We start from the raw sequence: 230686 nt of genomic DNA on the forward strand, positions 1-230686 counted from the left end.
AAATTCATTTTCCACCCCGATGGACCCCTGGGTTTCAATCTTTATATCGATGCCCATCGCATCGGCCGCCTTCTGCAGGTTTTCTGCCGCCATGTACGTATGGGCGATGCCGTTGGGACATGATGTAATCGCTAGAATCTTCATAAGCTTCCTCCTCTTGTTATCGCTTACTTATACTGTAGCAAACAATAAGGGAGGAATAATTTTTATATCTTCCACAGGCTGTGGTACTTATGGATTATTGTAAAGCGCATTCATAAATGTTGCGGCATCTTGCTGTTCAGCCAGCTGTTTTACGAATGAAGGGTTTGACGTTAACGTGTGGATTTCCCTGAACAACTGCCGGGCTTCCTGTGTGTTTTCATAGTTCATCGCAAGAAGCAGGACGACATGCACCAGCTCACCATCCCACTCCACAGGTTCAGGAAAGGCGGCCACTGCTATGGCGGAGCTGTGCACATCTTCCGCCCGGCCATGAGGGATGGCGATTCCGCCGCCAATGGCTGTAGAAGACAAATATTCCCGGTGCAGACAGGATTGAGGATAACCTTCTTTCACATACCCTTTTTTCATAAGCAGGCGGGAGAGTTCCTCGATCACTTCATATTTAGACACCCCGGACTGCCCCGTTTGAATGAGAAAAGGCGACATGTTCTGAAGGAGAACGGATTCTTTTCCCCTTTTTCTATCAGAGGTTCTCCCCTGCTCCAGCTGCTTGATGAGACTTTTTACATGCGACTGATCGTCCGCTTCAAATAACGGCGAAACGACGACAGCAGGAATGTCCAATTCTTCAATCGGTACTGTAGAGATAATCCCGTCTACACGATGCTCTTTTGTGAACGAGCGCAGCCGGTGCGCCGCAATACTGCCGTGAATATGGATATCTGGAAACAGCTTTTCCATCCGTGCTGCCAGCAGCTGAGAAAGTCCCATCCCCATATGACAGACGATCACCACTTCCACTTTTTCCTTTTTCACGGTTGCCTTCCTTTCCAGAGCCGCCTGGAAATGCAGCACTAAATAGGCGGCCTCCTCTTCCGGAATCGGGTAGAGAAGCTCTTCCTTGTGCTGGTCTAAAATCCAGACAAGCGTATCAAAAAGGTATGGATACTTTTTCTTGATGGTCATCAGTAAGGGATTGGAGATGGACAACCCGTAGGAAAGGCGGGCCAGCGTCGTTTTCAGATGTACAAATAAATGATCACGCAGGACTTCGTCTTCTTCAAAACGGTACCCGGTCTGGGCCGATGCTTCTGTCACCAGCCAGTCGATAATGTTGGAAATTTCTTCGGGAAGCTCCGGTGTAAGACCTTCCCTGGATGCCGCATGAGTTTTCGCACTTCTCAGATGCATGGTCAAATAGAGGACTTCCTCCCTTGGGAACGTCATCGCAAAAACACGCTCCAGACGATTACACATTTCTTCCGCCCACGGATATTCTTCGTGGGTCCGGATCGACTGGACATCTTCTTCCGGCAGCGAAATGATCTGACCAAGCTGAACCCTCTTAATCATAAAAGCGGTATGGAGAAGCAGGGATTCGAGGGCTGCATCAGTGAATTCGACCTGATGTTTTTCCTGAAGGGCTGCCAATTCGTGCTGAATCGTCCGTATGAAGAAGGAATCAAAAAGAACCTTTGTTACATCTTCAGCGGGGCCTTCCAGTGAAGAAAGTCCTGTCACGGCCTGACGGATCTGTTTTTCCTCTCCGGAAATATATACGCCGATTTTCTGCTTGCGGACCATTTCCAGATGATAAGGGTGCAGCCATGTTTCGATTTCATCCAGAATATTTCGGACACCGGTATGGGAAAGGTAGTAGTCTTTCCGCAGCTTCTGGATGGTGACCGGGCGTGGGGCGGACAACAGGGCAAAGGCGATTTTCGTCCGGAGGGAACGATCCTGCGCTTCATTTTGAGGAAAGGAATGATGGAGATGGTCGATCAACAGGGCGTTGTCAGCTTCTTTAATCGCAAGCCGCACCCCGCGGCCGGCTTTTTTCTCAATGACACCCGTCCGTCCCTGCTCGTCCAAATAATCCTGAACGGCCGGCAGATGATTCCGAATGGCTTTATCTGAGTATCCGAGAGACTCCGCAATCTTACCTGTCGGGATGAACGTGTTCGGCATCCCGGTAAAATAGTGGAGGATCTGCTGTTGGATTTCCTTCATAGGTATGTTCTCCTTTGCCTCTTTTTCCAAATGGGATGAAAGGGATCGTCTACCTTTCATTCTACCTCGTTCGTGACATTTTGACTACTTCCGACACCAATGCCCTCTCCGAAAAGAAGAGGGGGGTCTCAGCATTTGCTTATCATTCAGCGCACTTACCTGTTTATCGTGTGAGTGGAGGGTCACGTGCCGCTTATCGGTGGATGCTTGCCGCGGGCACGGCCTCAGCTAACTTGGGCAGGAAAACCACCTCCCCAAGTGGATCTTCGGCTCGTGCCGTTCCCGCAGGCGTCACCACCGAACGCTCTCGTGACTTCACCTAATAAGGAGAAAAAAGAGATGCCATCCTGTTTAAAAAAGGTTGTCCGCTGTATATAAATCAAACATAAAAGGCCGATGATCTTTAATCCTGCGTTACGAAGGGAGATTACCCTTTAACAGCCGACATTCAAGAACAATGCTGCTTTTACGCAATGACGAACACCCCCCCCTTGATATAAGCCCCAGCAAAAAAAGGCTGTCGATCATGTGTCCTCGACAGCCTTTCTTCTACATCAGGAGAAAATGTTACGACTCATTCAAAAAGCTATCTTCCTCGACCCACATTTTTTGTTTCCACGCCATCTCCCAGAACATATACTCCAGCTTGCTCGTATGAATAAAGATCTCTTCGAGGTGAGCTTTTTCACTTTCCGGAAGTCCGTCAGCCAGCTCGTTGATTAATTTTTTCAGTGTGGAAGCAAGCTCAGAAAATTCTTCGGACGCATACATCTCAATCCAATCGCCGTAAAACTCGTGCTTTTCTCCTTGATTTTGTTCGGCAAGGTGAAGGCCGATCACGTTGTAGCTCCATGTGCAGGCCAGCACACAGGCCGCCACCTCAGCCTCTGATCCTTGATTTGCCTTGTTCAGCATATAGCTCGTATAGGCGAGGAGGGTGGCAGAAGGTTTCGTCTCCTCCAGCTCCTCCCGGCTGATGCCGATCCGTTCCGCATAGTTCCGGTGCAGTTCCATTTCCTCACTTAAAGTGGAATGAAGCAGTTCAGAGAACATCGTCATCGTATCCAGGCTTTTCGCCTTAACGGAACCAAGAGCAAACACGCGGCAGTAATCAATCAAGTACAAATAATCCTGGCGCATGAAAAATTGGAATTTCTCAAGCTCGAGCGTGCCGTCCCCAATCCCTTTGACGAATGGATGATCGAGGTAGGCCTCCCAAATCGGACGGGCACTTTCGTATAAACGGTCTGTAAACATTACGCTTCCTCCTTGTCATCTGCTTGTTGAAACCAATCGTATAAAAAAGCCATCATTGTTTTCGTATAATCCAACAGCTGTCCCCGGTCCAGCGACTCATTCACCGCATGCGCCTGATCCAGCGTGCCGGGACCGTAGAGAATGGTCGGGATCCCTGCTTCTGAGAGCCACCCTCCATCCGTCACAGTCGGAGACATGGACATTTCCGCCGGCGTATTGTGGATGATTTTATGGGCTTGTTGAAGCTGCTGTACCCCTGGATGGGCAGGATCGACAGAAAAGGCGGGGAAGATTTCTCCGCGCTCCTCGATCATGGACGTTCCTCCCCATTTGAATTGAGGGGCATGGTTTTTCAGCCATGGATCGGCCTGGGCGGCAGCACGGACATGTGCTTCAATTTCTTCGATCACATCTTCATAATGCTCTTCTGGATAATAGTGCACGGTAATCCATAAAGCACAGCGGTCGGCGATAAAAGCGGCATGCCTTCCACCTTCAATGACAGCCGGATTGATTGTCGTCGATCCAGGTGGAAAGCCTGGACTCGATTTCGTCACCGCCCAGTGCTGCTCCAATTCCTGCAGCGACTGGATGATTTTCATCATTTTTTCAATCGCCCCCGCTCCGTATCTTCCTCCACCGGCGTGAATGATCGAACGGCGTTCCGCATCGTGGAAGGTTTCCGGGCTTTCAACCATTATCCATCCGGTAATAACGCCCCCCTGCCCTTGAATGGCGCAGTTACTTGTATCGGATACGATGGCTAAATCGGCATAATACCCTCTTTCTCCACAGGATTTTGTTCCTGCTTCTCCGACCTCTTCACCGACGACGGACTGCACATGAAGATCGCCGGTCGGCTCGATTCCCGCTTCATGGAGCAGTTTGAGTGCAAACAGAACAGCCGCCATTCCACCTTTCATATCCGCCGTGCCGCGACCGTACAAGCGGTCGTCCTTCGAGGTCAGTGTAAAAGGATCATGCTCCCACGATTCCCCTTCATCCAGCGCAGCCACATCAATATGACCGTTTAAGATGAGACTTCTGCTGTGTTCCCGGTCGGTTCCTTTTTTCGTTCCGACGACAATCGGATCGCCGGGGTACAGTTCCCACGTGTCTATTTCAAAATCCATCCGGCTTAAATACTCTTCTATGTACTGTTGTGCTTCCGCCGCATTTCGGGCTGGAGGGCTTAACGTCGGAAAGGCGACCAAGTCCCCTAGAAGCTGGTGCATTTGCTCTTCCTTTTCCTCCACTCTCTGCAGCAAATCCTCTAACTGAATCATCGTACTCTCTCCTTCCATATAAAAAGCCCGCCCTTCGAGAGAAGGAGCGGGCTTGATCATCATGTAAGAAAAGATCAATCATCGACCGCTTCACTTCCCTCCGCTGGTATGAGCCAGATCAGGTTGTAAGGGTCAAAGCTTCTGCTTTTCTCAGCCCCGTCATCAGGGCTCCCCTAGTGAAACATGCTATAAAACTGTTATTTTCATTACAACACAGGGGGCCGGAAAGGACAAGTCCCGTTTAAACGCGAATTGTAGATGGAGGACGTATAAAACAGGAGGCCATGGATGGACATCAAAAACGATGATTTAACAAGCGATGAAGTACAAGCATTCATAAAGGAACACCTTTTCAATATGACCCTGCACTCCCCGCCCGAAAGCATCCACGCATTGGATATAGAAAAATTAAAGCAGCCCGGCGTGACCTTTTGGACATCCTGGGAAAAGGGAGAGCTGGTGGGAATGGGAGCGTTGAAAGAACTCCATCCGGCGCACGGAGAGATCAAGTCGATGAGAACGGCCTCTTCCCATTTAAGACGAGGCGTCGCCCACAGATTGCTCCAACACATCATAAATGAATCCAGCGCCCGAGGGTATACACAGCTCTTTTTAGAAACCGGGTCTCAAGAGGCGTTCCATCCGGCTGTCCAGCTGTATAAGAACTTTGGGTTTGTTTTCTGTGGTCCTTTCGCCGGCTACAAGGAAGACCCGAACAGCTTATTTATGACCCTGAAACTAACGGATACTGTAATACATAACCGTGATCACCGTAACGGATAAGAGGACAGCCGCTGTCAGACTCTTCTTTAGGAAAGCAGCAGGGATTTTTTTAACGAGCGTGTAGGTGATTGGAAAAATGAAGCTGATCGGTATGAGATACAAGCTTAAGAACATCGTAAAGACAGCCAATAACACAGCTAGAAATGGTCCAATTAAAAGGTACAGGCCCCACTCAATAAAAAAGCGTCCCAACGACAGCTGCCTGCTTAATCGATCGGCTATGAAAGACAGGGGGAGGGCAAACACAGCATGCCCCAAATAGATGTTGACTAAATTAAAATATAAGTTTCCGACCAGATTGCTGTAATCCGATGTGAGATAAATGGATACTAATAAAGCTGTTACAAAACTGCTGAATAAAGCAGCAAGAATTTTCCGCATCGTACAGGCTCACTTTCATGTTATTTTATTTATGTAGGTAAAAGAAGCGCAGGTTCCGGTTATGGGTGGGTCTGTTCTGTTCCCGCAGGCTTCAACTTCCTCAAGACCTCACCACATGACCAGGTTGCAGTATAGGCATTGGCGACGCCTATGGATCAGGGTAAGGCGAATGAGAGGAGGAGAGTCCTTTTTCTATAGGGATAGAGAAAATTATCCACCCAGAGATATGGTCTCAAAGGCGGCTTCTTTTCCGTTTTCATAAATCCTCAGGATCTCATAACTTTGATAACCGTCGACTCTGTAGAAGCGTTCGGATTTAACCGAACCACCAGCGCCGGCCTCTGTCTTGTATAACAGGTTCAGCGTATCTTTTTCTGACCGGACCTCGAAGTGTATAATATTCCGCCCCTTCGCCTTGTTTTGTTCCGTTCAAATAGATATACACCGTATTCTGATCTCCGTCTTGGAACATATGATTTCCATGTCTATTTTTTACCGTTTGAAAATAGGACAACGCGTCCCCTGGAAGATCCTTTTTCCCAATTTCAGAGAAGGACCATTCCCTTTCACTTTGACACGCTGTCAGGAATAAAACAGATAAAAGCACCAATAAGATTCCCTTCAAAAGCAAGCCTCCTTTTACACTTTCTCTGCTATTCTAGCATTCCTGGATGGCCCTTGAAAAATCCATTTCACATGGAAGGAAAGCGTTGATCAAATGGATCAGCTTATATAACATAGTTGACTTATCGGAATTATTGTATTTTAATAGCACTAATAGATTTTTATCGAACGACCAGTGAATGAAGATGGAGGGAAACATGATGAAGGAAGCCTATCCGGTTATTGATGGTGCGGAATCGTTGTTTTTTGAAGGAAATGATACAGGGGTACTGCTCTGTCATGGCTTTTTAGGAACGCCCCAGAGTCTGAGAGAGGTGGCAGAAGGGCTGGCGGATCAAGGTTATACCGTATCGGTGCCACGACTTCCAGGTCACGGAACGCACTATAAAGATCTGGCTTCCTGCTCGTTCTCCGATTGGTATATGGAAATCGAAGCCGCTTATCTGCAGTTGTACTCCCGGTGCAGGGAAGTGTTCGTCATCGGACAGTCGATGGGAGGCACGCTGACCCTGGACCTCGCTGCTCAATATCCCGGCATTTCCGGCATAGCGTTAATCAACCCAGCTATGTATATCCCGGCGTTCTCCCATCTGGAACAAGCGTCCGAGCCCTTTTATATAGAGGAAGGAAAGCCTGACATCAAAGACCCCGGTGCGGTGGAGATCACCTATACCCAGACACCGTTGACCGCTTACCAGGAACTGTTGAAGTATATGAAGGTCGTCAGAAGAAAATTATCCGGCATTCGATGTCCACTCACCTGTTTGGTGTCCAGCGTTGACAACGTCGTTCCACCGGAGAATACCGATTACATCCTTAGAAAAGTCTCTTCCCACAATGTATCGAAATACGTCTTGGAGAATTCCTACCACGTCGCCTCGATGGACTACGATAAGGATCAAATCATCGAAGCGCTGCTTTCCTATCTGGAGACGCGCTCCTCCATCAATCATCGAAAAAAGGTCAGCCCGTAAATGGCTGGCCTTTTCTTATTTACTCCAGAGTGTTTTCAATATCGTACTCCTCCATTTTTTCCTGCATCCAAAGGTCGTACTCTTCACTGACTTTGGATTGGTATAACGTCTCACCAATTTCCTCTTCGACTTCATCATAAACTGCATCCTGCGCTTCGGTATGGTCGGTCACTTCAATGATGTGATAGCCGTACTCCGTCTCAACGATATCACTGATGTCCCCAACTTCCATGGAAAAAGCGGCCTCCTCAAAGGCTTCGACCATTTCACCTTCACTGAACGCCCCTAGATCGCCTCCGGAGGCCACTGTCGTATCATCGATGGAATATTCGGCCACCAGATCCTCAAACGCCTCGCCCTCGTCCAGTTTTGATAATACTTCCTCCGCTTCTTCCTCGGTCTCAGTCAGGATGTGTCTAGCACTTACCTGCTCAGGTTGATTGTAGCTTTCCTTGTTCTCTTCAAAATACGTTTCCTTCTCTTCATCAGTGATGGAAATTCTCTCAGCAAGCAGCAGATCAACAGCTAAGTAATCTTCAATATCCTTCTCTACGTCCGCAATCGTCATCCCGCTTGCTTCAAGAGTGGACTGGAAGGCTTCCTCACCACCGTACTGATCATAGTACATAGCCAGTTCTTCCTCCACAGCTTCCTGGCTCACCGTAATGTCATTGTCTTCTGTTTCCAGTTCAACGATTTTGTTGGTAATCAGCGTATCCAGCGTTTCCTGACCGTACTGTTCCACCAGCGTATCGTACAGCTCCTCCTTTTCAATTACTTCTCCGTTCACGGAAGCTACACTTTCCTTCGGATCCATACTCAGGCTCAAAATAATCAGGAGGACAGCGGAAACCGCCACCACTCCTCCCAGCAGCATTTTTTTATTCATCTTTTCAAAACTCCTATTCTACTCATTGATTTGTTCCGTAAGGGTCACATTCACCGTCTGCGAAGTTCCATTTCGGTAAAATTCCACGACGACGGTGTCGCCTGCGTTTGTTTCTGTATATAAATATTTTCTCAGGTCCGTGCTGTCTGAGACTGCCACTCCATCGATAGAAGTCATCACATCGTCAACCTGCAGGCCTGCTTTAGCAGCGGCTGATGTTTCATCGACAGAGGCGACAATGACGCCTTCTTCGGTTCCTTCCGGCAGTGACGTCCGGTACTGGGCAGGCGCCTCATTGACGCCGACGACACCCACGCCGAGGTAGGAGCGGTCCACCTGACCATCTTCACTCATGTCCGCAATCAGTGTTTCCACATCATTACTTGGAATTGCAAAGCCAAGCCCTTCCGCATCGGCATCCGCCATTTTCAAGCTGTTGATTCCGATCAACTCACCTGAGGCATTGATTAACGCACCCCCGCTGTTCCCTGGACTGATGGCGGCATCGGTCTGTATGACATCAAGATCCCACTCTCCAGCAGACGTCGTTACAGAAATCGTCCGGTCGACCGCACTGACAATCCCCTGGGTGACCGGACGGGATAAGTCCAGGCCAAGCGGGTTCCCGATTGCAAGGACATCCTCGCCTGCACGGATGGAATCGGAGTCGCCGAAGGCCAGTGGTTCGATATCAAAGCTTCCTTCTATTTTCAAAACGGCAATATCCGTAAGCGCATCGGCGCCAATGACTTCCGCGGAGGTGGTCTCCCCGTCAAAAAGGGAGATGTCCACTTCCGATGCCCCTTCAATCACATGGTTGTTCGTCACAATATAGGCGGCATCGTCCTCCACCTTATAAATGACACCGGAGCCTGTACCCGCCTCTGTCACATCCTCTCCCGAAGCAAACGGCGTCTGCTGGTTCGTCAAGTTTACGACACCGACAATCGCTTCCGAGGCCTGTTCTGCAACATCCGCTGTAGACGCAGACGTTGTGGATAATGGTTCTGTCTCAGCCTCCACTGCCTCTTGAGACGCGCTGGCCGTTTCAGATGTATTCGGCAGTTCTTCCATTTGAGACACGGTTCCTAATGTAAGTGCTGCCCCTAAAATCCCTGAGGATAAGGCGATGCCGGTTACTTTTAAAAGTGATGTCTTCGGTTCACTCATTCCGCTCCCTCATTTCCTTTGAACTGATTACACTATAAGTCTTGAATGTGTCAGGAGGATGTCAGAGTGTAAATCATTGGACATAAAAAAACAGCCCTCACCTTTGGTAAAGGTGAGGGCTTGGTTTCAATTCTGACGCGGAAAATATCACCCGTTAATAAAACTCACACATACAGGGATTATAAATGCTGCAGCAAAACAAAGGACAGCCGCTGATTTTGATTGTTTGACTACACGCTTTTCCCCGTCCTGAATGCTTTCAATAAATGATAGAGTGAAGTAAAAACAGAGGCAGAGGAACACGACGGAGAGAATGATTGTCCAATTTGGTATGTCTAAATTCATGATTTGATTTCCTTCCTTTTTTCCATAGATTTACCCTGCAAAAATATTCCTGTATTGTGAGACCCTCACAGATTTCCGAACGTCTAATCTATGAGAAGGGAGAGAGGCTAGTGACCGGTCAGACACAAGTACACTTCTCACGTGATGAAGTCATCGAATACATTATGACTCACTATGGAGAAGTGATGAAACGAACCATTTATACCTATGTGAAAAATCACCACACCACCGACGACATTTTTCAAGACGTGCTCATTCTCATTTATCGGAAGTGGGATCAATTCCACGGGCAGTCCCAGTTAAAGACCTGGGTCATGAGGATTACTATCAATCGGTGCAAAGACTATTTACGCTCTCCTATACACAGGATCAAAATTGTAAAAGATCAATGGCTGGATAAAAAAGATCCTGAACATCTGGAAGAGACGGTTATACAAAGAGAAGAATGGGACGAAATTGCGGAAGCTATCCTGAATCTGCCCGTGAAATATCGGGAAGTGATGATTTTAACCTTCCAACAGAATATGACGCAGAGGGAAATCGCGGATGTTACCGATACGGCCTTGTCCACAGTTAAAACACGCATGCAGCGGGCTCGTCAATTGTTAAAACAACAAGTCAACGAGGAGGGACTGACTCTTGAGTAAAAAGAGAATAAAAAAAGCGATAGATGATCAGATCAGCGATAAACCCCTATTCACGAATGAAGATCGCCGACGCTTTTACGCCAACAAACAAAAAAGCCGTTCACCTTGGTTGCAGCAGGTCTTCCCCAAGTTGTTGACAGTGATGACAGCATTACTCATGCTGACCGGGTCCCTTTACTTTTTCACTTCAGGAAACCCGCTGCAGTCCCCTGCTTCTCCTAATGAAGATAAGTTCATAGAAGGACCAGATAAAAAAGAGGAAAAGGGAAAGGAGGAGGAGGAAGTAAAAGAAACCACACTGGATCTTGACACAAAGATTGAAAGAATAAAAGAGGTCGTAATCAACCAGACGAAGGAACAAAAAATAATGGAACTTGTTCAAGACTTCAATGGAAAGGAAATAAAAGCTTCTCAAGAAGAGGAAACGGAAAGATTATCCTTCATTTTCCCATCTGATTCTGAAGTGCCGGACACAGCTGACCCCAGTCACACGCCTCCGTCTATAGAAGCCTATCAAAACAATGAGCTTGATTTGTTTCTCGTTGTTCAATGGAGTGAAGAATACAACATTTTCACATCAGCTGAACTGATTTACTTATCCGAGGATAGGAAATCCTTAACGAAAGAAAAATACGACATCAATAGGACACAAAGAGACTTTGTAAAAGTTGTGGGAGCTGATGAACCTGTTTCTATGCAGGACCTTCTATTACGGTCCATTGCACGTTCACTGGATAAAGAACCAGATACTCTTACAAAAGGGGACTTACTGGATCTTGAGGAATTAACCATCAATGCCTCTCATTTGACCGAAACGTTTCATGTCGACGCTGACACTGAATACTTCAAGGCTATGAAATCCTTAAAAGTATTGAAACTGAACCAGGCTCTTATCCCCGGTGAATTGTTGAAGGAGGTTCCAACGTTAGAGCAGGTCACTTTCATTGGTTCCACAGTCAATGATTTAAGCCAGGTGTCTGAAGGCATGCAGCATGTGCAGTATTTAAACTTAATTAATTCTTCCTTCCGGGGGACAGCTGAAGATATCCTGAAGCTACCATCACTGACCATCGTCAGGGTCGATCCCGCCGTAGTTCCGGAATATGAAGAGCTGCAGTTTGAAGGAATTGACGTGCGTTGGTAAGAAATTAAAAGAACACGTTAAACGAAAACAATAACACCTGTCTCAGTTCATGATGAGGCAGGTGTTATTATAATATACTGACGTAACACAGATTTAGACAGCCCTGAACACTTTCTTCTTCCTTCCACATCTCTGGCACTGATACACTGTCCTGGACTTTATTTCATCATCCCAGCCGATTTTCTCATACTTGTGCAAGCCTACCCTGCACAAAAGACTCGCTTCTTCTTTCGCTGCAACCGCAGAAAAAGCCAGGAACCCCGCCCCTGTAATACAAAAGAGATAAGGGGTGTAAAGGAAATGTATGCCTGATTGAAGCCTTAGAATGAACAGCACTACTCCGATAAAAAGAATCATGGAACCTAATGTATGTAATGATTGCTTCATTTCCTCATTCCCCATTTCAATTGATTTTTTAAAGTGGCTGATTATGAGTTGACCAATGAACAAGGTTTACGGAGTATTTTCATTATTGTTCATGGTCTCTTTGAACTTCTCTTCCAAAGAAACTTGTTCCACACACCCCGATAAAAACTGGCAGATCACAGAACCTGGATACCATCTCCATAATTACATTTACATCCCTCAATTCTTCCCAACCAGCAAGGATTCAATGCTTTCAAATCCGCTTGCTCTGCTCAACTAAGCTAAAGGAAAAGAAACCCGGAGCAATTAAAGCTAATACAACTCCGTCTGCTCCTGTTGATGTTCCTAATAAGTTAAGTGCGCAGGATAACGATACGCCTTTCTGCCAGGCAGTTTTTCATAACGGACAAATGATTCAACCCCCGATATATCCATAGAAAACTGGTGCCCTGTTTTTTTGATATGGGCGTGGATTTCACCAATATCTCTTCCAAACAGCTTCCCAAATACCACCCCATAAGAACCCTCATTCGTTTCGATACCTTTATACGCAATGAATTCTGTTCCAAGCTCCAGCTTTTCCAAATGGTAGCTGCCGGTCCAACCTTCTTCAAGAAGAGCATAATCCATGTTTCCATTCAGCATAAACGTAACGATCGACTTATTACTGTCACCAAGCTTGGTTATTTTCACCTGCTCCGGAGTTCCACTGGAATGATAATGTTCCTTCTCTTTCCATTTGTGTGACAGAACTTTTTGAACGTCTTCCTCACTATGTCCTATATTGTACTTCGCAACAGTTCCCATATAAAATACCGCCCCTGCTGAAATCAGGACGACAGAAAGTTTTTTTAATACTTTTATCATGGTAACACCTCTGAAATCTCTAAAACTCAATGATATGGCGGTTACTTTGATAGAGTAACCGCCTGACTGATCCACAATGGAATTCCGGCTGTTGAGCACGGCTATAAAGAGATGGCTTTTGTCGCCACTCTCTCCTTAAATGCTTGATCATGCTCCACAAAAAGCATGGTAGGTTGAAACCTTTCAATAAGATCCTCAATCTGCACACGGGAATACATATCAATAAAATTCAAGGGCTCGTCCCAGATGTATACATGAGCTCTTTCACACAAACTTCTGGCTACGAGCAGTTTCTTTTTTTGACCTTCCGAATAAGTGGATAGATCTTTTTCAAATTGCACCCGTTCAAAATCCATCTTACGTAAAATGGCCTTAAATAACGGCTCGTTGATATGGTTTTCTTCTATAAAACTGGATAAACTCCCCTTTAAATCAGAAGCATCCTGCTTCACATAGGAGATGATCAGTCCTGCATTTGATGTGATGGTTCCCGAGTGATGGATGGGTTCTCCTAAGATCAGCTTTAAAATACTGCTTTTCCCTGTACCATTTTTACCATCGAACACAACTCGGTCCCCCTGCTCAACAGTGAAACTAACCGGTTGATTGACTTTGGCATCGTTATACATCACGGTTAGCTCTTCAACACGAAGAAGTTCCTTCGACTTAAATTTCAACGGCTCTAATTTTAATGACTCGCTGGACTCCACATTTTTCAGGAGTGTTTCCTTCTCTTCCAAGGCTTTCTGCTGCCTGGCTTCTATGTTTTTTGAACGCTTCATCATTTTAGCTGCTTTATGGCCGACATATCCTTTATCAATTTTAGAACCAGAGTTGGTCGTGCCATTTTTGGAAGCTTCTTTTTTATGAGACCAGCCGGCTGAGCGCTTTGATGATTTTCTCAGCCTGCTTATATCTTTCTTAAGCCGTTCATTGACCGCGTCCTCCAGTTCCTGCTGACGGTCAAAGTTCAGCTTCCATGAAGAGTAATTCCCGTTCTGAACCTCGATGTCCGCTTTGTTGATCGATAAGATATGATCCACACATCCATCGACAAAGTTTCGATCATGGGAAATTAAAATAAAGCCTTTTTTCTTATTCAGATAATGAGCAACCATTTTTCTTCCCTCTATATCCAAGTGGTTGGTCGGCTCATCAATTAATAAAAACTGCCCCTCATTCAGGAAAAGCGCCGCAAGCAGCACCTTTGTCTGCTCCCCATTGGATAACGTATCAAACGAACGGTACATAACCCCGGCGTCCACATCCAACAACGAGATTTCGCGAAAGAACTCCCAGTCTTCTGCTTGTGGACAAATCTCTTCCAATACTTCATGGGTGGCTTTCCTTTTATCAGGAACCGGCGTAGGAAAATAATTAAATTCCACAGAGGAAATGATTTGACCGCTATACTCGTAATTTCCTAACAGGAGGTTCATGAAGGTTGTCTTCCCTCTTCCGTTGCGACCAATAAAGCCGAGTTTCCAATCGGTATCGATTTGAAAGCTTACATTCTCAAAAATATTGTCAAAGCTGCTTGGATAGGAAAAGGTCAGGTTCTGCACTTGAATCATCGACATCTTTATTCCTCCTTTACATATTCAAACACACATCTACTTCCGTACAGACGAGGGAAATAGATGATGAAAGGTAACCAACTATGAGAGGAATAAAAAATCCTCCCAATAATAATTGGAAGGATTAGTCAACGTACATCATGATAAACCAACAAATATGCCAATAGAAAACAGCACATGGAGGTCACGACTGATTTTTATAAATGAATAGACTAATCCTATATTTTAGTGGTATTCGAAATCATACACTTTAATAAAATATAGATTAGTTAATCATTTGGCATCATCAGTCCTTTCTGTTTTTTCCATCGTACCACTTCTTTTTTTCAAACACAATCAATCATACCAACGTTTCTTATTTCGTATCAAAAGAACCCGACCGAACTTTCATGTGTCGGCGGTTCTACGAATACAAGACCGAGCTCATAATGCTCTCCTTCATACATCGCCCGCTGCACATAACGGTTTTCGCCCCATTCATCGCGCACTTCAATTTTCGTGAACGCGCCTGTGTTTTGAAGGGCTTCATAAAATTGATTCTCGGTACGGACCGGGATGCTGTTCACCCGTTCAATAAGCTCACCAGGGAACAGGCCCATCTGATCAGCCGGGCTCTCAGGAATCACGCCAAGGATCCGAACCCCTTTTGGCGTCGATGTGAAGAACGGGGGCTTATCCTCTCTTGACCGGTGGCGGAGATAAATCCATTCCCGCCCGATCAAGGCAAGCGCAAATACGACAATCGAAAGAATTTCTAAGAAAAAGCTCCCTACAGCCAGTATAGTAAGGAAGAAAGCCAATAAGAACGTATGACGACCGATCGTTTTGGACGCCATTTCCGGGGACTGGCCGCGTACGAGCCACTCCGCCCCGAGAACGAAAGGAATGAGAATGACCCCGTACGTGTCGCCACCAACAGGAATGACCGGCCACCAGGAAGCGAACGGTTCAATCAAGCCTCCCGGAATAAGGGAAAAGAACGGAACAACGGTCACTCGTTTTCCTCTATGCTGCCCGATCCACAGGCCCCTCCGTCCTTTTGTCCGCTCCGGGTACGTATGAGAAGGGGAAGTTTTCAGCAGCAGTAACCCCTCTCTGACCAGCAGGAGGCTCAACAGCAGCGCCACCATCGGTAGGGAAGTATCGAACAATGTCTCCATCCAAGGGTGGGATTTCCAGTTTTCCGGCAGCAACGGCAGCAGTAAAAGGACAAGCCCTGATACCCCCAGCGTGTAGGCGGGAGAATACCACAACAGCCGTCCAGTCAGACTCACAAGCAGCAGAATGGCTGCTGTGAGAAAAAGAAACGGGTAGGAGACGGTCAGTCCAGCCCCTACACCGATGATACTGATGACGAGTCCTGTGAGAAGCGACACACTCCACGTCCCTTTCCATTCAGAAAAACGGTCGAATACCCGTGTTCCGAACATGCGCCTCTCTTTTTTGATTCGATTTGCTGATACTATCACACTCATGATGAGAGCAATGTATAAAAAAGGCAGCAAAAACAGTCTGCCCGTTCCTTGAAGAATTTCCATAAACCAAGCGCCCAACACGATTCTCCTTTCCAACACTTCACCAACAGGTCTGATCGTACGAAAAAATCCGCAGTCATCGACTACGGATATATTTCGTCATGAATCGGCAGAATCCTGCTTATTCAAACAAGACCTCCACCGCTTTGTCCATCTGCTTATCGTTGGCTTCGTCTCTCACTTGTTCAATGATTGCTTCTTCCAGCTTCCCGCCGGTTTTTTCATCCACTTCTCCCGTGGCTTCAAGGTCGGCATCCTTCTGGAATGCTTTCACAGCTTTTTCGGTCTCTTTACTGAAGTAGCCATCCGTACGGCCGGGATCATGTCCAAGACCTTTCAGCATTTCCTGTACGTTTTTCACTTTTTCATTGTTGTCGTTATAAGTGAGCGTATCTTCAATATCCACAGGGTTGGTATAGAAGTACTGCGGCTGCTTCACTTCAACCGTCGGCTCTATCCCTTTTTCATGAATCCAGTTGCCTTCCGGTGTGAGCCACTTGAACAGTGTCAGCTTGATCGTGCTGCCATCCCCCATTGGGATGGCCTGCTGGACGGTTCCTTTTCCGAAACTTTTCGTTCCGACAAGATCATAACCGCCGGCTTCATTCATCGTAGCGGCCAGAATTTCAGAAGCTGATGCACTTCCTTCATCCATCAAGACCGTGACCGGATACTCTTTTTTCTCGGTAATCTCTGAATAATACTCCGTTTTCTCACCGCTGCGGTCTTCCACCTGCACGATCGGTTTGTCCTTCGGAATGAATTCCTTCAGGATTTCCTGGACGTCGGTAAACAATCCGCCCGGGTTTCCGCGGACATCAATAACGAGTCCTTCCATGCCGTCACTTTCCAGTTTTTCAAGCGCATTATGGAATTCATCAGAGGTCTTCTCTGAGAAGGATGTAATTTCAATCACGCCTGCTTTTTTACCGTCGACCGTTTTCATATCAGAATAGACGGTCTCCAGCGGAATATCATCACGGGTGATGTCGATGTTGAGCGGTTCGCTGACGCCGGGACGTTCCACTTCAAGTGTCACTTCCGTCCCTTTCTCACCGCGGATTTTCAGGACAGCTTCGTACAAGTCAAGCCCTTCGACACTTTCCCCATCAACGGTTAAAATCTGATCGTTCGGCTTCAAGCCAGCCTCCTCGGCCGGTGAGCCCTTAATCGGCGCTACGATGGTCACTTTATCGTTCACCATGCTCACTTCAGCTCCGATGCCCTGGAAGCTGGATTCAATGGTCTGGTTGAACTGCTCCATCGTTTCCTGGTCCATGTAGACACTGTACGGATCTTCCAGTGTATCCAGCATGCCTTGAATGGCGCCTTCCACGAGGGTCTGCTTGTCCACATCCTCCAAGTAGTTCTCCTCAATAACAGAATACGCCTGTTCGACCTTCTTCAGGTCAGCGTCGCCACCCATATTTTCTATGACTTCTTTCTGCTGTTCCTCTGTTAAACTACCAAAGTTCTCCGCTTCGGTATTGGCGTACTGCTCCGACTGCGATTGTTCCTTGGAGCCGCTTCCGAAATACTCTAGGCCGATATAAGAGCCGGCAGCTCCCAAAAGTACCGCAAGCGCTAGAAAAAGCACTACGTACCGCGGTTTTATATTCATCGCATTCACCCTTCTATAATGGATTTCCTTATTGCTTCTATACTAGCAAAAAAGCTCCTGCAACGTAAATGTCATACAGCCTGATATTAACGTATGCACGCCAATCTTTCTGCATGTCTATTTCATGGTGGGAAATCTATCGGTCTATCAGAATAGAAAAACAAAAGACTGCCCCGCTTGTGAGACAGTCTCTTTTCATTACATTTCGTAGCCGTAGTCGCCCTGCGCCTGATCGCGGACAATCATGCCGTCTTCAATGGCAATGACACGCTTACGAATCGTGTTGACAATCTCTCTGCTGTGCGTTGCCATCAGGACGGTCGTACCGCCTGTATTGATTTCCTCAAGAATGTGCATGATCTCCCATGACGTATCCGGGTCAAGGTTACCGGTCGGCTCGTCAGCAATCAGAATTTTGGGATGGTTCACCATCGCCCGTGCGATTGAAACACGCTGCTGCTCCCCGCCGGAAAGCTCATCCGGAAGAAAACGGGCTTTATTTTTCAAATGCACCTGGTCAAGAACGTCCATAACACGGCGGCGGATGTTGGCCGTATCTTCTTCGATGACCTCGAGCGCAAAGGCCACATTTTCATATACGGTCAAGGTCGGAAGCAGGCGGAAGTCCTGATAAACGACACCAATCTTCCGGCGCAGCATCGGAATGCGGCGCTGCTTCATCGTGGACGTGTTGATATCGTTGATCAAAACCGTTCCGTTCGTCGGTTTTTCCTCACGGTAAATCAATTTGGTGAACGTCGATTTTCCTGCTCCGCTCGGCCCGACGATATAAACGAATTCACCCTGATCAATCTGCACGTCAAGACCGTTCAGTGCGGTCACTCCGTTCCGATAGGTTTTATAAACCCCTTGCATCTGTATCATACATGTATCACCTTAATCTTTATTATTATTAGCCAGATCTTGTTACAAACACCATCATTATAACATTAAACAGCCGTCTTTTTAGCTAAGAAATTATTACATTTCTTTATCAAAACAAAACGCCCGGCTGAATACACCGGACGTTTCTTGGATTATTTTTTAGCTGCCAGCCAACCGGCAACAAGCTGGGCGTCTTCATCAGAGACGCCTTGGGAAGGCATCTGGCCTTTCCCGTTTTTGATGATATTTACGATTTCATCTGCAGAATATTTACCGCCGACTTCCGTTAACGCGGGCCCCATTGCACCTTCAAGATCTCCGCCATGGCAGGTCGCACAGTTACTCTGGTAAACTTCCTCTGCCGCTGCTGCATCGACCGTATCTTCCGAGCTGCTGTCGGATGATTCTTCTGTCGTTTCTTCGTTCGTACCTTCATCGGATGATTCTTCCCCGCCTCCGCAGGCAGCGAGAATAAGGATAAGTCCCAGCATCATAGCCAGCCAAAGTTTTTTCACATGTCATCCCCCCTGGTATTTTATAGAAATATAATGTAAGTATAACCGAGTCAAGTCGTTTTGAAACCCTCTCCGAGCACCTCTGTGGCATTCATTGCGACGACAAAAGCCCCCGGATCGACGGTCTTGACCGTTTGTGTCAATTTGATGAATTCATTCTGCTGAACGACACACATTACGACGCGCCGCTCGCGTTCGGTATACCCGCCGGCACCGCTAAGAACGGTTACGCCGCGGTCGATCTGCCGGAAAATCTCATCACGGACCTCGTCCACTTCTTCTGTGATGATCATCACGTTTTTCGATGTATTCAAGCCGACCTGGACAAAATCGATGGTACGGCTTGTGACGAAAAGACCGATCAAGGCATACAACCCTTCCTCAAGCGAAAATACGAACGCGGACGTGATCACGATCAGGCCGTCCAGCATCGCCACGCAGATGCCGAGCGGAAGATGCGTGAACTTATGGATGACCTGAGCGGCAAGATCGATGCCCCCCGTAGACGCCCGTCCACGGAATACAATGCCGAGACCGAGGCCGACACCCATCCCTCCAAAAATAGCCCCGAGAAGCGGATCAGGGGTTGCCGCATCCATCGAGCTCGTTAAAAGAACGAAAAACGGAAGAACGACCGTCCCCACTAACGATTTGAAGCCGAAATTTTTCCCAAGGATCAGCCAGCCCATAATAAACAGGGGAATGTTCAGCACCCACTGGACGACGCCAGGCTCCCAGCCGAAGACGCCTTTGGTGATCGTACTGATCCCCGCAACGCCTCCGGAAGCAACGTTATTGGGAAGTAAAAACAAGTTAAAAGCGATTGCTACAAAAAAGGACCCGAGAATGACGAGACCGTAATCCATCGTATGACGAAGGGCCGGCGGCACCGGCTCCCTGCGGTATTTTTTAGCCATCATCATGATGTTCAACTCTCCCTATGTATACGTACTTCTAAAACCGTATGGAGTATACCATTCCATTCAGAGGGTGTAAATAAGAGCGGAATAACGTATTAACACGGTAAAGGAGCGGCCTGACGCCCTTTTTAGTGTTCACCTGATGATACGATCTATGCAGGAGCAGAAAAGAAGAGAGCCCTGGATTGGGCTCTCTTCGTATGGCTTATCTGGATTCCTGCTTTTCCATAACTTCCGCAAGCAGTTCGAGCACATCCTCGCGCATGTTGTCTCTTTCCATCGCAATGGCAAGCGTCGTTTTTATGAATCCAAGCTGATCTCCGACATCATAGCGGTCTCCCTTGAACTCATAGCCGTACACCGGCTGATCGAGGTTGAGGCGTTCTATCGCATCGGTCAGCTGGATTTCCCCACCGGCTCCTGTCTCCTGTGTTTCCAACAGGTCCATAATTTCCGGCGTGAATACGTAGCGGCCGATGATGGCCAGGTTGGACGGAGCGTCCTCTACCGCCGGCTTTTCGACAAAATGTTCGACTTCATAGCGGCGGCCCTGCTGATCCTTCGGAGCGATAATGCCGTAGCGGTCTGTCTCATCTTCCGGCACCTGCTTCACACCGATCACAGACGACTGCGTCTCTTCATACTGATCGATCAGCTGTTTCAGACACGGCTCATCGGAGCGGACAATATCATCCCCGAGGAGGACCGCAAAAGGTTCATGGCCAATAAACTTCCGGGCACACCAGACGGCATGGCCGAGGCCCTTCGGCTCTTTCTGACGGATGTAGTGGATATCCACTTCTGCGGACTGCTGTACTTCTTCAAGCAGATCGATCTTCCCTTTTTTATAAAGGTTATCCTCCAGCTCAAAAGCATGGTCAAAATGGTCTTCAATCGCCCTTTTCCCTTTCCCGGTAACGATGATAATATCTTCGATCCCCGACTGGATCGCTTCTTCGACAATGTACTGTATGGTCGGCTTATCAACAATCGGAAGCATTTCCTTCGGCATCGCCTTTGTAGCCGGAAGGAACCTCGTTCCAAGACCGGCGGCGGGAATGATCGCTTTTTTCACCTTCATGTCGTGACGCCTCCTCCAAATTATGTATGCCCTTTTATACTAGCAGAAACGGCCTCGATTGGACAGCTGTTCCCCACACAAAAAAGACCCTCACAGCAAAGTGAGAGTCTTTGTTATTAACCGTCCATCTGCGAGCGCAGGTAGGCATCGATAAATTTATCAAGGCCGCCGTCCATGACGCCCTGCGTGTTTCCGACTTCTTCATTCGTACGGTGGTCTTTGACCATGGAGTACGGGTGGAACACATAGGAGCGGATCTGGCTTCCCCAGCCGATTTCCTTCTGCTCGCCGCGGATGTCGTCAAGTTCCTGCTGCTGACGCTCGATTTCAAGCTGATACAGCTTAGACTTCAACATCTTCATCGCCTGTTCACGGTTCTTAATCTGAGAACGCTCCGACTGGCACGTTACAACCGTGTTCGTCGGGGTGTGGGTAATACGAACCGCAGAGTCTGTGGTGTTGACGTGCTGACCACCGGCACCGCTGGCACGATACGTATCGATTTTCAGATCTTCTGTGCGTACATCAATCTCAATTTCATCGTTGAACTCAGGCATCACTTCACACGATACGAATGACGTGTGACGACGGCCGGAAGAGTCGAACGGGGAAATACGGACGAGACGGTGCACGCCTTTTTCCGCTTTCAGGTAGCCGTAGGCGTTGTGACCTTTAATAAGCAGGGTCACACTCTTCACGCCCGCTTCATCGCCGGGTAGGTAATCCATCGTCTGCACAGAGAAACCTTTCTTCTCTGCCCAGCGTGTATACATACGAAGCAGCATGCTCGCCCAGTCCTGAGACTCTGTACCACCGGCACCCGGGTGCAGTTCGAGAATCGCGTTGTTCTTGTCGTACGGCTCACTGAGCAGGATGTTCAGCTCAAACTGGTTCAAGTCGTTCGACAGCTTCTGCACTTCCTGAACGAGGTCCTCTAAAAGCTCTTCGTCCTCTTCTTCTTTGACAAGCTCATAGGAAACTTCCAGATTCTCATGTGTTTCCTCATGCTCTTCCAATGTGTGAACGAGACCTTTCAGGCCGTTCACTTCATCAATGACCTTCTGCGCGGTATTCTGGTCATCCCAGAAGCCCGGCTCTGTCATCTGTTCTTCTAGTTCAGCAATGCGGGTTTTTCTTTGATCGACGTCAAAGAGACCCCCTGAAGTCCGCTAATTTCTCAGCTGTTTTATCTAATTCATGACGGATTTCTGCCATATCCATGTTGAATCACTCCTCTATTATTCTAAACACAAGGGAAGACACTCTCTGTAAAAAGAGAGTGTCCCACTGGTTATTTACCATGGCAATTTTTATACTTCTTGCCGCTTCCGCAAGGACAAGGGTCATTGCGGCCGACGGTGTCTTTTCTTACGTAAGGATTTTTCTTTTTCGATTCCTTGCTTTCTTCCCCGCCGGAAACGGCTGTTGCACCTTTCGCCACTTCCTGGCGCTGCAGGTTGCTGCGGATCTGCGCCTTCATGACATAACGGGCCACTTCCTCATCGATGCTTGCCACCATCTGTTCAAACATACGGAAGCCTTCGAAGTTATATTCCCGAAGCGGATCGTTCTGTCCATAAGCACGCAGGTGAATACCCTGCCGGAGCTGGTCCATCTGATCGATGTGATCCATCCATTTCTGGTCGACCGTGCGAAGCAGGATGACTTTTTCGAACTCACGCATCTGCTCCGGTGTCAGCTCTTCTTCCTTCTCGTCATAACGTTCCTTCACTTTAGCCAGGATAAGCTCCTTCATTTCTTCCGGATCTTTTCCTTTCAAATCTTCAACGGTGACGTCACCTTCAAAGAGCAGGTTGGCACGAAGATAATCGATAACGCTCTCAAGCTCCCAGTTTTCATCTTCCTCTTCACTCGTGTGGACATCAACGGTTTGAGCCACCGTACGATCGATCATCCCTTCGATGATTTCACGAAGATTTTCAGATGTGAGCACTTCATAACGCTGCTTGTAGATTACTTCACGCTGCTGACGGAGCACATCATCGTAGGAAAGGATCGTCTTACGAGCATCGAAGTTGTTCCCTTCCACACGTTTCTGCGCCGATTCCACTGCACGGGAGATCATTTTACTCTCAATCGGCTGGGAATCGTCCATACCGAGACGGTCCATCATGTTGCGGATGTTGTCGGAGGCGAAGCGGCGCATCAGTTCATCATCTGTCGCCAGGTAGAACTGGGACATCCCCGGGTCCCCCTGACGTCCGGCACGACCACGCAGCTGGTTATCGATCCGGCGTGATTCGTGACGCTCAGTACCAATGACCGCCAGGCCGCCGGCTTCTGTTACGCCGTCGCCGAGCTTGATATCTGTACCACGACCGGCCATGTTCGTCGCAATCGTTACGGCACCCTTCTGTCCGGCGTTTTCGATGATTTCCGCTTCACGGAAGTGGTTTTTTGCGTTCAGGACATTATGCGGCACGCCTGCTTTTGTCAGATAGCGGGAGATGATTTCAGACGTTTCCACTGCTACCGTACCGACAAGCACGGGCTGGCCGTTTTCATGACGGTTTTTAATATCCTCGACAACCGCCTTGAACTTCCCGTCCATCGTTTTGTAAACGAGGTCGGCTTTATCATCACGCTGAATATCACGGTTCGTCGGAATCACGACAACACGCATGTTGTAGATATTCATGAATTCCTCTTCCTCGGTTTTCGCAGTACCGGTCATACCGGAAAGCTTTTCGTACATACGGAAAAGGTTCTGGAACGTGATGGAAGCGAGCGTCTGGCTTTCGTTCTGGATTTCAAGACCTTCCTTCGCTTCAATCGCCTGGTGGAGGCCATCGCTGTAGCGGCGGCCTTTCATTAAACGTCCGGTGAACTGGTCGACGATGACCACTTCTCCTTCTTCCACCACATAATCGGTATCACGCTGCATCGACGTGTGCGCCTTCAGGCCCTGGTTGATGTGGTGAATGAGCGATACGTTGGAAAGATCGAACAGGTTTTCAATCTTGAAGAAACGCTCCGCTTTGTTAATCCCTTCTTCTGTAAGCTGGACGTTTTTCGTTTTTTCATCGTACGTAAAGTCCTCTTCACGGGCAAGCAGACGAACAAACGAATTGGCACCAACATAAAGGTCGGCGGATTTTGAAGCAGATCCGGATATGATCAGCGGTGTACGCGCCTCATCAATTAAAATCGAGTCAACTTCGTCAATGATGGCATAATGCAGCGGACGCTGGACCATCTGCTCTTTATAGAGCACCATGTTGTCACGCAGGTAGTCAAAGCCGAACTCATTGTTCGTTCCGTACGTGATGTCAGCGTTGTAAGCTTCTCTTTTCTCATCCTTGGACATGCCGTTGGAGTTCAATCCGACCGTCAGCCCTAGATACTGATAAAGCTCACCCATATCCGTCGAGTCACGGCTCGCCAGGTAGTCGTTCACAGTAATGATGTGGACGCCTTTGCCTGTGAGGGCGTTCAAGTACGCAGGCATGGTAGAGGCAAGGGTTTTACCTTCCCCTGTCTTCATCTCTGCAATGTTCCCTTCGTGAAGGGCGATCGCACCCATGAGCTGGACGCGGAACGGGCGCATATTCAACACACGTTTCGAAGCTTCACGGACAACCGCGAAGGCTTCGACTAACATATCATCTAATTTCTCGCCATTTTGATAGCGTTCTTTGAATTCTGCCGTCTTATTCTTTAAATCTTCCTCTGACAATTTCTCGATGTCTGATTCCATTGCATCAATATCATCAGCGATCTTTTCTAATCGTTTCAGTTGACGAGTATTGCCGTCGCCAAAGATTTTCTTTAAAGTTCCAAGCATTGCAACCGCTCCTCTATTGATTTCCAATCTTCGGTTGTGTAGTTCAGTCCATCTCTTATCATAACACTAAGAGAAGCGGCCTGACAATTCAAGAGCGGGGCTTTAGTCACCGGGGATTTATGTTGTTGAAGTAGTGGCTGGGGCGGGTTCATTTAGGAAAAGCGGCTGAAGCTGGAGCTGTCTTTCGTTCAGTTCTTTTACACGCTTATTGGTGGAGCCGATGATGTGGACAAGCTGGACGATTGTATCTTCCTGCTGCTTCAAACGTTGATCCACGTCATGACAGTTTCTGCAGGTCATCTCATCACCTCCCTGTTGCTTTAGTTATACTACAGCAAGAGGAAGCATGCACATATGTAAAATGGAGGTTTCAGCAGGAAGAGCTGGTTAAAAATGGAGGTTTTCTCAGTGGAAAATGCGGGTTTTGAAAGGGAACGATTCTCCTTTTTTGGTTTTCTGGAATTTTCCCAAAAAGAAAAGCATCCCTGTCAAAACAGGAATGCTTTTTCTTTTCATTCATAGATTACGTTTCAATTAAACCGTAGCGGCCGTCACGTCGTTTGTATACGATATTTGTTTCATCAGTATTCGCATTTGTAAAGACGAAGAAGTTGTGGCCGAGCATATCCATTTGAAGGGCCGCTTCTTCACTATCCATCGGTTTCAGGTCAAAGCGTTTCGTTTTCACGATTTCCACATCGAATTCATCATCCGACTGCATCTGCTCCTGGTTGGCTTCACGCTCTAATTCGGCAAATACGTATTTTGGTGCACCCTCCTGACGGAATCGGCGGTTTACCTTCGTTTTATGCTTACGGATCTGTCGTTCTAATTTATCAACCACAAGGTCGATGGCAGCGTATAAATCTGTATTATGCTCCTCCGCTCGGAGTAGTAGATTTTTCATCGGGATTGTGACCTCGATTGTCTGCTCATCATTATAGACACTTAAATTTACGTGCACCTCAGAGGACGGGGGAGTGTCAAAGTAGCGTTCAAGCTTGCCCACCTTTTTCTCCACATATTCTTTAATAGAATCCGTCACTTCAAGGTTCTCACCACGAATGTTGTACTGTAGCATTAGAAGTGTCCTCCTTTCATCCTTATGTGATATATATTCTATCATACCCACGGCCTTTCCTGCATAAACTTTCTTAAAATTGTGTCATTTTTATGTCGGTATTTGCTGGAATTTGTCCCATGACAATGAAAACGTGGATGAAACAGGGATGGATTTTGTCAAAATGATAGATGAACCGCCGTTTCCGTCATAACCTTACAAAAAGATAAAATTAAAAAGTCAGCCTGTATGAGGCTGACTTTCCTTTTTATTCATATAGTGATTCTAATTCTAAGAAAACACTATCTTCAACAGCGGCTGGACCGCCGAAAATGTTAAAATTAAACATCTGCTGATCTCTTAGGTAAGCTTTGATCTCTTCGTTCAGTTCATCTTTCGGTGTCAGAAGAAGCGGCTGGTCGACATCGTTCACAGAACCGGCAAGAGCATCAGCAAAATGGGACCCTGTCGCAAAGCTCGCTTTCACTCCTCCGACGTTGAAGTGTTCCACGACGGCAAGAGACGTCAGGTAACGGTTCTTCCCAGAGATTCGCTCTGCTTTCGGCATGTCAGCGAGTACATCAGAGCTGATTACACCTGTCCCTCCGACAGCGATGCTTTCCCCATATTTTTTCAGACTTTGCTCTGTTGCTTCCGGAAGTTCATCCTGTTCGGTTAAGAGAATCGGCATCCCTTTTCCAGCCGCGATCGGGGCGATAGAAAGCGCGTCCGGGAAATTGCGTCCGTAGGCGACGACCGCTTGATCACTTTCAGGGAGACGGTCCGCAATCGCTGCGGCGGTTTCATAGCGGTTTTTTCCGGAAATGCGGTCGACTTCCATTCCGAGATCATTTTCCAAATACGTTTCTACATCAGCGGAAACAGCGCCTGTTCCGCCAAGAATCGTTACCCTTTCAATATCATAGCTTTCCATAACGTCTTCCGTGCTCGGTGGAAGCTTATCCTCTCGCGTTAAAAGGATTGGAGCATCGAGATGTTCTGCTAAAGGAGCTCCTGCCAGTGCGTCAGGGAAATCTTCTCCGGTTGCTAATACCACTTCTTCAGAAAGATAACGGTCTGCATCCCCGAATACAGCAATATTAGCTGCCGTCCGATAGCGGTCATTCCCCCAAATTCTTTCTGCAAATGAGTTTAACGGCTCCGCTCCAGAAAAAAGAGTGTAGGAGATTTCATTTGCAACATCACCCTCACCCCAAACTTTTATATAATAGATTCCCGGGCTCAAAAGGTGGGCTTCGAAGTATCCATACCCATTCGCGTTCTTGCGATATGGTTTCAATAGTTCTCCTTCTTCATTCATAAGACTGCCATGAAACTTCATTTCTGTTTTTTCTTCTAAGGAATCGTACAGTTGGAACATATATCTAACGGTTTTATCTCCATTCACCTCTACACGGTAGTAATCCACATCCTCGTCCGTAAATTCTCCGGAAATGTAGGAATTCAACGGAACTTGTGTGGCATCTTCCCGTCCATCGTTCGGTTCCTTTTCTTCATATGTATTCTGTGCTTCGACTTTCTCTACCTCGATGGGATCTTGCGCTGCCTCGACGGTTGAAGCTTGAAACAATCCTGCCGCTGCCAAAGCGGTGGCTGCCAGTCCTAACCATTTCTTCATATAACCTCTCCCCTTTTTTATGTATGGTTCCACCATGGGATTATATAGGAGATTAGTCATGAAATCTACCTTCTAACCAAAACAAAAGAAGCATCAGGATCCTGATACTTCTTTACTAGTGCACGATATAAGGGTGCAGGGCGGACTAGATTTTTTCTGACCATGCCGCGTAGGCAGGCAGGACTACTTCAGACAGATGAATGGACTTCTCCTGAGAGGGAATGTCAAACCAGCCTTCGAGCATTTCAACGATATGTAGAAAATCCTTCAGCAAATCACCTTCCATCAGCCCACCCATTTTCCCATGAGTGGCGTTCAACTGTTGGAAAGCCAGCAGCACATCCTGAAAAACATCAGGAACCTGTGGCGATGGAAGCCCGGCATACTGGTCTGTTAAATAGTCCAGGCCCTCCTGAGTGGTGTGGATAAGCTCATGATAAGCACGAAGCATTGTGTGCTGTTCACAGGTTAGAAAAGGCAGAGGAATCCCTCTTTCTATTTTTTGTGATCCAAATACATGCCGTCATAGGTCGATACGCTTTGGTACGGATTGATGTATCGCTGTTTACTGGATTTCTGCTTTTTATTATTCCGCATCTGATTCTTCAAATCCATAAGCAGGAACTCCATCTTCTGATTGATCATCAAGTCCCGCTTCTTCACTTCCTGTACGATCGCTTTTTCTTCATCCGTCGAAGGCTGCGGCAGCTTGGATAACAGTTCCCGGCGTTTTTCTAACAGGTCATTGATACGTTCCATCCGCTGAGAGCGAGTCTGAGAGGAGGGCTGGTGAACCATTTCCTCCAGTTCTTTCGTCAGCGTTAAAAATGTCTGCCACACCATCGTTACGCGTTTCCGCCCTGAGCGTACTGGGATTTTCTCGTCTGCAGGATAACCTGCTTCCACGTATCGCGGAACTCGACAACGAGCCCTTCCACTTCATCAAGGATGGCTCCATCATTTTTCATATTCGCTTCGATCAGACGGCGGTTCATATAGTCATACAGCGGAAGCACCTGTGCGCTGATGTCTGTATTCTGGTCCATCGTCACCATCAGTTCCTGGATGATGCGCTGGGCTTTTTGGATATTCGTATTTTTACTTTCTATATCTTTCTGCTCCATTGCTTTTCCCGCTGCCTTGATGAATTTGATGCAGCCGTTGTAGAGCATGAGTGTCAGTTCGCCAGGGGAGGCTGTTTCCACTGAGTTGTTTTGATAGGCTTGAATAGACATCTATTCAACACTCCTTTTTTTATAACGTTTAGCCAAAGTTCTGCATAATAAAAGCTGACTGGGAGTTCATCTGTGAAATGGCCTTCTCCATCGCGGTAAACTCTCTCCAGTAGCGGTCTTCAATTTGATTCAAGCGGTCCTGGAAGCTGTCCATTTCATCATCTAAATCTTCAATCTGCCGGCCGAGCAGGAAATTGTTATCCAGCGTCGTCGCTTTTCCTGCCTTCTGCTCGATCGATTTCACGGTGCTGTCGATCGTCGTTTCCAGACGCCGTGCAATACCAGGATTCTCCTCTGTACCCGTAAACAGCTGATAGACCGATTCCGGATCGTTGCGAAGGGCATTCTTCAAATCGTCCTCGTCGACGATGAGCTTACCGCCGTCACGGTAGTTGGAGGAGGATGTGATGCCGATCTGCGACAGCATGGAAAACGCTCCGTCTGTCTGAACAGGTGTGTACCAGTTTTCCCGCATTTTGCTGAGCGCTCCAGAAACAGCGGCATCATTCCGGAGCATCCCGCTCTTCGCCTGCTCTTCCCACAGCTCGATTTCCTTCTCTTCCATATCCTCTTTCTGTTCGGCTGTCAGTGGTGGATAGTCACGGTTCTTCTTTTCCTGTACCTTCCCGTTCAAGTCCTCAATGATCTGATTGTATTTATCGACGAATTTGACAATCTTATCAAACGCGTCATCCACATTGTTGGTCACATTGACCGTGACGTTGCCATCCGTCACTTCGTTGAAGGTAAAGTTCACACCATTCAACGTGTAGTTGTTGGTCTTCGACGAAATTTCCAGCCCGTTGTTATAGGTGAATTTCGCATCCTGTCCGCCTTTTTCATTCAGCTTCCACGAGCCGGAGGAGTTATCCCCATTCTTAATCCCAAGGGTCGTAGACAGAAACGAGGCACTTCCATCAAAACCAATTTCCGCACCTAAGAATTCATTATCATCCTGATTGAAGTTTCCGGTTACGGTTCGTTCAAGCATCACTTTATCCGCACTTTTATCATAAAACGCACGGACACCGAGATCAGACTTGCTGATTTCAGAGAGAACGTCATTCAGTGACTTGTCTCCGGTCACTTCGAACGACTTCGTATTTTTTGAGCCGTCTTCATTATACGTCGTTATCGAAAATGTCTCGCCAAGCGTCAGACCATTTTTGAAACTGTTCTGCTGGCTGCTTAACGAAGCACTCGGATCAAATGACGAACCATCTTTTGTAATCTTTTCTTTACTGTAGTTGTAGGCAGCTGTCGCCAGCTGTTCCACGCTCAGCGTATAATCGCCGTTTCCAGCGGAAGCATTGGCTGTTGCAGAAACGGCCGAACTCGAAGAGGTTGCTGTTTTGGAATTGAACGTTGACTGCAGTTTCATGTTAAAGGCCATATCATCCAGTTCCTTCAACTGCTTGTTCACATCACGGTACGAATCCCGCTGCCATGTGAGCCATTCCTTATCCTGCTCCATTTTGTTTAACGGCTGTTTCTCCGCATTCATCAGGTCCTTGACGATACCGTCAATATCCATTCCGGAAGCCAGGCCTCCGATCCGCATATCACTCATGCTTTCACCTTCTTATATTTTATGGTCGACAATGATGCCGATCGATTCTGCAATCGATGCATACAGATCCAGCATCTTCTTCGGCGGAATTTCCTTAATCACTTCGTCGGTTTCAATATTGACGACGGTTACATAATATTCCCCGAGCTTATCGTGGAACTGAAAGCGCAGGGATGTTTGTAATGATTGGAAAATATCATTCAAGCTGTCCGTCAACTGTGTCAGCTTTTCTTTTTCACCAGCAGGAAAAGAGTACGCTTCTCTCTTCTCCTGTATGTCCTGAACAGATGTCGTTGGGTTATGTGGCTTATAGGTGCTCTGCAGGGGTTGTGAGGGGGTGATGCGTGTGGACAGATGCACCTTCAACAACTCCTATACGGTTTTCTTTTTATATCGGAGTGTTTTGAGGAAGTTGAAGAGGAAATAAAAAAGAGACTCCAGTAAAACTGAAGTCTCTTGGAAAATAAATATTAACGTAGAAGCTGTAGAACTCCCTGTGGCTGTTGGTTTGCTTGTGCAAGCATCGCTTGTGAAGCCTGAGCAAGAATAGAGTTCTTCGTTTGGTTCATCATTTCCTTCGCCATGTCAACATCACGGATACGAGATTCCGCAGCTGTTAGGTTTTCAGAAGATGTACTCAAGTTATTAATTGTATGATCTAAGCGATTTTGGTTAGAACCAAGTTTAGATCGCTCAGCAGAAACTTGATCTATTGCTGATTGTATTTTAGTTACTGTCTCAGCTGCATCATCGTGTGTTAGAACACTTAATGCTTGCTCTGTAGTTATGTTACTTGTTCCATCTGTAACTGCTAACTTGGCGTTAGTAGTACCAGATGTAGAAAGTCCTAAAGCCTGAGATCTCATATCACTAATATCAAGAGTCAGACTTTGATTTTCATTAGCTCCAATTTGAAATTTCAAGCTTTTATCAGGATCTGCCGGCACAGCTGCTACTGCTGTTACACCTGCTTTTGTTTCATTAACAGTTACACCAGTAATTGAAGGTGCTGTGCCAGATTCTTGCCCACTATCTTGTACAAGCTTCAAGTCTCCACCATCGTCAGAAGCTGTGTATTTTGCACTTAAAGTTGCATCACCGTTAATCGCAGTTACTAAAGAAGTGATATCTGTTGCACCTGAAACTGTAGTGCCATCAATTTCCACAGTCCCATAATTGCTAATTGATGCTTTATATTCACCAGCAACTGCTGTTACAGCCTCTACTTCTGCTCCATCTTTATCACCGTTTAGTAATTTTTGAGTATTAAACTCTGTAGTATTACCAATACGGTTAATTTCAGAAGTCATTTGGTTTATTTCTTTCTGAATTTCCTCACGGTCAGTAGTAGTGTTTGTATCGTTACCAGCTTGAACGGCTAATTCACGCATCCGTTGCAGAATATCATGTGTTTCATTTAGAGCACCTTCAGCTGTTTGCACTAAAGAGATTGCATCTTGAGAGTTTTTAGAAGCTTGATCCAATCCACGAATCTGACCACGCATCTTCTCAGAAATTGCAAGACCAGCGGCATCATCAGATGCATTGTTAATACGAAGACCAGAAGATAGTTTTTCCATAGAGTTGGACTGCGCATTGTTAGCAGACCCCAGCTGACGATAAGTATTCAAAGCTGCGATATTGTGATTAATTCTCATGTTACAAATTCCTCCTTGAAATGGTTGATTTCACGTCCTTGTGAAATCCATTAGAATACATACAAAAAGTCGGCCGACTCTTGTAATGTTTTACATTACTTATATCGGACGACTTTTCCCACTGTTAACGTTTATTTTCAATTTTTCAGCAGATCCAGTAAATTTTTTGAAAGCGAGGAGGCTTCCTTGTTCTCCTCTTCAATGCTGACATACACTTCCTTGCGGTGGATATCGATATGACGCGGGGCCTCAATGCCGAGCTTCACCTGTCCGCCTTCAATGGAAACGACTTTAATTTCGATATCATCGCCGATTTTGATCGATTCTCCGGACTTACGGTTAAGGACGAGCATCAGCTTCACCGCCTTTATCCTCTGTCAAAAGAAGCTGCCGTCTCTGGTAGCTTTCTTCTTTCAGGATGACCTGCTTGGCCTTGTTTTTATGGACGTTAACAACGATCGGAGCTTTCAAGTTGATCGTAGAGGCTTTGAAAGGATCTTTTAGCGTCAGCACGCTATAGACAGCTACATCTTCCGGACCGTTCAGGCCAAGCTCTTCAACGACCGCGTCTTCAATATGGAACTCATAATCCGCAAAAAACAGGTACGGGTTGGTGACGATGAGCGCCACCTCGGCTGCGTCCACGGACTGCAGCGCATAATAAACACCATTTTCATCTACAGGCAGCAGCACATATGTATGATCGTTTTCAAATCCCGGCAGCCCGTGCTTGAAGGTGAGAAGATCCTTTTCCTCGACAGCAAGTTCACCGAAATGCTTTGTATTGATATTCATATCCATTCTCCTTTTACACTTTCCAGTCGATCTGTACGTCCGGATGCTGTTCTAACTGAAAGCTCACCTTTCCAGGCTGATACGTATGCTGTGGTTTCTGCGGCTGCACCTGAATCACCGGCTTCTGCGGCTCTACGTCTATTTCCACAGAAGCGGCCTCATACGATACGTCAACAAGATCATACGCAGGCAGCCCTCCCGGCGCAAATGTAAAATCCAGCTTGGCATTTTCCTCTCCATGAGAGGCGATTGGATTGCCGCCGCTTTCGATTTTCATCAGCTCATCGCCTTCACGCGCCATCCGGGCGACGCCTTCCAGCAACAGCTGCCGGCCATCAGCGGCAAGCTCATCACTCCGCTTCGCCACGCTTTTCAAATCAATATTGTGCCACGCCTTTGTCTGGTCGATTGTCAGTTTTCCCGGACGCTGACGGATATTCATTTCTGCCGCCGGCTGCTGGATGGACAATTCCGCTTTCGGTTGACGGATCGTCTGCTGTGATCCTTCCACCTGATGACCGAGCCGCGCCTGAGTCGTCTGCACCTGGAGCTTAGGTATGTTCATAAGGATGCTCTCCTTTTCATAAAAAAGCAGGCTGTCCCTTCAGGGAGCAGCCTATCTTAGAAAGTCCATCAGCGTCGGCTGGATGATGCGTGAGCCAGCACCGAGAGCGGCCCTGTGGATTGTTTCCTGTGTTTTCAAATCCATGATGACTTTTTCAATGTCGGCATCTTCATTATCGGAGACGAGCTTGGAGGCCGATACCTCCTGAGTCGCCAGACGGTCCTCAATCAGCTCGACCCGGTTCATCCGCGCGCCGAGATCGGCCCGCTCATTGACGATATTGTTGATATGACCATCGAATTTACCGAGAAATTCATCAAGGTTTGTCCCACTTTCCAAAGCATTGGCGAAGCTTTCAAGGTCGTTGAATAAATCTTCGTTGAATACGTTACCGGCGTTCACGTTCGTCTGAATCCGGACGCCGTCCGACACTTCGATCATGACCGGACTTGCGCTTTGATTGATCGTAAAAGCGGCGTTATCCATATTGACCGGTGCGGCTGTCGTATTGGTGCCGTTAAAGATGTATTTATCGTTCACCTTCGTGTTGGCGATGCTTCCGACATGCTCCTTCAACTGGCGGATTTCTTTTGCGATGTTGGCAAGCTGTTCTCCTTCATACGTGCCGTTACTTGCCTGAACCGTCAGCTCTCGAACACGCTGCATCGCCTGTGTGGCTTCATTCATAGAAGAATCACTGCTGTCCATCCAATTATGCACTTCACTGATGTTCCGCTTATACTGTTCCACGCCGGAAAGCTGGGAGCGGTAATTCATGCCTTTCATCGCAACAACAGGATCCTGCGAGGCGCGGGTGATCTTCTTCCCGGTCGCCAGCTGATCCTGATAGGTGCCCATGTTTTCATAGCTGCTGCTTAAATTACGCAGCATATTGCCGGCTAACATCGATTGAGTTACGCGCATAGGTTATCCTCCCTTCTTAGACGCCCATCCGGTTGATGATGGTATCCAGCATTTCATCAATGACCGTAATGTTACGGGCGGCCGCATTATAGGCGTGCTGATATTTGATCATATTGGCCATTTCCTCATCGAGGGAGACAGAGCTGACCGACTGCCGCTGCTCCTCCACAGAAGCCTGCAGTGTGCCGGCATTCTTCGACATCCGCTCCGCTTCCTGCGTTTCCACGGCCATCGTACCAATGATGGATTCATAAAAGTTGGAAAGGGACGCTTCCTCCCCGAAAAGGGCGTTATTATCGTTCTTCACTTCAGCAAGATTCCGAGCGTTTTCACCGTTCCCCGACTCATTCGTCACCGCTGCTGCGATGTTGTCGCCGTCGGCTTTGATTTCATCCGTTAAATCCAACGTCCCTGCAATGCCTTCCACGACGCCGTCATTGTTTGCCTGTGACATATCGATATCGAAAAACTTCGGTACAGTCGTTCCATTATTGATGCTGTTCAAAGACTCCCCGTTTTGATGAACGGTATTGAATGCCTCCGCAAAGCCTGTGGCCATCCGGTCCAGATCCGAGAGCATGTTTTCGTAGCTGCCCTTTTTCTCTCCGGCCTGCACATACCCACCGGATTCGATTAAGCCTTTCAATTTTCCGGGGGAAGAAAATTCTTCAATAGTGTTCGTGTTTCCCCCTATTGCCATTCCTGTAGCGAGAGCGCTGTCTGCGCCATAGGTGACATCCAGTTCATTCACGCCGCCACCGACAGTTCCGTCTACAAGGGTGGCCGGCGGGTTCATCGCTTTACCATCCTGATTGACTAAGGAAATCGTCGCTCTCCCCATAGCCAGCGGACTGGCAGATGTGGACGTCTCCTCATAGCTCACTTGTACGTTGACGTGCTCGGAAAGCTGATCGATCAAGCGGTCACGCTCATCATACAAATCATTCGGAACCATTCCGTGGGGCTCGACTTCACTGATCTGCTCATTGATATTATGAATCTGGTTGGCGATGGAGTTGATCGACTTTTCCGTGACGCCCACTTCCGTTTTCACATCCTTCTGCATCGTCTGGATCGTGTTGGAAAGATAGTTGAACGTTTCGGCCACCGCCTGGCCGCGCTGCCGGACGACAGAACGGGCGCCTGAATCTTCCGGGTTCACGGACAAATCCTGCAGAGCTCCCCAGAAACGGTCCATCGTGCTGGATAAACCGTCCTCGGAAGGTTCGTTCATGACGCTTTCCAGACGCGCAAGAGCGTCTGAGCGTGAATCATAATAGCCCGCTTTACTGGCTTCCCCGCGGTACTGTTGATCAAGAAAACCGACACGCACGCGCTCAATGGAAGCTGCCTGCACACCGCTTCCCATCTGACCGGGGATTTCCGGACGGTTTCTCGAGGCGGCAGGATATGGACCGGTCTGCTCGAAATTGACCCGCTGTCTCGTATATCCTTCGGTGTTGGCGTTGGCGATATTATGAGAGGTTGTGTATAAGGCAGCCTGCTGGGTAAACAAGCCGCGTTTGGCTACTTCAAGCCCGTGAAACGTAGATGTCATATGTGCTGCTCCTCTATTTAAGCTTTCGAATCAAACAGGGAGCGCTTCGGCGCTTCCTGCTTTTGATTTCCGTAATTCAACGACTGGATGGACGGCTCCAGTGTATTCAGTGACAGGCTGATAAACTGCATCGACTGTTGGATGAGCTCCGCATTCAAAGCCTCCTGCTGTTTCAAATCAGAGAAAACGAAGATGAGCGCTTCATACGCACGCTGCAGCTCGTCTTTTTCCTCACCTGAAAGAAGCTGGAGCATTGCGGAAACGGTCTCGTCCTGTCCCGTATGCCCCTTCTCCTTAAACCACTCGGCCGCCGCTTCCGTCCGCTGCTTTTCCATCTGTTTCACAGCCTGTACATGCTTCCGCTCCTGCTGCAGCAGCTTCTGCATTTTGTCCGTTTCATTATGCTTCAACGCCTCTGTTTTGGTGTGCGATACCGTAAGCAGGCTTTTATGCAGCTGAGTCAGTTTGTTCATGAGAGTTATGATGGTACCGATCGTCATTGTGATGCTCCTTTATTCTTTGTTTGAAAAGAAATCGATCATCTTTTTCGCTGATGCCTGGGCATCCACCTGATAATTGCCCGTATCCACATCATGCTTGATCTGTTCCACGAGTTTCTGTCGCATCGGAGATACCGAATCATTCTCCTGCATCTGCTTCGCCTGCGGAGAGATTTCCAGCTTATCCTTCGCCTGATGAGTTTTGACATCTGCCTGCTGATTCAACTGTTTTTGATAAGGGTTCATCTGAGTATGATGCGGTCGATTGATTTTCATTAGATACACCTCACTTACGTGTCCGTTTCGTTATACTCTATATATCGGAAAAGGAATCGCTCCATCCATCATCCAAATTAATCATTTCCCACTGAGTAATAAGTCTTACGAGACACTTTTTCCTTGATCCGATCAGCAAACTCCTCGTTGCGCGTTACCTGCTCCAGCTCTGCTCCGAGTTCTCTGCTGCAGCTGGAACAGATGCGTCCTTCCTGAATGGGGGATCCGCACTTCTCACATCCGTATTCCAAGGAAGGAAACTGCGAAGGGTGCAGCCTTTTCTGCTTTACGAATTCCCGGATCTGCTTCTTGGAAACGCCGGTTTTTGCTTGTATTTCATTGACCGTAGCCGTGCGGTTGGATTTTTTCTTTAGAAACGTATACACCGTCTGAAAGTCCTGCTCCTCTTTTTTTACGCATGCCTGACAGATGACGGCCGCTCCTTTTATGAATATGGCATTACAGCGCGGACAGTTCGCTAATTCTCCCATGCCGATGGTCCCCCTTATACTCTCTTTCTTATTATATCGGTTAAAAAATAAGATTCAAAAGTCTCATAGACAGATTCATCGAAAAATTGTAAATGACCGCACCTCGGGACAGCCGCTTTCTTTCAACAGCGAGGCCATATGACGGATCGTTCTTCCGGTTGTATAAATGTCATCAACGATGATAACCGGCTGATTTACCGGTTTCACAAGAGAAAAGGGGTTGTCCGCTTCCAGCCTCGCCCGTCTATTCCGCTTCGACTGCTTTTCCCCGTGAATGCGTTTAAAAAGATGCGCGGGTTCTTTTCCGACCATTTCAATGATCTTCCCGGATTGATTAAAGCCGCGCTCCTTTTCCCGCTCCGAACTCAAAGGAACGCAGACAGTCAGATCATCATCCAGGTTCAGCCCCTTCCACTTTTCCTTCACCATCACTTCAAGAGCTTCCACAGCCACGTAATCGCCGCGGTATTTCCATTTGGCGACAAGCTCTTTGGCAAAAGCATTGTACGTAAACACCGAATCGTTTTGATCAAGGACACCAGGAAGCGTCTCTTCCCAGCGCGAGCAGTCACCGCAGAGACCCTCTCCTGCTCTTGAACACATCGGACAGCGTTCAGCAGGAAGCTCCTCAAGCTCTTCTTCACACGTCCGGCAGATTTTCTTATTGATTACCGGCAGCAGGAAATTTGTCCAATTCACTTCCGGTACGATGGGGGAAAAGCAGAGATAACAGTTCACAGCTTCTGCCCCAGCTTGTTCATCTTTTTGATCGCTTCCACCGCGTCCAGCATCTCATCCGTTTTGCCGATGTGGTAAAAACGCACATCCCCATCCGGATCGTCAGCGCTTCTTCCAGCCCGGCCGGCAATCTGAACGAGAGCTGCTTCATCGAAGACGACATGACCGGCATCGATGACGTATACATCGACCGACGGGAAGGTCACGCCACGCTCTAGAATCGTTGTCGTAACGAGGATGCGGTACTCTTTATTGCGGAAGCTTTGAATTTTCTCTGCCCGGTGATGATCTTCGGCATGGACCGACTTCACCTCATACCCTTCTTCCTTTAAGAAAGCAGCGATTTCCTCTGCCTTTTTAATGGAAGGAAGAAAAAGCAGCAGCTGCCTGGCTGTGGTCTGCTGTTCAGAGATGGTTTTCGATAGATGCTGCGGAAGCTTTCCTCGGTTCAAAGAGCGGTGAAGCATCGGAGTCAGCTTCAACACAGGTACAGGGAGCGGGTGACCGTGGAATCGTTTCGGGATGAAAGTGACAGGGAGGGATTTTTGGCGGAGCCTTCGCTTTTGTTCTTTTCGTGGCGTTGCGGTTAAATAAATGATCGCAGCCTCCGGCTTGGCCGCTCTTTTGGCTGCAAAATGCAGCGTGGGATCGTTGTGAAAGGGAAAGGCATCGACTTCATCGATAATGAGCACGTCAAAAGCATGTGCAAATCGGAAAAGCTGGTGGGTGGTGGCAATGACAAATGGAGCCTGCCCGTTTTTGTCCGGACTGTCGCCGTACAAAGCCGCTGTATCGACTGCAGGAAAAGCCTTCTGCAGCCGAGGCTGCAGCTCACGGACAACGTCCGTTCTCGGTGTGGCAAGGCAGATTCTTTTGCCGGTTTCCAATGCTTTTGTAATCGCAGGAAAAAGCACTTCTGTTTTCCCAGCTCCGCAGACAGCCCAGATGAGGTGTTCCCCGGAGCCGTTTTGAACCAATGCGGTCAAATCATCGGCCGCCCGCTGCTGGCCGGGAGTCAGCGTTCCCTCCCATACACATGGATCCTCATAGAGAGGCCACTGGACGTTTGCGCTTCCTATATACAATGGCTCACATTCCAATACACGTCCCATTTGGATGCAGTTGCGGCAGTAGACGCACGACTTTCCACAGGTTGTATGGGGGAGTTCGGCAAACAAATGGGCCTGCGTGTTCCCGCAGCGGCGGCAGCGTTTTTGAAACAGGTGCTGCTCCATACTCTCTGTTTTCGTTAAAATTCGTTTCGAAACCAACGTTAATATCTGTTTTTCACTGTAGGGGATTTCATGTGGGAGGAGGAGTTTACCGGCAAGATCGAGATGTGGATGAGGAACAGGATTGGAGGGGATCCAGGAGAAGTCCTGAGGTTTCTTTCGTTGGAAATACGGGAGCACAGCGTCACCTTCCTTAGAAAAATAGAGCCTGCCTGAGTCTCACAGACAGGCTCGTATTCTCAGGACTGACGGTACCAGCCAAGGCCGATCGCCCCTTCACCGAGGTGGGTGCCGATAACCGGACCGAAGTAGCTTAATGTCACGTGGACATTGGCGTGCCGGGATTCTATTTCTTTCTTCAATTCCGCAGCTTCATCCGGACGGTTGGCGTGAATCAGGGTTGCTTCGTACTCTCCCCCGTCCTCCACCTTTTCTGCGAGCAGGGAAAGGATCCGTTTCAGCGCTTTTTTACGCGTACGGATTTTTTCAAACGGAACGATTTTCGTATCCACAAAGTGCAGCACCGGCTTCACCTGAAGCAGACTGCCGACAAATGCCTGCGCTCCGTTCAGACGGCCGCCGCGCTGCAGGTGGGACAAATCATCCACCATGAAGTAGGCATGCATCGTTTCCTTCATTTTCTTCAGACGGGACAAAATTTCGTCAGGACCCGCTCCGCGCTCGGCCATATCCGACGCCTCAAGCGCATAAAAGCCCTGCATGTGGCAGCTGATTTCCGAGTCAAACACGTGGACGTCGATATCATCCACCATTTCCCCGGCGGTCATCATCGCCTGATAGGTGCCGGAGATTCCGCTGGATAAGTGGATGGAAATGACGGCGTCATAGTTGTGCGCCAGTTCCTCGAGCTTTTGTGTCATGATGCCGATCGACGGCTGGGAGGTTTTCGGAAGCTTCCCGCCTTCCCTGACCATGTCATAAAAATCATCGGCGTTGATATCAATCTCTTCTTGATAGGATTCTTCCCCAAAGATGACGTTTAAGGGGACCATATGTATATGATGGGCTTGTCTTACTTGCTTCGGAAGGTAAGCCGTACTGTCCGTTATGATTGCTGTTTTCATCCGACCCAGCTCCTTATAAAAAAATTCCTCTATGCTTATATGTACGATAGTTTTCTTTTTTCTCCTTCCCTATTTTACATGAAGGCCGCTGCCATTGCACCAACAAACTGTGCAGATGTCCGATGTCAGACACTCCCATTCCTGTTGTATCAACGAAGTCGGAGTCAGGTTCTGCGGGGGACAGGTCGCTTTCCGCGGACATGCGCTGAGTCTCCTCAGGCTCCGCCTTGCGGGGCCTCACCCTGCATGCTCATCCCGCAGGAGTCTCCCCGTCCCCCTTCGAACCCTGCTGAATGAGAGCCTTCTCATCCTGTTTAATGAAATACCAGGCCTGGTCATGCAGACAAAGAAAAAAGCTGCCCGGAGGTTCCGGACAGCTTGAGTAAGGAGCAAATCTACCGTTAAATGACTTCCACCCAGCCATTTTTAATGGCCGTGACAACCGCCTGCGTACGGTCATTCACATTCATCTTCTGTAAAATATTGCTGACATGGTTTTTAACGGTCTTTTCACTGATGTATAAGGCCTCTGCTACACCGCGGTTGCTGTTACCGTCCGCCAACAGCTGCAGCACTTCGCATTCGCGGCGGGTAAGCAGATGAAGCGGTTTGCGGTACTCGATCGTACGATAGCTGCTGCTTCCTTTGCTTTCTGACAAACGGCGGTATTCCGCTACTAGATTGTGCGTAACCTTCGGATGCAGATAAGAGCCTCCAGCACCGACGACTTTGATGGCATCGATGAGCGCATCAGAGTCCATTTCCTTCAACAGATACCCCTGCGCCCCTGTTTTCAAGGCGTGGGTGACATAGTTCTCGTCATCGTGAATGGACAGGATGATGACCTTCATTTCAGGATACCGCTTCGTAATTTCTGCTGTCGCTTCTACGCCGTTCATGCTTGGCATGTTAATGTCCATTAACACTACATCCGGCAGGTGTTCCTCGACGATTCGCAGTGCTGCATCCCCGTCATCACCTTCGGCTACAACTTCAAAACTGGATTCGAAGTCGAGGATTCTCTTTACGCCCTCCCTGAACAATTTATGGTCGTCAATCAGTACGATTCTGGTCGTCATGGTCATTTCCTCCTGTTTCTCTTACATAGAATGGTTTTTTGTTCCCCTAACCTATTCTTTGTTCTCTCTCTATCTCTGTTTTTGTTTTGTTTGTAAATGACACCCTAATCCTGCTTTCTATTATAAACGATTTAAGTCCATTTACATAGTTTTTCACAAAATTATCAATTTAATGGCAGATGGATTGTGACTATCGTCCCTTCACCGATGCTGGAATCGATGTTCAGTTCGCCTTCGAGCATTTCTACACGTTCCCGCATGCCCATCAGGCCGAACGATTTTTCCTTCTTCCCGTTCGTATCAAAACCTTTTCCGTCATCCTTCACGATGATCATCGCACTGGTGGACATGATTTCGACTTTCACTTTGATTTCCTGCGCTTCGGCGTGCTTGACCGCATTTTGGACGGCCTCCTGCACAAGGCGGAACAGAGCTACTTCGTATTTGGATTCCAGCCTGTCTTCCTTACCAAACGTGGCGAAGGTGATGGTCAGTCCATCATTGTAATCCTGGACGGTCGCCAGGTATTTTTTCAATGTAGGAAGTAAACCAAGATCATCAAGGGCCATTGGACGGAGGTCGTAAATGATCCTCCGTACTTCATAGAGGGCAGACCGGACGAGCGAGCGGACACTTTTCACTTCCTGCATCGCATCCTCGATGCCGCGTTTCTTATAGGTCCTTTCTACAAGGTCGGAGCGGAGCATCACGTTGGCCAGCATCTGTGCCGGACCGTCATGAATTTCCCTGGAGAGCCGGCGGCGTTCTTCTTCCTGCGCTTCAATGATCTGCAGGCCGAACTGCTGCTTTTCCTTCGCTGTTTCCAAAGCATCGCTGACCTGTTTGAAATCTTCGGTTAAGTAATTCAAAACGACGGAAATTTTCCCGCCTAACGCTTCCGCACGTCCAATCGTTTCCTCAAGCTTACGAAGTCTGAGTTCAAGGTCGTCCCTGCGGCAGCGCAGCTGTTTCTCTTTTTCTCTTTTCATCGAGAGTTCCATCTGCAGGGCATGGGTTTTCTCATAGACTTCGCGGATTTCTTCCTCTGAATATTTCTGGAACTGACTGCTTACTTCGGACAAACGCTTGCGGGAAAAACGAACTTTCTGATCGAGTTGATCGCCTTCTTCAATATAAGCAATCACCTGTCGTTTCGTTTCCTGCAGTTCATCGTACAGCTTTTCATATTCCTGACGGGATCCCTCGCCGATCTCAAAGATTTCATCCTTGCTGTTGGTGACTGTATCCACCATCTCATCGATAATATGGTCAAGGGCGATATCCCCCGTTTTCTGTTCGCTCATCACAAGTCCCTCCATCAATATTCACATAATCATTCGTAAGACCCATGTCCATTTATGGGGGTTATGTACAACTTTTCAGCCGCAATCCTACTATTTGTATGGTTTGCCCATTTCAACCCCCCTCGATATAATAAAAGCTTAGGAGGTTTTCAACGATGCTGGAAAGATATTATACCGTAAAACCTGAGGGTTCTGAAGAAGTTACCATACAAAAATCCCGCTTCATCGGTTATGTGAAGCGTTGTGAAACAGAAGAAGAAGCACAGGCCTTTATTCAGGAAATCAAAAAGAAACACAGCGATGCCACCCATAACTGCTCCGCTTACATGATCGGCGAACACGATTTGATCCAAAAGGCGAATGACGACGGGGAGCCGAGTGGAACCGCCGGTGTACCGATGCTGGAAGTACTGAAAAAACGCGGGTTAAAGGATACCGCTGTCGTTGTTACCCGTTACTTCGGCGGCATTAAGCTGGGGGCCGGCGGTCTCATCCGCGCTTACGGATCCACTGCTTCTGAAGCCATTACGACGACCGGTGTCGTCCAACGGCAGCTGATGCAGGAAATTAAGGTGAAAATCGATTATACCCTGCTCGGAAAAGTGGAAAATGAAGTGCGGAATTCGACGTATACGCTAGAAACGGTTAATTACCTGGAAAATGTGGAATTAATAATATACGTAGAAAGCGGACTGGAAGAGGAATTCGAAGCTTGGATGGTCGATTTGACAAGTGGTCAGGCGGACATCACAAGAGGCGGAACCTCCTACGTAGAATTTGACGTCACACCGGAGTAAAGGAGCTTACTGACGTATGAAGCTGAAAAAGCTGACCATCTTCCTCTGGGCAGCGGCTTTCCTCTTGCTTGCCGGCATCGGAGCAGCGGCGGGGTATGCGGTTTATTTAACCGATCAGGTGAAAGAAACCGCCACCGAATCCCACAAAGAGCTGGACCGAGGCGGCATGTCGGATAAACGCGTGGAAGAAGTGAACCCTGCCAAAGATCACACGTCTGTGTTATTCATCGGCATTGATGACAGTGAGAAGCGTACAGGTGATGAAGGACTGCCGGCCCGTTCCGATGCCCTCGTTCTGGCCACCTTCAATCAGGATGATCGTTCGATTAAGATGCTGAACATCCCCCGGGACTCACTCACCTATATCCCTGAAGTCGGCTATGAGGATAAGATTGCCCACGCCCATGCCTTCGGCGGTGTGGATGCTACCGTCAAGACGGTGGAGCAGCTGCTTGATGTTCCTGTCGATTATTATGTCCGATTGAACTTCAATTCATTTGTGGAAGTTGTTGATGCCATCGGCGGCATCAACTACGACGTTCCATTTGATATGACAGAGCAGAACAGTTCCGATACAGCGGGAGCCGTAGAGCTGCAGGAAGGCTACCAGACGATTACCGGCGAAGAAGCTCTGGCTCTTGCACGAACAAGGAAGTATGACAGTGACCTTGCCCGTGGGGAGCGCCAGATGAAGCTCATCCAGGAAATTTTCAGTGAAACGATGTCCACAAAAGGGTTGAACAACTTTGACGATATCCTCGCCTCTGTGAGCAGCAACATGAAAACGAACCTGACCTTTGATGAAATGATTTCCTTCAAAGATTATTTCCTGCAGAAGGACGGCTTTACGTTTGATAAAATGCAGTTGTCAGGAGAAGGCGGATTCACTGGTAACGGCTGGTACTACCAGGTGAATGAAGAAGATCTCACCACCGTCACTCAAACGCTCAAAGATCACTTGAACCTATCCAACCCTCTCGTTAAAGACGATGAGGTGGACAGCTTTTCCAACGGAGACGAAAATAACAATTCCATGTAAAAAAAAGCAGAAGGCTGTTCATCCAGCCTTCTGCTTTTTTTATCGACGGGTTCGGACCCCGCGGATCATATTCAAAATCGGTTTGTAATCTTTTCCAATCAAACCGGTGATTTCAACAATCAATTCAATCATCAGCGCTAGAAGAGCTACGACAAGAACCGCTCCATACATCGTCGCCTGTGAGAATATGACGGCAGCGAGACTGAACAGGGCACTGACCGCATAAATCATCAGGACAGATTCCGGATGGCTGTAGCCGAGATTTAACAGACAATGATGAAGGTGCGACTTATCCGGTGCCGACAGCGGTTTCCGCTGGATGACCCGGCGGACGATCGCAAAGAGCGTGTCCGAAATCGGCACACCTAAAATAATGACAGGAATGACAAGGGAGAATAACGTCACATTTTTAAATCCGAGTAAAGAAAGAACACTGATCATAAATCCTAAAAACAGGGCACCTGTATCCCCCATGAAAATCTTAGCAGGGTAAAAATTGTAGACGAGGAAGCCGAGGGTGCTTCCAAGCATCATCAAGCCTGCGAAGACGACAAATACATTCCCCATCGTGATGGCCATGCCGGAAATGGTTAACAGCGCAATGGCTGATACTCCTGCGGCAAGGCCGTCCAGACCGTCAATCAAGTTGATGGCATTTGTAATGGCAATGATCCAGACGATCGTAAGCGGAATACTGAGATATCCAAGCTCCAGCTCCCCGCCGAAGGGCAGGTTGATGAATTCCACCTGGACACCGCCGATGACGACGACTCCTGCGGCAAGCAGCTGTCCGGCGAGTTTCATTTTCGCGGACAGTTCTTTCAAGTCATCCAGCACGCCGGTCACGATAATGATCGTTCCACCGAGAAGGACAGGCCATGTTAATTCACTTTCCGGAAAAAAGAAGACGATTCCCAGCGCAAAGCTTAAATATATCGCTAAACCGCCGAGACGCGGCATCACATTTTTGTGGACTTTCCGGTGGTTCGGCTGATCCGTCGCACCTATTTTTATTGCTGCCCGTTTGACCAGCGGCGTAATCGCCAGCGAAATGATCAGGCAGAACAGCAAGGCCTTATACTCCATAAAGACCCTCCTCAGGTTTATTATATCCTCTCCGGTCCGTTGTAAGCGGATCGATAATTTCCATCTGTTGTGTTCATACTAAGGTTTGTAATCGAGAAAATTATATCACAGGAATATGGGGGGCAATGTAACGATTTCCTAAATTTCCGTTAGCCTATTTTTTCACACCTCAAACCTATTTAGACCGGTTTCATCACAAACCCCACTATATCAGCAGATTATGTCAGTGGAATAACTGGTTGTTAACAATCCCATTTCATTTTTTGCGTTTTTCTGACTTTTTCTTTATAGAGGTTTTTTTGTTTACACCTTCGTTTTGGTTTGTCTAAAATAGGGAAGTTATCTTTGACATCTAACTAGGAGGACTTATTCGTTTATGGCAACTAGAGAACGAAGAAAATTAGAAAAGACGTTAAAACCCCACTGGGTCTGGGCGATTGCCTTCGGTTCAGCGATTGGCTGGGGCGCTTTTGTACTCCCCACAGACTGGATCGGCCAGGCAGGCCCCGCCGGTGTAGTTCTCGGCCTTTTACTCGGCGCCGCTCTTATGATGATTATCGGCGTCAGCTATGGATTTTTGATTGAAAAATTCCCTGTTACGGGTGGTGAATTCGCTTATGCCTATATAGGATTCGGCCGGCGGTTCGCTTTTATGGCGGGATGGTTTTTAACGCTCGGCTATATCTGTATTGTTGCATTAAATGCCTCAGCCCTCGCACTGCTGGCAAAATTCCTCTTCCCTGATTTTGTTCAGACAGGGAATATGTATACCGTAGCTGGATATGATGTTTCCATGATCCAGATCGCGATTGCATCTCTAGCCCTTATCGTATTTGCTCTATTGAATATCCGCGGTGCCAGCTTTTCCGGACAGACACAATTTGTTTTCAGCCTGATCTTGATTGCGGGAATCGTCCTGCTTGGAATCGGTGCCATCATGACCGACGGACCAAGCGTATCCAATATCTCCCCTGGATTTACACCGGATCAGACCGCAATGGCATCCATTTTAACGATTCTTGCCATTGCCCCGTTCGCGTACGTCGGGTTTGACAACATTCCTCAGACAGCGGAGGAATTTGAATTCGAACCGAAAAAGGCCTTCAGCCTGATCATCTGGTCACTGCTCGCTGCAGGAGTTGCCTACAGCGCCATGATTCTGATTACAGCCAGTACGATGCCTTGGCAGCAGCTGCTTGCGATGATCAACGACACCCAGTCGGTCTGGGGTACCGGTGACGCGATTGAAAGCTACCTCGGACGCGCCGGCGTCTTCATCATTGCTGTTGCTGTCTGTATGGGTATTTTCACAGGATTGAACGGGTTTTACATTTCTGCCAGCCGTCTGACATTTGCTATGGGACGTGCCCGCATTCTGCCGGACATCTTCCGCAGGCTGCACCCGAAATATAAAACCCCCTATGTCGGCATCCTGTTTACGATGACGATCTGTCTCGTCGCTCCGTGGTTCGGCAGAGAAGCCCTGCTATGGGTCGTCGATATGTCATCCACCGGCGTCGCCATCGCGTACTTTTTCTGTACCGCAACGGCGTACAAGTTTTTCCGCTGGTCAGAGAATTCCAAGGCGGAGAAAAAAGCCAGCACGGTTTCCCCTGGACGCAAGCTTCTTTCCCTGGTCGGAATGATCAGCTCCATCGGCTTTCTCGTTCTCCTTCTGCTGCCATGGTCACCGGCAGCCTTAGGGAAGGAATCCTACATCGCTCTTGGTGTATGGATCATCATCGGCATCGTCTTCTATCTATTAAATGCGAAACGCTACAACGAAATCAGCCGTAAGGAAATGAACTATCTGATTTTAGAAAAAGAAGAATTATAATAGGAAAACTCCCCGGAAATGTTTCGGGGAGTTTTCTTTTTCGACAAAATCACTACAAAAACGACGTTGTATGACAGCCAGTTAACAATTTCCCAATCCTCAAAAAGAACGCCTTCCCCCCGTTTTTATCTATGATAGAATGGGAATTTGAGAGGTTAGAAAACAGAGGTGGAACAAATGGCGAAAAAACTCGTCCGCGTCCGCAGACGCAGGAAAAAAAGAAGAATAAGAAGATGGGTCGTTTTTTTATTTGTCCTGTCGCTGCTGATCGGTGGTGGCTTTTATTACGTGAATAAAGTCTACACCGCCTCTTACGAAGATCTGGATAGAGGAGAAAAATCAGACCTGCGGGATGAAGCTGTGGACATCGGCGATGATCCGATTTCAATTTTACTGATGGGTGTTGAGGATTATTCGACAGAAGGCGGCGCCGGCCGTGCGGATACCCAGATTGTAATGACTCTTGATCCTGATACGAAGGACATTACGATGACAAGTATTCCACGGGATACGCAGGTGGACATCCCGGCCTATAAAGTCGGCGATCAATATGCAGGCTCCCACAAATTGAACGCAGCCTACTCACTCGGGGAAGTTTCCGGATACGGGGCTGAAAAGCTGACGATTGAAACCGTAGAGGACTACCTCGGTATTCCGATTGATAAGTTCGCGTCCGTCAATTTCGAAGGGTTCATGGAAATTGTCGACCTGATGGGCGGCGTCACGATCGATGTAAAGGAAGGCTTCTGGGAACGAAGCAGCCTGGATTATGATAAGAAGATTGAATTTGAAGATGGTGAAACAACGATGAACGGGGAGGAAGCTCTCGCTTTTGTGAGGATGAGAAAGCGTGATGTTGCCGTATCCTATCCACGGGACGAGCGACAGCGTCAATTCATCCAGGCAAGCATTGATGAGGCCCTTTCTGCCGACAATCTGCTCAAAGCCGGTGAATTTGCGGATATCCTCGGTGACAGTGTCAGTACGAACCTGACGATCTCCGAACTGTACGCCATCCAAAAAACGCTGTCTTCCGAAAATCCTTCGACGACAACCTATACGATTGAAGGACAGGACATGCGTCTGGAAGACGGGTTGTATTATTTCGTCCCGGACGAAGGGGCTCTAGAGGAAACGAAGCAGAAACTGCAGCAGGCTCTCGATATTACGCCTTCCGGATCCTACGGGAACACTACGGATGATACAAGTGAATAAACACAGCAAAACTGACCATACTCCGGTGTGGTCAGTTTTTTTTATGTATCCTTAAGCTGTCCTGGTAAAAATCAAGATTCCGTTGGTCCGTTTCGATGTGTAGGGACCTTCGTACTCCTGTGGAAATCCCTCTTCATCACTTTCAAGTTTAATACGCTGTATGAAGGCTTTCTCTTTCAATATCCGGCGGAACGTATCTTCTGTTAAATGTCTGAAAGGTTCCACGACAATCGTTTTGTCAATCCGCACGCTGCACCGGCCGCTCACCGGCAGTTCTGTCTGGTCCAGTAAAAGCTTGGTTACATGCACTACCCCTGACATCCTCTCTGTATAAAATGACAAAGAGCCCTTCCTTTTGAAGGGTGCTCTACCCATATTATAAGAAAAGGAGAATAAATTGGAAACGGCAGATATTCCTAGTTGGTTAGAAAGCCTCTTTCATTAATCTTTGAATTTCGTTCTTCCCATATCACTCCTTCCACCCTAAATCCTTATTCCCGCGGGATTGAAGGTCTTTTTCCGGCCATTGAGCCATCCGAAACTCATAGATCATATGGAAGGATCCCTTCGTACCACTTTTCAGTCGATCCAATTACTTCCATCCCCTAAACCGGCTGATCGTCTCCATAAAAAAACCTTCCCCACCGGAGTGGAGAAGGCCTGTTCCTGTTATTCTTCGATAATGCGATAGTTTGTATGAGCTACAACCGTCCTGTCATATTCGAAATCGATGTCATTCAGATTATCCATAATGGTTAAATCAACGATGACAGACTGCTGGCATTGACTTGGAATAACTCTTCCTTTAAATGTGATATCATTTCGTTCAAAGGTAACAATTTGACCAGGTGTTGCAATACGATCATCAGGTTGTATCATATCTCTCTATCCTTTCCGAATCAACATTATTGGTTTCAAAAAAGTTTACATGAAATAAACAAACAATTCAAACAAAACTTTTACAATATATGTTACTAAATTCGACAAAAGTATACAAGTAAAATACTTATGGTTTCACAAATCACTCAGGCGGTATATAGTAGAAATAGAAAAAAATGGAGAGGATGATCTTTTTTGTCTGTAGCCGTTTATAAAATAAAGCGGACCATCCTGATCTTGTTCGGGGTTTTTCTCATCGCTGCGGCAGCTTTCCTTTTCACACTCTACCAACTGGGTACGGATTTTCTTATCCTGGAGGATACCGTGGAGGAGAATCCGGAGGCGGATGCCATCATCGTCTTGAGCGGTAGTGCAGAAAGACTGGAACGTGGAGCGGAATTGTACACCATGGGAGCATCAGATACGGTCATTTTAACGAATGCCGAAGAAAACGGGACGACGCCGGACCGGGCGGTTTCCCTGGGGATATCCGAAGCCGATCTTTTAGAAGACACAAAAGCGACGAGTACATATGACAATGCCCTGTACGCCAAGGACATTATGGAGGAGCAGAACCTTTCCTCAGCCATCGTCGTTACGAGTGAATTCCACTCGCGGAGGACGAAAATGACGTTCGATGATATTTTCGGAAAAGACTATACGTTAAGCTATGCCTTTACCTCCTCCTCGTACAATCCCGCTGACGGTTTGACGGAAATGGAAAAAAAGACAACCTTCAGCGAATATACGAAAATGATCTTTTACTCGATCCGTCTGCTCTTTGACTGACTTTTTATATGCAGTATCCATGCGCCTGAAACAATCACTAGGATAGTCCTATGGACAGGCGTATGTCTATCCGATACAATGAAAGCGATTTCATAAAAATGGAAAAAGGAAGGGATGAAAACGCATGAAGAAATCATGGATCTGGATGATTGGGCTTATCCTTTTATTTTTACTTTTTGTGCAACCGGTTGCACAAAAAGTTCAAGCCGATGCCAAAACGTACGACAGCGTCGTTCTGCGCGGCAGTGCCGAGGCGCTTGACTGGAGTTCTGATCGTCATCCACTGCAGTATGACGAAGAGGAAGGGGTATGGCTCAGTGAGCCGGTGACCCTGGAAGGCGGTAAAACAACAGAATACAAGTTTGTGTACGACGGGACATGGATGACTGGTTCCAACCTGACCGTCACTGCTCCTCAGGATGCAGCGTATATCTTCGCCTTTCACTCCGAGGAGGAGCGGACGGTGGATATCCGTCCTGCCGGAACGCATGAAGCATCCGCCACACTCGAACTGACTGTACCGGAACATACACCTGAATGGGTGAAACCGACCGTTGCCTCAAGCACGAACGATTTTCATTACACGGCTGCCCCGATGACAAAGACGGGGGAAGATACGTATACGTTCACGCTTGTAGGTAATGACGGACAGAACGTTTCCTATACGTACAGTCTTGCGGGGAAAGCCTATGAAGAAGTCCGCAGCGAGCGGCGCACGGTCACTTTGACAAAGGATCCAAGCGTCCAGAACGATACGGTGGAGCAATGGCGGACGATTCCCGTAGCCCAGTCAGTCACCCATGATTTCAACCACGATCCTTACACCCCCACGAAAAAAGATGAGGTGGACGTAACGGTGGAGGTCGAGCACTTTGGTCCCATTGATACAGGAGCTGTTTATTATACGACGGATGGATCCTCCCCTTCCGGTAAGCGCGGAGAGGCTGAAAATGGGACGATCGCTGCTCTACGTGTCGTCGAAACGAGCGGATCAGCCGACGGCTTAAAAACTTCAACCTTAAAGGGCACGATTCCTGCTCAAAAGAATGAAACGCGTGTGAAATACAACATCGATGTTTGGAACACTGGATCGCAGGGCTCCCAGTTTGCCGACAACAACGTCCTGGACCCTGAGGAAGCCACCGAGTTTGCCTATTACGTCGAAGACTATCAATCTCCCGACTGGGCTAAAGAATCTGTGATCTATCAGATTTTCGTAGACCGTTTCCGCGATGGCAGTGAGGAGAACAACACATCCGTCGATCCGGACCTTCCGATAGATGAGCAGTTGAAAGGTTGGATGGGCGGTGACCTGCAAGGCATGTTGGAAAAAATCGATTACCTCGACGAGCTTGGGGTGAACACACTATGGATCTCACCGATTTACGAAGGTCCGTATTCCCACGGCTATCATCCAACAGATTTCATGAACATCGACCCCCGCTTCGGCAGCAACCAGCTGATGAAGAAACTTGTCGATGAAGCTCATGAACGCGATATGAAAGTCGTCTATGATCTTGTTCCGAACCATACATCCAACCAGCATCCATTTTTCCAGGACGCCGTTGAAAAAGGAGAAGCCAGTACGTATTACGAATGGTACACCTTTTTGAAATGGCCGGATGAATATGAAACGTTTTATGATGTCCAGGAGCTTCCGGAACTGAACAACGACCATCCGGAAACGAGGGCCTATATGCTTGAGGAAGTGGTTCCATTCTGGATGGAGGACATCGGTGTTGACGGCTTCCGTCTCGATTATGCGAAAGGACCGAGTCACAGTTTCTGGGTCGATTTCCGCCACCAGGTGAAATCCATAGATTCCGACGCCTTCATTTTCGGCGAAGTATGGGACAGCCTGGAAACGATTGATTCCTATGCCGGGAAGCTGGATGGAGCGATTGATTTTGAAACCCAGTCCGCGATTTTCAATACGTACATTAACGATGGATCGATGAACAGCTTAGCTGATTCCTTGATAACGATTCATGAAACCTATGATGACGAATTCGTACCTGCCACATTCCTGGACAGCCATGATATGCCGCGTTTCATCTATGAAGCAGATGAAAATGAAACCACGATGAAAAACGCAGCAACCCTGCAGTTCGCTCTGCCGGGGGCTCCGATCATCTATTACGGAGATGAAGTCGGTTTGTCCCAGAGCGGTGATCATACGAAAGTGGAAGAATGGAAAGACCGCTACTACCGAGAAATGATGCCGTGGGATGAAAGTAAACAGAACCTTGATATAAAAGCCCACTATGAAGAATTGATTCAGGCGAGAAAAGATCAACCGGCTCTTGCCTACGGAGATATGAAGGTGATTTATTCGGATGATGACGTCCTCGTATTTGAACGGAGAATGCCTCAGGATCATGTGCTTACCGTCATCAATAAAGGGGAAAACAGCCGCACATTAAACATCAAAGAGCTGTACAACCAAAAGACGCGGAATAAAGTTATGCTGCAGTCTGTGATTGATGACAGCCGCACGCTGAGCCGCCGGGATGACTTGTACGTCAAAGCAGACGCCCATTCCGCCCAGGTGTACGATGTCAAAGGCACATTGACATACGAAGAGCCTTCCGAAGAGAAAAAGTACAACAAAGTGGTCCTCCGCGGTTCTGCTCCTCTGGACTGGGAAACGGATAAGCACGCCCTGACGTACAATGAACAAGCAGGCGTCTGGAGCAGTGCCCCTGTCGCTTTGAAAGCAGGTGAAACTGTCGAGTATAAATTCATCCGTGACGGCGAATGGCTGGAAGGAGAAAATCTGACGTTTACTCCGGAATCGAGTGGAGACTATATCTTCCACTTCGATCCACAGCAGGAGCATGCCGTCAAGGTCGATCAGGTTCCTTCTTCAAAAGCATCTTAATCGAATGGCCTCCCCTATGAAGGCGGAGGCCTTTTTTTATTTATTGTAATCCCAGAGTATCTTCCATCTGCCCTTTTCCTCAGCCACATATACATCCTGATGAAGGCGGAATCGACCGTATTTCCCTTTGAACGTCTGCTCAACCGACACTACGAACACGTTCTTAAACGGATCCGTCCCTTTTTCCATCGACCAGGTGTCCAGATGATTGACCTCTCCCGTTGTGAAAGTGAACGTTTCCACGCCGAAATGATTCATAAACACATGAGCCCTGTCCTGTATGTAATGACCCTTTCCGAATTTATCCTTCATCCGGGAATGAAGCAGTAACCAGGAATCCGCGTACTGACCTTTCTGTTCGTAGCTGTAAAACGTCTCCACTGTCTTTTCCGCCTGATAACCCGGGCGGGATGTGATGAACAGGCCGGCAGCCGTCACAGCAGCAGCCAGAAGGATGAGGGCCGTGATGACAAGGAATTTCCCACCAGAACCTTTCTTCTTCATTCCATCGCCTCCCTTTATCACCTTATGCGGAAACAGGTAAAAAAAGAAAAGGCGGCCTTCCACCATTGGAAGACCGCCTTTCAATCAATACGGATCTGCTTCGTGTCCTTTTTCCTCGGCCTGCTCGACCGCATCCGCAGCCCCATCGCTGCCTATCGGAGAGCCACCCCGCTTTGGAAGTCTCCCTTTGGAAGGAGTGATGTCATCCGCAAATTCCTCGTTCATCTGTCCCGCTGCTGTATTCATTCCAAGTCCCTCTGCCACTCGGCTTCCATAATCCTCATCGCACTGGGTCAGCAAAGATACCATCTTCTTCTGGATATGGGTGTGGCACGGCTTGAGCGATACGACGAGGTTGTTGATTAAATCATCCCGTTCCCAGTCCTTCAGCATCCGGTACCGTTCTCCTGCCTGCTTGAAATTATTTTCCCTGTCAATCGGCTCTTTCTTCAATTTCCCTTCCACGTACGGCTGGTGAGGTGCCTTTTTCGGAGGGGATTCCTCTAGACCATTCAAAGAGGAAGGCTCATAGTTCACGTGCGGGTTGGACCCTTCCGGCCGATCCACAAAATAAGACATGCTTCCTCCTTCATAGTTGGTGGCGGCATGTTTTTTCGGTGCGTTGGCCGGAAGCTGCTGGTAGTTTGCTCCGACCCGGTAGCGCTGCGTATCAGAATAGGAAAATGTCCGTCCCTGAAGCATCTTATCATCAGAGAAATCGAGACCGTCGACAAGCACACCTGTACCAAATGCCGCCTGCTCGATTTCATTGAAATAGTTGTCCGGATTTTTGTTCAGCACCATTTTTCCGACTTTCAAAAACGGGAACTGATCCTCCGGCCACAGCTTCGTATCATCAAGTGGATCAAAATCAAGCTCAGGATGCTCGTGGTCCTCCATAATCTGGACGCAGAGCTCCCATTCAGGATAATCGCCGCTCTCGATGGCTTCGTACAAATCCTGTGTCGCATGGTTGAAGTTTTCTGCCTGGATCTGGTTTGCTTCCTCCTGGGTCAGGTTTTTGATCCCCTGCTTGAGAGGCTCCCAGTGATACTTCACGAGGACCGCTTTTCCTTCGTCGTTGACCCACCGGTATGTATTCACACCGGATCCCTGCATCTGGCGGTAGTTGGCCGGGATGCCCCACGGGGAAAACAGGAAAGTGACCATGTGCATTGATTCGGGCGTCTGGCTGAGAAAATCAAAAATCCGCTCGCTGTCCTGGATGTTGGTCACTGGATCAGGCTTGAACGAATGGATCAAATCCGGGAATTTCATTGCGTCACGAATGAAGAATACCTTCAAATTGTTTCCGACCAGGTCCCAGTTGCCATCCTCTGTGTAAAATTTGACGGCAAATCCGCGCGGGTCCCTCAGCGTCTCCGGAGAACCAGCCGAATGGGTCACCGTCGAAAACCGGACGAGCACCGGTGTTTTCTTCCCTGCTCCAGAAAAAACTTTCGCCCGTGTATATTTCTCCACCGGTTCATCGCCGGCTTTCCCATAAGTTTCAAAGTAGCCGCGTGCCCCTGTTCCCCGGGCGTGGACCACCCGCTCAGGTACACGTTCCCGGTCGAAGTGGGAAATCTTTTCGATATAATCGTAGTTCTCCAGCGTGGCCGGTCCCCGGTTCCCGATCGTCCTTAAATTCTGGTTCGTCCGGACCGGGTGCCCCTGCCTCGTCGTCAGCGTTTTTTCGCCTTCTCCTTCGGCAAAACGATGGTCGTCCGCACCGCCGGGTCCCTGTTCTTTATAGTTGTCCATATGGTTCCCTCCTGTCATTGACTATCTACAAGGAGAGTTTCTGCAGGCATCCGGTTTTTTATTCCATCTTTTCCATCAACCTTTTGATCCTAAAAAAAACGCCCAGGAAGATCCTGGACGTTGAAGTGCTTATGATGGAAGAAGATAATCCGACAGCTGAGTGATGCGTTTGCTCATGCTGCCCGGACTGACTTCATACTTTTCAGCTACCGCTTTTTTCGTTACTTTTTCCGGTTCCGTACGGAAAGCAGACGTGCTGCGGTACATATGCTCAAGGGCTGCGGTTACGACTTCCGGCTTACGGAATGTCGGATTTTCCGCCTGCTTGTACATTTCCCAGCGCTGCTTCAACAGTTCAAATCCTTCTTCCTGCTTCAAGCTTTCATCGAACAAGTCAAGCACGTCATCACCTTCAGCAGGGACCTCGACGGGCTCTTCAGCTGGGGCCTCTTCCGTTTCATCTGTAGAAGTCATATACATCCAGCTACGCAGCTGTTCTATAATCGTTGCCTGCATATAGTCATAAATCGTCGCAGCACCGCTCGCTTCAAACGCTTCTTCCAGCTGTTTGCGGAACGTCACGTAAGAAGACTCGTAGTTCGGAATCGCCAGGGGTACGAAGTTATGGACAGGTCCCCACTTCAAGAGAACGCCGATACAGTATGGCATGTGCTCATAATTCTCTTCTTTCAAAGGAATGCCGTCCTTTTTCACTTCAAACGATTCTCCGCTCCACACGTCTTCTACAGAAGCGGTGGATTCAGAGGCTGAACCGTTGATTTTGAATAAGCTCACGTGCGGAGATTTCCAGGCTTCCATCGTTGCCATCGTTGCCGGACGGATGATTTTATCCTGTTTCTTCGCAAAAAATTCCTCATACAGGGTGGAGCCATCCTCCTGTTTATCGATCAGGACACGCTGCACCATCTGGAACGCCGCTTCTACTTCTTCTTCCTGTGTTTCTCTCGACTCAGATGGGGTAACGTTCGGATAATTACGGTTCACATAAGCCATAAAGTGGCTGTAGTTACTCTGCAGTTCCTCATGAAGGCTGCTGGATCCGACAGCCTGATCATCTTTCACCATGCAGCATTTTTTATATTTTTTCCCGCTTCCACAAAAGCAGGGATCATTCCTTTTTGTCTTACTCATATAAATCCCTCTCCTAATTGTTTAAAGGTCAACTCTACTAGGGTACCGAAAATTGCGCAAACATGCAAAAAATTTTCCACATCTATGCAGTTTTCTGTAAAAAAAGGCGGATATAGGAAGTTTATGGAACAGATGCCATCTTCATAAAAAACCGCCTGAAGGTTACCCTTCAGACGGAGCGGAGCGGGAGATCGCCGACGAACGATATTCAATTTTGTGCGGTATGATGATACGCTTCGGCGGCTGCTCCCGCCGCTGCACGTTCTCAATGAGGCAGGCGGCTGCCTCTGTCCCTAAGGCCTGGATGTGGACGTCCACCGTCGTCAGGGCCGGACGGGACACCTGAGCAAGGTAGACATTGTTGAAACTGACGATTGATAAATCCTCCGGTACGTGAATGCCTTCTTCCTCCAAAGTGGATATGACGCCAATCGTCATCAGATCATCGGCGACAACAAGCCCGGTCGGCGGATGAGTGAGAGACATGAGTGCACGAACAGCTGAGCGTCCGCCCGATTTCAAGAACTCTGTATGGACTTTATAATTGTCTTCAACGGAGATTCCGGCCTCTTTTAACGCCTCCTCATACCCTTGAAGGCGGTCGAGCGTCACCACGAGCTCAGGAGAACCCCCGATAAACGCCACCCGCTCATGACCGAGATCGATCAGATGCTTTGTCATATCCTTGGAAGCCTGAATGTTATCGTTATCAACGTGCGTCACGTAGTTTCCGTTTTCTGCCGGACGGCCGACGACGACAAAAGGAAACTTCTGCTCCAGCAGAAAGGATTGAATCGGGTCACGGACCTGCGAATAGAGGAGAAGAATCCCATCTGTCTGACTGCTGTACACCATCCGTTTCACAGCCTCCAGCATTTCCTCATCCGTTTCTCCCGTGCAGAGAACAAGGGAATACTCCATCTCATGGGCGATGGAACTGATGCCCCGCAGCACCTCCGGGAAAAATGGATTCTGCAACGCTTTATCTGCACTGAAAGGCAGAACAACTCCGAGAGATTTCGTCGTCCGGCTTGCTAAATTACGGGCGGTCACATTCGGGTGATATCCCATCTCCTCCATCGCGTGCTTCACTTTCCTTTTCGTAGCCGGACTGATCCGCGGATTGTCTGCAATCACACGGGAAACCGTCGAGGGCGCTACACCTGCCGCTCTGGCTACATCCTTAATGGTTACGTCCAAAACAATCACCTTCTATTCATATACTGCCTCCATCATAACACTCCCCGTTCCAAGGGAGGAATGAGTATTTAGGTGGCCAGGAAGAAAAGGTGTCCTCCAGAATGAGAGACCTGCCCCCCCTTTCCTTCCGGCTAAACGTGCATCCACATGAACGTTTCAGAATTCCCTTCCCGCACCTTTTTCCAGGAGACAGGGATCTTCCCCGCCCGGACGTGAAGGATAAAAAAAGAAGACCTTCTAATAAACAGAAGATCTTCCTCTTTTCAGCTCATCAATCGTCGCAAGCGGCGCTGACGCCACCTTCCCACATGACCTTCTACACGAGTGGTCCTACAGTTTAAATTGCTGGATCTCCTCGTTCAACTGTTCAGAAAGCTCAGACAGCTGACGGGCACTGTGAGAAACTTCTTCCATTGAACTTGTCGTCTGCTGCGAGGAAGCGGCCACCTGCTCCACCCCTGCCGCCGACTCCTCGGAAACAGAAGCAATCTCTTCAATCGACTGGTTCATCTGCTGGCTGTTTTCTGCAATATCCGAAAGGTGCTCGGAAATTTCCCCGATCCGTCCGGACATGTCACTGACCGATGTATGGATACGGTGGAAGGTTTCCCCGGTCACCTCTATCTGTTTCGTTCCTTTGTCCACTTCCTGATAGCCGGATTCAAGCGATTGAGCGACCCGGTTTGACTCGGATTGGATACTTTCCACAATGGATGTGATATCAATGATGGACGTTGAAACCTGCTCGGCAAGCTTGCGGACTTCATCAGCCACGACGGCAAATCCTTTGCCATGCTCCCCGGCTCTCGCCGCCTCTATAGCCGCGTTCAAGGATAACAGGTTGGTCTGTTCGGCAATATCCTGAATGACCTGGACGAGTTTATTAATTTCCTTGGACTGCTTATCCAGTCCGTGCACACGCTCTACAGACTCCTTGACGATGCCGTTGATGGTGTTCATCTGCTGGACGGACGTCTCCATCAACCCCCGCCCTTCTTCGGTCATCGACAGCACTTCCTTCGATGTTCCAGCTACTGCTTTTCCACTTTTGTTGGCTTCATCCAGACGTCGGACGAAGTTGTCCATCCCTTCGGAAAGGCTGCTGGAGCTGTCTGCCTGGGACTCTGCACCAGAGGACAGTTCCTGCATCGTAGAAGCGACCTGCTCGCTTCCTTCTTTCACTTCGTTGGCCGACTGCGTGAGTTCCTCACTCTGCGCCGACACTTCACTCGACGCTGTCGTCACCCTCTGAACAAGGCTCCTCAAGCTCTCCACCATTTCATTCATCGCCACAGACAGCTGACCAATTTCATCGGCCCGCTTCGTTTCGATGTCCTCTGTCAAATCTCCATCACTAATCCGGTTCACCGACGACAGCAGGGAGCGGACAGCTTTCGTCAGACGGGTGCCGAAGATATAAGCAAACCCGGCACCAAGCAGAACAGCGACCGCTAAAAAGATAGCAAGGAAGCTATTGATTTCCTTCTGGAGGCTTCCGACAAAGGAGGTACTCATATCGACGCCGACAATCGCATCCATGTCACCAATCTGCATGAAGACCGACTTATGGACGCCCCATTCATCTTCATAAATGGAGGTCACAACGGTATCCCCTGTCTGGAACGCCTCCCTCTGCTTATCTGTAAAAGGAGACTCCACCATTACATCCTCAGAACCGTTCAAGGCGACGATGTATTCCTGCTCTCCCTGCTTTGTCAATATATAGGCATATTCCAGACGCTCCTGTCCTTCAATGAAGCTGTCCAGCGTGTTGATCAAGCTGGCATGGTTCTCTGATGGGTTTTCCATCGCTTCACGCACGGCATTCGGTTCAATCGAGCGGACAAGCTCCTGACCATTTGTCAAAAGAACCTGTTCAAACTGCGGCAGGATATGATCATCAATCATATTACCGGTTATATATTTCACGAATCCGAAGGTCAGTCCACCAAGAATAAGGATCGGAATGATGAAATTAACGAACAACTGGGTTTTTAACGACTTCTTCGGGTTCAAGGCCTGCCAATTCATCGGACAGCCTCCTTTGCTGGTTTCATTGTAAGGAAGGGCTCTAAATCAAGGGTAAGTAACCGGTCCAGTTCATTCAGCTGGTTCGTTTTGAAAAAAACGACGGCAAACGTCCGGTCACTGGCTGACTGGATGATCCGATACTCCAGGATGTGACTGAACTCTTTTTTCAGCTCCTCATGCTGAATGGATTGAATAAGATTCACGCTGATATGCCCCGGCACTTCCGCACAGAAAAATCCGTAAAAGGACTCGTCGGCCCGCTTCACAATCGTTTTCCAATCCGGCTTTACGCCCTTGAAGTAGGCTGAGGCCGAGTTGATATCATAGGCGTAATGACTCACATCTGTCGTACCTGCCCCGGCAAAGCGGAGCGGATTCATCTCAATGGGAACGATGCCGCCGTCGTTTTGTCTCATTTCTATGTGAAAAGGATAGTTTCTGAGCTGAAGACGGTCATTTAAAAGACGCAGGTAATCCAGCGCCTGCTCACGTACTTCCTCAAGAATACGGCTGGACGTGTAATAAATGCGGTCGGACGTATCCTGATCGTGGGCAAACCGGCGTTTCAGGATATTCAAAATCACCGGCTCACCCGCTTCGTCATAGTAGCAGTCAAGCGCATACTCCTGTCCTTCAATATATCCTTCAATAATGATCTGTTCACTGTCCAAAACGGCATCCGAATACATCGACCGGGAGAGAAGCAGGTCGGAATACAATCCTTGTACCGCCTGGTCCCACTCCGCTTTTTCCTTCACGATATAAACACCGACACTGGAATAGCCTTTGTTCGGCTTGATAACGACCGGGAATGGGAGATCTTCCTTGTTTGAACTCATCAATTCATCAAGCGTGACAAGCTTGAAATAATAGTCTTCATCCAGATCGGCAATCAGCTCCCGGAACCGGGCTTTGTTTTTGACCATCTGGGATACTTTCGTATGTATGTGCTCCGGATGGTGGTGCTGCAGCATCTGCAGACAGCTTTCCGAATTGGTTAGTAGTTTAGAATGTTCCTTCATATCCAGGGCTCTCTCATCGTCCTTATAATAGATAGGCAAATGATGAGTCAGGGCCGTTTGTACTAGGATAGGGGACACTGTTTGTTCATCAATAATCAGCATAAATTCCCTCCTGAGCGTGCAATTTCAACTTATTTGTGCTCGACTCCTTATATATCGGCCGCCCTCGGAGTTCATACAGGTCCGTACGCCCGATTTAATTATAAAGTCCTATGTAATCAGAAAATTAAGCACAAAAAATCCGTGTACGGCTACACGGATTCCGGTGAATGATGAGTCGAATTTTTTCATCGATTGAAGGTAATCTTCTAGTCAGAAACAGGGACCCATGATTGAAAAGAGCCCGCAAACGTATGCAGCTTTTCCATATCGGAGACATCTTCTTCAAAAAGAGGCACATATACCAGCTCTTTATCTCTAAACGTCCGCTTGATCTCCTCAAGGTAAACACGCTCCTGTTTTCTCCTTTTAGCGAGAAAGGCACCATCAGCGTAGTCAGGCAGAACTTTATTCACGATCAGTGTCTGCACATCAAGTCCATGTCTGCCCAGCTGCTCCACGGCTTTCTTCGTTTCAAGAATCGGGAGGCGCTCAGGAATGAGAACAAACACAAAGGCGGTCTTCTTTTCGTCTAATATGATTTTCCGTACGGTGTCGAATTTTTCGCGGCGCCTCTGCAGCACGTTGAAAATCGGATCATCTACAGGCTCTCCATCATGAAGCAGCTGTGTGTACGTCTCATTCATCCGCCCCCGGCGCTCCAGCATGCCGTCAATCCACACGTTCATGATTTCCGGGAGTGTAAGCAGGCGGATCGTATGTCCGGTCGGAGCGGTGTCAAACACAATTTTATCGAACCGGCCGGACTCTTCCAGGATGATGGACACGAGGCGGTCAAATAAGGCGGCCTCATCTGCCCCGGGCGAGGCGGATGCCATATCGATCTGCCGGTGCACCTCCTCGACCATTTTAGACTTCACAAGCCCTTCCAGGTTTTCCTTCACCCCTTCAATATACCGCTTCGATTCATAACCGGGATCAATTTCCATCCCGTATAAACGCTTGGCGAGCTTCGTTTTCGTATGGGATAAAGACGTATGAAAAACATCGCCGAGATTATGAGCAGGATCTGTCGAAACGACAAGCGTTTCATATCCCTGTTCAGCAAAGGAGAGCGCAAGGGCCGCTGATGAGGTCGATTTTCCGACACCGCCTTTTCCTCCCGCAAAAATGATAGAGTGATGCTGGATATGTTTCATAGATAACCCTCCTTAACAGCAGCGGATGCCATCGAGCGGGGATTTCTCCATGCCCATCCGCAAATGCCAGTCATGAAATTTTTCAACAATATGTGGGTACAATTCAAGCGTGTAATAAAACGCGGGGTTGGGGATGCCGAGCAGATCGGAATAAAGCAGCAGAAGAAAAAGATCTTCTTCATCCCTCAACTCCCGGGCCACCTCCTGCTTATGAGGCAGACTCAATACTTCATCATACAGTTCCACCATCCGTTTCAGGGAAAGCTTCTTTTCCATCCGTCTCCCTCCTCAGGATTTTGTCCATTCCAACAGCCGCTCTTCATAGCGTCCGGCTGAAGCTGTATATTCTCCGTTTACAAACACCGCCCCGTACGTGCTGTGCAGCAGAAAGGAAGCCAGTGCCCGGCGGCGTGTAATACGTCCCCGGCGCTGCTGCTGCCAGAAATAAGCGGCTGCAGCCAGCAGGTTCCTTGGGTCGATGAATTGAATGTTGATATCAGGATCGATCTCCAGTGTCATAAGATAAAGCTGCTGCAGATTTTTTCGTTCTTCGTCATGGTGTGAAAATTCGTCCTCCATGTTAATCAAACCATCCGGATCGGAGCAGATGCCGCCACAGCACCCCATCCCGATTTCCTTCTCCGCCCGCATCATCATGACATCGATCATGCCTTTTTCCTCCTTACTGAATGGAAAAAGCCGTACATCGGCACGGCTTCTCCCTTTTAAGCACTTCGTTCGATGGAATTTTTATGGTCCTTCGTAATCGCTGAAAAGGCCGTCAGTAAAATCCAGAAGGTGAAAACGAGGATGACTGCACCAAAAGCAAACAGCATCCAGTCACTATTCTCATTCCAAGGCGCCCATTCTGTCAGCACCTGTGAAATCATCGCCCACAGCGTCATGAACATGAGAAAGACCATTGGAATAATTGTCGGAAGGTAATTTCTCCCCTGACGCTTCAGCCAGATCGATACGAGCAGGAGACTAATGCCTGCCAGGAGCTGATTGGATGTTCCAAATAACGGCCAAAGCAGATAACCTCCGGATCCGAATCCCTTCGGCCCCTGCGGAATCAGGGTCAGTGCAGCGCTTGAAACAACCGCCAGCGTAGTTGCGACATGCATTTTCGTCAGTGGTGTGATCTTATATTCAGTACCGAGCTCTGCGATAATATACCGCATCAAACGAACCGAAGAATCCAGTGTTGTCGCAGCGAAACTGACGACAATCACACTCACAATCGTAGCCGCGACAGAGGCGGGAATCCCGAGTCCCGCCGCCAGCTGGCCGGCCCCTTGGATGAAGACACCAAGTCCGGCATTACTGGCCGCCGCAAAACCGCTGTAGGTGGCTGTGAACTCCGCCGCTGTTGGGAAGAAGGTGACAACAGCGATGATCGCGACTAAGGCGAGAGCTCCTTCTCCGACGGAACCAAGATAGCCGACAAACCGCGCTTCTGTTTCATTGTTCAACTGTTTCGAAGAAGTCCCGGAAGATACGAGACCGTGGAATCCGGAAATCGCTCCACAGGCGATGGTAATGAACAAAAGCGGGAACCAGGATGTATCCGCCGACGCATTGGTTACCGGTGCTGTAATTTCAGGGTTGGAAAACAGCAGCCCGAGATAGAGAAGGCCCAGTCCGACAATCAGCTGATGGGAGTTGATATAATCCCTTGGCTGAAGCAGTTTCCACACAGGAAGCGTCGATGCAATATACACATAGATCATGAGTACGATGATCCAGACGAAAAACGCCATGGATGTCGCACTCAATCCAAAGGCTGCTTCCGCTCCTTCGCCTCCGAAATAGCGGACAAGGTCTATCTGCAGGGCAGGGACATAACTTGCAACGACAGCAGAGAGATACATGACAGCAAGAGCTACTAGCGATGGCAGAAGCATACTGCCCTGTCTCTTGTAGACACTGTAACCAATCCAGACAGCGAGTGGAATTTGAATAAAGACCGATAATACACTCGCAGGAAACGAGATGAACAAGTTGGCAATAACCCAGGCGAACACTGCATTGACCATAAGAACAAGCAGAAGGATAATGAACAAAAACAACACCTTCGCTTTCTCGCCGATCAACTTACTCGCCAGCGTCCCGATCGACTGTCCTTTGTTTCGCACGGATAAAACGAGTGTACCGAAATCATGGACCCCTGCAGCGAACACCGTGCCAAGCAGCACCCAGAGCACAGCCGGAAGCCATCCCCAGTACACCGCGATGGCCGGCCCTACAATGGGAGCTGCTCCAGCCACCGACGTAAAGTGGTGCCCCCAGAGGACGAACTTGTTCGTAGGTACGAAATCGACACCATCCTTAAACTGATGGGCGGGCGTTACGTAATTCGGATCAAGCTTATAAATCTTTTCGGCAATAAACTTAGAATAATACCGATACCCTAGAAAAAAGACAAGCATACCAACAACGGCCAGCCAAATCCCACTCACAAAAACCCTCCTTTTATGTATGCGCTTACACATCATGGTTATTATATCTCACCATTCGCCATCGTTTCAATAAAATTTACAGATTTATCAGAAAATAGAAGTCATAAAAAAACCGCTCCTTCCGGCAGTCCGGTTGGAGCGGTTTTCTCATGACGATTATAAGATGGCTTTTCCTGTTTCCTGCTGCGACTTGTTCCCCTTCGATCGGTTTCCCTCGAAAAAGCCCGGTTTTTTATTCGGCAGTTTTCCGAAGAACAAACCAGCAAAAGGAAGGTACCTGTGGGACAGCCAGATGATCACATAACATGAAAGCAGGGTGGCAGCGAGCCGGACAATGATAGCTGCGTGGAACATGTTTCCAGCCGGAATGGGAATGGTAAATTCATAGATCTTCAATACGAATGGGTGAAGAAGATAAAAGCCAAACGAATAGACCGCAATATTCTTCACGTAGGACAGCGCCACCGGCCACTTGACGACCAACCGTTCCGCAATACGGAACATGGCATAGCTTCCGACAACGAGAAAGAGCATATTAATAATCAAATAGCCCCATGTCGGCAGCTGTGCCCCAAAGATCTGATACCCGCTACCGTGCAGGTAAACAGTCGTCAGACCTGCAAACAGGCCTCCGACTGCCCATATAGGTGTTGTTCTTGAAAAAGCTGCCGTCTTCTGCTGTTTATAATAGGCGCCGATCCACGCACCGAGCAGGTAGGGTCCCATACTCGTCATAAACAGGTTGAATGAAAACACTTGAAATTCCCGGTTGAAGAAGTAGTACCCGACCTGCAGGATCATTCCGAACAGCCACATGTACTTTCTGAAGAAAGCCGATTTCTGTGCGGCATAGAGGACGACAGGGAAAAACAAATAAAACTGGACGATTAAGAAAATAAAGTGCAGATGATAAAACGAATCCCCTGTAAACACCCGGGTCAGAATGTTTTCCGGCGTCGTCGACACCACTCCGAGATAAATAGAGAAAGCTTCATAGAAAAGCGCCCACAGGAAATAGGGAACGACAATATAGAGAGCTCTCTTCCTGAAATAAGAGAAGAGTTCCTGTTTATCCATTTTCTGATCAATATACTTATAGAAAAAGACCATCGCCGTAAGCATAATGAAGATGCCGGCTTCAATCCGGATGATCCGGTTGATAAAATGATAGGCCTCATACATGCCCGTGCCTTCCGTAAGAACCTTCACATAGGCCGCGCTGACATGTACGAGGACGACCATGACCATGGCAAAGATGCGTAGAAAGTAGATGGACTCAATTCTTTCTTTTTTCATGGAATCATTCCTTTAATGGTTCGACTTAATGGTGCGTGAGCCATTTTACCATGAAATCATAGTCTGCTTTCGCATTGTAGCCGATTATTCATGAAATTTTTGAACTGTCGTAATATAAATTACATTTTATTCCTATTCCGCATCAATACGACCGAGGAAAAAGCCATCGATTCTGTCGAGACGTCCTTTCACCGGAGTGACCGGGGCGTCGCCATTGTAGACCTGGGCATTTTCGAGGGGAATGTATTGGATTTCCTCCTGCGAATCATTCATCTGACTGGCTTTTTCATACTTTTTAGTTAGGGACTGAGCCGTTTCACTGCCTTCAGCAAGGGTACCGCTTAAAGAACGGAAGTATTTTTCAGCCGAAACCGTTGTCCCTGTCACCAAAGCTCCGTTAACGTTTAACGTCATGTCCAGGGAAAAGTCCTTCATATTTACTGCTTTCATAAATTTTCTCAGCCCATGATCTATCAAACATCTTCCTTCCTGACTGGTTTATTGAACGGGGTCCGCATCAATCTGTTGTATGGGATCGCTACACCTCTCATCGAGCCATCGTTTATCTTTTTACTTCCCAATTGGACGTTTCTGAAACCCCGGGAGACTCCCATTCTATGAGAAGGATCATCATGATGGATTTGGTTACAACATAAAGTTGCCCAACCCCTATGTCGAAACCACGCTTAAGGGGTCTTTTTTTCACACCTCTATCCCAACCCCGATATCGCAGGAATCCTTACGATTTCTCCGAATTACTAGAGTATATCTTTTAAAGGAGGAAATCGTTTGAAGTTTAAAAAGCTTGCTTCCCTGTCCCTTGCCGCCGCCCTTGTCCTTATGCCGTCCACTGGAGGTGTCCTAGCCGATTCCCTTTCCGACAAAACATCATCAGAACGGACAAACAAAATTGATACTTATCTCGAAAAAGGAAAGTACGTGCCGGGTGAAGTCGTCGTGAAATATAAAGAAGGCTTCTCTCCAAACAAAAAAGAGATGAACCAGATAGACGCTGTTGTCCTGGAGGAACAACAGGAAGTCGTCGAAGCTGAGGAGAAAGTGTTGAAGGTAAAAAACGTTGAAAAAGTCGTCGAAGCCTTAAACAAAAATCCGAATGTGGAATACGCAGAGCCGAACTATCTATTCCAAGCCACCTGGACACCAAATGATACGTACTACAGCGGCTATCAATATGGACCGCAGAACACAGATACACCAAGGGCATGGGACGTAACACGCGGAAGCAGCAGTCAGGAAATCGCCATCATCGACTCCGGTGTCGACTACAACCACCCGGACCTTGATGGAAAAACGATCAAAGGCTATGACTTCGTCGATAACGATAACAATCCAATGGATCTCAATGATCACGGCACGCACGTAGCCGGAACCGCCGCCGCTGAAACCAACAACGCCAGAGGTGTCGCCGGAATGGCTCCGAATACAAAAATCCTTGCCGTCCGCGCCCTCGACGCGAATGGCAGCGGCTCCCTGAACGACATAGCAGATGCCATCCGCTACTCCGCTGATCAAGGCGCAGAGGTCATTAACCTTTCCCTTGGCTGCAACTGTGATACACAGACATTGGAAAATGCGGTCAATTACGCTTGGAACAAAGGATCCGTCGTCATTGCAGCGGCAGGAAATGACGGAGTTTCCACAACTTTCGAGCCTGCTTCCTATGACAACGTCATCGCCGTAGGAGCCGTCGACCGCTATGATAGAAAAGCCTCCTTCTCCAACTACGGCACGTGGGTGGATGTAACAGCGCCAGGCGTGAGTATTGCGTCTACGATGCCGAACGGAGGGTATGCCTACATGTCCGGAACATCCATGGCAGCCCCTCACGTAGCCGGTCTTGCCGGACTGCTCGCCTCCCAGGGCCGTTCCAACAGCAATATCCGTGCAGCCATTGAACAGACAGCTGATCCAATCAGCGGAACAGGTTCCTACTTTGAGCACGGATTGATCAATTCCTACGACGCGGTGAACTATTAAGTAGAAAAAGAGGAAGGCGCCTGCATGCGCCTTCCTCTTTTCTTATCGGTTGACTCCCGGACGAATCTTTCGCTATAGTAAAACTACCAAAGGGAGTAGCGACCGCATATCCGCGGCTGATGAATCGTCATTTCGGTGATCCACTCACCTGGTTCATCAAACTATATAGATAGGACGCGAGACTTTGGCCCTCCACAGGGCCGGAGTCTCTTTTTTTGAGCAGAGCCCTGTGTATAGAAAGGAGATTGGAATGATGGTTTACTTTATTTTTCTATTATCCGCCGTCATCGTTGTATTTGCGGCTGTCCAGCTGAACCGGTTCGGCGATGTGATCAGCCGGAAATCCACGCTGAGCGGTGCTGTCGTCGGCACCTTTCTCATCGCCGGGGCGACCTCTCTGCCGGAGTTGACGACCAGTTTAACAGCCGTCTATATCGACAACCCTGACATCGCTGTCGGGAACATGCTCGGCAGTAATGTGTTCAACCTGCTCATCATTGCTGTTGTCGACATGATTTACCGAAAACGGAAAATGTTTAACGCCATCGATGAGAAGCAGCACATGCCAACAGCAGTGGCCGGTATCGTATTCACCCTGATTGTAGTCGCCGCCCTCATCCTGCCGTTCGATTTTTCCTTGTTTAACATTGGGGTAGAGATGTTCATCCTCGTCGGGTTGTATATATTGGCCACCCGATTTATGAATCAAGGGGAAGAAGAGGAGATGGATGAAGCAGCCGCCGCAGGCAAAGATTATACGTTAAAAGCAGCGGTCATCGGTTTCATTGTTGCAGCACTGATTGTGTTCGCCTCAGGGAGCGCCTTATCGATTTCCGGTGATCAGCTCGCCCAGCAAACAGGGATGAGTTCAAGCTTTGTCGGAAGCTTCCTCATTGCCGCTTCCACCTCGCTGCCGGAACTCGTAACCGTCCTTGTGGCCATGAAGATGTCCAACTACGGCATGGCGCTCGGTTCTATCCTCGGAAGTAACCTGTTCAACCTGCAGCTGCTTGCTGTGACGGATGTGTTTTACCAGAAAGGCGCGATACTGCAGTCGCTCAGCTCCACCCATCTGCCTGTGGCGCTTTTAAGTACAGCGATGCTTTTCCTGACCGTATTCATGGTGAATCGCAAGCCGAAGGAAAACAGCTTCCGTTATGCGGTACCGTCGCTGCTTATGATCGTCATTTATTTTGCAGCATCGTATCAGTTGTTTTAAAAAAAGCAGGAGAGCACCGGCTCTCCTGCTTTTTCTCATTTATTTATATCCCGTCTCAATTTAGTTGATATACCTGGGGTTTAGTTGATATATCCCCTATTTAATTGATATATCGCAGAAAAAATTGATATATCGAAAATAAAATCGATATCCGCCATAGGAATACCGATCTTCATGTCGAATAAGGAAAGAGCGAAAGGATGGATGCCATGATTATGAAAGAACGCACTTTTCCCAGCGATATCAAAGTTCTGCAGGCTTTGAAGCGGAGACTGATGGACCATCACCCTCAATCCGAAGCTGTAAACGAACAGTTGAAGCTCCGATTAACCGGCTACAAAGGCGAACTCTCCATGAATTATCCTCTTACTTTTCTCCCCTCGGACCATGATATTTTCCATGACCTGCGTCTGTATGACGGCACCCACCATTTCCAAATCGACTGCCTTGTCGTAACCGCTGCTCTCCTAATCATTCTCGAAGTGAAAAACATTGGAGGGGAGCTGTTTTTCAACCAGCGTTTCCACTACCTTGAACGAAAGTGGGAGGAAGATCATTCGACGTTTGCCGATCCTATCATTCAGGTAGGCCGTCATACCCGCCAGCTTCAGAAGCTGCTGAAGCTCTGGCAGATTCCTAATGTTCCGATTTACGGTCTGGTCGTCAACAGCCACCCTGCGGCAAGGATTGATACAGACGATGCTGACCTTGAGAACGTCATCCGGGTCGAAACACTTCCCGAAAAGATGGCGGATCTGACGGAAGATCGAACCTCCATTTTGAATGCCTCCCAGATGAACTGCTTATCCACCCAACTGCTTACCAATCACGAAAGCTACTTTTATGACTATGTGAAATTTTTCAAACTAGAAAAAGAAGATTTCAAGAAGGGAGTATTCTGTCCGGAATGTTCCTCACTTCCAATGAAACGTATGCACGGCAGATGGAAGTGCTTGAACTGCGCTCATATCAGTAAATCCGCTCATGTGGCTGCCTTGGAAGACTATTCGCTCTTAATTGGAAAAACCATCTCAAACAAACAGGCCAGAGATTTTTTGCATGTTCCCTCTCCCTCAGCTGCTAATATCCTGCTAAAAGCGATGAAGATTAAAACAGTAGGCAGGAATAAAGGAAGAATATATGTATTGGAATGAGTGTTTAAATTGATATATTGGATAATTCGTTGATAAGTTGCTGAATTAATTGATATCTGCGGAAAATAATTGATATATCGCCATTTTAATTGATATACACAAGAAATAATCGATATCCGCGCACACGCCCCCCGCTTAAAGAAAAAAAGCGCCCCACAAAAGGGGACGCCTTATATTTTCGGCTGAGGATCCGCTTCCATCAACACATCCACCAAATGCACGGCTTCCATCCGGTCTCCGGCACCTTCGCGGACGACGCCAAGCTTCATCTGCAGCAGGCAGCCCGGGTTGGAAGTGACGATGCCATCGGGATCAACGCCGCAGACGTCCTGCATTTTAACATCGAGGATGTCCATCGCCTCTTCGTAGTTCACGATGTTGTAAATCCCTGCAGAGCCGCAGCAGAATTCCGGACGGTCCATCTGTTTCAGCGTCAGGCCGGGCACTTTTTCCAACAGCGCGACAGGCGCTTCGGTGACCTTCTGGACGTTTCGCAGGTGGCAGGAAGGCTGATAGGTGACGGTTCGCGGAACGGACTGCTCAAACTGGAGGCCGTCCAGATCGATCAGCACTTCTGAGATGTCCTTCACGTTTGCCGCAAAGGCAGAAGCACGGCTGTGCCAGTCCGTTCCTTTTTCAAACAGGTGCGGATATTCAATCAGACGAGCGCCGCATCCGCCTGCGTTATTGACAATGTAATTAAAACTTTCCTCTTCAAAGGCTTCAATGTTCCGTTTGGCCAGCTCAACAGATGCATCGACTTTGCCGGAGTGCGCGTGAAGAGCCCCACAGCACGTCTGCTGGTCTGGAAAAACAACTTCCGCGCCGCTTCGCAACAGCAGTTCCATCGTGTTTTGATTCGTTTCATAAAACACACTATCCATGATGCAGCCCTTGAAAAAAGCAACTTTAGCTGTGGCCGGACGTTTACGGACGTATCGGCCCGCCCTGGATTTCCGCCGCTTCGGGGAAGGCATCTCGGGAAGGACCGCTTCAAATTCATGGATGTGCAGCGGCGCCCGCTTCGTCAGACCGAACCGCTGGGACACTTTTTTCAGACCACTGGATTGATAGAGCCAAGTCGCATGTCCAAGCGAATCCATCCACGCCGTGGAAGGAAAGAAGCGTTGGAACATGAAGTTTTCGACCAGTTTCCGTGGTCTGCTTTTTTCCTCGTGTTCATCAATGACGTGCTTGGCACTCTCAAGGATTTCTCCATACTGGACGTTGGTCGGGCATACGGTTGTACACGCCATGCAGCCGAGACATTTTTCGATCGGCTCTTTCAAATCCTCGACGGATGCTTTGCCTTCAGCAACCATTTTCACGAGGTTGATCCGGCCGCGCGGCGAGTGGGTTTCTCTTTCCATCGTCTCATACGTCGGACAGGCAGGAAGACAGTAGCCGCACTGCACACAGTCAAACGTCTTGTCATAGCTGAGCTTTTCCTGCAGCAGACTATTCATGATGCAGCACCAGCTTCTGCCCTTTTTCCGGGAAGACCTTGCCAGGGTTCAGGATGCCGTTGGGGTCCCAGCTTTCCTTGATCCGCTTCATCATATCCAGCCCGACTTCACCGAGCTCCATCTCCATGAACGGAGCTTTCATCGTTCCGATTCCATGTTCGCCGGATAAAGTGCCGCCGAGTTCCAGAGCTGCTTCAAACATTTCTTCCACAGCTTTTTCCACCCGCTTCATTTCTTCGACATCACGTTTATCACAAAGAACATTCGGATGGAGGTTTCCATCCCCGGCATGACCGAAGGCGACCACTTCCACGTCATACTTCTCTTTAATGACCTGAAGCCGGTCCATAAAATCGGGAATTTTACTGCGGGGCACCGTCGCATCTTCGGAAACCTTTGTCGGCTTGATTTTCGCAATCGCAGGTGATACTTGTTTCCTTGCATGCCAAAGCTTAGCCGCTTCTTCGTCTGACTTAGGAATGATCACATCCAGCGCACCCATGTCCTCCATAATTTCTTCAATGAGCCGGCGCTCGACCTTCAACGTCTCCGGATGACCGTCTAGTTCAATAATAATGACGGCAGCAGCATCGACAGGCAGACCGGCCGGTTGAAATTTTTCTACAGCCACAACACAAGCCTGATCCATAAATTCCATTTTGGACGGAAGGATCCCGGAGGTAAGGGTCTGGGAAATCGCCTCTCCCGCTTTTCGCACTTCATCGAACGTGACCATCAGCGTCTGAACAGCCGGCGGCTTCGGCATCAGTTTCAGCGTCGCCCCGACGATGACACCCAAAATACCCTCTGATCCTACAATCAGCTTCGTTAAGTCAATGCCGGTGACATTTTTGATCGTCCGTCCGCCGGTGCGGATGATTTCCCCTTCCGGAGTAACGACCTCAAGACCAAGCACATGATCTTTTGTTACCCCGTACTTCAAGCCGCGCGGGCCTCCGGAATTCTCTGCAAGATTGCCGCCGATCGTAGCAACATGGGCACTGCTTGGATCCGGCGCGTACATGAGGCCGTGCTCCTCAGCGGCCTTATTGATATTAGCCGTAAGTACACTCGGAGTGACGTCCACGGTGAGATCCCGGGGGCTCAGATGGATTTCAGCGGGATATTGAGACATGTCCAGCACAATTCCTCCGTGTACGGGAAGCGGGCCTCCACTCAGACAGGTGCCCGATCCTCTCGGGTGGACGGGGATGTTATGCCGGTTGGCCAGTTTCAAAACATCAGCGGTTTCCTGCTTGGTTTTCGGCTGGACCACAACATCGGGCAGATGCTCGCCGAACGAGGCATCAAAGCTGTAGCTGTGCCGGTCGGCGAGATCGGTCAGCACCCTTTTTTCAGGGATAATGCGGTGAAGTTCCTCGATCCATTCGTCCATATACTCAGCTCCTTATTAAGATTGGGCTTTTTTCTGACGAAGCGGTTTTCCTTTCAACACATCCATGACGTCGGTAATTTCATTAAAGTAATCGGACGCTTCATTCCACTGGTCTGTGACAAGATTAACGAACAGAATGTCGATCATATGCAATTGTGCCAGCCTTGAAGAGGTCGCCCCGCTCCGGAATGGGGCGGGAATTTCCCTGGAGGCTGAAATATACAGCGACACATCTGCATGTGCCGTCACAGGGGAATGCCCGTAGCGGGTGAGACTGATCGTTTTGGCCCCTTTGTATTTGGCAATCTCCATGATTTTCGCCGTTTCATACGTCTCACCGGAAAAAGAAATGCCGAAGACGACATCATTTTCCTTTACGTTCGCAATGTTCATCGCCGCATTGTGCATATCCGTAAATGCGGACGTCGCCTTGTTCATCCGAAGGAACTTCTGCTGGGCATCCTGGGCGATGATCCCGGAGGCCCCGACACCGAAGAAGTGGATGGTATCCGCTTTTTTCAAGACGTCCACCGCTTTTTCCAGGGTCCGGTAATCGACCATTTCCGTCGTTTCCTTGATCGCCTGCAGGCTGTTGTTGGTCACTTTTTCAACAATCGAATCGGAGGGTTCCCCTGGCTGGATATCCCGGAAGCGGGCCTCCGGCTTTTTCTGCAGGTCTCCGGAAATGCGCAGCTTCAGCTCCTGCAGACCCTTCAACCCGAGGGACTTACACAAACGGATGACAGCCGCACTGCTGGTGGAACTCAGTTCACCGAGCTGTGTAGCCGTACAATGGATCGCTTCATGAGGCTGATCCAGTATAAATTCGGCAATCTTTCTTTCTGACGGGGGCAGCTTGTCCTTCATTTCATTCAGAATGACAAGCCCGCCTTTCAATGAATTTTTCATATCTTCCACCACTCTTATCCTTTAATAGCTCCTTCTGTCATTCCTTTGACGATGCGCCGCTGGAAAATCGCATACAGGATGATGACAGGAACGATGGCAATCACTAAGCTTGCAAATAAGGTTCCCCACGCATTGGTGTACTGGGTCTCATTGCTTATGTAATCGATCGCCAGGGCCAGCGTATAGTTTTCTTCCGTCTGAAGGAAGATCAAAGCCATAAAATACTCATTCCAGAACTGGATCATGTTCATGATCGTTACGGTAATGATACCCGTTGTCGAGAGCGGAGTAATCACCTTCCATAGAATCCCATACGGGGACATTCCATCAATGGCTGCGGCTTCTTCCAGGGACTTCGGTATCGTAGCCATAAAGCTCGTCAGTACGAAAATGCTGAAAGGCAGCTGGCTTACCGCATAGACGATGCTCAATCCGAAAATGTTATCCAGTAGGTTCAGCTGCATCAATAAAAAGAAGAGCGGGATCCAGCCGAGAACCATTGGAATCATCATCGCAGAAATGTACAGCGTAAACAACAGACGGTTGCCGCGGAAACGCATACGCTCCAGGGCGTAGGATGTAGGAATCGCCATCATCAGCGTTAACGTGGCACCGAGACCTGTCACAATGAAGCTGTTGAAAACACTCGTGTCGATATTGTAGTTGCTCCAGGCATCCACAAAATTAGCAAAGCTGAACGATTCCGGCAGCCCCCACGGGTTTGCGTAAATTTCCGCGTTCGATTTAAACGCGCCCAGAACCATCCAGACGATCGGATACAGGACAGCGAGTGTCCAGATGATCAAAGGAATTCGAACGATGGTACGTGAAAAGAATTTTCCTGTCTGCACTCCATTCCCCTCCTGTCTGTTAATATTCCACTTTTTCCCTTCTCATGAAAAACTGCATAATAAGAACCGTGACCAACGATAGAATTAAAATCATCACACCAATCGTTGCGCCATAGCCGAAATTGTACTTCACAAACGCCTGTTCATATAAATACGATCCCATCACATGGGTCGAATTGTTCGGCCCACCCTTTGTCATAACCTGGACAATGATGAAGGAACCATTCAATGTCGTAATGATGATGTACAGAATGCTGATCTTAATCTGCGGCCAGATGAGCGGCAGGGTCACTTTCCAAAACTGCTGCCACTCAGTCGCCCCGTCGATCTCAGCGGCTTCATAATAGCTTTTCGAAATGTTGGAAATCCCGCCCATCAGCATGAGCATGAACAAACCGATCCCTGCCCAGACAGAAGGAAGTACAAGGCTTGGAAGCGCCCAGTCCTCACTGCCGAGCCACGGCTTCGTCCAGCTTTCCAAGCCGATCAGCTCAAGACCGGAGTTGACAAGACCGAGACTCGGATTATAGATGAACATCCATAAGATACCGATGACCACCACCGACATAATGTTGGGAAAGAAGAAGACGATGCGGTAGAAAGGGGCTTCTTTAATTTTCAGCTGTGTCAAAGCGACGGCAAAAAATGTCGACAAAATCATGATCCCGACCACTTTGGTCACAACAAGGAAATAATCGTGAAGGATGGTTCTGGGGATAATCTCGTCACTGAACAGCCGGCGGTAGTTATCAAACCCGACAAATTTCGCCAGAGACGACGCACCGGACCACTCAAAGAACGAATAATAAAGGCCGTTGAACAACGGATAAAGGGTGAAAACAGAAAACAGGATAAACGTAGGAACAAGACAAAATGCAAGAAATAGATTCCTCTGCCTGCGCGATTGGACCATCATACTTCCCTCTCTTTCTGTATGGTTATGAAAAAAGGAATGTGAAGACAAGAGCCTTCCCATTCCTCCTTCCATGTAAGCCTACTCTAAACTGCTGCGGTATTCAGCTGCGGCTTTTTCAGCCTCCTCCACAAATTCCTCTGCTGTAATGTTTCCAAGCATGAGGGAAACGAGAGAGTTGCTGATCGGCGTTTCCAGCTCTGAACTCATTGGGTGGGGCTTCTGATGAATCTGCACCTGTTCCGGATCATTGATCATTTCATTCGCTTCGATCAAGAAGGAAGGCACTTCTTCACTGGAAGACAGATCAACCCCCTGCAGGTTCATGATCGCTCCGGTATGTTCAGAGAAGCTCTTCGCATACTCTTTCGTGAAAACAAACTCGACGAACGCTTTTGCTGCTTCCTTGTTTTCTGCTTTTTCAGCAATCGCCAGCGGACGAAGATCAGGAACGATGGCATAAGGCTCTCCTTCATCCTGCATCGGTGATGGAACGAATCCATACTCGAAGTCATCCGGTGTATCGTTGGCCATTTCGTTAGGCAGCCAGAACCCGACAGGAATGAACGCATTGTCATGAAGAAGGAAGTTCATCTGGGACTGCGTATGGTTCAAAGCACCAAACCCGTCATCAATCATGCCTTCTGCCTGCATCTGCTCGACTTTTTTCATAACCTCAAGAACCGGATCGCTCGTCCAGGCTCCTTCCTTACCTTTAATCACATCCGTCAAAAGCTCATCCCCGCCGGCTGCACCAAAGGCGGGATACAGCACACCGCGCAGGAAGTAATACGGGTATTGACCAGTGGTGACAAAAGGAGCGATGCCCTCTTCGTCCTTGATCTGCCCCATCGTGTCCATAAATCCAGGAAAATCTTTTGGAACTTCCCAGCCTTTTTCTTCAAACCAGGCATTGTCATACCACGTGCCCCATGTATCAAAAACAAGCGGCAGGCTGTATACGCTGCCATCGTAATCAGCCGGATCGACGATAAAGCTCTCGCTCAAAGCCGTACCATCCTCAAGCTCGACACCTTCCATCCAGTCGGTCAAGTCCATCAACTGTCCGTCTTCCACCATTTGTGTTTCACTGGATCCTGCTCCATCGATGTAAACGACATCAGGCGGATCGTCTGAGACCCAGCGGGAACGCATTTCTTCGTTAATATTCGGACCGGCATGCTCCGTAATCGTGACATCGGGATACTCCTCCTGGAAATCACCGATAACCTCTTTCCACCAGGAATCTCCGTAACCACCGACAAAATACTGAATTTCAAGTTCTCCTGAAACCTCTCCGGATTCTTCTCCGCTGTTCTCTGAAGAAGACTCCTCTTCGGTGCCCTCACTATCTGTCTCTTCTGTTCCTGCTCCGGGCGCACAACCGACGAGCAAAAGAAAACCAATTAAAACGGCGGCAATCAACCAAGCTGATGTTTTCCTCCATAAACTCAACATAAGCTCCCCCTTTTTTGATTGAAATCATGTATTTGAAACCAACGTGTGGTTTTCAAATTAAGTTTTCGCTTTCACTGCATCCCGGAGCTGCCCGTCACAAGTATCGAGGAGACGTTTGGCTTCCTGAAAGGACACCTTCTTTTTCAGCATGACGATGGCAGGTTTCACTTGATGCTGCGCTTTCTGCAGAGCTTCTTCCGCTTCCTCATAGGAAGTTCCGGCCGCTTCCATTAAAATGCTTTTGGCCCGCTCCCGCAGTTTGTAGTTGTTTGCATGCACATCCACCATCAGGTTTTCATACACCTTTCCAAGCTTGACCATCACCGCTGTGCTCAGCATGTTCAACACCATCTTATGGGCCGTCGCTGACTTCAAACGGGTGGAGCCTGTCAATACTTCTGGTCCGACGATGACTTCGATCGGGCATTCGGCCTTCCCACTGATTTCGGACTTATCATTACAGGAGAGAGAGATTGTAAAAGCGCCGATCTCCCCGGCATAAGTCAGCGCTCCGATAGGATAAGGGGTCCGGCCGCTGGCGGTAATCCCGACAACGACATCTTTTTTGCTGAACCCGCGGGCTTTCAAATCTTCCCGGCCCTGATTCTCGTTATCTTCGGAGTTTTCCTTTGCTTCTGTAAACGCCCGGCCGCCTCCGGCCATCACTGCCTGCACAAGCGAAGGGTCGACCATAAATGTCGGCGGACACTCTGATGCATCAAGCACGCCGAGTCTGCCACTCGTTCCTGCGCCGACGTAAAATAAGCGGCCTCCGTCTTTCAAGGCTTCTGCGATGTGATCGACAGCTTTTGTAATCGCCGGCAGTACGTTTTTCACAGCCTCCGCTGCTTTATGATCTTCGTCATTCATCACCGTCAGCATTTCTATTGTTGTCATCTCGTCCATATGTATCGTCCGTGCGTTCCTCTGTTCCGTCGTTAAAAATGTAAGGGAATCTGTCATGAGTCCATCACCTTTCTTTTTCCATTCCGGCTGCTCTGCCAAGTAAAGCCGCTCCATATTCCGGTGGAGCGTAAGGATCGGTCAAGGGACCGAACTGCCTGTCTTCCAACAGCTTTCCAACATGATTTCGTAGAACCTGGGAGTATGTAAGGATGGAACCCGCTGCTGAAACAGGCGCTTCCGGATCCACTCCCTGCTTAACGAGACTTTCAATATGAAGCACCAGCTCTTCCGCCGCTTCCTTCAGCAGATCCACCGCTGCCTTATCGCCCTGTTCAGAGGCTTCGATGATGCAAGGAGCAAAGGCAGCGACTTCCTTCTTCTCAAAAGGACGATCATACATATACCGAATCAACTGTTCCGGTCGCTCTAAACCGCAAGCACGCAGAATATAAGAAGTCATTTGTGTAGGTTCCCCGCGCCCATCTGCTGCTTTGGCCACTATTGATAACGCTTTCAAAGAAAGGTGATAACCGCTGCCTTCATCTCCAATTAGATGTCCCCATCCCCCGCATGTCACAACTTTCCCCGCCGCTGTTATTCCAACAGCATTGGAGCCCGTACCGGAAATCAGCAGCATCCCCTCTTCTACGCCTGGGGCCAGCGATCCCTTCAACGCCGCATGCACATCGGATGTGATATACAAGTTTAAATTTTCTGAAAAATTCAAGTTAAAAAAAATTGTACGCACCGTACCAGCCATCTGTTCGACCTCATCCCGCCTGCCGACTCCTGCCAGTCCCATTCCTGCTCCGGATATTTCGTCCGGTGCAAGGGAGAACGTCTTCATTCCGTGCCGGATCAGGTTCTCCAGTCTTCTGCCGGCTTCCTCAAAACCAACGACGTGTGGGTTTGTCCCCGGCCCTTTCACGATCAGCGGCCGCTCGGGATACGCCTTTTCGTCCGCTTTCAAGAACAGACAGGTCGTCTTGGTTCCTCCACCGTCAATACCTATGATGTACGTCATGGGCTTCCTCCCAAACCTTGTTGAACTCATTATAGAGCGTATGAATTTTCATGTCAATAAAATGTTAGAATATTCGTAATTATATTTCAAGAAAAAGAAAAACCCGGACTGTTTGTAGTCCGGGCTGCCTTTGTTATGCTACGCGTTTACTGTTCTTCCTTTCTTCCGCCCTCAACCGGAACGGAGCAACAAGGAGTGCCGCAATTAAAAAGAGACCCATATTTCCAATGAGAGGATAGAACAAGGAAACGAGATCGGTAAATCCGAGGAAGCTCAATCCGAAAGCAGCCGCAATCGTGATTAGAACGAACTTTTTGTGCCGGGCTGTCCCCAATGTTGTAAATCGTGCAGCGAAAGAGAAGAACATGCTGACCGCGGTGTTGAATACCATTCCGAATAAAACGATGGAATAAAAGGCCCCGAGCACCGGCGACAATTCGTCCACTAAAGCCAGCAGCGGCATGTCGTACCCCGCAATGGAATCGACTCTCGAAAAAATGGCAAAATGGCTGAGCACGATCATCAGACCGAGACCGAGTCCCCCAAAAAATCCGCCAAGCGCAGAGGTTTTTTCATCTGTTTCATTCCCGCCCATCAACAGCGCCATCGAAGCACCGACAGCGATATTAAAGGACACATAATTCATGGCAGAAATGAACCAATAGGAAAAGTCACTCGGCTGCTTCAGGGCGGTCGCTTCCAATACAGCAAAGCTTTTATCCATCGACACCACACTATAGATGGAAATGACCACGACAGTCAGTATTAAAAACGGAGTGATACTGCCGATAATCTTTACCACTTTATCGACATTCAGCAATAGGGCCGCCGTTACGATGACGCACATGAAAATGATACCTGTAATCGCTGGGATTCCGAACTGCTGACTTGGAATCGAACCTGCACCGGCAATCATGACAACGCCTACGCCGAATAACGTGAAAATGATAACCGCGTCGACGGTCCATCCCAGCCAGCGCCAGCCGCTCACACGGTGGATGGCTTCTTTATGAGATTCGGCTTTCATCCGGGTGCCGAGCTTTGTCAACATCATGCCCATGTAGGCGAAGAAGGCTGTGGCCAGTACGGCTCCTGCGGTACCCATATGTCCGTAACTGGTGAAATACAACAACACTTCCTGGCCGGAAGCAAAACCTGCTCCTACAATAATTCCGATAAATGCACTGGCCATCTTAAAAATTCTACTCATCCTGCTCCTCCTTATGTAAAAATTCTTGTTGTTTTTATAATCCGCTCTCCATCTTTTGTGATTTTACACAAACAGACCTTTCCATCTTCGTATAAATACACAAGATAAGCAAGAGAAAATGGTCATGTCTGCATACGAAAAACCATGATAGAATAGAGGTAATGATTGAAAGAAGGAGAACGTCTATGAGTCCATCACCACGTATCCCTAAAACATTGAACGATCTGATTGATTCTCCCGAAGGATTAGCCGATCGAATCGCCGAAAGCCTTGGCTGCCCCGTTACAATCGAAGATGCCAATCACCAGATTGTTTCCTACAGCAAACATGAAGAACGTGTGGATGATGCCAGAACGGCTACAATCATGCGCCGGAAAGTGCCGGAAAGTGTTGTCAACGGCTTATGGAAGCACGGCATTATGGTAAGGCTTTTTGAAAGCGGACGCCCGGTCATCGTCCCTCCGATTGAAGACATCGGCCTCGGCCGCAGGCTTGCCGTATCCGTCAGGCATAAAGAGGACATCCTCGGCTTCATCTGGGCACAGACCGCGGAATTGACGATCACGGAAGAACATCTTCAGACGATTGAAGATGCCGCCCGTATCGTAAGTCAGCATCTGCTCCGCCAGCAGGCGAAGAAAAAGAAATCCGAAGAAAACCAAAAAGAGTTTTTCTGGCAGCTGTTAACCGGCTCTTTGGAAAACTCCTCCGATATCAAACGACTGGGAAAAAAACATCAAATGAATCTCCAGGGCCAGCTTTGTGTAGCTGTCTTCGAATTCACGGAAGACCTCAGTCAGTCTGTCGAACGTCAGGCCTATTATTTATCAGAAACACTGTACCAGACTAGGATTGTCAGCCGGATTTTTGACGATCATCAGCTGATCCTGCTTGTACGGACAGATCCTAAAGAAGAGGCGGACCACTTGAGCCGTGCTTTTCTGAACGACTTCACCCAGAAAATGAAAGAACGGCTGAACTTCGATGATTTAAAGGGAGCTGTCGGCCTCGTCTACCATACACCATCGCTGATCCACTCGAGTTACAAACAGGCCCTTAAAGTGCTTGAGTTGAAGGATCAATTCCCGAAAGCCCTTGCGGAAGTGGATCACTACCAGGACCTCGGCATCTATCAGTTCATTAACGAAATTGCCGATCTGCAGAGGAAGGAACATTACCATAATGATGCCCTCCGCAAAATCAAGGCGTATGATGAAGATAACCGGGCGGCCCTGCTCGAAACATTGAAGGTGTTCCTTGCTCATAACAGCAATGTCCATAAAGCAGCTGAAGACATGCATATTCACACCAACACGTTGAATTACCGGCTGAAAAGGATCCGGGAAATCGGTGGTATCGACTTTAAAAATGCCAGTCAGAAAATGATGCTGTTCATAGATTTGTTAATCGATGAAAAAGAAAAAGAGGATTTGTGATTTTTCACAAATCCTCTTCTTTATTTTCTCACTTTCTGCTAAACAAAAAACTCATTTCCCGGGCTATACTTTTCTTACAAATTGTTCTGAAAGGTGGTCATTTTCTTATGATTATCGGAGTACCGAAAGAAATTAAAAACAATGAAAACCGTGTAGCTATTACACCATCAGGGGTTGTAAACCTTACAAAAGCAGGACATAAAGTATACATTGAAGCCGATGCCGGCCTTGGCAGTAACTTCACGAACGAAGAATATCAAGCTTCTGGTGCTGAGCTTATTGAAAGCGCTTCAGAACTGTGGGCTGCTTCTGAAATGGTTATGAAAGTTAAAGAACCTCTAGCTTCAGAATATCCGTATTTCCGTAAAGGGTTGGTCCTTTTCACCTACCTTCACCTGGCGGCAGAGCCTGAATTGACGAAAGCGCTTGTGGAAAATGAAGTAACGGCGATCGCTTACGAAACCGTTTCTGCTGATCAGAAACTTCCTCTGCTTACACCAATGAGTGAAGTAGCCGGTCGGATGGCTACCCAGATCGGTGCTCAGTATCTGGAGAAATCGTACGGCGGCATGGGCATTCTATTGAGCGGTGTTCCAGGCGTTTCCCGAGGTAAAGTAGTGATCATCGGCGGCGGAATCGTTGGTACGAATGCTGCGAAGATTGCGATCGGCCTTGGTGCTCAGGTGACAATTCTTGACCTTAACCCGACACGCCTGCGCGAACTGGATGATCAGTTCGGTTCCGATATCCAGACATTGATGTCCAACCCGTATAACATTGCTGAATCTGTGAAAGATGCAGACCTTGTCATCGGCGCGGTTCTTATCCCAGGAGCTAAAGCACCGAAACTCGTTTCTGAAGATATGGTGAAATCCATGAAAGAAGGTTCCGTCATCGTTGACGTCGCCATCGATCAAGGAGGAAACTTTGAAACAGTGGATCACATTACGACTCACGATGATCCGATTTATGAAAAACACGGGGTTCTTCACTATGCTGTTGCCAACATTCCGGGAGCTGTCCCTCGCACGGCAACCATCGGTTTGACGAACGTCACCATTCCTTACGCGCTGCAGATTGCGAACAAAGGAGTTACCGCCGCAGTCAGTGACAACAAAGCCATCGAAGAGGGTGTCAACACAGCGAACGGTCATTTGACTTACGAAGCGGTTGCTCGTGATCTCGGCTACTCCTACACACCTGTGCTGGAAGCTTTAAAAGAAATTGCCCACGCCTAAGAAAAGACAATAAATGCTAACCATAAACCCGTGCTGGGAACACAGCACGGGTTTTACAATGTCTCCTTTTACAAATGCACCGCTCGTTCCTATAAGGAGCAGCGGACTTTTCCCCCACTCTTTATTCGTGAAACCACCGCCTCAAATGACCAGCCCCTTCCCTTCTTACCTGCGTAAATAGTCACGATTCTTGTTATTCCTGCATAATTTTCAGAAAAGATAAACAGTTCAAACGACTCTGTCTTTTTTACCTATTTTTTCCTATAATTGGTTGTATTCTTGATAGGAGGTTGATTATGAAAAAGAAGTACGTCATTCCAGTAGCCGTCTTATCGTCCGCCTTGTTTATGGGAACATTAGCACCCCAGACGCATGCCGTCAGTACATCAGACCAGACACAGGTTCAACAGCAGATTGTACATAACCAGCAGAACAAGCCTTTTTTCAACAAAGAAAAGACACAGACGTCCTCAAGTGCCACGGAAAAGTCCGCCCAGGAGCACTTGAAGAAAAACAAAAAGACGTATAACATTTCCAATCCGGACAAGAGCCTCAAACAGACCGATTTGAAAACCGATGATCTCGGAATGACCCACGTTACCCTGCAGCAGACAAAAAACGGTGTTCCGGTCGAGGGACATCTCGTTAAGGTGCATTACAGCGAAGACGAGAAAGTGGAAGCTGTGAATGGACAGTTCAACACTTCTATAGAAAAGTCCACCATGTCGACAAAGCCATCCATAACAAAATCAAAAAGTATCACCACCGCTAAGAAAGCGGTTACGGCACCCGATGAACTAGTGGAATCCCCAACTTCAGAGCTTGTCATTTATCCATTCAACGACGAAAATCACCTGGCTTATAAAGTAAACGTCAACTTCCTCGGAGAAACGCCGGGCAACTGGTTTGTCTATGTGGATGCTGAAACGGGGAAAGTCATCGATCAGTACAATACGATCATGCATGCCAGCTATAAAACATCCCGCGGCTTCGGTATCGGGGTGCTTGGCGATTACAAGACACTTCACATTTCCAAGGACATGAGCACCCAGGGGCGCGATTACTACCTGCTTGATCAGTCCCATAAGGACCTGGACGGCATCTATACGCTCGATGCTGAAAATCAATATGTGCTTCCAGGAAAGCTCTTCTCATCCTCTGATGCTGCTTTCCGGACAAGCTATGAACGTCCGGCAGCAGATGCGCATTACAATTCTGAAGAAGTCTATAAATACTTCAAGGATGAACACGACCGGAACTCTATTGACGGGGAAGGCATGCCGATTGTGTCCACCGTCCACTTTGGAGAGGATTACAACAATGCCTTCTGGAATGGTCAGCAGATGACCTACGGAGACGGCGACGGGGATTTCTTCATCCCACTATCCGCAGGTCTTGACGTTGCTGCCCACGAAATGACCCACGGGGTGACGACGTTCTCAGCAGGGTTGAAGTACCGCTTCCAATCTGGTGCTTTGAATGAAGCCTTCTCCGACATTTTCGGAGCCTTGGTTGATGAAGAGGACTGGGAAATGGGTGAAGATATTATGGGAGCCGGGGCGAAATCAGAAGGCCGGACAGCCCTGCGCAGTTTGAGCAATCCGAGTAAGTTTCCTGTCGGGGCAGATTATGTCTCTTACGGAGATGGAAACGGCATGTACCCTTCCCATATGGACGAGTATTATGACCTGCCTATCGAACTGGACAATGGCGGCGTTCACATCAACTCCTCCATCATCAACCATGCCGCCTACCTGACAGGTGAAAAGATCGGTAAAGATAAACTCGGCCATATTTATTACCGAGCGCTTACAGTATACCTGATGCCTGATTCGGACTTTGACCATGCACGTGAAGTGATCATTCAATCAGCGGTCGATCTATACGGGGAAGACAGCCCTGAAGCAGCAGCTGCTGCTTATGGACTGGACGAAGTAGGAATCACAGGCTGACCAATCGGATGCTCCGCTTAGAGAGATACCTTTTTTCTAGTGATTCCAAAGGAGCGGTCATCAATACTTGGTCATGGATAGGATTTTTTCCATGTAAACGGAAGTAACGCAGCCTGTACTGTTCTTTAAAAACGGCGAAGGAGCTATGATCACCTTTCTCTTTTATCAGAGGGGAAAGCTATTTTCCCACAGGCATCGGCACGAGGAGCGTACGGTGGTGACGCCTGCGGGAACAGCGCGAGCCGAAGATCGACTTGGTCTAATGGTTTTCTTGACCAAGTCAGCTGAGGCCGTGCCCGCGGCAAGCATTCACCGATAAGCGGAACGTGCCCCCTCAACACGACATGCAGACAACTCTAATTGGATAACACGGATTTTTCTACAGCCTGAGGCTCCCATTAAGGGAGCCTCTTTCATAAGAATGGGCGGGAGCTCTCATCAGAAGAGAGGGGTCCAAGTCTTCGATACTGAAGAGTCATAATCTATTGATGTACGGCAACAAAAGGAGGAAAAGCCTATTACAGTCACTTTATCCAAGGAACATTTCATCTATGCGATGGACAAGGATCATCCGCCTGCCTTACACGTTTCATCAGGCACAACGATTCAGGTGCATACACACGACTGCTTCGAAGGTCAGATCCAGTCGGAGGATACCGAAATCGATGCGGTGGACTGGAACCGGATCAACCCGGCTACAGGTCCTGTCTACATTGAAGAAGCAGAGCCCGGAGATACATTGAAAGTCACGATTCAGGATATTCAATTAGGAGACAGCGGAGTGATGGTCACTGGTCCTGACCTTGGAGTGATGGGGCACCGGATGGAGACATTCCAGGCAAAAATCATTCCTGTCGAAGACGGAAAAGCTGTTTTCAATAAGCATGTATCTCTTCCGGTTAACCCTATGATCGGGGTGATTGGAGTGGCACCTGAGGGTGATGCCGTGTCCTGTGGCACACCAGGCGCCCACGGAGGAAATATGGATACAAAAGAAGTGACGACAGGATCTTCTCTCTACTTCCCTGTTTTTCATAAAGGGGCCCTTCTTTCTCTGGGGGATCTTCACGCAGCCATGGGAGACGGAGAAATCAGTGTCTCCGGTGTGGAAATTCCGGCCGAAGTTTCGATCCATGTAGCGGTTATCAAAAGCCGGCCACTTCCTTTCCCTTTCCTGAAAAATGAGGATGGACTGAGTATTCTTGTCTCTAAAGACACGCTGGATGAAGCTGTAGACACTGCGGTTGAGCTGATGATTGATTTCCTCCAGCCGCAGACAGACCTTTCTTTATCAGAACTGACGATGCTGATGAGTGCTGCCGGGCAGGTACAGGTCAGTCAGGTCGTGGATCCGCTGAAAACCGCCCGCTTCTTTGTACCACACACGGTGCTTGAAGCCTATTCCATCTCTATTGAATAAAAAAAGAGCTGCTTCCGGAAGTAAACCGGAGCAGCTCTTTTCGTAGAGGAATATTTTTTCATCGTTTCAAAACACTCTTGAAGTGTGTGAAAGTATCAAAGCTTGCTTTGCCGTGATAAGCTCCCATCCCACTGTTTCCTACACCACCAAATGGGAGGTAGTGGGTTGTCATATGGTTGATCGTATCGTTAATCGCACCTCCACCAAAGGAGATGTTCGTGAAGACCTCGTTCTGGACTTCCTCGTCTTCTGTAAACAAATAGAGGGCCAGCGGTTTCGGACGGTCCATGACCGCTTCAACAGCTTCAGATACTTCATCAAATGTGAGCACAGGAAGAATCGGACCGAATATTTCGTCCTGCATCACATCGTCCTCCCAAGTAATTTGATCAAGAAGCGTCGGCTCAATAAATAAGTTCTCCTTATCCGTACGTCCGCCCATGTAAAGTTCGCCGTTATCCAAGAAGTTTTTGAGACGATCGAAGTGCTTTCCGCTAACTACGTGAGGATACGCATCAGCCGGAACCACATCGCCATACGTGTTCGTTTTCGCTTCTTTGATTTTCTGCATCAATGCCTCTTTTACATCGCTGTGGGCTAGAACATAATCAGGAGCCACACAGGTTTGCCCGGCGTTCATGAATTTACCTCCAGCAATACGGGCAGCTGCCTGATCCAGGTCAGCGTCCTTGTGAACAATCGCTGGACTCTTACCTCCCAGCTCAAGGGTCGTTGGTGTTAAAGTCTTCGCGGCAGCTTCGGCTACGATACGACCGACGCCTGTACTACCCGTGAAGAAGATGTAGTCGAAATTTTCTTTAAGCAGGGCCGTACTTGTCTCTACTTCCCCTTCGACTACATGGATGTATTTTTCCTTGAAGTTTTCATTAATCATGCCGGCCAGCAGGCTGGATGTGTTCGGCGTTAACTCAGACGGCTTCAATACAGCCGTGTTTCCTGCTGCAATGGCTCCGACAAGTGGGGCCACAGCCAGCTGTACGGGGTAGTTCCACGGAGAGATCACCAGGGTGGAACCATAAGGCTCAGGCTGGATAAAGCTTTTGGCTTCGCCATGAGCTTCAGGAGTCGGAACTTCCTGCGCGGCCGACCATGTATCCAGATTCTCAAGCATAAAATCAATTTCTGCCAGTACAAGACCGATTTCTGCACGGTTAGTCTCTTCCTCCGGCTTATTCAAATCCGCCTTCACTGCATCGATGATATCCTGTTGGTGAGAGATCATATATTCTTTGATTGTTGTTAAAGCTTCTTTACGAAAAGCCGTTTCCTTCGTCTTTCCACTACGGAAAAAGGATTTCTGCTTCTGTACCAGTTCTTGATAGTTTTCCATCATAAACGTCTCCTTTTGAATGTTGAGCAGTCAAACGACCTTCTTGTACAGGCTGTTATGCCCCGGCTCTTCCCTGTCCAGGAAACGGTGAAACGCCGGGACCGTCTGCGGCCCAATTCCTTGGACTCACCTAACCAGATGAGCGTGCTGTCTAAACTACTCCTCTATAACCGGACAGTCAATTGATTTGTCTGGAAGAGGCCTTTAAAACAAAATCCCCTGACGTGATTTTTGAATCTCGCCAGGGGTCGAAATGCTTTAATTTTTCAGCTCTGTTAAAGTCTGTTGTTGATATTTTAAACGATTACTAAATCGTCTCCGTCTGGAATCAGGGGTCCGGTCCGTTATTACTCAGAGCGTGGGATGGCAGGGAAAACCGTCCGCTTTCCGCGGGGAACGATGAGCCTCCTCGAACTTCGTTCTCCGGGGGCTCACGGTACCCCACGGAAAGGGAGTCATTCCCAAGGCCGCCTCCTACAAATCCCATGACAGAAAAGGGTGATCTGAGCTCACATGTTACATAACAACACCAAGCAATAACAGAGCCAATTTTTAAAGAGCAGACCTCTGCTCACTGACTCCATTCGTCTGTCTAAGGTTGAATAGAAGGATGACCACAAAGGCTGCCAGTCCAATAAAGTCGGTCCATAACCCCGGATAAATCAGCAGCAGAGCGCCTGCTCCGGCAAGAAAACGATAGCCGGTGGAAACCTTCGTCTTCAAGTATCCCTCTGTCATGATGGACAGGAGGAAAACGCCGATGAGTGACGTAACAGTAATCGTCATGATGTTCATGATCGTCGCATCGATCATCAGCATTTCGTGCGAAAATACAAACATGAAGGGCACGATAAATCCGGCAATCGCCAGCTTCATGGCTTGGAAACCGGTTTTGTTCGGATCACCGCCTGCGACTCCGGCTCCGGCAAAGGCCGCCAGAGCGACAGGTGGAGTAATGTTGGCAAAGATACCGAAATAAAATACGAACATATGGGCAACAAACGTCGCCGTTTCCGTCGATCCTGCCAGCTCTCTATAAAGCGGAAGCTGGAGAAGAATAGGCGCAGCCATCGTACTTGTGATGATATACGTCGGAATACTTGGAAGTCCCATACCTAAAATAATCGACGTGACCATCGTAAGCACCAGCGTAATGATCAGTTGGATCAGCGGACTGTTCACCGCACTTCCGATACTTACGATACTGTTGGCAATTTCCAGGGCTACCCCTGTTAAAGAGGCAATCCCTACAACGATTCCTACCGCTCCACAGGCTATTGCAACAGGCACCGTTGTTTTCGCGCCTTCCTCCAAAGCTTTCAAGCAATCAACCACGCCTACTTCATCCCCTTTGATCCGGAGACGCTTCCTCCATAGATTAATAGCAAGTGGAACGGCTACAATAAGCAGCAGCTCCCACCAATCACTCCGCACATTCGGTACGGCGCTTCCGGACAGAACCGCAGACAGCTGCGGCTGGAAGATGAGAAACATAGAGATTCCAAGGATAATAGGAATCATCCGGCTCGTCCCGGCAATGATGACAGTGGCAATGATCGACCAAAACGCTGCATAAAACGGGGTTTTCCCGGAAAACAACAAATAAAGCAGAGTGAGCATCGGAATGATTAAGTGTCCGCGTTCAGCGATGACTTCCTTCACAGACGGCAGTTCACTTTTAGGCAGCCCCTGCAGCCCCCGTTTTGCCGCCCGGAAATGAACCTGAAGTAAAATCCCTACATAGAACAAGAGGGCAGGAATGATTCCTGCAAGAATGATTTTTGTGTAGGGAACGTTCAAATTCTCCGCCATAATAAAAGCAGCAGCCCCCATGATCGGAGGAAGGATCTGTCCACCTACACTGGCCGCGGATTCCACAGCACCGGCAAAGTTCTTTTTATAGCCGATTTTTTTCATCAGAGGAATGGTAAACGTTCCTGTTGTGACGACGTTGGCAATCGCAGATCCATTAATAGATCCTAAAAAACCACTGGCGATGACCGCCACTTTGGCAGGGCCGCCTTTCGTATGACCGGCTACGGCAAGGGCCAGATCATTAAACAACTGCCCCATACCGGACCGGGCTAGAAAAGCGCCGAATAAGATGAACAGGATAATGTAGCTGGCCGATACACCGATGGCTGTTCCGAGCACCCCTTCGGTAATGAAGACGAGCTGGGCAATGATCTGCTTCGCCACACTCGTAACAATGACACCGTTCAGATCTGGATAGACAGACAATTTCACATAAAAGCCATAAACCAAAAAGCCGAGTCCCAGAAGGGTAAGCCCCCACCCCGTCACCCTTCTCGTAATATCAAATAAAAGAAGCAGAATGAGAATCCCTGCGTAGAAATCCATATCATTGATCTGCCCTCCGGATTGGATAATCCGTTCGGCCGTCACAAACATATACAAGCCGGCAAATACCGAGAGACCGGCCGTGATGTAATCATAAACCGGAACTTTACTGCTTCCCCTTTTTCTAACCAGAGGATACAGCAGAAATCCGAGCGTCATTAATGTATACAAGTGGATGCTCCTCTGTTTTACATCCACAAGGGAACCAGCATAGGACGTGTACAAATGAAATAAGGATAATGAAATCGCGAGGACAGAAATCGCAAGCGCCATCGGCTTTACAAAGTCCGTTCTCGTTGTACTTTCCCTGTCATACTTTTCTGCCGTTTCACTGTTCTGTTTGTTCATCATCATTCCTCTCCCTTCCACCCCTGTCCTTTCAAAACAATATACTTCCATACGGGCATACGACGGACAGCAACCTGATAAGCCTTCTTTTCATCCAGCTGGTACGTGATATCCTTTCCATAGAAAAGGCGGTGTTCGGTTGCTTCCCCTGTACGGACGACCAGCTCGCTTCCGACCGGCTGGTGAATGCCTGTCATATACACCCACCCGTCCTGGACATACGTATCTTCCCCTGTATTGTGGGGGACGCCTGCCCCAAAAGTTTTAAAGCGTGTTTCTGTCAGGGTGATCTTCCCATCCTGGACAATAAATACTTCTTCCCAATCTTCTTTTTCAACCGAATGCTCCCAGCGGATGCGTAACGTCTGCTCCGAATCTGTAAGGTGTACAGCTGTGATCTTTCCTTCTTTGTTTAATGTCAGCGCTTCCAAAGAAAAAAAGACTGTAAAAAGAGAAACGGCTGATAAACCGATTAGAAACATATAGAAAATTCTCATCGTAGTAAAGGGCACCGGATCAACGATGCCCCTCTCCTTTACTCTAAAATTCCCTGTTCCTCATAGAATTTCTCCGCACCTGGATGCAGCGGAGCAATCAGGCCTTTCGCAATTTCATCTCTGTCCAGCTGTTTTAACGCTCCAACGGAAACTTCTTCTGTTCCTAAATACTCGTAATACCGTTTAGTCATGTCGTAAACGACGTCTTCACTCAAATCTTTGGACACGATAATCATGTTCTGAATACCAACCGTTTCCACTGCTTCATCAAGATCATACGCCGCTTCATTACCTGCCTCTATCGTATTCGCCTTATAGAACGGATACTTGTCCATCAGCATCTTGGCTGTCTCCCCGCTGATTTCGACAAACTGGATATCTGACTGCTGCATCAAATCGGTAATATTACTGTTCGGTACCCCTGATGTGAAGAAGGCAGCATCCAGGTTTCCATTCTTCATTTCCTGCACGCTGTCGGCATAGCCGGTATGCGTCACTTTGGAAAGATCATCATAGGTAATATCCTCTGCCTCCAGCACTTTCTTCGCACTCTGCTCTACGCCGGAACCGACTTTTCCAACTCCGACTTTCTTGCCTTTCAAATCAGCCACAGACGTAATCCCACTGTCTTTTAAAGCGACAATCTGGACAACATTCTGGTACATTCCTGCCATCGCTTGAACGTCAACCGCATTTCCATCAAACTGTCCCTGCCCTTCTATTGCATCATAACCGACATCACTCATAATGATGGCCATCTGATTCAAACCATCTTTAATATTCTGGATGTTCGCGACAGAAGCCCCAGTTGATTCCACGGTGACATTGTCCACATTTTCACTTTCCTCAAATACGGGTTTGACCGCTCCGCCAATGGGATAATAAGTTCCTGATGTACCACCTGTACCTAATACAATCGATTCTGAACCTGATTCACCGGACCCGGATGCCTCTTCAGAATCTCCGCTGCCTCCGCAGGCCGCTAAAAATGCCGTAAGAATCAGTACAGATATAAGAAAAACACGCTTCATCATAGAATTGCCTCCAATTCGTAATATTCTAAAAATAATGATAACGCTTACAAATCGGATTGAGAACATTACGGACATAATGAACATTTTGGTCTTTTTGTTCATAAAAAAACTCCCCTGCCTATGAGGAGAGAGTCAAGATCTTATCCGATAGCGGTTTACCGGACGGCCTACCGTTCCATATTGAATATCAATGATGACCGAGCCTTCTTTCTGAAGATATTCCAGATACCTTCTTGCCGTGACACGGGCTGCCCCGATCGCTTCAGCCGCTTCCTCTGCCGACAGAGGGTGCGGGGAGGATGTCAATACATGGACCACTTGTTTCAGTGTCTGCTCATTCAATCCTTTAGGAAGCACCTTATTCTCTGCTGGGGCAGCCGATCCAAACAGCTCATCCAGCTGAGTCTGGCTGAGCTCCCCATTTCCAATCACAGCCGTCCGGTACGTTCTGTACTTTTCCAGTGCGTGCTGCAGCCGTTCAAATTTGAATGGCTTGATGATGTAGTCAATCACTCCGTACTGATACATCGTGCGGATGGTTTCTTTCTCTTTGGAAGCCGTAATAGCAATCACATCCGCTTGAACACCGTTCGAACGGAGCTTTTTCAACGTCTCTACTCCGTCCAGTTCGGGCATGTACACATCGATGACAATCAGCTGAGGGGTATGCCGGGAGGCCAGTTCAACTCCCTCTCTTCCATTGGAAGCAATGGCCTGCACCTTGTAAGAAGGCACCCTTTCAATGAACTGCCGGTTGACTTCCTGAACCATTGGGTCATCTTCAATTAATAGAACTTCAAGCGTTTCTAACGGTCTACTCATCCTGTCCCTCCTCGATGATAAGTGGTACATCAATGATGATGGTTGTTCCCTGTCCCTCCGCCGATTTCACCGTTATTTTACCCATGGCCTGATCCACGAGATTTTTAACAAGATACAATCCTATGCCGGACCCTTGATCTCCTTTCGTGGAAAAGCCTTTTTTATACATCTGCCGGCTGACCGAGGGACTCATCCCCATCCCGTTATCTTCAACGATGATGGAGCACGTTTCTTCGTCCTGTATAACTGATACCTGGATCGTTTTTTCATCCTGTTGGATCCCTTCAAAGGAGTGAAAGGCATTTTCAATCAGATTTCCCAATATAAGCACCAGATCATGATGGTCCCAGAGCGGCGGAAATACCATCAATCCGCTTTCTTCCTCTACCGAAACATCAACCCCTAATTCCCTGCCTCTGGAAATTTTACTCAGAAGGAGGCCGGCGATGCTGTAATCCTGGAAGGTGGCCAGAAGGGAACGTGACAGCTTCTCCTGTTTTTCTGAGGTGTCAAATACATACTGCAGGGCTGCATCGTTCTGTTCCAGCTGAATCATACCGGCGATGGTATGAAGCTTATTGCGATGTTCGTGGTTTTGTACCCGCAGGGCATCCACAAAAGCTTTCACACCTGTCAGTTCTTCAGCGAGCCGGGTCACTTCGGTCCGATCCTGAAAGATCAAAACGGCTCCTTCATATCGATCCTCCACTTGGATCGGAATACATGTAACAAGAAGAAGCTTCATCCCAGCCCGGATCTCACGATTCAACACAGGCTCTCCACCAGCAAGGACATCTCCGAGTTTCAGACCAGGGACGATAGTATGTACAGAATGCCCTGCGGGTGAGTCCGTAACATCCAGCAGGGATCCTGCCCTTTGGTTGATTAATGTCACTTTCCCAGCTGCATTTACAGTCACGATTCCTTCATTCATGGCTTCGAAAGCTGCGGTCCGTTCTTCATAAAGCTGAACAATTTCGTGAGGCTCCAAAGCAAACATCTGCTCCTTTAATTGACGCGCAAGCAGCCAGGATCCGGCCATCCCGAATAGAGAGGTGAGAAGAAGAACAATTCCGATATCGCTTTTCATCTCCCAGAGGATTTCCCCCATAGAGGGAAGAATTTCACCGACCACTACAACACCGATCTGCTCATGATTCTCATCCATTACAGGGACAAACCCGCGCACGGCTGTCCCGGATTCCCCTTTGGCTTTGGAGGTGTAGCTGTGTTCAGCAAAGGCCGGCCCTTCATCCCTCCCGGAAGACAGCGTGCCCAGATTTTCCTCGACAGGGTGGGAGTAGCGGATCCGGTTCATGTTCAAAACAACGATGTAATTCGACTGGTAGACGGTACGCATCTGTTCGACCAGGGGTTGAATGTTCTCCCATCCCCTCGGTTTTTTGAGATGGCTCTGGATTTCAGGAAGGCTTGCGATGGTCTGTCCGGTCAGGAGCGCCCGTTCTCCCAGTTCTTCTTCTTTTGTTTCGACCGTATGACCGACAATGAGAATTCCACCGATCAATAATGAGAAAAGGACCATACCAAACGATAGAATGGTAATCTTCCAGCGTATCGGCATGCGTTTCAATGACATGAATCTGCTCCTTTCCCCTTTTGTCCTTCCAGTGTATCATCTTCCAGACAGATTATGGTACACTTGTGTAAACGATTTCAGAGGAGTGCTGTCATTGAGAACGTTCGCACTCATTTCACTCTTTATTTTCAGCGGAGTGCTGGCGGCTTTCGTTTTCGGTTTTGACCTCAGAGATACTGTACAAACGCTGGAATATGATGATGAACAAGAAGGCCTGGAAGATCAGGTCGTCATCAAATTCAGCCATGTCGCGTCTGAACACACCCCTAAGGGTTTGGCCGCGCGTAAGTTTGCGGAGCTCGTGGAAGCACGGACAAATGGCACCGTGTCAGTAGAAATCTATGCCAATGGGGCGTTGTATAACGATCAGGATGAACAGCAGGCTCTTAAAGAAAACCGGGTACAGATGATTGCTCCCGCTACATCTAAACTCACTTCAGAGTATCCCGTTTTTCAAATTCTGGACCTTCCTTATGCTTTCTCTTCCTATGAAGAAGTTAGAAAAGCTTATGAAGGTACAATCGGGCGGACGCTGCTTGGTGAATTGAACAAATCAGAAATGAGAGGGATGGGATTCTGGTATAACGGCTTCAAACAGATGACGAGTACCAGCGAGCCTCTCTTTCACCCGAGCGACTTTAAACGGATGCATTTCCGCAGAATGCCGAGTCCGGTGATCGAAAGGCAGTTTCAAGCCCTGGACGCCAGTACCAGCCTGCTGCCCTTTAATAAAACCTACGAAAACCTGGATGTGGAATTTATCAATGGTCAGGAAAATACCACGTCCAACATTTATACGAAAAAGCTCTACGAGACACAGGATCACTTAACCATCAGCAGCCATGGCTATCTCGGCTATATCGTCCTTACAAATGAAACCTTCTGGAAGAACCTCTCCGAGGAACAACGAGAAAGCATTGATACGTCCATGGAGGAGGCTACGGATTGGATCCGCCGTCATTCTATTGAAACGAACGATGCCCACCTCAGAGAATTAAAGCGCACGGACTCGATCAGCATCCATTATTTAAACCAGGAGCAGCAGGACGTATGGCGGCAGGCGCTCGAACCCGTCTACATAGAAACAGAAACATTCGTGGGCAGAGAATTGATGCAGGAACTTGATCAAATCACCGACCAGTGAAGGAGGCATACCAATGAAAACAATTTTCGTAGCCGGCCACGCCAAACTCCCAGCAGGGATGGCCGCCAATCATATCTCGGAATCTTTAACACTGACGCTTGAAGTGGACAGAAAGTATGGCGTCATCGTCGATGCTTCCTGTACACTTGCTACAGAACACGGACGAAGTTTCGTCAAAGCGTTACTGAAAGGCTACAGTTTACAGGACGGTGTGGAAGAGCCTGCAGCTGAATTAAAAACAGGATATCTGGGTAAAGCAGGGAATGCTTTGGAAGCCTCCCTTAAAGACGCACATAAGCAGTACCTTCTCCATCAATAATGGTTTACTATGTAAAACCCCGTACAATGATTCAATCATTGTACGGGGTTTTTTTATTGGAGCGTGCACGACCTCCGCTTTCCTTAGAGATGCGTCCACAGGGTAATCCTTTCAAGAAATGGATAACCACCTTACACGATGATTCTTTAATCAGCTGATCGACACATGTTCCCGTCCCAGACCGGGCAGTTTTTCAGCAATTTCCTTCCCGATTTCCAATGAAGCAGTGGCTGCCGGGGAAGGGGCGTTGCATACGTGAACCGTCCGTTTCCCTGGAATAATATAAAAATCGTCCACGAGCTTTCCATTTTTCAACATCGCCTGTGCGCGTACACCGGCATCCGTCGGTACAATATCATCCGCATTGATTTCGGGAACGAGACGCTGCAGGCTCTTCACAAAGCTTTCCTTATGGAAGGATCGGACCATCTCTTTCATCCCCTCCTTCATATTGGCTCCTGCAAGCTTCCAAAAACCAGGGAACGTTAAAACCTCTTTCATGTCCTTCCAGTCCATATCCACTTTGCGATAACCTTCCCGTTTGAGACTCAGCACCGCATTCGGTCCGGCATGAACGCCTCCATCCATCATTTTCGTTAAATGAACCCCTAGGAAAGGGAAATCCGGGTTGGGAATCGGATAGATTAAGCCTTTAACGAGGTGGCGTTTTTCCGGCACCAATTCGAAATATTCCCCGCGGAACGGAACAATCTTCACATCCGTATGAATGCCGCTCATCCCTGTCATCCGATCACTGAATAACCCCGCACAGTTGACCATATACCGGGAATGAATGGTACGTCCGGGTGTCTCGATGATAACCGCATCCTTTTTTTCTACAATATCCTGGACAGGAGAACCGAGAAAAACATCAGCTCCTCCTTTTTTCAATTGTTCCATAAGCTTCCTGCTGACCTCTTTATAATCGACAATGCCTGTCGTCGGCACCTTCAATCCAGACAGCCCATTCACATGAGGCTCTATATCATGAAGCTCCTCCTGCGAGAGTCTTGTCACATGCAGCCCATTCTGCCCCACCCTTTCATATAGAGCTTCCATCCGCGGCAGTTCCTCGGGCTCTGTGGCCACAAGCACTTTCCCACAGACATCGTGGGGAATCTCATGCTCCTCGCAGAACCTCACCATGGAATTTCTGCCTTGAACGGCCATTCTAGCTTTGAGACTGCCGGGTTTATAATAGACACCCGAATGGATCACACCGCTGTTCCGGCCAGTTTGATGAGCCGCAATTTCCGCCTCTTTTTCAACAATCGCGATAGAAGCATGCGGTTCTTTGTTTTGTAATGCGTACGCTGTCGAGAGACCGACAATACCAGCCCCGATAATCACATAATCATACATATAGAAGCCCCCTGCCTTTTACTTGGAAAATCGTCCCCGCTGACGGAGCAGCTCTCTGTGGAGATCGGTATTCTTCTCAAAAGCTCCGCGTCCATGCAGCCAGAAGCGGTTGTTCAGCATCACCAGATCTCCTGTCGGAAGTTCAAGCTCCACTAAGTTTTCCGAGTTCTCCATTGAATGGGATAGATCCTTTAAATACTGGGCCTGTGTGATCGTTTCTGGATAGACAAATTGGTCAATAAAGCAGATGCACGGCTCGTTGTTCCACGTATAAAAGGTCTCCCTCTGCACGTCCTCACTTACATTTTTACTTGCAGGTGCCTTGTACGTAAACGGATAATCCGCCAGCGCATGACTTCTGTAGTAATCCAGGTCCTCCCACTCATCCAAATGAAGAAGGCGTGAATTTCCACCGGTGGCATTCTCCTCTTCCATCTTCATCATCAGCAGCCAGTCCGTCGGCTCATCGACATACGTCCCGTCCGTATGAAGGGTGAATCTCCGGTAAGCCTGTCGGAGGTAGGAATCACTGTCATCCGTATGCTGGACAGAGAAACGGGCGTAATATTTTTTCGACATCGCATCAAAATTCGGAATACCTGCCAGGTGAGAAAACGCAGTAGAAAATTTCACATAATCCTGAGCATCCATCGTCGTTCCCTGGACACCTGTGGTAAAACCGCCGGATCGTCTATCATTCAGAATAGACGTCACATGCTTTTGGAAATCTTCGTCCAACACGTTCACTAACGCTTGAGCCGTCAACAGCCGCTGGTAAGGAATATACTCCAGCTGCTCATCACTGATATCCTTCACGTCTTCCAAGAACTTGTGAACCGCTTTTGTATCCAGTTCAATCGTATACAAACGTTCATGCTTTTCATGAGGTTGAATCTTATATCCATTCCCTGAAAACACCGGTAATTGTTCTTTTCTAACGTCTACAGCACACATAAACATTCTCCTTTTTTTGATAGAATTGATCTTCCATCCAGGCCTGGATACGAAAAAAGCCAGTCTTCCCCATAGGAGGAAAACTGGCTTTGAACTGCGGATGATCTCCGGGTCATGGAGACGGAGCAGTTTTAACAGTTTGATATCGCTACAACGTTCATGGCAGACCGATTGGAAAAGGGGTTACCTTTTTTGAGGTCTGCTTTCTATTTCTAAGGTTATATCTTTTACAATTTTCTGTCAACATGTAAATATCATAAACAAACGACTCCATCTACACCGATCTTTCTATAGAGGTGTTATGTGACCAAATATATAACTATAGGAATTGTAAGGATGCTGACAAGGGTTGTGAAAAGAGTTGAACTTGTAACCGTTTGTGGCTCGGTCTGGAATTGAATGGCGTACATCGTTGTATTGGCAGCAGTTGGAGTAGCAGCCATAATGATCATGATCTGTTTCATTAAAGGATCAACAGGCATTCCCCATACGAGGACAGCTGCAATAGCTGGAGCTGCGATAAGCTTGATAATTAAAGCTGTTGATACTTTTCGATATTCCAAGCCTGTTACTTTTATATTGGCCAGCTGCATTCCCAAAGTCAGCATGATTAAAGGGATGGCCGCACCTGCAATTAAATCCACACCACCCTCCAGTCCACCGATGCTGAGGTCAAAGGCTTGAAAGAGATATCCGATCAACGCCCCATAAACCATTGGCATACGGCGGACGGAACGGAGTGCGGCTTTTACACCACTTCCACCCTCTCCCCCTTTAGCTGCATAATAAACTCCTAAAGTACTCATAAGCAGCTGTTGCAGAACCATGAGGACAATAGCTGTATCCATCCCTGTAGTTCCGAATAAAAATAAAACCAACGGCGTTCCATAGTTTCCATTGTTCGTAAATGCACAGGATAGCACCAACCCACATCTTTCTTTTTCCGAGTATCCTCTGACTTTTGATAAAATGGTTACAATAGCAATGATCGTTACACAAAGCCCGAGCATATAAATGGAAATATAAACATAGGAGAATGTAATGGTTTCTTCATAAAAAGTCTGGAACACGAGAAAAGGGACTAGGATATAAAGCGCTAATTTGGAGAAGGCTGACGTATCAAACTGCAGAATCTTCTGAGCTGCAAAACCAATGCCGAAAACGAGGAAAATGGGCAGCAGAATTGTAATAAATTCCATCATCTTTCTCCTATAATTAAAATTAAGAAAGGGAGTCACCATGACTCCCTTTCCTTTTACAAGTTAAATACGACGATTTTTTCTTCTGTCATTTCTTCAATAGCGTAGCGTGGACCTTCTTTTCCAGTCCCGCTTTTTTTGACTCCGCCATAGGGCATATGATCAACCCGGTACCCTGACGTGTCATTGATGATCAGTCCGCCTACATGAATACGATCAGCTGCATACATCGCAAAAGCTAAATTATTTGTGAACAGGCCTGCTTGAAGACCATATTCAGAATCATTAACAAGAGAGATAACTTCATCTTCGTTTGTATAAGGCTGAACCGCCACAACAGGACCAAATACCTCCTGTCTGCAAACCTTCATATCAGCATGAACATGAGAGAGAACAGTTGGGTGATAAAAAACGCCCTCACGCTTTCCGCCGGTTTCAACAACAGCTCCTTCTGCAACCGCTTCGTTCACCCAGTTTTCAACACGAATGGCTTCTTCTTCTGCAATCATCGGCCCCATTTGGGTGGCGGAATCCAACGGGTCTCCTAATTTGATCCGGGAAGTTGCTTCTTTCACTTTCTCCATAAACACCTCATAGACATCCCTATGCACATAGACACGTTGAACAGAGATACACACCTGACCGGCATTGTTAAAACTTTTCTGTGCCACAAGTTGAGCCGCTTGATTGACATCGGCATCGTTATGCACGATAGTAGCCGAGTTATTGCCAAGCTCAAGAGCCGTATCTCTAAGTCCGGCTTCCCTGCGGATCTGTTCCCCCACCTGTGGACTGCCTGTAAACGTAAACAGGTTTACGTCCTGATTAGCGGTAAGCAATGGCCCCACTTCACGTCCTTCACCAGTGAGAACATTTAGTCTTCCTTTTGGCAGCCCGGCTTCCTCAAAGAGTTTAGTAAGTAATAATGCAGATAATGGCGTTTCTTCTGCGGGTTTCAAAACGACACTGTTCCCAGCTGCAATAGCAGGGCCAACTTTATGGCAGACAAGGTTTAAAGGAACATTAAAGGGCGTAATGGCTGCCACAACACCGACAGGATATCTTCTTGTAAAGGCTTTGCGATTCTCTGATCCCGGAGCAGCTTCAACGGGAATTTCCTCGCCATGAATCCGCTTTGCTTCTTCGGCAGAATTTTCTAAAGTCAGGGCTGAACGGCCGACTTCTCCTCTTGCTTCATTGATTGGCTTCCCTACTTCTTTAGCTATGATTTCTGCAAATTCCTCTGTATGCTCTCTCAGTAACTGAGCAACCTTTAACAACACTTCATAGCGGTCGTATAGAGAGAAAGGAACACCTTGAGCCTGTTTCGCTGCAGCGACAGCCTTGTTCACATCAGCTTCTGTACTGACTGCCGTTTCCCCTACCTTTGCTTGGTTGTATTTGTTCCATACATTCAATGTTTGTTCTGTCCCACGCCACTCTCCATCAATAAATAATCCGAACGAATAACTTGTAGCGATGCTATTCATCACAACAACCTCCTTATATGTTATAACGTTACGACCTTTTCTTTTATGGAAAATTCATTGGCTTTACCCGCACTACCGAATACATCGATCTTTTCTTTCACTTTTTCTTTCATATGCTCACGACCAGCACCAAGCGAATCAGCCAGTACAATATCCTCAGGATGATCTTGCAAGTACCTTTTCACGCCCCTAGTAAAGGCTTGACGCAGCTCAGTGTCCACATTTATTTTAGCGATCCCCATCGTAATGGCTCTCTGGACTTGTTCATCAGGTACATCTGAACCTCCGTGAAGAACAATCGGACGTTTGACGGCCTGGGATATTTCTTTCAACCGTTCAAACCGTAGATTCGGCGTTTGTTTATAAATCCCATGAGCTGTCCCAATCGATACCGCTAAATAATCAACATCCGTTTCATTTACAAAATTCAGAGCTTCTTCTGTCGTTGTGATCAACGCATCCTTTTCATCTACCGTAATGTCATCCTCAGTTCCGCCAATTTTCCCAATTTCCCCTTCGCTGCCTATACCCAGCGCCCGTGATGTTTCAACGACCTGCTTCGTGATCCTCGTATTTTCCTGGAATGTTAACCCGGATCCATCAAACATGACAGATTGAAATCCTGCTTGAACAGCTTCCATTGTCTGTTCATACTGCCGGCTGTGATCGAGGTGGATGCAGACCGGCACAGAAACATTCCTGGCAAACGCATCTACCATTTCTTTCATAGGTTTTAGTCCTAATGTTTGGATCACTTTCTGTCCAATTTGAATCATCACCGGGGACTGCTTTTCTTCAGCTGCATCTAATATGGCTAGAATTGTTTCCGCGTTATGAGCACTGAAGGCACCGATTCCGTATTGGTTCTCATAGGCATGGGTCAATAAAGTTTTTCCATCTACAAATGGCACAGAAGACCACTCCTTTTATCTTTTCAGCTCAAGGCTGTAATGATATTGATCATTGCGGTATTTCGTTTTCGTATACTCGATAGGCCGTTCGTTCACACCAAAACTTAATCGTGTCATTTCAAGTAAAGCTTCTCCACCCCTTATTCCGAGGGCATCCGCTTCATCAATGGTTGCATTAATCGCTGCTATTTTTTCACTAGCTCTATTTAAATAAATATTATAGTTTTCAAGAATTTCATAGTACCGCGCTTCATCAAGGTTGTGCTTGATAAGAATTTCACCAATTTCCTTTGGCCAGCATGTACGTTCCAGTGCTACAGGAATCTCATCGGCCAGCCGTATTCGTTCGATAAGCAGGATAGGTTCATCATCTTTAATCTCCAACATGGATGTTTCGTGATGCAGATTAGATTTGAATTCTGCGCGGATCAGCTTACTGCGAGGCGTTTGCCCCCGTTCCAGCACCTCTTCTGCAAAACCTTTCAACTGACTGAGATTCCCACTCAATTTCCGAGGTTTGACTATAGTACCGCGTCCTTGTTTCTTTTCCACCAATCCTTCCTGGACCAGGATGGATACGGCCTGGCGAATGGTTGTGCGGCTGACATCAAATTCTTTCATAAGTTCTTGTTCGGTAGGGATGAGTTTATCGGCTTCCCACTGACCATTCTGAATTCGGTCAATAAATAATTCTTTCAATTGTAAATATAGGGCCAGATCTTTGTTCGGGTTAATTTTAGTATTCACTATAATGGACTCTCCTTTTTGAAAGCGGAGGGTAAGTAGGGCGGTCACCTCCCATCAGAGGGGCCAGCCATTCATAATAGGCATTCCTGTCTTTAATGAACGCTGCCGGCAGCAATCGTTCACCCTCAGCTATGACTGTTTCAAGTTTCACAGGTATAATCTCTATTGTATAACAAACATCTGATCTGCGCCCAACAGCAGCCATTACTTCATCAAAATCCTGAAGTACCCAATCCCCACCTTCTTTTCCAATCCGATAAGCTTCATTTGAATCTATGGTGGATAACGCAGAAGTATCGGCCCGTTGATTCATGCCCAGCAGTTCAGCTCTGGTATTCACATTCAATTCCTTACCAATAAACTCACTGATCTGCTTGGAAATGCCACCAAGAACTGCCCTACCATCTACATGATTGAGTTCAATCTGGCTGCCTTCTTCCCATTGAACACCTTCACTGACAACGATAAGAGCATATCCAAAGTCGTCCAGTGACCGTTGAACGGTCTTCAGCAGCTGATGACGATTCAATGGTTGTTCTGGAAGAGCAGTAAAATGAGGCCCCTCTTCTTCATATTCCTTCCAAGCCCCGGCCGCAGCAGCCAGCCAGCCCGCATTCCGTCCCATCGTTTCAAGCACTCGTACCTGCTCGAAATTTTTCATAGAGTACAAATCCCTGCTTAAATCTTTGGTCGTTTTAGCAATGTACTTCGCTGCACTGGCAAATCCCGGTGCATGATCCGTCCCACCCAGGTCATTGTCCACTGTTTTGGGAAGCCCAATGACTTGAAGCGGCCAGCCCTGCCGCTCCGCTTCTTTTTTCACTTTGAAAAGGGCTTCCATTGTGCCATTTCCTCCAATAAACACGAGCGTATCGATATGGTTCTTCTTAAGAGACCGAACAGCTTCACAAATTTCTTTCTTTTCAAATGGGTACCGCCCTGATTGCAGGCAGGCTCCTGGAACATAGCGATTTTCTTTAATCCATTCCACCATTTCTTCGTCTCCATCCAGGAATTTTTCTTCCACCAGTCCCTGGTATCCTCCTTCAATGAAGGTTAATCGACATCGCTCTTTTATACTGTCCACAAAACCAGCCAGAGTGGCATTAATAACAGCTGTAGGGCCACCTGCCTGTCCTACTGCGACGTGTTTCATCTGGTGTCCTCCTTATTCTTTTGTATATACGATCGTTTCAAGACCCAGTTGACGCCCCAGTTCCTCAAGCTCTTCTACGACATCTTCATAAACAAGAGCATAATGAGGCTCAAACCCTTCTTCCATTAAACTGTAAAGGGTACTGTTGATATCTGTCTCTAATTCGACTTCCACCGATGTACCGTTGAAACGCTTAGGGGTATCCAATGCTTTACCACGCATAATTAGCAGTCGATAACCTTCCGGGGTGTAGCTGACACGGAACATAGTCACTTGACCCGGCTTCAAACCGAACTCCATTGTAAATCCAAGTTTGCGATTCGGATGAACCCCGGGTCTCGCTCCTTGATCCGGGTGGGCAAGCGAATAGGCTCCTGCCCCACAATGCCAGAAAACCACCGAATGACTAGCTTCATTCACATGAACCATGTCGCCCAGGTACGGAGATTTTCCGCCGCTCAATTGCTGAAGGATGAACATCGAAACCGATCCATGTATATCGGATTCGCAGGAAGAGACAATCCCATCTTCTGTGAACTGTGAAAGAGTGGAACATGCAGCCGCTCCCAGTTCATTAAAGAATTCAGGCCAGCAGCGAATAGCTAATCCTGATAGCTGCTCCTTATCAACGATTGATTCTACATACGTTGTGAACTGAGCAAACCTTTGGACTGTTTCGTCATTTCTATTTAAACCAATGACTTGCTGCTGCGCCCGGTCGACAGCATGCTCCCATTCTCCTTCTGTTAGTTTCTTAGATTCTTCAAAGGCTTTCATTAAATCAACCTGCTTCACTTCCACTCCTAATTGTTTATGAAGCATGTCTTCGTCTGTTCCAGAGAAAAAGAAACCTGGAGGATGTTCTCCAATGACACCAATCTTGAAATCTCTTAAATCCTGAATCATCTGCTGCACTTTTAAGTATTTGGTTAAACGCGCACGGATTTGTGCTTCTTCGGGATTACCAAAAAGAAAGGAGTACGGATGTCCCGCACATTTCAGGACGTGACTGGTACTGTTACCACCTGTTAAAGAATTCAATCGAAGCCGGCCATTGATGCTTGGTTCGCGGATCGACCATACCATTACCGGCGCCTGAACCTGCTTGATCAACGTTTCTACAAATTCTCCATCAGCGAATGTGACACTTTGATAGATTGATACTCCAATCTCTTCTTCAGGAATCGCTTTCAAAAAATCATTCAAATCATCCGGTGAAGTAAGAATACCCTCCGGTTCAATTACTTCAATCCCAAGACCATTCAACATTTCTGAACTTTTTCCCCTTTGAATTTCTCCTGCTTCTAGATCAAACGTCTTTCTTCCAATTGGAAGGTATAACACTTTCATAGTCATTGATCCGTCCCACCTTTATCTCTGTTTGAAAACATCATAACATACGTACCTACCTTTATACAAAGGTTATTACCTTTATTTTTCGATTGTATACTCTGCCCTTATTTTCTTATAGAGATCAGCATATTCCGATCCGTTTCTATAAAATACAGGCGGCTGTCCCAGCGGCGCCTCCACTTCAACATTCCCTCCTGTAAATTCCTCTCCCGTCCATAAATGAACCCATGCCTCATCCGGGAGATACACACGCCACTGACTTACAGATTCCTCATAAACTGGAGCCACAAGGATGTCGCTCCCCAACATGTATTGGTATTGGATATCATAAGTATTTTCATCAGATTCAAATTCCATAAATAAAGGACGTTGGACAGGAATCCCTTTTTCTGCATTTTCCTTCACAATTTCTTTAAGGTAGGGAGCTAATGAGGTATGAATATCTGTCATACGTACGAAAGCATCCATCGTTTCTTCATCACGATCATACTGGTGGCTGTCTGTTGGACGGTTACCTTCATGACTTCTCATGACCGGGGTGAAAGCAGCAAGTTCAAGCCATCGCAATAGTAACTCTTTCGAGCGTTTATTCCCGTGTAAACTTGTGTACCCGCCTATGTCACTATGATGAAGACCGTTCCCCGTTAACCCCGCTGAGAGAGCTGCAGGAATCACAGAAGCAATTCCATCATCAAGATCCCAGTTAACACTTTGATCACCGGCCCACAGTAGACGGCAGTATTTTTGACTTCCTGTATAGCCCGCACGCATAAAGTAGACAATTTCATCTGTTTTACCAGCCTCATCGACAGCTTCAAAATTAACTCTGGCCCATAGCGCAGGCCAGGCATTATGCATCAGCATGGCAGGCTCACCGTTGTAGAGTTTGGCATCTGTCGGAAGGTATTCTCCAAAGTCCGCCATCCATCCATCTAACCCGAAATCAATCATATAGATTTGAATGACACGTTTATACCATTCGAAAGCGTCCGGGTTGGTCAAGTCTACAATTCCACAGTCAAACTCTCCAAAATCGACTAGGTAAATGTCATCTTTTTGATTCAGCACAAAGTAGTTTTTCGCAGCAGCTTCTTGATACAGCGGTCCATCAAGAATTAAATATGGGTTGATGTAGCCCAGAAAACGAATGCCCTGCTCTTTCCATTCTTTAAGCTTTTGATCCAGACCAGGATATTCATTCGCATCCCACTGCCAGTTCCAGTTCAACCGACGTCCAAAGGAAGTGAATCGTTTCCCCTGCCAGTCCTGCGCCCATACAGCGCCCACCTTCAATCCTTTTTCCCGGGCTTCATCTATTTTTTTCTGAACAGCATCCGTTCCTCCCTGCATCCCCAGCCATATTCCATCATACGTCCATTCAGGAAGCTCAGGCTGCCTTCCAAGATGCTTCGTTAAACGAGAAACCAACTCTTTAAAATCCGCTCCTGTTTCAAACATGATGTGTTCAGGAACTTCCCACATCTGCAGCTCATGATATTGATCTTTACGGAAATCAAAATCTGCGTAAGCTGTCGTATCGACATGACAGAAGTATTTCTTAGAGGAAAGATACGTTGGCTGCGGAAAATTCGTATGGTAATAATCGCCGCCTGCTTTGTCATGAACATCCGCAAGAAATGTCGTATACGTCTTTTTATTTCTTCCTACGCCAGGTTCTGAAGTCCATAACGGGAAGTTTTTTCCACGCAGGTTCAAATGGGACATCTGCTCCCCACATCCATAGATTTTCTCATCAGAATCAGCAGCAATACGAATCCAAAAACGGCTGTACGCCTCACGATCACCTGAAAACGTCAGTGTTAAATTTTGATCTTCGTAAAGGAAATCCACTGTTAACACTTCTGTGTCTGCAGGCGTTCGTTTAAAGTCAATTTGAAAACCATCATCTTTTTTTCGACTTATTTCGTAGGTCTTCAACCCAAACCTTTCCACAACATAATCTTCAATATGATAATTCCCTCGATACATCTCAATAGCCTCTTCCCCGCTTCCGACATATAAACATGGAGAAGCAGGGGAATGCTTGAAAATCGTTGTACCGTCCAATGTTACCTCAAAGGTTCTCCCATTAGTGTGAATGTCCAATCCTTGCTTTCGTTTAGTCTGCATAATTGGTACCTCCTATAAATTTGCTGCTTTTTTGGTTTGATTTTCTAAAACTTGATCATATTTCTTGTCCCACTTTTTCAGAGCAAATACTAAGGTTACAGTTGTCAATCCAATTAAACCGCCTGACGCTGCCCAGAACCATGACGAAACGACCGCATCCGGGTATGCCAATCCTATTGGAGAGAATGTAATGTAAACGAATACAATTAAACTTAAGAGAATAATAGCTGTAGGGATCGCGTACTTCCATGGTACCATGCTCACTTTTGGTGCATGTTTGAAAGAATACGGTTCTGAAAGAGGCCGTATATATCCCACACCCAGCATAATCCCTACTTCGATGAAGAAAAGAATAGCAGAGATATGGATAAAGTTCATGGTAATTTCAATACCGAACAACTGATTTAACCCCCATACCAGCATATAGTAGGTCACTACATGAAAGATGACAGCTATTTTTGCTCCCAGAGGGGGGACAAATTTCGATGCAATCCCTACAAGGACAATAGCAATGATTGGAATGTTGAAAAAACCAGTAAACTTACGGATGATGTCCCAAAGACCATCCGGTGCACTCATCAGCATCGGTGAAATAAAAAAGGACACCAGAGCCAGAATGGTTCCAAAATATTTACTTACACGAATCAACTGCTCATCCGATGCATCCGGTTTAAATCCTGGCTTGTAAACATCCAGAGCGAACATGGTCGCAGCTGAGTTCAACAAGGAGTTAAAGCTGGAGAAGACCGCGCCGAGCAGCACTGCAAGAAACAACCCGGAAAAAATGGTCGGCATCAAATTCGTAACCATAGTTGGATAAGCTAAATCTACCGTCTTAAATCCGGAGCCATACAAATGAAAAGCAATAACACCTGGAATCATCATTAAGATTGGAACGAGGAGCTTGTAAAAACCTGAAAACAGAACGCCTTTTTGACCTTCAGCGAGGTTTTTAGCTCCAAGAGCCCGTTGAATTACATACTGGTTTGTTCCCCAGTAAAACATATTCATGAAAATCATTCCTGTAAAAATCGCTGAAAATGGTACAGAGTCTTCCTTTCCACCAATAGCATTCAGCTTATCAGCATTATCTGTTGCCATCGTTTCAAATCCTCTAAAGAAGTTTCCATCTCCAAGGGCAAACAATCCGATAACAGGAATCATCAAACCGATCAGCAAAAGGCCGATTCCGTTTAATGTGTCAGATACAGCTACGGCTCTTAAGCCACCAAAGATAGCATAAACAGCTCCGATAATACCAATGACCCATATGACCAGCCATACCGAAGACTCAAAAGATATCCCCAGCAGGGAAGGAACATCAAACAGTTTTAAAACAGCCAGTGCACCTGAATAAAGAACAGAAGGGATCGTCACGAACGCATACCCCAGCATAAACAGAACAACGATGTATCTTCTCACCCCATCATCAAAGCGGGTACTTAAAAATTCAGGAAGCGTTGAAAATGCACCACCCAGATATTTGGGAAGTAAGACCAAAGCCATAATGATGACTGCGATGGGAGCGGTCACTTCCCAGGCCATATTTGAAAGGTTTGTACGATAGGCCTGGCCATTCAGGCCTATTAATTGTTCAGCAGACAAGTTTGTCAGCAGTAGACTCCCTGCAATAAATCCGCCTGTCAACCCTCTTCCCGCCAGAAAGTATCCGTCGGAATCATTCACCTGTCCCTTGGATTTCCGATAAGACACCCAGCCCACCAAACCCATGAACAAGACACATGTAACCAGTGTAAAAAAGAGATTCATTGCTGCTTTCCTCCCTCTCGCTCCATTGAATAATTCACAAAAACGTTAGGACCTTTTATACCAACATGCGCTCCTTCAGATACAAAACGCTGATGATCCTTATGGGATAGCAGCCACTTATTTTTCTTAAATAGAAGGAGATCCTGCTCGACAGCTGACTGATTTAGAGGGGTGTTTGTGCCTTCTGGAAGAATAACAATCGTTTTAAACCCTTCTTCAGATACTTTACAAGGAGCTAAGTGTAAGGTGGTTTGAAACAATTCGACTACATAACCCTCCGGCACATAAAACGCCCTTAAATGCTCTGTTGAAAACGTATGATCTTTTATATCATTAAAATGACCTATTAAGAGAACCATATCAGTGACAGCTATGTTGAATTCGCTTCCCTTGTGGAATTCCAACCCTCCTAAATGTGAGTTCTTACCTACACAAAAACCAATCTGGACAGGCATCCCACCATAATAAAAGTTCTCAATTTTTTCTTTAACCCCTGCTGTTTCCAACCTTAGATTAGCAGGTTCGTAGACATTTCCTTCCGCTGGAATAGAGACATCTTTCATTTTTTCTAGTAAAGGACCTTTTGGAAAATTTTCATGCACTCTTCCAAACAAGTGGAAGGACTCCTCATCAATATGGTGGATTTCCATACCTTCATTACACTTCTGAATAGTCTTTAACATATTGTTCCTCCCCGTTAAAAGATAACTACCTTTTAAAATACATAGGTACCTTTCGTTGTTATCCATTCTAATGGAAGCGCATACAGAAAAGCAAGTATAATTTTTAAAATATTTGGTAAATAAAGATGGATCAGACAAATAGAAAGGAACTTGATCAGCGTTCATAATTACGAAAAAGGCAGGATCCCCCTCAGGGACCCTGCCTTAAAATCAATTTATTTTTAAAAACATATAGACTGCTGTCAAAATCAATCCCCACAAAGGAACCGATAATAAAACCGCCCAGAGCAGCCCCTTCATAAAGTTTCCTTCCTCTTTCACCATTTGACCACCTCTTTGTCACCAGTGTAGCCAAATGAGCTGCTTTTTATAGAAAAAGCTGTCCCATCAGATTTCTTCAGATCTCTCTTTTACCATCCGCGTTTTCTGTTGGCGTGTATAAGCATAATAAAAGATTCCGAGTACGAGAAGAACGAGAATCCCACTGATCTGATAGGTCACACGAAAGCTTGTCATGGAAACGAGCAAACCTAAAACATAGGAGCCTGCTGCGATTCCGGTGTCATACATCATGAAAAAGGTGGCCGTGGCATGGCCGCTCCGATGCTCTGGAGCAGACTGGACAGCCATTGTTTGGAAACTCGGCAGCAGTGATCCATAACCAAGGCCGATGATGGCTCCGGCCAGCAGCATTCCCCATAAGGAATCGATATACCCAAGCAGGATCAAGCCTCCTGCAAAAATAAGCAGACTCGGAAGAATGACAATACTCGGTCCTTTATTATCAAATGCCCGGCCGAGAGAAGGGCGTGAAACAATCATCACAACAGCGAAGACGACAAAGAAGTAACTGGATACGCCTCCGAGCCCCAGGGCATTCGCGTATACGGATATAAACGACACAATACTGGAATAGGAAAAAGCAACAAGGCTTGCAATCAAGGCTGTCGGCAGGGCTCTTGTTTCAAATAAATCATGGAAAGATACCTTCGCTGTTTTCTGTTCTGCTTTCGGTGCGGCTTTTTCACTTGAAGAACGGATCATCAATGAACTGATCACACCAAGCAGCATAAACACACTTAAAACGATAAACAAGGTCTCAAAAGGAGCCGCCTGGAGAATTGAAAGACCAACAAACGGTCCGACAACGACCGCCACATTCATGGACATCGCAAAATACCCAAGTCCTTCTCCACGCCTTTGTGCGGGAACGACGTCCGCTGCGATAGCTCCTGTTGCTGTCGTTACTACGGCGAAGGAAAGACCGTGAATAAACCTCAGAGCAATCAATCCTTCAAACTGAGAGACCGTCAGATAAAAGATCATCGTAAGCAAATAAAGGGAGGCTGCTGCAATAAGCCCTTTTTTCTTACCTGTCTTTTCTAAAAACTTACCGGAAAACGGCCGGATCAAAATGGCGGCCACCATAATGGCGGTGACGACAAGACCTCCCTGGGCCTCATTACCGCCAAGTTCATCGATCACGTAAATAGGGAGAGTGGTTAGCAGCGCATAAAATGTTACAAAGACAAAGAAATGCGTGAGTGATACGCTGATAAAGTTTTTTGTCCAAATCGGCTGGTTAGTCTTCTGCATTGTCATTCCCCTCCTCTATGATCATTCTTTCCAGGAGACCACGGAGCTGCTTTTCTTCTGCTTCTGTAAGTTGAAGCAGCTGTTCATCTTCATACTTCCGAATACTTGCGGCTATTTCATCTCTTCGTTGTTCCGCCTCAGGAGAAATATGGATGATGCGCTGCCGCTTATCGGACCCCTGCTTACGGACAAGCCATCCCTTTTCTTCCAAACGGGTAATGGTCCTTGTAACCGTCGGAGCTTCCACATTCAAATACTGCCAGATTTCTTTCTGCGTCATCGGCCCCATCGTATGGAGGGTATATATGACCGCCCATTGGGACATGTACAAGTCGTATTCCTTCAGCTTTTCGTTCATCCTTTGGTTCAACCGCCGCACCTGCTGGTTTAACAGGTGGAGAATATTATGATCGGAGCGTTCCATCCTATCACCTCTTGATTATTTACTTAGGTAAGTATTTTGCATACTGACGATCATAAAGGATGTGAGAAGTATTGTAAACCGGTAGAAAGGATGAGGAACTTAGGGTTAGAGGTAGATGGATATCCATTTTTTTGTCCATATATCAATTAGTTTTTGAATATATCAATTAAATTCGGAATATATCAGCCAAATTTGAAATATTTCGATCAAATCGGAACTATATCAACCAATCACTAAATCACCCCTGATGCCTGATCCATATTTCCCGGGAAATCCTCCGGAAATCACAAAAAGGGCGGAAATCCGCCCTTTTCCTGTTATCTGCCTTCAAAAGAAGGCTTCCTTTTTTCGAGAAAAGCCCGTGCCCCTTCATTTTTGTCCTCAGAGTTGAACAGGACCGCCTGAGAGAGGCGTTCAAGCATTAGTGCAGTTTTCATATCAGTTTCCGCCCCCATATGAACTGAAAGTTTTGCGAGCTGGACGGCGAGCGGACCTTTAGCCAGAATGCTCGCACTTGTTTCCTCAACCTCTGTGCGCAGTCGTTCCGGCGTAACCACTTTCGTGACAAGCCCGATCGCCAGAGCTTCTTCTGCGGATATCCTTTTCCCTGTCAAAATCATTTCCAGAGCCTTTCCTTTGCCCACTAAACGGGTCAGGCGCTGGGTACCTCCGGCGCCCGGGATGATGGATAACGACAACTCAGGAAGACCGAAGGAAGCGTGGATGGAGGCGATACGGATGTCACAGCACATCGCCAGTTCACAGCCGCCACCGAGCGCAAAGCCATTGACCATGGCTATCGTCGGCTTTTGGTAAGCTTCGATCTTATCGTACAACTGCTGCATATCGCCGTTCTTCAATGCATCCACCGCTTCCGCTTCGGTCAGCTGCTGAATATCAGCGCCGGCGGCAAATGCTTTTTCTCCCTGTCCGGTGAAAATGACGACGCCTACGTCATCATCTCCCTCTGCCCGGCCCAGCGCGTCCTCCATTTCATCGAGCACGCCCTGACTTAAGGCATTCCGGACCTCAGGACGATTAATAACAATATAAGCGAGACGATCTTCTTTCACATACGCTATGTTTTGATATTCCACAACACCGCTCCCTTTCTTAGATTCCTTCCTTAAGCACGTTCCAACAGCATCGCCATGCCCTGACCGCCACCCGCGCACAACGTGGCAAGTCCATATCTTTCCTTTCTCCGCTTCATTTCATGAATCAGCGTTGTCACGATCCGCGTCCCACTTGCCCCGACCGGGTGACCGAGGGCAATCGCTCCGCCATTGACGTTCACGATATCGGAATCCACTTCCAGCTCCCGGATAACGGCAAGTGCCTGAGCAGCAAAAGCTTCATTCAACTCTATCAACCTGATATCCTTCAGACTCAAGGCTGTGCGGTCCATCAGCTTTTGGACAGCGGGTACAGGACCGATTCCCATGACTTCCGGGGAGACACCGGCCACCGCCCAGTCCGTGATTTTGACAAGGGGGACACATCCCATTTCCTCTGCTTTCCGCCTCGTCATCATGACCACAGCAGCCGCTCCGTCATTGCGGCCGCAGGCATTCCCGGCTGTCACCGTCCCATTCTCCTTAAATACCGGACGTAGAGAAGCCAGCTTTTCCTTTGTCGTTTCCGGACGTAGGTGCTCATCAATCTTGATCGTTTGAATCCCTTTTCTACCTTTCACTTCATAAGGGATTACTTCGTCTGAAAAAAACCCTGCCTCCAACGCAGCAGCAGCACGCCGCTGGCTCTCAAGCGCAAATACATCCTGATCTTCTCTTGAGATGCCATAGCGTTCGGCGACATTTTCAGCGGTTATACCCATCCCGAGGTCAGGCCCATACATTTCTTTTGGCTGCTGACCGGCTTCCTTATGGGAGTCTACTAAGACAGGGTCTCCTTCCCCAAACCTTGCCTGTCTTAAATACAGGGGTGCGCGGCTCATACTCTCTGTGCCGCCGGCTACTACAATATCTGCCTGTTGAAAAGCAATCTGCTGGACACCAGAAGCGATCGCTTCCAGACCGGATGCACACAACCGATTGATCGTATATGCCGGGGATGATTCAGGAATTCCTGCTCTCAAAGAAGCCACACGGGCCACGTTCGATGCTTCCGTCGTCTGCCGGACTTCTCCAAGAATCACTTCGCTGATATCGTCGCCCTTCAGCCCGGCCGCGGATATGGCACCTTTGATCGCCTGAGATGCGAGATGCCCGGAAGATTCATTCCTCAGCGAACCGCCATACCGGCCGACAGGCGTCCGCACAGCACTGACGATAACGATTTCTTCGTTCATGAGCGCCCTCCTTCCATCAACGGGCATATTCCTTCCGCAGCTGCCCGGCTATGATATTTTTTTGAATCTCTGAAGTCCCTTCATAAATCCTTGTAATCCTCGCATCTCTGTAAAAGCGTTCTACCGGATAATCTGAGATATAGCCGATCCCTCCGTGCACCTGAACCGCCTTATCCGCCACGCGGTTATACACTTCCGATCCATAAAGCTTCAGCATGGCGGCTTCTTTAATGACCTTTTTTCCTTGATCCACCATCCATGCCACCCGGTACGTAAAGGAACGGAGCGCTTCGATTTCCACTGCCATTTCCGATATCATATGGGCGACCGCCTGGTGCTCGATAATCGGGACCTCGAACTGCTGCCGCTCCTCCACATACTGCATCGACATGTCGAGCAGTTTCTGACAGGAGCCCAGGTTCCTTGCAGCAAGACCAGCCCTGCCGTTGGCAAGAATCTTCAAGGCATTCACATACCCTTCCCCTTCTTTTCCGAGCACATTTTCTTCCGGAACTTCACAATCTTCGAGAATGATTTCGGCTGATTGGGAGCCGTGCAGGCCCATTTTCGGTTCCACAGCTCCGACCTTGAAGCCGGGAAAATCCTTTTCTACAATGAACGAGGTGATCCCCTTCGCCCCTTTTTCCGGATCGGTAACGGCCATAACTGTAAACACATCCGCAACCGTCGCATTCGTAATGTAATGCTTCGTTCCGTTTAGAATATAGCGGTCGCCTTGTTTCACCGCCGTCGTCTTTAAAGCACTGGCATTGGATCCTGCTCCAGGCTCGGTCAGGGCAAAAGCGCCCAGCGATGTCCCCGCTGCCATCCGGGGCAGATACTTGGCTTTCTGCTCCTGGGTTCCAAGCTCGACAATCCCTACGCTGCCAATGCCTGTATGTGCGCCGATCACTGTTGTATATCCGTTGTGGGTCGCTCCGATTTCCTCATACAAGGCACATTTTCCGACCATTGAAATGCCTAATCCGCCGTATTCCTCCGGGATGCTTAATCCGAACAATCCGAGGTCTCGGGACATTTTCATAATCGCTTCAGGAATATGGTCTTCCTTTTCAATGACGGCGGCAGCCGCTTCCACTTCTGACTGTACAAAAGCTCTGACACTCTTTTTCAACGCTGTCGTCTGTTCGTCCAGTTGAAAGTCCATCTTTCGCCTCTCCTTCCTCCTTGAAAAAAGAAACCCGGCGATGCTGTAGGAATCACCGCCAGGTTGTCCGGTACCATCAATCGTTGACTTCAATCGTTACGATTTCACCATTTTCCACAGCAGCAATGCTTAAATCCGTAGCAAAACCGCCATCTTCCCCGATTTCTTCAATGGTGTACACTTCTTTTTCTTCCGGCAGGGCATCAAGGCCGTCCTGTATATGGTCACGGATGGCTTTCGGATCATCGACGCTGCCTGCCGCCTTCATCGCTTCCATCAAAATGTTCATCGCTACATAATGGTACCCTGCTTCAGATCCCGGCACTTCATTGTGCTCCTCTTTATATTTTTCGATAAAAGCGGGCGTTCCCGGGTATTCGGAATTGGCCAGTGGCAGAACCCCGACGGACCCTTCCAGTGATTCATACGATCCGGTAACCGCCTCCATCTCATCCAGTTTAGCCTGGTCCATAATCATAAACCCGCCTTCGAAACCAAGCTCCCGTGCCTGCTTCGCTACTTTAGCAGTCGGTTCAGATGGGCCTCCAATGAACAAAACGTCGGGATCTTCCTTCAAGGCGTTGGTCACAAGCGTGAAAAAGTCGGTATCCTTGGAAAAATCGATCGAAGAATTGTACACCACTTCTCCGCCTTGTTCTTCCCAGTAAGGTACAATCGCTTCTGTCCAGTCCTTCCCATACTGGGAGGCTGTTGGCAGGGCCGCAAGCTTCATGCCGTGGTTTTCCATCGCATAGGATGTAAATGGTTTAAGGTAACCATCATAGCTTGGAGGTACCCGTACGGTTAACTTGTTTCCTTCAGCGGTAACGGCAGGTTCACTCGTATACGCCCCAATCAAGAAGTTCTCCTGTTCATTAAATACCTGCATCGCCTTGATTCCGCCGCTGTGGGGGGAAAATACGACCGGTGTGTCGTTTTCCTGAATCAGACGTTTCGCATTCGCTGCGGTTTCATTCGGCAGATACTTGTCATCCAGCGACACGAGGTTGAACTTGTATGTCTGCTCATCAATGTCAAAGCCGCCATTATTGTTGATTTCATCAACAGCAAGCTTGAGTCCGTTTAATGTACGCTCGCCGTAATAGGCAGCGGGACCGCTCAATGGACCACTGTATCCGATACTGACGACTTCTTCTCCCTCTTCGACTTCCGGTGCTTCGGATTCAGCTTCACTGCCTCCCCCGCTTGCGGACTGGTTCGATGGGTTATCAATACAGCCAGCGAGAAGCAGAAGCAGGACGGCCAATAGGAAAACAGCTGAATCTTTGATCATTTTCATAAAAGATCCCCCTAGATATGAAATGTTTGGTGCAGACCGGACAAAAGCGGAACGCTGCCATCAGGCCCCGATATAAGCTTTCCGGACCGTATCATTTGCCAGCAGTTCTTCCGCTGTCCCTTCTACAACGACCGATCCACTTTCAAAGACATAGCCTCGGTGGGCAATCTTCAAGGCCGCAAACGCATTCTGCTCGGCAAGCAGGACCGTCGTCCCGTCTTGATTAATTTTCTGAATCACTTCGAACATCTGCTCGACAATCAGCGGAGCGAGGCCGATGGATGGCTCATCCAGCAGCAGCAGCTTCGGTTGAGCCATGAGTGCCCGCCCGATGGCAAGCATCTGCTGCTGGCCTCCGCTTAAGGAGCCGGCGGGCTGATCTTTTTTCTCCTGTAATATCGGGAACAGTTCAAAAACATCCTGCAAAGACTGATTCACCTGCTTCCGCTTCCTCCGGTGCACATAGCCTCCCATTACAAGGTTTTCCTTGACCGTCATCTGCGGAAAGAGCTTCCGGTCTTCAGCGCACTGGACTATGCCTGAACGGACGATTTTATCAGGTCCAGCCCCTTGAATCGGGCGGTCCTCGAAAAGAATGGTTCCGTCACTCGGTTTCTGCAGTCCGCTGATCGTGTTAAACGTCGAACTTTTTCCTGCACCGTTGGAACCGAGCAGAACGACGAGTTCTCCCTTTCCTACGTGAATATTGATGTTTTCTACAGCGGTAAAGGATCCATATCGTATCGACACATCGGTTAACTCAAGCACTCGCACCGCCCCCTAAGTAAGCTTCGATGACCGCTTGGTTATTCATGATTTCCTCGGCCGTCCCTTCAGCAATTTTCTCACCATAATTCAAAACCATGATTTTGTCCGCCAGCTTCATGATCATTTTCATTTTGTGCTCAATCAAGCAGACGGTAATGCCCCGCTGCACCATTTTTTCCATCAGTGAGGCCAGCCCTGCGGTTTCCCCGGGGTTGATACCTGCTGTCGGTTCATCCAGGAAGACGACTTCGGGATTAGTGGCCAGAGCAAGGGCAAAGGCCACCCGCTTCTTCTCCTCCTGGGTGATGCTTCCGGCCGGCTCGTCCATGACATGGGTGAGCTCGACGAAATCCAGCACTTCCATCGCTTTATCCCGGCATTTCTTTTCTTCAAATTTGAAACGCTTCGTGCGGAAAACGGCATCCCATAAATTTGATGACGTCCGGAGGCGGTGACCGACAATCACGTTATCGAGCACGGTGGATTCTTCAAACAAATGCGTCGTCTGAAACGTCCGGGCAACGCCAAGCCTTGCGATTCTTTCCGGCGGCCGTTTCGTAATCTCCTGTCCTTTATAAAACACCTGACCAGCGGAAGGGGTGTACGTACCACTCAGCAGATTGAAAAAGGTGGACTTTCCAGCACCGTTCGGTCCGATGATCGCATTGATCTTCCCTTTTTCAATCGTAAAATCCACGTCATTGACAGCCGTGAGACCACCAAACTGCTTCGTCAGCTTTTTTGTCTCCATCAACATGCTCATCCCTCCTTCACCTGTTTCTCCGATTCTTCTGTCTCAAAGTACTCCTGCTCTTTCTGCGGACGCCTCCGCTGAGCAGGATTCCGTTTCAAACGCCAGTCATGATAGGCTCCAACAATTCCCCGCGGATAAAAAATAATCAATAAGGTTAAGAGCGGGCCGAAGATGAGCATCCGGTAATCCTGAAGAAACTGCAGCGACTGAGACAAGGCGACAATGAGGAAGGTTCCTACGATGGGACCTGCGAGTGTTCCGATACCGCCGACCAGCAGATAGGTCAGCAGATCAAAAATAATCGTAATGTAACCAATGTCCGGACCAATGAAGCGGATGAACGAAGCATACAGAGCCCCGGCAAGGCCGGCGAAAAACGCCGAGAGGACAAAAGCCATCAGCTTATTTTTCATCGTGGATATGCCGAGCGTGCGTGCCAGGTCTTCACTGTTGCGGATCGCTATAAACGTCCGGCCGGTCAAGGAATGGACGATCCGGTACATAACCAGAATCGTGAACAGAAGAAAAGCAAAAATTAAATAGTATTGAGAAATCGGCGTCTGGAAGGATATGGGTCCGATATTGGAAGGTTCAGGGATGCCGATCAACCCGCGCACACCGCCGGTAAGGCTGTCCCATTTGTCGATGATGAGGTAGATGATGTATCCGACACAAAGCGTATAGATGGCAAAGAAGTGCTCTCTCGTTCTTAGAGCTACGAGACCGACGATCAAACCGACCGCACTAGTGATCAGGCAGGCCAGGAGGAGCGCGAACCAGTAGTTCATACCTGTCTTGACCGTCAACAATCCCAACCCGTACGCACCGACGGCAAAAAATCCAGCATGGGCCAGGGACAAATAACCGGTGTAGCCGGCCAGTAGATTCAGACCGTATACGGCAATCATCCAAATAAAGGCGAGCGTTAAAATATGCAGAAAATAAGCGTTGGGCAGAACAAAGGGAAATAGAACGCCGGCAGCGATAAACCCCATGATCCATCCTCTGTTTTTCAGAAGTGAGACCAATTAAAAGCCCTCCCTTGAAAACAATCCTTTAGGCTTGATCGACAGAATGATCACAAGCATTAAGAAGGCAATGATATCCTTGTAGTCATTCGAGATGTACGTGGCTCCAAGGCTTTCGGTAAACCCTAGAATGTACCCGCCTAAAATAGCTCCGGGTACGCTGCCCATCCCCCCAAGGATAATAATGACGAAAGCTTTCAGAATGACGAGATGCCCCATACCGGGAAACACAAGGTTGATGGGTGCGGATAAAGAAGCAGCAACAGCGGCGAGGCCCCCGGACAGCATGAACGTCAGCATGGCGACCCGGCTTGTGTTGATGCCCACTAAACTGGCCCCTTCGCGGTTCTGTGCCATAGCAATGATCGTGGAGCCTGTGTACGTCTTTTTCAAAAACAAGTAAAGCAGAATCATGACGACGACAGCTCCGATATTAATCAGGACACGCTGCGTCGTTGCGGTCATTCCGAAAAGGTTGACGACCTGACCATATGGCGTTTCCATTGTACGGTAGTCCGCTCCCCAGATCAGCTGGGCAAAGGCTTCAAGAAACAATAAAATACCGATGGCCGCAATTTTGTCATGGATCGGCGGTGCATTACGAAGGGGATGAAACACCAGTCTGTCCATTAACACTCCAAGCAGACCGACAACAAGAACCGAAACAGCCATCGCAATCCAGTAATGGATCCCCCACAAAAGCATCATCGTCAAGGTTATGTACGCACCCAGCATGTATAATGCGCCATGGGCAAAGTTCGGAATGTGAAGGATGCCGTACACAAGTGTCAGACCAAGCGCCACCAGACTGTAGACACTTCCAATCGTCAAACCATTAAACACCTGCTGAATGAAGATATCCATGGAACGTCCCCTTTACCTTCAATTTAAAAGCGGCCGGCCCCGGATTTACCGGGACCGGGTGTTATTATTCCAGTGGTCCGGTTTCTGCCTTCTGCCTTTCCTGTTCCTGAAGCTTGCGCCAGAGGATTTTCCCGCTGTTGGTCATCGGGAATGCCTCGACAAATTCCACCTTGCGTGGATACTTATAGGCAGCCATCTTTTCTTTGGCCCAGGAAATGATCGCATCTTCCGTGATCTCTCCCTCAAAGCCGTCATTCAAAATGACAAAAGCTTTGATTTCTTCTCCTTTTCTTGGATCAGGAACCCCGACGACACACGCCTGCTGGACTGCTGGATGATCGTAGAGCGCAGACTCGACTTCTGTCGGCCATACGTTGTAGCCGGAAGCGTTGATCATCCGCTTCAAACGATCGACCATGAAAAAGTAGCCCTCTTCGTCAAAGCGTCCAATATCTCCCGTTCTGAAAAAGGATTTCCCATCGATATGGATAAACGCATGCTCGTTTTCATCCTCCCGGTTGTAATAGCCGGTCATCACCTGGGGGCCATGGACGACAATTTCACCAATTTCCCCGGCGCCCACTTCCTCCAGAGTCCCGGGGTCGATGATTCTCGCATCGACATCAAAGGAAGGAATGCCGAGGCACTGCATTTTCGGCCGCTCCTGTGGATTGAAGTGGGTCTGGGCAATCGTTTCTGAAAGCCCGTAGCCTTCCACAAATTCAAGGCCTGTCAGCTTGTACAATTTTTCGCCAAGTGCCTTCGGAAAAGCAGCACCGCCTCCGGATATGCCATGAAGAGAAGCCATGTCCTCCGCCTGCAGTTCAGGGTTCGCCAGAAAATCCACAAGCATCGTACTGATCGTCACCCAGTGAGTACACTGCTCGCTGCTCAGCAGCTGCCGGGCGGTTTCCCTGTTCCAACGTGTCATAAGCACCATCGTGCTTCCACTGTAAATCGGCATATGCATGCTGTGGACCATACCAGTGACGTGGAACAGGGGAAGCGTCCCGAGGGAGCGGGCATCCATCGTCACGCGTGACCAGTAATAGGCACCGAGTGTATTCGCCTGGACGGTCCGGTGCGTATGCATACAGCCTTTTGGAAGTCCGGTCGTCCCTGACGTATACGGCATGACAGCGAGATCATCGACACTCGCAGCGACGTCTCTGGCAGGCACATGCAGAGCAAGAGCTTCCGACCATACGTGAACGGCCTCCTCGGTATACACTTGTTTAGCAGCCGACACTTCCGGCGGTAGCTCCACGCTGCCGGATTCCTTCACATAATCAGAGTAGGCCGCGGCTACAATGGATGACAGGGACGACGATTCCAAGAGCGGTTCGACGACATCCATCAGTTCCTGTCCAGCAAGGGCATGTTTGATGGCCCCGTCTTTCACATAAAACTCCAGTTCGTCCGTCTTCAGCATCGGATTGATCGGTACAACGACCGCTCCCGCTCGTAAAATGGCATAATACCCGATAATGAACTGCGGAGAATTCTGCATGAACAACAAGACTTTATCTCCCTTGTCCACGTCCAAATGGACCTGAAGGTATCCGGCCAGGCTGTCTACCTGTTCCTTCAATTCCCCGTAGGAAAGACCCGTTCCATAATAGCGGATCGCTTCATGGGTTGGATAGCGCTCGGCGGATATACGCAGGTTATCGTAGAGTGTCGTTTCAGGAATCGTGAGTGTCTTCGTTAACGTCGGCCAGAAATCATAATGCTTGGTCAGCATGAGATCACTCCTCTTTAATGTAAGCGTTACCAAAAAATTCAGACAGACTACTTTATGAGCCAGCCTCCATCAACAAGAAGATCTGATCCTGTCATGTATGAGGCTTCATCGGACGCAGCAAAACAGATGACGCTGGCGATTTCCTCCGCCTGTCCGATTCTTCCAAGCGCTGTATTGCGATTAACAGCTTCTTCAAAGCGTTTGTTCTTCAGACCATCCGCCGTCATCGGGGTTTCAGCGAATCCCGGTGATACAGAATTGACGCGGATCCCTTTTTCAGCAAATTCAAGAGCAAGAGAACGTGTGAAATGAATCACCGCCGCTTTCGATGAGCTGTAGTGCGGGATTTTCACTCCTGCCTTATGGCCGGACAGGGATGCCACATTGATGATGGCCCGTGCACCATCCGAACCTTCCATCATAATTTTCCCAAGCGCCTTGGAGGTCAGAAACACACTTTTGATATTCGTTTCCTGAATCCTGTCCCATTCATCAGCACCCAGTTCCATAATCGTCGCATTGCCCGATGTTCCCGCATTGTTCACAAGGATATGCAGATCCCCAAACGTTTCTTCGACGAAGGAAGCAAGTCCGGCTACTTGATTCTCGCTTTTCACATCCGCTTGGAAAACAAAGACCTCTGCCCCTTCGTTTTCCAGAATGTCAGCGGCCACCCGCTCCAGTTTTTCCTTTGTACGCCCGACAAGGACGACAGACGCTCCTTCAAGGGCAAGTTTTTTGGCTGTCTGCTCCCCGATCCCACTGCCCGCTCCTGTTACAACGGCCACTTTGTTTGTAAAACGACTCAAAGGTTCACCCCCTTTTTTACGTAATCCTCAAGCATCATCCGCCATTCCGGCGGGAGGGCTTCGCTTTTCTGCCTTTCATAATTGAAATGGACAACCACCGCTTCCGATGCAGCTACAAGCTGGTCGGTGCCTTCTACATAAACGCGGTGGGCAAATGTAAAGCTGGAAGTTCCAATTTTTGAGATTGTCGTTTCTATAAGCAGGTGCTGTCCGAAGTAGGCCTGACTGATGAAGTCACACTTCGTTGACGCGAGGATAAACCGGCCGAGCGTATCCTCCTGCTCTTGAAACAAGTCGCGAAAAAACTTCCCCCGCGCTTCCTCCAAATAGATGAAATAACTCGTGTTATTCACGTGACCGGCCATATCCGTTTCAGAAAACCTGATTCCTACCACGCTTTTATAAATCATCTCACACCATCCATTCCTACCAGTCAGTATGTGAATGTCGAAGCCTTATGAAAAAGGCTTGTCATTCCTTGGAGCTGATTCCATTCAAGATCATCGACAAGTAAATGTTCGTCAGTTCTTCGGCCGACACTTCCCGGTCCGGGTCAAACCAGTAATAGCTCCAGTTCGTCATCCCAAGAATGCCTCTTGTCACCATATTCGGATCCAGACTGCTTTGGAAATCCCCCTTTTCGATTCCTTCTTCCACCAGCTGTTGGAGGTTGACGCGGAACTGGTCCCTTTTTTCTACAATCTGTTCTAAATAATCAGGGCCGAGGTTGCGTATTTCACGGAAAAAGATCCGTGCGCTCTTTTTCCTGTACTTGATGCTGTCCAGCACCATGAAAATCATCGAACGCAGTTTGTCCTTGGAATCCTGGTTGGTGTCGTTTAAGATTTTCTGTTGGTTTCCGAGCAGGAATTCAATGAAATCCAGATGGATATCCGTCAGCAGCTCCTGTTTATTTTTAAAGTAGTAATAAAATGTTCCTTTTGTCACGCCGATCTCCTCGACGATTTCCTGAAGAGACGTTTCGGTGAAGCCTTTTTTATCAAATAAATGAATACTTGTTTGAATGATTTCCTGTTTCATAGATACCGTGTCCTTTCATGTTGGGAAGTGATTTTATTATAACATCCCCATTTTTTATGAAAGAGACCTTATTTCGAACGTTCCAGAATCATAGCGATCCCCTGCCCGCCGCCGATACAAGCCGTCACCAGCGCGTAAGAGGCTTTCTGCCGCTGCAGTTCATAAATGGCTTTCACTGCAAGGATCGCCCCGGTAGCGCCGAGCGGATGACCGTGGGCTATGGCTCCGCCGTTCACATTCACCTTATCCATATCCATGTCCAGTTCCGCCTGGCAGGCTAATACCTGGGCCGCGAACGCCTCATTGATTTCAATCACGTCCATATCTTCCAAGGATAATCCCGTTTTCTTCAGGACCTTCTTCACAGCCGGCACCGGGCCGATTCCCATCATGTTCTGATCTACACCTGCGACCGTACAGCCGAGGACTTCAGCCATAGGAGAAGCTCCCATTTCCTCCGCTTTGGCCCGCGACATGATTGTGAGAGCTGAGGCCGCATCATTCAAGCCCGAGCTGTTGGCTGCCGTTACGGACCCTTCTTTCCGAAAAGCCGGTGGAAGCTTCGCCATGCCCTCAAGCGTAGAGTTCGGACGCGGGTGCTCATCTTTATCAAATACGACCGGCTCTCCTTTTTTCACCGGAATGTGAAGGGGAACGATCTGCTCGGTAAAACGTCCGGCTTCCACAGCAGCCGCCATCCGTTCCTGACTCGCCTGGGCGAACTGATCCTGGGCCTCTCTGGAGATCTGGTAGTTTTCCGCCAGGTTTTCGGCTGTCATTCCCATCGGCGGATCCCCGATTTCCTCAGGTGAAAGCTGCGATGCTCTGAATTTCGGTGGAGCCGGATGGTAGGCACGCTCAGGCTTGTCCATCAAGTACGGCGCCCGGCTCATACTTTCCGTTCCTCCTGCGACATACACTTCTCCATGTCCCGCTTCAATGGCCTGGGCAGCCAGATGGATGGCATTCAAGCCTGATCCACACTGCCGGTCCACCGTCAGGCCGGGAAGCTCCATCGATAACCCGGACTGCAGGGCTGACAGTCTCGCAATGTTCCCGCCACCACTCAGCACGTTACCAAAAATGACATCTTCAATGCTGTCTGCCTGTACACCCGAACGCTTCACCGCTTCTTTGATGACTTCGGCCCCAAGAAAGTGGGCAGGAACAGAAGCCAGTGCTCCGCCCTGCCTGCCTATCGCTGTCCGGACGGCTGAAACGATGACAGCCTCTCGATCACTCATATTCTTCCTCCTTTTCACATCGCATGTGATCCACCATCAATGATAATCACATCCCCTGTGATATGCTTTGATGCTTTCGAACTTAGGAAAATCACCGCACCTTTCAAGTCATCTTCACTGCCGAACTTCCGGAGCGGGGTATTCTTCAAGAACGCCTCACCGCTCCGCTCCATAAGCACTTCCGACATTTTCGTCGGGAAAAATCCCGGCGCAATGGCATTGACGCGGATGCCCCTCGGCCCCCATTTCACCGCCAGATCCTTAGTAAAGGTTAAAACGGCACCCTTGCTGGAATTGTAGCCGATCGTATCCATATACTCCGGATCCGATCCTTTCATGCCTGCCACAGAAGAGATATTAATGATTGCTCCTTCTCCCTGCTTCAGCATCACACGGCCGACCGCCTGGGACATGAGAAAGGTGCCGGTCACATTCACTTGGAATACCTTCTGCCACGCACTCAGCGGCATGTCCTCGACAGGAGCGCCCCAAGTGGCTCCACTGTTGTTGACGAGAATATCGATTTTTCCGAAGTGGTCGACGGTTTTGTCTACGACGTCCTGGATGGAATCCGGGTCGGTGACATCACAAGCGAATGCAAGAGCATCCACACCGTGCTCCTTCAGCTGCTCACTCACCTCCAGGCAGGGCTCATACTTTCTGGAGCAGATGACCACATGCGCGCCTGACTCTGCCAGGCCTTGAGCCATCTGTCTGCCAAGACCGCGCCCACCACCTGTAACGACCGCTACCTGACCCGTGAGATTAAACAGCTCACTGGCGTGCATGGACCATGCTCCTTGCATAGTCTTTCGCCAGCTCATACTTGGCGATTGCCCGGCGGTGGACTTCATCAGGCCCGTCCGCCAGCCGTAACGTACGAATGTTGGCCCAGTTGGCCGCCAGTTCAAAATCTCCGCTCACACCAGCCGCTCCGAAGGCCTGGATGGCGCGGTCAATGACTTTCAACGCCATGTTCGGGGCCACCACCTTAATCATGGCGATTTCAGATTTAGCTTCCTTGTTGCCGACCGTATCCATCATGTAGGCCGCTTTTAATGTAAGCAGGCGGGCTTGTTCAATATCAATCCGGGAATCTGCAATCCATTCACGGACCACCCCTTGGTCAGCCAGCGGTTTTCCAAAAGCCTGCCTGCTTTTCACACGTTCGCACATCAGCTCGAGCGCCCGTTCTGCTGCGCCGATCGTACGCATGCAGTGATGAATCCGCCCCGGTCCAAGCCGGCCCTGGGCGATAGCAAATCCTTTACCTTCGTCCCACAGAAGGTTGGAGGCGGGTACACGGACATCCTTGAATTCAATTTCCGCGTGCCCATGTGGGGCATGATCATAGCCGAAGACGGGAAGTAAACGCTTTATCGTAACGCCTTCGGAATCCAGTGGTACAAGGATCATCGACTGCTGTTCATGCCTTGCCGCATCCGGATCGTTTTTCCCCATCACGATACTGATTTTACAGCGGGGATCACCGGCACCTGACGACCACCATTTCGTCCCATTAATGACGTATTCATCTCCGACTTTCGTGATGCTCGTCTGCACGTTTGTAGCATCGGAAGAAGCGACATCCGGCTCTGTCATTGAAAAGCAGGAACGGATTTCCCCGCGCAGCAAAGGCTCCAGCCACTGCTTTTTCTGTTCCTCTGTCCCATAGCGGACGAGTACTTCCATATTGCCTGTATCCGGTGCGGCGCAGTTGAAGACTTCCGGTGCAATGGCCGAACGCCCCATGATCTCACACAGCGGCGCGTATTCCATGTTTGTAAGGCCGGCCCCGTATTCACTTTCGGGGAGAAATAAGTTCCACAATCCCTCTTCTTTTGCCCTCGTTTTCAATTCCTCCATGATCGGTGGAACTTCAGAAAAGCGGTCTTCCTTTTTCAACTGCTCCTCATACAAGGCTTCATTCGGGTAAATGTGTTTTTCCATGAACGTCGTCAGCTTCTCCTGCAGCTTTATCACTTTCTCAGAATGCTCAAAATACATCGCTTTTCCCCCTTTATGTAGCTGAAGTTTCTAAATGCTTCCTGAATACCACATTTCCACGAATCACATCTTTTTCCTGCTGGTTTCTCGCATAGACATCAAATGTAATCATGGATTCCTCGTGACTGACGACATCCGCATGCAGGGTCAGGACGTCGCCGACAAACACCATCCCCTGAAAGCGGATGGAATAATCCTGGATAAATCCATCTTCATAAAAAGGAGTGAACAGCTTGGCAAGACTTCCCATCGTCCACATCCCATGCGCAATCACGCCGGGGAGCCCTGCTTTTTCTGCTTCTTCATCAACCGTATGAATCGGATTATAATCCCCGGATGCCCCGGCATATTTGATTAAATCGAGTCTTGTTACAGCCGGAAGCGTCACCGTCTTCAGCTTATCTCCGGGCTGGACGCCGTCCATTGGGTTCATACGTTCATCCCCTTTCTGACCGCTTCCGTAATGATCACAACCTGTTCTTCTGAAAAAATGAGCCGGCCGTCAATATCTTCGCCATACCGCTTCACTTTAAGAAACCCCATCTCGCCGCTCCGTCCGCTCCGCTCATAATAATCGTCCACCTGGGCGTAACAATAAACATCTTCCCCCACATAGAGAGGGCGGCTGTAGTGATAATGCTGCTCCCCGTGAATCAATCCTTTTTCAGGGAGGTGGAGTCCTTCGATCCCCCCATATTCAAACACCCGCGGAAAGGTAGGCGGAGCAATATTTCGCTGCACCGCTTCTTCATCGATAAACAACGGATGCGGATCCCCGATGGCTTCTGCGAACTTCTTCACTGCCCCACGTTCAACGACGTTCTTTACCGGCGTCGATTTTTTTCCTACCGTTTCTTTAAACACGGACACCTCTCCTTTTTTGTTACGTTCTTGGTCCACCTGCGACGTAGATGACCTGGCCGTTGACAAAAGATGAAGCTTCATCCGCAAAGAAAGCTGCCGTATTTGCTATATCCTCCGGCTTTCCGCTGCGCCCGACAGGAATCTGAGCCACACTAGCCTGGACAAGCTCATCAAAAGTAATCCCGATCCGGGCAGCTGTCGCTTTCGTCATATCGGTTTCAATGAATCCGGGGGCTACCGCGTTGGCGGTCACGCCGTATTTCCCAAGCTCAATCGCCAGCGTCTTCGTAAATCCCTGCAGACCGGCTTTAGCGGTGGCATAGTTCGCCTGACCACGGTTTCCGAGCGCAGAGGTCGAGGAAATGTTCACGATTCGGCCGTACTTCTGTTCCACCATATACGACTGAACGGCTCTGGCTGCATGAAAGGACCCTTTTAAATGGACATCCATTACGGTATCCCAGTCCTCATCTGTCATTTTGTAGAGCATATTGTCACGGATGACACCGGCGTTGTTAATCAGAATATCGACCGATCCAAACCGCTCGTGGGTCTCCTTTACAGCCTTTTCGACTTCTTTGTACTGTGTCACATCCGCTTTTTGGCAGAAGACTTCAAAGCCTTCGTCACGGAATTCTGCCTCCAGTTCCTGAAGCGCTTCCTCATTGACGTCAATAACGGCCACCTTCGCTCCGTTTTCTGCGAAATGGCGGGCTATACCTTTTCCGATACCACGGCTCCCACCGGTGATAAAGGCTGTCCTGTCTTTAAATCTCTCCCTCATCGTATACCTCCTCCATCAACCAATCTTCACATGGCCTTTTAATAGATTTCTGGATATGATCAACCGTTGAATCTCGTCTGTCCCGTCATAAATCCGCCACAGCCTTGCTTCCCTGTACCACCGTTCAATCGGCAGTTCCCGCGTATAGCCCATACCGCCGTGAATCTGTAGAACACGGTCGATCACATTGTTGCCCATGTTCGCTCCGTACAGCTTCGCCATCGATGCGTAGTGCCGGTTATCCTCTCCCTGGTCCAACGTAAAGGCCGCGTTTAATACGAGCCACTTCGCTGCTTCCACCTCCACAGCGGAATCCGCAATCTGCCATTGAATCGCCTGCCGCTCCCCAATCGGCTTTCCGAAGGTTTCGCGTTCGTTCGCATAATCGATGGCCATATTCAGCAGACGCTCTGCTGCACCAACCGCGCGTGCTCCGACGATCCAGCGGGCAAACCCGATCCATTCAAGGCCGAGGTCATACCCATGATCGATCTCACCAAGGATATTTTCCTCCGGAACCCGGACGTTATCAAAAATGAGAGCCGCCGGACCCCATTCGCCCATCGTATGGATGTACTCAGATTCCCAGCCCATCGAACGATCTGCAATGAAACAGGTCACCCCTTTTCGTCCATTCGATTCTTGATGAAGCTCTTTGTTGGTTACCGCAATGACCATGACAAAGTCTGCTTCATTTCCACCGGTGATGAATGTTTTCTCTCCATTGATCACCCAGTCACTGCCATCCTTCACCGCTGTTGTCCGAAGGTTCCTCGTATCCGACCCGGCTCCCGGTTCTGTCATCGCAAAACAGGATTTCTTCTCTCCCTGAATCGTCGGGATTAAGTACGTTTCCTTCTGTTTCTCATTTCCGTAATAGAGAATATTGTCGGCAGAACCGCCAAACTGGAAAGGCACAAACGTTCGTGCGACTTCCATTTGAACGATGGCCAGCATCATCTGCCCTAAATCTGCGCCGCCATAGTCAGCCGGGGTATTGATCCCCCAGAAGCCCGCTTCCTTCGCCTTCTGTTGAAGTTTTTCCATCTTCCCTTCCGGAAGGCTCGGCTTTCCTTCCCGTTCATTACGAAGCACATCGTTTTCCAGAGGTATTAGTTCCTTTTCTACAAATTTACGAATGGTTTTTCTTACCATTTCCTGTTCATCGGTCAAGCGTAAATGCATGTGATCAACCTCTTTCCTCACTGAGAGTCCACATACCTACCGGTGGGTATGTTACTTTTTATATTATTTTAAATTTTCTCAAAATACAACACCTTTCCGAAAATTACTGCAAAAATTATCCATACAAAGGCAGACCCCTCTCCTTCTCCACCAGGGATAAAAGCTTAGGATAACAGGGTCCAAGGAATGTGCTGAAGAATTCAGAGATTTAAACAATAATGGTACTCAATATGTTATAAATATTCTAAAGGAATTTTTTTATAGACAGGAGAAAAATATTTGTTAGAATATAAGATTTTCGGTAATGACCCAAATAAAGAGTACGTATTTTTAATTCACGGTATCGGGGGAAGTGCAAATATCTTCTTCCCTCAGATTAAAAGCTATCGAAATCATTTTAATGTGGTCGCCGTGCATTTAAGAGGACATAAAAAATCTCCAAGCGTTCTTGACGTTGACGATTTTTCATTTACGCGGGGAGCCCGGGATGTTGTCGATGTCCTCGATGATATCGGTATTCACAAAGCCCATATGGTGGGAATATCATTGGGGGCCGTCGTTGTCCATCAAATCCTTGCCATTGCTCCCAAACGTGTCGAAACGGCTGTCCTTGGCGGAGTGATTACGAAAATTACACCACTTCCCAAGCTGTTGCTGCTGATCGGCAGCATGGTCAAAAAGTTTGTGCCGCACATGTGGCTGTATACGATATTTGCTCACATCCTTATGCCACGTAAAAATCATCAGGAATCCAGAAATTCGTTTATTAAAGAGGCGGCCCAAATGAAAAGAAACGAATTCCTCGGCTGGTATGACATCGCTCCGACCGTCAGAGGGACGTTCACAGAAGCCGTCGAGCCATCCGCTCATGTCCCGAAGCTTTACATGATGGGCGAAGGAGATCATATGTTCATCGATCATGTGTTGGAGGATATCTCAGGGCTCCCTAACGCTGACTTTATTGAAGTGAAGGGATCCGGACACGTCGTAAACCTGGATGCTCCCCACACGTTCAACCAATATTCGTTGTCGTTTATGAAGTCTAAAGGGGCTGAGACGGAGGCGCCGGATCACGAGACCGGCAGAAGGCTCCGCTCTTAAAGAACATCATCCTCAACTTCCAAAAATAAGATAGAAATACAGCGGCAAGGTGTCATGACACAAAAATGACACCTTGCCAACCTGTCGGAATCGTTCCTTACCTGGAGACTAACAATACGATTGAAGGATATTTCTTCATTTATGTACATGGGGTTTTGACTAGTTGTTTTGGTAAAACAGAGGAGCAGGAAAACATACTTATCGTAGTAGAATAAGACTGCTTCCTTCAAGGCAGGGAGCATATAGGTGAAGAGGAGGGAGAGCCCAGCCAGAGGCGTTCATTTTCAAACGAGGAGAGAAAATACAGCCCCCGGAGTTTAGGTTCTGGGTGACTGTTATAAAGCGGGTAACTATATTGGAAGAATAAGCTGGCTTAAGATAATCATAAGAAGCAGTATGCCGAATCCCAGCCAACCAAACCCTCTATTTTTCCCATCGGAAAAGGGGGCTTCTTTTAACTCTTTCCAACTTGGATAGAAGAAACTGATAGTCTGGACGACTAAGATGCCAAGCATGACGGAGGCAATCGCCAATACTTTCATATAAAAATGCCCTCCCTCCTTTTCCATATCCTTACTCCCCCCCCCCCTTGAAACCAGAAGCCTCTTATCGCTGTCACGGAAGATAGAGAAGAACGTTAAATAAGAGTAAACGAAGGAAAAAAAGAGGACGTGATACTTTCATCGGAGACTTAGGAGAATAGAAGCTCATTGATTATCTTGTTATTTAACACCAACTCTAAAATGAAGATGTAGTAAAATCATCAAAGGGGACTACAGGATCCTGAGCGATATTTTTCATGTAGACTACGTTTTCCCGAATTTAATAGACAGAAGTACAGTAATGAAGATAAGACGGCAGTTCTCCCCGGACCATCCGATTGTATACGTGCTGAATTTCCAACGTAACCTTTCCCGGCTTCCCTTGCCCTATGACTCTTCGATCAACTTCAACTACCGGCTTAATTCCAACAGCCGTTCCCGTTAAGAAAATTTCATCCGCATCGTATAATTGAAATCTTGCCAAACTCTTTTCATACAGCGGTAACTTCAACTCTCTCCAGTATTTCCGCTACTGTATTACGAGTGACTCCCGGAAGAATGTCATCAGATAAAGGGGGAGTGAAGACTTCATTTCCTTTAACGATGAAAATATTTTCCGTAGCCCCTTCGCTCACATTTCCTTCTTTTGTTAAAAAGACGGCCTCATCATATCCATTCAAAGATGCTTCAAGTATCGCTAATCCCGAATTCATATAACCAGCGGTCGTCTTCGCTTGAGGAGGAATCATATTGCCTCCTATTCTCGTCCAGGAAGAAACCGCCACCTTAAAGGAAGGTTCAGACTTGTATTCTGATTCATCCATGTAGACAGCCAGATGATTAAACGGATCTCTCAGGTCGGGACGTAAGGTATTGCTGTCTTTAAAACAAATCGGACGTATATAAACATCCTGAGTCACCCGGTTGATGATCAGCATCTTTTTTATGATGTACGATAATTCTTCTATGGAATAGGGGATTTTAATAAACAAACTCTCACCAGACTGCTCAAATCTCTTTAAATGATCGTTTAGTCGGAATAATAATAATTGTTCTTGGCCGGAATTCCAAAAAGCTCGGATACCATCTATACAACCCAGGCCATAATTCAAACCTTTATTCTTCACACTAACACTCAGCAAACGATCATCGACAAAGTGGTCTTTATCAAACATTACGGCCATTGAATCCACTCCCTTCCTATCACTATATGCCATGATGCTGCGCGACTATACAAACGAACATGGCTGCCTGCTGTTGGTGCGTATCCAGTTTATAATGGTGTATCAGCAATTGCAGCTACCTTCCCGTTCACTGGAATGTCCGAGCCTTCCCTTCCATAGATTTAGAGAGAAGAAGGGAGGTGGTTTTAATGATTGAGTGGAGTGTTACCATTGCAGCGGTCGGGTTTATTTGTCTCGTCATCTTTTTAATTTTCACTTTACGAAAACTTATGGCAACACTTACGGAAACTAAAGAGACGCTGTCTGACGCTCGAAAATCAGTCAACAGCATTACAGATGAGGCTGAAGAACTGATCCATGAAGCTAACAAAATTTCAACTGATGTAAAAGGGAAAATGGAAGCCGTTGATCCCTTAATTGATTCCGTTCACGATATGGGCGATATGATACATGATGTCACAAGTTCAATAAAACGAACGGCCCTGCAAAAGGAAAACAGGAAAACAAATGATTCAAAAGATAAACAAAAAAGCAAGCCGGTACAAATTAAATTGAAGTAAGCAAAACTATATCGCTGCCTATACATCTATGGATATGATAAGAAGTCAAATGGGAGCCGTATCACGTGCTGCTCATCGCCGGTTTTTGGATTTTCCAAAGTGATCAGGAAGACCAAGTCCATCCACCATTTTCATCCATACAAAAAAACCACGCCGAACCGGCGTGGTTTTTTGATTACGATTTTCCAAATTCTTTTTCAAGCGAGTCCAGAATCTCTTCCAGACTTTTATCTATACTTGCTTCAACAGCGGCAAGATAAGCCCCTTCCAAAATCGGGTGGGAGACAAGTTTGATCTGATCGGACTCTGTGACTTCAATAGCCATTTCGGCATTCATCCGCGCACTGCCGAGATCATAAAAGACGACCGTGCTTTCCGCTTTTTCTGTGACCTTTTCCAAAGCGGTCTGTATCTTTTCAAAGCTTGTCCCAAGTTCTCCCTCATCCGTGCCCCCGGCGGCTTCGATTGGAAGATCACCGACAACCTGATGAATAAGATCTTTCACACCTTCCGCAACCTTCTCACTGTGTGAGACTAATAGAATTCCTACAGTCATCAGCCTTCCTCCTTCAGCGCCTCAGAAAGGCTCGCAAATAAGTAATAGGAGGATACAGCACCAGGGTCCAGATGCCCTTTGGAGCGCTCTTTCAAGTAGGAGGCTCTCCCTTTTGTAGCGGTTAAATCCTTCGTCGCTTCCATGGCCTTCTGAGCGGCTTCTTCCACATTCGCTGCATCAAATCCGCGGCTCTTCACTTCCTCAAGAACAGGAACCCACACATCGAGCATCGTTTTTTCTCCGGTTTCTGCTTTTCCCCGCTGTTTGATTCCGTCAATCGCGGCTTCAAACATGTCCGCAAAAACATTGCCTTCGATGTCTTTCCCTTTAGCCGCCATGGACATTTTCAATAAGGCTGTCCCATATAACGGGCCCGAAGCTCCGCCAACCTTGGACATCACCGTCACAGCGGCCTTTTTCAACACGTCTGCTGATGTCTCAAACGTTTCTGCCTCCACTGCCTTGGCAGCTTCAGCGAATCCTCTTGCCATATTGATTCCGTGATCACCGTCACCAATCTTCCTGTCCAGGGAAGTTAGGTAGTCTTTTTGATCCTGGAGATGCTGATTGTAGTGTGTAATCCATGCTGCCGTTTGATTGACATTCATCTGAAACACTCCTTTATATACGGAAAGCCGGTGCTTGACTAGGGGCATCCAGCAGTTCTTTCAATTGGTCGTCCACTTTCAGAACCGTAATCGAACATCCGGCCATTTCAAGAGATGTCATATATTCCCCTACGAACGTATGAGAAACGGTGACATTCTTCTCGGCCAGAAGTTCATGTACTTTACGGTTCACGATGTAAAGTTCCATTTCCGGTGTCGCTCCCATGCCGTTCACCATGACGGCGACTTCGTCGTTTTCGTTCAATTTGAGTTCAGGAAGAATGCGTTCAACCATCTCGGATGTGATCTCGTCTGCGGTGACGAGCGGCTTTTTCTCAATGCCCGGTTCGCCGTGGATGCCGATTCCCATTTCGATTTCCTTATCGCCAAGTTCAAAGCTTTCTTCCCCCGAAGACGGCATGATGCATGGACGTAGTGCGACACCCATCGTGCGTACGTGTTGAACCACTTTTTCAGCCGTCTGCTTCACTTCTTCAAGGGATGCTCCCGTCTCAGCCAATGCGCCTGCCAGTTTATGAACGAAAACCGTTCCTGCGACTCCACGCCGGCCCGTTGTAAAAGAACTGTCTTCGACGGCAACATCGTCATTAACGACGACTTGATCCACTTGAATCCCTTCGGCTTCGGCGAGTTCAGCAGCCATTTCAAAGTTCATCACATCACCGGTGTAGTTTTTAATAACGAGCAGCACGCCTTTTCCGCTGTCCACAGCTTTGATCGCTTCGAAGACCTGGTCAGGGGTGGGCGATGTGAATACTTCACCGGAAACAGCAGCATCCAGCATGCCTTCCCCGACATAACCGGCGTGGGCCGGTTCATGACCGCTTCCGCCCCCACTGACGATACCGACTTTTCCGGACACGGGTGCATTTTTCCTCGCCACAACGGTTGTATCCTCCACTCTCTTCACGGTCGAAGCATGAGCAGCGACAAACCCATCAAGCATTTCTGTAATCACAAGATTTGGATCGTTGACTAATTTTTTCATCGATTATCCCCTCACTTTATAAGAATGGGCACCTCTGATAATCAGAGGTACCCTTCATTTGATTACTTGAATTTACGTGTCGCTTCCACAGCTTTCTTCCATCCGCTGTAAAGCTCTTCCTGCTCATCAGCACCCATCTGACCTGTAAATGTACGGTCATTATCAGAGTGCTGTTTGATTTCCTCTTTGTCTTTCCAGTAGCCGACAGCCAGTCCTGCCAGGAAGGCAGCACCAAGGGCTGTTGTTTCCTGTACAATTGGACGCTCAACAGGCACACCAAGGATGTCACTTTGGAACTGCATAAGGAAATCGTTCTTCACGGCTCCCCCATCGACGCGCAGGGATTTCAGATCAATGCCGGAGTCAGCAATCATCGCGTCCAGGACATCTTTCGTCTGATAAGCGAGGGACTCAAGTGTGGCACGGATGAAGTGGGCTTTTGTTGTGCCACGTGTCAATCCGAACATCGCACCACGCGCATCACTATCCCAGTATGGTGTCCCAAGACCAACGAAGGCAGGTACAAGATAAACGCCGTCGGAAGACTCTACAGACGTGGCATACCCTTCGGATTCCGGTGCGCTTTCAATCATTTTCAGACCGTCGCGAAGCCACTGAATGGCAGAACCAGCAACGAAAATACTTCCTTCAAGCGCGTATTCCACTTTACCGTCCAAGCCCCAGGCAAGCGTTGTCAATAGACCGTGCTCAGAAGCGACGCCTTCCTCACCTGTGTTCATCAGCATAAAGCAGCCTGTACCATAAGTATTTTTGGCCATGCCTTTTTCAAAGCAGGCTTGTCCGAATAAAGCGGCCTGCTGATCTCCAGCTATACCGGCGATCGGAACTTCGTGACCGAAGAAATGATAATCAACCGTCTGCGCATACACTTCGGAAGAAGGCTTCACTTCCGGCAGCATGGATTTTGGTACGCCAAGGATGTCCAGCAGTTCGTCATCCCACTGCAGGTCATAGATGTTGTACATCAATGTACGGGAAGCGTTGGAATAATCGGTAATGTGCGTTTTGCCACCGGAAAGCTTATAAACCAGCCATGTGTCGATCGTTCCAAACATAAGATCGCCATTCTCCGCTTTTTCTCTCGCTCCGTCGACATGATCAAGAATCCACTTCACTTTCGTTCCCGAGAAGTACGGGTCAAGCAGAAGACCTGTTTTACTGCGGAACAGCTCATTATGACCGGCGGCACGAAGCTCTTTACAGATGTCTTCGGTCTGACGGGACTGCCAGACGACCGCATGATAGATCGGTTTCCCGGTATTCCGGTCCCACACCACTGCCGTTTCACGCTGGTTGGTAATGCCGATTCCGGCAATTTGGGACGGCTCTACATCCGCTTTTCTTAATACATCCGCAATACAGGCAAGAACGGATGTCCAGATTTCGTTCGCATCATGTTCCACCCAGCCCGGCTTCGGGAAGAATTGTTCAAATTCCTTCTGGCCGGTTTCAACGATGTTACCCGCTTTGTTAAAAAGAATGGCTCTTGAGCTTGTCGTTCCCTGATCAATGGATAAGATATACTGTTCTGACATTCAAACCCTCTCCTTTTCGTTTCAGCTGATTTTTTCTTCTACTTGATTACCTAATGTCTTCCCCTTTTTGATCTCTGCATTAGCTGCTCCAATCAGGATAACCGCCATCACGACAGACATTACCCAGAAGCCTGCAGAGAACTCAGACATAAACATGGCCCGGTAGAATAGTGCACCATAGATACCGCCTAAAATCGGTCCCACAACCGGTATCCAGGAGTAACCCCAGTCTGATCCGCCTTTTCCAGGAATCGGAAGCAGTGCATGGGCAATACGGGGGCCAAGGTCACGGGCAGGGTTGATCGCATACCCAGTCGCTCCGCCAAGCGACATACCGATCGCAATGATCAACGCACCCACAATCAGTGGATTCAATCCTTCTGTAAATTCGTTGGCACCGATAAACAGCAGTCCCATAATAAGGACGAATGTTCCAATGATTTCACTGACAAGGTTGGAAAAAGGGCTGCGTACGGCTGGATCAGTAGCAAACACCGCCAGTTTGGCTCCCTGATCTTTCGTTTCTCTCCAGTGCGGCAGATAATTTAAGAATACGATAACTCCACCGATCGCCGCACCAATCATCTGAGCAGTTACGTAAAGGGGCACCTTCGCCCATGGAAATTCTCCAATTGCAGCAAAACTTATCGTTACAGCCGGATTGATGTGAGCACCCGTGAAGCTTCCCACAGCGTACACACCCATCGCAACAGCAAGTCCCCACCCAATGGTGATAACGACCCAGCCGGCTCCTTCTGCTTTTGAATTTTTAAGAACGACCCCTCCAACAACACCGCCACCAAAGATGATCAGAATCATCGTTCCAATCAGTTCAGCTAAGAATTCGGACATGTTGTTCACCTCTTCTTTCTCATTTTTCAAGGGGCATGTGTCCAAAAAAAGACCCGCACTAAGGTGCATACGAATGAGGCTGTATGCAAAATAGTGTGGGTCTCCATATCTCCGCCACATGCTTAACTTGTTACTAATACTATAGCGCTTTCTGAAAACGCTGTCAACATATATTCACAAAAAACAACATAGATTGATAGGATTTTGGTCGGAGGAACCAGGAATATGGTACTACAAATTTTTACCATGGAAATATAATGAAGTTAACGCCGGTATAAAAGGTGCTTCCCTCATAGATAGAAACTACATGATTTTCCGTACCTTCAGGAGCTCCACCCCTTGCCATTCCGCGTAGGAACCGCCTGCACGAGCTGAAGATCCGCCGATAAGCGCAATGACCATTTACGCGCAGCCGAAGCAGGTCCGCGGGAGTTTTTTCCATTAGCTCTGTTATTGCTTGGTGTTGTTATTTAGCATGTGATCTCCTATCCCCCCTTTCTGTCATGGGATTTGGATGAGGCGGCCTTGGGAATGACTCCTCTTCAAAGTAGGGTAGTTAGAAAGGAGACATAACCGAAGTCCGTTACACCACTACGAAAGGGATGGCAGGGAAAACAGGTAGACTCCTGCGGGAAAAAGGAACAAGGGGAGGCCCCGGAGAACGAAGTTCGAGGAGGCTCATCGTTCCCCGCGGAAAGCGGACGGTTTTCCCTGCCATCCCATCCCCTGAGTAAATAACGGACCAGACCCCTGATTCCAGACGGAGACGATTTAGTAATCGTTTAGAATATAAACAACAGACTTTAACAGAGCTTTTCCATTAAAAGAACCCTCCAGTATGGAGGGTTCTTTTAATGGAAAAGCTTATTTGGTGACTTTGTTCTGAAGTTCTTCCTTCGCTTCTGGTCCTACAGCAGCATCGCCGCCGAGAACAGTGACAGAAGAGATATCATGAGTGTACACATACTTCGTTAAGTACGCATCCACTTCTTTCGGAAGATCATCAGGCTGAACGAGCAGGAGCATACCATCTTTACCTGTTACAAGCGGTGCAGATGCAAGAGCATCCGGATAGTTACGTCCGCTTGCAGCAAATAGATTCGCTGCATTCGGCTCGAACTCTTCCAAAATGCTGACGAGCGTGCCGTAACGGTTCGCACCGGACAGGCGCTCCACGGAAACGGCGACTTCTTTCGCCTGGTCAGCGACCTCATCAGAGATGACGCCTGTTCCACCGACCACATAAACGTCTTCGTTTTCAAGGACAGCCAGAGCTTCGTCAGATAGATCCTTGCCGTTTGTCAATACAATCGGCATGCCCTCAGCACCTGCGATGGAAGCGGCACTCAACGCATCCGCATAGTTTTTACCTGTCGCAAGGAATACACCATTTCCTTCAAAACCAAAGTCGTTCTGCAGTTTTTCTACGATCTCAAGGTTTGTGCTGTAACGTGTATCACCGGAAACCCGCTCAATCTGATCAGAAGCAATACTGATCGTGTTCAACTGAGCGAAGACATCAGGAGAAACGACGCCTTCTCCACCGACAAGATAAACGTTTTCTGCACCAAGGCGCTCAATTTCTTTCAGCGCTTCCTTGCTCAGCTTCCCATCTCTGTTTACTGGGATGACCGGCGCTTCTGCAGCAGAAGCCATTGGTCCAGCTGACAAGGCATCCGGGAAGTTATAAGCGGTCGTTACGACAACGGTATCCGCTCCACCATCCGGGTAAAGGTCCTGGGAAATTTCAAGCGCTGTACCTTCACGCGTTTTACCGGAAAGGACATTGACAACGTCCGCATCCGTTGTTACTGGTACAAGGTCGAGCACTTCATCTGTATCGGCATCCACCATGTACAGACCCGCGTAACCTTTGATCGGCTGTTCTGGAGTCGTGATGGAAAGAGGAACGTCTACGGTTTCCCCAACACCAAGTTTAGTAGCTTTGGCATCTGTTGTAACAGAACCTTCGCCTTTTTCATCAGAATCATAAGATAGAAGCTTTTCTTCAGTCATGTTCAGCTTGTAATCAACAGAAGCCGAACCGGTGCCGAAGTAATCCACAGCAATCTGATAGTTTCCATCAGGAAGACCCGTTACAGTGAAAGCTTCATCATTGGAGCTGGAGGCACTGGAGGCGACTTCATCTCCATCTTCGTTGAATAGGAACAGGTCCAGATCAACTGGCTCAGCAGGAGCCACATCTACGCTCAAGGAGACATTGTTCTTGATTTCAACATCAATCAAATCACCATCATTCGGGATTTCGTCGACTTCCTGAGTGACTGTTCCTTCAATGGTTTTGTTGATAGGGCCGCTGAAGCCGACCGTTTCAAACTTCACGTTTGCCGCTTCTTTCATGTAGTTGGTAAAGGATACTTCTTTCTCGAAGGTTTCAGAAGATCCGACTTTACCAAGATCGATGCTGCCCGGCTCACTGACGATATCCTGGGCGACTGCATCTAAGGTGTACTTGTTCATTTCCTTACCTTCTTGAGGAGCAATCGTTCCATAAACATGGACTTCCCATACCCCGGCCTTCGGAGATGGAACAACAACATCCTCGACATCAATGCCGTCGTAGCCGGCATATCCGACAAACTCATTTACCTGTGTGCCATCTGGATTAAACACCAGCATACGGACACGGCCTTGGAACTCTCCGCTTTCCTTCAGAGCGTTCAAGGAGAAACGCAGCTCACTTACACCGGAATCAACGTCGAAGGTGTAGCCTTTCGTCTGGGAAGACTGCACTTCGTCTGTCGTTCTGAAGCGGTGTTTGTTTTCTTTCGTGAACTCATAGCCCGTGATGATCGTCTGGGCACTTCTAGCTTCGACATAAGGTGTGGAAGCATCATCAATGATTAAGTTCCCTGCGTTCACACCCGTTTCAAGCTTGGATGCATCGTACTCGACATCGATATACTCATATTCGCCTGCACCGAGTTTGACTTCATCAACCGATGGCGTAAACCAGTCATGGGAGGCGGAAACATCAAGAGTCTTGGCTTGATCAGAAGTGTTTTCAATCAACACTTCCACGGTTTCTGGAATCTCCTTGTTGCGCACATACAATCCAGGTCCGCCGGAGATTTTCTCCCCGTGGAAGACCGTTACATCGACATTTTCCACATCATTGACAAAGTTATCTCTCATGTACTCGTAGGCAGCTGGAACATTGATCAGTCCCTGACCTTCCTGAGCACGGTTGTAACCGTCCAGTTTATCCGCTGTCTGTACGAGTGCTTCGCGGGCCAGTTCATAATCAAATGGCAGACGGTCTTTTTCTGCAGCTGATTTCAGCAATGCTACAGCCCCGGCTACATGCGGTGCTGACATACTCGTTCCCTGGAGGACATCATAAGCATGGCCTTCCGGGAATTGGTGGACAGGCTGAGCCGCATAGGCAGAACCAGGCGCTACGATATCCGGCTTCTGATCTCCGGCTTCATTCGGTCCTACAGAGGAGAAGTACCAGAGGCCATCCCCTTCAAGCGGATTGCCGTCTTCATCTTTACCATAAGGATAGGCACCATATTCCTTCGCCCACATCTGCTCATCAATATGTGCACCAACAGAAATGACGCTGGCTACGTCCCCAGGTGAACCGACCGTATCAATTCCAGGTCCGCTGTTCCCCGCAGATGTAACAAAAACGATATCGTATTGGTCGCTGAGCAGTGTCATCAACTCGCCGTAACTTCCGCCGCCATCATTCAAGTCCGGCAGAGAGCCAAGGCTCAAGTTGGCAACATCGACACCGTATCCACCTTTAGATTCAGGCAGGGCAGCATCAATCATCGCGCGTTGAATACTCCACGTATAAGCTCCGCCTTCTTCTTTGAACACACGAAGACCGACAAGCTCAGCTTCCGGAGCCACACCTTCACCGGCGATCGCTCCTGTAGCGTTGGATTTCAGAGGCCCATTAGCTGCAGAAATTCCGGCAACGTGGGAACCGTGACCGTTGAAGTCTGTAAACAAGTTGACCTTCTTCACAGCATCGAATTCCTGAGTTTCATTGTTTAATAGTTTTTGCTCTTCCAAATTGTTCACACGGAAGTTGGCACCGGCTACATCATCCGTAGGGTCGATATCAAAAGTACCCGTTTCGCCTTCTTTATAGGCCGTCTCATCTGTAAAATCAAAATCAAAGTCTGTATCCACATAGACTTCATCCCCTGCTAGAAGGACAGGGAACCAGTCGCCGAAGGTTTCTCCAGACTCACCATCGCCGTTAAGGTCGGCCTTGGCTTCGAACCAGGTTTCTCCGTAATACAATTTATCATCGGAAGAGTCGATCCCCTCGGTCTTGAAAATGCCTTCGTAGATCGTGTCTCCTTCTTCAAACTCATCAAAGAAAGGAACATCCCCTTCCGCCAGATAATTGGCGTTCTGTCCTGTATATTCCTTGTAGCTGGAATAACGCTCCTCAGCGGCGTAAGGACGGTCTATGAATTCGTTGGAAATCGTATAGTCTCTGACGTCTGTAATGTGGGAATCCCCATATTTTCTCGTTTCCTCAAATACTTCCTCAGAAGTTTCATCCGACTCTTCATCAACTACCGGAAGATCTGTGAAGGATTCGTGTCCTGGATCTGGACCAGAGTCGATGATTCCAATACGGACACCTTCACCGCTGAATTTATCGTGGAAACCATCAACGCCTGTAGATGGATGGGTCTCCAGCTGATCCGGGTCAACAACTGCATCTTTATCCACCTGGTCCTGGCCGTCCGTATTCAATTCATCAGGATTGACCGGTGCAAGTTCAAGCTCTTGGTTCTCCCCAACCGTACGAACCGAATCAAGCTTTACGATATCCAGAATTTTATTGGTCGGCACTTCAGCCAGATAGCCATAGTTTTTATGGTTTTGGATGACTTTGACGCCCAGCTTCTCCAACTGTTTTGTCGCATCCGTTTTCCCGTCACCGATTATGACCAGCTCTTGTTTTGATTCCGAGCTGTTAGCGAGGGAAACGACTTCATCATAATTCATTAACGTGTTAAAAGATTTCGCAGCTTTTGTTTCTGCCTGAACCCCTGTTGTTCCATATGTACCAATCCCGGCAAACGAAGACGCAACGATAGCTGCACTGGCTAACACCGATAATGCTTTCTTCTTCACGTTCTTTTTGTTTTTCTCAGCCACCAAAGTAAATGACCTCCCTATGATATTGGTCCAACAATAAGAATTTCTATGCCTCCTTTTTTTCATAAATATTTCAAAATATTACAAATTAGATTGTACGTTATCCTCCGAATATCGTCAATGAATATTCGCTCAATTTAGAATATTTGTGACAAATAAAAAACCCGGTGATTTCACCGGGTTCGGCCATTCTTCCTATGAAAAATCATGCACATGAACGAGTCATGTCAAATAAGGTCCGAGATGAACAGAGGGGTGGTTCCCTCTTCTTTTTGAAAACCAAGTTTTCCATAAAACTCCACCACGTCCGGGTAGGCGATCAGCACCTTCGTCCGGCATGTTTGGTATCGATCCAGCATGTGGTCCATCATGACTTTCCCAATACCTCTGCCCTGGTACTCCGGATGGATCAGCATGTAATGAAAATAAACCGTCAATGCACCATCAGACAACGCATTCACCAAACCAATCAACCGCCTGCCGTCCCAGGCTGTCATCACGGAATGTGATCCCTGAATCGCTAGTAACAGTTCATCAGTATAGCTGTCTGAGTCCCATTCCACAGAGGTGAATAACGTCTGCAGATCATCCCGGGTGATGTTCCCTGTCGTTGAAGCATAGGAGATTTCCATACAAAAACTCCTTTCCTGAAGATTTCCGAATTTCCTCCCGTACCTTTGTCCTACGAAAGAATCTGCAGGAGGAACTTATTCCTCCAAAGAAAACGGACTTTCTTCCTATTATAAATTACCGGTAAAAAATATCATCGATTTCCCACGCATGCTCTGCAGGTACAGGCTGCGTCCCTCCAATCATGTAATAACTGGAACGTTCATCGAACCTCCGGATGCTTTCAGCTGTTACAGGTGCATACCTCTCGTTCGTCAAAATAACCGGACTTTCCGTTTTCACGGCCAGAGGAGCAGCTGCCATCGCGTCCGGGAAGTTCTGTCCAGTTGTAAAATAGAGCGTACCGGCAGAAGGAGAGCCAAAGGTCTTGTGCATCGCCTTGTTCGTCTCATATCGATTTTTTCCTGAAACCCTTAGTGGATTGGCATCGGGAAGGGCTGTGGCGACCTTTTCAGAAATTGGCTGGGTCCCACCGACAATATAATTCTTTGTAATGCCTTCTTCTTCCATATATGTTTGGACAGCCTCTGGAATTTCACCCTGCTTCACATATAAAATCGGATACTGCTTTATTCCGCTGTACGCCGATGCCGATAAAGCATCAGGGAATTCCTGACCTGAAACAACGAAACCTTTGTTTGTATCATAAGGAATGGATTCATTGACAGCTACAGCCGTCTCATACCTGTCCGCTCCCTTAATCCTGTGGACGTCATAGCCTGATTTTTCAACATCGTCCTCCACTCCAGAAGGAACGGCCACTTCTCCTCCGATAATGATGACGTCGGTCGCGTCCAACCGCTTCAATTCATCTTTAATCGACTGGGAGAGTTCACTGCGGCGTTCTAAGAGAACAGGGCTGTCCAGATAAGAAGCAAGCGGTGATGCAGCCAGACTATCAGGAAAATCCTTTCCTGTAGCGAGAATCACGAATTTCCCCTGCTCCTTTTTTCCGTCGATGGTCAACGTCTCTTCTTGTAGAGCGTCCCATCCTTTTTCAGAAATGGCTGTCGATGTTTCAACGGAAGTCGCTCCAGATATCCGTCGATAATCCCGAACCTGGTCAAGCGTTTTCCCGGCATCAATCATCCCTTCTCCAAGCTCGTACGTACTGGAAGCAGGTTCTGCTGCATTGACAATCAACCGCTGCACCTGTCCAGCCTTTAAATAAGGAGCGTGGTTTTCAACTAAGGCCGCAAGACCACTCACATGACCGGAGGACATGCTTGTTCCCCCCATGCTCGTATACCCATTGTCCAGGTAGGTACTATAAAGGTCTGTTCCCGGAGTGATGACATCAACTTCAGGGCCATAATTGGAAAAAGAAGCTTTTTCTTTTTCTTCGAGGTCATAACTTCCGACAGAAATCACCGGATCCAAAGCCGCGGGGTACAACGCTTTTTCGCGATCATCGTTCCCCGCGGCAGCCACGACGAGGACGCCTTCCTGTTGAGCAAATGCAATGGCATCGGCCAGTGCCGTCCGGTAGACATACGTTCCAAGGCTTAGGTTGATGATATCTACGCCTTGTTCTACAGCGTAGTCAATTCCTTCAATTACGTCGGACAAATTCCCGGACTTAGCCTCCATCACTTTCACAGGCATCATCTGTACATCTCCCGTGGATAAGGATGAAACGCCGAGATTATTATTTGTAGCCGCACCGATCAAACCGGCAACATGGGTTCCATGGCCGAAGGTATCTTCCGGGTCCTTTGATGGTTCGAGGATATTCGTCCCCTCGACTAATCTGCCCTTTAGATCCGGGTGCTTGAGGCTCACTCCGGAATCAATGACCGCAACGACCGGGTCCTTTCCTCTTACCTTTGCATAAGTCGTCCAGGCTTCTTCCGCATTCACAGCATCAAAAGTCTCTTTCTGATTAAGGTAATAGGGATCGTCAGGAATGTCTCCCTGGGCATACACTTTTACATCTGTTTCGATGTATTCCACATCAGGATCCTTCGCCAGTTCCTTTTGTTTCTCAGCGACTTGTTCTTTATCAACTGGTACTACATCCACCGGGAAAGACTGCCCCCCTGACTGTGAGGTGACGTTATCTTTATATTTTACGATCAGGTGAACCTGTTCTCCCTCCTCAGCATGGATCACTGGAATCATTAAACTGAACATCATAAAGAAGACTGCGGCTGCAATGATCGATCGTACGAAGTTCCCGTTCATATATGTACTCCTTTTTATGTAGTAGAGAATACGGGACTGGTTCTAGTCCGATGCCCGTATCCTCCTTTTAGTTTACATGGGGCTGCAGTTTTTTTAAATATTGACTTTGTACCCATCCTTATGGACCTTGACGTTGATCAGGCATAAAGAAAACGCTGGATTTGAAATACCCAGCGTTTACGATTGAAATGGGAAAATCCCAAGTGTCTTTTTCGTTTTCATCCGTTCCGGTGGATCAGTATAAACCATCTCCCCATCAAGGAGTACATGCGCATTCTCCATAAACTGATACATCACATCAGAACCAAATGATTTCTGAACCTTATCATACGCCTGCCTTAAGAAAGAGCCTCTTTTCTTATCATCTACAGCATGGGAAGCAACCACATGCGCCAAATTATGACGGATCATCTGCATCGCAAGCTTCTGGGAAGGTTTTCCCCGTTTATTCGCTAAGCTTGCCGCTGAAATTTGAGTCACGGCACCATTTTTCACAAATTGGTACAGCAGATCCGGCTGCTGCTGGAACACCTGATTCTGTTCAGGATGAACGATGACAGGAATAAACCCTTCCATCTGCATATCATACAGAACCTGCTTGGCATAATGTGGGACGTCCTTGTTAGAGAACACCACGTAAATGTATGGGGTCTTTTCATTCATCGGGAGAATGGAACCATTTTTAAGATCATCGACAAGTTCACCGTAGATCTTCACCTCATGTCCTGGGAGTATATGGAGTTCAATCCCTTGATCGAACAATTCCCTGTTTAACTCTTCGCATTGGTTTTTAACTGCTCTTGGACTCTGCTCAGGATGGAATCTTGGAGCGGCTACAATCGTTTCTACACCCTGTTCAGCAGCTTTTTGGGCCATCGCCAGGCTCCCCTGCATCGACTCCGGTCCATCACCAGTACCCGGAAGGATTTTGCAGTTCAAATCAATCATACCTCTCACCTCTCTGCGTTTTATAGAAGAATCCTTCTTTAAAGGAAACAAATGGATAAAAAATAAAAGAAGCTGAAGGCTTCCCCGGACGTTCATTATTGAGAACTATATCCAGTATAATACAGACGTCCTCCTGGAATAAAGGGGGATTTTGCTTTATTTTAAACGTCATTCTCCTTAAATTATGGATCTTCCCCACTATAGAGGTCTATATCTCTATATTACTTTATATATCTTCCATTTTTGTTTTAATGTAGAAATGATAAATTTCATAGAATTTCCAAAAAAAAGATATGTTCTGTATTCTTATCCCTATTTCTCAATCGAGAACATATGAGATATTATCTATACAGAAAAAACGACATATAATAAGGATTAAACTGCTCCCATAGCTTTCAAATTCCCTGTGGAGTGTGGACGAGCGAACCTGCAGCCATATAATATGAGTCTAAATGTTCATTATTCCAGAGTATCTTCCATCTTCAGATATACTTCTTGTAATCTTTTGTAATTTGTTGTACGTTCTTTATAAAGAATATGTCTGAGGGAGGAGGTCGAATTGCCTCAAAAAATCCTCCTGTTCCTATGGATAGTCCTGGCATTTCCATTCGCTGTCTCTGCCCAGGAGGAACAAGGAATAAAAGAACCGCCTTTTGTAACCGTCGTCTATTCGTCAGATCAGGGGGAATCTGATCCGAACATCCAGAAGCTTGATTTTCTCATCAGTCATTTTACAACCAAGCAGGAATGGATGGATGCCGGAGAATTAAAACCGGAAGATCTTGAAAAAACAACGCATCTTTTATATTTCGGAGCTGTTCAGCGTTCTCTTTCCAACTCCACTCGAAGAGCCATTGATCAATTCAATGGGATCAAGACAGCTTTTGGCTATAATGCTGATCAGCTGGAAGGGTTTGATTTTTATCAATATACCGGGGGTAAGCGGTTGGCAACCGAATTATCCGGTCCCTTCACAGAAGAGAAACTCCCTCTTACAGAAGCTCAGCAGGTATTGGATATCGAGGTTTCAGATGCCGGGAAAATCTGGTTGTATGGGGAATACAAGGGGGCGTCATTTCCCCTGCTCATTCAAGCATCCTCCCATTATTATTACGGGGATACCGATATCTCCTATTCAGATTCCATTGCACTGAGTGAAGTGTTTCATGAAATTTTCGGCATGCCCCATTCAGAGATCCACCCTGGTTTTCTACGATTGGAAGATGTTAACCCGACCCTCGATCCATCCCTGCTTATGGATTGTGCCGATTTTTTATTCTCTCAGGATATCCCTTTTATGGTATCGGTCACACCCGTTTACAAAAACCCGGAGGCAGGGGAAACCTATTACCTTGAGGATGCTCCCCAGCTTATTGAAGCTCTGCAGACCATTCAGAATAAAGGAGCTGTCATCGTCCTGCATGGGTATACCGATCAACACGGGGAAGGAGTGTCCGGAGACGGGTTTGAGTTTTCACCAGAAGAAAACGAGCAGATGAATGAAGAAAATCTCATACAGACGCTGAACAATAAACTGCAGAAAGGCATCCATCAACTCGCTGCACACAACCTGGTCCCTTATGGATTTGAGTCGTCCCACTACAGCCTCACGAAGGAGGGATATCGGACGGTCTCCCGTTATTTCCCTATATACATTGGACAGGTGCAGCTATCTGATTCCAATTGGATGGTAATGGAAGAGTCACCGGTACTGACCAAGCCTGATATGCTAAATAACATGACATTTATTCCAGAGACTCTTCGATATCAGGAAGATGGTAACACTTCTTCTATAGACGATATGATGGAACGGGCGTCCCGCCTTCAGTTTACGAGAGACAGTGTGATGAGTGCTTTTTACCACCCTTATATGGGAGTCGACGGATTGAAGGAGATGATCCAGGAATTGAACACAATTCCTGGACTCGTGTGGCAGGGGCTTCCGGTGAATCCTCAAAAAGAAGAGGAGTGGCTGGGGGAAGACAAAAAAGAACCGCAAGTGGAAAAACCCGCAGAAACACCTGCATTAAATAAACGGGAGGTTACATTTACTATGGAATGGTTACCCATTATTACCGGGATCAGTCTTTCAAGTATAGTCATCGGTATGTCGTATATGATATCGATTAGAAAACGACGGGAAGATGAGTTTTAACATACCCTTTCGTTCTTTATAAAAAACAAACATTCTTTAAAGAGGTGCAAACATGAAGAAATACCTGATCGTCTTATGTGCTTTCCTGATGGTGTTCACCAGTAAAGGCCTGGTTTCTGCTGAAGCAGAAGATACAAAAACACTGGTTGTTTATTCATCCTTGAACCGTCAGATTGACGAAGACGAACGCAAATTGGACATGCTTTTGAGTCATTTCACAGAAAACATCGATTTCGTTCATGTGTCTGATTTCCAGCCGGAAGATACGAAGGATACCACTCACGTCTTCTATTATGGCAGCCGGAGCGAACAGCTTCCCGATTCCTTCCTGGAATCCATCGGCACCTACGATGGCACCCTTACTGTGATCGGTCATAATCAAAAGCAATTCAACAATCATTTCAGCTTTGAAGCGTCGAAGAAGTTATCCAACTTCAACTATATGTACCTTGATGGAGATAAGAAAGATAAAATAAAGATCCCTCTTCAATCGTTATTCACCGTTCCAGAGACCAAAGACATGCAGGTGCTCGCCTGGGGAAAAGGTGGAAAGAAAACTCATCCATTAATAGTGGAGGAGCATGGATCTTATTTTGTGGCGTCTCCTGACGTCATCTCCCCTGTTTCTACACTGTTCGGAGATCTCCTTCATGAAATCTATCACAGCTCCCACGAGGAACAGCATCCAGGGTACATCCGCCTCGAAGATATTCACCCGCTGGTGGATCCTGAAAAATTAAAAGAAACAGGCGAGGTTCTCATTGAAAACGATATTCCTTTTATGATGGCAGTCATCCCTGTATATACGGATCCTGATACAGGCAAAAGGTCACACTTCTCAGATTATCCCGAAACGCTTGAGGTCATTAAAGACCTGCAGGAGAATGGTGGGTCGGTTGTTCTTCACGGGTATACCCACCAGTACCGTACCTCTGAAACAGGGGAAGGATTTGAATTTTGGGATGTAGAGAACAATACCCCCGTCTATAAAGAAGGCAGTGATCCAACCCCGATAAAAAGACCAGATGATTTTCATACAAGAGAAGCTTATCAAGACTATATGGCAGAACTGAAAGCTTTTGAAAAAGAGTATACAGAAACTAAGTTGAATAAAGGGATACAGGAACTCACCGGATTCGGCCTGTACCCCCTTGCGTTTGAGGCCCCTCACTACACGATGTCGCAGCACGGATATGAAATAGCCTCCCAATTCTTTTCCACGTATGTAGGGCAGATGCAGCTATCCGACGAGAATTGGCAGGTTATGGACAGCGCTCCATACACCACCTCCCCGTCATTCACTCATGGAATGACGGTTCTGCCCGAAACATTAGGCTATGTGGAACCTGATAACAACCATGCAGCAGAAGAGATTGTTCAGAAGGCAAAGCAGCAGTTGTTGGTAAGAGACGGCATGGTCTCCTTCTTCTATCACCCTTACCTCGGAGCTGAGCGCCTGGAAGAAGTGGTGGGTGGACTGAAGGAAATGCCTATTGATTGGATTGACTTGAAAGAACAAGACACAACGGTCCAGTCAGATGAAGTAGTCATCACCACTGTTGACGGACAAGTGCATGTAGATAAGAATACGTTCCAATTATTCAGAGACTCCAAAACGCTGTTTAACTATTTTGTGCAGAATACCGCGGATAAAGTGACGTGGGCGATGGTCGGAGTCAGTTCTGTCAGTGTCCTGCTGTTTTGTTTTTACACTTTCATTTCCTACAGACGCTTAATACGAAACGAACGGAGTGATCAAGTTGGCTGACATTCTTCTCTACACGTCCCTTTTCCTCATATGGGCCATGTTGTTCTACCATATGTTCCTTATGCAGGGAGGCTACAGGCATTCCATTGAATACCGCCGTACAAAAGAGCGGTGGGAAAAGAAACCCTTCCACTATCCTTCTGTGAGTGTTCTGATTCCGGCTCACAATGAAGAAATGGTGATTGAAGAAACGATGAAGGCGATGCTGAACCTCAATTATCCAGAAGACAAAATTGAAGTCATCGTCATCAATGATAATTCCAGTGATGCCACAGGGGAAATCGTTGATACCTACGTCAAAAAATACCCGAGAATCAAGGCGGTTCATACGAAACCCCCGCACGCCGGCAAAGGTAAATCCGGTGCGTTGAACCAGGGTTTAAAGAAATCGACCGGCGATGTGATTGTCGTGTATGATGCCGATAATACCCCCGAGCCGGACGCGGTCCGCTACCTGGCGCTCGGCATTGAGAACGATGCCAAAGCCGGGGCCGTCGTCGGTAAGTTCCGGGTCACGAACGGAAACAAAAACCTGCTTACCCGCCTGATCAATATTGAGACCATTACCTTCCAATGGCTGGCGCAGGCCGGAAGATGGTTCTGGTTCAAAATGGCCACCATCCCCGGAACAAACTTTGCGATCCGCAGGTCGATCCTTGAAAAACTTGGCGGATGGGATGAGAAAGCCTTATCCGAAGATACCGAGCTGAGTTTCCGGGTCTACAATCTGGGCTACCACATCCGCTTCTTCCCAGCGGCGATCACCTGGGAACAGGAGCCGGAAGTATTGAAAGTATGGTGGAAACAGCGGACACGCTGGGCGCGTGGCAATGAGTATGTCATTTTCAAATACCTGTTCTCGCTTCACAAGCTGGAGAAAAAGAAGATTGTGATTGACCTCGTCTATTTCCTGTTCACCTATCTATTATTCTTCGGAGGGGTGATGATTTCCCACTCGATTTTCATTTTGAATCTTTTCTGGGATTTGAACTTGTCTATGGGAATGGTTTCTTATGTCCTTCTCATCCTGGGCTTCCTCCTTTTTGTCACAGAGGTGACACTCAGCCTCAGCTTTGAAAGAGAGCAGCTCACGTGGAAAAACTTTGCGGTCGTCCTGTTTATGTATTTCACCTACTCCCAGCTCTGGATCATTCTCGTCGTCTACGCCTCCTTCCTTGAGGCGAAACGTATTCTGTTCAAACAGGAAGTGAAATGGTATAAAACACAGCGATTCCAAGGTAAGCAGACCAATGAAAACCGTTCAGCATCTTAAAGCAGGAGGAAAAAAGGCAGCGGTATGGCTGCTGGTTATCCTCTTAGTCATGATCGGAGGGAGAATCATTTACGGAAATGAAGACAACCAGGATACCCTTGCCTTTTTAAAGACGTCCTTAACGAACGAGAACAACACACCTGCCACGTATATGAAACCGGAAACAGCTCTTGATTCTGACGAAGTGCAGGGAAGGGAGAGCTTATCAGAGTCGATGGGTTTTCTTCTCCTCTATGCGGTAGAAGCTGAGGATGAGTCGTTGTTTGAAGAGCAGTTTCAATTACTTCTGGATTACTTTATGGATGAGGAAGGGTTGATCTATTGGAAGATTGACTCTTCCGGACAACCTGAAGTACCTGTGAATGCTCTAGTGGATGATTTAAGAATCGTAAAGGCCCTCTATGCTGCAGGAGAACAATGGAACAAACCGAAATATACAGAAGCCGCAGCACAGGCAGGAAACTATGTAAGCCGGTCCTTAACGTATCAGTCCACCCTTGTCGATTATTCAGATCAGTCCAGCGGAGGAACAGCCCACTCCCTCACGCTTTCTTATATTGATGTGGAAGGGATAGAACTTCTCCGGCAGCAAGGGCATATCACTCAGGACGTCTATAATACGACCATCGACGTACTTGAAAAGGCAGAAACGAAGAACTCCTTCTACCCTAAGACCTACGACATTGCGAAGGGGTCTTTTGCCTATGATGAAGAAATCAACATGATCGACCAGATGATTACCGCCAATAACCGGCTGCAGCTGGGGATTCCTTCCAATGCCTTGATTTCTTTTATTAAGGAAGAAATGGAACAGGACGGTGTTCTTTATGGAAGATACAACCCTTCTGATTATGAGCCCGTAGTCGACTATGAATCTCCAGCTGTGTATGGCTTTTTAATCATGTACGCCATCGAATTGAAAGACAAAGAATTAGCCATGCAGGCGTATGATCGTATGACAGCGTTCCGTTCCAATCATGTGAGTTACCGCGGGGGATACTCCATTCATGATGGAAACACACACATTTTTGATAACCTCGTTCCTTTACTGGCTGTTGAAAAACTTAAGCATACCGGATGGCTTTAAGGCGGACAAGCCCCTATACCGCAGATAGTTGTTATCTATTCGTTTACGAGTAAAGCTGTACGTATGTCGTGTTGATTGTCACTCAACGGTAGACATTCGGAATACCACGGATGGAAAAAGGGTGTCGAGAACTTTCTCGACACCCTTTCTACATGAGCAGGTACCGCTGGAAACGTGGACTTGTTCCTGTCCAGCACATAATTCTTCCATACTATGGAAAGTGGCCGCTGCATCATTTGTATACGAAACAGGAGGAGAGGATACTGAAGGTCATAACCATGATCATTCGAGTGTGATGGAGCACATGAAACTTAAAGAACAAGTAAAGAAAACATACAGGATCAAAAGAAGCTTCAAAAATTCAGGATTATAAAGGAAGGGAGTAAAGAGAAGGAAAAGGAGATTTCTTTTGAAGAATAAACCCCGTCGAAACCAGGAAAAAATAAGCAAAGATGACAGCCGTCGCTGTAAATATCCCGTAAAACGGAAAAACTCGGATCCGCCTTTTCATTAGAAAGGTGCAGACCTGCGAAATCCCGCCGGCTTTACGATGATATAAGTATTCGATCATAAACCTTGTAACCACAAAGAAGAAATCAACTCCTCCTGTCCGCTCCCACAGAGCCCCATTCATCCACTGCTATCCCGCCTCTGAATAAAAAAATGGGTGCTGGGACCGATGACAACAAAAAGAATGGCAGCGGCACTGGAAAACTATATAGATCCCAGTCTGTGTCTGCTTTGATTTTTCATGTCTGCCATCTCCCTACTCTGAGGTGCCTGCTTATACAGGACGAAAGTGCTTTTTCACTCCATGAACCGTATAATTCATAAAATACCAGAGTGAACGCACACTATCGATCCCTTTCACTTTCCTGTACGTATTCCACGTCTTTTTTGCAGACTTCCATTTGTTGCTGGACAAAGAATCGCTGCACTTCCTGTAGAAGGCGAGTGGCTCATCGAATCCATAAGCCGTTGCTCCTGAGGATAACAGCATCAGCCATAAGCCGTAATCTTCTGAGCAATCTCTGTAAAGAGGCATACGGATCGATCCGAACCTGCGGCGGTCCAGCATCACCGTCAGTGTTCCAATGGAAGTGTTTTTCAAAAGATCTTTGTAGCGGACTTCCATTGGTGCCTTGAAAATAAGGTTTGTTTTTTCACCGCTTTCCTTCATCATTTTATAGGCGGTAAAGGTAAAAGCGGCATGCTTGGCTTTCATAAAAGAAAGCTGCTTTTCCAACTTCTCGGGCATCCATAAATCATCGCTGTCTAAGAAAGCGAGATATCTTCCCCGGGCTGATTCAATCGCCCGATTCCTGGCGTAGGCAGGGCCTTTGTTTTCATGCAGGCAGATCAACCGGATTCGATCGTCTTTTTCCTGCTCTCTTTTCACTATGGATACAGTCTCATCTTTGGAGCAGTCATCGACGATAATCATTTCCCAATCGGTATAGGTCTGTTTCTGAACCGTTCGAATGGTCTCCATAATATGCCCTGCAGCATGGTAGGCAGGTGTAATGATACTAACCCTATCCTTGCTCATCATGTCTCAACCTCCTATTAATGGATCGCTTGCTTTTTTTCAATGCGCTTCATTTTCGCGTCTGTGACTTCCACACCTCGAGCTTGATCACGCTGGAAAATGACTCTGATTGTCAGGAGTAATACCTTGATGTCCAGCAGAATACTGTATTTCCTCACGTAGGTCAGATCAAAGCGCAGCTTATTAAGAGGAGAGGTCGTGTACTTCCCATACACTTGTGCCAGCCCGGTTATTCCCGGCTTCACTTTAAAACGGTAACCATACTCCTCGTTTTCTTTCTTGAACTGTTTGACGAAATAATCCCGCTCCGGCCTTGGACCAATAAGACTCATATCTCCTTTGAGCACATTGAAAAGCTGAGGCAGTTCATCCAGCCGGGTCGCCCGTAAAAAGGCCCCCACTGGTGTAATCCGTGGATCCTTATCCTGGGCAAGCACCGGGCCGCTGTGCTTCTCGGCATCCACCACCATACTTCTGAACTTATATATGGAAAAAGGTCTTTCATTCATCCCCAGCCTTTCCTGCTTATAAAAAGCAGGTCCTTTGGAAGTGATCGGGATGAGGATGGTCAACACCGCAAGGACAGGGCTTGTCATTAGAAGGAAGGATGCAGATAATAAGAGATCCATCCCCCTTTTCAAGAGCTTCTGGAGCGTTGTCATATGAAAGGGTTTAATCGTAAAAACCAGTAAATCACCAGCATATCCTGTCTTCGCCTGATGAATGCCAAGGTCATAAAGCTCAGGAATGATAAAAATATCTTTGTCATACTTCAAAGCAAGGTTGGTCAGTGCCACCTTCTGATTCGAGGGAATCATATGATCGATGACCACTCGGTCAAAGCCGTCCTTCTGACGGTTGAAAAAGGATTCATCAGCATCTTTCAAAAAATAAATCAGTTCGTTCCTGGTGTTTTCATGAAAGAAATGTCCAGCTGAAAAGGGATCCTCGCCAATAAAGAGGACACGGGTGTGCTTTCTCGGCTTTCCTGTCGATCCAAAAACAGGAAGAAGCAGAAGAAGCACACCTGTCTGGAGCACGAGCGTATACAGCACGAGTTGAGCGTTCGACAGAGAAGGAGCTTCCGTTAATACGCTTATATTTAACAGGAAGAGAACGACAGCCCCCATGATCAGTCCTATGGGCTTCAAAGGAAGAGTCCTTAAGGCATGAGGCACCTGGAAAACCGCTGACTTGATATACAACACAAGTCCGAAAACGAGAAGGGCAGCACTAAAGCAAACCGCTGTAACTAACCATCCATATTGAGTCATGATATTCATGCTTTACCCACCTTCACCTTAGAGAATTTTTATTCTTTATTAAGAACGACAGGCGAAAATTTTTTTGTTCCTTCTGTGATGAACAAGTATTCCCGGAGTGTTTTTTCAACCATTTGGTCAAGGGAAAAATCCTGTTCCACCCGCTCCCTTGAGTTTTTCACGATGTGATTCTGCAGCCTGGGATTGGAAAACAACTGCGTAATTTTCTCCTTGAACAAGTCCGCCGAGTGCCGTGGGATCAAGTAACCTGTCACACCATCGGTCACCGCTTCCTTGATTCCACCGCGGTCGATGGATACCACCGGGGTACCGACAGCCATCGACTCAATCACAACCATTGGAAAGACTTCTCTTTTCGAAGTGACCAGCATCACATCCATCTCTTTAATGAAGGCTTCCGGATGCTCGATTCCTCCACACATGACCACCTGATCATCTAAACGTTTCCGGGTAATCAACTGCTGCAGATGGTCCTTCCCGGGCCCGTCACCTCCGATGAAAAAACGGAACTGCTTTTCATCCTTCATTTTTTCTGCTATTTCAATGAACAGTTCGTGGTTCTTTTCATCTGATAGACGTGCAAGAATGCCTACATGGATGGGTGATGCTTGTCCGGCTTTTTTAAAAGGGAACTGTTGAAGATCAACTCCGTTATGGATCGTCTGAATCCGTTGAGGGTTCACCCCGAGCATAACCAGCGAATCCCTTTCAAACTGACTTACTGTAATGATCCGTTTTACATACGCGTTTAAAAGTTTTCTGAAAAGAAATGGCATCTTTTTTTCGAGAATAGTGACATTGTGTTTCGTATAGATCAATTGGATATCCCACTTACAGAAATGCTTCAATAAGATCCCGTATCCCAGCATGCGCAGACTGTTCGCGTGGATGACCTTGATCGAATGCTTCTTAATGAAGCGCGAAAGTATCCTATAATTCCGCCTGTGAGAGTATCTTGTCAACTTTACATACTTATCTTGATGAAGGAGGCGGCTTTGAAGCTCTCCCCCCGCAGCTCCGTAATAGAAGGTCAGATTCCTGTGAGTTAAATGATTTTCCAGCTTACAAAAGTAGGTTTCAGCTCCACCGACGATCAACTTGTCCGTCAGCAACAATACGTTCATTTCCATCCCTCCATTTAGGAAGCTCTCCGATTTACAGGGCTCTCGCCTCGCTCATTTACAGCTGCATTTGTCCTTTTGTGCAGATAAGTGGAAACCAAAGCCAGGTATAAGAAGAACATGTCATTAATAATTACGGATAAAAAGGCCATTTGAAGCAGCAGTCCTATAAACGTCAGGAATAGATAGGGGCGGTCTTTGTACACCTTTTTCTGGACGAGTTGATAAAACAGCAAAAGGATAAACAGGAGATACAGGAAGATGCCCGGCAGCCCGGACTCTGATATTATATCCAGAAATGTATTATGGACAGATAAGGCTTCCCCGTACTCGTACGCATTGTAGTCCGGGAAATTAAAGGCGCCGACCCCTGTCACGATATGATTCTCAAAATACCCCCACGCTTTACCCCATAATTCAAAACGTCCGCTTCCGCCATCTTCGCCGAAATCTTCCATGCGGGATTCCAGGATTCCATACAAATCGAATTTGAAGTAAATAACGAGCACGTAGGAGAGAAATGCCATGGACAATCCCGCACCGAGGATCATCTTCAACTGCTTCAGCGGATGATGGATGACCCCGTAAATCAGGAACAGGACAAGCATAACCAGCAGGCCCCCGCGCGAAAATGTGAGAATGTTGGCCGTAATACACAATAACAAACCCGTTTTATTGAGCAGCCCTCTGGGGTTACACAAATAGAAAGCAAAAAAGAGCGTATTATAAAAGACAAAGAAATTGGGATCCTGCAGCAGACCGATCAAACGAGGGTAGTCCCGATCAATCATTAAGCCATAGGCGGTAATCCTCTCTCCTTCCCTGTCAAAATTGAACCCTGCTTTCTGCATGCCGGCCACATAGAAGAGAAGGCTGCATAGGTTGAAGATGACACCGGTCCAAGCCAATCCTTTATGGACCGCCCCTGTCTGCGCCCGTCCCAGAACGGATTTCATAATGAAATAGCATACAAGATAGATGAATATGCCGACAGATATTCTCACGCTGGACATCGGATATAAAGCAAACACTCCAGAAAAGGCATAGCACAGATAAAAACAGAAGAGGGCACTTTCAAAAAGCTGCACCGGGTACAAACGGAAGAATTTCAAGGAAAAAACCAAATATAAAAAACAGAAAAGCATATAAGGTTTCAAGGCGAAACCTATATACAAATAAAAGTTTGCAAAAGTGACAAAGAGAATGAGGAAGAATATGGTTTTCACATGTCCCTTGGAAGGTTCCGTCAGATTATGATCCATGATTCACTTCCTCTTTCATCCTTCTTTTTGCATACCCACTCCATACCTTTCCGCCCATCTTGATCATCTTTGAGCGAATATCGCCATCCATAACAGGCAGTGCCATGACCAGAAGAAGATGAATGGCCGCGTTGAAAAATGACGGTAAAGCCAGCCGTTCCAGCACCACCAGCGTGACGATGAAGTAGGAAAGATACGGAAAAATAGACTTTTTCAATATAACAGCACGTACCGGTGAACAAATCCAAAACCCCGTCAACGCCACCACTTCAATACTGACGCCGGCCCAGGCTGCTCCTGTCACACCAAAGGACAAGCTTAAACCCGTATATAAGCCTGCCCCAATGAGGACGGCAATCAATTGTACAATGGTCCTTGAGGTCTGTTTTTCCATCGTCGTCAAGCCATCGGCAACGGCTATATTCACCGCCTGCACCGTGAGCATCAACGACATAATCTTCAACGGCAGCGCAGCGCCGGCCCATTGCGAACCAAACAAAAGCTCTACGATAAAAGGAGATAGATAGAAGAAAGGGATCGTCATCATCATTCCAGCAAGACTCATAATTTTAATCTGCGTCACATGCAGATGCAGGTGTTCCCCCGCGTTATTCCTTTGATACGCTTTAAATAACACCGGATAATAGGCCCCCGCTACGATAAACGGTACCTGCTGCAGAGCCTGTGGAATCCGGTAGGCGACGGCAAACAAGCCGACGGCAGCGAGCGGAATCGTCTTTTCCAAAAGGATCGGCCCCAGGTGAGGAAGCATGACGAACAACAATCCTCCCAAGGTAAAGGCCCCTAAGTTCTTCATCAACCCTTTATGAAAGGGAAGGGTAAATCGAATACGTACATGCCTTAAGACAAGAATGATACTCAGCAGTCCAGCCGTTAAATACGAGCTGCCGTAAAGAGCCGTCATCCAGAGAGGCGGAAGTTCCAGCAAAATGCCGATGCTCATGGAGGTCACTAGGCAGAAGGCAGATGTCATCCGGATCATACCGCTCATATGCATTTTCTCTCTCATTTGGAAGAATGTCGTTCCGATACTCTGCATGGCTAAACCGCTCACCATGGGCAGAATCAAAACGACTGCTGTAAGCAGCAGCTCCGAATGATCCCTGTTCATAAGGTAGACTATCGTCAGCCCCAGCAGGAAAGTAAGGAACAACAGAAGGATCCGCAGCTTGATAAAAGAGGTCACCAGAACATTCTGATCCACTTTTTCTTTTGCTCCTTCACGAAGGACAACACCGCTTAAACCTGCATCCGTGAAGTATCCCATGATCATGGCGAAAGCCAGCGTCACACTGAATAATCCATAATGATAGGATTGGAGATAGGAGGCAAGGACTATAAGGGCTCCGGCATTCAACAGACTCGACAGGATCGTACTGTAAAAGAGGTGCGCAATGTTGGTCATAATGGAATTTTTCTTTGTATTCACTGCCCATCCCCCTCTCCGATTTATCTGCCTGTCTGTAAAATAACACCAAACACCTGATTCCCTGCTTTCTCTATTTCCTTCCTCGTTAACAGGAGGTCTGCCGCTTTCGTTTTACCGGTCTTCGCCGTAACAATCACACCATCACACTCGTGAACGACCAGCTGGGCATCCGCAGAGGACCTGTACGACGGCGCATGGTAAATGACTAAATCGAAATTCTTCCGGCATTCAGCTGCTGTCCGTTTCACCTCTTCAAGGAGCAGCACATCCTGCAGAGCGTATCTGCCGTTCCCTGCCATCAGGGTATAAAGGCCGGGCTGGATAGTATCCTGTATCAACCCGCCAGCTTTTTTACCACCGTAGACAGCCTCGGCCCAACCGGAGCGGTTGCTTTCCCCAAACCATCGGTGAATACTCGGTTTTCCCGTATCCATATCGACAAGGAGAACCTTTTTCCCCTGCTCTGCCATCGCCATGGACAATTTGACGGCAAGCAGTGATTTTTCCACTTTATCATCAGCCGAAGTCACCATGATGTTGACGGTGTCTTTCCCCATGAAGTGTTGAACACGCAGCTGGATCATCCGAATCTGTTCGGTACTGACATAGCGCTCCTCCAACACAGCCTTTGAGAGGTTCTTGGCGTTTTTTTCACCTGCTTTAAACACTCATTTCACCTCTATTCGCTTTCTCTTCATCCACGACTCTCAGCGGCTCTTTCCCTCTTCTTTTCTTATGAATTTTTCTTCCCGGCATCTTTTTCCTGAGATTAACCTCGCCGAGACTCCTGACGCCTATCTCCTTCTCTATTTGAGCAGCCGATTGTATCGATCCATCCAGATGGTCTTTCACAACCGCTCCTCCAATACCTGCTAACAAACCAACGACAAGCCCGATAGCTAAATTAACAAGCTGGCTTCCGACCTCTTCCCCGCGGTTTTCACCGGAGGATTCATTGAGGACGAGGATATCTTTCACTTCAAACAAATCATTCATTTTCTGTACGGTGGTCAAGGCCGTATAGTTAGCTATTTTACTAACCTCTTCCGGATCCTCGCCTCTCACTAGAATACTGACAACCTGAGAGTCCTGGGAATTCTTCACAACAATCTGTTCCTTCAATTCATCATACGGAATATTGAATTCCCGACTGACCGCATTCAGAACATTCGGACTTTGGACGATGTCGATCGTCGAAGCAAGAAGCATGCTCAAATCCTTGGATTCTCCGTATTCCGAGTCTTCCTTATTCAATTTCCCTACAACAAGGTTTTCCACCGATTCATACGTAGGCTTCATAACGAAAAATGTAACCGCACAGGCTAAAAGAAACAAACAGCTGCTTACCAGAATAATCGTCACGATCCGTCGTTTAAGAACAGCAAGGAAACGTTTAATATCCATGTTTTCTTCCATAATGACCTCCACCAGAAAAAGATGTGTCGCTTTATTCCCTATCCTTTATCCCTCTGATTTCCCCTCCTTCACCCTCGTGGTCTCAGAAACACCGCGTCCCAACCTGCCTTTTTTCCTGTCTTCATTCAATAACGAACTTTTTGTTCTCTATTAAGAATACTTGGCTTGATTATAATTCATTCTTTATAATTTATAAATCGGCAAATTCTTTTAAAATTTCCAACTTAAACGGATATACCTGCTCTTTACTGTTTATATCTTCCATTATCTCTGTTTTTGTTCTTTAATGAGAACAAAAACACAAAAAACACCTGCTCATCCCATTAAGGGAGGACCAGGTGTTCTCTTAGCGTTTGATTCATTATTCATAGATGTTTTCCGTGCCATAATCCAGGATATATGGGGCATCTAAATTCGTCTTGATTGTATTCCCGCTCGATTGATCGGTAAGGGTTAACGGTTGATTGCTGGAAAGCAGTTGAACATCCCAAATCATGCCTTGAAAATAGTTGTTCGTTCCCGACACAATCATGATCGACTCCGTTTTCTCTGTCGGCTGGATCTGCATATTGGTGAACTGGTTGCCGGATACCTCATTAGGAACGGTTACAGCTCCTTCCATAACGATACATTCCACACAATCTTCCAGGGTCATATCCGTAAACCGGTTTCCGTTTACAAAGTTGGGTTCCTCATCCGAAGGCTCAGCTCTTAAGTAAATACCCCTGTTAAACCCTATAATGGTCACAGAATCAAAATCAACAAAGCTCACATATTCATCCGTTTGATCCGCCGTGACGTTGATCCCTGTCCCTAAGTTTTCACCACTTGTATTGATCAGGGTGAGCCCCTGGACCTTTGTCGTCTCCCAGGACCAAAACTGTTCTTTTCCATCCAGAGCAAGGACATCCGAGCGGAAGGCAGGGTCTGAAATTTCTATGACCCCATTAGTGATGGAAGCATTTTTCTCCAACGTGAAAACCGTATAATCGCCGGCCACTTCCACTATGGTATGATGGTCAAACTCTATTTCGACTCCTTGTTTGATGGTGATCCCACTCTCTACCCTGTAACGCTCTGCACCTGTGATTTTTACCGTGCTGATGTTATGCTCAGCACTGTAATCCACAGCTTTTTGAATAGACCCGGCATCATCCTTTTCATCCCCGGCGACCGCTCCAAAATCTGCTGCATTTACGAACCCTTTTCTTTCATGATCCGCAGAGCCGGAGAATATGTACATCATCGCCAAATAAACGACAACCGTTGTAATAAATGAAAGACCGACAACCATAAGAACCGTTTTCTTATTCAAATGACTCCTCCTCCGGACAGAACTATTATCCATTATTCGATAATTCTCGTTTCAGGAATAAAATTCCTTTAAATTCATGACATCCTTTTTATAAAGAAGGGATCTTTCGTTTATAATGAAACAAGCCTGACTACGTTTTGAAAGGACTCTCTTATATGAAACCAAAATGGAAACAACTCATCACCCTCATCCGCACCACCCAGCCCCCAAGGCTGTTATTCAGCATCGGAATAGGGCTCAGTCTGCTGACTACGATGGCCAGCCTCGCCATTCCCCTGCTCGCCAGCCGGCTGATCGACAACTTTGATGTCAGTCAGCTGAGTACAGACGTCATCATCGGCATCATTGCTGCTTTCTTCATTCAGGCTCTGGCCGGCGGCGTCTCTGTTTATGTACTGGCAAAAGTAGGGCAGCACATCATTGCTTCGCTCCGGGAGCGATTGTGGAAGAAACTGCTTGTGCTCCCCGTCAGTTATTATGATGAACATGAAACCGGGGATGCGGTCAGCCGGATGACCAACGATACCGGTGTCATAAAAAATCTGATTACCGAGCATTTCACCGGCTTTATTACAGGTGTGATTTCAGTCGTTGGCGCTGTCATAATTTTGTTTTACCTGGACTGGCCTCTGACCCTTGTGATGTTTTCCATTATTCCCTTATCCCTGCTGTTTCTGATCCCTGTCGGACGGAAAATGGCCGAGATATCACGGAACCTGCAGGCAGAAACCGCCGGATTTTCCGCCCACCTCACGCGGGTGATTTCTGAAATCAGACTTGTGAAAGCATCGAACGCAGAGACGATGGAATGGAACAACGGCCGGAGGGATATTCGGAAGCTGTACCGTCTCGGCGTTCGCGAGGGCGTTATCCAGGCTCTGATGTCCCCTCTTGTGTCCTCGTTAATTATTGTCGTGCTTGTTTTGATTATCGGATTTGGCGGCATAAGAGTGAGTTCCGGAGCGATGACAGCTGGTGAACTGGCTGCCTTTTTCATCTACCTGTTTCAGATTATTATGCCGATCACCCAGATGGTCGTGTTTGTGACCCAGTTCCAGAAAACGATTGGAGCGACAGAGAAAGTGCTGACCATTCTTGAACTGGATGAAGAAGAGCTGGAAAAAGGAACTTGTAACGTACCTGACCACCAGAACCTGGCTGTCCGGCATGTATCGTTTCACTACCAGCCGGATGAACCGATTTTAAAAGAGGTCTCCTTCACTGCTGAAAAAGGACAAGTAACGGCAGTCGTGGGTCCAAGTGGGAGTGGAAAAACAACGATGTTTTCGCTGATTGAGCAATTTTACAAGCCAGCGTCCGGGGAAATCCTGTACGGAAGGGAATCGATCAGCCATTATGCACTAAAATCGTGGAGAAAAAAACTCGGCTATGTATCCCAGGACAGTCCGATTTATGCAGGAACCATTATGGAGAACCTCACCTACGGATTGGAGGAGGAAGTGACACGGGAGAAAGTGATCCAGGCCGCTGAAATGGCTTATGCCCATCCCTTTATCAACGAACTCGCCCATGGATATGATACAGAAGTCGGAGAGCGTGGGATCAAATTATCCGGAGGCCAGCGTCAACGGATTGCCATTGCCCGTGCCCTGCTGAGAGATCCGGAGATTTTAATGCTTGATGAAGCCACCTCCAGCCTGGACAGTCAGTCTGAAGTCGTGGTGCAGCACGCATTGAAAAACTTGATGAAGGGCCGGACAACGCTTGTGATTGCACACCGGTTATCGACCATTGTTGATGCCGACCGGATTGTCTTTCTGGAAAAAGGTGAAGTTACAGGTGTCGGCACTCACGAAGAGCTCTTCGCCACACATGCTCTTTATCAGGACTTCGCCCGCCAGCAGCTGCGTATCGAGGGATAAACTTTTTCAGCGTGTATGCGGCATGTGACCACCCTGAAATCGGACAGACTTACTAAATGACAGGTCCTGTTTTCACAGGCAAAAAAGCGCCCCCGGAAAGGGGCGCTTTTTTATTTAGGATTGATATCCCTGAATCTGTGAACGGACTTTATCCACTTCATCCTCTGAAACCAGCAGATAATAGATGCCGTCTATTCTTGTACCACTTCCGGTCATCTGATAGGTTGTCATGTTTTTGCGGGCGCTGCCGTAATTCAACATCAGATCCTTCATAACCGTAAAGTCCATATTGGTCGTAACATTCCCACCAAGAACATCAAGCATGTCCCCGATTTTATTGACAGAGCCAAAGCTTGCTCCTTTTTCAATCACACCCTGGATGACTTCACGCTGGCGTTCGTTACGGCCGGCGTCCCCTTGTGGATCTTCATATCTCATGCGGACATATCCGAGGGTTTCCTCCCCGTCCAGGTTCAGCTCTCCCTTTTTATAATGGTAACCGTTGCTCCCCTGCCAGTCGAGGGAATTCTGGACAGTGATGCCACCCACAGCATCGACCATTTCAGCAAGGCCTTCCATATTCATCCGAACATAATAATCCAGATCGATGTCGAGGAAATTCTCCACCGTCTGAATGGCCATATCCGTCCCGCCAAAAGCGTAGGCGTGGTTGATTTTATCCTGCTCTCCATTATGGCTGGAGTCCCCGACCATCTCTGTCCGTGTATCTCTTGGAATACTGACAATCTGGCTTCGGTTGTTATCAGGATCAAGAGAAAGAACCATTAAAGCGTCGGACCGACCGGAATCATTAGAGCGTTCATCTACTCCGAGCAGAAGGATATTCAACGGCTCTTTATCCCGGACTTTCTTTTCCGTCAATTCATGATCAATCGATGCGACCTCTTCATTCATTTTTTTATCGACCGTCGCTTTGGCCCCATTATAGACCGTAAATAGATAAACCCCTCCAGCTGCAATAAGGATACTGACAAACAGCAGGGGGATTTTCCACCAGCGGCCTCTCTTTTTCTTTTTTTCTTGTACGCGGCTCATTCTCGTTCCTCCAATTTTTTCAAGCAATCTAACAACCATTATATAAAAAATCTACCAATTATGACAATTGCTTTTTGTATAAAACTCCTGTTTTCCCCCGAAACTGCTAGCAGGGAGGAGTTGATTACTTGTTGAAAAAAATAACCGTCGTCCTGCTTCCTATTCTCTATATGGCTGCTATTTGGATTCAGTCCAGCTATTCGATATCCGTTGTGAAAGGATGGATCCTATCATGGCTGTAACCTTAGGGACACTTCTTGAAGCCATGCATGTAATAGAATTCGCTCTATTATATGCATGGATCATCACGGCCCTGTGTGTTCATGGGAGATTGACCCAATGGACAAGCATCACCGCCGGGATATTCAGTATGACGTACGGGGGCGTGGATGAGTGTCACCAATGGTTCACCCCCGGCCGGTCGTTCTCCGTGATCGACATCGCTAAAGACTGGACCGGCGTCCTTGTCATGATGGCCGTGGTCCACTGGAAGCTGCGGAAGTCCACGTTCCATAAAAAAAGACCGCGCCGGGAAGAAGGCCTCTGAAAAACTGAGGGTTTGTCAAAGGTAAAGTAAAAATGCGGATTGCATGGATAAAATATTCCATGTAAGATGAGGCAACCTCATCTTTGGGTCTGAGCTTTAATTCACTATGCTCCGCTTCAATTTTATACCTTTTTTTAGGCCTTTGTTTGATATTCTTACTGTTTCAAAAGAAAAAAAGAGTGATTTTCTTTTATAAATCAAAGAAAATCACTTTTTTTAGATAGCTCTGTTAAAGTCTGTTGTTGATATTTTAAACGATTACTAAATCGTCTCCGTCTGGAATTAGGGGTCCGGTCCGTTGGTTACTCAGAGCATGGGATGGCAGGGAAAACCGTCCGCTTTCCGCGAGGAACGATAAGCCTCCTCGGACTTCAGTTATGTCCTTTCTAACTACCCTTCTTTGAAGAGGCGGCCTTGGGAATGGCGGGACCCCTGTGGCATGAAGGTACATCGTGAGACCCCTGAAGGCACTGCCTGAGGAGGCTCACGGTACTCCACGGAAAGGGAGTCATTCCAAAGGCCGCCTCCTACAAATTCCATGACAGAAAGGGGTGATAGGAGCTGATATGTTAAATAACAACACCAAGCAATAACAGAGCCTTTTAGATAAGACACCGTTGATTCCACGATGAGCGTTCGATGGTGACGCCTGCGGGAACAGCGCGAGCCGAAGATCCACTTGGTCAAGTGATCTTCTTGACCAAGTTAGCTGAGGCCGTGCCCCCGGCAAGCATCCATCGACAAGAGATTCGTGAGAAACAACAACCACCTCCAACCACTTCTCTTGATAGGAAGGAATTTTCAGTGGCCTCCAGGGAAGCGCGGTCCTCCTAGCATTCAGTTGATCCTTTTAGCGCCGTAATATTTAGGAGCCCAGTAACTGTTGGTATGCATGTTCGTGACTCTCACCCCATCCGATAACGTCACATGGACCACCTGGCCGTTCCCGATATAAATTGCAGGGTTCAAGTAGCTTCCCTGAAAGAAGACGATATCTCCAGGCTGTAAGTCTTCCTTCGCTACTTCTGACCCTGTATTCCACTGGTCATCTGCATAACGCGGCAGAGAAATCCCCGCTCCCTGCTGGAACGCGTATTGAACGAATCCTGCCGTATCAAATCCTTCCGGTGTCGTGCCTCCAGACTGATAAGGGACTTCTCCGATGAACTGGGTCGCTGCTGAGACGACCGGATGCTCCTTCGGGATTTGTAGACCGTCAAATCGTTTTACACCGGTGAACTTCTTCTGCCAGTACGATTCGCTCAAGTAGGAAATGGTCACCTGTTCTGAGCGGGAGGCGTGAATAAACTGCCCGTCTCCGACATAAATCCCGTTGTGAGAAATCCCTTCTCTGTACGTGTCACTGAAAAAGACGACGTCCCCCGGCTGGATATCAGCAAGGTCCACATCTTCGCCTACCTGCCACTGCTGATCCGTGGAACGAGGCAGGAAGATCTGCCCGGCCTTTTCAAAAACATGCCGCGTGAAGGCGGAACAGTCAAAACCTGTTTCCGGTGATTCACCACCAAAGACATAAGGGACCCCTAAGTATTTCATTGCCTCTGCTACGAGATCATGATCTTCAGCGATTTGAGGACCTTCTGTGATTCTGCGGGCTTCCATAAAGCTGCCACTCCAATAGCTGCTTCCTTCAAATGCGGTCACTTCTACACCGCTCGATAAAGTAGGATGGACGATTTGATCACTGCCAGCATATACAGCCGTATGGGTAGGCTTACTTCCATCCTTGCTGAAGAAAAGGATGTCCCCTTCCTGGATCGATTCCCTCGACACCGGCTCTCCCATACCAATCTGTTGGGCCAACGTCCGAGGCATATCAAAATTCAGGACCTGCTGAATGACATACTGCACAAATCCCGAGCTGTCAAAACCATCCGGCTGCTCTCCACCGTAGACATAAGGCGCGCCTACATGGGTTAAGGCTTCCATGGCAATCGGGTGGGAAGTTGAAACAGATGATCCGGCCGGTTCTTCATTCACCCGCACGGCTTTCGTATAACGGGAAGACCAATAGCTGCTGTTCTCATAATTGATGAGTTCAATGCCTTTGGATGCTGAAGCATGAATCATCGTTTGATTCCCTGCATAGATACCGATATGGGTCACACCGCTCGTCTCATCTTTACTAAAGAAGAGCAGATCCCCGGATTGAAGTTCATTGTTCTGTAAAGAAGCTCCAAACGCCGCCTGATCGCGAACGGTCCGCGGCAGATCGATGCCGGCTCCTTCCTCGTATACATACTGGCTGAACCCTGAGCTGTCGAATCCTTCTGCAGGAGATTCACCACCGTATTGATAAGGAACACCTACATGCTTCTCAGCTTCCTCCACAACGGACGTCAGAGCGGCATCCACAGGCTTTTCATTCAACAATAAAACCGTACAAACCATCAACGTCAAGACCCCGTAAATAAATCGTTTCACCATCACTTCTCCTCTGCTTTATAAATAAGCTCAAAAAAATAAGACTGCAGTCCTAATATCGGACGGCAGTCTTCATTTGTTTACATTATTCGCTGTCTTTCACCTGCCAGGCTCCATCACGGCGGTCATCCTTACCGCCGTACATCGTGCTGTTGACTTCATCAACAACAAGCGCCTGCACTCCGCCGTAGTAGAAAGCAGAGTCTTCCAGGTATACGGTATACCCTCGTTCTTCCAGTTCCTGCCTTACCGCAGGGTCAAAATCTTCTTCTACAAAGATGTTGTCATCCTCGATGTAAAAACGTGGAGCAGCGATAGCCTCTTCAATCGGTTCATCAAACAGGAGATTACGGGTCAACACCTGTGTCAGCACCTGCGGGATCCTTTTCCCACCCGGTGTACCGATGCCAATCTTTTTCTCGTCACTCGTTAAAATTGTCGGTGAAGTAAAACTGCGCGGGCGTTTTCCAGGCTCCTTATCATTCGGTTTCAACCCATTCATACTGAAGTTTCTCATCGTATCATTCAGGAAGATTCCGGCGACATTCTTACCAGAGCCGAAGAAGTTACTCAAGGAGTGCGTCGCTGTCACCATCATCCCGTCTTTATCTACAATGACGAAGTGGGTCGTATTATCATCATCTTCGATATCAGCAATCGAATCATCGACTTCATAGTTCTCCGATAGTTTATCCATGGAAATCGTAGAAGCCATTTCCTCAGAGTATTCCTTCGTCATGATTTTATCCGTTTCGATCTTATGGAAATCAGGATCAGCGATTTCACTCAGACGATCATCATAGGTCCGCTTAGAAATCTCCCCGATCAAATGGATGAAATCCGAAGAGGTTCCCTCTGAACTTTTAATATCAAGCATTTCAGCCATCTGCAGCGACTGAATGGTCGTTGCTCCTGCAAGCGGCGGCGGAGACGCATACACATCGAAGCCGGCAAATTCCCCTTGGACCGGTTCGCTCTCGACAACTTCATAAGCGCCGAAGTCGCTGACTTCCACTCCGTTGACTTCTCCGGCAATCTGTTCCGCAATTTCACCGGAGTAAAGAACGGAAGATCCCTGCTCCTGGATTTTGCGGAGCGTTTCAGCCAGTTCCGGCTGCTTCAATGTCTGGTTCGGCTCAACCGGCTGCCCTTGTGGATAAAAGTTTTGAAGCTGGCTCATGTTCATCCGGTAGGCCGCTCCCTGCAGACGATCTGTCAAATGCTTGTCCGTTGTAAAACCTTCCTCTGCATAAGTGACAGCAGGATCGATCAACTCGGCTATATCTGTCGTACCGTAGTCTTCATGAATGGCTTCCATTCCTTTAACAATGCCTGGAATGGCGAAATTATACTGTGGATCGCCACCGGAAAGTGGTGCGGTCTCTTTGTAGTTGTAACTTTTCGGGGTGTCTGCGTCACTTGGAAGAACCAGCATTTCCCCTCCGCCCCCGATTCCGGAGCCATAGGGCTCTACCACACCAAGGGTATATGTAACCGCTACAGCTGCATCAACAGCATTCCCTCCGTTTTCCAAAACTTCCATCCCTACTTGAACGGCAAGCGGGTGTGTGGAACTGACCCCGTAACCATTCGTCGTTTCAATCGGATCCGTCGTCTCCACTTCGTAATCCACTTCATCACTTTGAAACTTCCCTTGACTGTAGTACACAATACCGACGCCTACAACCACAATGATAAAGAGGCTAATAAACAACCCTTTATTCTCCATCCATCCCGACGCACCTTTCATCTTTTTAAATGATTGATTTAAGAATTACAGCTTTCGTAAATCTTTGGTCCTTTATGTCTCTATAACATTTCCCATGTAATTTTAGTATTTTCAGAACGATTTCTATTATATGATAAAAACTTTCAAACAACAAATACTCTATGCTCTTGAAAAAGAGCACATTCCTAAGAATGTGCTCCAACATTATGACCCAAGCTTATACTTTTCATAGTACTGTTCGCGGTTCTGCTCCCAGTCGGTCAATGTCGTTTGATAGACCTGCTCACCGGAGTTGTTATAAACACGGACAATACTTCCATCACTTGTGACAGCATAATCATTTTCTACAGCAGCTTCCGTCTGAGGCTGCTCGGACTGGACACTCTCCATGCCGGCACTCGTTTCTGCTGATGCCGTCAACGGTTCTGACTGCTCCTCAGCTGCCTCCGCTTCCTGCTGGAATACATCAATTTGGTACGCCTCTGTAGCAGACAATGTTTCCAGCTGCTTATACTGCGTCATAAAAAACATAGCTCCGAACAACAAAACAAATGGAAACACCGATTTAACTACTTTCATCTTCATACGCACTCCTTTTTTAATGTAGAACGCCGGTATACAATTACTGGCTGTTATTTTTCTGCTCTAAAATGGAAGAATGATCGACTTCTATCGTTAATCTGCCGTTCTCCTCTGTGAAGTTTTCCTGTGGCTCTCCACGAGTCAACTGCAGAAAGATTTTCTTCTGGTTATAAGGATTGGTCGTCAAGGATGGTCTCGCTTCCCTGATCCTCATCGGGAGGATTTCGAAACGGCCTGTCCCGTCATCCATCAAGTTATAATTGACCAGAGCACTATCGCGTGTTCTGGACCATCCCTGGTCAAAAATAAAGTTTCCAAGACTGTAAAAGATTACGGAATCCTTATACACTTCCACCGGTGACAAGACGTGTGGGTGGTGCCCGATGATGACATCTGCTCCTGCATCCACAATCGCCTCGGCCAGTTTCCGCTGTCTCGGGTGCGGTTCGTTGTCGTACTCGGCTCCCCAGTGGATATGGACAAAGACCATATCCGAGTTCTCACTCGCTTCCTGTACTAAAGGCAGGAACTGTTCCGGATCGGCATCTGCCACACCTGCACGGAACTGCAGGGCCTCGGAACCGGCTACAGGAACATCAGAAAACCCAAGAGTCGCAACGTTCAAACCGTTGATCTCCTGATAATCAATCTCCTGAGCTTCTTCAATGTTTTCCCCTGCCCCCACATAAGGAAGTCCTGCTTCGGTAAGAGATGCCATCGTTTCAATCATCCCCTGCTCCCCGAAGTCCATCGTGTGGTTGTTGGCAAGGTTGATGTTCGTGAAGTTCATCCTCGCCAGTGATTGGACAGGTGAAGCATCTGAACTTAAATGAATCGATTTTTCAAGCTTCTGGTAACTCTCTTCGTCTTGAAGGGTGACCGCATTCTCAAAGTTACCTGTCACATAATCAGAACTCTGGAAGTACGGGGCCACATTTTCAAAAAGAAAGTCGGTCCCTTTATTCTCTGTAACCTCCAGCACGTGCCGCCCAAACATCATATCGCCTACGAATGTGGCACTGAACTCAGAATCTTCCTTGGATTCAGCTTCCGGGACAGGCTGGGTATAAAACATTTCAAATCCCGCGATAAACAGGAAGGTCACAATCAAAGCGATGAATACATGCTTTGGGGTGGCCTTTTTATCACGTTTAATCCTCTTCAGCAGTTTCTCTTTGAAATCTAATTGTTTAGACATGTGATATCCACCTTAAATCAGGTAATAAACCGTCATGATCAAGAAAGTCAGACCGCTGAGCAGCAATGTACTTGCTGTTGTGACAACCAAGCCCTGCTTCTGCATCGTATTAGCGATCAACCCTGGTACAATAACCCCGATGCCGCGGAATTCCATAATCTCAAATGGAACAACCGGGTAGAGGAAATCAAACAGCAGCTTGAGTACAATCCCTACACTCAGCATCGCTGCAAACTTTCTGCGTCCGTACAAAATTGTAAACTTTGAAACTCCAAATGTAACAATGACATAAGTGAGTAGACTAATAAAAAAGACAACCGCAATAAAAATCGGCTGGTCAAAGACCAGAGCCAGATATCCGGGTACAACGAGGCCTGCGGGCAGGACACCCGTTTTCTCAGCAAAAATCAAGCTTAGAATGATCCCTAATACAAGGGATATATATAAATCCGAACCAAACATTTCTTTCATTTCCCCCTCGTCAGCTGACGCTTGTTTGAATCTTATAATCCTGCATTCGTTCAATCATCGGTTCTGCAGCTCCGTGAATGTTTCCAACTCCATAAATGACGCGGTCCGTGAACATCTCTGAAAGGACATCCATAATCTGATCCGTCGTCTTCCCTTCTAAATCAAGCAGCGTTTCCACTTTGATCTTTCCTTCGTCAACCGCCGTGACAATCGGTTCGGTCGTTTCCCCGATTAACACAAGCGTATCCGTTGGAATGTAAGGAAGAACGTCACGGGCGAACTGTTCCGTACGATCCACACGGTCTTCCCGGCAGTTCATGACGACAATCGGATTCTCTGTCGGATATCCGAGGAACTCCACACGTTTCCATATATTAATTGTAGAAACGGCATCATTCGCAGCAAAACCGTTCACGAAGTAAGATGGTTTCTCTTGGTCTCCCATCGGGAGGATCCTCATCGCTCCCGGGTCCGGCTGAGCGTTCAGCATTCCTCTGTATGCTGTTTCCTCATCGATACCGAGGGCCTGAGCGACGCCTAATGCTAACGAAGCGTTTTCAGGAAATACCATATATTCAAATTGCAGTAAAAACGAATCGGAAATTCTGCTGTTATCCGCAACAATCACCTCGGTGTTTCGTTTCGCTGCAATCTCTTTAAACATTTCTACATAAGGACTTTCTGAAACAATTAAATGACCGTTGTATGGAATCGTAGCCGTAAAGGATTCAGCCACCTCTTCCAATGTCGGACCCAGAACATCCATATGGTCTTCCAGGACGTTTACGATGACTCCGATATTGGCCTGGAGCATCTTTTCCTGGAACGTGATCTGGTAGTCAGGATTCACTGCCATGCACTCACTGATGAGGGCTTCTGCACCACGATCGACGGCTTCCTTCACAACCATTCTCTGCTCCCTGATGTTCGGACCTTCCGGACGCCGTTTGATCGGCTGTTCTTCCGGTGTATCCCAGAAAATCATCCGGGCAGACGTTCCTGTTGTCTTTCCAATTGTTTTGTAACCCGCTTCTTTTACAATCCCCGTAACAAGACGTGTAACCGTGGATTTCCCACGTACCCCGTTGATGTTGACGCGTATCGGCAGAGCATCGATGTTCTTTTTATGACGCTGCCATTCATAAATACCAGCAGCTAGAACGATGATCAGCACAATAGGGATCAGTAGCATATGAGCTCACTTCCTCTTAAACATATTTCTTCAATAGACTAGATAATTATAGAATAAGCCTCATCGTTCGACAATACTTTTATAATGGACAGCGGAAAATATAATAGTAGATTTACAATTTTTGTTCACAATAGTCCTATGTACCTAATCATAGAAGACACAACTCATAAACTACCAAAATCCTTCCAATTTGTAAACAGAAGGACACCATTCCATTAAAAATTCATAATTCTATCATTTCCCGACAGAAAAAAAGAACCTTACCCAATATAGGACAAGGTTCTGTATAGTTCTTATTTTAACGCAGGCTTTCGAAGTAGGCATCCGACCATTGGAGCAATTGTAGAATGTCTTCTCTTTCCTCTTTAAAAGCATGATTCGGGTCTTTATACGTATCTTCAATCCGCTCGTTTGTTTGCATATTCAATATACGTGCATCGAAGCGGCTGTTCTGTGCAATATAGAACGTTCCATTGTTCAGGAACGAGCTGGTCGGAACATAGTAACGCATACCGAGCAGGTTGTTCTCATAATGAAGCAGGTTATGTCCAAAGTACAGGGACTCCGGTTCCACACCCAGCAGATTCAGGAGCGTCGGCATCATATCAATCTGCCCGCCGGTATGATCATTCGTTCCTGTCAGCTCCTCTTCACCGGGGACACCTACAATAAACGGGATATTAAAACGGTTCAACAAGGAATACCGCTCCCCTAAAAAGTCAGCAAGAAGATCCTGATCCTCGTCTTTAAGCAGTTTGCCGTGAAGACCGGAATGGTCACCGTAGAGGGCAATGACTGATTCCTCCCAGAGGCCGCGGTCTTTCAAGTCCTGGAAGAACTCCCCAAGGGCCTGATCCGCATAGTGAACGGACTGGAGATAGTTCCCTGTTAAAGTTCCTTCATACTCAGAAGGAAGCTCCAGGCCTTCTTTGTCTGCAGGCATTTCAAACGGTGTATGACTCGTTAACGACAGCACATGGGCATAGAACTTGTCATACTCTTTGTCGATTTCATCAATCGCACCCATCGAGCGATGGTAAAACCATCCATCCGATGGTCCGAAGCCGACCGTATCTTTCTCTCCGTAAAACTTATCATCATAATAATCATCAAAACCAAGAGCTGGATAAAGTTCGTCCCTGTTCCAGTACTCCACCTCATCGGCATGCATGGTCACGTTATGGTACGACTTTTCATCAAGCATTCTCGGCAGAGAGGGAAGTTCCATGCCGCCGACTTGATCGGTGGTCGCTTTTTTCCCTAATGGATAAAGTGACGTATTCATGAGGAACTCTGCGTCTGATGTATTGCCTGAACCGATCTGTTGGTAGACATCCGTGAAATACATACTATCGTTCAGCCATTCATTTATGTTCGGTGTGATTTCCTGGCCATCGATCGATTCACCGATAACGAAGTCCTGAAGCGATTCAATCTGGACGACGATCAAGTTCCGATCTTCCGCCACTCCGAAATGATCATGCTCACTCATCGGCGTATAGGAATTGCCTTTCAGCTCTTCTATTTTCTGCTGCGTGACATTTTGATCTTCACCGGAAAAAGCGAAGGCTTTTTCACTGTTTGTCTGGTCCTGGTAATACTGAACAAACTGCGTATTGAATAAGCCGTTTTCCTTAGCAAAAAGAGCGCTGTCGAGAATGGGCTCTCCTTTATTCATTTGAAAATTGAAAATGGCGATTACAAGACCCGCAATAAGGAAGACAGACATAGCGAAATTGGACGTCTGTTTCGTTGGATACGTCCATGTCCTGCCCACAATCCAAATGACAACAAGCAGAAGCAGATCTGCGAGAAACAGAAAGTCTGTGCCATTGACGAGCAGCCACATGCTTTCATTCACACTGCCAACTTGATTAAGCTGGGATAGGTCATAGTATGTAGGAACGGTTCCGAAGTAACGCTCGTAAATCAACATGCCAATAAACAAAAGAGACAAAAACAAATCCAGAACAAGATAGGCAGCCGCTTTGCCCCGCTTAAAGACAAGCTCAATGAGAGCCATAAAAATCAAGATAAACGAAGCATCATACCAAATTCCTGCCCAAATACTCGTATCTTGAAGAAGCAGATAACGCAAAATTATAAACTTCAAGGAAATCATAATAAAAAAGTAAAAGAAATAACTGGTTAGTAAACGTTTCATCGAATCTTTCATATAAACACCTCTCTATTATTCTACCCAAATGTAAAGTTTATGTAAACTTAATGTAAATAAGGTAGAATAAGGCCGGTTCATCAGCATGGCTTCAAAAGGCGCTTGAAAAGATTCTGTTATTCACTCTGATTTCCACATGTCTGCGAGCTTTTTTATATGGGCGGGCGTCGTTCTGCAGCAGCCACCGATGATCCTTGCTCCATGCTCGTACCAGAGTTTGGACTGCTCATGAAAGTCAAGCCGACTGGCAGACCCATGCCTCGTTTCCTTTGCCGGGTCGTAATCTTCTAGAGTGGATGATCTTCGTTAAACAGCAAATCATCCTGTTCGTAACTCTCCACTACGGAGATTTTCATGCAGTGTTTGATGGCGACGTCATCGTCCAACTGTTCAACGTTCAAAAAGATGCCACCAAAACGATGAAAGCCCCTGGTTCATAACCAGAGGCTTTTCCCTCATACTCATATGCTTATTTCTGTTCCAATTGCTCTGCCACTTCATCGCTGACAGCATTTGTACCGCCGAGCACCTGGAAGTTGTTGATTTCAAGCTTTCCAATCGTCTCTTTTGTGGATTCCGGAAGCTGATCCGGCTTAACAAGGAGCATGGATGCTTCTTCCTTCGCAGCCAGAACAGAGCCCGCTAAAGCGTCAGCGAAGTTCTGACCATTCGCTACGAATGTCTTCCCTTCCTGCACGCCCAGCTGTTCTGCAATGGTAGAGGCTGTTTCATAACGAGTCTTACCGCTGTAACGGGAAGCGTCAGGAAGCATCGCTTCGACCTCTTCAGAAATGGCATTCGTTCCACCTACAACAATGCTCTGTTCAAAGTCAGCAAGAGCTGTTTTGGTGATGGATGGCAGCTCATCTGTTTTAGAAAGGAGAATCGGGTAGCCTTCCTTCGCCGCATAAGGAGCCACAGCCAGAGCATCCGGATAGTTGAATCCATCTGCTACAACTACATTCTCAGGGTTTCCGTCAAGGCGGGCGGCAATATTGGCCGCCGTGTCAAAGCGCGTTTTCCCAGAGATGCGATCTACGTCGACACCCATTCCTGATAATTTGTACTTCACATATTCAGAAACGGCACCGGTCCCACCAAGAATAATCGCTTTTTCAGCACCCAGGCGCTTGATTTCCGCAGCTACTTCACTGTTCAAGTTTCCGGACTTTGTCAAAAGGATCGGCGCATCTTCCTTGTAGGCAAGAGGAGCACCGGCAAGAGCATCCGCAAACTCATCTCCCCGGGCAATGACGACTGTGTCAGCAGAATCCCAGCCTTTTTTAGAAATCTCAACGGCTGTTTGGTAACGATCCTCTCCGCTCACACGTTCTGTCGTTTTTTCAACAATACGGGATTCTTCATCAGGAGAAACCGTGCCCTGTTCATCCAGATATTCATTGAATACTTCATAATCAACAAAGAATAATTCTGTCATCTTACCGGCATCCTTGGCTTCCTTGAATGTTTCATATCCATCGCCACCTGCGGCGATAAAGGCGTTCGTAGCCACCGTGTATTCTTTGTCCAGATCAAGCGCTTCATATCCATCGTCTGTTTTCACTTTGACATTAACGATACGGTCCCCTGCTTCATTTGAGCGATCGAACGTATATTGCATTCCAGATACATGGGCAAAACGGCCGCCGGTATTCTCAATGTCGCTCACTGCATTTTCAAGAGCCTCCCACACCTGCTGCCCTGTTAGGTCAAGAGTGACAAGGGTGTTACCAAATGGCATCGTTGTAAGGACTTCTCCCATCGTGATTGGTCCTTGATCAATGGAAGCACGAATGCCTCCACCATTCTGAATCGCAATTGAAGTAGACGGCACTTTTTCTTTAGCTTTGGCAAGCATACTGTCCGTAATTAAGTTTCCAAGATTCGTTTCTCCACTTCTTACATCATTACGTTCTCCGTTCAAGGCAACCGTCGTTTCTCCAACGACTTGTTTTTTCAATTCATCGAGAGGCTTCTCCAGTTCAGCAAGCAGTTCGGCTGCCTCTTCATCGGATTCAATCACATACTCTTCATTTTCATCTTCTTCATCAACATCAATAAGTTTCCCGTCCCACTCCGTAAGGACACCCTCATCATCGAAGGAAACTTCTAAATCACCGATGTAATTTCCATATTCCTCTGCCTGAACGACAAGTGTCGGCTCAGCCTCTTCGTTATAGACAAGCGGCTCCTCCAGCTTTGTATGGCTGTGAGATCCAACGACAACGTCCACCCCTTCCACTTCCTGAGCAAGCGTTTTGTCATAGTTAACGCCAAGGTGGGTCAGAGCGACAATCTTATCGACGCCTTCCCCTTCAAGCCTCTTCACTGTATCTTCAGCCTTTTGGAGATAGTTTTCAAAATCAATGGTGTCCCCTGGGTTGGCAAGGAACTTCGTTTCTTCTGTCGTCAAACCGAATACCCCGACTTTTTCACCATCGACATCGATGACGGAAGCTGGATAGATGTTCCCAGCGTCTCCAGGCATACCGATTTCATCGTTGAACAATCCGTTCAAGCGCTCGTCCTTACTGTAGTCAATGTTGGCACTGACGATCGGGAATTCTGCTTGATCAATAAAATCTGCAAACACAGACGGCCCGTCATCAAATTCATGGTTTCCTGGAACCATTGCATCATAATCGAGCATATTCATGAACTGGACGTCGGCAAGTCCTTTGTACTGATTGTAGAAAAGCGTACCTGAGAACACGTCCCCGGCGTCGAGAAGAATAGAGTTGTCACGGTCAGCACGGATCTGCTCGATGATAGTCACACGGCGTGGCACGTTCTCCAAGTGGGCATGCGTATCGTTCGTATGCATGATCGTTAAGTCAAAATCACCTTCCGCAGCTTTCACTTCTCCTCCGGGAATGGCCAGAGTCCCCAGCGCAATGGCACTTGTAACAGCGGCAGTTGCCAACACTTTCAGATTCAAGTTTTTCATTTTCTTCATTCTCCCCTTTTATAAATCTCCGGTAGCCGGACCTGTCCTGCCTCAGCGGAGCAGATCCGGTGCTGGAGGAATAGATGGAACGTTTTAGTCCTGCAAATCATTCAGTACATCATCGCTTACGGCTTTTGTTCCGCCAAGTACATGAAAGTTACGGTAGTCCTTCCTTTCGATGACATCATCAATGCTGTCCGGAATATCGTCCGGCTTCACTAAAAGCATAGGCGCATCGTATTTTGCAGCAAGGACAGATCCGGTCAGAGCGTCGGCAAAGTCACGCCCTGTAGAAACGAAAGCGGCTTTAGAATTTCCGGATAGTTCGCCGGCAATCTTCGCTGCTGTTGCGTAGCGGTCTGCTCCACTGATGCGCACAGCGTCAGGAAGCTGATTCAAAACTTCATCACTGACCGCTTTCGTTCCACCTGTAACTATCGTGCTCTCCATACTCTTTAAGGCACGCTCGGTTTCAGACGGCAGTTCGTTCGTTTTGGTCAATAGAATCGGATAGCCGTTTTGTGCAGCAAAGGAAGCCGCAGACAGAGCGTCCGGATAATTTCTTCCGTCTGCTACAATCGCTTTTTCCGGGCTGCCGTCGAGACGAGCGGCAATATTGGCTGCCGTCTCATAGCGGTCTTTTCCGTCAATACGTTCAACAGAAAGACCCTGACCCTCAAGCTGGTAGCGGACATAATCGGATACCGCACCGTCGCCGCCCAGAATGACCGCTTTTTCCGCACCAAGACGTTTCAACTCTGTTTTCACTTCGGATGATAGTTTATTAGATTTCGTCAAAAGAATCGGGGCATCCAGCTTATACGCAAGCGGGGCTCCGGCCAGGGCGTCCGGGAATGAATCCCCACGTGCAATAACCACCGTTTCCGACTGATCCCAGCCTTTTTTAGATACTTCAATGGCTGTTTGATAGCGGTCTGAACCGGAGATCCTCTCGGCGGTATCCGCGAAATCAATCTGCGCAAGCATCGGGTCATGGTCACTGGCGCGTCCGGCTTCTTCTGAGAAGTCAGCATTGATATTGACACTGTCGATCGACGTGTGTTCGGAAAGATTGTTGGTCACTAAAATGTGATCGAGCACCTGGGAGTTCCCTTGATAGTTATAGGAATAACGCTCTTCTACCGGAAGCTTCTCCACCATATTTGTCATCACATCGCCTTCAAGGGCATGGATCGGGTTGGAGAATTCAAAATCATTCAAGTCGCCCATCACGACGACGTTTGCATCACTGACACGATCCACGACTTTCTGGACGAATCCATTGACGACTTCCGCCTGCTTCATGCGCTGGACTTCGCTGCCCAGTTCAATCGGATGGCTGGATCCAAACAAGGCATCATCTCCGCCTTTGGAGTTAAAATGACTTGTAACGACAACGATTTTCTCTCCGTTGAACTCGAATTCAGCAGCTAAAGGCTTACGGGAATCATCAAACGCTTCATTTTCAGGGTCAATCCGGCCGGGGTTCAGCGTAAGGCCGTTTTCATCCACATCCACCGCTGTCACAGCGTCGCCTTTTTCTTTGTCAGGAAGAGAAACCCGCTCCGGGTTGTAGATAAATCCTACACGGATGTTCCCTCCCGGCTGGCCGCCATCGGTCTTATCCAGCGGAGCGACATCTGTGAACTGATACGACGGTCCGCCGGCATCCTCAATCGCTTGGATAAGCTTCTTGTAGGACTCATCAGCCTCTACGGTGCCGTCATCCGTCGGGCCGTTATTGTCCTGGACTTCGACAAGTCCGATAATGTCAGGCTGGTTCAGGTTGTTTACCATAGATTCGGCAATGCGGTCCACTTTTTCCTGAGGAGTATCCGCAGAGAAGTTCTCCATGTTGTACGTGGCCACATTCAGTTTATCTTCTTCCACCTGCAGGTCAGACGTTTCGCGTTCCGTCCCGCCACCTTCAACCGTTGGGAAATCCCCGGTTGTCCGGATTTTAAAATTGCTGTAATCATATCCGACGACACCTGTGATCGATCCGTCCATCTGATCGCCTACGGTGACATCAACATCGTACCCATCGATATCCACAAGAACCCGCTCCGGGTTGTAGTCATCAGGGGAAATGAGCAGCCCGCCGGCATTTGTCATCCGCTGGTTTTCACTTTTATCTACATAAACGGCTACTTCATCGTACTTTGGAGGTCCTGTAACCGTGGCATCTTTCAGTTCCACGCGCATTCCTTCCAGACTTTCATAAAAGTCGATGGCGTCCTCCTCTGCATCAAAGCTGGTCAGACCGTCATCCTCAATATTTTCGGTCGGCTGGATGCGGTCCTCACCGATGATCGTCGTATCCGGCAGCGTCTCATCAGAAGAAGTCACTTCCACAGCAGCCGCACTAATCTGCGTTGTCAAGAGATCGTCCGCATCATCATAGCCGTCTTCTCTCCATTCGTTCACCTGGCCATTAACATTAACGACATCTCCGACTGCCACACCTGAATTTTTGGAATAGACATAAATACCTTCAGAAGTGGCCACTTCGCTGTCAGGATCCTGGTCCTGCATATAGAAACCGCTGCTCCCATCCAAGGCGGTTACCACTCCGTCTACATTCTCCACGTTCATATCCTTATAAGGGGATTCGTGAGCTGCACCCTGAATGTCATGAATATCTACATGATCAAGCGGCGCCATGACTTCATATGAGAAACTCGCCGTTTCACTGACCTCTCCACTATCTTTGATAACAACAGCTTTGATCGTTGTATCTTCATTCAGTGTGATAGGACCTGTGTAGGCAGTACTTTCTTTTGTCGGGTCACTTCCATCCATCGTGTAGTAGATCGACGCATCCGGCTGGGCGGTGCGAAGTTTGATTTCGGACCCTTTCACTACGCTGCCTGATGACGGGCTGGCAGCTACTGAGAAAATGGTTTCAACGACATCGGCTTCTTCTCTTGGAACAAGGCGGTATTGATTAAAATCATACGTAACAACGCCTTCAACCAACTCATACGTTTTACCGGCTTCCATTTCCACTTCTGTTTTAGGAGAGATCAGGAAAGTGCCCTTTTCATCTTCAGCAATATAGTCACCGTATTGATTCTTCTCTGTAACGGTAATATTATTGACCTTTACATATTCACCTTCGAAGTTCTCTCCCTCATCAGAGGAGAAATCTTTACTTTTCACGAGCTGAGGATCCGGAATTCCTTTGTTTTCAGTTGTCACAGATACCTGTTCAGCACTTGTTTCAATCTGTTGCAGGCCATAATAATCAGTCAAAGATCCCTGTGCAGTTACTTCATCCCCAATAGAAGCATCCAGACCAGCGGCGCGGACGACAATGCCTGCCGTATCATCCTGTATGTATATGTTGGTTTGTCCGCCTTCTACAAACGATGCTGTCACAATCCCCTGAACTTTGACCGTCGACCCATCATCCACACTTCTCGCAGCTTCAATTGTTTGTAATTCCACCGGCTCATCCGGTTCCGGTTCAACATCGTCTGGATATTGTCCTAAATAAGACAAGGTATCTTTCGGGTAAGTATTGTACGAAGCGTCTACATCAAAACTGTCTGATAGATCGGTATCTCCAGTAAGCTGATCCATTTTCCGGGTGAGTGTAACGTCTTTAGCAAAATCATCACTCAACCCGACCTGCCCGATGGAGTCAACGACCACTCCATCTTTTTTAAGAACAAGTGTGTCATTTCCATTGAAGCCCATCGTCTGATCCTTGGTTATTTCATCCGCTACGTCGAGAATATCCGGTGACGCTTTCTCATTCGCAATCACATGCGTTTCCCCGGCGGCCAGTGTGCCTTTAAGCTCGAAGGAATAGGCAGGTTCCCCGCTCCCCCCATTATGGTGATCAAGCGTAAACTGACTAAGGTCTATATCCTTTTCTGTCCCATTGAACAGTTCCAGCGCTTTATTAAAGGAACCGCCTTCCACATATTCCGAAAACAACAGCGTATCTGCTGTGGGTGCTTCCGCTTTGACATTATAAGCGGGTCCGGCAAACATCCCCAGCACCATAGAACTTACAACAACTGAACTTACCCCTTTGACGAGGCCTTTCTTTTTCATTTGTGGTCCTCCCCGATATTTATTGACACGATACACCAACATCCCCCATTATAAAGCAATAGTTGTTTGATTTGTGTAAATAGTATTAATATTAGACAAATAATATGTATCCGTTTACAATCAAGAGAATAGACATCTGCCCACAACAAAAGCCCGGCTGATTTGCCGGGCTTTTGTTTTTATAAAGAGGATAAGATGGTCACAGGCATCCCGTCAGGAGCGGTTGTCGAATACATCTTTTCCCCATGTTCTTCAATGGGGCCGTGAACCTCAACCCCCTGCTGTTTAGCGTGAGACGCAAAAGCATCCGCATCATCCACGACCAGCTGCAGCATTTTCACAGGCATCATACACTCATTTTTGTGCCAGAATTCAAGCCAGCTGTCTCCTGTCTTAAAAATACCACCGCGGTATTCCTCCGTATCCTCCCACGCATTCTCGATGCCCAGTTTGTTCTGAAAAAAATCCACCATCGCCTCGCTGTGTTCAGAAACATCAACATACCTGTATCCAAGAATTTTCATCCTCCACCTCTTTCCTTTTCTATTTCCAGGATGGCCCCTTCCACCTTTCTTATTCTAGCCACAGAAAAAAAAGCCTGCACAAAGGCAGGCTTTCAGGAAAAGATTTGATCGATTTTGGAGATTTCATCATCGCTCAACTTCACATCCAGCGTTTTCAGATTATCGACGACCTGCTCGGTGCGTTTTGCGCCGGGAATAACCGCATCAATAGATGGCTGATTCAAATACCACGCCAGGACAATATGAGGAATGTCCACGCCTTTTTGTTCAGCGATTGGACGCAGTTGTTCAACTTTATCCAGATTCTTCTTGAACTCTTCCCCTTGGAACAATGGGTTTTCTGCACGCAGATCGTTGAACGTCGTATTTTTATCATACTTACCAGCCAACAGCCCGGAAGCAAACGGGAAATATGGAACAAAGCTGATTTGGTTGTCCGCTGTGTAAGGAAGCATATCTTCTTCCGCGCCACGTTTGAACAGATTGTATTCACTTTGAATCACATCCACATATCCGTCCTTGTTGGCTTCTTTCAACTGGTCGACAGAGAAGTTGGAAACACCAATGGATCGTATTTTCCCTTGGTCTCTCAGTTCTTTAAGGGCACCGACCGCTTCGTCTTTCGGCGTATCCTCATCAGGGAAGTGGATATAAAACAGGTCGATATAATCGGTTTGAAGACGGTTCAAACTGTCTTCAACAGACTGCTTTAAAAAAGCAGGGGAGTTGTTGAACACAACCTCTTCACCCTTGAATTCATGAGCACCTTTTGTCGCAAGGATGATATCATCACGCTTATATTCGCTCATCACCTGTCCGACAAGTTCCTCAGAACGTTTCGGTCCGTAAATAAAGGCCGTATCGAGAAAATTCATGCCGTGGTTCAGTGCTGTCCGGACGACGTCCTTCCCTGCTTCCTCATCCAGGTTCGGGTAAAGGTTGTGTCCTCCGACGGCATTTGTACCAAGACCAATGGGATTGACATACAAATCTGATTTACCGAGTTTTGTTTTGTTATCCATCTTTTCATCTCCTTCTAAAATTCATCCTTTTTCGGTGTTTACCACAATCCGGGTGTCCAAAAACAAGTGATTGCTGCATCCGGTCCATGATTGATGTCTCGAACCTGCTCCTTTATGATGAGAAAAAAACGTCAAAGGAGATTTCATTCATGGACATCCGCCACCTGCAGTATTTCATTGAAGTCGCACACTTCCAAAGCTTCACGAAAGCAGCTGAACACCTCTATATCTCCCAGCCAACCATCAGTAAAATGATAAAAAACCTCGAAAACGACCTCGGTGTCGAGCTTTTCGAGCGGCGGAGGAAAAAGGTCGTCCTGACAGACGCGGGGCGGCTCATCCTTACCCAGGCGAAAACCATCGATAAAGCCTTTCAAAATCTGACGACTCAGCTGGATGACCTGCTCGGTCTGCAGAAAGGCCACCTGCGTATCGGCCTGCCGCCGATCATGGATGCCGAGGAGTTCATCCAGACACTTGGAAGCTTTCACAAAAAATATCCGCACATTACTTTCCAACTGGTCGAAAGCGGGGCAAAAAAGATCGAGGAACAGATTCTCCAGGAGGAACTGGATGTGGGGATCACTGTACTGCCGACGGATGAAGCACGATTCCATTACTTTTTCCTCTTAAAGGAAGAACTGGAAGTCGTCCTCCATCCGGAACATCCGCTGGCCGGCCGGGAAGAAATCCAGTTGACGGAACTGAAAGAGGAATCCTTTATATTATTCAACAAGGACTTTGTCTTGAATGACCGGATCTCGACGGCCTGTCAGGAAGCTGGATTCCTGCCGAAAATTGTATCGGAGAGCTCTCAATGGAACTTTATAGGCAAAATGGTCGCTTCCAATTTCGGGATTTCCCTGCTTCCTAAAAGCGTCTCCCAACTGCTGAATGACAACGTCCGCAGAATCAAAGTGACCCAGCCTTCCATGGCGTGGGAACTGGCTATCATCTGGCCGAAAGATCAATACATCTCCTTTGCCGCCAAAGAGTGGCTGGCATACACCCAAAACCGCATGCACAGCATTGAATATTAATCAGCTTGGACTTCCAAGCTGATTTTTTCATGCCATTTTTGACTGGTTGTAAGCATTTCCATAGATATTGTCTATCGTAGGAATGCCGGATTGCTATTTCACTTTCTCTTTTTTCAGGCTTACACTGATGGTGTTCTCCTTTTTGTAGGGACATGTCTTTACGAATAAGCGCTTCGAAATGATTTTATTTACAGAAAGGAAGTCGGAAAAATGACAGATAAACGATCCAGAGAAAGCCTTGTAATTAATACAGACCAAGTGATGATAAACGATTTGAACAACTACAATACATTGTTCGGAGGGGTGTTGATGAAGAAGCTGGATAACAATGCCACCCTTTCTGCAAGAAGGCACGCCAGAGTCAAGGAATGTGTGACAGCGTCGACAGACTCTATCGACTTCCTTCACCCGATTCATCAGACGGATTCGGTTTGTGTGGAATCCTTTGTTTCTTATACAGGAACGAAATCGATGGAGATTTTCTGCAAGGTGATTGCCGAGGATATGATTACCGGGGAGCGGCGGATGGCTGCCACCGCCTTCTTGACGTTTGTAGCTCTGGACGAAAACAAACGTGCCGTGAAAGTTCCAAACGTCATCCCTGAAACCGAAGAAGAGAAGTTCCTTTATAAGTCCGGGGAGGAACGCGCCAAGCGCAGACGATTCCGCCGCGACCATAGTGCTGAGTTAACACGGATCATCGGATTAGAAAAACCATGGGAAAAAGGAGTGGATGAACATGATCAAATTAGCAAGCTTGGGTGAGCTCTATGAGGCAAAAGAAGATATCCAGGACATCCGAACCCGCTACCCGGATGTGTACGCCATTCTCAATCATGTAGTCAGCTTTACACGTCAGCTCCAGATCAAGTACGGATACATGGGGGCCCTCCTGATGGAGGAAGACTTGGAATCCTGCCATCCTGAATTTATCAAAGGATCGATTCTCTCCGTCTACCAAAGGGAAGTGAACCGCTTGAAAAACCACGAGGACTTCCCGGTCGTGCAGGCGTTTCTCGACAAGCACAGGGAAGTCGGAGATGCCAAGCTCTTCCTCCTCATTCTCGGGGCTAAACCAGAGCTGCTGCGCGGTTCTACCATCATGAAGTAAAGAAGAAAATCCCCGGGGGTTTAACAACACCCCGGGGATTTTCTTTCCTCAACGATCATTAAGCACCACTTTTAGAAAGCAGCTGCTCCTGTTGCAGCTTTTCCTGAAGCATGGATACTTTCTCACGCTCTTCTTCCAGCTGCTGCTGCAATTTCTCATTTTCCTTCACAAGAATATCTCTTTGGTCTAACACACGGATCATATCTTCTCTCATAGAATGTCCCCTCTTTCTTTTCAGTTGTTTACCAGTCGACTCAAACTACTACTAGAAACGTTACTTTGTAAAAATTATGTTAAATAATGACGAATTTTGCAACTATAATCTTTCGACAAAAGATAAATACCCCATTGCTGCAGAAATGAACCATGTAAAAAACCTCCAATTTTTGGAGGTTTTTTACAAGATCAATAGATCCACATCGAAAATAGAGCGACTCCGATGCCTACAAAACCAAGCCCGATGCTGTATGGTAAATTCCGCAGCACAATCTGGTAAGGATTTACCTTCAATGCCACAGACGTTAAAGTCACAATCAATCCATACGGCGCCGACGGGACGGTGGCTATCGCACAGACCGAAAGCAGAATGGTAAGGGTCACCGGCGGGAAGGCGCTGGTCAACAGTCCGCTCACCCCTCCAAAGATTCCCATCGTAGCAATCGGATGGACCCCGAGCAGGGTCATCACTAAAAACGCGGCCTGGATGAACAACATGATGAAAACCGGCTGCCCTTCCATTGCGATGAGAGGATCCTGTAAGTATTGGAGATAAGGGGATGCATTCAGCGTTTTCGTTAAGAACGAAAGGGTCAGAAGCAGGACGATAAAGTTATCAAGCCGGTTTGTTTTCCACTTCCATGTCGGCCACCCAATATTCATAAAACTGCGCCTGCGCTTGATCAGCAGCGACCAGACAAAAGCAAACGGAAAAATGGCAATCGTCACGGAAAATAGAAAATCAAGCTGGACGACATTTCCAAGAAAAACAACGAAGCACAAAAATAAAACCAGGGCAGCAATAAACTGCATGAACTTCCGTTTGTTCAATGGAGCTGCTCCTGTGCGGTCGTTTTCTGGAATCGATTCACCCCTGTACGTGAATGTTGCCGCAAACGAATCAAGAGCAATGCCGATCACGGAAATCGCAAGCATCCATGGCAGCACTTGGAGGTAGTCGGCTCCCGTAATAAAGATGGATGTGGCCAGCAGAATCTCCAGCGGGCTCCAAAGAAGAGCGAGCGAATAGCCCCGCAGGGTGACCATCAGAATGAAGTTATTCTTCATCTTCGTGTTCATCTGCTTCAATTTTTCCTTCAGCAGATCCTGAGAGACCGCAGCGGAAGAAAGGTTCAAGAAAGCCGCCAGAGAGACCATCGTAACCTCACTGCGCGTATACAAGCCGCTTAAGCTCTGATCCCCACCTCCGATAAGCGACTGGAGGAGCTTGTTATATCTGCCGGCCTTCACAACACTGTTCATCCACGGAAGCATGGAAATGAGCAGCAGCAGACTGATATTCCCGGCAAAAAATTGAGGGATATCAGAGAGGACCGCATCACTGGAAAAGTAGAAAAATCCGCCGGCTGTCAGCAGCACGGTTCCTAAAATTTTAAAGACGCGGTCCGATCTGGGGAAACTGACGGCCGTCATCACCATCCCCAGGACCCCAATGATTATGTACAGCGTTTCATCTGCCCAGAACGTATGAAGGATATTCAGTAAAAAGACAAACGAGTAGAATAAATAGAGATAATTCGACCAATGGCGCACAGGTATTCTCCTCACTATGGTAGCGTATCCAATGATCTCATCCTATAGAGGAATGGAACTTTTTTCAATCCTAAAGCTCAAAAAGGTGACAACGCCTACAACGTTATCACCTCTCTGTTATTTATCGTTTTTTAGCGAAGAGAAGCGTGGAAGGCTGCCACTGCACGCCTACGTACCCATGTTCAATCAAAGATTTTTGTTCAGCGTAATCCTTCTGCTGAACGGTTACAATGGTAGACTCATCCCACAGCACAGGGCTGGAAATCGGACGATAGAAAATATAGCGGAGCATACCGGCATACTTTTCTTTGACGGCAGCAATGACCATCCCTTGAGAGAACTTATCCTTTAAACTTCCGGGATTTTCAGGGTGAACCGTACAAAAGAGATGAGTCCTGCCGTGGTCAGCTGCGTGGAAAGCCTCCATAATCCAAACACCCATGCTTTTCTGCAGACGGTTCCCTCTGTATTCAGGAAGCACGCATGAAATCTCCTGATGGACGACCTTCTCCCACTCGGCTTCCGGAAGACCGACGTCGCGGCCGAGATTCTCTATGTGCTTTCCTGGATACCATAATGCCCGGAAGGCAGCCAGGGTATCACGCACATAAACCCCGATCAGCAGCCCTCCGCCTGTTAAAATAGTCGTGAACTCTTCTTCGCTCAGCGGCTGCAGCGTCGATGAATCATCAACATGCTGCTCCACTTCCTTCTGCATCGTCTGCAGTTCTTCCAGGGCATCCAAAGAAAGAACATGGACGCTGTACTTCCTTTCCTGTCCTGTTGGTTGATGCTGTAATATCCCTTCGGCAATCATTCTATCCCTGCTTTCCAATCGTGCTGTCGGCAGTCATTTCCTTTGGTGTAAACGTTTCTTTATGGCTCGTTAATTGTTCAATATAGTCGATATCGGGCTCAAAACCGATGCCCGGCTGGTCCGGAACTTTCATTTCACCGCGGTCCATCCTCACTTCCGGATGAATGATGTCACGCTCCCAATAATGACTGGAAGGAGCTGTATCTCCTGGATAAAGGAACTGAGGCAGGGCTGTGACAGCAATGTTGTGCGCCCGGCCGATGCCGGTTTCCAGCATGCCGCCGCACCACATCGGAATATGGTGGTCCTGACAGAGCTTATGAATCTTCAGCGTTTCCTGCAGACCTCCAACACGGCCGATCTTCAAATTGACGATCCTGCAGCTGCCAAGCTCAATCGCTTTCCGGACATCATCATAGGAGTGCAGGCTCTCATCGAGACAGACCGGTGTATTCAAATGCTTCTGCAGTTCCGCATGATCAATGATATCGTCATGAGCCAGCGGCTGTTCAATCATCATCAGGTTCAGATCATCCAGCTGCTTCAGACGGGGAATGTCATCGAGCGTGTAGGCGCAGTTGGCGTCCGCCATCATTTCAAGATCGGGAAACCGGCGGCGGACGGCACGGAGCAGCTCTACATCCCAGCCGGGCTTGATTTTCACTTTGATCCGCTTGTATCCTTCCTTCACATAGCCGGCTATTTTTTCAAGCAGGGCGTCTTTACTTTCCGTAATTCCGATGCTGACGCCCACATCAATGGACGTTTTCGTTCCACCGAGCACTTCGGCCAGTGGACGTCCCTGTTCCTTGGCGTATAAGTCCCAGACCGCCTGCTCCACAGCAGCTTTTGCGTTGAATTGGCCCCGTATGGACTGAAAGCGCTCTGAAACTTCACTCGGATGACCGATCGGTGCTTTCAGCAGTTCGGGCAGAAGAAACTTCCGAAGCATCGGCCAGTTGGTATCAATCGTTTCTTCATTATAAATCGGCTCGTTGATGGATACGGACTCCGCCCAGCCGGAATGACCGTTGGCAGACTGGACTTCCACAAGAATGACGTCCTTATCATATTCAGTCCCGACACTGGTCGTAAATGGATGCAGAAGATCCATTTTAATTTGACGGAGAATCACTTTTTCGATATTCACGGAGTCCCCTCCTTCCAGTCTACTTGATCGGCCTGACGCAGCATTTCATATAAAATATCCCGGCCGGTAATCAGAGCCTTTTTGTTGAAGTTCATGGCTGGATGATGGAGTCCTGGAGTAAGCCCGCACCCAAGTCCGATCATCGTCGCAGACAGTCCACTGTTGTGGAAGGTATAAAAATGAAAGTCCTCCGCTCCCGGTGAAACACACGGCGGTGCCAAAGCATCCTTGGAACAGGCTTCCACCACCGCATTTTCAGCCAGCCCTTCAGCCTTATCGTTTGGGACAGCGGCAGGCGAGAATTCCACCCATTCGCTCCCGATTACTGTTCCTGTTTCCTGCTCGATCTGTTGGATGATTTCCTTCGTCTGGTCGATGAGCTGCTGCAGCCCGTCGTTGGACACGGAGCGGATATCGAACGTCATTCTCGCCGTTTCCGGAATGAGGTTCGCTGCTTCGCCGGAATGCAGTTCTGTCGGCTTCAAGGAATAGCCGGTATCCACATGTACAGCTTTTAGCGAAGCCATCAAGCGGCCCGCAGCTTCGATCGGGTTTCTGGCGAGTTCCGGACGGGCAGCATGAGCGGGTACTCCTTTAATCGTCAGCTTCAATGTAATAATCGCCCCGTGCAGAATCACGGGTGCGGCCTTGCCGTCAGGTACTTCCTGTTCCGGACGCAGATGGATACCGCCTAAGAATTTCACATTCGCAAGGGCTCCGCTTTCCATCATCTGCAACGCCCCGGCTGCCGTTTCTTCCGCGGGCTGGAAGATGAATCGGACCGTATGATGTGGCTTTTCACCGGATTCCATAAGCTTTAATGCGGTATGGAGCACCATCGTACTATGGCCGTCATGACCACACGAGTGATTCGGACGCACTTCCCCGTCCACCTCCTGAACGAGCGCATCCATATCCGCCCTCAACGCAATGACTTCCTCTGTCTCCCCCTTATAATCCACGTAAAATCCATAGTGGCGGGCGAAGCTGTGCACTTGATAGCCGGCATCCTTCAGACGGCTCTGTAAATAATGGGAGGTTTTTTCTTCTTTTCCGCTCGGTTCCGCAAGCGCGTGGAGCGCTTCGTATGTTTGTATCAGGTCATCCTGGTGCTGATTCACGATGCATTCCCCCTTAGAAAATGAGATGGGCTATACCGACAACAATCGGCAGTGTAATGATGGTACGCAATAAAAAAATGAAAACAAGATCTTTGAAGCTTACCGGAAGCTTCGACCCAAGCAGAAGTCCGCCCATTTCCGACATGTAGACAAGCTGGGTGACAGAAACAGAGGCGATGATGAACCGGGTCATTTCACTTTCAATGCCGCTTCCAATAACAGCCGGAAGGAACATATCAGCAAATCCAACGACCATCGTCTGGCCGGCTGCCGATGCTTCCGGCACCTGCATCGCTACAAGCAGCCATTCAAACGGCTTGCCGATGATCGTGAAGAAAGAGGTGAATTCGGCAATGACAACAGCTGCCGTACCGATAGCCATTACGACCGGCATGACACCGATCCACATATCCAGCACGTTTTGCAGTCCTTCTTTCATTGTGGCCTTCGCCCCGCCACTGTGTCGTGCTTTTTCAAGGGCCTGTCCTTTCCCCCATGTGACAACAGATACACCGGACGGAATCAGCTCCTCTGTTCTTCGTTCGGCGCCTTCGTACGTATCATCCGATTTTCTTGAAAGCGGTGGAATCCGCGGCATGATAATCGCAGCGGCCAGACCGGCAATGATAATCGTTGCATAATAAGGCAGGAAGTACGCCTCCATGTTCAAATAAGTGATGACCACAATCGTAAACGTGATGGAAACTATTGAAAACGTGGTCGCTACAACGGCGGACTCCCGCTTCGTGTAATAGCCTTCTTCGTACTGTTTAGAAGTCAGCAGCACTCCGATCGTTCCATCGCCCACCCATGAAGCCAGACAGTCCAGCGAGGATCGTCCCGGAAGTGTAAAAGACGGGCGCATCACTTTCATCAACAGAGCCCCGACGAATTCAAGCAGGCCAAAATTGAGAAGCAGAGGCAGAAGGAATCCTGCCAGAAGAAACGTTGTGAACAACACAGGCAGCAGATCATTCAGGAGCAGTCCGCCGGTCACATCCGATACAAGAAAATCAGGGCCGAAAGCAAACAGCACCATCCACCCGAAGACCATCCCGGCTGTCCGGGTGACGAGCCAGTTGTTACTTACATAGAAGAGATTTTTCATATACGCAGAATTCATGATCCAGCCAGGCTTCATTCCTCTGGCCAGGATGGAACCTAAAACAGAAATCGTGATGACCGCTACTGTAAAAGCTGGTATATATGCACCAAGAGCACCGTTGATGCTGTTGGCAAAATAGGCTACCGGAACAGTCATGCCTGATTCTGTACGAATAGGAACGATAAAAAATAAAAGACCGAATAATGACGGCAGTATAAATTTCCAGTAATCCTTCTTCGTATAGGTTTTCTCTGTAACATTCGACGTCTGAAACTCTCCCTGCATAATCCCCACTCCTTTTTTTATAGGTCCCTACTCTAAAAACATCCCCCGCTCTGCATACATCAGTTCAATTTTCTGCTGCCTCGCTTTCACCTGTTCCGAGTACTTGTCCGCTGCCGTCTGGATAACCATTTCAGAAACGCTGACGGCCCCCGCAATAGAATGATAGTCCGTCTCCATCCGCTCTTCTGTCGTAATCGTCACATCCGCTTCCCTGCCAACCGGTGACAAAGGCTTATCTGTGAAGGCGATGATGGATGCGCCGGCTTTCCCGGCAGCGTCTGACAGCTCTTTTCCTTCTATCCGATACCTCGGGAAAGAAAAAATGACGACCGCGGACCGTTGATCGATATCTATCATTTCCTCAGGGAGCAGTCCCTCAGCGCTGAAAAGGGACACGCGGTCTCTCAGCTGTCTCAGCGCGTAGTAAAACCAATACCCGGCTGCATAAGAACCTCCGAAGCCCCCGATGAATACCCGGTCCGCTTTCATCATGACCTCCGCTGCATGCAGGATTTCCTCCGGATTCAGCTGATCCATCATATGAGCAAACACTTTCTTTTCCTGTTCCGCCACTTGATAAAACCGGTCTTCTTCCTTTACCTGCCCTGACATCGGAGAAGACTGAGAGGACTGAAGCCAGTTGGAGCGGATGGCGTCCTGCATATGGGAATACCCGCGGAACCCAAGCACATTGGCCAGACGGATGACCGTCGTTTCGCTGACGCCGACATTCCGCCCCAGCTGTGAAGCAGTTATAATGGCTCCTTCCTCTTTATGCTCAATCAAATAAGAAGCCACTTTTTTCTGGCCCTGAGATAAAGAGGGATAATACGTCTTAATGGTCTGAAGGATCGGTTCCTCCATCTTCCTCCTCCTTTCTAAGAATGTGTGAAGTTTTTCCTTCGTTTCTATTAATCTACCGTACTTTTTCCTTCATATCAATAATTATTAGAAAATTCAATAATAAAGCTGTCCCTCTTAATAGAGGAACAGCTTTATTTTTCATATAAACGGACGCTTACCAAATAAGCCAGCAACCCTATAATAGGAATACATCCCATCCAATGTCTCTGATTCTCCCTGCCATACTTCCGCTCCCGCCGGTAGATAACGTACACAGCCAGTGCGGTCAAGACGAAGAAATCAACCGTCATCACATGAACAAACTGTGACACTTGAAAGGCGTTTCCGTATGCAGCCGGACTGCCCAGAATAACTCCGTAGAAGAAAAGAGCTGCTGTTCCAAGAGTCATTACTACGAGGAGAACCTTTGAACGAAGCACCTTTACCACCCAGGCGGGCGTTCTTACCTTTCGATCTGATCCCCTTCCGGCTAAGAAAAAATAAGGCATCAAAGCAAAAGCCCCCAGCATAAAGGAGCCGATGACGAAAGGCCATACAGGTACGCGGTCGTCATCCTCCCCAAGTAGAAAAGCCGCAAAAGTTATCGGGTAAATCCCTAAAAAGCTGAACACCATAAGGAGCATCGGATCAGGATCATTCATTTGGATCAGCTGGGTAAGATAACCTTCGTTCCCATCCGGAGCTATGAAGACGGCGTATAAGATAAAAAGCATCCACAATACGAAAAATAAAGAACGCCGCAGCGTCATTTCCCTTCCCTCCTGTCATCAACAGTACTTGTCTATCTCCTGTATTGATTTCACATAAACCATACCTGACAAAAAAGGATCTGAACCTTCTTTTTTTCCTCTAAAAGGGGGATGCTTCTTTGGCAGGAAAGAAGCATCCCCCTCTTTTCAACTAGGAGTCTATCGATTGAATGACGCATTCGACCGCTTCCGTTAAATCCCGCTGCGGCCAGCTCGGAAGCTTCCCGTGCTGTACAGCCAGTTCGTGTGAGGCAGGGAGGTGAATGAACCCGGCAGGAACCTGTTCTTCTTTCTTTTGAAAATGATAGAGCACCTGATACATCACATGATTACATAGATACGTCCCAGCCGTGTTCGAAATTTCCGCGGGATATCCGCTATCATGGAGAACTTCCACAAATCTATGAATCGGCAGCGATGAAAACAGGCCATCAGGTCCTCCCTCATGAATCGGTTCCCCGTCCGGCATGTTTCCTTTATTATCTCTTTCCCTGCTCTCATTACAGTTGACTGCAATCCGCTCCGGAGTGATGGTATGCCTTCCTGCTGCCAGTCCGAGGGATATGACCAGATCCGGCTGGACACCTTCGACATGATATAGAACTTCCTCTCCGGACGTATGATAATCGACAGAGAGAATACGTCCCTCAACGTGATATCCGTTGATCCGGCGGCCATGAAGCTGATTTACGATTTGTTCAGTTGGATTGATTGGAAAGTTGAGAAACGGTTCGAAACCAGTAAGTAAAAGTGTCGGCACATTTCCATCCCCTTTCGTTCAGAATAACTTTATAAAAGGTAATATTATCCACATTAAAGTTTTCCCTCTATCTTCATATAAAAACCTTCAAACCAATAAAAAAATCATTACAAATCCCAATAAAGCTGTAATACTACTTAAACGAATGAATAAACGAACAATTTTTAATATGATTAAAATAATGTTCGTTTATTAGGTTGTGCAAGAAGATGTCCTCTGTTATAGTAAACCCGTATCCAACTTCATAGCGTACTCGTATATTTTCAGTAATACGGTCTGAGCGTCTCTACCTGGTTCCCATTTAAGAACCGGACTACGAGTTACATGTGTACATCTGTGTCCCCATTGGCACAGTCCTGTTGTATATGTGAACTTTAATGTCTGAAGGTAGGACCCATTTTCTACTTTCAGGCATTTTTATATTGAGGCGGCGTTAAGGTGGATAACAACATCAAAGGAGCTTTCACATATGTCTTATCTCGCACGCACACTTACATTTGCACTTCTTTCCATCCTTTTATTAGCAGGGTGCAGCAGCAATGAATCAGATGCAGAAACCAGCGCAGAAGAAGAAACACAGCAGCCCATCCTTATCCAGGGGCCGATGCCGATAGAAGCGGAGAACTTTGCGGAACGCCTTGAAAACGTAGAAGAGGAAGAATCCGGTACGTTTGTTTTTTATAAAGGAACGGTGGATGACTATCCTGTCATTGTCATGAAAACAGGCAAAGGCATGGAAAATACAGCGGCTGCAACGGCCTTGGCCATCGAAAAGTTCAACCCGGCAGCCATCATCAATCAGGGCACATCCGGCGGGCACGATCCGGAATTGAATGTTTTTGATATCGTCCTTGGAGAGCGCACGGTCAACCTCGGTTCCTTGAAGACAGGGAACCGTGCAGAAGGAGAAGGCATCGCACCGAAGGAATGGATTCCGATGGACTTGATGGCATCTGAAGGAAGTGCCGGGGAAGATCCAGATGCTGAAAACATCCGCTACTTTGAAGGAGACAAAGGCCTCCTGGAAGCAGCCAAAGCAGTCAAGGAAACGCACACGGAAGGGAAAGTCGTGGAAGGTACCATTGGTTCCGCAGATGTCTGGAACAATGAAGTCGACCGCATTCAATGGTTCCACGAAAACTTCGAATCCAGCGTAGAAGAAATGGAAGGAGCCGCCGGTGCACAGATCGCCAAAGCGTATGATACCCCGTACCTCGGCATCCGCATCCTTTCCAACAATAAAACCAACGGCGGCGAATACAATCCAGAAACCGCCGCATCCAACCAGGACTACGTCTATGAAGTTGTCCAAGAGTACATCCAAACCAAAGAATGAAAACAAAAGGCAGCTCTGCATGAGCTGCCTTTCCTTCACCCCAAATTCACTTCATCTTGTGCACACACATAGCTCAACACTGTATCTTTAATCGGAACATCCACTTTCCCGTTCAACCCATCCAGAGCCAGCACATCGTAGCCTTTTCCATCTTTGACATAACCGAGCCAGTACGGCACGTAGACGACAAAGCGGTTCACGATTTCCACATGAATTTTCTCACGGCGCTTTTCTTTCGAGAACATTTCCCAGTACAGCACTTCACGTGCTTCCTGCTTCGACACATCCCCCTGCACTCGCCAGAAGCTTTGGCTGCTTTCTTCCACTGGAAGATCAACAGGCAGAATAGCACTCATGCGGCTTAACGGTTCGATTGCCATCCGTCCTTCCAGACCGTCTGGAAGCGAGTGAGTGACCGCCTTATAATCAAAGCAGTAAAAGGGGATGTATACCTGCTCCATGGATGTCAGCTGTTTCGTGTTTCTGAGTTTCTTCCATATGCCGGTGTGAAGCTGCCCGGCCATTTTTTTGACGGCTTCCTCTTTTTCAATGACAGGTTGAAGGTAGTGAGTCATGGATTGTCCTCCTTATAAATTCTGCAGATACATCAGGAAGGCAAAGACGACGAAGAAATATACCACAAGATAGATCGGCCATTTTTTCGTTTTCTTCTCTTCCTCGATTTCCTCGACGGCTGCGGCTGCTTCCGCCCGTCCCTGCAGGGTTTCCTGGACGTTTTTCTTTGTCCGATCGATCGTCAGTCCTTCCAGCTTTTCCTTTGGAGGCGCTTTCGATAACAGGCTGACGGCATAACCGGCCGCAACTGCGATTACCGCACCGACAAGGTTATTGTACAGCCAGGAAATTTCCGCAAAAGCGTTCACGGCCCAGACGGCAAGCATTCCGGCAATGACACCGGCAAAGGCGCCTGTTCCATTGACACGCTTCGTAAAGATCGCAAGGATGAACACACCGAGCAGGGCTCCGTAGAAGTAGGAACCAATCTGGTTGACCGCTTCAATTACCGGTCCGAGGTTGCCGGCAAAGAAGGCGAAGATCGTTGCATAAATGCCCCAGAATACTGTTGCATAACGGGACGCTTTCAAGTAATGTTCTTCGGACTGGTTTTTCTTCATGAATTTGCTGTAAAAGTCACGCACAGATACAGCAGACAAGGAGTTCAGCGCAGAGTCCAGGCTGGACATCGCTGCAGCGAATACTCCGGCAATGATCAATCCGGAAATCCCGACCGGAAGCTCATTCACAACAAAACGCGGGAACAATTCGTTCAGGTTATTGATGTTCGGATCTCCAGCATATTGATAGAAAATGTACAACAGTACACCAATGAGCAGGAACAACAGCATCTGTGGAATCAACAGGACACCACTAAGTACAAGAGACAGCTTACTTTCACGAATCGATTTACTCGTCAGCACACGCTGGATCTGACTTTGATCGGTACCAAAGTAGGCCGCATGCAGGAAGAAACCACCGATCACTCCGGCCCATATGCTGTATTCCACACTCAAATCTGTAGAGAAATCGATCGACTCCAGCATGCCCGTCTGGGACGCTGTCGACATGACTTCTCCCCATCCGCCGGGAACATCCTGGAAGATGATGAAGACACTCAGCCCCGCACCGATCCAGAGAACGACCATCTGAATGACGTCCGTCCAGATGACGGCGCTGATACCGCCAAGGACGGTATAGGAAACAGCGATTACGGCCATGAGGATGATCATGATGTTGACGTCAACACCAGTAATGACCGACAACACAAGCGCCGGCGCATACAGGACGACCCCTGTAGCAAGACCGCGGGCAATCAGGAACAATCCAGCTGTTAATGTACGCGTTTTCACATCAAACCGGCGTTCCAGATATTCATAGGCCGTATAGACTTCCGTTTTATAGAAGAACGGAACGATCGTCGCAATGAGGAAGGCCATGGCAAGCGGCACGTTGATGAACGTGATGATCCGCGTCAGCCCTCCGTCATAGCCCCATCCCGGGGCCCCGATAAACGTGATGGCACTGGCCTGAGTCGCCATGACCGACAGACCGATCGCCCACCACGGGATGCTTCTCCCACCAAGAAAATAATCTTTTGTCGACTTCTGGTTTTTTCCGAAGGCCGCTCCGATAAAAGCGGTTCCAAGTACATATACGACAAAAATGATGTAATCAATGACTGTAAAACTGCTCATTTTGTCCTCTCCCCATTTCGTTGATCTATCGTATAGACATCCATAAACCGGCGGGCTGCCTGCTTCAACAGTTCAGGTCCCTGTCCAACAGCATCTTTTAGTGTCATCGGTTTGTCGACGATCGGAAGCACGGCCAGAAGCCCTTCCTTCTCTGCTTCGGACAAGTCTCCTTCCATCATGCCCGCAAAAGCGACACACGGCACCTGATGCTTTTTCGCTAGTCTCGAAAGACCGATCGGCCCTTTGCCGTACAGCGATTGGGCATCGACTTTCCCTTCTCCGGTGATCACAAGATCCGCTCCGGCAATCTGCTCTTCCAGCTTTCCGAGTTCTGCAATCATTTCAAATCCGCTCTCCACATGGTAATCATCCAACAGACTGAATAAAGAAAAACCGAAGCCTCCGGCCGCACCGCTCCCATCCTTCTCACGGACGATCCTTCCGGTGTGCTGTTCGATCACAGCTGCATACCTCGTCATGCTGTCCTCGAGTTCGGCCAGGCACGATTCGTCTGCACCTTTCTGCGGGCCGAAAATCATCACCGCTCCTTCTTTTCCAAGCAGCGGGTTGGAGACATCTGAGGCAATCCGCCATTCCACACCTTTCACCCTCTGCTTGAAGGCGTCTGCCTTGACGTCCGCTACTTTTCCAAGCTCCCTGCCATTCATGTCCAGCTCATTTCCGTCCTCATCGACATACTGAACGCCTAACGCCTGGAAAAATCCGCTTCCGGCATCAACGGTGGCACTGCCGCCAAGGCCGAGGATGATCGTTTCTGCTCCTTTTTCAATCGCCGCCTTCGCCAGTTCCCCGGTCCCGTAGGTGGACGCTTGAAGAGGGTTCTTTTCTTCGTCATTCAAAAGAGGAAGACCGGAAGCGGAAGCTGTTTCAATCACAGCCATCCGCTCCTCCGGAATCCATCCAAAAGAGGCGGTTATTTTTCTTCCTAATGGATCATGAACCGTCTCTTCAATCAGTTCCCCGTCAAACATCTGCATCAAAGCTTCAACGGTCCCTTCACCACCGTCCGCCATCGGAATGGACTGAACATCAACCGTAGAGTCACTTGCTTTAAGTCCCTGCTTCACCGCTTCGCAGGCTTCTGCACTGCTCATCGATCCTTTAAAAGAATCCGGCGCTACAATGATTTTCATTGTTCTCCCGCCTTCAGCCACAGCGCTCCGTAAGGCTGGACCGTTATTTTTTCTTCCGTCGTGTAGGACACTCCGCTTAAAGCATCAACAAACGCTTCTGACTGCAATGGAGCCTGGAACTCTTCCGTATCCACTTCCACAGCTTCTTCAGAGACGTTCACAATCGAAACAAGTTCACCACCGCGGATGATGGTAAACAACCGGTCATCCAGGAACAGCACTTCCTGCTTGGCGTTCGGGTGGAAGGCTTTCTGCTGTTTGCGAAGTTCGATTCTGTCCATAAACGTCGTGAATACCCGGTTTCGCAAAGTCCCTTCCGTATCGAGGTCTTTCTGAAGCTTGTCTGCCTCGAGCTTCTCACGATTAATGGAACGGTTCCTTCCTGTCGCTTCGACTCCTGCCAAGTCATTCAGTGACCCGAGCAGACTGTGCACGTAAATGCCGGGAACACCTTTGACAGAAAGAAGGATCGTCTGCGCAGCAAGGAAACGGTCGACCGCATCGTGAGGCGTCTCTTCCGGCTTCGTCAATGCACTTAAATAGTTGATATTCAGTTCATATGGACTCTTTGTACCGTCTCCATTATCTTTGTAGGAAACGAATCCTCCCTGTTCCTTCGCACGATCAGCAAGACTCTGTACTTCCCCATCATTTAAAATCCCTTCCACAGGACGAAGTCCGACGCCGTCGTGGGAAGCCAGGAAATTGAAGAATGACGTATGATCGCTCGTGTCTTCCAACGCATCAGCCCACTCGGAAAGATGGCGGGCATTTCCGGAAACAAACGAGTGCAGTGTCAATGGCGGCAGTGGGAATTGATAGACCATGTGCGCTTCATTGTGTCCGCTCCCGAAGTAGCTGATGTTATCTTTGTGCGGCACATTGGTTTCCGTAATCACGATCGTACCCGGGGAAATTTCCTCCAGGACGTGGCGCATCACTTGAACGATTTTGTGCGTTTCCTCAAGGTGGATGCTCGTTGTGCCAAGCTGCTTCCACAAAAAGCCGATCGCATCCAGACGCAGATAGCGCGCGCCATGCTGGACGTATGCGGCAAGAATTTGAAGCACTTCTGCGAATAACGCCTCACTCTCATAATTCAAATCGATCTGATCATCACTGAACGTGGTCCAGACATATTTTGCCCCTTCGGCGTGCTCCACTTTTGTTAAGAGTGGTAGAGCCCGCGGACGGACAACCGAACTATAATCAAGCGAAGGATCGGATTCCACAAAGTAATCCTGGTATTCCTCTTCCCCTTTTAGGTAATTTTGGAACCAATTACTTTTTCTTGAAATGTGGTTGATGACCGCATCAAACATCAAGTCGTAATCCTCGGACAATTCGTGCACATTATCCCAGTCACCAAGCTCCGGGTTGACCTCCAGATAATCCTGGACAGAAAAACCGTCATCCGATGTGAACGGGTAAAACGGGAGAATGTGTACGGAATTGATGGTCTGCCCGACATACTCCTGCAGAAACTGTTTCAGCGTTGTGAGCGGATTTCCCCCCTCCTGCTTGATGGAGTCTCCGTACGTAATCAACATCACATCGCGTTCATCCACCCAGTCCTTCGCCTGGGGCTTCTGCTTATAATTATCTATAATATCAAGCGTTTTCCTGTAAAGACGCTCTCCTTTTTCCTTTCCATATACGTCATAAAGGTTCTGTTTAATTTGATCGACAGCCGTTTGAGTCATTTTGTCCCCTCCAAAAATGATGTTAACGCTATCATAAGGGAAATAAGGGATGCTTTCCATGTTACAAACACCAATAATACAAACGTTTTCACAGATTTATTTTGGTATATAGAACAAAAGAGAAGCTCAATCCGCTTCTCTTTCAGGTGATTTTATGGAAGGCAAGCGCCATCTGCAGTAATGTCGAATCATTGATATCACGGGGATCGTAACCGGTCACATCCTTAATTTTCTTCAACCGGTACTGAAGCGTGTTTTTATGAATGTGAAGTACCTCTGAGGTCGCTTTAATCGAACCCTTTTGTTGATAAAATGTCTCCAGGGTATGCTGCCAGTCTGGAATGGACCCGAGGTCTTCGGGCTGGAGCTTTCTTATAATGAAATCACGACGTACGGATTCAGGCACATCATACATGAGTGACTCCACGCCTAAATCTTCATAGAAATAAAGCGGTTGATGGTGATCAGATGCATAGCGGAGCGCACGGTCGGCCTCTTCCACCGATTTCCACATCGCACCGGGGGTCCGGCACAGGCTACCGACACCGCCAGAGCTCTCCTGTTCATACGTCTTCAGCAGCGCTTCCTGGATTTCCCGTACCCGTGCATTGACTCTTGCTTTTTGGTAGAGCGGATCTTTATGTTCGTTCACAGACAGCAGGATCATATAGCGGGAACTGCCATCCGGGATCAGTACATGTTCATTGTAGTCCGGAAAGTGGCGGTGGATCAGCTTTTCTACGTTTCTCCGGTACCGCTGCATCTGCACTTCATCATTGACATCTCCGAGAGGGGATCCCAATTTGTCATACCAGTAATCCTGAAAACCGCTGAGCTCCAGCAGCACAGCCACCCGGGGTTTATAAATGTTGATGCCGAACATCCATCCCCTTGTCGCAAACAGCTTTTCATCCTGATACTGATTGCGGATCCATTCGTTCACAAACGTTTCCCTTGCCTGCGTCTCAAGCTCCACCTGCTCATCAAGATACGCTTCCTTAATGAGGATTTCCGTCATTTTTTGAAGCAGCGCGCCCTGCTGGCTGAGCTCCTCCGGTTCACCAGTGATCCCGATCACCCCGACGATCTGTTTATGCAGACGGACAGGAAGATTGATCCCGGCTTTCGCTCCTTCATACGTTTCTTTCGACGATATGACTAACGTATGGCCGGTTTCCAGCACTTTGGCTGCCCCCTCGTGAAAATCACCGATCCGCTTTTTATCAAGACTGGCGATGATTTTCGCCTTTTCATCCATAAAGTTGATATTTTTGTTCATGATCGGTTCGGTTTCCTGAACAATCGATTGAGCTACCTCTCTTGGGATCAGCATTCCCATTCCCCTCTCCGTCGTTCTTCTTATTATTCATCCTAGCACAGATTCCAGGAAGGAGATGGTCATATTCCCCTCTTTCGGCCTATATAGTGGTCTTACGATACTCTGGGAGGAATGATGGAATGACAGAAGATCAAAAACCGGTATTTTTCAAGAGGAAAATGTTCTGGATCCATACGGCTGCTGCGTTGGTGATATTCTTTACTGCATTTTTCATCGGTTCCTACACCCGTACCATTTCTTTAAATGAAGAAAAGCTGAAGTACGAAGAAGTAACAATGGAAATAGAAAAAGTTGAAAAAAGGTTCATCCAAAAACAAGGCGACCAGAAGGATTTAGAGAAGGATGTTGAGCTCCTCGACGAGAAAAAAGAGGAAATAAATGAACAGGTCAAGGCATTGGAAAAGGATTTAAGTGAGGCTGAAGCTCTGGTGGCGGAAAAAGATACACTTCAGGCAGATCTCAAGAAGCTGGAAGAATCAAAGAAATCCAAGGACAGTGAATTGGATGCTGTTGAAGCGGAAATAGATACGAAGAAGGAAGAACTGGCCATCGTAACCGGAAAAATCATTGAATTAAAAGAAGAACCGAAAACGCTCTCCGCCGGATTCTTCACTGTAGGGAAAGACATTCCTGCCGCCCGCTACAAAGTAACCCCGAATGGGAACGGCAACTTCTTTGTGAATGAAGGAGCTAAAGTCAATATCATGATTGGAAGTGGAAGCTTCTATGAGAGCGAATATATCTTTGAGGCGTTGGAAGGCGACGAAATCGAACTGACCACATCTGCCCATTTTACACCCATTCAATAGTTTTCCACCCTGCTTCCATTTATAATAGGAAGCAGGGTTGAACATCTCTCCCTTTCCCTCCAAGACCTCACACAAATATGTCCAACTTTTGAACAGGAAAACGCTTTAATGAAAACAGGACAAGCCTATTGTGAATTATTTCACAAAACTCATTGATTTCATGTTGGAAATATTGCACAATATAAATGTGAAATGATTCACAATAACTTGTTCATTATCTTTAGGGAGGAATTCATATGCCAAAACAAAATGTAAACCGTGTCGCTTTAATTGGAGCAGGATCCGTCGGAAGCAGCTACGCTTTTGCGATGTTGAACCAGGCGGTAGCCGAGGAATTCGTGATCATTGACCTGAATGAAGACAAAGCGATGGGCGATGCGATGGATTTGAACCACGGAAAAGTATTTGCCCCGAATCCGACGAAAACATGGTATGGAACGTATGAAGACTGCCGTGATGCCGACATCGTCTGCATCTGTGCAGGCGCGAACCAAAAGCCTGGCGAAACACGTCTCGACCTCGTCAAAAAGAACCTGGTCATTTTCAAATCCATCGTAGATGACGTGATGGCCAACGGATTTGACGGCATTTTCCTTGTGGCCACCAATCCGGTGGATGTGCTCACCTATGCCACATGGAAATTCAGCGGCCTCCCTAAAGAACGAGTGATTGGAAGTGGGACGATCCTGGATTCCGGCCGGTTCCGTTACCTGCTTGGAGAGTACTTCGATGTTTCTCCATCCAGCGTGCACGCAAACATTATCGGCGAACACGGCGATACAGAACTTCCTGTATGGAGCCACGCGACCATCGGCGGTGTTCCAGTCCTTGAATTGATCGAACGTCACGAAAACTATACAAAAGAAGATCTCGACGAAATTTTCGTGAATGTCCGCGATGCCGCCTATCAGATCATTGAGAAAAAAGGAGCCACCTATTACGGCATAGCGATGGGTCTGACCCGCATTACGAAAGCGATCCTATACAACGAAAACAGCATCATGACCGTCAGTGCATACTTGAACGGGGAATACAATGTGGATGACGTGTATATCGGTGTTCCAGCTGTCCTCAACCGCACGGGGATCCGTAATGTGATGGAAATCAACCTGAATGAAGAAGAACAAGGGAAACTGAATCACAGTGCCACTGTTTTGAAAGATATTCTAAGCGAACAATTCGATGTGAAACAGACGAACTAAACTTCTTTTGAAAAGAGATGATCTGCCATGTGGTTCCAACAGTATGATCCTTTTGGTAATCTGGGCGTGAGCGCGCTTTTAGCCGCTCTCCCCATCTTTTTCTTCTTTTTGGCATTAACCCGACTCCGTATGAAAGGGATTCTTGCTGCCTTTCTCACGCTCATCATGAGTCTGGGTATCGCTGTGTTCTTGTTTGATATGCCATGGGGCCATGCGCTTGCCGCAGCCCTCCACGGCATAGCGAACGGTCTATGGCCGATCGGTTACATCGTCATTATGGCCGTCTGGTTATACAAAATTGCTGTACATACCGGGAAATTCACGGTCATCCGTTCCAGTATCGCGAACATCTCCCAGGATCAGCGGCTGCAGCTTCTGCTGATCGGCTTCAGCTTCAACGCTTTCCTTGAAGGGGCCGCAGGATTCGGTGTACCGATTGCCATCAGTGCCGCCCTGCTTGTGGAACTAGGCTTCCGCCCGTTGAAAGCCGCAGCGTTATGCTTGATCGCCAATGCTGCTTCCGGTGCCTTCGGAGCGATCGGCATTCCTGTCATCGTCGGTGCCCAGATGGGAAACCTGGAAACGATGGAGCTTTCCCGGACACTGGCTTACCTGCTTCCTGCCATCTCCTTTGCCATTCCGTTTGTGCTCGTCTTTTTGCTGAATGGATGGAAAGGTGTGAAAGAAACCCTGCCTGCCCTGCTCGTCGTCAGCGGCATTTACACAGGTACCCAGCTGTTTACGATTCTTTTTCTCGGACCTGAACTTGCCAACATCCTTGCCGCCCTCTTAAGTATGGCTGGTCTTGCGCTGTTCTTAAGAAAATGGCAGCCAAAAACGATCCACAGAGAAGCGGATGCTCCCGCTGTTCAGACCGGCGAAACGTACAGCCTGAAGGAAATAGTTAAAGCCTGGTCTCCGTTCTACATCTTAACGGCCGTCATTACGATCTGGAGTCTTCCTGCTTTTAAAGCCCTGTTCAATGATGGAGGCCTGCTTGCTGGTACGACCCGGTTGGTATCGATTCCATACCTGCACCAGCAGATTCAGAAAGCCCCGCCGATTGCGCCGGAAACAACCGCGCTTGATGCCATTTTTAAACTTGATTTTATTTCTGCGACCGGCACAGCGATATTGGTGGCTGTTCTTCTGACTGGGTGGTTCAGCTCTGCGATCACCCTTCCGGAAGGGATGAAAAACTTGAAAGCGACGATACAGGAATTGTGGATCCCTATCCTGACCATCTGCTTCGTCATGGGCTTTGCCAACTTATCCAATTTTGCCGGGCTGAGCTCCACCATCGGACTCGCCTTATCCAAAACGGGAAGCCTGTTCCCACTCGTCAGTCCTGTGCTCGGCTGGATCGGCGTTTTCATTACGGGTTCTGTCGTCAGCAACAACGCCTTATTCGGTCACTTACAGGCAGTCACCGCTGACCAGATCACCGCGAATCCGGCACTGCTCCTGGCAGCGAATACGGCCGGCGGTGTGATGGCCAAGCTGATCTCTCCACAGTCCATTGCAATTGCGACAGCAGCGGTTAAGCAGACCGGCCAGGAGTCCACGTTATTCAAGATGACGCTGAAATACAGCTTCATCCTGCTGGTGGTTGTCTGTGTAACGACATACATTTTGTCCCTCATCGGTGTATAAAAAGAAATCCCCGCTCTTCTTTAAGAAAGCGGGGATTTTCTTATGACGTTTCATTTCTTTCATGCAGATGTTCAAGAGCCTTCACGAGCGAAGCTTTGAACTGCTTTAGCTCTTCTTCATCCATAGCGAGGTGGTCGACCACCTGAAATGGGATGTCACGGGCATCCTTTTCCGCGTTTCTTCCCTGCTCAGTCAACGTGACGATCACCCGTCGCTCATCCTCCGGCGACCGTTTCCGTTCAAGCAGACCTGATGTTTCCATCCGCTTCAGCATCGGTGTGAGCGTTCCGGAATCCAGATACAGACGTCTGCCAAGCTCATTCACCGTCATGCTGTCCTCTTCCCATAGTACAAGCAGCACCAAGTACTGCGGATAGGTGACATCCAACTTTTGAAGCAGGGGTTTATACATTTTCGTCATTTCACGCGCCGCTGCATAAATGGAAAAACAAATCTGGTTTTCCAATTTCAAATGCTCTTCAGCCATATCGATCTCTCCTTTATACCCTCAGTGTAGCGAATCCATCCATTTGTCACAACAAAACCAGTTTTTGAGTTCCGCTGGTTGACAAACTGATCTCTTTGCTATAAATTAAATTGTGCACAACTTAATTATACACAATTTAAATGAGGAGTGAAGAAAAATGGAAAAAGCTTTATATACAGCAGCAGCAACAGCACAGGGAGGACGTCAAGGTACGGTCACGTCCAGTGATGGTACCTTGAACCTTGATCTATCCATGCCTAAAGAACTTGGCGGCTCAGGAAAAGAAGGAGCGACGAACCCCGAGCAGCTATTTGCAGCCGGTTACTCTGCATGCTTTGACAGCGCTCTTCAACTCGTTGCCTCTCAGGCGAAGAAAAAAATCACATCTGCGATTACAGCCAACGTAAGCATCGGGAAAGAAGGAGAAGGCTTCGGTCTTGCTGTTGAACTTGCCGTGGAAATCGAAGGCGTTTCCCAGGAAGAAGCAGAAGAGCTTGTTGAAAAAGCCCACCAGGTCTGCCCATACTCCCGTGCGACTCGCAACAATATTGAAGTTAAACTGACAACAACGGCAAAATAAAAAAGAGAGCTCCTTTCTCAAGGACCTCTCAGCTTGTAGAGAAACCCCTGTTTCTTTACAAGCTTTTTTCTTTCTTACCGCCGGGAGCGAAATCCCCATCCTTTCCGCGGACGAACCCCCGAGCTTCCTTGTGGTTTGGGTCCCGTTCCGCTTATCGGTGGGTGCTTGCCGCGGGCACGGCCTCAGCTAACTTGGTCAGGAAAATCACCTTCCCAAGTGGATCTTCGGCTCGCACTGTTCCCGCAGGCGTCACCACCGAACGCTCCTCGTGACAACTTATTTATGCACACGAAAAGAAGCCCCTTAAAAGGGGCCTCTCTATTGCTATTCAAAGGAAAAATCCTCCATAGGCTAAAGCTCCGGCGATCACGAAAGCGGGATGCACCTTTACCCGCTCCATCAGCACGTAGCCGGCCACGATTAGAATGGCCGTGTGCAGCCAGCCGATGCCTTCAAACGACTCCTTGAAAAAGCTCCACGCCATAACGCCGAGCAGTACGGCAATCACGGGACGGACATACATCGTCATCCGCTTCACTTTTGGTGAATCCTTATACTTGAACAACAGGCCGAGCAGCATGATCATTAAAATCAAGGACGGGGCCACCGTAGCAAAGACCGCAACAAAGGCACCCGGCACACCGGCCACTTCATAGCCGATATAACCGGCCATTTTTGTCGCAATTGGACCGGGAAGTGAATTCCCGAGTGCAAGTACTTCACTGAACTCCTGCACATCCATCCACTCATAGTTCTGGACCACTTCATTTTCCACAAGCGGAATCGAAGCCGGACCCCCGCCGTAACCGAGGATGCCGGGAATGAAGAAGGCGAGAAAAAGCTGCCAGTAAATCATCATGAAGCTCCCGCCTCCTTCGCTTTCTGCTTATCTTTTTTCACAAGGGCAAATACTAACAGGGCTCCGATAATGATGCCCGGGTGGATCGAGAGCACTTCCATCAGGATGACCAGCACGACAGCAGCGATAACCGTGTTCCGCCACCCCAATCCTTTTCCTGCTTTCTCCAGGAACTGCCACGTCAATACCGCCAGCATTACGCCAACGACGGGAATGACGGCGGCTGTCATCCCCTGCACCCAGTCAAACTGCTTGATGGATGACAGGGAGGTTAAGAGAATGATGATCAGCAGGATGGTCGGAATAATCGTCGCCAGAACCCCGATCAGCATCCCTGTCATCCCCTTCACCTGATGGCCGATATAGCCGGCGAGCTTTGTTGCAATAGGGCCCGGGAGCGTATTGCCGAGCGCCAGGATGTCTCCGAACTCCTCTGCGGTTACCCATTTGTATTTGTCCACCACTTCTTTATGAATCAATGGAATCGACCCCGGGCCGCCGCCATAACCGAGCATACCGACTCGGAAAAAGGCGATAAAGATATCCCAATAGGTTCTCATGATTTAGAACTCCTTCTCCTCAATTACCACCCCGCGGTTATCCCATCTGTACGCGATTCCGTGCCTCCGACGAGGACGCCGCTTTCCGGATCTCTCCAGATCATCTGCCCGCGGCCGAAGCTGTTCGGCTCGACCTGAACCATGATGTTATGGCCTTTATCCACGAGCTGCTGGGCGATATGGGAGGGGAAGGTCTGTTCCACTTCCACCTGCTTATCCTTCAGCCACTGCCAGCGCGGCGCATCAAGGGCCGCCTGTGGATTCAATCCGAAATCGATGGTATTCATGACGACCTGCACATGTCCCTGCGGCTGCATGAAGCCACCCATCACACCGAATGGGCCGACGGGGTTTTTTCCTTTTGTTAAAAATCCTGGAATGATTGTATGATATGTCCGCTTTCCACCCTCTAGAGCATTCACATGGTCAGGGTCCATGGAAAAATTATGCCCGCGGTTCTGCAGGGCAATGCCTGTGCCGGGGACAACCAAACCTGAACCGAAGCCCATATAGTTGCTTTGAATGAAGGAAACCATATTACCTTCCCCGTCCGCGGCCGCTAAATAAACGGTCCCGCTCAAAGATGGTTCACCCGCTTCCGGCTGACGCGCTTCTTCTCCGATGAGCTGCCGGCGCTCCTCCCCGTAGGATTCACTCAGCAGATCTTCTGCCGTATGCCTCATATAGGAAGTTTCGGTAATATGTTTCTGTCCATCCGCAAAAGCAAGCTTCATCGCTTCCATCTGCTTATGATACGTATCCACCGAATCCTTGGCCGGAAACTCGAAGCCCTTCAAAATATTCAACGCCTGCAGCGCTATCAGCCCCTGGCCGTTCGGCGGGATTTCCCACACATCATAGCCGCGGTAGTTGACGTGGATCGGATCGACCCACTCACAGCGGTGCTGAGCCAAATCTTCCTTCGTTATGTATCCGCCGTGCTTCTCTGAAAAAGCAGCGATCTTCTCCGCCAGTTCTCCTTCATAAAAAGAGGCGGCCTTCGTTTTACCAATCGAGCGCAGTGTTTCTGCATGATCGTGGGACGACCAGATCTCCCCTGCTTTCGGCGCCCGTCCTTTTGGTGTGAACGTATGGAACCATTCTGAAAATACGTCTTCCTCCAGTTCCTTTTCAAACGTCTGGACAGCCTTGTTCCAATATTTCGCAAGGGTCGGTGAAACAGGGAAGCCTTCTTCCGCGTATTGTACAGCGGGTGCAAGCACCTCTTCTAATGGAAGTTTTCCGAACGTTTCACTGAGTTCCGCCCAGGCACTCGGTGCTCCAGGTACAGTGACAGGCACCCAGCCGTATTTCGGAATCTCCTCATGACCATCCGCCTTCACCTGGTCAATGGAAATCGACTGCGGCGAGCGCCCGCTCGCATTCAGTCCGTGCAGCTTTCCTTTCGTCCAAACCAGCGCAAAGGCATCTCCGCCAATGCCGTTGGAGGTCGGTTCGACAACCGTGAGACAGGCGGCCGTAGCAATCGCCGCATCAATGGCGTTGCCTCCTTTCTTTAAAATGTCGAGGCCCGCCTGCGCCGCCAGCGGCTGGGATGTTGAGACCATTCCATTTTTGGCATAGACGGCCTTGCGTGAGACCGGATAGGGCTGGGCATGGTGGTTAAATGATATCATAATCAAGCACTCTCCTTATTCTCTTGTTCATATTCATTCGGTTTGTTCTGTTTCATACTGCTGATGATCCCGTACGTTAAGGACGCGGCGGCCATCACCAGAAGCACAGCTGAAATCGGTCTGGTAAAGAAGGTTGTCAGATCGGGACTTACGGAAATCGCCTGACGCAGGTTTTCTTCGATCATCGGACCAAGGATGATGCCAAGAATGAATGGGGCCAGAGGAAACAGATTGGCTTTCATCCAATAGCCGATCAAACCAAAGGCAAGCAGCACCCACACATCAAACATACGATTGTTCACAGCAAAGCTTCCGAGCACGCAAAGCAGTAGAATCACTGGAATTAACACATGCTGGGGAATGTTATTGATCTTCAAAAACACTTTAATCCCAAGGCTCTGAACAATCAGCATCAGGAACGCCGCCAGGAAGAAGGAAATAAAGATTCCATAGACAAGAACCGGCTGGTTTTCCATCAATAACGGTCCAGGCTGAATGCCGTGAATGAGCAGGGCCCCAAGCATCATCGCCGTTACGGCATCACCTGGGATCCCAAAGGCGAGCATCGGGACGAAGGACCCTCCAATGGACGAGTTATTGGCAGATTCCGCTGCAATGATCCCTTCCTTTGTCCCTTTCCCAAATTCGTGAGACTTCCTGGAAAACTTCTTCGCAATATCATAGCTTAAGATATTCGCAATACTCCCGCCGGCTGCCGGGAGAATACCGACAAGTGTCCCGATAAAGCTCGACCTTATCACATTCGTTCCGGACGACCACATATCCTTTAAAAGCTTCGGCAGTGGGTAGCTGACGTTGGACGCCTCACTGAACGGAACAGGAGCGGGCGGTCTTTTGATATCACTCATCAGCTGGGAAAAGGCAAACAATCCGATCAGCACCGGAAGGAAATTAAAGCCTGACATGAGCTCAGACATTCCGAATGTAAAACGTGGAATCGCGGTCAGCGGATCAGAGCCGACAAGGGCGAACAATATACCAAGCATTCCGGAAATCAATCCCTTAATTAAGGATCCATCACTCAAGCTGGCAATGGCACTGATGCCAAACAGCATCAAAGCGAACATTTCCCAAGGACCAAACTCCAGCGCCCATTCCGCAAGAATCGGAGCGGTGAAAATAAGTATGATACCGGAGATGATTGTACCGATGAACGATGACCACAACCCAATGGCCAGCGCTTTTCCAGCTTCTCCGTTTTTCACCATCGGATAGCCGTCGAACGTTGTTGCGACAGACGAAGGAGTCCCTGGAATCCCGAACAGGCAGGAGGTAATCAAACCTCCGGCGCTTCCCCCTACCTGTACGCCCATCATTAACGCAATTCCGTTGACCGGATCCATGCTGAAGCTGAATGGCAGCGTCAAGGCTACCCCCATTGTTATAGTAAAGCCCGGGATGCTTCCTACAATGATCCCGGCAACGACGCCCGCAAGCAGGATGAGGATCGTCTGTATATTCAATATGGATTCGAAACTTAATAAAATACTATCCATTATTCAAACCCCTTTTTAAAAAAGAACTCCTGATGGCAGAAAGACTAGCAGGAACTTTTGGAAGATAAAACTCAAGACATACGTCACAACGATAGAAATGATCAGCACAAGCCAGAGACGCTTTCTGTTGGATGATAGAAGCAGATAAAGCGTGAACAGAAACGCAACCGAAGATAGAAAGTACCCGGCTAATGGCATGATGAAGATGTAGGCACCAAACAAAGCGAACGTGTACCACACTTTCTTCCCTTCCGCCCACCGCTCTTTCAAGCTTGTCTTTGGTTCTGTGCGCTGCTGTTTTTCTGATGTTACATACGCATACACACTTTTCACGAGCAAAAGAAGGCTCAGGAAGGCAAGGATACCAATGATGATATTTGGAAAGAAGTCTCCTTCGGTTTTGCCGAGGCTTCTTTCCGGGATTAATGTGGATCCGTAAAAGGCCAGTCCGCAAAAGGCTAAGAGGATTACAGCATTCATGGCATCTCTTTTAACGGTCATCATGTCAGACGCCTCCTCTTATTCAAGCAGCCCGCTTGTTTCAAGGGACTCTTTCATTTCCACTTCATTTTCTTCCAGGAACTGAACGTATTCTTCTGTATTTTTGTAGGAGACTTCACTTCCGAGCTCTTCCATTCTTTCCTGGAATGACTCACTTTCTGCAACGTTTTGAAGAGCATCACTCAACTTCTCTACAATTGCCTCCGGCGTATCTTTCGGTGCAGCAATACCACGGCTTACTGCAGAGGTAACGTCAATGCCTTGTTCTTTCAATGTTGGTACATCCGGGAATTCAGCACTGCGCTCTTCACCTGTGTACCCAAGCAGCTTCATCCGGTCATCCGCCATATACTCCTTACCAGCAGCAATCGATACACTGCCTAAGTGCACATCATTAGCAACAATCGCTTTCATCCGTTTGGCTGTTCCTTCATACCCGACAATGTTGAATTGAATATCTGCAGCGGTTTGGATCAACGCCGGCTCAAGCTGGGAAGTAGAGCCGATGGAAGCAGCATATGTAATGCTTTCCGGATCTCCTTCTGCATCAGCTACGACGTCTTCCATATTGTCCCACGGGTTTTCCGGGTGCGTAGCGACAAGATCATAGGTCGATGTCATAAGCGATACAGGCTGGAAGTCAAAATAGCCGAAATCTGCCTGCCCCATCAATTCGGACATGGCCATGGAATCATGAATCGCAAGAAGCGTATAACCATCCGGCTTGGCATCAAGCGTCTGCTGAGCTCCAATGACACCACTCCCACCTGAGATGTTTTTAACAATGACATCCTGGTCCAGTTCCTTTTCCAGCTCCTCAGCGATGACACGGTTAATGGCATCGGTATCTCCCCCGGCATCCCACGGAACAACAATCTGAACCGGCTGTTCCGGATAGCTTTCTCCTTCTGCTTCCGTCGAACCCCCTGCTGAACTACACGCAGATAAAACTAAGCTGCCGCCAAGAATAAGTGCCCCCATCATTTTGTTCATTCCTCTCCCTCCTCTGATTTTTAATTTTTCAAATAATTTCGAATTAAATAATATACTAGATAAAGCATGTTCCTATGTCAATACAATTTCAAACAAAAATAAAGATTAATCCGTGTAATTGCTTACAAAAAGATTGAATTAGATTATATTCACTTACATAAAGTAAATGATTACCTGTTTGTTCCATCTTGGTGGTTTGCTATAATGAGTGTGGAAGGAGTTTGCTATGAAAAGTAACGAGTTTGATCAAACGGATCGTACCATTGTCGATGAACTAGTAAGGGACGGTCGAATTTCGTATGTGGAATTAGCTGAAAAAGTCGGCATTTCCCGAGTCGCCGTCAAAGATCGCATCAACAGCCTGATCAATAAAGGCGTCATTGAAAACTTTACAGCCGTCATTAATTCTGAGCGGTTCGGTCAAAACATTTCCGCCTTTTTCGAAGTCGATGTCGAGCCAATGAATCTGCAGGCAGTGGCCCAGAATCTGGCAGACAATCCGAGTGTGGCAAGTATCTACCAAATGACCGGACCGAGCACCCTTCATATGCACGTGCTTGTGGAGGATTTCAAAATGCTGGAAGCCTTTATCAATGATGAACTCTACTCCGTAGAAGGAATCACCCGAGTGGATAGTTCAATTATTTTGAAACGATTTAAAAGCAGGAAAGGGTACAAGTTGTAAGGCCTCCTGTGGAGTAAAAGCATATCCCTCAATCCCTATACCTGCAGATCAAACGGACCTCATACGAAACAGTGACATGGATATGTTTTCCTTCATTGAACTAATGATTTCATTCAACATGAAAAATCCAGTGACCCCTGTCACTGGATTTCCTCTTCTATATCTTCTTAGGACCAACCACTATTTTGACAAGCTCTATCATTTCCCGGGAAATTTCCTACTTAAATTTTTCCATATGCTGTATCATGTCTAATAAAGAGCTTACATAGAAAGGAGAGCACTGATTATGGACGGTCTCACGATTACGCAGGCGGAAAAGAGCCGCGGCGGCACGACGATCTTTTCCCCATTTGATTTACGTATTGAACCAGGACAGGTCGTGTCTGTTTACGTTCATACAGATCTCCGACACTGGCTGATTGATATTCTTACTGGAGACGAGGCGTTATCTGGAGGCTGTATTTCCTTCCATGGCTGCCCTTCTCCTATTCCTTTAGGACTGCTCAGCCTGGATGCCCCTCTTTATGAACGCTTGAAGGTGAAGGAACTGTTCCGTTTTCACAGAGACCTTTACGAATCCAGCGTTTCCTTGGAATCAGTCATGGATTGGACGCACCTGACTGACCTTAAGCACCACCAGGTGAAAAAACTGACCTTCTCTGAGAAAAAACGGGTACAGCTGGGCTGTCTCATTTTACAGGACCCTCCATTCTTTCTCATGGAGGAACCCGATCAAAATGTAGACCTCGAAACGAAACAGATGTTGATGAAGATCTTACAACGACTGAAAGAAGAAGGTAAAACTGTGATGATCTTGACCAGTAACCTGGAGAGCGCCATTATGATGGGCGATCACACCCACCGTCTCCATCAGGACGGTATACATAAAGTGGAAAGAGAGCACGAAGAGTCCGCTGAGCCTGAAGCAGATGGTGCAACCGTCACCTTCCATAAAATCCCGACTAAAGTGCAGGAAAACATGATTTTATTTGACCCGCCTGAAGTCGATTACATTGAAAGCACTCAGGGGCAGTCATATGTCCATATCCGCGGGGAAGCCTTCCAGGGAATGTTCACGCTGAATGATCTGGAAGCCAGATTGAAGCTGTTCGGATTCTTCCGCTGCCACCGGTCTTATATCGTGAATCTTCAGAAGGTCCGAAAAGTCATCACGTGGACCAAAAACAGCTACAGCCTCCAGCTCGATAACGCAGAAAAGACTGAAGTCCCGCTTTCCAAAGGTAAAATGGCTGAACTAAAGGAACTACTGGGCCTCAAATAGCTCCGTTCAGCCGGCAGGTGACTCCGTTTACGCAAAAACAGCTGTGCGCTTCGTTGATCTCCCGTAATCTGAAGGAGAACAAAGCGAAACGGGGGAATGAAAATGGATCACATTATTGAAGTCAATCATGTCCAAAAAACATTCGGAAAAGAACAGGCCTTGAGGGATTTAACCTTCGCAGTAAAAAAGGGAGACATTTTTGGGTTTCTCGGACCAAGCGGAGCTGGAAAAACGACAACCATTGAGATTCTGACCGGCCAGCAGGTCCCGACTTCCGGTGAAGCCCGTGTCTTTGGCGTGCCTTCCAAAGATATGCACCATCCCCATTATTTGAAGCGGATCGGTGTGATGTCGGATTCGAGCGGTTTATACGAGCGCTTATCGATTCGTGACAACCTCCTTCTTTTCTGCGAATTGTACGATCAGCCTTCTACACAAGTCGAAGAGGTCCTTGAAATCGTTCATCTGACAGCGGAAAAGAATAAGCGGGTATCGAAGCTTTCCAAAGGGATGAAGCAGCGCACGATGCTCGCCCGTGCTCTTCTGCATCAGCCCGATCTCCTTTTCCTCGATGAGCCGACAGGAGCTCTTGATCCGGCCAACGCTCAGCACATTCATCACGGTCTACGGACTTTAAATGAGCGGGGGACGACCATTTTCTTAACGACGCACGATATGAATGAAGCGGAAACGCTCTGCAGCACCGTCGCATTTCTGGATAAAGGAAGTATCCAACTGCTCGACTGCCCGAAAAAGCTTAGAAAGCAGTTCGGTGACGGACATCTGATGGTGGGACTGACAGACGGCCGGGAAATCATGCTTCTGAACGAACCCGCAAGTGCAGAGGAGATCTACCAATGGATGAAGAACAGCGAAGTGGAAACGATTGAGATGAATACACCAACCCTCGGCGATATTTTCGTAGAGGTCACAGGGAGGAATCTTGTATGACATTTTCAATGAAACGGATTTATGCGATTTTCCAAAAAGATTTGAAGGAATTATACCGGAACCTCTTTGTATCCTCCACGATCTTTCTTCCGATTATGATGGCTTTCATGATGAGTCAGGCGGAAGGTGTCACAACAGCCAGCGTCACCTTAGTGATTACGCTGAGCTTTGCGGCTGTTGGGACCTTTGTCCAGTCTGCGATGATTGCGGAAGAAAAAGAGAAGAATACACTAAGAAGTTTAATGATGTCGCCCGCTTCCACCTTGGATATTCTAGCCGGCAAAAGCCTCGTCACGTTTGTCATGACGCTTGCCACACTGATTGTCAGCTTGTTGATCGTCGGCTATTCCATTCAAGAACCTGTGTGGATGACCGGCATGCTTCTCCTGCTCCTTGTTTTCTACATTACCCTCGGAACACTGATCGGCCTGCTGACCCGTACGTTAATTGAAGCCTCTGTCGTTCTTATGCCGATTTTACTTTTGTTCGGAATGAACGTTACTTTTGAACCGTTGATGGCGAGTTATGAATTCCTTTCGTTTCTTGAGTACCTGCCAAACTATCAAATCCAGCTGTTTATTGAGGACCTCGGTCAGCGTATCTCATGGGTACCGGCCGGCATTATTGCGATTTGGACGGTGGTTACACTTATGGTAACGGTCGGTGTATATAAACGGACATTCACAAGCTAGCAAAAACCTCCCTATTAAATAAGAAGAAAAACAGGCGGATGGAACGCTGAAGTTGTTCCATCCGCCTGTCTATCTATTTTCCTATACCTTCCTGTGAAACTGAAGGATCATTCCCATCGACTTCACGAACTGAAGGGAATCCTTCCACACGTTGATGTGTGACCCCTCACGGTCAATGCATTCGACAGGCATCTGCAGGACGCGCAGCTGCTTTTTCTTAGCGAGGTAAAGCATTTCCAAGTCAATCGCAAGACCAGTCTCGATGTGAAGGTGGGGAAGCAGCGTATCGACCGCTGTCCGGTTCAGCATCTTCAAGCCGGTTTGGGAATCGTACACTTTATTTGGTAAAAAGGTCCGTGTCAGTGTTCTTTTGCCGAAGCTGAGGAGATGGCGTACAGGACTGCGCTTTTCTGAAGAAAAGTCCTTGGAACCGAGGACCATATCATAATACCCTGTCTGGAGAATGTTGATCATCCGGACGATGTCCTCTACTTTAAAACTGTTATCCGCATCAACAAAGATGTAGTATTCGGCATCGATCTTTCTCATGCCTTCGATGTACGTACCGGCTTTTCTTGTATTACGATCCAGATCAGAGGAGGACACGAGCTGTACGGATGGAATGATGGTTGAAGATTCATTGAAGTAGTCGTAGTACTGCTGGATGAGTTCCTGGGAGTTGTCGACACTGCCGTCATTGATTAAATGGACGCTCGTGTTCGTGTAGCCCAGTTCAAGGAGAAGGTGGAGCTGGCCAAGAAAGTCCTTCACATGATTGAACCGCTCGCTTTCGTTAAAAATAGGCAGGACGAAAACGATGTTCTTCGGCTTGGAGGGGTATTCCGGATGGAGAATCGACTGGATGCCTTCCCATAATTCATCCTCAAATTTCCCGCGCCAACGGAGAATTTTCACAGGACCGGAGCCCGGAATTTCCTTCAAGCGACTGTAATTGACACTTGCGGTCGGACAGGCAATCAGAAGAAGTGGGATTCTTTCATGCTGTTCCCTGATTTGAATACTGACGTCCAGACATTTCTGCCAGTCTCTGAAATCCAGAATGACGAGTTTATGAGAAGAAATGGTAGGAATCTCTTCAATTGTTTTGCTCTCGACAGAAAAATAAGGGATAATGTCATTAAAAGGAATCCTGCGATTGGTTGTGGAGAAGACGGCTATTTTTTCCATAGCATCTATGGACCTCCCTCAAAGTGTTCATTATAATAGTTACCAATATTATACTCCCAAAAGTCGGAAAACTCAAAAAGTAATTGGTAAATCTGCCTATCTCATCCATCAGAGGAGTGGTGCCTTTGAAGAATCTCATGCTCCGCTATCAGTCAATCCTTTTCCTTTCTCTGGATCTATTACTGAATGGGGCCAACTATTTTTTCCACATTTTCATGAGCTGGTACCTGGCCGCCCAGGACTATGGCCGTCTCAGTGCTGCGCTCTCCATTCTTGCTGTATTATTTGTACTCGGCATGTCGATCCAGACGTTCGTCGCCAAGCGGGTGGCTGAACGGGAGTGGACGAGAGCGATGAGAAATTGGAGTGGAGGGAACATCCTTGCTCTCAGCACCCTTTCTCTTATTCTATTAACCTTTCTTTCACCATGGATGACCGACCTTCTCCGCATGTCCTTGCTGGAATGGAGTCTGCTGCTCGCTATCTTCTTTATTCATATTGCCGTCTCCTACTTGAGAGGGATCTTCCAGGGAAGAAAGAAATTCTATTACATCAATATCAGCCTCTATGTCGAAAACCTCACGAAACTATTGATTGTTCTTCTATTCATTCCGAAATACCCAAGCGTTGTCATGACACTCATCTGCGTGCTGGCCGGCATGCTGTTATCGCTCGGAACAGCAGTATGGCAGGCGTTTCATCTTTACCGTAAACCGTCGGAACACGCCGACCGCCAGACTCAGCCCGCCTTCTGGAATGTGTATATTTTCATCCTGGGCGCCAATTTCTTTTTCTACTTCTTTACATCTTTTGATATGATTATCGTCAACTATCATCTGCCGGAGATTTCCGGGGCTTTTGCAGTCGTCTTGAAATACAGCCAGCTGCTGCTTTTTGTAGCTCTCAGTCTGATTACACTGTTTATTCCCTACTTGAATGAGCGTGTGAAAAGCCGTCAGGGGTTCATCAAGATGGGAGCCCGGCTCGTCGGCCTCATTGCTGCAGTAGAGGTAATCGCCCTTGTTGTTTATTTTACATTTCTGGACGAGACCGTCGCTTTGTTCTTTGGAGATGAATACATAGAAGCCGGTCAGTATCTCGGACTTGGTGCACTCGTCTACTGTATTTTTGTCCTCATCATGGTTTTTGTGAATATCAACATCGCCCTTGAACGGTACCGGTACATGATTTACATGGGAGGCGGCGCCATAACTCTCGCAGCCTTACTAAATCAGTTCCATACATCGCTCACTCAGATTCTCTGGATTGAGTTCATCTGCTATTCCGCTGTTTTTCTACTCATTTTCATCGATACACTACGCTCATTGAGGAGGATGCCTTTTGATCAAAACGAATGAAACCAATGCCCCTGTCCTGTTTTTCTTATCCTGGAGGGATATACACTCCCCCAAACGCGGGGGTGCAGAAATCTTTACGCACGAAATGGCGAAACGCGCCGTTAAAAAAGGCTGGAGGATCATTCATTTTTCTCCGCAGTACGAAGGTCTTGCACCGGAAGAGTACATCGACGGGGTCCAGTATGTTCGAAAAGGAGACATCCGAACCGTCATTTCCCATGCCCGCCGGTTCTACCGGACGCACAGACAGGAAATCTCCTACGTGATCGACCAGTGCAATACTCACCAGTTCTTTTCTCCTTTATGGGTGGAACGCGGCAAACGGATTTTTTTCATCCATCAGCTGACAAGGGAAATCTGGTTTAGGAACCTTTCCCTTCCTTACAGCTTTTTCGGGTATCTGTCAGAGACCCCTCTTCTCAAGCTTCATAAAAAGGATCCCACGATCACTGTATCCTCTTCGACCAAGCAGGATCTCGTGAAAGCCGGGTTCTCCGAAGATCAAGTATGGGTGCTGCCGGAAGGGATTGATTTTGACCCGTGGTCGAAGGATGAATGGAGACCGAAAGAGCCGGAGAAAACCTTCATTTATGTCGGAAGAATGGCCAATTACAAAGGCATTGACGCCGCTGTGAAAGCCTTTATCCAGTATCGTAGAACCCATCCATCCGGCAGACTCTGGATCATCGGGAAGAAGAACGAAGACTACCTGAAGAAGGACATCTATCCGCTTTTACAAAAGGCCGGCATCTCCTGGAGTGATCAGGAGGATCAAGCGCCTGTCACATTCTTCGGCTTTGTATCAGAAGAGGAAAAGCTGAAGCGGATGAGCCGGGCCCATGCCCTGATGTTTCCGTCCCTGCGTGAAGGATGGGGATTGATTGTGACCGAAGCAGCCGCTGTCGGCACACCGAGTATCGTCTACAACTCCCCCGGAATCCGGGACGCCGTTAATGAAGGAAACGCAGGATACATGGTGAAGAAGAACACCCCGGGACAACTGTTCGAAAAAATGCGGCTCGTTACCGATGACCCTGTCCAGTATGCCCTCATGCAGAAACGGGCGTACGAATTTGCCGGCCGGTTTCACTGGGATCACACAGGGGAATCCTTTGCAGCTTTTCTTGAACAAAAGGAGGTCCAAAAATGAGCGGAAAAACAGGAATCGTTTTCTCCACCTATAACAGCGCAGCGTACGTGAAAGAATGCCTGGTAAGCTGTATTTACCAGGATCATCTGGATGTCGAAATCGTCGTCGTTGACGACGGCTCTGAAGATGACACGGCCGCGGTCATAAAAAAGTATGCAGCATTAAGCAGCCGCGTCCATTTCATCCAGCTCCCCCACGGGGAACGCGGCATTGCCAGAAAAACAGCCATCGATCACGCCCTTGAACTTGGCGTGGACTACTTATTTATCATCGATTCCGACATGATGCTCGAGAAAACCCTCGTGTCGAAATGTACTGCCTACCTGGAACAAGGAGATACCGGCGCCCTCGTCATCCCTGAAGTCGCCTACTCCCGCCATAAGAATCTGTTTTCCCGTGTGAAAGTGTTTGAGCGGAACCTCTATCATGTGTCAGACCCGGATATCGGCCGCAACTCGATTGAAGCAGCCCGGTTCTGGAAGGTGGAGGAATACTTGAAAACCGGTGGAATGAATGTGAATCAGATCTCTTTCGAGGAAATCCAGCCGACGATCCGCTACATGGACATGGGGGGACGTGTAGAACGAGCCGTGTTCACAGCCGTCTATCATGATGAAAAATATGTCAGTTATAAAGAGTTGATGAAGAAAAAAATGTACTACTTTGAGGTCATGCCGAAAACGCTGGAATCGGAGGATCAAGGTATTAAAAAAGCGCTGCAGCGATGGTATTTCTTCCGTCCGATTTTGTACAAGAGGGAGAATCTGAAGAAGTACGCCGCCCGCCCACACTTAGCCGGTGGTCTTGTGTTTATGTATGTATCTTTAAGTGTCGGCGGCGGTGTCCAGTTATTGAAGAACTTGTCGAAATGACAGCTCTCTGAAAAAGAAATAAATTTGCCCGTAATGATTGGTGTTCCCGATGGACGTCATTGGACCGAGGGCGGCTAGATGAACCGTTTTCTTTCGGTCCACCGCCTCATCATCGTCCAGAAAAACAACGTCTGAGTAGAGGTTTTCTCCTTTTTCATATTCCGTTATCGTTGGACTTTTTTCTAAAACATTGTAGTGTTCATCCACACAGATGAACTCATATTGAATGGAGCTGAACACGTCCTGGATGATGGACAGCATGACACTATACTTCTCTTTCAGTGTTTTGGAGTACTGGACCGCGTCCTCAAGCACCTTCATGAAGTGTCCATGCACAGGCAGCGGCTTGGTAAGAAAGCGGAAAACCTCGCCGTGGTTGATGGCCGCCATGATGGAATGGACCTGAAGATAGCCGGTCAAAACCACGCGCGTGACAAAGGGGAACGCCGCGCGTACACTTTTCAAGAGTTCGACACCGTCTACTTTCGGCATCCGGAGGTTCGTCACAATGACATCGACCTCTTGTTCGTTCAGAATGTCGAGAGCAGCGGTGGACGATGAGGTAAACACCCCTTTATAAGGAGTATCTTTAAGCGAACGTTTAATAATTGATAAAACCAGTGGATCGTCATCCACGAACAAAATGGTTCCTTCCATATCGGTCACCTCACCTTAGGCTGTAATGAGGCCATTGTAACACAGCACTCTGAAAAAGTTTGAATTTTTAAATAAGGGAGCGGTTTCTATGGTAAACAATATGAAGCTTATGCTGATGTCCGGAGGTTCTGGAAAACGACTCTGGCCGTTATCCAACGATTCAAGATCCAAACAGTTCTTGAAAGTCCTTCCGGATGAGGAGCGCGGACGGATTTCCATGCTTCAGCGGGTCTACCGCCAGCTGCAGGATACCCCTTTCGGAGAAGATTCCTTCATCATTACCAACCGGTTGCAGAAAGATTTAATCAAAAGCCAGCTTGGTGCCGATGTCCCGACGATTCTCGAACCCTCAAGACGAGATACGTACCCGGCCATCGCGCTTGCCTGCAGCTATCTTTACTCGGTCGAAGGGTGTCCCGAGGATACGTGGGTCGGTGTCACCCCGTGTGACTCGTTTACCTCCACCGACTTTTTCCATAAACTAACGACACTGGCTGAAACATGTGAAAAGCAGAACGCCAGCCTCGGGCTGCTGGGTCTTGTGCCCTCCCACCCGACCAATAAGTACGGCTACATCGTTCCAAAGGAAGAGAACGGTGTATCGTGGGTCGATCATTTCGTAGAAAAACCGGAAACAGAACGAGCCGAAGCGTTGATCGAAGACGGAGCATACTGGAATGGCGGTGTCTTTGTTTTTAAACTCGGCTACCTCATCGACCATTTGAGAAACCACGGCTGTCCCGTTGACTACTTTGAACTGCGTGATACGTACGATACCCTACCGAAAACGAGTTTCGACTATGCCGTCGTGGAACAGGAAAGCTCCATGATCGTCGAGGAATTCGACGGCTTCTGGAAAGACCTTGGAACTTGGAATACGCTTACAGAGGAATCCGGCAGCCAGATTGTTGGACGCGGCACATTGTCCTCCGAATGCCACAACACCCATATCTTCAACGAACTCGACCTTCCCGTCTTCGTCCACGGAATAGACGATGCCATCGTTGCCATCGGGGCTGATGGAGTGCTCGTGGCAGATAAGGAAAAAAGTGCAGAAATCAAGAGCTTAATCGAAGATACGAGCCACCGGCCGATGTACGAAGAAGGACAATGGGGACACCAGCGCATTCTTGATTTTCGGAAGAACGAGGAGAATCAGGAAGTCCTTACGAGCAAATTGTGGCTTCATAAACAGAAGAACTTGAGCTATCACGCCCACCGCTTCCGTACAGAAATCTGGACGATCGTGCAGGGGACCGGCTGGGTCGCTCAGGATGAAATCATTACGAAGGTGAAGCCCGGTGACGTGCTGACGATTCCACCAGAGAAAAAACACGCACTCAAAGCAGAAACGGACATGGAAATCATCGAGGTTCAGCTGGGAGAGTCAACGTCCTCAGACGACATCGATATGTACTTCCACACATGGGCGGAAATCGAGGAACGCTGCATTATGAGAACCACGCCGTCCCACCAGCTCAAGTAAGTTTTCCATCACCTTAGACGTTACAAAAGGGGGGAGAAGCATGAAAGAAAAAGCCGCACGCTTCTGGAGACGAATGAAGGAACTTCTCTGGGTTTATCGTTATGATGCCATCGCTGTCACGTTTATGACCGCCTTTATCATTCTGTACCTGCTTCCGGTCTACGGCCCGGGGCACGTCGTCTTCAGCGATCTTGCCTTCGGCTTTTCAGCAGAGCGGTATTTGTCAGAGATTTTCGGTGGCTGGAACGAACGATGGAGTACGTCCACCTTATTCAACGTACCAAGACTGATGTTCATCCTCCCGCTTTACATACTTGCCCAGGTTTTTGAGGGGAGCGGTCCTTTGTTGATCAAAGGGTTCATTACCGTCCTTCTCCTTCTGTCTGCCGTCACAATGTACCTGTTCATTAAACGTGTCGTCAGTATTTACTTTACGAAACACTTTACATTCTTTATGATCATGGGCTTATCCATGGGTGCCCTCTTTTATGCGGTCAACCCGTGGGTGCTTTTCCGGGTCCAGCACATCTATCTGCTCTGTGGATACAGCCTCTTCCCTCTGATCATCATGCTGTTTTTCAACTTGTTTGATCCAAAGTTCCAGATCCAGCTGATTCCAGGATATGATGTGACGAAAAAGCGGCTGTATACGCGCAACGTCATTGATGCGGTGCTGCTTGCCCTCACCTTCTCGGTAGCCGCAGCGGCGATTCATTACTTTTTCTTCGGAGCGATCTATCTCGGCATCATCGGCGTGCTTTTATTGGTAAAAGCGTACTGGAAACACCGGAGCGCAGGCTTTCGTATTCTGGGATCGATTACGACACATTTCATTCTGCGGATTCTGCTGTTCGGATTCCTGTTCTTTTTCTTCAGCTTCTATTGGCTGAGCATGTACGGCGGCAGCATCCTGCTTGATGCCCAGGCCAGTCAGCACAACATCAACGTTGTAGACACGCTGTCCCTGTTCAGCAGAAACAGCAGTCTCGTCAACGTCCTGTATTTCATCAGCTACTGGTGGCCGATGTTCCCGCTCACCGAACTTCCATGGACGTTTTATGCCGGCGGCGGCTTCTTATTCCTGTTCATTCTATTCGCCATTCTGACACGGGCGTACAGGAACGCCATCATCCTGTATCTTTCCGTTTTGACTGTGTTCTTTCTTGTGGGAGCCACCGGTGTGTACTATTCATGGTTTGCCGAATCCTTCGTCCTGCTCGTAACCAAAACACCGGTCATCGGAAGCGTCTTCCGGGACCCCAACAAATTCATCGGCCTCTTGGCGGTCAACTTCTCTGTCTTTCTATCTGTAGGAGTCATTCAGTGGATGCAGTTCATGAAAGCTCAGGAAGGACGGAAATCGTATATTGTCCAGTTCCTCTCTCTTGCTGCTGTGACGGTCTGCCTGATCTTGTATGCCGATCCGATGCGTCATTATTTTGTAGAAGGATACTATTCCCCTGTTGAAGAGCCGGAAGAATATGCCGCTCTGGAGGAAGAGTTAATCGAACCGGATGCGTTTGACAGCCGGGTGTTATACATCCCTGTCGCAGACCAGATGACCCAGCCCTATGCCGGAATTGCTACACCTTACTGGAATGATGCCTCTGCGGACGGGGCGATGCCGAAAGCAACGGGGGATATCCACGTCTATTCATCACCGAAGAATACATTGTTCCACCACGAAGGCAATAAAAAAAGCATAACCCAGACCTTGAACTATTATCAGGATCTTTTAGATACAGGCCGATCCTCCAACCTGTCCAGCTTATACAGCACGTTTGGCCTCAACGAGCTCGCCTATCACAAGGAATACCTGTCCCAGGAGGAAAGGCAGAACTTTAACGAAAAGATTTTGTCTATACAGGACGGGATAGATCTCCATCATACAGGGGACATTTTCACACTCTATGAACTCAAGCAGGAGCTTCAGCTTCCCTATCTGTATGAAGTGCCATCCAGAATCTACACCCCTTACGGCCTGTCGCGTCTCGAAAGCTATCACGGATTTGATGCCTTTCATTTCAGAGATTACGGGGTCCTGTTTACATCCTTGAATCAGGACAGTCATCTATCTGAGGCCACAGCGGACGATTATGTCGAAGTGAACAAGAAGGAAGACCTTCTCCTGTCAGAGATTCCTGAGGAGTATTACCTGTACCCATTCGATGCAATTGACCAGGCCAACGCCTTTATGAAATGGGGGAAAACGCTTGTCGAGAAATCGGAATGGAACTGGTTCCTTCAATCCCAGGATATCCGTGACGACTCGAGAGATTTTGCCTATGACACAGGCGTCGGTGTCACCTTTGCCTCGGCAGAGCTGGATATCCTTCCTTATGAAAAGGATCAGGTGGAAGGCGAACTGATCGAGGACTTCGACAGTCTGCTTCGAAAAGAGATCTTTTTCACCCCTGATAATCCAGAGCTGTTTGAAGTGCAGGCCAACCCGACGAATGAATACAATAACCTTCCTGTCGTTTCCGGAGATGTCACGGCTGCAGATCCAAAGAATATTTGGCAGGTCGCCAAAAGCGGCATGATTGACGCCGAAGAAAACACCCCGTACACGTTCAACATGCTCATCTCCGGGCGCGGGGTCGACCGTCTCCACTTAAAGGCGCGTTTCTATGACGATGAAGGGGAGGAAATCGGTGTGAGCTACGTCGTCTCTCCTGAAAATCAGGAATCCTTCGATGCGCTGAATTTCACCGGTGAATATGTCTCCCCGCCTGGTACGGAACAAGTGCGCCTTGATTTATTGACCTATCAGCAGCCGGAAGAGAAAACGTACTGGTGGATTCATGATGTCGAGATACACAGTTATGAAGCCTACACCAAAGAAAATACGTTCACAATGACAAAAGACGTACAGGAATCCGGAGAATATGCGTTATACATGCGGACGTTCACCGGTGAAACAGGTGGAGACCTGGAAATTGAACTGGATGGAGAAGCAGCGACGCTCTCCTCTGTCTCCTCTCTCAATCAGTTCCAATGGATGAAAGTCGGAACGTATTCCTTAGAAAGCGGCTCCTATGACATCGACGTAACCAACCGGTCCGGCTTCAATGCCGTGAATGTATTCGCACTCGTCCCGGAAGACGTCCTGAACGAAACGGAAGAGCAGCTTTCCGAAACGCTGAAGGAACCGAAGGTCTTCATGAACCTTGAAGGTGAACGGGACTTTGAAGTCGATGGACATGTCCAGACAGAACGCTCCTTCCCGGAATTGAGCAGTGGAAAAGGCATCAGCCTCGCGGAAGGCACGCTCTCAAAAACGGTAGACATCTTAAAATCAGGCACCTACTCCTTTTCCCTTGCGGCCAACGCCATTCCCGAGCAGGACGGAGACGTGACCATCACGCTGACACCAGAAGACTCACAAAACGAAGTCCAGACGTTTACATTCGGTAATGAGGACTTTACGTCCACAGATACAGGGAGCGATGTCGTCATTGACTACATGCAGTTCAACGAGCACCCTTACGTTTACCGGGACCTGGAGGGCTATTATGACAACCTTCACACGTTGAACACACCGGAAATAAATCTTACAGAGGGCACCTACACGCTGAACATTGATGTTGAAAGTGAAGCGCCGCTTCTCAGCACCGTAGACGATCTGCATAAGTTCGACCCGAATGAAGTCAATATCGAAGAGGAAATTCCGGACCCTTACAATGACGACTGTACCGACTGCCTCTCGATCAATCCGAGCATGTACAACGGCGTGAAAAATGACGGCGGCATGGACATTTCCTACGAGCCGACCTGCTCGTGTGACTGGTACATTTACGCTTCGAAAAAAATCGAAGTAGAGGCGTACGGCGAATACCTTGTCCGAATCAAGGCTCGATCTGAATCTGTCGTCAAACGCCATATGAAGGTTTTCTTCCTGGATGAAGAAGACCGGATCATCGATACCGCCTTTATCCAGGATGTGGAGGAAAAGGACAAGGATCAGTGGACCGATTACGAACAGATCGTCCAGGCTCCTGAGGAAGCGGTACGCATGCAGTTTCACATCTGGGCACGCGGCAATAAAGAGGAAGAAGGAAGCCTCGAACTTGAGGACTACTCCATTGTTCGCTACTCCGATTTAACGCTGGTGGATCAGCTGTTCTTATATGAAGGATCTTCTATGGCGAGCTTTCTTCCCGATCAAGGTGAAACAGATACAACCGCCTGGGAGCGGGTGGATACGATGAAACGCACCTTCACCTTCGACAATGATGCCAATGAAAGCAAAACGCTCCTGTTCCGCGAGTCACCCAACCCGCTTTGGGAAATGGAGATCGGCGATGACAAGATGCGGGGGGAGACGGTCATTAATGGCGTTTCGACAGCCTTTATTACGGATCAGTCTGGAGAAGGGACGCTTTCCGTTGTCCTACGAACGATTTATTACATCGGGCTTGGACTGTTCCCATTAGGTTTCTTATCCGCTATTGTTCTTTATGTATGGATTAGAAAAAGGGAGAGGAAATCACAGGAGATTGAAGCATCGTGATAATGAGACTAACCTAAGCCCATTTGATAAATATCAAATGGGCTTTTTTATATTTCACACACTTATTCTATGTTATCGACAACTTATACTTTGTTCTCCCATCTGATAAACATCCACATACCACCTCCATTACGCATACATTTTTTCAAATTAATGGTTACAAAGATGAGTTTTATAGTATAATAGTCACCTAATCGATTTTAGGGGGTTACATAATGGAAGTCAGCTTACAAAACAATGCGGGGGTTGTAAAAGAAGTCAAAGTAGGGTTCAGTTGGACGACATTCTTTTTCGGATTCATCCCTGCCTTGATCAGAGGAGACTTGAAATGGTCTGCAATCATGTTTATCACAGCCTTACTGGCAGGTATTTTCACTCTTGGATTTGGAGCTTGGATACCAGGTATCATTTTTTCTTTCGTATATAATAAGATTTACATCAAGGGACTCCTTGAAAAAGGCTATCTACCAAAGAACCAGAGAGACCGTGAAATTCTTGAGCAGCAGGACATCATTGCCCCTTCTGTCCAACAAGCTTAATTTCTAAGAAAAAGGTCTGGGTGTATGCACCCAGACCTTTTTCCAACTAAGTTAAACCAATCTTACTTCAGCAGCCTCTGTTTATTTTTGAACATCGTTTCTATCATATGAACCTGCAGCCTTTACCTGAGGAAAAATACTTTCCTCAACTTGATTCACAGAACTAAGCGTATGAATAAACGTCCCATCGCTTGTTTCCACTTTGTATTCCTTTACTAAATAAGTATCCTTATCAATTACCATTTCCACAGGATATTCGCTTTTGAAGTCACTCGGATTTTCTTCCTTCTTCTTTTCATGGATGGAGACATCTGTTTCCTTGGATAAAACATAATGATTTTTGTCCATATTCACAACAAAACTTTCCATATCAGTCCATCCATCAAATGGATCAGTTGTAAGGTTATTCAAAGAAAGAGTTTTATTACTAGTTGAAGGAAGCTGGATCCATTCGCTTCCCGCTTGAATATAATGGTGCTCCCCTTCCACATACATTTCAAGTGGCTCTTTTCCTTGCATGGATGTGGTTTTCGTGTATATCTTCGGCGTATCACCCGCTAAGTAATACCCTTCCATCATGACTTCCACTTCTCCTGAATCTTTCAACTCTTCACTTAGAAAATGGAAGCTTTCTACGCTGCTCATGGCTCCCAAAGACTTGTCTATCAGCTGTTTACCAGAAGGCACCTCTTCGTTGACTTCTACTGCCGGCTCAGATTCACTACTCAGAATCTTCGCTCCAAAAGATGTCGTTTCATTAAGCAGAATGATCGCTGTTACTCCACTGACCAGGATCAGCCCTGTCTTCCACTTCTTCAATTTCAACCACTCCTTCTCGTTTTATTTGACCCATTCACCTTGTACAATCAGTCTATGTGTAGGATCTGGAATGGGATCACACGTGATTAAGGTAATCCAACTTTCTCCCTCAATAGGTTCCAACACCTCTAAGTGATCAGGTTCCACTAGGAAAGTACGTTGTACTACATAAATATAGTCCTTATTCTCTGTTTTAACTTGGATATGATCACCTTTTTCCACTTCATCTAAGCGGTTGAATAATTTCCCGTGAGCATATCCGCGATGAGCAGCCAAAGCCGCATTACCATTATGGTCAAACTCTCTTTCCCCATTCATATAACCGACGCCGTAGTTTAAATTATATTCGCTGACACCCGTGAACACAGGCAGTTTCAAATCAATGGAAGGAATTTCAATAAGTGCAATAATGTCTCCATCCTCATCACCAGCGGGAATCCCCTCTTTCAAGCCAACCTCTAACATCTCACTTACATCCTCTAACTCATATTCCTGTTGAGCATGGACTTTCCGGGGCCATTCTCCATTTTCAAGCTGTTGTACATACCGGTCTGTCCTAACAATCGCTGCACGATCCTCCAACCACGGATAAACCATAATACTCAAACCTATTACGATAAGCACCACCGCACCACGTGCCACTTTAATCCCTCCTATAAAAAAAGAGCAAAACCTTAAGAAGATTCTGCTCCCATAACTTCATGGTTCTGTCTACGTTTTCGACTCAACATATAATAAACAGTTCCCGTTATCATAAGGATTGCGCCTGTTATGTAATACGCCCAAGGAGAATTCTCTCCTGTTTGAGGAAGGAGTCCTTCCTTCCATCTATCAATAAATGGTTCCTGCAATCCACTACCCTCTCCACTGTTTGGTGATGGAAGGAAAGATTCAGCATAAAATTGGAAAACGACATCGGATTTCAATCCTTGAAACTCGTTCCCTGATTCATAAGGAAATTCAATCCGAACTTTCATTTCATCCAAGTGATTGGCATTCAGACTCTTTAAAGTTACGTCTTGAAAATCCGACAAACGCCCGTCATAGGTCTGTTCACCATTTATCTCCAGGATGAATTGCAGCTGCTCATAAAATTTTTCGGATCCTTGTTTAAGATAAGAAGTCATAGCATACTGTACAGCCTCCGTCCCTTCATTAGCTAAAGAGAACGACCGGACGGCATAGTCACCGGGTTTGAAGTTTTTTATATTTAACATTCGATCTTGTGAAGTAGAAATATTAATTCTGGACTGGTTCTCCAAAGCTTGTGTGGATCCCACGGGGTTAAAGAGGACAAAGAGTAAGATGAAGATACTATAAATGGAAATGATTTTTAAGAAG

206 protein-coding genes, 1 pseudogene and 2 riboswitches (2 of these 209 only partly in view) are annotated in these 230686 nt (G+C 47.8%); of the genes and pseudogenes, 45 read left to right on the top strand and 162 right to left on the bottom strand.

Annotation, left to right across the window (positions count from 1 at the left end; all coding sequences use genetic code 11):
* From ACXAGL_RS03005 to ACXAGL_RS03020, 4 genes are all read right to left on the bottom strand, one after another.
* Positions 1–144, bottom strand: partial view of a fructose-specific PTS transporter subunit EIIC gene (locus tag ACXAGL_RS03005; protein ID WP_474989724.1) — the 5' portion only. 1815 nt of this gene lie to the left of the window's left edge; the window shows 144 of its 1959 coding nt (coding positions 1–144); the start codon lies at positions 142–144; the stop codon falls past the left edge of the window.
* Between the two features lie 87 nt (positions 145–231).
* On the bottom strand, positions 232–2175 hold the full coding sequence (locus ACXAGL_RS03010) for a BglG family transcription antiterminator (protein ID WP_474989726.1): 1944 nt from the start codon (positions 2173–2175) through the stop codon (positions 232–234).
* Between the two features lie 567 nt (positions 2176–2742).
* The gene (gene tenA, locus ACXAGL_RS03015; protein ID WP_474989728.1) at positions 2743–3432 is read right to left on the bottom strand and encodes a thiaminase II; all 690 of its coding nucleotides are present in this window, start codon (positions 3430–3432) and stop codon (positions 2743–2745) included.
* Positions 3432–4718 carry an acetylornithine deacetylase gene (locus ACXAGL_RS03020; RefSeq protein WP_474989730.1) on the bottom strand — a complete coding sequence of 429 codons (1287 nt, stop codon included), beginning with the start codon at positions 4716–4718 and terminating at the stop codon, positions 3432–3434. Before ACXAGL_RS03020 ends, tenA begins: the two co-directional genes overlap by 1 nt.
* A gap of 78 nt (positions 4719–4796) precedes the next feature.
* Positions 4797–4903: riboswitch (TPP riboswitch) on the bottom strand.
* A 103-nt stretch (positions 4904–5006) separates the two neighbouring features.
* Between ACXAGL_RS03020 and ACXAGL_RS03025 the strand changes: the two genes are divergently transcribed.
* A complete protein-coding gene (locus tag ACXAGL_RS03025) occupies positions 5007–5501 on the top strand; it encodes a GNAT family N-acetyltransferase (RefSeq protein ID WP_474989732.1) in 495 nt (164 codons plus the stop codon).
* Here the strand turns inward: ACXAGL_RS03025 and ACXAGL_RS03030 are convergent.
* Complete coding sequence (locus tag ACXAGL_RS03030; RefSeq protein WP_474989734.1) at positions 5457–5882, bottom strand: hypothetical protein; 426 nt, start codon at positions 5880–5882, stop codon at positions 5457–5459. The genes ACXAGL_RS03025 and ACXAGL_RS03030 overlap by 45 nt on opposite strands.
* A gap of 316 nt (positions 5883–6198) precedes the next feature.
* Positions 6199–6507: a hypothetical protein gene (locus tag ACXAGL_RS03035; protein WP_474989736.1), complete on the bottom strand. Its 309-nt coding sequence runs from the start codon at positions 6505–6507 to the stop codon at positions 6199–6201.
* Positions 6508–6706: 199 nt separating this feature from the next.
* Between ACXAGL_RS03035 and ACXAGL_RS03040 the strand changes: the two genes are divergently transcribed.
* Positions 6707–7480 (top strand): alpha/beta hydrolase, encoded by a 774-nt coding sequence (locus ACXAGL_RS03040; RefSeq protein WP_474969430.1) that lies wholly within the window; start codon positions 6707–6709, stop codon positions 7478–7480.
* Between the two features lie 19 nt (positions 7481–7499).
* On the opposite strand, the gene ACXAGL_RS03045 is transcribed toward ACXAGL_RS03040, so the two are convergent.
* A complete protein-coding gene (locus ACXAGL_RS03045; RefSeq protein WP_474989738.1) occupies positions 7500–8369 on the bottom strand; it encodes a peptidylprolyl isomerase in 870 nt (289 codons plus the stop codon).
* A gap of 18 nt (positions 8370–8387) precedes the next feature.
* Positions 8388–9539, bottom strand: coding sequence for a S1C family serine protease (locus ACXAGL_RS03050; protein WP_474989740.1), 1152 nt, complete (start codon positions 9537–9539; stop codon positions 8388–8390).
* Between the two features lie 455 nt (positions 9540–9994).
* Here ACXAGL_RS03050 and ACXAGL_RS03055 point away from each other — a divergent pair, with 455 nt between their 5' ends.
* Positions 9995–10531 carry a sigma-70 family RNA polymerase sigma factor gene (locus ACXAGL_RS03055; protein ID WP_474969433.1) on the top strand — a complete coding sequence of 179 codons (537 nt, stop codon included), beginning with the start codon at positions 9995–9997 and terminating at the stop codon, positions 10529–10531.
* Entirely contained in the window at positions 10524–11675 is a 1152-nt protein-coding gene (locus ACXAGL_RS03060) for a hypothetical protein (protein WP_474989742.1), read from the top strand. The genes ACXAGL_RS03055 and ACXAGL_RS03060 overlap by 8 nt, the downstream gene beginning before the upstream one ends.
* A 711-nt stretch (positions 11676–12386) precedes the next feature.
* On the opposite strand, the gene ACXAGL_RS03065 is transcribed toward ACXAGL_RS03060, so the two are convergent.
* From ACXAGL_RS03065 to ACXAGL_RS03220, 32 genes are all read right to left on the bottom strand, one after another.
* The gene (locus tag ACXAGL_RS03065) at positions 12387–12908 is read right to left on the bottom strand and encodes a hypothetical protein (protein ID WP_474969437.1); all 522 of its coding nucleotides are present in this window, start codon (positions 12906–12908) and stop codon (positions 12387–12389) included.
* 101 nt (positions 12909–13009) lie between these two features.
* On the bottom strand, positions 13010–14488 hold the full coding sequence (locus tag ACXAGL_RS03070; RefSeq protein ID WP_474989744.1) for an Lsa family ABC-F type ribosomal protection protein: 1479 nt from the start codon (positions 14486–14488) through the stop codon (positions 13010–13012).
* Between the two features lie 362 nt (positions 14489–14850).
* A complete protein-coding gene (locus ACXAGL_RS03075; RefSeq protein WP_474989746.1) occupies positions 14851–16038 on the bottom strand; it encodes a PDZ domain-containing protein in 1188 nt (395 codons plus the stop codon).
* Between the two features lie 103 nt (positions 16039–16141).
* Complete coding sequence (locus tag ACXAGL_RS03080; RefSeq protein WP_474989748.1) at positions 16142–17641, bottom strand: S41 family peptidase; 1500 nt, start codon at positions 17639–17641, stop codon at positions 16142–16144.
* A 198-nt stretch (positions 17642–17839) separates the two neighbouring features.
* A complete protein-coding gene (gene ftsE / locus ACXAGL_RS03085; protein WP_474969442.1) occupies positions 17840–18526 on the bottom strand; it encodes a cell division ATP-binding protein FtsE in 687 nt (228 codons plus the stop codon).
* A gap of 152 nt (positions 18527–18678) precedes the next feature.
* Positions 18679–19041 (bottom strand): cytochrome c551, encoded by a 363-nt coding sequence (gene cccB / locus ACXAGL_RS03090; protein ID WP_474969443.1) that lies wholly within the window; start codon positions 19039–19041, stop codon positions 18679–18681.
* A 50-nt stretch (positions 19042–19091) separates the two neighbouring features.
* Complete coding sequence (locus ACXAGL_RS03095; RefSeq protein ID WP_474970433.1) at positions 19092–19907, bottom strand: YitT family protein; 816 nt, start codon at positions 19905–19907, stop codon at positions 19092–19094.
* A gap of 259 nt (positions 19908–20166) precedes the next feature.
* Positions 20167–21042 carry a UTP--glucose-1-phosphate uridylyltransferase GalU gene (gene galU, locus ACXAGL_RS03100; RefSeq protein ID WP_474969444.1) on the bottom strand — a complete coding sequence of 292 codons (876 nt, stop codon included), beginning with the start codon at positions 21040–21042 and terminating at the stop codon, positions 20167–20169.
* A gap of 116 nt (positions 21043–21158) precedes the next feature.
* A protein-coding gene (prfB, locus tag ACXAGL_RS03105) for a peptide chain release factor 2 (RefSeq protein WP_474971037.1) occupies positions 21159–22263 on the bottom strand; the annotation gives its coding sequence in 2 pieces (ribosomal slippage) (positions 21159–22190 and positions 22192–22263; 1104 coding nt in all).
* 70 nt (positions 22264–22333) lie between these two features.
* A complete protein-coding gene (secA, locus tag ACXAGL_RS03110) occupies positions 22334–24847 on the bottom strand; it encodes a preprotein translocase subunit SecA (protein ID WP_474971036.1) in 2514 nt (837 codons plus the stop codon).
* A gap of 117 nt (positions 24848–24964) precedes the next feature.
* The gene (locus ACXAGL_RS03115; protein WP_474969447.1) at positions 24965–25147 is read right to left on the bottom strand and encodes a hypothetical protein; all 183 of its coding nucleotides are present in this window, start codon (positions 25145–25147) and stop codon (positions 24965–24967) included.
* A gap of 223 nt (positions 25148–25370) precedes the next feature.
* Entirely contained in the window at positions 25371–25928 is a 558-nt protein-coding gene (gene hpf, locus ACXAGL_RS03120; protein WP_027955061.1) for a ribosome hibernation-promoting factor, HPF/YfiA family, read from the bottom strand.
* 247 nt (positions 25929–26175) lie between these two features.
* Positions 26176–27546, bottom strand: coding sequence for a cell wall-binding repeat-containing protein (locus ACXAGL_RS03125; protein WP_474989750.1), 1371 nt, complete (start codon positions 27544–27546; stop codon positions 26176–26178).
* 145 nt (positions 27547–27691) lie between these two features.
* Complete coding sequence (locus ACXAGL_RS03130; protein WP_474989752.1) at positions 27692–27997, bottom strand: DUF8042 domain-containing protein; 306 nt, start codon at positions 27995–27997, stop codon at positions 27692–27694.
* 44 nt (positions 27998–28041) lie between these two features.
* Entirely contained in the window at positions 28042–28389 is a 348-nt protein-coding gene (gene fliT / locus ACXAGL_RS03135; RefSeq protein WP_474969450.1) for a flagellar protein FliT, read from the bottom strand.
* Between the two features lie 2 nt (positions 28390–28391).
* The gene (gene fliS / locus ACXAGL_RS03140; protein WP_474989754.1) at positions 28392–28781 is read right to left on the bottom strand and encodes a flagellar export chaperone FliS; all 390 of its coding nucleotides are present in this window, start codon (positions 28779–28781) and stop codon (positions 28392–28394) included.
* 28 nt (positions 28782–28809) lie between these two features.
* Positions 28810–30351 carry a flagellar hook-associated protein 2 gene (locus ACXAGL_RS03145; RefSeq protein WP_474989756.1) on the bottom strand — a complete coding sequence of 514 codons (1542 nt, stop codon included), beginning with the start codon at positions 30349–30351 and terminating at the stop codon, positions 28810–28812.
* Between the two features lie 12 nt (positions 30352–30363).
* Positions 30364–30711: a flagellar protein FlaG gene (flaG, locus tag ACXAGL_RS03150; protein ID WP_474989758.1), complete on the bottom strand. Its 348-nt coding sequence runs from the start codon at positions 30709–30711 to the stop codon at positions 30364–30366.
* A gap of 110 nt (positions 30712–30821) precedes the next feature.
* Positions 30822–32009: a flagellin N-terminal helical domain-containing protein gene (locus tag ACXAGL_RS03155; protein ID WP_474989760.1), complete on the bottom strand. Its 1188-nt coding sequence runs from the start codon at positions 32007–32009 to the stop codon at positions 30822–30824.
* 137 nt (positions 32010–32146) lie between these two features.
* The gene (csrA, locus tag ACXAGL_RS03160; RefSeq protein WP_474989762.1) at positions 32147–32362 is read right to left on the bottom strand and encodes a carbon storage regulator CsrA; all 216 of its coding nucleotides are present in this window, start codon (positions 32360–32362) and stop codon (positions 32147–32149) included.
* Positions 32349–32804, bottom strand: coding sequence for a flagellar assembly protein FliW (fliW, locus tag ACXAGL_RS03165; protein ID WP_474989764.1), 456 nt, complete (start codon positions 32802–32804; stop codon positions 32349–32351). The genes csrA and fliW overlap by 14 nt, the downstream gene beginning before the upstream one ends.
* A 13-nt stretch (positions 32805–32817) precedes the next feature.
* Positions 32818–33369 (bottom strand): DUF6470 family protein, encoded by a 552-nt coding sequence (locus ACXAGL_RS03170; protein WP_474989766.1) that lies wholly within the window; start codon positions 33367–33369, stop codon positions 32818–32820.
* A 51-nt stretch (positions 33370–33420) separates the two neighbouring features.
* On the bottom strand, positions 33421–34293 hold the full coding sequence (flgL, locus tag ACXAGL_RS03175) for a flagellar hook-associated protein FlgL (RefSeq protein ID WP_474989768.1): 873 nt from the start codon (positions 34291–34293) through the stop codon (positions 33421–33423).
* Positions 34294–34309: 16 nt separating this feature from the next.
* On the bottom strand, positions 34310–35851 hold the full coding sequence (gene flgK / locus ACXAGL_RS03180) for a flagellar hook-associated protein FlgK (protein ID WP_474989770.1): 1542 nt from the start codon (positions 35849–35851) through the stop codon (positions 34310–34312).
* Positions 35852–35868: 17 nt separating this feature from the next.
* On the bottom strand, positions 35869–36351 hold the full coding sequence (locus ACXAGL_RS03185) for a flagellar protein FlgN (protein WP_474989772.1): 483 nt from the start codon (positions 36349–36351) through the stop codon (positions 35869–35871).
* A gap of 12 nt (positions 36352–36363) precedes the next feature.
* Positions 36364–36627 carry a flagellar biosynthesis anti-sigma factor FlgM gene (flgM, locus tag ACXAGL_RS03190; protein ID WP_474969459.1) on the bottom strand — a complete coding sequence of 88 codons (264 nt, stop codon included), beginning with the start codon at positions 36625–36627 and terminating at the stop codon, positions 36364–36366.
* 77 nt (positions 36628–36704) lie between these two features.
* Positions 36705–37118 carry a TIGR03826 family flagellar region protein gene (locus tag ACXAGL_RS03195; RefSeq protein WP_474989774.1) on the bottom strand — a complete coding sequence of 138 codons (414 nt, stop codon included), beginning with the start codon at positions 37116–37118 and terminating at the stop codon, positions 36705–36707.
* Positions 37119–37193: 75 nt separating this feature from the next.
* A complete protein-coding gene (locus ACXAGL_RS03200) occupies positions 37194–37856 on the bottom strand; it encodes a ComF family protein (RefSeq protein WP_474989776.1) in 663 nt (220 codons plus the stop codon).
* Entirely contained in the window at positions 37853–39127 is a 1275-nt protein-coding gene (locus tag ACXAGL_RS03205) for an ATP-dependent helicase ComFA (protein ID WP_474989778.1), read from the bottom strand. The genes ACXAGL_RS03200 and ACXAGL_RS03205 overlap by 4 nt, the downstream gene beginning before the upstream one ends.
* A 200-nt stretch (positions 39128–39327) precedes the next feature.
* Positions 39328–40173: a DegV family protein gene (locus tag ACXAGL_RS03210; RefSeq protein WP_474971023.1), complete on the bottom strand. Its 846-nt coding sequence runs from the start codon at positions 40171–40173 to the stop codon at positions 39328–39330.
* A gap of 401 nt (positions 40174–40574) precedes the next feature.
* Positions 40575–41252: a response regulator gene (locus ACXAGL_RS03215; RefSeq protein WP_027955040.1), complete on the bottom strand. Its 678-nt coding sequence runs from the start codon at positions 41250–41252 to the stop codon at positions 40575–40577.
* A 164-nt stretch (positions 41253–41416) separates the two neighbouring features.
* Positions 41417–42556 (bottom strand): sensor histidine kinase, encoded by a 1140-nt coding sequence (locus ACXAGL_RS03220; RefSeq protein ID WP_474969464.1) that lies wholly within the window; start codon positions 42554–42556, stop codon positions 41417–41419.
* Between the two features lie 155 nt (positions 42557–42711).
* Between ACXAGL_RS03220 and ACXAGL_RS03225 the strand changes: the two genes are divergently transcribed.
* Positions 42712–43353: a YigZ family protein gene (locus ACXAGL_RS03225; protein ID WP_474969465.1), complete on the top strand. Its 642-nt coding sequence runs from the start codon at positions 42712–42714 to the stop codon at positions 43351–43353.
* A 16-nt stretch (positions 43354–43369) separates the two neighbouring features.
* Positions 43370–44392 carry an LCP family protein gene (locus tag ACXAGL_RS03230; protein WP_474989780.1) on the top strand — a complete coding sequence of 341 codons (1023 nt, stop codon included), beginning with the start codon at positions 43370–43372 and terminating at the stop codon, positions 44390–44392.
* 39 nt (positions 44393–44431) lie between these two features.
* On the opposite strand, the gene ACXAGL_RS03235 is transcribed toward ACXAGL_RS03230, so the two are convergent.
* Positions 44432–45478, bottom strand: coding sequence for a glycosyltransferase family 4 protein (locus tag ACXAGL_RS03235; RefSeq protein ID WP_474969467.1), 1047 nt, complete (start codon positions 45476–45478; stop codon positions 44432–44434).
* A 376-nt stretch (positions 45479–45854) separates the two neighbouring features.
* Here ACXAGL_RS03235 and ACXAGL_RS03240 point away from each other — a divergent pair, with 376 nt between their 5' ends.
* Positions 45855–47315: an APC family permease gene (locus tag ACXAGL_RS03240; RefSeq protein ID WP_474969468.1), complete on the top strand. Its 1461-nt coding sequence runs from the start codon at positions 45855–45857 to the stop codon at positions 47313–47315.
* Positions 47316–47492: 177 nt separating this feature from the next.
* Positions 47493–48530 carry an LCP family protein gene (locus ACXAGL_RS03245; RefSeq protein WP_474989782.1) on the top strand — a complete coding sequence of 346 codons (1038 nt, stop codon included), beginning with the start codon at positions 47493–47495 and terminating at the stop codon, positions 48528–48530.
* A 51-nt stretch (positions 48531–48581) separates the two neighbouring features.
* Here the strand turns inward: ACXAGL_RS03245 and ACXAGL_RS03250 are convergent, their stop codons facing one another.
* The 3 genes from ACXAGL_RS03250 to ACXAGL_RS03260 form a co-directional block, all read right to left on the bottom strand.
* A complete protein-coding gene (locus ACXAGL_RS03250) occupies positions 48582–48839 on the bottom strand; it encodes a hypothetical protein (RefSeq protein WP_474971020.1) in 258 nt (85 codons plus the stop codon).
* A 160-nt stretch (positions 48840–48999) separates the two neighbouring features.
* On the bottom strand, positions 49000–49122 hold the full coding sequence (locus ACXAGL_RS03255) for a hypothetical protein (RefSeq protein ID WP_474969470.1): 123 nt from the start codon (positions 49120–49122) through the stop codon (positions 49000–49002).
* Between the two features lie 77 nt (positions 49123–49199).
* Entirely contained in the window at positions 49200–49409 is a 210-nt protein-coding gene (locus tag ACXAGL_RS03260) for a YkvS family protein (RefSeq protein ID WP_027955031.1), read from the bottom strand.
* Positions 49410–49604: 195 nt separating this feature from the next.
* On the opposite strand from ACXAGL_RS03260, the gene ACXAGL_RS03265 reads away from it, so the two are divergent.
* Both ACXAGL_RS03265 and ACXAGL_RS03270 read left to right on the top strand, forming a co-directional pair.
* Positions 49605–50198 (top strand): YdcF family protein, encoded by a 594-nt coding sequence (locus ACXAGL_RS03265; RefSeq protein WP_474989784.1) that lies wholly within the window; start codon positions 49605–49607, stop codon positions 50196–50198.
* A 124-nt stretch (positions 50199–50322) separates the two neighbouring features.
* Positions 50323–53079: an alpha-amylase family glycosyl hydrolase gene (locus ACXAGL_RS03270; protein WP_474989786.1), complete on the top strand. Its 2757-nt coding sequence runs from the start codon at positions 50323–50325 to the stop codon at positions 53077–53079.
* Positions 53080–53115: 36 nt separating this feature from the next.
* Here ACXAGL_RS03270 and ACXAGL_RS03275 read toward each other — a convergent pair whose 3' ends face one another.
* The 12 genes from ACXAGL_RS03275 to gvpU all read right to left on the bottom strand — a co-directional run bounded on the left by ACXAGL_RS03275 (position 53116) and on the right by gvpU (position 66246).
* Positions 53116–53583: a hypothetical protein gene (locus tag ACXAGL_RS03275; protein ID WP_474969474.1), complete on the bottom strand. Its 468-nt coding sequence runs from the start codon at positions 53581–53583 to the stop codon at positions 53116–53118.
* A gap of 84 nt (positions 53584–53667) precedes the next feature.
* Positions 53668–55347: a catalase gene (locus tag ACXAGL_RS03280; protein WP_474989788.1), complete on the bottom strand. Its 1680-nt coding sequence runs from the start codon at positions 55345–55347 to the stop codon at positions 53668–53670.
* A 129-nt stretch (positions 55348–55476) separates the two neighbouring features.
* Entirely contained in the window at positions 55477–56499 is a 1023-nt protein-coding gene (locus ACXAGL_RS03285; protein ID WP_474989790.1) for an SEC-C domain-containing protein, read from the bottom strand.
* 162 nt (positions 56500–56661) lie between these two features.
* Complete coding sequence (locus ACXAGL_RS03290) at positions 56662–57699, bottom strand: LacI family DNA-binding transcriptional regulator (protein ID WP_474989792.1); 1038 nt, start codon at positions 57697–57699, stop codon at positions 56662–56664.
* A gap of 330 nt (positions 57700–58029) precedes the next feature.
* Positions 58030–59730 (bottom strand): methyl-accepting chemotaxis protein, encoded by a 1701-nt coding sequence (locus ACXAGL_RS03295; RefSeq protein ID WP_474989794.1) that lies wholly within the window; start codon positions 59728–59730, stop codon positions 58030–58032.
* A complete protein-coding gene (locus tag ACXAGL_RS03300) occupies positions 59727–60854 on the bottom strand; it encodes an ATP-grasp domain-containing protein (RefSeq protein WP_474969479.1) in 1128 nt (375 codons plus the stop codon). Before ACXAGL_RS03300 ends, ACXAGL_RS03295 begins: the two co-directional genes overlap by 4 nt.
* 206 nt (positions 60855–61060) lie before the next feature.
* Positions 61061–62011: an ArsA family ATPase gene (locus ACXAGL_RS03305; RefSeq protein WP_474989796.1), complete on the bottom strand. Its 951-nt coding sequence runs from the start codon at positions 62009–62011 to the stop codon at positions 61061–61063.
* A gap of 12 nt (positions 62012–62023) precedes the next feature.
* Entirely contained in the window at positions 62024–62287 is a 264-nt protein-coding gene (locus ACXAGL_RS03310; RefSeq protein WP_474969481.1) for a cory-CC-star protein, read from the bottom strand.
* A gap of 12 nt (positions 62288–62299) precedes the next feature.
* On the bottom strand, positions 62300–62680 hold the full coding sequence (locus ACXAGL_RS03315; RefSeq protein WP_474989798.1) for a hypothetical protein: 381 nt from the start codon (positions 62678–62680) through the stop codon (positions 62300–62302).
* 56 nt (positions 62681–62736) lie between these two features.
* The gene (locus tag ACXAGL_RS03320) at positions 62737–64473 is read right to left on the bottom strand and encodes a carbon starvation CstA family protein (RefSeq protein WP_474989800.1); all 1737 of its coding nucleotides are present in this window, start codon (positions 64471–64473) and stop codon (positions 62737–62739) included.
* A 156-nt stretch (positions 64474–64629) separates the two neighbouring features.
* On the bottom strand, positions 64630–65769 hold the full coding sequence (locus ACXAGL_RS03325; protein WP_474989802.1) for an acyltransferase: 1140 nt from the start codon (positions 65767–65769) through the stop codon (positions 64630–64632).
* Between the two features lie 132 nt (positions 65770–65901).
* Complete coding sequence (gene gvpU / locus ACXAGL_RS03330) at positions 65902–66246, bottom strand: gas vesicle accessory protein GvpU (protein ID WP_474989804.1); 345 nt, start codon at positions 66244–66246, stop codon at positions 65902–65904.
* A 312-nt stretch (positions 66247–66558) separates the two neighbouring features.
* On the opposite strand from gvpU, the gene ACXAGL_RS03335 reads away from it, so the two are divergent.
* The 3 genes from ACXAGL_RS03335 to ACXAGL_RS03345 all read left to right on the top strand — a co-directional run bounded on the left by ACXAGL_RS03335 (position 66559) and on the right by ACXAGL_RS03345 (position 70140).
* A complete protein-coding gene (locus ACXAGL_RS03335) occupies positions 66559–67767 on the top strand; it encodes a S8 family peptidase (protein WP_474989806.1) in 1209 nt (402 codons plus the stop codon).
* A 253-nt stretch (positions 67768–68020) separates the two neighbouring features.
* Entirely contained in the window at positions 68021–68986 is a 966-nt protein-coding gene (locus ACXAGL_RS03340) for a sodium:calcium antiporter (protein ID WP_474969487.1), read from the top strand.
* 209 nt (positions 68987–69195) lie between these two features.
* Positions 69196–70140, top strand: a complete 945-nt coding sequence (locus ACXAGL_RS03345) for a nuclease-related domain-containing protein (RefSeq protein ID WP_474989808.1) — start codon at positions 69196–69198, stop codon at positions 70138–70140.
* Positions 70141–70310: 170 nt separating this feature from the next.
* Here ACXAGL_RS03345 and ACXAGL_RS03350 read toward each other — a convergent pair whose 3' ends face one another.
* From ACXAGL_RS03350 to ACXAGL_RS03390, 9 genes are all read right to left on the bottom strand, one after another.
* Positions 70311–71606 (bottom strand): (Fe-S)-binding protein, encoded by a 1296-nt coding sequence (locus ACXAGL_RS03350; protein ID WP_474989810.1) that lies wholly within the window; start codon positions 71604–71606, stop codon positions 70311–70313.
* Entirely contained in the window at positions 71599–73002 is a 1404-nt protein-coding gene (locus tag ACXAGL_RS03355) for an FAD-binding oxidoreductase (RefSeq protein ID WP_474989812.1), read from the bottom strand. Before ACXAGL_RS03355 ends, ACXAGL_RS03350 begins: the two co-directional genes overlap by 8 nt.
* 15 nt (positions 73003–73017) lie before the next feature.
* On the bottom strand, positions 73018–73911 hold the full coding sequence (locus ACXAGL_RS03360; protein ID WP_474969491.1) for a MurR/RpiR family transcriptional regulator: 894 nt from the start codon (positions 73909–73911) through the stop codon (positions 73018–73020).
* 14 nt (positions 73912–73925) lie between these two features.
* A complete protein-coding gene (locus ACXAGL_RS03365; RefSeq protein WP_474969492.1) occupies positions 73926–74762 on the bottom strand; it encodes a carbohydrate ABC transporter permease in 837 nt (278 codons plus the stop codon).
* Positions 74763–74781: 19 nt separating this feature from the next.
* A complete protein-coding gene (locus tag ACXAGL_RS03370) occupies positions 74782–75675 on the bottom strand; it encodes a carbohydrate ABC transporter permease (RefSeq protein ID WP_474970434.1) in 894 nt (297 codons plus the stop codon).
* Between the two features lie 81 nt (positions 75676–75756).
* Complete coding sequence (locus tag ACXAGL_RS03375) at positions 75757–77133, bottom strand: extracellular solute-binding protein (RefSeq protein WP_474989814.1); 1377 nt, start codon at positions 77131–77133, stop codon at positions 75757–75759.
* Between the two features lie 57 nt (positions 77134–77190).
* Positions 77191–78096 (bottom strand): N-acetylmuramic acid 6-phosphate etherase, encoded by a 906-nt coding sequence (murQ, locus tag ACXAGL_RS03380; protein ID WP_474989816.1) that lies wholly within the window; start codon positions 78094–78096, stop codon positions 77191–77193.
* Between the two features lie 7 nt (positions 78097–78103).
* Complete coding sequence (locus ACXAGL_RS03385) at positions 78104–79063, bottom strand: N-acetylglucosamine kinase (RefSeq protein ID WP_474989818.1); 960 nt, start codon at positions 79061–79063, stop codon at positions 78104–78106.
* A gap of 133 nt (positions 79064–79196) precedes the next feature.
* Positions 79197–80273, bottom strand: a complete 1077-nt coding sequence (locus tag ACXAGL_RS03390; protein ID WP_474989820.1) for a YkvI family membrane protein — start codon at positions 80271–80273, stop codon at positions 79197–79199.
* Positions 80274–80458: 185 nt separating this feature from the next.
* Between ACXAGL_RS03390 and ACXAGL_RS03395 the strand changes: the two genes are divergently transcribed.
* The 4 genes from ACXAGL_RS03395 to ACXAGL_RS03410 all read left to right on the top strand — a co-directional run bounded on the left by ACXAGL_RS03395 (position 80459) and on the right by ACXAGL_RS03410 (position 86319).
* Entirely contained in the window at positions 80459–81709 is a 1251-nt protein-coding gene (locus tag ACXAGL_RS03395; RefSeq protein ID WP_474989822.1) for a PucR family transcriptional regulator, read from the top strand.
* Between the two features lie 107 nt (positions 81710–81816).
* Positions 81817–82947, top strand: coding sequence for an alanine dehydrogenase (gene ald / locus ACXAGL_RS03400; protein WP_474971006.1), 1131 nt, complete (start codon positions 81817–81819; stop codon positions 82945–82947).
* 296 nt (positions 82948–83243) lie between these two features.
* Positions 83244–84899, top strand: a complete 1656-nt coding sequence (locus ACXAGL_RS03405; protein WP_474971005.1) for a M4 family metallopeptidase — start codon at positions 83244–83246, stop codon at positions 84897–84899.
* Between the two features lie 556 nt (positions 84900–85455).
* On the top strand, positions 85456–86319 hold the full coding sequence (locus tag ACXAGL_RS03410; RefSeq protein ID WP_474989824.1) for an acetamidase/formamidase family protein: 864 nt from the start codon (positions 85456–85458) through the stop codon (positions 86317–86319).
* A gap of 58 nt (positions 86320–86377) precedes the next feature.
* On the opposite strand, the gene ACXAGL_RS03415 is transcribed toward ACXAGL_RS03410, so the two are convergent.
* From ACXAGL_RS03415 to ACXAGL_RS03440, 6 genes are all read right to left on the bottom strand, one after another.
* Positions 86378–87670 carry an aldehyde dehydrogenase gene (locus ACXAGL_RS03415; RefSeq protein ID WP_474989826.1) on the bottom strand — a complete coding sequence of 431 codons (1293 nt, stop codon included), beginning with the start codon at positions 87668–87670 and terminating at the stop codon, positions 86378–86380.
* Between the two features lie 552 nt (positions 87671–88222).
* Positions 88223–90382, bottom strand: a complete 2160-nt coding sequence (locus ACXAGL_RS03420) for a TRAP transporter permease (protein ID WP_474989828.1) — start codon at positions 90380–90382, stop codon at positions 88223–88225.
* Positions 90382–90861 (bottom strand): DUF1850 domain-containing protein, encoded by a 480-nt coding sequence (locus tag ACXAGL_RS03425; RefSeq protein ID WP_474989830.1) that lies wholly within the window; start codon positions 90859–90861, stop codon positions 90382–90384. Before ACXAGL_RS03425 ends, ACXAGL_RS03420 begins: the two co-directional genes overlap by 1 nt.
* Positions 90862–90914: 53 nt before the next feature.
* A complete protein-coding gene (locus ACXAGL_RS03430) occupies positions 90915–91910 on the bottom strand; it encodes a TAXI family TRAP transporter solute-binding subunit (RefSeq protein WP_474989832.1) in 996 nt (331 codons plus the stop codon).
* 132 nt (positions 91911–92042) lie between these two features.
* Complete coding sequence (locus tag ACXAGL_RS03435) at positions 92043–92732, bottom strand: response regulator (RefSeq protein ID WP_474989834.1); 690 nt, start codon at positions 92730–92732, stop codon at positions 92043–92045.
* Positions 92725–94329, bottom strand: coding sequence for an ATP-binding protein (locus ACXAGL_RS03440; protein ID WP_474989836.1), 1605 nt, complete (start codon positions 94327–94329; stop codon positions 92725–92727). The genes ACXAGL_RS03435 and ACXAGL_RS03440 overlap by 8 nt, the downstream gene beginning before the upstream one ends.
* Before the next feature lie 94 nt (positions 94330–94423).
* Between ACXAGL_RS03440 and ACXAGL_RS03445 the strand changes: the two genes are divergently transcribed.
* Both ACXAGL_RS03445 and ACXAGL_RS03450 read left to right on the top strand, forming a co-directional pair.
* Complete coding sequence (locus tag ACXAGL_RS03445; protein WP_474989838.1) at positions 94424–95473, top strand: DctP family TRAP transporter solute-binding subunit; 1050 nt, start codon at positions 94424–94426, stop codon at positions 95471–95473.
* Between the two features lie 13 nt (positions 95474–95486).
* Positions 95487–95792, top strand: coding sequence for a DUF3870 domain-containing protein (locus ACXAGL_RS03450; RefSeq protein ID WP_027954985.1), 306 nt, complete (start codon positions 95487–95489; stop codon positions 95790–95792).
* 150 nt (positions 95793–95942) lie between these two features.
* Here ACXAGL_RS03450 and lhgO read toward each other — a convergent pair whose 3' ends face one another.
* The 32 genes from lhgO to ACXAGL_RS03610 form a co-directional block, all read right to left on the bottom strand.
* Positions 95943–97154 (bottom strand): L-2-hydroxyglutarate oxidase, encoded by a 1212-nt coding sequence (gene lhgO / locus ACXAGL_RS03455; RefSeq protein WP_474989840.1) that lies wholly within the window; start codon positions 97152–97154, stop codon positions 95943–95945.
* Between the two features lie 18 nt (positions 97155–97172).
* Positions 97173–98108: a glutarate dioxygenase GlaH gene (gene glaH / locus ACXAGL_RS03460; protein ID WP_474989842.1), complete on the bottom strand. Its 936-nt coding sequence runs from the start codon at positions 98106–98108 to the stop codon at positions 97173–97175.
* A 299-nt stretch (positions 98109–98407) separates the two neighbouring features.
* Entirely contained in the window at positions 98408–99307 is a 900-nt protein-coding gene (locus tag ACXAGL_RS03465) for an AEC family transporter (protein ID WP_474969511.1), read from the bottom strand.
* A gap of 56 nt (positions 99308–99363) precedes the next feature.
* On the bottom strand, positions 99364–100797 hold the full coding sequence (locus ACXAGL_RS03470; RefSeq protein ID WP_474989844.1) for an aldehyde dehydrogenase family protein: 1434 nt from the start codon (positions 100795–100797) through the stop codon (positions 99364–99366).
* A gap of 20 nt (positions 100798–100817) precedes the next feature.
* Positions 100818–101708 carry a class II fructose-bisphosphate aldolase gene (locus ACXAGL_RS03475; protein WP_474989846.1) on the bottom strand — a complete coding sequence of 297 codons (891 nt, stop codon included), beginning with the start codon at positions 101706–101708 and terminating at the stop codon, positions 100818–100820.
* A 15-nt stretch (positions 101709–101723) separates the two neighbouring features.
* Positions 101724–102455: a GntR family transcriptional regulator gene (locus ACXAGL_RS03480; RefSeq protein WP_474969514.1), complete on the bottom strand. Its 732-nt coding sequence runs from the start codon at positions 102453–102455 to the stop codon at positions 101724–101726.
* On the bottom strand, positions 102445–103611 hold the full coding sequence (locus ACXAGL_RS03485) for a diphosphate--fructose-6-phosphate 1-phosphotransferase (protein ID WP_474969515.1): 1167 nt from the start codon (positions 103609–103611) through the stop codon (positions 102445–102447). The genes ACXAGL_RS03480 and ACXAGL_RS03485 overlap by 11 nt, the downstream gene beginning before the upstream one ends.
* A 12-nt stretch (positions 103612–103623) precedes the next feature.
* Complete coding sequence (gene sftI / locus ACXAGL_RS03490; protein ID WP_474969516.1) at positions 103624–104967, bottom strand: sulfoquinovose isomerase; 1344 nt, start codon at positions 104965–104967, stop codon at positions 103624–103626.
* A gap of 75 nt (positions 104968–105042) precedes the next feature.
* Positions 105043–107094 (bottom strand): alpha-glucosidase, encoded by a 2052-nt coding sequence (locus tag ACXAGL_RS03495; protein WP_474989848.1) that lies wholly within the window; start codon positions 107092–107094, stop codon positions 105043–105045.
* Positions 107095–107106: 12 nt separating this feature from the next.
* Positions 107107–108864, bottom strand: a complete 1758-nt coding sequence (locus tag ACXAGL_RS03500) for a solute:sodium symporter family transporter (protein ID WP_474989850.1) — start codon at positions 108862–108864, stop codon at positions 107107–107109.
* Positions 108861–109547, bottom strand: coding sequence for a DUF4867 family protein (locus ACXAGL_RS03505; protein WP_474969520.1), 687 nt, complete (start codon positions 109545–109547; stop codon positions 108861–108863). The genes ACXAGL_RS03500 and ACXAGL_RS03505 overlap by 4 nt, the downstream gene beginning before the upstream one ends.
* A gap of 387 nt (positions 109548–109934) precedes the next feature.
* A complete protein-coding gene (locus ACXAGL_RS03510; RefSeq protein ID WP_474989852.1) occupies positions 109935–111143 on the bottom strand; it encodes an MFS transporter in 1209 nt (402 codons plus the stop codon).
* The gene (locus tag ACXAGL_RS03515) at positions 111130–111567 is read right to left on the bottom strand and encodes a MarR family winged helix-turn-helix transcriptional regulator (protein ID WP_474989854.1); all 438 of its coding nucleotides are present in this window, start codon (positions 111565–111567) and stop codon (positions 111130–111132) included. The genes ACXAGL_RS03510 and ACXAGL_RS03515 overlap by 14 nt, the downstream gene beginning before the upstream one ends.
* Positions 111568–111884: 317 nt before the next feature.
* Positions 111885–112664, bottom strand: coding sequence for an enoyl-CoA hydratase/isomerase family protein (locus ACXAGL_RS03520; protein WP_474989856.1), 780 nt, complete (start codon positions 112662–112664; stop codon positions 111885–111887).
* A 29-nt stretch (positions 112665–112693) separates the two neighbouring features.
* Complete coding sequence (locus tag ACXAGL_RS03525; RefSeq protein WP_474989858.1) at positions 112694–113878, bottom strand: thiolase family protein; 1185 nt, start codon at positions 113876–113878, stop codon at positions 112694–112696.
* Between the two features lie 16 nt (positions 113879–113894).
* Positions 113895–115046, bottom strand: coding sequence for an acyl-CoA dehydrogenase family protein (locus tag ACXAGL_RS03530; protein ID WP_474989860.1), 1152 nt, complete (start codon positions 115044–115046; stop codon positions 113895–113897).
* Between the two features lie 76 nt (positions 115047–115122).
* Positions 115123–116346, bottom strand: coding sequence for an ABC transporter substrate-binding protein (locus tag ACXAGL_RS03535; protein WP_474970993.1), 1224 nt, complete (start codon positions 116344–116346; stop codon positions 115123–115125).
* Positions 116347–116406: 60 nt separating this feature from the next.
* Entirely contained in the window at positions 116407–117114 is a 708-nt protein-coding gene (locus ACXAGL_RS03540) for an ABC transporter ATP-binding protein (protein WP_474969526.1), read from the bottom strand.
* Positions 117107–117871 (bottom strand): ABC transporter ATP-binding protein, encoded by a 765-nt coding sequence (locus tag ACXAGL_RS03545; RefSeq protein ID WP_474969527.1) that lies wholly within the window; start codon positions 117869–117871, stop codon positions 117107–117109. Before ACXAGL_RS03545 ends, ACXAGL_RS03540 begins: the two co-directional genes overlap by 8 nt.
* A 2-nt stretch (positions 117872–117873) precedes the next feature.
* On the bottom strand, positions 117874–118896 hold the full coding sequence (locus ACXAGL_RS03550) for a branched-chain amino acid ABC transporter permease (RefSeq protein WP_474969528.1): 1023 nt from the start codon (positions 118894–118896) through the stop codon (positions 117874–117876).
* Complete coding sequence (locus tag ACXAGL_RS03555; RefSeq protein ID WP_206933365.1) at positions 118897–119760, bottom strand: branched-chain amino acid ABC transporter permease; 864 nt, start codon at positions 119758–119760, stop codon at positions 118897–118899.
* A 64-nt stretch (positions 119761–119824) separates the two neighbouring features.
* Positions 119825–121504 (bottom strand): long-chain fatty acid--CoA ligase, encoded by a 1680-nt coding sequence (locus ACXAGL_RS03560; protein ID WP_474989862.1) that lies wholly within the window; start codon positions 121502–121504, stop codon positions 119825–119827.
* A 47-nt stretch (positions 121505–121551) separates the two neighbouring features.
* On the bottom strand, positions 121552–122313 hold the full coding sequence (locus tag ACXAGL_RS03565; RefSeq protein ID WP_474989864.1) for an SDR family NAD(P)-dependent oxidoreductase: 762 nt from the start codon (positions 122311–122313) through the stop codon (positions 121552–121554).
* Entirely contained in the window at positions 122310–122723 is a 414-nt protein-coding gene (locus tag ACXAGL_RS03570; protein ID WP_474969531.1) for an acyl-CoA thioesterase, read from the bottom strand. Before ACXAGL_RS03570 ends, ACXAGL_RS03565 begins: the two co-directional genes overlap by 4 nt.
* 61 nt (positions 122724–122784) lie before the next feature.
* Entirely contained in the window at positions 122785–123354 is a 570-nt protein-coding gene (locus ACXAGL_RS03575; protein WP_474969532.1) for a TetR/AcrR family transcriptional regulator, read from the bottom strand.
* A gap of 68 nt (positions 123355–123422) precedes the next feature.
* Entirely contained in the window at positions 123423–124598 is a 1176-nt protein-coding gene (locus ACXAGL_RS03580; RefSeq protein WP_474989866.1) for a thiolase family protein, read from the bottom strand.
* 14 nt (positions 124599–124612) lie between these two features.
* A complete protein-coding gene (locus ACXAGL_RS03585; protein WP_474969534.1) occupies positions 124613–125386 on the bottom strand; it encodes an SDR family oxidoreductase in 774 nt (257 codons plus the stop codon).
* Positions 125373–126605 carry an acyl-CoA dehydrogenase gene (locus ACXAGL_RS03590; protein ID WP_474970987.1) on the bottom strand — a complete coding sequence of 411 codons (1233 nt, stop codon included), beginning with the start codon at positions 126603–126605 and terminating at the stop codon, positions 125373–125375. The genes ACXAGL_RS03585 and ACXAGL_RS03590 overlap by 14 nt, the downstream gene beginning before the upstream one ends.
* Positions 126606–126618: 13 nt before the next feature.
* Complete coding sequence (locus ACXAGL_RS03595; RefSeq protein ID WP_474970986.1) at positions 126619–127038, bottom strand: MaoC/PaaZ C-terminal domain-containing protein; 420 nt, start codon at positions 127036–127038, stop codon at positions 126619–126621.
* Positions 127035–127469, bottom strand: a complete 435-nt coding sequence (locus ACXAGL_RS03600; RefSeq protein WP_474969537.1) for a MaoC family dehydratase N-terminal domain-containing protein — start codon at positions 127467–127469, stop codon at positions 127035–127037. Before ACXAGL_RS03600 ends, ACXAGL_RS03595 begins: the two co-directional genes overlap by 4 nt.
* A 19-nt stretch (positions 127470–127488) precedes the next feature.
* The gene (fabG, locus tag ACXAGL_RS03605) at positions 127489–128253 is read right to left on the bottom strand and encodes a 3-oxoacyl-ACP reductase FabG (protein ID WP_474989868.1); all 765 of its coding nucleotides are present in this window, start codon (positions 128251–128253) and stop codon (positions 127489–127491) included.
* A gap of 15 nt (positions 128254–128268) precedes the next feature.
* Entirely contained in the window at positions 128269–129438 is a 1170-nt protein-coding gene (locus ACXAGL_RS03610) for an acyl-CoA dehydrogenase family protein (protein ID WP_474989870.1), read from the bottom strand.
* Between the two features lie 279 nt (positions 129439–129717).
* Between ACXAGL_RS03610 and ACXAGL_RS03615 the strand changes: the two genes are divergently transcribed.
* A complete protein-coding gene (locus tag ACXAGL_RS03615; protein WP_474989872.1) occupies positions 129718–130539 on the top strand; it encodes an alpha/beta fold hydrolase in 822 nt (273 codons plus the stop codon).
* Between the two features lie 350 nt (positions 130540–130889).
* Here the strand turns inward: ACXAGL_RS03615 and ACXAGL_RS03620 are convergent, their stop codons facing one another.
* The 3 genes from ACXAGL_RS03620 to ACXAGL_RS03630 all read right to left on the bottom strand — a co-directional run bounded on the left by ACXAGL_RS03620 (position 130890) and on the right by ACXAGL_RS03630 (position 132265).
* A complete protein-coding gene (locus ACXAGL_RS03620) occupies positions 130890–131108 on the bottom strand; it encodes a hypothetical protein (protein ID WP_474969540.1) in 219 nt (72 codons plus the stop codon).
* A 253-nt stretch (positions 131109–131361) separates the two neighbouring features.
* A complete protein-coding gene (locus tag ACXAGL_RS03625; protein ID WP_474989874.1) occupies positions 131362–131565 on the bottom strand; it encodes a hypothetical protein in 204 nt (67 codons plus the stop codon).
* Positions 131566–131572: 7 nt separating this feature from the next.
* Entirely contained in the window at positions 131573–132265 is a 693-nt protein-coding gene (locus ACXAGL_RS03630) for an aminotransferase class IV (protein WP_474989876.1), read from the bottom strand.
* Between the two features lie 188 nt (positions 132266–132453).
* Between ACXAGL_RS03630 and ACXAGL_RS03635 the strand changes: the two genes are divergently transcribed.
* Positions 132454–132825: a DUF948 domain-containing protein gene (locus ACXAGL_RS03635; protein WP_474969542.1), complete on the top strand. Its 372-nt coding sequence runs from the start codon at positions 132454–132456 to the stop codon at positions 132823–132825.
* A gap of 175 nt (positions 132826–133000) precedes the next feature.
* On the opposite strand, the gene dhaM is transcribed toward ACXAGL_RS03635, so the two are convergent.
* The 9 genes from dhaM to ACXAGL_RS03680 all read right to left on the bottom strand — a co-directional run bounded on the left by dhaM (position 133001) and on the right by ACXAGL_RS03680 (position 146322).
* Positions 133001–133381, bottom strand: coding sequence for a dihydroxyacetone kinase phosphoryl donor subunit DhaM (gene dhaM / locus ACXAGL_RS03640; protein ID WP_474969543.1), 381 nt, complete (start codon positions 133379–133381; stop codon positions 133001–133003).
* The gene (dhaL, locus tag ACXAGL_RS03645; RefSeq protein ID WP_474969544.1) at positions 133381–133989 is read right to left on the bottom strand and encodes a dihydroxyacetone kinase subunit DhaL; all 609 of its coding nucleotides are present in this window, start codon (positions 133987–133989) and stop codon (positions 133381–133383) included. The genes dhaM and dhaL overlap by 1 nt, the downstream gene beginning before the upstream one ends.
* A gap of 13 nt (positions 133990–134002) precedes the next feature.
* Entirely contained in the window at positions 134003–134998 is a 996-nt protein-coding gene (gene dhaK / locus ACXAGL_RS03650) for a dihydroxyacetone kinase subunit DhaK (protein ID WP_474989879.1), read from the bottom strand.
* A gap of 62 nt (positions 134999–135060) precedes the next feature.
* Entirely contained in the window at positions 135061–136554 is a 1494-nt protein-coding gene (glpK, locus tag ACXAGL_RS03655) for a glycerol kinase GlpK (protein WP_474970979.1), read from the bottom strand.
* Positions 136555–136575: 21 nt separating this feature from the next.
* Positions 136576–137526: an MIP/aquaporin family protein gene (locus tag ACXAGL_RS03660; protein ID WP_474989881.1), complete on the bottom strand. Its 951-nt coding sequence runs from the start codon at positions 137524–137526 to the stop codon at positions 136576–136578.
* Between the two features lie 744 nt (positions 137527–138270).
* Complete coding sequence (locus tag ACXAGL_RS03665; protein WP_474989883.1) at positions 138271–142560, bottom strand: cell wall-binding repeat-containing protein; 4290 nt, start codon at positions 142558–142560, stop codon at positions 138271–138273.
* A 227-nt stretch (positions 142561–142787) separates the two neighbouring features.
* Positions 142788–143192 carry a GNAT family N-acetyltransferase gene (locus tag ACXAGL_RS03670; protein WP_474989885.1) on the bottom strand — a complete coding sequence of 135 codons (405 nt, stop codon included), beginning with the start codon at positions 143190–143192 and terminating at the stop codon, positions 142788–142790.
* A gap of 115 nt (positions 143193–143307) precedes the next feature.
* Positions 143308–145374: a S8 family serine peptidase gene (locus ACXAGL_RS03675; RefSeq protein WP_474989887.1), complete on the bottom strand. Its 2067-nt coding sequence runs from the start codon at positions 145372–145374 to the stop codon at positions 143308–143310.
* Positions 145375–145551: 177 nt separating this feature from the next.
* Positions 145552–146322, bottom strand: a complete 771-nt coding sequence (locus ACXAGL_RS03680; protein WP_474970974.1) for a tyrosine-protein phosphatase — start codon at positions 146320–146322, stop codon at positions 145552–145554.
* 559 nt (positions 146323–146881) lie between these two features.
* Here ACXAGL_RS03680 and ACXAGL_RS03685 point away from each other — a divergent pair.
* From ACXAGL_RS03685 to ACXAGL_RS03700, 4 genes are read left to right on the top strand one after another with little or no spacing between them, the layout of a single operon-like run.
* Positions 146882–148477 carry a DUF2334 domain-containing protein gene (locus ACXAGL_RS03685; RefSeq protein ID WP_474969552.1) on the top strand — a complete coding sequence of 532 codons (1596 nt, stop codon included), beginning with the start codon at positions 146882–146884 and terminating at the stop codon, positions 148475–148477.
* Between the two features lie 52 nt (positions 148478–148529).
* Positions 148530–150245: a DUF2334 domain-containing protein gene (locus ACXAGL_RS03690; RefSeq protein WP_474970973.1), complete on the top strand. Its 1716-nt coding sequence runs from the start codon at positions 148530–148532 to the stop codon at positions 150243–150245.
* The gene (locus ACXAGL_RS03695; protein WP_474989889.1) at positions 150238–151518 is read left to right on the top strand and encodes a glycosyltransferase family 2 protein; all 1281 of its coding nucleotides are present in this window, start codon (positions 150238–150240) and stop codon (positions 151516–151518) included. Before ACXAGL_RS03690 ends, ACXAGL_RS03695 begins: the two co-directional genes overlap by 8 nt.
* Entirely contained in the window at positions 151496–152605 is a 1110-nt protein-coding gene (locus tag ACXAGL_RS03700; RefSeq protein ID WP_474989891.1) for a glycosyl hydrolase family 8, read from the top strand. The genes ACXAGL_RS03695 and ACXAGL_RS03700 overlap by 23 nt, the downstream gene beginning before the upstream one ends.
* Before the next feature lie 784 nt (positions 152606–153389).
* On the opposite strand, the gene ACXAGL_RS03705 is transcribed toward ACXAGL_RS03700, so the two are convergent.
* The 8 genes from ACXAGL_RS03705 to ACXAGL_RS03740 all read right to left on the bottom strand — a co-directional run bounded on the left by ACXAGL_RS03705 (position 153390) and on the right by ACXAGL_RS03740 (position 162001).
* Positions 153390–154157 carry a glycosyltransferase family 2 protein gene (locus ACXAGL_RS03705; protein ID WP_474989893.1) on the bottom strand — a complete coding sequence of 256 codons (768 nt, stop codon included), beginning with the start codon at positions 154155–154157 and terminating at the stop codon, positions 153390–153392.
* 14 nt (positions 154158–154171) lie between these two features.
* Positions 154172–155437 carry a sugar transferase gene (locus ACXAGL_RS03710; RefSeq protein ID WP_474989895.1) on the bottom strand — a complete coding sequence of 422 codons (1266 nt, stop codon included), beginning with the start codon at positions 155435–155437 and terminating at the stop codon, positions 154172–154174.
* Between the two features lie 29 nt (positions 155438–155466).
* Positions 155467–156561 carry a glycosyltransferase family 4 protein gene (locus ACXAGL_RS03715; RefSeq protein WP_474989897.1) on the bottom strand — a complete coding sequence of 365 codons (1095 nt, stop codon included), beginning with the start codon at positions 156559–156561 and terminating at the stop codon, positions 155467–155469.
* 14 nt (positions 156562–156575) lie between these two features.
* Complete coding sequence (locus ACXAGL_RS03720; RefSeq protein WP_474989899.1) at positions 156576–157820, bottom strand: O-antigen ligase family protein; 1245 nt, start codon at positions 157818–157820, stop codon at positions 156576–156578.
* A complete protein-coding gene (locus tag ACXAGL_RS03725) occupies positions 157810–159270 on the bottom strand; it encodes an oligosaccharide flippase family protein (RefSeq protein WP_474989901.1) in 1461 nt (486 codons plus the stop codon). The genes ACXAGL_RS03720 and ACXAGL_RS03725 overlap by 11 nt, the downstream gene beginning before the upstream one ends.
* Before the next feature lie 20 nt (positions 159271–159290).
* The gene (locus tag ACXAGL_RS03730; protein WP_474989903.1) at positions 159291–159938 is read right to left on the bottom strand and encodes a CpsD/CapB family tyrosine-protein kinase; all 648 of its coding nucleotides are present in this window, start codon (positions 159936–159938) and stop codon (positions 159291–159293) included.
* Positions 159931–160686: a YveK family protein gene (locus tag ACXAGL_RS03735; protein WP_474969561.1), complete on the bottom strand. Its 756-nt coding sequence runs from the start codon at positions 160684–160686 to the stop codon at positions 159931–159933. The genes ACXAGL_RS03730 and ACXAGL_RS03735 overlap by 8 nt, the downstream gene beginning before the upstream one ends.
* A 361-nt stretch (positions 160687–161047) precedes the next feature.
* Complete coding sequence (locus ACXAGL_RS03740; RefSeq protein ID WP_474989905.1) at positions 161048–162001, bottom strand: hypothetical protein; 954 nt, start codon at positions 161999–162001, stop codon at positions 161048–161050.
* A 155-nt stretch (positions 162002–162156) separates the two neighbouring features.
* On the opposite strand from ACXAGL_RS03740, the gene ACXAGL_RS03745 reads away from it, so the two are divergent.
* Positions 162157–163884, top strand: coding sequence for an ABC transporter ATP-binding protein (locus ACXAGL_RS03745; protein WP_474989907.1), 1728 nt, complete (start codon positions 162157–162159; stop codon positions 163882–163884).
* Between the two features lie 114 nt (positions 163885–163998).
* On the opposite strand, the gene ACXAGL_RS03750 is transcribed toward ACXAGL_RS03745, so the two are convergent.
* Positions 163999–164940, bottom strand: a complete 942-nt coding sequence (locus ACXAGL_RS03750; RefSeq protein WP_474989909.1) for an LCP family glycopolymer transferase — start codon at positions 164938–164940, stop codon at positions 163999–164001.
* Positions 164941–165172: 232 nt separating this feature from the next.
* On the opposite strand from ACXAGL_RS03750, the gene ACXAGL_RS03755 reads away from it, so the two are divergent.
* Entirely contained in the window at positions 165173–165487 is a 315-nt protein-coding gene (locus ACXAGL_RS03755; RefSeq protein ID WP_474989911.1) for a VanZ family protein, read from the top strand.
* Positions 165488–166324: 837 nt separating this feature from the next.
* Here the strand turns inward: ACXAGL_RS03755 and ACXAGL_RS03760 are convergent.
* The 12 genes and pseudogenes from ACXAGL_RS03760 to ACXAGL_RS03815 all read right to left on the bottom strand — a co-directional run bounded on the left by ACXAGL_RS03760 (position 166325) and on the right by ACXAGL_RS03815 (position 183838).
* On the bottom strand, positions 166325–167932 hold the full coding sequence (locus ACXAGL_RS03760; protein ID WP_474989913.1) for a C40 family peptidase: 1608 nt from the start codon (positions 167930–167932) through the stop codon (positions 166325–166327).
* Between the two features lie 85 nt (positions 167933–168017).
* Positions 168018–169661, bottom strand: coding sequence for a gamma-glutamyltransferase family protein (locus ACXAGL_RS03765; protein ID WP_474989915.1), 1644 nt, complete (start codon positions 169659–169661; stop codon positions 168018–168020).
* A 204-nt stretch (positions 169662–169865) separates the two neighbouring features.
* Positions 169866–170240 (bottom strand): hypothetical protein, encoded by a 375-nt coding sequence (locus ACXAGL_RS03770; RefSeq protein ID WP_474989917.1) that lies wholly within the window; start codon positions 170238–170240, stop codon positions 169866–169868.
* A 43-nt stretch (positions 170241–170283) separates the two neighbouring features.
* On the bottom strand, positions 170284–171441 hold the full coding sequence (locus tag ACXAGL_RS03775; protein ID WP_474969569.1) for a CapA family protein: 1158 nt from the start codon (positions 171439–171441) through the stop codon (positions 170284–170286).
* A 12-nt stretch (positions 171442–171453) separates the two neighbouring features.
* Entirely contained in the window at positions 171454–171903 is a 450-nt protein-coding gene (pgsC, locus tag ACXAGL_RS03780) for a poly-gamma-glutamate biosynthesis protein PgsC (RefSeq protein ID WP_160837953.1), read from the bottom strand.
* 19 nt (positions 171904–171922) lie between these two features.
* Entirely contained in the window at positions 171923–173104 is a 1182-nt protein-coding gene (gene pgsB, locus ACXAGL_RS03785) for a poly-gamma-glutamate synthase PgsB (protein WP_474989919.1), read from the bottom strand.
* Positions 173105–173402: 298 nt separating this feature from the next.
* The gene (locus ACXAGL_RS03790) at positions 173403–175280 is read right to left on the bottom strand and encodes an LTA synthase family protein (RefSeq protein WP_474989921.1); all 1878 of its coding nucleotides are present in this window, start codon (positions 175278–175280) and stop codon (positions 173403–173405) included.
* 120 nt (positions 175281–175400) lie between these two features.
* Positions 175401–175550 (bottom strand): annotated as a pseudogene (locus ACXAGL_RS03795) (homocysteine S-methyltransferase family protein); the annotation flags it as partial.
* 199 nt (positions 175551–175749) lie between these two features.
* Entirely contained in the window at positions 175750–178227 is a 2478-nt protein-coding gene (locus ACXAGL_RS03800; protein ID WP_474989923.1) for a cell wall-binding repeat-containing protein, read from the bottom strand.
* A gap of 93 nt (positions 178228–178320) precedes the next feature.
* Positions 178321–182292, bottom strand: a complete 3972-nt coding sequence (locus tag ACXAGL_RS03805; protein WP_474989925.1) for a cell wall-binding repeat-containing protein — start codon at positions 182290–182292, stop codon at positions 178321–178323.
* Positions 182293–182471: 179 nt separating this feature from the next.
* Positions 182472–182816, bottom strand: a complete 345-nt coding sequence (locus ACXAGL_RS03810; RefSeq protein ID WP_474969576.1) for a VOC family protein — start codon at positions 182814–182816, stop codon at positions 182472–182474.
* A gap of 92 nt (positions 182817–182908) precedes the next feature.
* Positions 182909–183838: an aldo/keto reductase gene (locus ACXAGL_RS03815; RefSeq protein ID WP_474989927.1), complete on the bottom strand. Its 930-nt coding sequence runs from the start codon at positions 183836–183838 to the stop codon at positions 182909–182911.
* A gap of 149 nt (positions 183839–183987) precedes the next feature.
* Here ACXAGL_RS03815 and cidR point away from each other — a divergent pair, with 149 nt between their 5' ends.
* The 3 genes from cidR (at position 183988) to ACXAGL_RS03830 (ending at position 185989) form a co-directional block, all read left to right on the top strand.
* Complete coding sequence (cidR, locus tag ACXAGL_RS03820; protein WP_474969578.1) at positions 183988–184878, top strand: cidABC operon transcriptional activator CidR; 891 nt, start codon at positions 183988–183990, stop codon at positions 184876–184878.
* A 210-nt stretch (positions 184879–185088) separates the two neighbouring features.
* Positions 185089–185643: an acyl-CoA thioesterase gene (locus ACXAGL_RS03825; protein ID WP_474969579.1), complete on the top strand. Its 555-nt coding sequence runs from the start codon at positions 185089–185091 to the stop codon at positions 185641–185643.
* A complete protein-coding gene (locus ACXAGL_RS03830) occupies positions 185618–185989 on the top strand; it encodes a hypothetical protein (RefSeq protein WP_474970959.1) in 372 nt (123 codons plus the stop codon). The genes ACXAGL_RS03825 and ACXAGL_RS03830 overlap by 26 nt, the downstream gene beginning before the upstream one ends.
* Before the next feature lie 58 nt (positions 185990–186047).
* On the opposite strand, the gene ACXAGL_RS03835 is transcribed toward ACXAGL_RS03830, so the two are convergent.
* The 9 genes from ACXAGL_RS03835 to ACXAGL_RS03875 form a co-directional block, all read right to left on the bottom strand.
* Positions 186048–186203, bottom strand: a complete 156-nt coding sequence (locus tag ACXAGL_RS03835) for a hypothetical protein (RefSeq protein ID WP_474969581.1) — start codon at positions 186201–186203, stop codon at positions 186048–186050.
* A 191-nt stretch (positions 186204–186394) separates the two neighbouring features.
* The gene (locus tag ACXAGL_RS03840) at positions 186395–187759 is read right to left on the bottom strand and encodes a hypothetical protein (RefSeq protein WP_474989929.1); all 1365 of its coding nucleotides are present in this window, start codon (positions 187757–187759) and stop codon (positions 186395–186397) included.
* 121 nt (positions 187760–187880) lie between these two features.
* A complete protein-coding gene (locus ACXAGL_RS03845; RefSeq protein ID WP_474989931.1) occupies positions 187881–188576 on the bottom strand; it encodes a GNAT family N-acetyltransferase in 696 nt (231 codons plus the stop codon).
* Between the two features lies 1 nt (position 188577).
* A complete protein-coding gene (gene menC, locus ACXAGL_RS03850) occupies positions 188578–189726 on the bottom strand; it encodes an o-succinylbenzoate synthase (protein WP_474989933.1) in 1149 nt (382 codons plus the stop codon).
* A complete protein-coding gene (locus ACXAGL_RS03855) occupies positions 189723–190847 on the bottom strand; it encodes an amidohydrolase (protein ID WP_474989935.1) in 1125 nt (374 codons plus the stop codon). Before ACXAGL_RS03855 ends, menC begins: the two co-directional genes overlap by 4 nt.
* Before the next feature lie 13 nt (positions 190848–190860).
* Positions 190861–192237, bottom strand: a complete 1377-nt coding sequence (locus tag ACXAGL_RS03860) for a YjiH family protein (protein ID WP_474970954.1) — start codon at positions 192235–192237, stop codon at positions 190861–190863.
* A 27-nt stretch (positions 192238–192264) separates the two neighbouring features.
* On the bottom strand, positions 192265–193101 hold the full coding sequence (locus tag ACXAGL_RS03865) for a MurR/RpiR family transcriptional regulator (RefSeq protein ID WP_474969587.1): 837 nt from the start codon (positions 193099–193101) through the stop codon (positions 192265–192267).
* Positions 193102–193232: 131 nt separating this feature from the next.
* Positions 193233–193850, bottom strand: coding sequence for a hypothetical protein (locus ACXAGL_RS03870; RefSeq protein ID WP_474989937.1), 618 nt, complete (start codon positions 193848–193850; stop codon positions 193233–193235).
* A gap of 151 nt (positions 193851–194001) precedes the next feature.
* Positions 194002–194610 (bottom strand): pyroglutamyl-peptidase I, encoded by a 609-nt coding sequence (locus ACXAGL_RS03875; RefSeq protein WP_474989939.1) that lies wholly within the window; start codon positions 194608–194610, stop codon positions 194002–194004.
* Between the two features lie 233 nt (positions 194611–194843).
* A riboswitch (purine riboswitch) is annotated at positions 194844–194946 on the top strand.
* A gap of 133 nt (positions 194947–195079) precedes the next feature.
* On the opposite strand from ACXAGL_RS03875, the gene ACXAGL_RS03880 reads away from it, so the two are divergent.
* Positions 195080–195946: a 5'-methylthioadenosine/S-adenosylhomocysteine nucleosidase gene (locus tag ACXAGL_RS03880; RefSeq protein WP_474989941.1), complete on the top strand. Its 867-nt coding sequence runs from the start codon at positions 195080–195082 to the stop codon at positions 195944–195946.
* A gap of 35 nt (positions 195947–195981) precedes the next feature.
* Here ACXAGL_RS03880 and ACXAGL_RS03885 read toward each other — a convergent pair whose 3' ends face one another.
* The 5 genes from ACXAGL_RS03885 to ACXAGL_RS03905 form a co-directional block, all read right to left on the bottom strand.
* Entirely contained in the window at positions 195982–196521 is a 540-nt protein-coding gene (locus ACXAGL_RS03885) for a hypothetical protein (RefSeq protein ID WP_474969591.1), read from the bottom strand.
* A 12-nt stretch (positions 196522–196533) separates the two neighbouring features.
* Entirely contained in the window at positions 196534–198159 is a 1626-nt protein-coding gene (locus tag ACXAGL_RS03890) for a sodium:solute symporter family protein (RefSeq protein WP_474989943.1), read from the bottom strand.
* Positions 198156–199313 carry a glycerate kinase gene (locus ACXAGL_RS03895; protein WP_474989945.1) on the bottom strand — a complete coding sequence of 386 codons (1158 nt, stop codon included), beginning with the start codon at positions 199311–199313 and terminating at the stop codon, positions 198156–198158. Before ACXAGL_RS03895 ends, ACXAGL_RS03890 begins: the two co-directional genes overlap by 4 nt.
* Positions 199310–201016: a sugar phosphorylase gene (locus ACXAGL_RS03900; protein WP_474989947.1), complete on the bottom strand. Its 1707-nt coding sequence runs from the start codon at positions 201014–201016 to the stop codon at positions 199310–199312. The genes ACXAGL_RS03895 and ACXAGL_RS03900 overlap by 4 nt, the downstream gene beginning before the upstream one ends.
* A 142-nt stretch (positions 201017–201158) precedes the next feature.
* Positions 201159–202349 carry a CdaR family transcriptional regulator gene (locus tag ACXAGL_RS03905; protein ID WP_474969595.1) on the bottom strand — a complete coding sequence of 397 codons (1191 nt, stop codon included), beginning with the start codon at positions 202347–202349 and terminating at the stop codon, positions 201159–201161.
* A gap of 125 nt (positions 202350–202474) precedes the next feature.
* Between ACXAGL_RS03905 and ACXAGL_RS03910 the strand changes: the two genes are divergently transcribed.
* The 3 genes from ACXAGL_RS03910 to ACXAGL_RS03920 all read left to right on the top strand — a co-directional run bounded on the left by ACXAGL_RS03910 (position 202475) and on the right by ACXAGL_RS03920 (position 206019).
* Entirely contained in the window at positions 202475–203164 is a 690-nt protein-coding gene (locus ACXAGL_RS03910) for a hypothetical protein (protein ID WP_160837903.1), read from the top strand.
* Between the two features lie 236 nt (positions 203165–203400).
* A complete protein-coding gene (locus ACXAGL_RS03915) occupies positions 203401–204366 on the top strand; it encodes an L-lactate dehydrogenase (RefSeq protein ID WP_474969596.1) in 966 nt (321 codons plus the stop codon).
* Positions 204367–204393: 27 nt separating this feature from the next.
* Positions 204394–206019 carry an L-lactate permease gene (locus ACXAGL_RS03920; protein WP_474989949.1) on the top strand — a complete coding sequence of 542 codons (1626 nt, stop codon included), beginning with the start codon at positions 204394–204396 and terminating at the stop codon, positions 206017–206019.
* A gap of 40 nt (positions 206020–206059) precedes the next feature.
* On the opposite strand, the gene ACXAGL_RS03925 is transcribed toward ACXAGL_RS03920, so the two are convergent.
* On the bottom strand, positions 206060–206506 hold the full coding sequence (locus ACXAGL_RS03925; protein ID WP_474969598.1) for a MarR family winged helix-turn-helix transcriptional regulator: 447 nt from the start codon (positions 206504–206506) through the stop codon (positions 206060–206062).
* Positions 206507–206663: 157 nt separating this feature from the next.
* Between ACXAGL_RS03925 and ACXAGL_RS03930 the strand changes: the two genes are divergently transcribed.
* Positions 206664–207086 (top strand): organic hydroperoxide resistance protein, encoded by a 423-nt coding sequence (locus tag ACXAGL_RS03930; protein WP_027954908.1) that lies wholly within the window; start codon positions 206664–206666, stop codon positions 207084–207086.
* 328 nt (positions 207087–207414) lie between these two features.
* Here ACXAGL_RS03930 and ACXAGL_RS03935 read toward each other — a convergent pair whose 3' ends face one another.
* The 6 genes from ACXAGL_RS03935 to ACXAGL_RS03960 are packed head-to-tail and all read right to left on the bottom strand — an operon-like array spanning position 207415 to position 213153.
* Positions 207415–207942, bottom strand: coding sequence for a chromate transporter (locus ACXAGL_RS03935; RefSeq protein WP_474992329.1), 528 nt, complete (start codon positions 207940–207942; stop codon positions 207415–207417).
* On the bottom strand, positions 207942–208505 hold the full coding sequence (locus ACXAGL_RS03940; protein ID WP_160837893.1) for a chromate transporter: 564 nt from the start codon (positions 208503–208505) through the stop codon (positions 207942–207944). Before ACXAGL_RS03940 ends, ACXAGL_RS03935 begins: the two co-directional genes overlap by 1 nt.
* A 23-nt stretch (positions 208506–208528) precedes the next feature.
* A complete protein-coding gene (gene ggt, locus ACXAGL_RS03945) occupies positions 208529–210142 on the bottom strand; it encodes a gamma-glutamyltransferase (protein ID WP_474989951.1) in 1614 nt (537 codons plus the stop codon).
* Positions 210143–210144: 2 nt separating this feature from the next.
* On the bottom strand, positions 210145–211659 hold the full coding sequence (locus ACXAGL_RS03950) for a tripartite tricarboxylate transporter permease (protein WP_035531786.1): 1515 nt from the start codon (positions 211657–211659) through the stop codon (positions 210145–210147).
* A 15-nt stretch (positions 211660–211674) separates the two neighbouring features.
* Entirely contained in the window at positions 211675–212163 is a 489-nt protein-coding gene (locus tag ACXAGL_RS03955; RefSeq protein WP_474989953.1) for a tripartite tricarboxylate transporter TctB family protein, read from the bottom strand.
* Positions 212164–212178: 15 nt separating this feature from the next.
* Positions 212179–213153 carry a tripartite tricarboxylate transporter substrate binding protein gene (locus ACXAGL_RS03960; protein WP_474989955.1) on the bottom strand — a complete coding sequence of 325 codons (975 nt, stop codon included), beginning with the start codon at positions 213151–213153 and terminating at the stop codon, positions 212179–212181.
* A 226-nt stretch (positions 213154–213379) separates the two neighbouring features.
* Here ACXAGL_RS03960 and ACXAGL_RS03965 point away from each other — a divergent pair, with 226 nt between their 5' ends.
* The 4 genes from ACXAGL_RS03965 to ACXAGL_RS03980 all read left to right on the top strand — a co-directional run bounded on the left by ACXAGL_RS03965 (position 213380) and on the right by ACXAGL_RS03980 (position 216763).
* Complete coding sequence (locus ACXAGL_RS03965; RefSeq protein WP_474969603.1) at positions 213380–213838, top strand: Lrp/AsnC family transcriptional regulator; 459 nt, start codon at positions 213380–213382, stop codon at positions 213836–213838.
* Positions 213839–214124: 286 nt separating this feature from the next.
* Positions 214125–215120: a LytTR family transcriptional regulator DNA-binding domain-containing protein gene (locus ACXAGL_RS03970; protein ID WP_474989957.1), complete on the top strand. Its 996-nt coding sequence runs from the start codon at positions 214125–214127 to the stop codon at positions 215118–215120.
* Positions 215121–215222: 102 nt separating this feature from the next.
* Complete coding sequence (locus ACXAGL_RS03975; protein WP_474989959.1) at positions 215223–216071, top strand: ABC transporter ATP-binding protein; 849 nt, start codon at positions 215223–215225, stop codon at positions 216069–216071.
* Positions 216068–216763, top strand: coding sequence for an ABC transporter permease (locus ACXAGL_RS03980; protein WP_474989961.1), 696 nt, complete (start codon positions 216068–216070; stop codon positions 216761–216763). The genes ACXAGL_RS03975 and ACXAGL_RS03980 overlap by 4 nt, the downstream gene beginning before the upstream one ends.
* Before the next feature lie 81 nt (positions 216764–216844).
* On the opposite strand, the gene ACXAGL_RS03985 is transcribed toward ACXAGL_RS03980, so the two are convergent.
* Positions 216845–217951 (bottom strand): glycosyltransferase, encoded by a 1107-nt coding sequence (locus tag ACXAGL_RS03985; protein ID WP_474989963.1) that lies wholly within the window; start codon positions 217949–217951, stop codon positions 216845–216847.
* Positions 217952–218076: 125 nt separating this feature from the next.
* On the opposite strand from ACXAGL_RS03985, the gene ACXAGL_RS03990 reads away from it, so the two are divergent.
* Genes ACXAGL_RS03990 through ACXAGL_RS04000 form a run of 3 tightly spaced genes read left to right on the top strand, consistent with a single transcriptional unit; the run spans position 218077 to position 221331 of the window.
* Positions 218077–219309, top strand: a complete 1233-nt coding sequence (locus ACXAGL_RS03990; RefSeq protein WP_474989965.1) for an MATE family efflux transporter — start codon at positions 218077–218079, stop codon at positions 219307–219309.
* A complete protein-coding gene (locus ACXAGL_RS03995; protein WP_474989967.1) occupies positions 219293–220459 on the top strand; it encodes a glycosyltransferase family 4 protein in 1167 nt (388 codons plus the stop codon). The genes ACXAGL_RS03990 and ACXAGL_RS03995 overlap by 17 nt, the downstream gene beginning before the upstream one ends.
* Entirely contained in the window at positions 220456–221331 is an 876-nt protein-coding gene (locus ACXAGL_RS04000; RefSeq protein WP_474989969.1) for a glycosyltransferase family 2 protein, read from the top strand. Before ACXAGL_RS03995 ends, ACXAGL_RS04000 begins: the two co-directional genes overlap by 4 nt.
* Here ACXAGL_RS04000 and ACXAGL_RS04005 read toward each other — a convergent pair.
* On the bottom strand, positions 221308–221988 hold the full coding sequence (locus ACXAGL_RS04005; protein WP_474989971.1) for a response regulator: 681 nt from the start codon (positions 221986–221988) through the stop codon (positions 221308–221310). The two genes, ACXAGL_RS04000 and ACXAGL_RS04005, sit on opposite strands and share 24 nt — an antisense overlap.
* Positions 221989–222088: 100 nt before the next feature.
* Here ACXAGL_RS04005 and ACXAGL_RS04010 point away from each other — a divergent pair, with 100 nt between their 5' ends.
* The 3 genes from ACXAGL_RS04010 (at position 222089) to ACXAGL_RS04020 (ending at position 228526) form a co-directional block, all read left to right on the top strand.
* Positions 222089–223474 carry a sugar phosphate nucleotidyltransferase gene (locus ACXAGL_RS04010; protein WP_474992331.1) on the top strand — a complete coding sequence of 462 codons (1386 nt, stop codon included), beginning with the start codon at positions 222089–222091 and terminating at the stop codon, positions 223472–223474.
* 40 nt (positions 223475–223514) lie between these two features.
* Positions 223515–227987: a hypothetical protein gene (locus ACXAGL_RS04015; RefSeq protein WP_474989973.1), complete on the top strand. Its 4473-nt coding sequence runs from the start codon at positions 223515–223517 to the stop codon at positions 227985–227987.
* Between the two features lie 215 nt (positions 227988–228202).
* Entirely contained in the window at positions 228203–228526 is a 324-nt protein-coding gene (locus ACXAGL_RS04020; protein ID WP_281658644.1) for a DUF2628 domain-containing protein, read from the top strand.
* An 81-nt stretch (positions 228527–228607) separates the two neighbouring features.
* Here the strand turns inward: ACXAGL_RS04020 and ACXAGL_RS04025 are convergent, their stop codons facing one another.
* The 3 genes in view from ACXAGL_RS04025 to ACXAGL_RS04035 are tightly spaced (at most 32 nt apart) and all read right to left on the bottom strand, a layout consistent with a single transcriptional unit that may run on beyond the window.
* Positions 228608–229345 (bottom strand): hypothetical protein, encoded by a 738-nt coding sequence (locus tag ACXAGL_RS04025; RefSeq protein ID WP_474989975.1) that lies wholly within the window; start codon positions 229343–229345, stop codon positions 228608–228610.
* 21 nt (positions 229346–229366) lie between these two features.
* Positions 229367–229987, bottom strand: coding sequence for a class D sortase (locus tag ACXAGL_RS04030; protein WP_474989977.1), 621 nt, complete (start codon positions 229985–229987; stop codon positions 229367–229369).
* A gap of 32 nt (positions 229988–230019) precedes the next feature.
* Positions 230020–230686, bottom strand: the 3' portion of a protein-coding gene (locus ACXAGL_RS04035; protein WP_474989979.1) for a TasA family protein. The gene runs 17 nt beyond the window's last position; only the last 667 of its 684 coding nucleotides appear in the window; its start codon lies off the right edge, out of view — the gene reads right to left on this strand; it ends in the stop codon at positions 230020–230022.

The sequence above is a fragment of the Halobacillus sp. ABA4_118 genome, from assembly GCF_056160205.1.

What these genes read in the sequence shown, in the direction of transcription:
- ACXAGL_RS03010 (WP_474989726.1), bottom strand. Translation starts at nt 2,175, where the DNA reads ATGAAGGAAATCCAACAGCAGATCCTCCACTATTTTACCGGGATGCCG.
- tenA (WP_474989728.1), bottom strand. Translation starts at nt 3,432, where the DNA reads ATGTTTACAGACCGTTTATACGAAAGTGCCCGTCCGATTTGGGAGGCC.
- ACXAGL_RS03020 (WP_474989730.1), bottom strand. Translation starts at nt 4,718, where the DNA reads ATGATTCAGTTAGAGGATTTGCTGCAGAGAGTGGAGGAAAAGGAAGAG.
- ACXAGL_RS03025 (WP_474989732.1), top strand. Translation starts at nt 5,007, where the DNA reads ATGGACATCAAAAACGATGATTTAACAAGCGATGAAGTACAAGCATTC.
- ACXAGL_RS03030 (WP_474989734.1), bottom strand. Translation starts at nt 5,882, where the DNA reads ATGCGGAAAATTCTTGCTGCTTTATTCAGCAGTTTTGTAACAGCTTTA.
- ACXAGL_RS03040 (WP_474969430.1), top strand. Translation starts at nt 6,707, where the DNA reads ATGAAGGAAGCCTATCCGGTTATTGATGGTGCGGAATCGTTGTTTTTT.
- ACXAGL_RS03045 (WP_474989738.1), bottom strand. Translation starts at nt 8,369, where the DNA reads ATGAATAAAAAAATGCTGCTGGGAGGAGTGGTGGCGGTTTCCGCTGTC.
- ACXAGL_RS03050 (WP_474989740.1), bottom strand. Translation starts at nt 9,539, where the DNA reads ATGAGTGAACCGAAGACATCACTTTTAAAAGTAACCGGCATCGCCTTA.
- ACXAGL_RS03065 (WP_474969437.1), bottom strand. Translation starts at nt 12,908, where the DNA reads ATGATAAAAGTATTAAAAAAACTTTCTGTCGTCCTGATTTCAGCAGGG.
- ACXAGL_RS03070 (WP_474989744.1), bottom strand. Translation starts at nt 14,488, where the DNA reads ATGTCGATGATTCAAGTGCAGAACCTGACCTTTTCCTATCCAAGCAGC.
- ACXAGL_RS03080 (WP_474989748.1), bottom strand. Translation starts at nt 17,641, where the DNA reads ATGAATATAAAACCGCGGTACGTAGTGCTTTTTCTAGCGCTTGCGGTA.
- ftsE (WP_474969442.1), bottom strand. Translation starts at nt 18,526, where the DNA reads ATGATACAGATGCAAGGGGTTTATAAAACCTATCGGAACGGAGTGACC.
- ACXAGL_RS03095 (WP_474970433.1), bottom strand. Translation starts at nt 19,907, where the DNA reads ATGGATTACGGTCTCGTCATTCTCGGGTCCTTTTTTGTAGCAATCGCT.
- galU (WP_474969444.1), bottom strand. Translation starts at nt 21,042, where the DNA reads ATGAAGGTGAAAAAAGCGATCATTCCCGCCGCCGGTCTTGGAACGAGG.
- secA (WP_474971036.1), bottom strand. Translation starts at nt 24,847, where the DNA reads ATGCTTGGAACTTTAAAGAAAATCTTTGGCGACGGCAATACTCGTCAA.
- ACXAGL_RS03115 (WP_474969447.1), bottom strand. Translation starts at nt 25,147, where the DNA reads ATGACCTGCAGAAACTGTCATGACGTGGATCAACGTTTGAAGCAGCAG.
- hpf (WP_027955061.1), bottom strand. Translation starts at nt 25,928, where the DNA reads ATGCTACAGTACAACATTCGTGGTGAGAACCTTGAAGTGACGGATTCT.
- ACXAGL_RS03125 (WP_474989750.1), bottom strand. Translation starts at nt 27,546, where the DNA reads ATGAAGAAATGGTTAGGACTGGCAGCCACCGCTTTGGCAGCGGCAGGA.
- ACXAGL_RS03130 (WP_474989752.1), bottom strand. Translation starts at nt 27,997, where the DNA reads ATGCTTCGTGCTTATCATGAGCTTATCCACACCACTCAGGAGGGCCTG.
- fliT (WP_474969450.1), bottom strand. Translation starts at nt 28,389, where the DNA reads ATGGTGTGGCAGACATTTTTAACGCTGACGAAAGAACTGGAGGAAATG.
- fliS (WP_474989754.1), bottom strand. Translation starts at nt 28,781, where the DNA reads ATGTCTATTCAAGCCTATCAAAACAACTCAGTGGAAACAGCCTCCCCT.
- ACXAGL_RS03145 (WP_474989756.1), bottom strand. Translation starts at nt 30,351, where the DNA reads ATGAGTGATATGCGGATCGGAGGCCTGGCTTCCGGAATGGATATTGAC.
- ACXAGL_RS03155 (WP_474989760.1), bottom strand. Translation starts at nt 32,009, where the DNA reads ATGAGAATTAATCACAATATCGCAGCTTTGAATACTTATCGTCAGCTG.
- csrA (WP_474989762.1), bottom strand. Translation starts at nt 32,362, where the DNA reads ATGCTCGTCCTTAACCGTAAGTCCGGAGAATCGATCAAAATCGGCGAT.
- fliW (WP_474989764.1), bottom strand. Translation starts at nt 32,804, where the DNA reads ATGAATATCAATACAAAGCATTTCGGTGAACTTGCTGTCGAGGAAAAG.
- ACXAGL_RS03170 (WP_474989766.1), bottom strand. Translation starts at nt 33,369, where the DNA reads ATGAACATACCTAAGCTCCAGGTGCAGACGACTCAGGCGCGGCTCGGT.
- flgL (WP_474989768.1), bottom strand. Translation starts at nt 34,293, where the DNA reads ATGCGCGTAACTCAATCGATGTTAGCCGGCAATATGCTGCGTAATTTA.
- flgK (WP_474989770.1), bottom strand. Translation starts at nt 35,851, where the DNA reads ATGACATCTACGTTTCACGGGCTTGAAGTAGCCAAACGCGGCTTGTTT.
- ACXAGL_RS03185 (WP_474989772.1), bottom strand. Translation starts at nt 36,351, where the DNA reads ATGACGATCGGTACCATCATAACTCTCATGAACAAACTGACTCAGCTG.
- flgM (WP_474969459.1), bottom strand. Translation starts at nt 36,627, where the DNA reads ATGAAAATCAATCGACCGCATCATACTCAGATGAACCCTTATCAAAAA.
- ACXAGL_RS03195 (WP_474989774.1), bottom strand. Translation starts at nt 37,118, where the DNA reads ATGGGAGAATTAGCGAACTGTCCGCGCTGTAATGCCATATTCATAAAA.
- ACXAGL_RS03210 (WP_474971023.1), bottom strand. Translation starts at nt 40,173, where the DNA reads ATGAAAACAGCAATCATAACGGACAGTACGGCTTACCTTCCGAAGCAA.
- ACXAGL_RS03215 (WP_027955040.1), bottom strand. Translation starts at nt 41,252, where the DNA reads ATGACGACCAGAATCGTACTGATTGACGACCATAAATTGTTCAGGGAG.
- ACXAGL_RS03220 (WP_474969464.1), bottom strand. Translation starts at nt 42,556, where the DNA reads ATGAGCGAACAGAAAACGGGGGATATCGCCCTTGACCATATTATCGAT.
- ACXAGL_RS03225 (WP_474969465.1), top strand. Translation starts at nt 42,712, where the DNA reads ATGCTGGAAAGATATTATACCGTAAAACCTGAGGGTTCTGAAGAAGTT.
- ACXAGL_RS03230 (WP_474989780.1), top strand. Translation starts at nt 43,370, where the DNA reads ATGAAGCTGAAAAAGCTGACCATCTTCCTCTGGGCAGCGGCTTTCCTC.
- ACXAGL_RS03235 (WP_474969467.1), bottom strand. Translation starts at nt 45,478, where the DNA reads ATGGAGTATAAGGCCTTGCTGTTCTGCCTGATCATTTCGCTGGCGATT.
- ACXAGL_RS03240 (WP_474969468.1), top strand. Translation starts at nt 45,855, where the DNA reads ATGGCAACTAGAGAACGAAGAAAATTAGAAAAGACGTTAAAACCCCAC.
- ACXAGL_RS03245 (WP_474989782.1), top strand. Translation starts at nt 47,493, where the DNA reads ATGGCGAAAAAACTCGTCCGCGTCCGCAGACGCAGGAAAAAAAGAAGA.
- ACXAGL_RS03260 (WP_027955031.1), bottom strand. Translation starts at nt 49,409, where the DNA reads ATGATACAACCTGATGATCGTATTGCAACACCTGGTCAAATTGTTACC.
- ACXAGL_RS03270 (WP_474989786.1), top strand. Translation starts at nt 50,323, where the DNA reads ATGAAGAAATCATGGATCTGGATGATTGGGCTTATCCTTTTATTTTTA.
- ACXAGL_RS03275 (WP_474969474.1), bottom strand. Translation starts at nt 53,583, where the DNA reads ATGAAGAAGAAAGGTTCTGGTGGGAAATTCCTTGTCATCACGGCCCTC.
- ACXAGL_RS03280 (WP_474989788.1), bottom strand. Translation starts at nt 55,347, where the DNA reads ATGGACAACTATAAAGAACAGGGACCCGGCGGTGCGGACGACCATCGT.
- ACXAGL_RS03285 (WP_474989790.1), bottom strand. Translation starts at nt 56,499, where the DNA reads ATGAGTAAGACAAAAAGGAATGATCCCTGCTTTTGTGGAAGCGGGAAA.
- ACXAGL_RS03295 (WP_474989794.1), bottom strand. Translation starts at nt 59,730, where the DNA reads ATGAATTGGCAGGCCTTGAACCCGAAGAAGTCGTTAAAAACCCAGTTG.
- ACXAGL_RS03300 (WP_474969479.1), bottom strand. Translation starts at nt 60,854, where the DNA reads ATGCTGATTATTGATGAACAAACAGTGTCCCCTATCCTAGTACAAACG.
- ACXAGL_RS03305 (WP_474989796.1), bottom strand. Translation starts at nt 62,011, where the DNA reads ATGAAACATATCCAGCATCACTCTATCATTTTTGCGGGAGGAAAAGGC.
- ACXAGL_RS03310 (WP_474969481.1), bottom strand. Translation starts at nt 62,287, where the DNA reads ATGGAAAAGAAGCTTTCCCTGAAACGGATGGTGGAACTGTATGATGAA.
- ACXAGL_RS03315 (WP_474989798.1), bottom strand. Translation starts at nt 62,680, where the DNA reads ATGATCGATGTCATGATGATGCGGGCGGAGAAGGAAATCGGGATGGGG.
- ACXAGL_RS03325 (WP_474989802.1), bottom strand. Translation starts at nt 65,769, where the DNA reads ATGAAAAAAGAAAGAATTGAGTCCATCTACTTTCTACGCATCTTTGCC.
- ACXAGL_RS03340 (WP_474969487.1), top strand. Translation starts at nt 68,021, where the DNA reads ATGGTTTACTTTATTTTTCTATTATCCGCCGTCATCGTTGTATTTGCG.
- ACXAGL_RS03345 (WP_474989808.1), top strand. Translation starts at nt 69,196, where the DNA reads ATGATTATGAAAGAACGCACTTTTCCCAGCGATATCAAAGTTCTGCAG.
- ACXAGL_RS03350 (WP_474989810.1), bottom strand. Translation starts at nt 71,606, where the DNA reads ATGAATAGTCTGCTGCAGGAAAAGCTCAGCTATGACAAGACGTTTGAC.
- ACXAGL_RS03355 (WP_474989812.1), bottom strand. Translation starts at nt 73,002, where the DNA reads ATGGACGAATGGATCGAGGAACTTCACCGCATTATCCCTGAAAAAAGG.
- ACXAGL_RS03360 (WP_474969491.1), bottom strand. Translation starts at nt 73,911, where the DNA reads ATGAAAAATTCATTGAAAGGCGGGCTTGTCATTCTGAATGAAATGAAG.
- ACXAGL_RS03370 (WP_474970434.1), bottom strand. Translation starts at nt 75,675, where the DNA reads ATGGTCCAATCGCGCAGGCAGAGGAATCTATTTCTTGCATTTTGTCTT.
- ACXAGL_RS03375 (WP_474989814.1), bottom strand. Translation starts at nt 77,133, where the DNA reads ATGTTGAGTTTATGGAGGAAAACATCAGCTTGGTTGATTGCCGCCGTT.
- murQ (WP_474989816.1), bottom strand. Translation starts at nt 78,096, where the DNA reads ATGACAGATTCCCTTACATTTTTAACGACGGAACAGAGGAACGCACGG.
- ACXAGL_RS03385 (WP_474989818.1), bottom strand. Translation starts at nt 79,063, where the DNA reads ATGACGTACATCATAGGTATTGACGGTGGAGGAACCAAGACGACCTGT.
- ACXAGL_RS03390 (WP_474989820.1), bottom strand. Translation starts at nt 80,273, where the DNA reads ATGAGTAGAATTTTTAAGATGGCCAGTGCATTTATCGGAATTATTGTA.
- ACXAGL_RS03395 (WP_474989822.1), top strand. Translation starts at nt 80,459, where the DNA reads ATGAGTCCATCACCACGTATCCCTAAAACATTGAACGATCTGATTGAT.
- ald (WP_474971006.1), top strand. Translation starts at nt 81,817, where the DNA reads ATGATTATCGGAGTACCGAAAGAAATTAAAAACAATGAAAACCGTGTA.
- ACXAGL_RS03405 (WP_474971005.1), top strand. Translation starts at nt 83,244, where the DNA reads ATGAAAAAGAAGTACGTCATTCCAGTAGCCGTCTTATCGTCCGCCTTG.
- ACXAGL_RS03410 (WP_474989824.1), top strand. Translation starts at nt 85,456, where the DNA reads ATGGACAAGGATCATCCGCCTGCCTTACACGTTTCATCAGGCACAACG.
- ACXAGL_RS03415 (WP_474989826.1), bottom strand. Translation starts at nt 87,670, where the DNA reads ATGGAAAACTATCAAGAACTGGTACAGAAGCAGAAATCCTTTTTCCGT.
- ACXAGL_RS03420 (WP_474989828.1), bottom strand. Translation starts at nt 90,382, where the DNA reads ATGATGAACAAACAGAACAGTGAAACGGCAGAAAAGTATGACAGGGAA.
- ACXAGL_RS03425 (WP_474989830.1), bottom strand. Translation starts at nt 90,861, where the DNA reads ATGTTTCTAATCGGTTTATCAGCCGTTTCTCTTTTTACAGTCTTTTTT.
- ACXAGL_RS03430 (WP_474989832.1), bottom strand. Translation starts at nt 91,910, where the DNA reads ATGATGAAGCGTGTTTTTCTTATATCTGTACTGATTCTTACGGCATTT.
- ACXAGL_RS03435 (WP_474989834.1), bottom strand. Translation starts at nt 92,732, where the DNA reads ATGAGTAGACCGTTAGAAACGCTTGAAGTTCTATTAATTGAAGATGAC.
- ACXAGL_RS03440 (WP_474989836.1), bottom strand. Translation starts at nt 94,329, where the DNA reads ATGTCATTGAAACGCATGCCGATACGCTGGAAGATTACCATTCTATCG.
- ACXAGL_RS03450 (WP_027954985.1), top strand. Translation starts at nt 95,487, where the DNA reads ATGAAAACAATTTTCGTAGCCGGCCACGCCAAACTCCCAGCAGGGATG.
- lhgO (WP_474989840.1), bottom strand. Translation starts at nt 97,154, where the DNA reads ATGTATGATTATGTGATTATCGGGGCTGGTATTGTCGGTCTCTCGACA.
- glaH (WP_474989842.1), bottom strand. Translation starts at nt 98,108, where the DNA reads ATGTGTGCTGTAGACGTTAGAAAAGAACAATTACCGGTGTTTTCAGGG.
- ACXAGL_RS03465 (WP_474969511.1), bottom strand. Translation starts at nt 99,307, where the DNA reads ATGGAATTTATTACAATTCTGCTGCCCATTTTCCTCGTTTTCGGCATT.
- ACXAGL_RS03470 (WP_474989844.1), bottom strand. Translation starts at nt 100,797, where the DNA reads ATGAATAGCATCGCTACAAGTTATTCGTTCGGATTATTTATTGATGGA.
- ACXAGL_RS03485 (WP_474969515.1), bottom strand. Translation starts at nt 103,611, where the DNA reads ATGAAACACGTCGCAGTAGGACAGGCAGGTGGCCCTACAGCTGTTATT.
- sftI (WP_474969516.1), bottom strand. Translation starts at nt 104,967, where the DNA reads ATGACTATGAAAGTGTTATACCTTCCAATTGGAAGAAAGACGTTTGAT.
- ACXAGL_RS03495 (WP_474989848.1), bottom strand. Translation starts at nt 107,094, where the DNA reads ATGCAGACTAAACGAAAGCAAGGATTGGACATTCACACTAATGGGAGA.
- ACXAGL_RS03500 (WP_474989850.1), bottom strand. Translation starts at nt 108,864, where the DNA reads ATGAATCTCTTTTTTACACTGGTTACATGTGTCTTGTTCATGGGTTTG.
- ACXAGL_RS03505 (WP_474969520.1), bottom strand. Translation starts at nt 109,547, where the DNA reads ATGTTAAAGACTATTCAGAAGTGTAATGAAGGTATGGAAATCCACCAT.
- ACXAGL_RS03510 (WP_474989852.1), bottom strand. Translation starts at nt 111,143, where the DNA reads ATGCAGAAGACTAACCAGCCGATTTGGACAAAAAACTTTATCAGCGTA.
- ACXAGL_RS03515 (WP_474989854.1), bottom strand. Translation starts at nt 111,567, where the DNA reads ATGGAACGCTCCGATCATAATATTCTCCACCTGTTAAACCAGCAGGTG.
- ACXAGL_RS03525 (WP_474989858.1), bottom strand. Translation starts at nt 113,878, where the DNA reads ATGAACGAAGAAATCGTTATCGTCAGTGCTGTGCGGACGCCTGTCGGC.
- ACXAGL_RS03530 (WP_474989860.1), bottom strand. Translation starts at nt 115,046, where the DNA reads ATGGACTTTCAACTGGACGAACAGACGACAGCGTTGAAAAAGAGTGTC.
- ACXAGL_RS03535 (WP_474970993.1), bottom strand. Translation starts at nt 116,346, where the DNA reads ATGAAAATGATCAAAGATTCAGCTGTTTTCCTATTGGCCGTCCTGCTT.
- ACXAGL_RS03545 (WP_474969527.1), bottom strand. Translation starts at nt 117,871, where the DNA reads ATGTTGATGGAGACAAAAAAGCTGACGAAGCAGTTTGGTGGTCTCACG.
- ACXAGL_RS03555 (WP_206933365.1), bottom strand. Translation starts at nt 119,760, where the DNA reads ATGGATATCTTCATTCAGCAGGTGTTTAATGGTTTGACGATTGGAAGT.
- ACXAGL_RS03560 (WP_474989862.1), bottom strand. Translation starts at nt 121,504, where the DNA reads ATGCTGACCAAGCATTATGATTTCTGGCCGACGTTAACGAAGACACTC.
- ACXAGL_RS03570 (WP_474969531.1), bottom strand. Translation starts at nt 122,723, where the DNA reads ATGATTTATAAAAGCGTGGTAGGAATCAGGTTTTCTGAAACGGATATG.
- ACXAGL_RS03575 (WP_474969532.1), bottom strand. Translation starts at nt 123,354, where the DNA reads ATGAAACAGGAAATCATTCAAACAAGTATTCATTTATTTGATAAAAAA.
- ACXAGL_RS03580 (WP_474989866.1), bottom strand. Translation starts at nt 124,598, where the DNA reads ATGAGTGATCGAGAGGCTGTCATCGTTTCAGCCGTCCGGACAGCGATA.
- ACXAGL_RS03585 (WP_474969534.1), bottom strand. Translation starts at nt 125,386, where the DNA reads ATGCACGCCAGTGAGCTGTTTAATCTCACGGGTCAGGTAGCGGTCGTT.
- ACXAGL_RS03590 (WP_474970987.1), bottom strand. Translation starts at nt 126,605, where the DNA reads ATGTATTTTGAGCATTCTGAGAAAGTGATAAAGCTGCAGGAGAAGCTG.
- ACXAGL_RS03595 (WP_474970986.1), bottom strand. Translation starts at nt 127,038, where the DNA reads ATGAACCCAATGGACGGCGTCCAGCCCGGAGATAAGCTGAAGACGGTG.
- fabG (WP_474989868.1), bottom strand. Translation starts at nt 128,253, where the DNA reads ATGAGGGAGAGATTTAAAGACAGGACAGCCTTTATCACCGGTGGGAGC.
- ACXAGL_RS03610 (WP_474989870.1), bottom strand. Translation starts at nt 129,438, where the DNA reads ATGCATTTACGCTTGACCGATGAACAGGAAATGGTAAGAAAAACCATT.
- ACXAGL_RS03620 (WP_474969540.1), bottom strand. Translation starts at nt 131,108, where the DNA reads ATGGAAAAGGAGGGAGGGCATTTTTATATGAAAGTATTGGCGATTGCC.
- ACXAGL_RS03630 (WP_474989876.1), bottom strand. Translation starts at nt 132,265, where the DNA reads ATGGCCGTAATGTTTGATAAAGACCACTTTGTCGATGATCGTTTGCTG.
- ACXAGL_RS03635 (WP_474969542.1), top strand. Translation starts at nt 132,454, where the DNA reads ATGATTGAGTGGAGTGTTACCATTGCAGCGGTCGGGTTTATTTGTCTC.
- dhaM (WP_474969543.1), bottom strand. Translation starts at nt 133,381, where the DNA reads ATGACTGTAGGAATTCTATTAGTCTCACACAGTGAGAAGGTTGCGGAA.
- dhaL (WP_474969544.1), bottom strand. Translation starts at nt 133,989, where the DNA reads ATGAATGTCAATCAAACGGCAGCATGGATTACACACTACAATCAGCAT.
- dhaK (WP_474989879.1), bottom strand. Translation starts at nt 134,998, where the DNA reads ATGAAAAAATTAGTCAACGATCCAAATCTTGTGATTACAGAAATGCTT.
- glpK (WP_474970979.1), bottom strand. Translation starts at nt 136,554, where the DNA reads ATGTCAGAACAGTATATCTTATCCATTGATCAGGGAACGACAAGCTCA.
- ACXAGL_RS03660 (WP_474989881.1), bottom strand. Translation starts at nt 137,526, where the DNA reads ATGTGGCGGAGATATGGAGACCCACACTATTTTGCATACAGCCTCATT.
- ACXAGL_RS03670 (WP_474989885.1), bottom strand. Translation starts at nt 143,192, where the DNA reads ATGGAAATCTCCTATGCTTCAACGACAGGGAACATCACCCGGGATGAT.
- ACXAGL_RS03675 (WP_474989887.1), bottom strand. Translation starts at nt 145,374, where the DNA reads ATGAACGGGAACTTCGTACGATCGATCATTGCAGCCGCAGTCTTCTTT.
- ACXAGL_RS03680 (WP_474970974.1), bottom strand. Translation starts at nt 146,322, where the DNA reads ATGATTGATTTGAACTGCAAAATCCTTCCGGGTACTGGTGATGGACCG.
- ACXAGL_RS03690 (WP_474970973.1), top strand. Translation starts at nt 148,530, where the DNA reads ATGAAGAAATACCTGATCGTCTTATGTGCTTTCCTGATGGTGTTCACC.
- ACXAGL_RS03700 (WP_474989891.1), top strand. Translation starts at nt 151,496, where the DNA reads ATGAAAACCGTTCAGCATCTTAAAGCAGGAGGAAAAAAGGCAGCGGTA.
- ACXAGL_RS03705 (WP_474989893.1), bottom strand. Translation starts at nt 154,157, where the DNA reads ATGATGAGCAAGGATAGGGTTAGTATCATTACACCTGCCTACCATGCT.
- ACXAGL_RS03710 (WP_474989895.1), bottom strand. Translation starts at nt 155,437, where the DNA reads ATGAATATCATGACTCAATATGGATGGTTAGTTACAGCGGTTTGCTTT.
- ACXAGL_RS03715 (WP_474989897.1), bottom strand. Translation starts at nt 156,561, where the DNA reads ATGAACGTATTGTTGCTGACGGACAAGTTGATCGTCGGTGGAGCTGAA.
- ACXAGL_RS03720 (WP_474989899.1), bottom strand. Translation starts at nt 157,820, where the DNA reads ATGGATCATAATCTGACGGAACCTTCCAAGGGACATGTGAAAACCATA.
- ACXAGL_RS03735 (WP_474969561.1), bottom strand. Translation starts at nt 160,686, where the DNA reads ATGGAAGAAAACATGGATATTAAACGTTTCCTTGCTGTTCTTAAACGA.
- ACXAGL_RS03745 (WP_474989907.1), top strand. Translation starts at nt 162,157, where the DNA reads ATGAAACCAAAATGGAAACAACTCATCACCCTCATCCGCACCACCCAG.
- ACXAGL_RS03750 (WP_474989909.1), bottom strand. Translation starts at nt 164,940, where the DNA reads ATGAGCCGCGTACAAGAAAAAAAGAAAAAGAGAGGCCGCTGGTGGAAA.
- ACXAGL_RS03755 (WP_474989911.1), top strand. Translation starts at nt 165,173, where the DNA reads ATGGCTGTAACCTTAGGGACACTTCTTGAAGCCATGCATGTAATAGAA.
- ACXAGL_RS03765 (WP_474989915.1), bottom strand. Translation starts at nt 169,661, where the DNA reads ATGGAGAATAAAGGGTTGTTTATTAGCCTCTTTATCATTGTGGTTGTA.
- ACXAGL_RS03770 (WP_474989917.1), bottom strand. Translation starts at nt 170,240, where the DNA reads ATGAAAGTAGTTAAATCGGTGTTTCCATTTGTTTTGTTGTTCGGAGCT.
- ACXAGL_RS03775 (WP_474969569.1), bottom strand. Translation starts at nt 171,441, where the DNA reads ATGTCTAAACAATTAGATTTCAAAGAGAAACTGCTGAAGAGGATTAAA.
- pgsC (WP_160837953.1), bottom strand. Translation starts at nt 171,903, where the DNA reads ATGTTTGGTTCGGATTTATATATATCCCTTGTATTAGGGATCATTCTA.
- pgsB (WP_474989919.1), bottom strand. Translation starts at nt 173,104, where the DNA reads ATGCTACTGATCCCTATTGTGCTGATCATCGTTCTAGCTGCTGGTATT.
- ACXAGL_RS03790 (WP_474989921.1), bottom strand. Translation starts at nt 175,280, where the DNA reads ATGAAAGATTCGATGAAACGTTTACTAACCAGTTATTTCTTTTACTTT.
- ACXAGL_RS03800 (WP_474989923.1), bottom strand. Translation starts at nt 178,227, where the DNA reads ATGAAAAACTTGAATCTGAAAGTGTTGGCAACTGCCGCTGTTACAAGT.
- ACXAGL_RS03805 (WP_474989925.1), bottom strand. Translation starts at nt 182,292, where the DNA reads ATGAAAAAGAAAGGCCTCGTCAAAGGGGTAAGTTCAGTTGTTGTAAGT.
- ACXAGL_RS03810 (WP_474969576.1), bottom strand. Translation starts at nt 182,816, where the DNA reads ATGAAAATTCTTGGATACAGGTATGTTGATGTTTCTGAACACAGCGAG.
- ACXAGL_RS03815 (WP_474989927.1), bottom strand. Translation starts at nt 183,838, where the DNA reads ATGGATAACAAAACAAAACTCGGTAAATCAGATTTGTATGTCAATCCC.
- cidR (WP_474969578.1), top strand. Translation starts at nt 183,988, where the DNA reads ATGGACATCCGCCACCTGCAGTATTTCATTGAAGTCGCACACTTCCAA.
- ACXAGL_RS03825 (WP_474969579.1), top strand. Translation starts at nt 185,089, where the DNA reads ATGACAGATAAACGATCCAGAGAAAGCCTTGTAATTAATACAGACCAA.
- ACXAGL_RS03830 (WP_474970959.1), top strand. Translation starts at nt 185,618, where the DNA reads ATGATCAAATTAGCAAGCTTGGGTGAGCTCTATGAGGCAAAAGAAGAT.
- ACXAGL_RS03835 (WP_474969581.1), bottom strand. Translation starts at nt 186,203, where the DNA reads ATGAGAGAAGATATGATCCGTGTGTTAGACCAAAGAGATATTCTTGTG.
- ACXAGL_RS03845 (WP_474989931.1), bottom strand. Translation starts at nt 188,576, where the DNA reads ATGATTGCCGAAGGGATATTACAGCATCAACCAACAGGACAGGAAAGG.
- ACXAGL_RS03860 (WP_474970954.1), bottom strand. Translation starts at nt 192,237, where the DNA reads ATGCAGGGAGAGTTTCAGACGTCGAATGTTACAGAGAAAACCTATACG.
- ACXAGL_RS03865 (WP_474969587.1), bottom strand. Translation starts at nt 193,101, where the DNA reads ATGGAGGAACCGATCCTTCAGACCATTAAGACGTATTATCCCTCTTTA.
- ACXAGL_RS03870 (WP_474989937.1), bottom strand. Translation starts at nt 193,850, where the DNA reads ATGACGCTGCGGCGTTCTTTATTTTTCGTATTGTGGATGCTTTTTATC.
- ACXAGL_RS03880 (WP_474989941.1), top strand. Translation starts at nt 195,080, where the DNA reads ATGTCTTATCTCGCACGCACACTTACATTTGCACTTCTTTCCATCCTT.
- ACXAGL_RS03885 (WP_474969591.1), bottom strand. Translation starts at nt 196,521, where the DNA reads ATGACTCACTACCTTCAACCTGTCATTGAAAAAGAGGAAGCCGTCAAA.
- ACXAGL_RS03890 (WP_474989943.1), bottom strand. Translation starts at nt 198,159, where the DNA reads ATGAGCAGTTTTACAGTCATTGATTACATCATTTTTGTCGTATATGTA.
- ACXAGL_RS03895 (WP_474989945.1), bottom strand. Translation starts at nt 199,313, where the DNA reads ATGAAAATCATTGTAGCGCCGGATTCTTTTAAAGGATCGATGAGCAGT.
- ACXAGL_RS03900 (WP_474989947.1), bottom strand. Translation starts at nt 201,016, where the DNA reads ATGACTCAAACGGCTGTCGATCAAATTAAACAGAACCTTTATGACGTA.
- ACXAGL_RS03905 (WP_474969595.1), bottom strand. Translation starts at nt 202,349, where the DNA reads ATGCTGATCCCAAGAGAGGTAGCTCAATCGATTGTTCAGGAAACCGAA.
- ACXAGL_RS03910 (WP_160837903.1), top strand. Translation starts at nt 202,475, where the DNA reads ATGACAGAAGATCAAAAACCGGTATTTTTCAAGAGGAAAATGTTCTGG.
- ACXAGL_RS03915 (WP_474969596.1), top strand. Translation starts at nt 203,401, where the DNA reads ATGCCAAAACAAAATGTAAACCGTGTCGCTTTAATTGGAGCAGGATCC.
- ACXAGL_RS03920 (WP_474989949.1), top strand. Translation starts at nt 204,394, where the DNA reads ATGTGGTTCCAACAGTATGATCCTTTTGGTAATCTGGGCGTGAGCGCG.
- ACXAGL_RS03925 (WP_474969598.1), bottom strand. Translation starts at nt 206,506, where the DNA reads ATGGCTGAAGAGCATTTGAAATTGGAAAACCAGATTTGTTTTTCCATT.
- ACXAGL_RS03930 (WP_027954908.1), top strand. Translation starts at nt 206,664, where the DNA reads ATGGAAAAAGCTTTATATACAGCAGCAGCAACAGCACAGGGAGGACGT.
- ACXAGL_RS03935 (WP_474992329.1), bottom strand. Translation starts at nt 207,942, where the DNA reads ATGATTTACTGGCAGCTTTTTCTCGCCTTCTTCATTCCCGGCATCCTC.
- ACXAGL_RS03940 (WP_160837893.1), bottom strand. Translation starts at nt 208,505, where the DNA reads ATGAGAACCTATTGGGATATCTTTATCGCCTTTTTCCGAGTCGGTATG.
- ggt (WP_474989951.1), bottom strand. Translation starts at nt 210,142, where the DNA reads ATGATATCATTTAACCACCATGCCCAGCCCTATCCGGTCTCACGCAAG.
- ACXAGL_RS03950 (WP_035531786.1), bottom strand. Translation starts at nt 211,659, where the DNA reads ATGGATAGTATTTTATTAAGTTTCGAATCCATATTGAATATACAGACG.
- ACXAGL_RS03955 (WP_474989953.1), bottom strand. Translation starts at nt 212,163, where the DNA reads ATGATGACCGTTAAAAGAGATGCCATGAATGCTGTAATCCTCTTAGCC.
- ACXAGL_RS03960 (WP_474989955.1), bottom strand. Translation starts at nt 213,153, where the DNA reads ATGAACAAAATGATGGGGGCACTTATTCTTGGCGGCAGCTTAGTTTTA.
- ACXAGL_RS03965 (WP_474969603.1), top strand. Translation starts at nt 213,380, where the DNA reads ATGAAAAGTAACGAGTTTGATCAAACGGATCGTACCATTGTCGATGAA.
- ACXAGL_RS03970 (WP_474989957.1), top strand. Translation starts at nt 214,125, where the DNA reads ATGGACGGTCTCACGATTACGCAGGCGGAAAAGAGCCGCGGCGGCACG.
- ACXAGL_RS03975 (WP_474989959.1), top strand. Translation starts at nt 215,223, where the DNA reads ATGGATCACATTATTGAAGTCAATCATGTCCAAAAAACATTCGGAAAA.
- ACXAGL_RS03980 (WP_474989961.1), top strand. Translation starts at nt 216,068, where the DNA reads ATGACATTTTCAATGAAACGGATTTATGCGATTTTCCAAAAAGATTTG.
- ACXAGL_RS03985 (WP_474989963.1), bottom strand. Translation starts at nt 217,951, where the DNA reads ATGGAAAAAATAGCCGTCTTCTCCACAACCAATCGCAGGATTCCTTTT.
- ACXAGL_RS04000 (WP_474989969.1), top strand. Translation starts at nt 220,456, where the DNA reads ATGAGCGGAAAAACAGGAATCGTTTTCTCCACCTATAACAGCGCAGCG.
- ACXAGL_RS04005 (WP_474989971.1), bottom strand. Translation starts at nt 221,988, where the DNA reads ATGGAAGGAACCATTTTGTTCGTGGATGACGATCCACTGGTTTTATCA.
- ACXAGL_RS04010 (WP_474992331.1), top strand. Translation starts at nt 222,089, where the DNA reads ATGAAGCTTATGCTGATGTCCGGAGGTTCTGGAAAACGACTCTGGCCG.
- ACXAGL_RS04015 (WP_474989973.1), top strand. Translation starts at nt 223,515, where the DNA reads ATGAAAGAAAAAGCCGCACGCTTCTGGAGACGAATGAAGGAACTTCTC.
- ACXAGL_RS04020 (WP_281658644.1), top strand. Translation starts at nt 228,203, where the DNA reads ATGGAAGTCAGCTTACAAAACAATGCGGGGGTTGTAAAAGAAGTCAAA.